Here is a 230,686-nt window from a genome sequence, read left to right as displayed (position 1 = left end):
ATGGCGTCACGTTGTTCGGCGGCTTCACGATCGATTTCGGCAGTCAGCGCTTCGGCCTTGGCTGCGATCTCTGGGTCGGCTGCTAGCGTGGCGATGCGACTTTCGATCGCCTCGCGGATGGTGTCCGTGAGCGATACGCCGCTGAGCTTGGCCAGGATCGACAACCGCGCGTGCTGTTCGTCTTCGAGACGAATTGCCAGGGTTTTCATGAGTCTCCTACTCCTTTCTGAAGGTCTTCTCCGGGTGCTCCGGTCACCGTCTTCGAGGTGGTGCGGCCGGTGAGTATTTTGCTCACTGGTGCGGCCGCAGTCTCTCGACGACGGGTGACCGAACGTGTCAGATCACCCGGAAGATCCAGACACTGCCTGCGGGAGCGTCCTCAATGTGAATGTCTCCGCTGAGCCTGGCGTCGTAGGCGAACCCGTCGTAGTCAAACTGGATGTACGCTCGGAGGTCCGCAGGTATCTCGCGGTCGAGAGTCACCTCAATGTCACTACCTTCGATTACTTCTCGGGCCCAGGCAGCGGGCGACTCGTAGGTGCCCATGAAGCAGTCTTCAAACTGAGCAAGCATGTCGGGGTTGCCGTCGTGAATCTCAGCCCAGGAAGCGAAAGCCGGGCCGTACTTAACGATGCCTTGAGCAACGGCGGCGACCTGATCGAGCGCTTCGTATTCGCCGACTTGGAAGTCACCGAAGTCGTCGTAGTCAAAAATGCCCCACTCTTCGGCGTCTGGTTCGTGAGAGCTAGCCAGGATTCGGTTGACGGCCGCCTGGAGGTCGATCGAGTCGACAGCGGCATCGAGCCACTCCCCGTGAAGCCGTCCGGCGTTGTAGTCGGCCAGGCTGCCGATCCAGATGTGTGGGTGGAGTTCGCGGGATTCGCTTTCATGGTGCGGTTTGCTATTGTGTTCATTTTTCATTGCACCTCCTTTCGTTTCGTAGATGTAGTTGTCTTGTGCTGCAGTCCGGTTCGAATCCGTTCTTCGGCAATGGCCGCATAGCCGGGGTTAATCTCAATACCCAGCCAGTCGCGTCCGGTGCGGGCGGCCACGACGGCGGTGGTGCCTGATCCGATAAACGGGTCGAGGACCAGTCCAGGCTCGGCGGGAGCATCGCAACTGCAGCTTGGTCGTGGTGGTTTTCGGCGAGCGTGGTCGCCACGTCGGACGAGCTGGCGGATCCAGGGAGATTGGCAGCGGGAGCACCGCAAGCGTGGACAGCCGGCTAGGACAGCCCGGCGGACGAGCGCTTCGGGGTACGTCGCGATGTGACTGCTACGGAAGTTGCTGACACTCATTGCCCAGACGTCCCCGGGGTTCTTTCCGAGTGGATGGCCGACTCGCCCGCTCGCTCTCAGGTCGAGCAGACCACGATCGCTGTGGGTGTTGGGTCCGCGCCCCGCCCTCTCGGTGCGGCTTACCGGTCTAGATGACCGGCGTGGTGGTCTTGAGACGTGGGGGATACGGATCTCGTCGAGATCAAAGTAGTAGCGGGGTGAACGTGTCAGCAGGTAGATGACCTCGTGCGAGGCGGTGAGCCGGTCGCGCACGCTGGACGGCACTGTGTTTGTCTTGGTCCAGACGACCTTGTTGCGGATGGTCCAGCCGTCAGCGAGTAGCTGGAGCGCTAGACGCTCCGGGCCGAGCAGGAGACTCTTGCGATCAGCGCCTTCTCGGCGGTGGGTGCTGTAGGTGTCACCGAGGTTGAGCCACAGAGTTCCTGTCGGCACGAGCACGCGAGCGCACTCAGCAAGTACAGCGCGTAGTTGAGTAACCCAGGTATCGACGTGCGATTCAAGGCCAAGTTGGTCGTCGTGACCGTAATCGCGCAGTCGGAAGTACGGCGGGCTGGTGATGACGCAGTCAATGCTTGCGTCAGGCAGCTCCTCCAAGTGGGCGAGTGCGTCACCGATCAGAATCTGGTTTCGTGGTGGACCGCTCATTGCAGCCACTCCTGCGCCCTGGTCGCGAAGCCGTCCATCGTCTCCAATCGGTACAGCTCGGGCGTGAGCCGGGGGGACCGCAGGATCGAGGACTTCACCTTTTCGGCTCGCGTCGGGTTCGTGAAGATCCAGACCACCAGTGGGAAGGCGTGATGGGTGTCCTGCTCAATACCGCTAGATCGGTAGGTCTCATACTGACCACATTTCTTCAGCACGGTCGGCAGCGATTCGGTACCGAGGTCGACTTCAAGGAACCAGCGATCGACGAAGTCGCGCGTCCGAATGATGCTCGCCAGGTCGGGCTGCAGTAGGCGGCGTTCGCCACCAGGCCCGGTGTACCGCCGCCACGAGTGTGGTTCGGTGGCCACGTCTATCGCTTCGACGCTCTCGAGGCTCGTTAGTTGACGTAGACCGAGGTGAACGTCGGCGACCGCCAAGCAGTGCTGCAGGAAGCGCAGAGACGGTTCGTGGGTGCGATAGGTCTGCCCCTCGTCTCGAAGTAGTCGAGCACCGGCCGGGGCCAGTTGCCAGATGCGTGCGGCACTCCCCGCTCGGACCCCACCTACTCGTCGCGGGAGGGAGCGAATCAAGGCGAGCCGATCTAGCCGAGCCAGGACATAGCGTGCGGTGCGGGCAGCCGATTCAGCGCTGCCGTGAGCGGTGAACGCGAAGGACTGGATCTGGTGTGTAGTGAGGTAGCGGTGCTCATCGATATGGCGAAGAACTTCACGGTCACGCTCCGGCATGGCCTCGTTGATGCGGCTGAGCTCATCGCGGTCCACTCGGCGGCGTTGGTTGCCTGGCTGCAGCCCTCGGGTGCTCTCCGTCGACCTTGTCGACGGAGTATTCGTCCCCCGATCACGCGCAGATTCACGCCCTACCTGCATTGACGAAGCGATGTCGGATGAGCCGGACGGAATGGCGGGCGGAATGCCCTGTCCTGGGGTGTAGCTGGTCATGACGAGCCACCTTCGGTATCGGATCGCTTGGTGCGGCCGAATGTCTCGCGGGTCGTCTTGCGCTCGGTCAGCGACAGCAGATCGGCTTCGACTTCGGTGAGCGGCTGGCCGTAGCGCTCGCGGGAGCGCTGGCGGACGATGCCAGCAGACCGGACGGGATCGGGCATCTCCGTAGTGGTGACGCTGACCCACGGTCCCGGGGTGTTCTGGTGCAAGATCTGGGCGTACGCCTGGTAGGCGTGTAGCGCTTCGAAGTCCGCAGGTTCGAGCTGGCCGCTCGTTAGGCTGGCGAACTCGCGGGCGTCGGGATGGCTCAGCTGGAAGGCGATGCGCGTCCTGGCGTTCGCCGTGATGGCGTCACGGATCGACTTCGGAAGCTGGCCGAGATGCTGGTGTGCGAGTGTGTAGCCGACTCCGAGGCCGCGAGCCTGGGCGAGTGCGTCACCGATGTCGCCAGGGAGCCGGAGGTAGTCCTGGACCTCGTCGATCAGGATAGTGACCGGGTGCCGATTCTTCGGCGACTGTGCGGCTCGCGCCAGGGTGGCGGTCCACAGCTGCGAGACGATGAGCGAGCCAAGAAGCGCGGCAGCTTCGGGGCCGATCTTGCCCTTCTCCAAGCTCACCAGCAGGATGCGGCGCTTGGTGAAGATGTCGGCCAGATCGAATCTCGGTCGGCGCTGGCCGAGGATGCCGCGCAAGCCGGGACGTAGGAGGATCGGGCGAACTCGGCGCAGCAATGGGGCAGTGGCCTGTGCCTGTTCACTGTCGCTGAGACTCTCCCACCAGGCCCAGAATCCACCGAGACCCATCGGATCCTCACGGGCCACTTTGCCGACGATAGATCGCCGAAAACCTGGATTAGTGAGCAGTAGTGGCAACATTGCGATTGATGCGTCACCTCGCCGAGCGAGAGTGAGGAGACTGGCGTGCAAGACATCCTGAGTCCGCGGACCCCATGCGTCTGCCCAGAGGGAGTGGAAAACCCCCAGGATGGTGTCGGCAGCTAGATCGGGATCGATGTCACCGACGAGTCCATTGATACCGATTGGCGCTGAATCCGTGGCATCGACAATGACGATGTCATCGAGTCTCGACTCGTCAGCACGAACCACGATGTCGTCGATGAGATCCCCCTTGGGATCTATCACCACGACGCCACGACCAGCGGCGATATCCGCCAGTGCAAACTGGCCGAGCAGGTTTGACTTGCCAACGCCGGTTGGACCGGTGATGGATACCCCGGAGAGCGTGTCGCGGACTGAGATCGCGATGGGGCGGTCTGGCTGCATGGTTGATAACCCGAATACTCGACCCTGCATTGGTGTGCTCGTCTGGGTCGGGAGCAGCTTCGGATGTCGCGACGGCACTCCGGGGAGTGGAGCGGCGTCACGTCGCGCGATGGGCCACGCGGTCAGCGCGACTACTTCGCTGGTACTCAGTGTTGAAGTCCAAAACCATGGCGCGCGGGCACGGTCGAACTGTGCGGTCGTGGTACGCGTAGCGGTGAACTGCGCGCTCGGGGAGTTCAAGCCCCGCGCGGCGGTGATGACTCGGTCTACTAGCCGGCGGGCCCTGTCGTCGTCGGCGGCCGACGCGGCTATGCGTATGGCGCAGTCGAAGCGAAACTCACGAAGCTTGACAGCAACGTGCACGCGCTTATCCCCTCGCAGTTGCTCAGGAGGCACCCGGGGCGCTCTCCGGGGCCCCAGCACTACCTGCAGGTATGCCCGTTCATGCTGACCGGCGGTGGCAAGCGCACCGAGAAGCCCTCGCGTTACCGATTCGGTGGACTCGTGAGCCAGCGGGCCATCGACCCCAGCGTGGGATCGAACCCGGAGCCGCGCTGCGACATCTCCCCGCGAACCGGATGGTAACGGCTGCGGTTCGTCGACGATAAGGCCCGGCAGGTGAGTCTTGAGCACCTCGATCACTTGGTGTCGATGACGAACTGGCATCCCGACGCGCCATTGCACGCGGTGATTGCTTCCGCGTACCTCGATGATGATCTGCGGCTGTCCGCTGATACCTGCCAGTGCGACCACGGCGGCGTGAGCGGACTCGATCGGTAGCGGGGCGGGGATCGACAAGCTGGAGAAGACCAGCCGAGCAGTCTCATTCATCACCGGCCTCCTGGCGTTCGGCGCGGTGCTCGGTCTCTTCCTGCGCCTCTTTCTCGGCCTGCGCGATGGCAATGGCAACCATCGTGCGTGCCATCCGTCTCAGATCCGGATCAGGACGAAGCTGGCCTCGGATCCGTATCTGCCGATCTCTTCCGCGCTTCAGTGGTTGAGCTTTACGCGAGTGTTTTTTGGGCATGGTGAATACACCCTCCTTTCGGTGGTTACGTGATAATTGGAATGGCGACTGGGTGTGCTGCACAAATGCAGCGGCCATATCCCTACTATGCGCTGCACGAATGCAGCGGTCAATACGCGCTGCGCATTCCACAACAGCGAATGGAACTTGGCTCTATTCGATCTACCAGCGACGGAAATGTCGATAGATCAGTGTGGCCGATCCGCCGATAATTGCGGCAATAGCGATGGCGATGGTGAGCGGCACCCAGATCTCGCGAAGGATGTAGACCGCGCCGTAGAGCGCCATTGCGCCGACTAGGAGTGAGACACACAGGTTGACGAACCGGTTGCCGAGACCGCCAGGACCGTCGCTCATGGTGATTCTCGGCGCAGTTCGCGCAGGACACCCTGTTCGAATCCGAACTGCTGGCATTCCAGATCGAACAGCTCCTGGTCGACTGGGAACCGCTTGGCAACTGCGTTGATGGTGACTTGTCCGAGTGTGTCGGCTTTGAGGAACGCGTACTCCAAACCGTCTGGACTAAACCCATCTCGTTCGAGCTCAGACAGGTGCCACAACGCCAGCTCGTACTCATCGGCGAGAGAGAAGCTGAGGCCTCTCTCGACGTGAGCAACGTCGTGGACGAACCGCCAGGCGAAGTTGGCGTCGCACGAGCTCAAGATGACCGAGGTCGAGTTCTCCGACGACACGGCGAGTGGATCTCCCGACTCCATCGAGTGGGAGAATGCAGCACGCAGCTCCGGATAGGTCGAGGGTGCGTCTGGCCTTGGTGTCCAGTTGAACCCGCACGCTGAGGCCTTCGAGGTCGCCGAGCTAAATACCCACTCCGTCAGATTGCACCTGGCTCGGTCGACATCTTCGGTAGAGACATAGTCCGACTGCACTCGGATCTCTACGATGTCGAAGTCGGGCGTCGGGTTGGTCATGACTGGCCTCCAGGTCGGACGCAGCGGGCGCACTGACAGAACGCGCTGTGCGGTGCGGCAGCAGCGGTCATCTGCTGAAGCGCGGATAAGGTCAGGTGGTTGATCCGGGCTTCGGCGATCTGCCGCTCTCGGTTGATGCGGGCGTTCTCGAGCTGACGGTCAATCTCGTCGCTCTCATCGATCAGGCACCATGCGATGAACAGCGCCGCCAGCACTGCGATGACGGCAGCGACAACCACTAGGGTGGAGATCATCGATTCACCGCCCGGCTGGTGTCAGCGACAACCTGGCCGATGCCGATAGTCGTCATCGACTTGATGAAGTCCAGGTCCCCGGATGCGGCCGGGGCCGCAAGTGCAAGCTGCTGCTGCATCTGAGCCAACAGCGCAACCTGCTGCATCGCGTACGCGCCAGTACGAGCCACGGCATCGACGCGAGCCTGCTGGACCTCGCCGGCTGCGGCGACCCGAGCAGTGCTGATCTGAGTTGAATGGTTGATGGCGGCCAGATCGCGAGCAGTCTGGCGGGCCAGGCGTCCGCCAGCGGTGGACGGGGACGGGGTGAGGTGATGGCCGTAGGGCTGAAGGGTCGACATGACTCTTCCTCTCGTAGTGGGTGAAGCCGGCGATGCCAGCTACGAACCATGAGACAGCGAGACCCCCGGTGCAGTCGTGAAGCAAAAGTGATGAAATTGGCCATGCCCGAAGAGTCTGAAGTGGGTACCCGCGACCCCGAGCTGGTCATGGCGGTCGTCTCAGAGCTACGCACACTGCGCAGCGAAAGAGGGAAGATCGTCCCGGAACTTCTGGTCAATTATCCGGCGCTCTATGGGCTCGCGAGTCAGACAAACGCTCGAGACGCGTGGGTATGGTTGCGCGAAATTTCAAAGGCAGGCTCAAGTAGCAAGTATGTCGAGGCAGCACGCCTAACCGTCTTTTCTGAGTCTCTCGATGTGTTAAACCGTCTTACTGAGGCTGGAGAAATACTCGATCGTGACCAACGCACCATCCGCGAATGGAGCAATAGGGGGATGGTGCCGCTAGCTCAGCTCCTTGTTGATGCCAGCTATATGTCGGGTGCTCGCGCAATGCACTTCGTAAGTATCGACTTTGTCAAAGCAGGAGAAATCGACGGAAGCCCTGTTGTCGCGATGCGCATATATTGGGCAGGGCATGAGTCCTTAAGGGGGGAGTGCGTAAGTGTCTACGGGGTCAATGACGCACAAGACCAAGTAGACAAAGAATATAGTGAGTTGGGTGGTCCGTTGGCGGAACTCACGCCGGAGTGGCGGAATATCGACATCCCAAGAGGGGCCTTCTCGATCGAGGCAGGAATACAGCTCCAGCTACCAATCCCGCTCCCGCCCACGCTTAAACTTCTGACGCTAAAATTTGGGAAGCAATCCACGCAGCTGGTTCGTGTTGATAATCTTCCTCTGGTTGGCGGTAAGCGTATGGCGGTATCAGTCTTCCGGCAGGGCGTTAGTTTCTGGTTCGACGACAATAAGCCGCATCGAGAGGAGTTCACGTGGGAGGTTCCGCGCGACATCTTTAGTAGATAGATCCAACTTTCGAAGTCATCAATGCGCCATCATCGCGCGTGCCGGGCAGCGTCGGCTGCTACTTTGTGCATGCACCAGACGTGGGTCATGGTATATCCCTTCAATTTAGTGCTAAAATGTGAACAACACGATTGTTAAGTGGCCTTAAGAGGCAGAGGAGAAGAAATGTCGCCGACATCAAAAGAAGCTCAGCGGGCAGAGTTGCACAAGACCATCTGGCGAATTGCCAATGATCTTCGTGGAAGTGTCGATGGTTGGGACTTCAAAACTTATGTGCTCGGAATGTTGTTTTACCGGTTCATTTCCGAAAATCTCACCGCCTACTTGAACAGTCTAGAACATGAAGCCGGAGATACAGACTTCGACTACCCAAAGCTCGACGATGCAAATGCTGAGTTCGGACGCAAAGATACGGTCGACGAGAAAGGCTTCTATATCCTGCCGTCTGAGCTCTTCCAAAACGTCCGTGAGCGTGCTGCGCGAGACGCCAACCTAAATGAGACACTTGAGCGAGTCTTCAAGAACATCGAAGGTTCGGCTGTCGGCTCTGACAGCGAGGACGACCTCAAGGGACTGTTCGACGACCTCGACGTCAACAGCTCTAAGCTCGGGAACACTGTCGCTAGGCGCAACGAGAAGCTGGTCAAGTTGCTCGACGCCATCGGAGATTTACCGCTCGGCAACTTCGAGGACAACTCGATCGACCTGTTCGGCGATGCCTACGAATATCTCATGCAGATGTACGCATCTCAGGCCGGCAAATCAGGTGGTGAGTACTACACGCCGCAGGAAGTCTCTGAAGTACTCGCAAAGATTACTGTGGTGGGCAAGAAGCGGGTCAACCGGGTCTACGACCCTGCTGCCGGTTCAGGATCTCTACTGCTCAAGTTTGCCAAGGTGCTCGGCAAGGAGAACGTCGGCGGGTTTTATGGCCAGGAAATCAACCTGACCACCTACAACCTCGCCCGTATCAACATGTTCCTGCATGACGTGAACTACGAGAAGTTCAACATCGCCCACGGTGACACGCTTACCGATCCTGCGCACTGGGATGACGAGCCGTTCGAAGCGATCGTCTCCAATCCGCCCTACTCGATCAAGTGGGAGGGTGACGCCAACCCACTGCTGATCAACGACGAACGATTCGCCCCGGCGGGCGTACTTGCCCCGAAGTCTAAAGCTGACTTGGCCTTCACCATGCACATCCTGTCGTGGCTGGCAGTGAATGGGACCGCGGCGATCGTTGAGTTCCCAGGTGTGCTCTACCGTGGTGGTGCCGAGGCGAAGATCCGAAAGTATCTGATCGACAACAACTACGTTGACGCGGTGATTCAGCTGCCGCCAGATCTGTTCTTTGGTACCACGATCGCCACCTGCATAATCGTGCTCAAGAAGTCCAAGTCGGACAGTAGCGTGTTGTTCGTTGATGCATCGGCAGAGTTCAAGCGCCTCGGTAACAAGAACAAGCTACTTCCGGAGAACCAGGATCGCATCCTCGACACCCTTGCGGCTCGTGTAGATGCCGACCATGTCGCGAAGCTCGTGGCGAATGAAGATATTGCAGCTAACGACTACAATATCGCGGTATCTAGCTACGTCGACCAAGAAGATCTCCGTGAGATCGTAGACATCACCGAACTGAACGCCGAGATCGGTCGGATTGTCGTCCGGCAGCAACAGCTTCGCACGTGCATCGATGAGATCGTGGCTGATCTGGAGAGAGCCGAATGAGTCAGGTAGAGGCAATTAGGCAGAACACGCGGATTGCACTTCCCGCTGATGATGCATATCTCTACCGTCTAGGTGCAGCACTATACGGGTTTGCTTCGATTAATAGCTTCATGACGGAGATCATCACTTATCTCGACCCGTATGCTGATCGCACTTGCCTTCAGGGAATGATGTCTGGGAAGGTGCTTGACACCTTCCGCGGCGTGGTGAAGAAGTGGACCGGTGCTGATATTTCTGAGCCAGCAAACCGAGCTGCATCAGAGTTTGAACGGTTGAATACTGAACGCTCCGACTTTGTTCATTCCTACCCAATCACCAGCCCCTCTGGAGTTCAAATTTTACATCGTCGTGTCGACGCCAAGAACAAGTACTTCGAAGTAACGGATGGCTTTCTCGATGACTTCACTAGTCGTTTGACGTCAGTTTCTGAGGCGCTCTACGATATCCGCAGAATTGTGAGGCCAGAGCTGTGAGCCGTATCGATAACTTGGTTGCTGAACTAGCGCCGGAGGGGGTTAGGTTTAGGCCGCTTGGTGACTTGGGGGAGTTCATTCGGGGCAACGGTCTTCAGAAGAAAGACTTGACCGACGAGGGATTTCCCGCTGTACACTATGGCCAAATCCATACCCACTATGGTGTATGGGCTGAATCGACAAAATCTTTCACTTCGGCCGACACAGCGTCAAAGCTACGGCAGGCCAATCCGGGGGACCTGCTGATCGCGACTACAAGTGAAGATGACGAAGCAGTTGCCAAAGCAACAGCATGGCTAGGTGACACAAACGTCGCTTTGAGTGGTGACGCATACATCTACCGGCACAGTCTCGATCCGCGCTATGTGTCGTATTTTTTCCGAACGGAACAGTTCCAGTCTCAGAAGCGGCCGTTCGTCTCCGGTACAAAAGTTCGGCGCGTGTCCGGTGCGGCGCTTGCCAAGATTCGAATTCCTGCGCCGCCTTTGGAGGTCCAGCGGGAGATTGTGCGAATATTGGATCAGTTCACTCAGCTGGAAGCAGAGCTAAAAACAGAGCTGGAAACAGAGCTGGAAGCGCGCCGCCGTCAGTATGAACACTATAGGGGGAAGTTGCTCGATTTTTCCTCCGAGACTCCACTGCGTCCTCTTGGGGAGCTTGCCCACAATCTCGATAGTAAGCGAAAGCCCGTAACTCGCGATGCTAGAACTCCGGGAGAGATACCGTATTACGGCGCGTCTGGCGTAGTCGACTACGTAAGCGATTTCATTTTCGATGGCGACTATCTCCTAGTTTCTGAGGACGGAGCGAATCTGCTTGCGCGATCGACGCCGATTGCGTTCTCGATCTCGGGAAAGACATGGGTCAACAACCATGCTCACGTACTGCAATTTGAGACATATGCAGAACGTCGCTTCGTCGAAATCTACTTGAATTCGATTGACCTCTCACCCTATATTTCGGGTGCGGCTCAGCCGAAGTTGAATAAAGCCAACCTGAACCGAATTCCAATCCCTGATCCGTCATTTGAGGTGAAGGAGCGACTCGTCAGTCGGCTGGATAGCTTCGAGGCCCTCGTGAACGATCTTAGTGTCGGTCTTCCTGCTGAGATCGCGGCTCGTCGTAAGCAGTACGAGTACTACCGAGACAAGCTGCTGACCTTCGAGGAGGCCATCTAGATGACGAGTCAGCATGCAACAATCGCGAGTTTGGCAGCCGATGTGTTGGCGGGCCTTGCCGATGCGCGTAGCGCCCTGATTTACGCCCCGAATACAATCGGTAAGACGCGGTTAGCTCAGTACCTGAAGGAGCGTGATCCGGAGAGCGTAGTCCTCTACAACTCCTTCGTGGAGGACGTATTCACTTGGGATAACGAGCAAGTTGTACTCAAGATGGATCTGAAGTCAGAGCTGCTAGAAACCATCGTCACGCAAGGTCTTGATACTGCGATCGTCGATAGCTTCCAAGCCTTCACTGGCGGCAGAATTGAACCAAGGATTGATTTCGAGAGCGGCGAGATCAGCTTCGGTATACACAAAGGTGATGATAGTTCGGCGGAGGGCATCAAAATATCTCGGGCCGAGGAGAGTATATTCGTTTGGAGCGTCTATTATTCTGTTTTGAACGAAGCAATTGATACGCTTGGTGATAGCCCTGATCTGCGTTCTACAACTGGCTATGACCAGATAACGCTTGCGGTCATAGACGACCCGGTGTCATCTATGGACGATGTGCGCATCGTTTCAGTGGCTCTCGCTTTGGCGGAGCTTGTAAAACGATCATCCGGACTTGGGCTGAAATTCGTGATCGCAACCCACCATGCTCTCTTTTTTAATGTTCTATTTAACTCACTGCGTGGAAAGAAGAACCAAGCGTACGTCCTTCAGAATAAACCGGTAGCCGGATGGTCACTGAAGAAGCAATCGAACGATTCTCCATTCAGTTATCATCTGGGTATCGTCGAAGACATTCAATCGGCAATCGCTGCGAATGCGATTGAGCGAAGCCACTTCAATCAGTTCCGAGCGCTCCTAGAGAAAACGGCAAACTTCCTCGGGCACTCGGGAGGTTGGGGTGACCTACTGACCGGGCCCGATGCGGTCCTGTTGACGAAGATCCTCAACCTTTATAGCCATGATCGTTTCTCGGATATGGACAGTTCTGAGGTGGCTGAAGAGTACAAAGAGGCGCTAAAAGGTGAGTTTCAGGAGTTCCTGAAGACGTTCAGATGGGCGGCCGCGGCATGAGCGAGTCGAAGCCACGCAAGTACGATCCGATCGCCGTCTCGGCAGAGAGCACGGTTGTCGCCGAGTATGTGCCGGATGCCCCGTCGGAGGCTGCATACCAGTCAGAGGCTTCGCTGGAGCGTGAGCTGGTCAAGCTACTGGAGTCGCAGGCCTACGAGTACCTGGCTATCACCTCTGAGGCGCAGCTGGTGGCCAACCTCCGGGCGCAACTGGAGGCGTTGAATCACATCACGTTCTCGGATACAGAATGGACTGACTTCTTCGAGAACAAGATCGCCGGAAAGAACGACGGCATCGCTGAGAAGACGGTACGCATTCAGGAGGATCATGTGCAGATCCTCAAACGTGACGATGGTTCGACGAAGAACATCACTCTTCTGGACAAACAGAACATCCACAACAACCGGCTACAGGTAATCAACCAGTACGAGGTGGAACGCGCCGACCCTTCTGAGGGGGAGAGCGCTGGCGGGCGCTACGCAAACCGCTACGACGTGACTGTTCTCGTAAACGGGCTGCCGATGGTTCACATCGAGCTCAAGCGGCGCGGTGTCGACATTCGCGAGGCGTTCAACCAGATCAATCGCTACCAGCGCGATAGCTTCTGGGCGGGCTCTGGGCTATTCGAGTACGTGCAGTTGTTCGTCATCAGCAACGGCACACTGACGAAGTACTACTCAAACACCACGCGCAGTCAGCACCTCAAGGAGGGCCAGAAGCCGGGCAAGGGTCGCAAGACCTCAAATTCGTTCGAGTTCACCTCGTGGTGGGCGGATGCGCAGAACAAGCCGATCCAGGACCTCACATCGTTTGCCAAGACCTTCTTCGCCAAGCACACGCTACTTAACATCCTGACCCGCTACTGCGTACTGACCGCGGATCGTTTACTTCTCGTGATGCGTCCCTACCAGATCGTCGCGACCGAGCGGATCTTGCAGCGCATCGACATTGCCACGAACTACAAGCAACTCGGCACAATCGCAGCCGGCGGCTACGTGTGGCACACCACGGGGTCGGGCAAAACGCTGACATCGTTCAAGACCGCCCAGCTCGCGTCGAAACTGCCGAGCGTGGAAAAGGTGCTGTTCGTCGTGGACCGAAAGGACCTCGACTATCAGACGATGCGCGAGTACGACCGCTTCCAGAAGGGCGCGGCGAACTCCAACACCTCAACGGCGGTGCTGAAGAAGCAGCTCGAAGACCCGACTGCCCGGATCATCATCACGACGATTCAGAAGCTCTCGACGTTTATTAAGGCTCATAAGAATCACGCGATTACTAATGAGCACGTCGTGATCATTTTCGACGAGTGCCATCGTTCGCAGTTCGGTGATATGCATGCCGACATCACCAAGGCGTTCAAGCGCTACAACCTGTTCGGCTTCACCGGTACGCCAATTTTCGCCGAAAACAGCGGCAGTGGCGGTAACCCGCAGTTCAAGACCACTGAGCAGGCCTTCGGCGAGAAGCTGCATACTTACACGATCGTTGACGCGATCACCGACAAGAACGTGTTGCCATTCCGGATCGATTACATCAACACGATCAAGGTCGGTAATCCTGACGACAAGCAGGTCTCGGCGATCGACCGAGAGAAGGCGCTACTCGATGAGCGCCGCATCGGTGAGATCGTTAGGTACACCCTGGAGCACTTCGACCAGAAGACGAAGCGTTCATCCAGCTACGAGCACTCCGTGGTGACCAATGTGTCTCAGGCGACGCGGACCCGTCGTCAAGCCGAAGCGGTACGCGAACGAAAGCGCGTGCGCGGTTTCAACGCCATCTTCGCTACCGCCTCGATTGAGGCAGCACGGATCTACTACAACGTGCTCAAGCGGGAGCAAGAGAAGCTGCCGACTGACAAGCGCCTCAAGATCGGGATGATCTACTCGTATGGCGCTAACGAAGCTGTCGACGACGGAATCATCGATGACGAGGGCTTCGAAACTGTCGATCTCCCGACCGATGCCCGCTCCGCCCTCGAAGACGCGATCATCGACTACAACGAGATGTTCGGCACCAGCTACGACACCAGCGCCGACAAATTCCAGAACTACTACAAGGACCTGTCGCAGCGGCTGAAGAATCGCGAATTAGACCTGGTGATCGTGGTCAACATGTTCCTCACCGGGTTCGACGCGACCACGTTGAACACCCTGTTTGTGGATAAGAACTTGCGCGCGCACGGCCTGATCCAAGCCTACTCCCGCACCAACCGTATCTTGAACTCGGTAAAGACCTACGGCAACATCGTAGCTTTCCGCGACCTCGAGGACGCCACCAACAAGGCGCTGGAGCTATTCGGCAATAAGGACGCCCGCGGAGTGGTGATCCTCAAGCCATACGGGGAGTACTACGGCCAGTACGCCGAAAAGGTGAACGAGATGCTGTTGGCGTTCCCGCTCGGACAACCGATCGTCGGTGAGGCTGCGCAAAAGGAGTTCATCGCACTGTTCGGGCAGGTTCTCCGGCTGGAAAACATCCTCACCTCTTTTGACGACTTCGCCGGCAACGAGATCCTTAGCGAGCGCCAAGGGCAGGACTACCGCAGTGTCTACCTCGACCTGTACGCCGAGTTCCGCAAGGACTCCGACGCCGACAAAGAGCTGATCAACGACGACGTCGTCTTCGAGGTCGAGCTGATCAAGCAAGTTGAGATCAACGTCGACTACATTCTCATGCTTGTCGCCAAGTTTCGCGACGAGCATGGTGGCGATGGCGCGGACAAGGAGATTCGTGCCGAAATCTCCCGTGCGGTCGACGCCAGCCCTACTCTTCGCAACAAGAAAGACCTTATCGAGGACTTTGTCGACTCGGTATCCGTCGACGGTGCTATTGACGATGAGTGGCAGGCGTTCATTGCTGCTAGGCGCGAAGCTGAATTGGCCACGATCATCGAAGAAGAGAATCTCCGTGCCGACAATGCGCGCGACTTCATCGATGTGTCGTTCCGCGACGGTACTTTGCGAACCACTGGTACTGCAATCACTAAGGTGCTACCGCCGGCATCTCGATTCGCGAGCGCAGGCGGCCATGGGGAGAAGAAGCAGCGCGTGATCCAGAAGCTAGCTGCCTTCTTCGACCGGTTCTTTGGAATAAGTGCTAGTGGGGGTGCTTAATGTTCAGTAGGCTGGATGAAGTTAAGAATTGCGGTATTTTCGAGAGCTATAAGTGGGACCCAACGCTGCCGGACCTTGGGCGTATCAATGTTATTTATGGCCATAATGGCGCAGGAAAGACGTCCCTGGCAAACGCATTCGATGGATTGCGTCATGCGGACGACGGTCAGGGTTTTGCCCGACTGTCAGTCGCGATCGCCGACGGGAGTGTGATACGGTCCACAAACTTCAACGACGATGCGGTTTTCGATCGCGTCCATGTATTCAGTGAGCGTTATGTAAAACGTAGTCATCGGTTTACCTCCGGGTCCGCCGAAATGGATGCGGTGCTAACAATTGGGGAACGTCCAGTTGACGCTGAGGAGCGCCTTGCGCGACTTCGAATTATGCAGCAAGATAAGACACGACTCCGTGATGAAGCCGCCGAGGCGGAGCGAGAGGCTCGTCGTGCTGTCGAGCGGGCCTACGCTCGGGTATCCCAGGAAGTTGTGGATGTCGCTAGCCGCGCGGGAGGTAGATGGCGCTCCCGGAGCAATTTCAGCGCAGGTGTCGTGCGAACTGTATTCGCCAGATCACATAGCGATTGGGTTGAACTCAGCGAGGGTGATTTTCGTGCCGTATCAAGCATAATTAATTCGGATAAGTCCGAATCAATACCGACCCCGGCCTTGTTGGTCCAGGTGTCCGAAGATCTCAAGCGGCGAGTCCATGATGCATTGTCCACGACCCCTAGTGCTATTATTCTGGATACTCTCGCTGGGCGGCCTGATGCGACTGCGTGGGTAGACGCTGGCCGCCACTTGCACGCGGAGATTGGGCGGTGCACTTTTTGTGGCTCGGACCTGTCGGAAGAACGTAAGGCGCTAATTGATAAGCACTTCTCCAATGAGGTTGAACGGTTGCAGGCGGTCCTGAAGAGTACCGCCGACGAACTTGAAAATATCGTTGCAGACTGCGATCGCGCCGTGCACTCTATTCCGGACAAGGGGCTGTTTTATGAAGACCTTCGATCGCGCTATGACCGTGCTGCAGAAGATGCTCGGACCGAATTGTCCAACCTTAAGGCGTGGGCTGATCACCTAAAAGAACGGGTGAAGACTAAAGCCTTGAACGTTCTCGGCACGGTCGAACTGTCCATTTCATCTGTGCCGTCTGTAACTTGTGGTGAGCTCCTCGATTTGTGTGGTGAGCACAATGCTCGCGCAGGGCGTCACGAAGAGCTTGTTCAAGATGCGGCTCAGAAAGTGGAACGACACTACCTGAAGCGAGCCGAGGCTGAAGTTGGAACGCAGCGCGGCTTTGCTGATGAAAAACTCCTGGAAGTTAGAAGGCTCGAAGTTGAATTGGGGGAGTGTGCGACAGAAATTGGAACCCTCGAAACTGTCGAAGGTGATCCGACGCCAACTGCAAGGGTGCTGACTGAGGAGGTGGCGCGTCTTCTTGGGCGCAGCGAGTTAAAATTTGAGGCTGTAAACGGCCATTACCATGTCACTCGGTTTGGCGAACCAGCTGTTGGCCTAAGTGTCGGGGAGCGAACCGCTATCACGCTCGTACATTTTCTTGAATGTGTTGCAAGGTTTGATGCGGCAGGCGGGAAGCCGATTGTCATTATTGATGACCCGGTCTCGAGTCTAGATAGTGACATATTCATGGGAGTTTCGACCTACATTTGGAGCGAGGCGATTGTCAAGGGCCATATTGCGCAGCTAGTACTTCTGACGCATAACTTCGAGCTGTTTCGTCAGTGGGACATTCAAGTTGAAGGGTTGCATAGGGGCGGAAGGAGGTTTAGGGAACAATACTCTGCTTGCTTCTATGAAATAAAGTCGAAGCATGTAACTCTTTCAGGTAGCCCTAGGCGGAGCCCAGTACTGAGGAGCTGGCCTCCATCTGAAGTTGTCCGCAATAAGGTGCGGTCGACTTACCACCATGCATTTATCTCGGTGGCGGAGGCGCTGCAGCGACTCGAGGCCGACGACTCGTTGGAGAACCGCCTCGATGCTCAGCTACTTTTCCCAAATGTCGTCCGCCGGATGTTGGAGAGTTTCCTTGCTTTCAAGCGACCTGAATGGGTGGGGGACCTAGGCGGAGCAATGAGGAATGCGGCCGAAATGTTACATGATGCTGGATATCGTGGAGATGCAAACGCGCTTCGGCTTCGACTAACGAGGTATGTTCACGCGCATTCGCATGAAGAGGATCCTTCAACAGATCGAACCGTGAGTCCGGACGAGGTAGAGACTGCGATCCGCGCTGCTTTTGAGTTTATGTACACAATCGACGGGGCCCACTTTAGCGGGCTTTGTAAGTCCGCCAACCTAGATTCGTCCGTGCTTCTACCCGTGCCACTGCCTGAAATTGATGATCCCGCAACGCCTGTGCCAATTGAGTAGTTTCAGAATGGCTGATGGTGTGAATAGTGCGTCCCCTGTGGTCGTAGCTTTACCCCTTCTTGCTTGAGAATTCTGAGGATGGTCGTCTTGCCTAGCGCGGTCTTCTCGGCAACTGATCGGCTTGTCATTCCGCTCTCATACAGTCGAACTACATCCCGTCGCATCTGCTGGGTGACCCGCGATCGGATGCGTCCGGGTTCTGATTGGTCCTGATCAACGCATTGATCGGCGTGCTTTGGGGTGTTGGTCTTAGCGCTAGCGAGGACTACTACACGAGTCAGGCCCGACATCGATGATGTCGGGCCTGACCCGTCTGTGTTGCAGATGTGTTCGGTTATCAGGGCTGCAGTCTGAATTGCACGACGGCGGTGACATTCTCGATGGCGTCGTTCAGAGCGGTCATGCGTGCTCTGGCGTCCGGCGCAGACAGGATGTCGAGTCGATCGGACTGACCCATCGGAATCAGAGCTGTCAGCGACCAGATCTTCTCGGCGGCCGAGATCGGCAGGCCCAGGAAGTCCGGAACGCCTGGTGTGGCAACGGTTTCCGTCGATTCGAGTCGACCGATCAGCTCGTAGAGATCCTCGACCCGCGCCCAGGTGGCGTCGAATTCGGTGTCGGCGATCACCGAGGCGGAGTCTTCGTCCGGCCACGCTCGAACGTCGGCCAGCGGGTACGGATCGTCCGGCAGCCAGGCGTCGATCCTGATCCGTTCGCCGCCGACGCATTCGAGTAGATATCGGCCGTCACCGATGGACTCGTGGCCGATGATGTGTGCGGTGGTGGCCACATCGTGGCGAACGTCGCCGCCGCCGGCCTCGTGCCCGCGCGCGATGAGTACCACGCCGAAGCTCGGATCGTCCTGCTTCAGGCAGTCGTGCACCAGAGCTTGGTACCGCGGCTCGAAGATGTGCAGTGGAAGGCGTTCGCCGGGAAGCAGCACGCTGCCGAGCGGGAACATCGGGGTCACGCTCACGGGTGCTGCAACGGAACAGCCGCCGGGGTGATCGCCGCAGGCGCGCTCTTCTCGGTCCGGTTGGAGTCCAGGAATTCGTCGAGCAGTCGGAAGAAGAAGTCCGGCTCGTCGAGCTGGGGAAAGTGCCCGGCGTCGGGAAAGATCTCGACGCGACTGTTCGGAACCTCGCGTCGAATGTTGTCGGCGTGCTTGGCGGGAATCATCCGGTCCTTGCCGCCCCAGACGAGCAGCGACGGAATCGACTCGAACTTCTCGAAATGTTGCTTCGCGCTGACGGTCTGACCACGCGGGCCCACCACTGCCCGCGTCGACGCCAGAAACGCGCCGCGGGTGGAGCGGTCTGCCACCGACCGGAACGACCGCCAGGTCTCGGCCATGCTGGGGCCCGGCTTCACCGGCAGACCCCATTTGCCCAACTGCGCCAGCGCACTCTCGGTGTTCCTGCGGAACCAGTCCGATGCGAGCAGCGGCAGCACCAGCTCGCTGCCGGGCAGCGTCGCAGCCTTGAGGAGCAGGCTCACTTCGGGGCCGAGGCCGCCGCTGCTGACCAGCGCCAGGCGATCTACCCGCTCGGGGAAGAGATACGTCAGCTGCATGACGATGCCGCCGCCGAGCGAGTGACCGACCATCGGAGCGGAGTCGATGTTCAGGTGATCCATGAGATCGCGAATGGTGGCCGAGTGCGAACTCAGCGAGTAGTCGCCGGTCGGCTTGTCGGATTCACCGTGGCCGAACAGGTCGGGTGCGATGACCCGATACTTGTGCGACAGACGTTCGATCTGCGTGCCCCAGGACTGATGCGAACCGAGTAGGCCGTGCACCAGAATCACGGGCGGGCCGTCGCCCATGTCCACGTATCGCAGGACGTCCTTGTGTAGTTCTACCGACTGCAATTCGTACGATGAACTCATGGTCGACCTCCTCGTCGTGTGATTCCCGGATCGTCGCGTGGCTCGGCGAGCCGCTGGCACAAACGTACAAGCTGAGCCGACACTGCGACAGACCCTCGGTCAGCGCGCGAGCCCCGCATCGTCGAAGGTGGTCGCGATCGTCTCGGCCAAGTGCTCGGCCATCGGTTCGCGCAACATGTCGATGTGATCTCCCGAGATGTCGACGAAGGTCAGCTCACCACGGCCGACCGTCTGCCACGACCCGAGATCTTTCACGTTCTCTGCTGTGCGAACCACGGTCATCGAACCCGACCACGGTGTCGGCACGTGCTTGTTCAACGCCACGTACCCGATGCTCGCGAAGACCAACCATTCCATCGTCGTCGGGTAGCGCAGCAACCCGGCGAACTGCATTCGTACCCAGAGGGCGGCGGTGCCGATACGGCCGAGGTGGAAGCCCGCTTCTTCTCGCGTCCGAGCAGCGGGAGCAGCCGGAACCTCGGTACCGCCGGGCAACTTGTCCAGCAGATGCCGGAACAGCCGTGTGTCGAGAAGGAGCAGGTGCGGGGAGCCGAGGCCGGAGTCTCGGATCTCTTCCGCCATCGCGATGGCAATCCAGCCGCCGAGCGAGTGGCCGACCAGATGGAACGGGCCCTCGGGCTGGACCGTGCGAACAGCGTCGACGTAGCGCTTCGCGGTCCGCCGAATCGTGCGGTCCGGGCGTCCGCGCTTGCCGCGGCCGTGTGCCTGCAGCGCATACACCGGGCGGTCCTCGTCGATGTGTTTGACCAGATTGAGGAATGCCATCGCTCCGACGCCTGCACCGCCGATCAGGAAGATCGGTGCCTTGCTGCCCTCGGTGCGCAGCGGCACGAGCACATCGTGTTCGCCGGTTGTGCGCCGACGTGCAGTTGCCGCGTCCTCGAGGCGAGCATCGACTGTCACGGCCAGTGCTCGAACAGTGGTCGCCGCGAACACGTCCTCCGGCGTCAGATCGATCTTCAGGCTCTCGCGAAGGTGAGCCAGCATTGCCGTGGTGGTCAGCGAATTGCCGCCCAGCGCCAGGAAATCCTCGTCCCGGCCGATGGTGTCCAGCCCGATCGCGGTGCGTGCGGCCTCGGCCACGATGTACTCGGTCGGGCCGACCGCAGTGCGCTCGACGCGTCGATCGGCGGGCTCGGGCAATGCACTTCGGTCGAGCTTGCCGCGCTCGTTCCGTGGCATCGCGTCGAGCGCGACGATGTGGGTGGGCACCATCCATTCCGGCAGCGTCCGGCGCAGCGACGCTCTGATCTCGGCCACCGACGGTCGTCGCCCGGAACGGGACGAACACACGTAGGCGACCAGGTCGGTATCGGTGCCGGAGGTTCTGCCGATCACCGCTGCGTCGCCGATCTCCGGCATGGCGCGCAGCGCCGCCTCGACCTCGGCCGGCTCTACCAGGTATCCGCGCACCTTGACGGCGTCGTCGATTCGTCCGGCCAGGTGCAGCGTCCCGTGTTCGTCGAGTCGTCCCAGATCGCCGGTGCGGTAGCGGAACAGACCGTCGCCAAGGGCGGCGAATCGTTGGGAGTCCAGACCGGCACCGCCGAGGTAGCCGTCGGCCAAGCAGTTCGACGTCACCCGTACCTCGCCGATCACGTCGGGTGCGCACGGCGACCCGTCGGAGGTGACGACTTCGACGAGCTTGCCTGCGATGGGTCTTCCTGCGGGGAGAAAGCCCGACGGCAGCGCTCGTTCGGGCGGGTATTCGCCGTAGGCGACGGCGCCGGCTTCGGTGGTCGCGTACCAGTTGACCACCGTGGCGCGGCTGCCGAATCGACGCCGAAAGCCGTCCGCATCGTCGGAGTGCAGGGCCTCCCCGTACGTGATGACCACCCGCAGCGTAGGTACGCCGCTGCTACCTGCAGGTCCGTGATCGGCCGCGGAGACGGCGCGCAGCAGCGACGACGAGCAGTGCAGCGTGGTCAGGGCATGCGCGGCCGTCCACTCGACGATGCTGCTGGGGACACCCGACCTGGGGTCGCGGCAGTGCACGGCGGCACCGCTGAGCAACCCGGCGAACAACGTGTTCAAGCCGGCACCGAAGCTGACCGGTAGCGAATTTCCGACGCGGTCGTGAGGGCTCAGTGCCAACGCGTTGGCAACCTCGTATGCCTTCGTCAGACACATGCGGTGGCTGAGGATCACGCCCTTGGCCGTGCCGGTGGATCCCGAGGTGTAGTTGATCACCGCGGTGTGATCGCCCGACAGCGTCGGCAGCGGAACGCAGGAGTCCATGGCGTCGGCGACGGTGGCGGAGTCGATCGCCGTCGCAGCTGCTTGGTCGATGATCGTGGCGCGGCGCTCGGCGGGAAGCATGGGGTCGAGCGGCACGAGGGGATGGCCTGCGGCGACGACGGCCAGCATCAGCACGATCGAATCCGTCGTCGCGTCGGTGTCCACGGCGAGCGGCCGAGAATCGGCGGGGAAGAGGGTGGCGATCTTCCGCGCCTGAGAGTAGGCGCGGTGGAGGAGCTCGTCGAAGGTCAGCGAGGTGCCATCGACGTCGAGCGCGACGGCGTGGGGCAGGGCGTGAGCCACCTCGCGGTAGCGGGCCATCAGGGTGTCGCGACGTTCGGGCCGGCACAGCGGGGCCAGTGGAAGACGGGTCGGCGCATCGATGTCCTGAATCGACATGATTCTCCTTGCACGAGCCCGACCCGCGATTGCAAAGTCGGTTTGTTGCTCACAAACCGTCTTCGAGACTGTTTTACCGTCTCAAAGGTAGACGTGCATGGCCTTTTTACGCAAGCGGAAAACCGGACATTCCGCAACAATCGGGTGACGTTGCGGAATGTCCGGTCGGTTTTCGGGCTTGTCCTTACAGGTCCGCGATGGCCTCCAGCGGCTTCGTGCGCGCGGCTCGCACCGCGGGCCACAGCGCCGCCAACACACCGACGACGGCCGATCCGAGCAGCATCGCCACCACCTGGCCCCACGGCACGGTCATGGTGCCCAGGCCCTCGTCGCGCAGAGTCTGCACGAAGCCCCACCCGAACGCGATGCCGAGGACGACGCCCACGATCGCGCCGAACAGCGCGATGAGCAGCGACTCGAGATAGATGATGCGACGGACCTGTGGCCGCTGCATGCCTATCGCGCGCAGCATGCCGATCTCCCGACGCCTCTCCACCACCGACAGGGCGAGCGTGTTGACGATGCCGAGCACGGCGATGACGACGGCCAATGCCAGCAATCCGTACAGCACGGCGAGCAGGGTGTCGATCTGTTGACCCTGGCTACCCTTGAACTCTTCGACGTCTTGAACCTGGACGACGACGAACGGCTTGGTCGCGGCTTCGAGGCCGGTTCGCAGCGTGTCCAGGTCGGTACCGGGCGTGGCCTTGACCAGAACCAGGATGTCGGATCGGGTGATGGACGGCGTCACCTCCTGGTAGATGTCGCCCGAGACGATCCAACTCCCGATGAGCGGATTGTCGGTGAACACGCCGGTGACGGTCACGGGGACCGACGCCCCGTCCACGGTGTCGAAGGTGACCTCGGTTCCGACCGTCCAGCCGCGTGCGGCCGCTTCGGTTTCCGACACCGAGAATCCGTCGCTGTCCAGGTCTGCGGTGCCCTGGACCATCGACAGCTCGAGCAGTCCCTCGGGCGAGCCGTCGATGGCGGCGCCGTACTCCTCCTGACCGGCGATGGTGACGAACACCGGGTGCAGTACCGCTGTGCGGTCCACGCCGGTCACCTGCTGTGCAGCCGTCGTGGCTCCGGTCGGTACGCCGATCGACTGCGGACCGGAGAGGATGTAGTCGGCCTCGACGCCGGTGTCGACGAGTGAGTCGACGCTGGCCTTGGCAGTGGATCCGAGCACGCCGATGACGGTGACGAGCATGAGGCCGAGCATCAGGGCGAAGGCGGTGGCCGCAGTGCGTCGCGGGTTGCGAACCGAGTTGGTCCTGGCCAAGCGTCCGATCGCTCCGAACGGGCGGGTGATGACGGCACCCAGCGCGCCGACCACCGGCCGTGACAGCGACGGTGCGGCCAGTGCGGTGGCGACGATCAGCGCGACAGCGCCAGCGCCGACCGTGGCAGCGGCCGCCCCGCCGGTCGACTGCGCGCCGATGATCAGTGCGGCCGCGCCTGCGACTCCCAGGCCGACGCCCACGAACGTCCGGGTGCGCAGGGTGTCGCCCGCAGAGGCGAACTCCTCGCGCATCGCGGCGACGGGCGGAATCTTGGCCGCTCGCCGGGCCGGTGCGTACGCGCTCAGCACGGTGACGACGATGCCGACAGCGAAGGCGACGGCAACCGTGCGCGGCTCGAGTGCCAGCGGTCCCGACGGTAGGCCCAGGTCGAACGCGTTGAGCAGTGCCCGTAGCCCGTAGGCCAGCCCTACTCCGCCGACGAAGCCGAGCACGCTGCCGATGACGCCCACGACGAGAGCTTCGAGGACGACCGATCGGCTGACCTGCCCGCGGCTGGCTCCGATGGCGCGCAGCAGTGCCAGTTCGCGGACGCGTTGCGCGACGATCATCGAGAACGTGTTGTAGATGATGAAGGTGCCGACCAGCAGGGCGATCCCACCGAAGGCGAGGAGGAAGTAGTTGATGAACGACAGTGCCGACTCGACCTCGGCCTGAGTCTCGGCCTGTACGTCCGCGGCGGTCTGGACCTTCAGATCGGGGAACGCCGCGGCGATCTCGTCGCGAAGATCGCCCTGAGTCAACCCTTGCGCGGCGAGATCGTTGCCCGCGACGTCGATGTACTGCACGTGGGAGCCGTCGGTGAACAGCTCGTTCGCCTGGCTCTGCACGAACTGAATTCCGATGTAGCCACCGGATTCGGTTGCTGTGGAATAGATTCCGGTGATCGTGACGTCGGTGATGCCCTTGGACGGCACGAGGACCTGGGTGGCGTCGCCCACCTTCAGGCCGGCGCGCTGGGCGCCACCTTCGTTGATCGTGACCTGTCCGGGAGCGGTGGGAGCCGAACCGTCGACGAAGGTGGTCGGATCGCCGAGTCGTTGGTCGTCGGGGAGGTACGACTCACCGATGGTCGGTGCGCCGCCGGACTGTACGGCGGCACCGTCCGACCCCAGCAGCACCAACTGCCCGCCGACGTACGGCGACACGGCGCGCACGTTCGGTAACGCCGAGATCGCCGCGATGTCCTCGTTCGGCACGCCGGAGGAGCGCGCGTCCTCGGGGCTCACTCGAACGTCCGCGCCCTGCGCGGTATCGGCGAACAGCGAGGAGAAGGTGCGCTGGAGGGTGTCGGTGAACACGAACGAACCCGCGACGAATGCCGTGCCGAGTACGACGGAAAGCACGGTCAGTGCCAACCGAACCTTGTGTGCAGCAAGGTTTCTCAGCGACACCTTGCGCATGGGATTGCCCGACGGCTTCTGTCGAGAAGGTTTGCTGGAAACGGAATGCGCCATTATCGGACCGTCTCCAGCTTCTTCATCCGCTCGAGTACGGCGTCGGCCGTGGGCGAGTTCAGCTGGTCGATGACGGCGCCGTCGGCGAGGAACACGACGCGGTCGGCGTAGCTGGCCGCGCGTGGATCGTGCGTGACGATGACGACGGTCTGATCGAATTCGTCTGCGGCAGTGCGCAGAATCGAGAGCACCTCGCCGGACGAGCGGGAGTCCAGGTTGCCGGTGGGCTCGTCGCCGAACACGATGTCGGGCCTGCCTGCCAGCGCGCGGGCGCACGCCACTCGCTGCTGCTGTCCGCCCGAGAGTTCGCTGGGGCGGTGATCGAGGCGGTCGCGCAGGCCGAGTCGGTCGACCACGGTGTCGAGCCATCCCTGGTCCGGTGTGCGGCCGGCGATGTCGAGAGGCAGTGTGATGTTCTCGAGCGCGGTGAGCGTCGGCACCAGATTGAAGGCCTGGAACACGAATCCGATTCGGTCCCTGCGTAATCCGGTCATCTCCTTGTCGGACAGTGCCGTCAACTCGGTGTCGCCGATGGTCACCGTTCCCGAGGAGGCATTGTCGAGGCCGGCCAGGCAGTGCATGAGCGTGGACTTGCCCGAACCCGACGGGCCCATGATGGCGGTGAATTCTCCGCGAGCGAATTCCACGCTCACCCCGGACAGTGCGTGGACCTGGGTGTCCCCTGATCCGTAGACCTTCGATACGTTGACCGCACGTGCGGCGATGTCGCTCATGGGTGCCAGTGTTGCAGCGTTCCGCGCCGGTCGCTATCAGGGGAGACCCTCAACACCACCCCTATGATGGGCGTCATGCGCATCGGAGCCCACGTCCGCGACAGCAGCGACCCTCTCGGTACGGCCGAGGCGCTCGGCGTCGACCTCGTCCAGATGTTCCTCACCGATCCGCAGAAGTGGAACAAGCTCACCCCGCACCCTCAGGGCGAGGCGTTGCTGACCGGCGATGTCGACGTGGTGGTGCACTCGTCCTACGTCCTGAACGTCGCGAGCTTGAACAATCGGATCCGCATTCCTTCGCGCAAGGCCGTCGTAGAGCAGGCTGCTGCTGCGGCCGAGATCGGGGCCATCGGGCTGGTCGTCCACGGCGGTCACGTCCGTGAGGGTGAGGACACTGCCAAGGGAATCGACAACTGGCGCAAGCTGTTCGAGCGCCAAGCGGAGCAGGGCGGCTTCGCCGTGCCGATCTTCGTCGAGAACACCGCGGGCGGAGACTCCGCGATGGCGCGCCACTTCGACGACATCGCCCGGTTGTGGGACGCGATCGGTGAATTCGGTGCCGGATTCTGCCTGGACACCTGTCATGCGTGGGCCGGGGGCGAGGATCTGGTCGACGTGGTCGACCGAATCAAGGCGATCACCGGCCGAATCGATCTGGTGCACCTGAACAATTCGCGCGACGAGTTCGACTCGGCGCGAGACCGGCACGCAAATCTCGGCACCGGAACGATCGACGCCGAGATTCTGACGGCCGTCGCACTGGCGGCCGACGCGCCGGTGATCCTCGAGACTCCGCCCGAGGGGATCGAAGACGACGTCAGGCTGCTGAAGAGCCTGTAGTGGTGAGAGCGAGGTCGTGCACGGCCTCCGACCACAGTCGGATCAGTTCGTCGATGCCGTGCAGATTCGCAGCCCAGGTGATGCGCGCCTGCGCGGTACCTGCACCCGTCGTGGTGATCCCGATGTCGATGGCGTGATCGCGGCTTGTCTCCGCCCGTCCATCCTCACGCACGATGATCTGTGCTCCGGCGCGCGAGGCCAGCGCGGGATAGTTGCGGGTCAGTGCGTAATCGCGGCCGCCGTTCGGTACCGAGCCCAGTCGCCTCGAGACCTCGTCGACGAGGTGCTCGCGGTGCGAGGGGACGGCGAGGGCGTCGGTGTGGAGCGCAGGGAGCCGGACCGGGTGAACTGCACCGGTGTTCTCGGGATCGAGGTCAACCAGCACGCCGGCCGAGGAGCCGCGACGGTTGTTTCTCTGCCACGTGGACACGGCCGAGCCCAGGGCCGCGAGCAGCAGAACGCGGCGGCGGTGTCGGCCGTCGGGCAACGCGAACGTCATCGACGTCTGCTCGAATTTCGTGGACTGTTCGGTGAGCAACGGTCGCTCCGCCGGGGTCAGGACGGCGACCCAGTACGGAACCTGTTCGGCTACCTCGGTGCAGAGAGTGCGTCCGAGCTGGGCCGGGCTGATCGTCTCGCGGTGCACGAGTCTCAGCGGTGCGAACACGGTCACGCCGACGAACCCCACTTCCGATGCGGATTGTCCTAGCCTTACCTAACCTTGCCCAGGCTAGCTCGAGCCGGAATCGGATGCCAGGACGCCCCCGTCGGGATCGGTTCAGTCGGTGGTGCGCAGTGCCGGAATTCCGGGAGCGACCGGCAACGTCCCGGTCTCGAGCTCGCCGAGCAGGCCCTCCGACCAGGTCAGCAGGCCGGTGATGTCGAGATGATGCGGCGGGTTGCACTCGAAGCCGATGAGCCGATCGTGTCCTTGCCGGAGCAGCGAACCGGCACCGACGCGGTTGCCGCGCATCAGATGGGTCAATCCGACGGCGAGTTGGGCGAGGCCCTGCCACAACGGACGCTCCTCGGGCGAGCAGCTCTTCCACGTGCCTTCCAGTACCTCGTGCGCATGGAAGGGCATGTTCGTGTCGAGGAATCGCTGCGCTTCGACGAGGGCAGCGGTGGGCGGAAGCCGGAGGTCGTCGGGCACCCGTGGGGTTCCGTCGCCGCCGCGCGCGAGGGGCCGCCCGAGACCGTCACGAGGCCTGGCGTTGAGGGGTTTACCGTGCGCATCACGTTCGCGTTCGGCCATGGCCGAAACCCTAGTGTGTGGTGGCCCGCACCGAGCTCACAGCCTTCGAAGACGAGCGCGCGGTGATGACACCCAGCGCTGCCAGTGCGGCGGCAGAGGTCACGACCATCGTGGTGGACACGGCAACCGCGTCGTTTCCGAGTGCGCCGACGATCGGCGCGACGATGGCACCGAGGCCGAACTGAGCTGCTCCGAGGAGGGCAGCGGCACCTCCTGCGGCCTCACCGTGCCTGGACAGCGCGAGAGCAGGCGCGTTGGGCATCACGAATCCGACGGCACCGAGCACGAACCACAGCGGAATCACGAAGCCGGCCATCCCGCCGATCTCGGCGATCGCCAGCACGGCCATGACGCCACCCGCGAGGACGGCGAACGACAGTGCAGCCAACACGATCTGCACCGGAGCGAAGCGTCCGAGCAGGAGGACGTTGAGCTGAGATGCACCGATGAGCGAGATCGCGCCGGCGGCGAAGACGATCGCGAATTGCTGCTCGTCGAGGCCGAACTCCTCCTGCAGCACGAACGACGATCCGGCGATGTACGCGAACAACGAGGACATCGCGAGTGCGGCGACGAGAACGAGCACCACGAACTGGGCGTCGCGCAGCAGAGAGCGGTAGGTGCGCAGCACCGGCATGACCCCGCTCGCACGACGACGCTCGGGCGGCAGCGTCTCGCGTAGCGACACGATCGCCAGTGTCATCAGGGCGACACCCATGATCGCCAGCGCTGCGAAGACGAGACGCCACGATCCGACCAGCAGCACGGCGCCGCCGAGCGAGGGAGCCAGTACCGGTGCGACGCCCATGACGAGCATCAGCCGGGACAGCACGGTTGCGGCCGCACGTCCACTGAACAGGTCTCGCACGATGGCCATCGCCACCACGGCAGCAGCGGCAGCGCCGAGACCCTGCACGACGCGTAGGCCACCGAGCACGGCGATGTTGGGAGCCACGATGCACGCGACGGACGCCAGGATGTGCACTCCGGTGCCGACGATGAGCGGTAGTCGCCGGCCGACGATGTCCGAGAGCGGCCCGATGACGAGTTGGCCGAGGGCGAGTCCGATCAACGTGCCTGCGAGGGTGAGCTGCACCGCCGACGACGGGGTGTTCAGGTCGTCGGCGATGGCAGGAAGAGCAGGCAGATACATGTCGATGGTCAAGGGGCCGAGCGCGATGAGTGCGCCGAGCACCAGGATCACCCGCAGGCGTTCCTTCGATGTCGGCTCGGGGGACGCGCTCGTTGTCGGTGCTTGGGCTACGGCTGTCTCGGCTGCTGACGTGTTCGGTGCTTGGGCCACCCGAAGTTCAGCAACCGGGGCACTCGTTCTGTTCCCGGTTGCTGACTACAACTTTCGTGTTCTACGCCACGGCGTCGGACAGCACGGTCGAACTCAGTGCCACGTGTGATCCACCAGCGCGGTTCGCGGACCGAACTTCGGCTTGGTCGCCTTCCCACTCAGGTACAGCAGCCGAATCGCGCGATGCCGATGCGGGGCCAGGGGCTGCAGATACTCGACCATCTCCGCGTCGTCGATCGACCTACCCAGCAGCGACCAGCCCACGACCGACGCCAGGTGGTAGTCGCCCACCGACAATGCGTCGGGATCCCCCAGGGCGCGTTGCGCGGTCTCGGCTGCCGTCCAGACGCCGACGCCCGGGATTGCCCGCAGCCTGCGCTGCGCGTCCTCGGGTGTCATTCCCGACGCCTCCTCCAGGCGCCCGGCCGCGCAGGCGGCGCGGACGATGGTCTTGGACCGGGCCGGATCGACGTTGGCGCGGTGGTACTCCCACGACGGGATGCGCCGCCACACGTCGGGTGTCGGGAAGACGAACATCGGCTTCGGTGTCGGGCCCGGTGCCTTCTCGCCGAACTTGCTGATCAGGTAGCGCCACGATCCGAAGGCCGAAATTCCGTGTACGCGTTGCTCGATGATCGCCGGGATCAAGGCCTCGAGCACCAGCCCGGTTCTACCCAGTCGCAGGTGCGGCAGCTGCCGATGGGCCTCCTGGAGAATCGGGTGCTCGGGAGCGAACAAGGTGGCATCGTCGTGCAGGCCAAGCAGGGCGGGAGCCGCGTCCAGCAGTTCGGGTGCGCCGGGGCCCCACGCTCGTACTCGAACGCCGGTCGGCGAGGTCTGGTTCAGGCGGTACGTCACCGGTCCCGAGCTCATTCTCGACGTGCGCCAGACGGTGCCGTCCTGGGCGGAATCGTAGGTGGGGTCGCCGCGGCCACGACGCAGCGGCGACACCGACATCCGAACGTCGATCCGCTGCTCGGACGTGACCAGGCGCGCGACCCCGTCGGAACCGGCATCGTCGGGCATCGGTTCGTCACCTCCGAAGGGTCGTGGCCAGGCGGACCGAGTGGGTTCTCGGCAGGGCGTCGATCGACACGATTGCAGTACCGACGGCAAGATACATAGTGCCCCGCCCAGCGCAGGATTACCGCACAGCCTCCCTCGCGGCGGCCGGTCCCATCGGCACCATCAGGAGGATCTTCGTGACTCGATCGCGCGCAGCCGCGTTTGTCGGAGTTGCCTACGCGTTCGTCGTGGCGATGATGGGCACGACCATGCCGACGCCGCTCTATGCGCTGTACGAGATCGAGTTCGGCTTCTCCGTGTTCGTCGTCACCTTGGTGTTCGCGGCGTACGCGGTCGGTGTGCTCGGTGCCCTGCTGGCCTTCGGGCGGTGGTCGGATTCGCTCGGTCGTCGTCCGATGTTGTTGGCGGCAATAGGGTTCGGGTTGATCAGTGCTGCGGTGTTCGTGAGTGCGGATTCACTCACGGCCTTGGTGATCGGGCGGGTGCTGTCCGGGTTGTCGGCGGGAATCTTCGTCGGAACCGCGACGGTGACCCTGATCGAACTGGTGCCGGACGCGTGGCGGGATCGAGCTCCGGCGATCGCCACGGCGGCCAATATCGGCGGCCTCGGCCTGGGCCCGCTGGTGGCCGGGTTGCTGGCCGAATACCTTCCGCACCCGCTACGCCTGACCTGGTGTTCTCCGCGCTCATCGCAGCGCTCGCGGCGGTGGCGTTCGTGTTGCTCACCCTCGACGGCAGGAAGGCCAGGGCGTCCCACTACGCCTGACCCGGACGGCGGTGCGCCGGAATCGATTCGCGGTGCCGCGCAGTCGATTGCCAAGTACCTCGGTGTTCGTGCGCGAGTCACCCGGAGTTTGTCGGTGCCCCGAAGTAGGGTCTGAGACCGTGATCATCGTGAGTACGGACGGCTCGTGTCTGCGTAACCCCGGCGGAGCAATCGGGTGGGCGTGGGTCAACCACACGGGGCCGAGCAACTCCGGCGGTGAGCCCTCGGGCACCAACCAGGTCGCCGAGCTCAGGGCCCTGCTGGAGGCGGTTCTGGCTCACCCCGGCCCCGAGCCGCTGTTGATCGAATCCGATTCGCAGTACGCCATCAAGTGCGCGTCCGAGTGGCTCGCGGGCTGGAAGCGCAAGGGCTGGAAAACGGCGGGTGGTACCCCGGTGCGCAACCTGGAGCTGGTGCAGAGCATCGAGCGCGCCATCACCGAACGTGAAGGTCCGGTCCGGTTCCGGTGGGTCCGCGGACACGTCGGCAATCACTTCAACGAAGCAGCCGACGCCTTGGCCGGGGAGGCCGCGCGGGCTGTGGCCGCAGGGGGTGCGGTGTCACCTGTCGCAACAGCACCCACGAAGACAGCACCTGTGAAGACGGCACCCGCCCGTCAACTGCCGCTCCTTCGTCTCCGGACCCGACGGCGCGTGAGGCGTCGACGTCCGACGACGCGGTTCCGACGCTGTTCTGATCGGGCATCCCGCCTGGACGTGGGAATTGCGCACCGGCAGTCGATAGAATCACGACATTCCACTCGAATCGGATTCTCTGACACCGGAGGCGTCAAGCGCACTGTGCACTCACTAGATTTCTTTCGGCCACCCGTGGCCGCTGCTCCGGCCGCTCGTTCTCGCGTGATCGCATGGTGATCACCGCGTTACTCTCCTTGCTCCTCGGCTTCGTGCTCACCGCCGCGATCATCGCGGCCAATGGATACTTCGTGGCCCAGGAATTCGCCTACATGTCCGTCGACCGGGCGACGCTCCGTACCGGGGCCGAGAAGGGCGACGCGTCGGCCGAGCGGGCACTGAAGGTCACCAAGCGCACCTCGTTCATGCTGTCGGGCGCGCAGCTGGGCATCACGGTCACCGGTCTGATGGTCGGCTACGTGGCCGAGCCGTTCATCGGCGAATCGCTGGGCGAGCTGCTGAGCAGTGCCGGAGTTCCCATCGCGGTGGGTATTTCGATCGGCACGGTGGGCGCTCTCGTGCTCGCGACCGTCGTGCAGATGATCTTCGGCGAGCTCTATCCGAAGAATCTCGCCATCGCGAACCCCGATCCGCTGTCCCGACGCCTCGCCCGGTCGACGCTGATCTACCTGGCCGCGTTCGGTTGGTTGATCACTTTCTTCGACAAGTCCTCCAACGCGATGCTGCGTCTGCTGCGCGTCGAACCGGTGCACGACGTGGACAGCAGTGCCACCGCCAAGGATCTCGAAAGCATCATCGAAGATTCCCGGGCCAGCGGGGATCTCACCGAGGATCTGTCGTTGCTGCTCGACCGCATCCTCGACTTTCCGGAACGCGATGTGGAGCACGCCATGATCCCGCGCAGTCGGGTGGACGCAGTCACCCCCGCCACCGCCATCGGCGAGATGCGGGCGCGGATGGTGCGTGCGCACACTCGCTACCCGGTGATCGGCGACCGTGAGGAGCCGATCGGTGTGGTGCAGCTGGCCGAGGTATTGGCCGCTGCCCCGACGACAGCCGTTCGGTCACCGAGATCATGCGAGAGCCGCTGATCGTGCCGGAGTTGATGCCCTCGAGGATGCCCTGGAGTTGTTGTCGAGTACCAAGAACGAATTGGCATGCGTGATCGATGAATACGGCGGATTCGCCGGCGTACTCACCATCGAGGATCTCGCCGAGGAACTGGTCGGCGAGATCACCGACGAGCACGACGAGGACATCGCCGGGGTGGAGGATCAGGAAGACGGAGTGTGGCTCATGGACGGCGACGTCCACGTCGACGAGGTCGAACGCACCATCGGTCGCGACATGCTGTTGCCGAGAGGCGACTACGAGACGCTCGCCGGCCTGCTCATCGCCGAGGGCGGGAATCTGCCCGAGGTCGGAGACACGGTGCGAATCGACCTCGCGGTGTTCGGGGCCGACCTGATGGAAGAGGTACCGCCGCGTCCGTCGCTGGAAGTCGAGGTACTCGAGGTGGACCGGCACGTGCCGAGTGAGCTGAGAATCAGACTTCACGAGGATTCGCCGGACGGCAGCGAGGATTCGCCGGAGTCGGACGAGGAGACGGACCGATGAACGCGTGGGTCGTCGTCGCGGTGACGGTATTGCTCATCGCACTGAGTGCGTTCTTCGTCGTCATCGAGTTCGCTCTGCTCGGTGCCCGCAGGCATCGACTGGAGGAGAAGGCAGGCACGAGCCGATCCGTGCGGGCTGCGCTGCGCGGAATGAACGAGTTGACGATCATGCTGGCGGGCGCGCAGCTGGGCATCACTGCCTGCACCTTCGCGCTCGGTGCCGTCACCAAGCCCGCCGTCGATTCGTGGCTGGGTCCGGTGTTCACCTCGTGGGGTGTGCCGGGCTGGTTGGCCGGAACCGCCGCGTTCGCTCTGTCGCTGTTGCTCGTGACGTTCCTGCACCTGGTGGTCGGGGAGATGGCCCCGAAGTCCTGGGCCATCGCGCATCCGGAACTGGCCGCCACCATCATCGGACTGCCGTCTCGGGCATTCGTCCGCCCCTTCCGGCTGTTCCTGGTGTGGGTCAACAAGATCGCCAACAAGCTCGTCGAACGGTCGGGTGTGGAGCCGGTGGAGAGCGCTGCGGTCGGCGGACGCGACGCCGAGACCATCCGCAACCTCGTCGAGTACTCGTCGCAGGTCGGTGTACTGGAACCGGAACTGCAAACCCAGATCACTCGGGTGATCGAACTCGAGACACTGACCGTCGAGAAGATCACGGTGCCCGACTCCAAGGCGACTTCGGTGCCGCACGGTTCCACTGTCTCCGATGTGCAGGCGGCGGCGTTGCGCTCCGGTCACCTTCGGGTACTGCTCACCGACAGCTCCGGCGCGACGCCCGGCGTCGTCCACGTGCGGGACACGTTGCTGGCCGGCGTCGGTGAACCGGCAGCCGACTACGCACGGGAGGCCTACACGGTCGACGGTTCGACACCGGTGTACGAGTTGCTACGGCAGATGCGCAACCGCAGCGTTCAGCTCGCGGTCGTCGAGACCAATGGACGGTTCCTGGGCATCGTCACGCTCACCGACGTCATCAAGCGGGTGCTGCCCACGGCTCCTGCTGCCTAGCAGGAGGATTCAGCCGCGCGGTTGCATCCTGCTGTTGGGTAGCGGTGGTGCGTGCAGTCGAGATCCCGGATAGCCCTCGACGGTGCCGAACTGCTCGCTGCCCCGCTCGTAGGCGGCCCGGTACTCGACGACGTCCTCGTGGCTGCGGCCGACGAAGTTCCACCACATGACGATCTGCTCTCCGAACGGCGGTCCGCCGAGCAGCAGCATCCGTACCGGCTCTCGGGTCGGATTGTGCAGATCGAGCGTCGAACCGCCCGGTTCGCGGTAGCCGAGATCGGCTGCGGAAAGGGCGGTCTCGTCCATCGTCACGGCACCCTGATCGACGATGACGCCGTGCTCGAACGTCGGGTCGACGTCGAGGGTGACGCGGGCGCCGGCGTCGAGCACGATCTCGGCTCCGAGAAGTGGGGTGAACGTGGACACCGGCGAGGTCTCGCCGAGCAGTGAGCCGAGGAACACTCGTGCGGTCAGCCCCTGGCTCGTGTGGGTCTGTGGCACGTGGTGCTCGAACGTCGGTGCGGTGAAGCGAGATCGAGCCGGAAGGGCAACCCACAGTTGCATGCCGTGCAGAATCTCGGTCTGCGGAGTGGAGGTCTCGGAATGACTGATGCCGTGGCCGGCCGTCATCAGGTTCAGTTCGCCGGGCCGCACCACGGCATGTGATCCGACGCTGTCGCGGTGTTCGATCTCGCCGGAGAACAGCCAGCTGACGGTCTGGAGTCCGGTGTGCGGATGGGGTGGCACGTCCATCGACGAGGTGTCGGGCCCGTAGTGGTCGGCGAAGCACCACGCGCCGATCAGTGACCGCTGCCGCTGCGGGAGCGTGCGCCGAACCTTCAGTGCTCGGGGGCCGCCGAGGGGAACCTCGCGTGGGGTGAGAATTTCGATCACGTCTGCTCCTGATGGCACGAAAGTTTTGCGCTCGAATCGACTACCTGGAACAACCGGAATGCGACGAGGGGTGTTCCCGGCCCGGCACTACCCGACGAGTGACGCGGTTTCGCTGAGCAGCCGCACGTCGTAGGACTCGGCCGCGCCGTGCACCTCGGTCGATCCACCGTGGACCGTGTACAGCACCGCGTACGAGGTGAAGGTGACGGCCGGAGTGGAGCCTGCGGAACGACCCGAGACCTGGCTGTCGTCGGAGTCGAGGGTGACGCGTGGCAACACGACCAGCAGGTGGGTCCGATTACCGTCCGAGAGATTCTCGACGACGGTACGAACCTCGAAACCCAGGTCCGATCGGGTGACGTCGGTGGACTCCAGCGTCTGTCCGCTCAGAACGAGCTGCGCCGCCCAGACGCCGGCGGATCGATGGGCATCGACGGTTCCGATGATGTCGTCGCCGGTGAAGGCGTAGTGATTCGCTGCTGTGAAAGGCATGGTCACAGGCTATTCCTCGGGTCGAAGAGAAACCTGGGAAAAATTTCTCATCCGAAACCCATCCACCTCGAGAGAGGCTGCGAATTCACAATGAGACACCCGCTACTGCTGTCGCCCCCGACCGCCGTCAGTAGTGGGTGTCTCCCTTTGTATGTGTGGGGAGGGCGTCCACGATCGCGACCGATGCCTCCGGGGTTCGACTCCCGATTCCTCCGCCCGGCAGCCGTTCGAGACCGGATCAGGAGATTTCGGGCGAGCCGAAACGGTGATCGGTACGCTTTCGGACCTGGGCAGTTCGTTTCACAAGGGAGCCCTCATGCACGAAGACTTTCGATCGCCCGCATCGCGGCACGGCGAGCGATCGAATGCGTCCTCACAACCACGGTCGATGCGGGCGCACGGTAAGGCGCGTAGTCGCCACCGCAAACGGTCGACCACGATCTCGCCGCCGAGGTCGGTCTCGAGTATCACCGTTCCGCCGCTCGGACCCCAGCCCAGTGCGGCTCAGGTTCTTCGCCACTGGTTCGCTGCTCCGCACGATTTCGACTGGATTTTCGTGCACAAGTCGACTCGTCCGCTGCACCGATTGATCCGAGTCGTCTTCGCGAGCTGTACAGCTCTGTACGCCGCCGTGTCGATGCTGATGCTGGCTTCGCCGAATGGACCGACCGGAACGGGTCCTGTCGCCTACGTGCTGTTCATCCTGGTTCTGCAGTTCGCCGTCATCGTGTGGTTGCTGTTCGGGCCGCTGCCGGACCGTAAGTGGCAGGTGGTGACTTTTCTGGTATTCGGCGATGTCGGTCTTGCGTCGGTGATTCTTCTCGATGTCCCCACGTCGGCGCTGATCGGCACGTTCCTCTTCGCGTTGACGGGGTCGATGTGCACCTTCTTTCTCGGTCCGAGACTGCTCGTCGCCCACCTGGTGTTCGCCAATCTGGTGATCGTCTACATCGGGGTTGCCGCGTACGTGCAGGGCTTGTGGGGTCCCTGGGATGCGATCGCCGCGGTGCTGGTGGCCGGAGGTGCGACGTCGGGTGTCCCGATCTTCGCCCAGATCGCCTGGTCCTTGGTATGCGAGGACGCACGGCAGTCCGAGATCGATCCGCTGACCCGAATGAAGAACAGACGCGGACTGCAGAATGCCATCGAAGACCTGCGGATGGTCGCCCACCGCGAGCAGTTGGCATTCGTTCTCGTTCTGGTCGACATCGATCGGTTCAAGAGCGTCAACGACCGCTACGGACACGACCAGGGCGATGCCGTCATCGTCCTCGTTGCCGACCGTCTCTGCGACCACCTCGGAAAGTCGGGGGTGGTGGCGAGAACCGGAGGTGAGGAGTTCGTAGCCGTCCTCGTCGGCGAGACGGAACAGTTGTGTGAACTGGTGCTCGAGGTGAGCGGCACTCTGACGAATTGCTCGGATCCGATACCGGTCACTGTGAGCGCAGGCGCAGTCGTGATCGCTCCTGATTCGGACGCATGGACATCAGGGGTGGATGTGGTCAACGACGCGACGCGCGCGGCGGATTCCCTCATGTACCGAGCGAAGTCGGACGGTGGAAATCGAACGGTGCTCGAGACGATGTAGACGGGCCCAATTCGCTGAGCCTGCTGACCAATCGATCGGTGTCGAGACCCGCACATCCTACGGCGAATTCATCCAACGGCACGAGGGCGTGGAAGTCGACCCGCACATCGCGGTCGTAGGCGACGTCCACGAGATTCGCGAACCGCTGAGCGGCGAACTCGTCGACACTCGCGAGTGCGGGGATCTCGGTGACGGTCAGGCTCGTTGCTTCCTCGAACATCCGGAGGTAGTCGCCCGTCGAACGAGCGGCGCAGCACAGATCGGCAAACGAGTGACCATCCGACACGCGCGCGAGACTCCAACTCCCCGACGCGAAATGCGAACCGCTGGTGCCGACGGCACGGTAATCGACGGGACCGCCGACGCAGATCACCTCGAGATTCTTCTTCAGCTTCTCGATCGTCGGAACGAAGGTCGGGTGGAACAGCGGATTGGGCAGCAGATTGTCGGGGGCGTAGTTGGAGGTGACGACCAGAGCGACCCCGCGGGCGAAGAGGGCGTCGAGCATGCGCGTGATGAGCCGGGCGTCGCCGATGTCGTGGACGTGGAACTCGTCGAAGCACAGCAGTTCGGCCTGCAGTCCGGTGTCGTCCGTCGAGAGGATGTCGTCGATGGCCGCATCGATGGAGAAGCGGTGCCGAAAGTAGGCAGCGTGCAGGTCGCGGAAGAAGGCGTGGAAGTGGACGCGCTTCTTCGCGGTGGTCGCGGCACCGGCGAAGTAGGCGTCGAGCAGCCAGGTCTTTCCACGGCCGACCGGACCCCACAGGTAGACGCCCCTGGTGCCGGGGGTCGAGAGCGCGTCGGCGGCCGATGCTTGAGCGTCGTCGAGGGTGAAGTCGGCGTCGAACGTGTGTCGCGGTGCGATCGGCCTCATGGATCGAACCGTACGCCGACGCCCTCTACTTTTGTAGAGTGGGTGTGTAGGGTCACGATCATGGATCGCCGAACAGTCATCGCAGATGCGGCCCTCGAAGTCATCGCGCGCGACGGCCTGCGCGCGCTGACGCATCGGGCGATCGATTCCGCGCTCGACTACCCGGCCGGGTCGACGTCCTACTACTTCCGCACCAAGTCCGATCTGTCGGCGGCGGTTGCCGCCCGTCTCGTCGAGCTTTCGCGCGCGACGTTCCTCGATATCGCCGGTGCCGAGACTGACGTTGCCACGGTCATCGCGCGGTATCTCCACGATGCGCTCACTCATCGCACGATCGAGCTTCGGGCCCGCTACGCATTGATGCTGGATCCTGCTGTTGCGCAGGATGTTCGAGACGTCCTGGCTCGATCGTTCTTCTCGGTCGAACGGGCGCAGGCGCTGTTCGCCGAACCCGCGCACGGAGACGGCCTCGTCTCGCTGTGCGAGGGTCTGGTGGCCGATGTCGTGTTCGGGCGCCGCTCGTCGAAGGATGTTGCAGCGCTGCGGTTTCCGATCTCCGTCTACCTCGAGGGTGCCGGGAGTTCACTGCGAGGGAACTCGGTGGACACCGACCTTCCGTAGCCTCGTCGAGCATGCGATTCGGTAAGTACTTGCCCCTGGTGTGCATTCCCCTCGCGGTGTCGATGGGGTGCGGAACGGACTCGGCAGTAGACCCAGCGTTGCCGGAAGAGTCGTTCGATCTGCAGGCGCATCGCGGCGGCCTCGGTCTGGTCACCGAGAGCACCATCGAATCGTTCACCAATGCACTGCAACTCGGGGTGAGCACCCTCGAACTGGACACACAGATCACCGAGGACGGCATCGCGATCGTCACCCACGACCGCAAGGTCTCGGACAGCAAGTGCGTCGACACCGGTGCGGTCACACCGGGAGACCCCGAGTTTCCGTACGTCGGGAAATTCGTGAACACACTGACACTCGCGCAGATTCGCACTCTCGACTGCGGAGCGCTGACGCTCACGGACTACCCGGAGCAACGACGCGTCCCCGGCGCTCGAATGCCGACCCTCGTCGAGGTGCTGGACCTGGTGAAGTCGGCCGACGCACCGGGAGTGAAACTCAACGTCGAGACCAAGGTCGAGGCGGGTAGCCCTACCGAGACGGCCCCGCGCGAGCAGTTCGTCGACACGGTTCTCGCGACCATTCGCGACGCGGGCATGCTGGACAGGGTCACCGTGCAGAGCTTCGACTGGGGTGCCCTCACATTGGTCCGCGAGGCCGAGCCGGAGGTACCGGTGGTCGCACTGACCAACGGTGACTTCCTGCAAGTCGGCCAGGACGGTGCATCGCCGCCAGGAGTGGAGCCTGTCGGAACGACCATCGAAGTGGCTGGGTGGAATCGACATCGACGACTTCGGAGGGGATGCGATCGCCGCGATCGATTCGTTCGGGGCGTCGGCGTACTCGCCGGTGCAGGGGACCCCGCAGAACGGCAAGGTCGGCGATCCCGACTTCGAGCTCTTCGTAACCCAGGACATGGTGGACTCCGCCCACGAGCGCGGAATTCGAGTGATCCCGTGGACCGTCGACGATCCCGACACGATGCGTGCACTGATGGATCTGGGCGTCGACGGCCTGATCACCGACTACCCAGACCGGTTGCGTGCCGTCATGAGCGAGCGCGGACTTCCTCTGCCCGCGCCCGCCAGGTGACGGTCCCCGGTCAGAACGGGAAGCCGACTCCGGTCAACTTCTCGCTGGCGTCCCACAACTGCGCGGCCAGAGCCGGGTCCTGTGCGGTCTTGGTCATGCTCGCTTTGCCCGGCTTACCGCGCGTCTCGAACAGGGACTTGGGGCCGCTGTACGTGCCGCCACCCGCAACGTCGACTGCGTAGAGCGTGGGACGAGCTCCGGCACTGGCCGATTGCGAAAAGATCTTCAGTCCGATCGGAGCGAGAGTGGACAGGATCTTGTTGCTGCCCAGGCCGTCGGGGCTCGAGTACAGCTCGGTGGCCGAGATTCCGGGGTGGGCGGCGTTGCTGGTGACCTTCAGTCCGGCCTTGTCGATCCGGCGCTGCAGTTCCAACGCGAACAGGATGTTGGCAAGCTTGGAGTTCGCGTACCCGCGCTGGGGGTTGTATCCACGTTCGAGCTGAAGATTGTCGAAATCGAGCTTGGGGCCCTGCCGGTGCGCGACGGATGCGATGGTGGTGATCTTGGCGTCCGCGGCGAGCTTGGGGAACAGCAGGCCGGTCAGGGCGAAGTGGCCGAGGTGATTGGTGCCGAGCTGGAGCTCGAACCCGTCCGCCGTCTCGGTCCGCATTGCGGGCATCATGACGCCGGCGTTGTTGATCAGTACGTCGATCGACTCCGGTGCCGACGCGGCGTACTCACGCACCGAGGCAAGGTCGGCGAGGTTCAGGGTGGCGGTGTCGACGGTTCCCCGGGGTGCCTCCGCCGATATTTTGGCCGCGGCGGCGTCGGCCTTGTCCTTGTTGCGGCACGCGAGCGTCACGTGGTCGCCTCGCTTCGCCAACTCCAAGGCGGTGTAGTAGCCGATACCGGTGTTCGCACCGGTGATGACAACGCGTCTCTGCTTGGTTTCGGGCACGCCGCCAGGCTACCGGTCTGTTTTAGACTTTGCCCATGAGCAGCGCAGAAGCCGAGGGATATCCGGACTTTCCGAAGGGCACCGGCAATCCCGCGTCTCGGGCATTCCGCGCGGCGGGGTACATGTGCCTGGACGATCTCGCGGGGGTGCCCGCGGCGGAGCTGAAGAAACTGCACGGTGTCGGTCCCAAGTCGCTGACGGTCATTCAAGCAGCGTTGGAGCAGACCGGGCGATCGCTGGGCTGATTGGTTCGGTGCCTGAGGCTTCAGGCCCAGTGACTAGGACGGGTCAACGATTCTGGAATTCGGGTCGCGAGATCACCCTGTGCCGCGTTGATCTGAAACTGCGTGGTGTAGATGCTGCCGCGCAGGTCCGCACCTCGCAGGTCGGCACCGCGGAGGTCTGCGCCGATCAGGTCCGCCAGGCGCAGGTCGGCGCCACGCAGGGTGGCACCGATGAAGTACGTGCCGCGCAGGCTCGCGCCGCGCAGATCCGCGCCGGCCAGTTGCGCGCCGATCATGTCGCGGCCGCGGTAGTTCTTCTTCTTGCCCCTCACTTCGGCTCGAACCAGATCGCTTGCCTCGAGCAGCAACTCGTTGATCCGTGAACGCAGACCGGAGACGTCGACCGACAGTAGAACTTCTGGCACCGACTCGGTCAGCGCCTCCAGTTCTGCGTATTCGCCGGACAGTGGATCGTGCAGTGTCGCGGCCGAATCCCGGTCACGCGCGTCCGCCAGGTACCAGAGCAACTCGTGCACATCACGCATGATCGGGAACACCGCGAACATCTCCGACGAGTTCGACGGCTGCTGCCGCCAGTCCCGTCCGGCGAACGTGGACTGCGACACCTTCTGGCCCGCACCGAAGCAGTCGTACACCGTGCACCCGGGAAAGCCCCTCTCCCGCAGCGTCGAATGAATGCCGCACCGCGAGTCCTGCCGAAGATTGCGGCACGGCTCACCGGCGGCCTTGTCGACGGCGAAGTCCGAGGACTTCGCGAAGGGCAGAGCGACGCAACAGAGTCCGAAACAACTGCCGCAATCGGCCAGCAAGTTCTCGGGCGCACGCATGCGTCCACTCTGTCCCGGGGCGCGTGGCAGCGTCAAACGAGATTCCTCGCGTTCACTCCGGTAGGTCGAGCAGTGCGATGAGTTTCTGCGGAGCCCGGTTGCAGTAGCTGTCGGTGATCAGCTCGCCCAGCTCGACGCGGTCCACTGTCTCGTCCAGCACCAAGCCGATGATCTGCGGACCCCAGCCGGGGGCGAAGAAGCCGTGTCGCGTGGACAGCGCGTCGAGTTCGATTCCGCTGGAACGGAAGATGAGAATGTGGGCCGGGCCGTCGGTGCCTGCTGCCTGCGCGAATGCCGGCGGGGTTCCGTCGAGAATGTCGAGCACGTGGGCGAAGGTGCGGCCCCGTACCCGCCAGCGCGTACCGACCCAGGCTCGCTCCTCGTAGGTCTCGGGCAGCGCCAGGCACATCCGACGGATTGTGGTTCTCCAGTTCATCGGACTCTCCTCTCCTGCGACATACCGCGCTACAGTATTTCAGGGGGCAGCTAGGGCGCACGAATTCCAGGAGGCACCGTCCATGGCGCAACTCGAGTTCGACGAGGTGGTGACCTCGCTACGCGCTGCCGGGTGCGTGTTCGCCGAGGAGGAAGCCGAGATTCTCATCGAGTCCGCCTCGAACTCGGCGGAGTTGACGGAGCTACTGGGGCGTCGCATCGCCGGTGAACCGCTCGAGCACGTCGTTGGTTGGGTGTGGTTCTGTGGTCGACGCATCGCCGTCGCGCAGGGCGTGTTCGTACCGCGTCGCCGCACCGAATTTCTCGTCGAATGTGCAGCAGCACTGCACCCTTCGACGTTACTCGACCTGTGTTGTGGTTCCGGGGCGATCGGCATGTCGGTCACGGGAGTCGCCGAGTTGTATGCCGCGGATATCGACGATGCAGCCGTCGGGTGTGCCAGGCGCAACCTGGATTCCGTCGGGGGGACGGTGTATAGCGGTGACCTGTACGACGCGTTGCCGCCGAACCTGCACGGCCGATTCGACGCTATCGTCGTCAACGCTCCCTACGTCCCTACGGCCGACATCGCACTGATGCCGGGAGAGGCGCGTATCCACGAGCCGCGCATCGCGCTCGACGGCGGCGCGGACGGTGCCGGTCTTCATCGGCGGGTTGCCGCGGAAGCCAACCAGTGGTTGGCTCCGGAAGGTCGACTGCTCATCGAAACCAGTGCCCTGCTGGCGAATTCGACGCTCGAAGCCTTCGTCGAGGCCGGGTTCACGGCCACCATCAGTGAATCCGAGACACTCGACGCCGTCGTGGTGATCGGTTCGATCGTCGAGTAACGATCCGCACATCATCGAAAAACTCGAACAGAGGGGGACATATGCAGTTCTTGGTGTTGAGTCGCCGCCGCGTCGAGCAGTACTCGGACGAGGATTTTGCGGCAGTGCTGCCGAACGAGACCGATGCGGTTCGGACGCTGTATGCGGATGGGGTCGTGCGTCAGATCTGGCTCCGTGGTGACGTGGCGGGCGCTGCTTTCGTCATCGAGGCCGAGAGTGCGTCCGACGCGCAATCCACGATCGACGCACTGCCGATGGCGTCGTCCGGGCTGTCCGAGTTCACGCTGATTCCGCTCGCTCCCTACCGCGGATTCGGTCCTGTACCGACCTGACCCGGTTTCGATCGTGCGTCTGCGTGGCATGCACATGGAAACCCCCCTACGCACGTAAAGAGGCAAACTATGACGACCTTGCTGTTCGCAGTCACCGCTGCCGACCACTGGACCCTGAACGACGGCACGAAGCACCCCACCGGGTACTGGGCCGAGGAGCTCGTCGAGTCCCATCGCACGTTCGTCGACGCAGGCTGGGACATCACGGTTGCGACGCCGGGCGGTAAGGCTCCGGTCGTCGACGAGGGCAGCTTGGCCGTCGATGCCAACGGCGGCGACGAGGAGAAGGTGGCGGATCAGAAGAGCTACCTCGCCTCGATCGAGTCGATCCTGTCCTCGCCCGCAAAGCTGGAGGACCAGAAGGCGTCCGACTTCGACGTCGTCTTCGTGCCCGGTGGTCACGGGCCGATGGAAGATCTCGCCGTCTCCGAGAGCTTCGGGGCGCTGGTGGTCGACTTCCTCGACTCGAACAAGGTCGTCTCCGCGGTGTGCCACGCGCCTGCCGCCCTGCTCCCCGCCGTCCGCAGCGACGGAACCTGGGCGTTCGACGGGTACGAGCTCACCGGATTCACCGACGAAGAGGAGACCCAGGCCGGTCTCGCCGAGAAGGCTCCGTGGTTGCTCGAGGCCCGGTTGCGCGAGAACGGCGCGAAGTTCGACTCCACCGACGCGTGGGCACCTAACGTCGTCGTCGACCGAAATCTGTACACCGGTCAGAACCCGGCATCGACGCGTCCCCTCGCGGAGAAGCTGGCCAGCGCACTGAAGTAGCCGGAGAGGGCGGTCGGATTTCTGCCCACGGAGAACAACGGACATCGACGGGAACATCACTACTGCTTTCGAAGTTGAGCCCCTGTAGCTCAATCCTTTGGAGGAGAAGTGACCGAAACCGTTCGTGTCCCCGTACTGTTCCTGACCGATCCGATCGTCCTGCCCGGCATGGTGGTGCCCGTAGATCTCGACGAGGCAGCGCGTGCCGCCGTCGACGCCGCGAAGGCGAGCAACGACGGCACGCTGCTCGTCGCGCCGCGTCTCGAAGACCGATACGCCGCGTACGGAGTCCTCGCCACGATCGTGCAGATGGGACGCCTCGCGGACGGTCGCCCGGCCGCTGTCATCAAGGCCACGCGCCGCGCGCACATCGGCCACGGAGTCAGCGGACCCGGGGCCGCCCTGTGGGTCGAGGCCGAGACCGTTGCGGATGTGCCCCCGAGTGACGACCTCAAAGCCCTGGCAGCCGAATACAAGCAACTCGTCGTTGCGATGCTGCAGCGCCGAGACGCGTGGCAGGTGATCGACTCGGTCAACAAACTCACCGACCCGGGCGCGATCGCCGACACGGCCGGCTACGCGTCGTATCTCACCGACGTACAGAAGCGGGACCTTCTCGAAACCCCGGATGTGGCAACGCGTCTGACTTCACTCATCGAGTGGACCAAGACTCACCTCGCCGAAGTCGAGGTCAACGACAAAATCTCCGGCGACGTTCGCGAGGGCATGGAGAAGACCCAGAAGGAGTTTCTGCTCCGGCAACAGTTGGCGGCCATCCGCAAAGAACTCGGCGAGGACGAGCCCGACGGTGCCGACGACTACCGTGGCCGCGTCGAGGCTGCGGATCTGCCCGAGAAGGTGCGCGAACAGGCGCTGCGTGAGGTCGGCAAACTGGAGCGGGCCAGCGATCAGAGCCCCGAGTCGGGCTGGATTCGCACCTGGCTCGACACCGTGCTGGATCTGCCGTGGAACAACACCACGACCGACAACAACGACATCGATTCTGCACGTGCAGTTCTCGATGCCGACCATCACGGGCTCGACGACGTGAAGGATCGTATTGTCGAGTACCTGGCCGTCCGGGCGCGTCGCTCCGAGCGTGGTCTGCAGTCGGTCGGTGGGCGTGGGTCCGGTGCCGTCATGGTGCTCGCAGGTCCGCCCGGAGTCGGCAAGACCTCGCTGGGCGAGTCGGTGGCCCGTGCGCTCGGTCGACAGTTCGTGCGCGTCGCTCTCGGCGGCGTCCGCGACGAGGCCGAGATTCGTGGGCACCGTCGTACCTACGTCGGCGCGCTGCCGGGCCGGATCGTGCGGGCCATCGGCGAGGCGGGATCGATGAATCCGGTTGTCCTGCTGGACGAGATCGACAAGGTCGGCTCGGACTATCGCGGCGACCCCAGTGCCGCTCTGCTCGAGGTGCTTGACCCGGCGCAGAATCACACGTTCCGTGATCACTACCTGGATCTGGATCTCGACCTGTCCGACGTGGTCTTTCTCGCTACCGCCAACGTGATCGACCAGATTCCCGGGCCGTTGCTCGACCGCATGGAATTGGTGACCATCGACGGCTACACCGAGGACGACAAGGTCGTCATCGCCCGGAACTACCTGCTGCCCCGTCAGATGGACAGGGCGGCAATCACATCCGAGGAGGTGACAGTCACCGACGCTGCGCTGCGCAAGATCGCGGCCGACTACACCCGTGAGCCGGGCGTGCGGCAACTCGAGCGATTGCTGGCCAAGGCGCTGCGTAAGGTCGCGACGAAGTTGGTGGGCAGCACGGATGTCCTGAAGATCGACGAGTCGGACCTGGTGACGTACCTCGGTCGCCCGCGGTTCACTCCCGAGGCGCACGAGCGAACCGAAGTGCCGGGCGTGGCAACGGGTCTCGCGGTCACAGGACTCGGCGGAGATGTGCTGTTCATCGAGGCTGCGGCGACCGACGGTGACGCCCGGCTCGAGCTCACCGGTCAGCTCGGCGACGTGATGAAGGAGTCCGCACAGATCGCACTGTCCTACGTGCGCTCGCACGCAGCACAATTCGGCGTCACGCAGGATTCTCTCGATCGCAGTATTCACGTGCACGTTCCGGCGGGCGCGGTGCCGAAGGACGGTCCGTCGGCCGGTGTGACGATGGTGACTGCCCTGGTGTCGATGGCTACCGGGCGGCCGGTGCGCTCGGACGTCGGCATGACCGGTGAGGTCACGTTGAACGGTCGGGTGCTGCCGATCGGCGGGGTGAAGCAAAAATTGCTGGCTGCGCAGCGTGCGGGACTGAAGACGGTGTTCATTCCGGCGCGCAACGAACCGGATCTGGACGACGTGCCCGCAGAGGTGTTGGAGGCGTTGGATGTTCGCCCGATGACCGAGGTCGCCGACATCCTGGCGCTCGCGCTGGAGCCTGCGAAGGCAACTGCTGCGGCGTAGTACCGCATCGATCGCCCAGCAGGGGCAGGTGGCATCGACCGCCTGCCCCTCCCGTCGGTCTCGAGTGCCGCGCTTGACCTCGAGCTATGTCGAGGTTCTACGTTGGTGGGATGAGTATGGAGATGACCGCCTGGAATCAGATGTATCGCACGATGAACAGGCCCGACACCCAGTCGTCGTTCTCGAAGGAGACGGCCCGCAGGATCCTGACGTTCGCGGCACCGCATCGCCGCGCTCTCGGCGGATTCCTGGTGCTCAGCGTCGCCTTGGCCGTACTCGCCGTGGCCACGCCGGTATTGGCCGGACGGGTGGTCAACGCGATCGTCGACGGACGAGAACTACGCGTGGTGGTCCTGCTGGCGGTGGCGATCGCGGCGATCGCTCTGGTGGACGCGGTGGTCGGTCTGATCAACCGGTGGCTCTCGGCGAACATCGGCGAAAGCCTGATCCTGGATCTGCGGACCGCGGTGTTCGACCACGTGCAGCGCATGCCGATCGCGTTCTTCACACGAACCCGCACCGGTGCGCTGGTGAGCCGGCTCAACAACGACGTGATCGGAGCGCAGCGCGCGTTCAGCACCACCCTGTCCGGTGTCGTCAGCAATCTCGTGACCCTGGTGCTGACGTTGGTGGTGATGATCGGAATCTCCTGGCAGATCACCCTTCTCGCATTGGTCCTGCTGCCGGTGTTCGTGCTTCCCGCTCGCCGGATGGGTCGACGCCTCGCGCGGCTGCAACGTGAAGCGGCAGCACACAATTCGGCGATGAGTACGCAGATGACGGAGCGTTTCTCGGCGCCGGGAGCAACACTGGTGAAGCTGTTCGGTCATCCCGAGCAGGAATCGGTCGAGTTCGCGGTGCGGGCGGCCAGGGTGCGCGATATCGGGGTGCGCAGTGCCATGGTGCAGACGGTGTTCGTCACGGCGCTGACGCTGGTCTCGGCACTGGCGCTCGCTGTGGTGTACGGATTGGGCGGCTTCTACGCCCTCAGTGGGAGCCTGGACCCGGGTTCGGTTGTGGCACTGTCGCTTCTGCTGGCGCGGTTGTACTCACCGCTGACCGCGCTGGCCAGCGCCCGCGTGGAGGTCATGAGCGCGTTGGTGAGCTTCGAGCGAGTCTTCGAGGTTCTCGATCTCGTTCCGTTGATCGCCGACAAGCCCGACGCGAAAGTTCTACCGCCAGGGCCGGTGGCCGTCGAACTCGACGATGTGCGGTTCGCGTACCCGTCCGCAGACAAAGTGTCGCTCGCCTCGCTCGAGGAGGTCGCGACCCTGGATTCCCGCGGGGGAGAGGAAGTTCTGCACGGTGTGTCGTTCCGAGCCGAACCCGGCCAGATGGTCGCGCTGGTCGGTACGTCTGGTGCGGGCAAGTCCACGATCGCGCAGTTGATCGCACGGCTGTACGACGTCGATGGCGGTGCGGTCCGGCTGGGCGGCGTCGACGTGCGGGACCTGACGGCCGAATCCGTCTGCGGCACAGTGGGAATGGTGACACAGGACGGGCACCTGTTCCACGAGAGCATCCGGTCGAATCTGCTGCTGCCGCGGCCCGACGCCACCGACGACGAACTGTGGGACGCGCTCTCGCGGGCGCGGCTGGCGGACCTCGTGCGTTCCCTGCCCGACGGCCTGGACACCGTCGTCGGCGAGCGCGGGTATCGACTGTCCGGTGGTGAGCGTCAGCGCCTGACGATCGCACGGTTGCTGATCGCGCAGCCGCGGGTCGTCATCCTCGACGAGGCAACGGCCTCGTTGGATTCGACGTCGGAGGCCGCGGTGCAGGCCGCGTTGGCCGAGGCGCTGGAGGGCAAGACGTCGGTGGTCATCGCGCACCGGCTCTCGACCATCAGAGCTGCGGACGTGATCCTGGTGATCGAGGACGGGCGAGTCGCCGAACGCGGCACCCACGACGAGCTCCTCGCAGCGGGTGGCCGCTACGAGGAGCTGCATCGGACGCAGTTCGCACAGGCGGAGTGACCTCAGGAAACCGGGTCCGGGACCACGGTCGCTGGGTCGTCGTCGGTTGCGGCGGCGAGCATCGGGGTGAATCCGTCGATCGCGTAGTCCAGCGACAGTGGGCTCGAGTAGCCGAGGGCCGAGGGGAGATCCGTGCTGAAGGAGCCGATGTAGACGGTTCGGTCCTGTCGAACGACGTCGAGGGCGGCGAGTAGTGGGTTGGCCTGCAGCTGCTCGCGGCCCTGGCCGGCGATGACCAGGACGTCGGTGTCGAGTCGGTCGAGGTTCTCTTCACTGATGGTCTCGGAGGCGTCGGGAATTTCGAAGCCGAGGTCGGTGAAGAACAGGGCGCGGATGTCGTCCCTGCCGAGAAGCAGGTAGCTGCCGTCGTCCATGACGAACGCGAGAGTCAGTGACTTGCCGGTGAACTGGGGGTTCTCGGCTTCGGTGTCGGCGAACTTCTGCTCGAGCTCGGCCGTCTGGTCCTGAGCTTCCTGCGACTTGCCGAGGGCTTCGCCGACGACGGCGAACTCCCGCTGCCAGGTCGCGGCGGGTACGTCGTCGTAGCCGCCGATGTCGGCGATCGTGGGGGCCATCCCGGAGAGGGTGTCGTACTGGCCCTGGTCGATGAAGGAGTACGGGCCGAGGATCAGATCGGGTGCTTGCGCCGCGATCTGCTCGAGGTCGAGGTCTGTGCTGCCGACTTCCGGGATCTCGGTTCCCCCCAGCGCTGCTTGCGCCCAGGGGCGCTGCCGGTAGTCGTAGCTCAGGTTGCCGCGTGTCGCGACGGGTTTGACGCCCAGCGCGAGTGCGAAGTCCTGCTCGTTGAACCCGATCGTCACGACGCGGGTGGGCTCGGTGTCGATGACCGTCTCACCGAATCGGTGATCGATGGTGACCGGGAAGCCGGCGCTGCTACCGGGGCTACCGGATGCGTCGGTGTCGGACGAACAGCCGGCTGCCAGTGCCAGAACGGATGCACCGGCGGCGACGAGCTGGACGGACTTCTTCATGTGATCTCCTCGCTACTGAACCTAGCGAGGTTAGCCTAACCGACCCGTTGAAGCTTTGATCATGTGCCAGGGGTCGGGCGACCCGATCAGCAGTTGGACGTAGCCGGTACTCCGGCGAATCGCTGGTCGATCCACTCGAGCGCCTGAGGTAGGCCGAGCACCGCAGCAGTCAGATGATCGTTGCTGGGCACCTTCACTTCGGTCACCAGCACTCCGGCGCGGCAGTATCGGGCGAGCGTGTTGTCGATCGCGCTGACCGGAATCAATGCGTCTGTGGGGCTGTGCCACTCGAAGTACGGTGCCTTCGGTACGCCGGGATACAGCTCGACGCTGTTGTCGTTGACGGCGGCGATCGCTTCCGGGCTGCTGATCAGGTCCAGCGTGCCCGCTACCTCCATGGCGCTCTTGCCTGCACCTGCCGCGATGATGTCGTTGGTGCACCCGTTTTGCATCTTGCTCTCGATTTCCTTACCCAGCGGGTTCAGTTGCGAGCTGATCGGGATGCGGGTGGGGTACTCGCGTTCGATACCGAGCGCGGCAGCGAACGCCAGACCGAACATGGGGTGCGGGGCGAACCCGAGATCGCGGGCCATGCGCTCGAGGTTCATCGGAGCGCCACCGTTCGCGCTGCCGACGATGTTCAGCTCGGGCGCGTAGTCGTTCTGAAGCGCAGCTGCCCATGCCGTGGCCATTCCGCCGCCGGAGTAGCCGGCCAACGCAACCGGGCTCTGCTGAACCTGGATGGGATCGAAGCGCTGAGTGGCGCGAATGCTGTCCAGCACGATCTGCCCGCCGAGCCTGGCTGCACCGTAGGCGCTGTTGGGTCCGAGGTGATCGGCGATGACGACCGTCCAGCCACGCTGCAGTACTGCATTGAGAGCGGGTGCCTCACGAATCATCAAATTCGGGTCGTTGGTCCAGAGCGCTTGTGAAGGTGCACATTCGAGACCGAGGGCATTGATGATGTGTTGGTAGGAAAGCACCGGACCGTTCGGCGCTTTGTTTCGTGGAACCAGCACGGTATTGATTGCGGCGATGGGATTTCCGGCCGAATTGGTGGAGCGGAAATTCAGCTGCCACACGTCCACGCCGAAGAATCCGGGGGCGGTGGCATCGGGCGGCTGGAGATCACGTCGCCCGGTGCGAGCGCATCGAGATCCACAGGCGGAGAGTAGAAGCCGTCCGCGATGGGCGACGGGAACAACGGCGCCGCAGCTGCTTGACCTGCACCGACAAGTGACGAACACAGGACTGCAACTGCCGTCATGCTGACAGCGCCTGCCAACTTGAGAACCCGCATATGGTAAACCCCTCCGTGCCTGAACCGAAGCGACGAGCGCTGCGGCGATCTGGCAAGCCCCCGTAGAGCCGGCCCGCAAACCGTTATAGCTGATGATGCGTGACTTGTTACGCCCCCCCGGTAACGATGGGCGCAACGGTACGCATCCGCTCATTTTATGGCAACCGAATGTTACCTACCCTCGTTTCTTCGATCGGGTCCAAGTTTTTCGTCCGGTGCATCCATGTCATTCCTGGCGCACCGCCTTCGGTTCCTTGTCCGGGCGCAGGCCGCGCCAGCTCGGATGCCGCAGATGACCGGATTCCGTGGTCTCGTAGAACCGCACCTCGCCGACGAGTACCGGCTCGACCCATACCGCTCCGTTCCGATCGGCCGCGGGCAGCACCGAAGAGAAAGGACTGTCCGACGCCTCGAGTGGGGCGAGTAGGGCGGCGAGCGTATCGAGCGCACGGTCGTCGAACCCGGTTCCGACGCGTCCCACGTAGCGCAGTCGGTCTCCGTCGGGAATGCCCATCAGCAGTGAGCCGAACCCTCCGGAACGACGACCCTGCCCTTTGCGCCATCCACCGATGACGATCTCCTGTGTTCGCCAGTTCTTGAACTTGATCCAGGTGTGGGCGCGTTTGCCGGGTTGATAGACGGAGTCGGTGCGTTTGGCGACGACGCCTTCCCAGCCCCGTTCTCTGCTTTCGGCGATGGCGTCCGCGGCGGTCCCCGTCAGCCGCGGTGGCACCAGTACCGAGTCGAGTCCGGTGGTGAGTAGTTCCAGCAGTCGTCGTCGATCCGAGTACTTCTTGCGCAGCAGTGACGTGCCGTCGAGGTGGAGCAGATCGAAGGCGATGAATCGGATGTCGTCACGGGTGGCGTTCTGCAGTTTCTCGAAGCTGCTGACGCCGCCGTCGTCGAACACCACGACTTCTCCGTCGACGACGGCGTCGTGCTCGGCCAGGTCGTCCGCGAAAGATTGGAGTGCGCCGAACTTCTCGGTGTAGTCGTTGCCACTCCGCGTGCGCAGTGTCATCGAACCGTGCGTGAGTTCGGCGACGATGCGGAACCCGTCCCACTTGCCCTCGAACGACCACTCGTCGTCCGGCAGATCGAGGATGTCGCCGGCGGTGGCGAGCATCGGTGAGATGTTCTTGGGCTCGGGCTTGTCGGGAGCATCATTCATCAGGTGCATCAACCACTGGCTGCCCTTGGTGCGGATCAGTGCGAACCGCCCGCGCGCCTTCTTTCCGTGCAGGACGACGATGACCTCGTCGTCTCGCCACTTCTCGAGCTCGTAGGTTCCGCTGTCCCAGATCGAGACGTCGCCGCCGCCGTACTCGCCCTTGGGTATCCGACCGGAGAACGTCGCGTATTCGAGTGGGTGGTCCTCGGTGTGTACCGCCAGCCGGTTCTGCTTCGGGTCCACCGGGATGTTCTTCGGGACGGCCCACGAGACCAGGACGCCGTCGTGTTCGAGTCGGAAGTCGTAGTGCAGCCGTCGGGCATGATGCTCTTGAATCACGAACGTGTCGTTGTTGCCCTGCGGTTCGGTGGTGGTCGGTATCGGCTCGGGGGTCTTGTCGGCGCTGCGCATGCTGCGGTATTTGACGAGTTTGTCGGTGGTGCTTGTATTTTCGTTGTGCGAGTCCATCTCGGGGTCCAGATCGGCCAGTGGATCGCCGACGTCCGCGAAACGCTCGAGGACCTCCTCGAACCGAAGCTGTTGCAGGCCGGTCGCTTCCAGCTCGTCCCACGTGCGTGGTGCTGCGACGGTGGGGAGTGTTCGCCCGCGCAGCGAGTACGGTGCGACCGTCGTCTTCTTGCCGTTGTTCTGGCTCCAGTCGACGAACACCCGCCCGGTTCGTTTCGCTTTCGCCATCGTTGCCGTAACCCGGTCCGGTGATCTTTCCTCGAGCAGGGTGGCAACACGTTTGGCGACGGTGGACGCGCCGGAGGTCGACAGCGGTTTCTCCAGCGGCACGTACAGGTGAATTCCCTTGCTGCCGCTGGTGACCGGATATGCGGTCATCCCGATATCGCCGATCAGATCCCGTATCTCGCAGGCGACTTCGGCGCATCGGGCGAGATCCACGTCCTCGCCGGGGTCGAGGTCGAAGACCATACGGGTGGCCGGTCCTGGTTCGGTGCCGTCGAACCGCCACTGTGGCACATGCGCTTCGATGGCCGCTTGTTGACCGAGCCACGCCAGATCGGCTGCAGTGGAGAACAGTGGGTAGGTGACGACGCGGTCGGAGTGTTGCATCGAACGCCGATCGAGCCAGTCGGGTGCGGACGCGGCGAGGTTCTTCTCGAAGAAAGATGACTGGTCGACGCCGTTCGGCCAGCGCTTACGGGTCACCGCGCGGCCGGTGAGGTGAGGAAGCATCGCAGGTGCGATGGTGGTGTAGTACTCGATGATGTGGCTCTTGGTGGTGCCGGTTTCGGGGAACAGCACTTTGTCGAGGTTGGTGACGGAGACCTTCCGACCTTCGATCTCGAGCGTGGCCATCCTCTCAGGTTAGTGGTCGCCGTCAGAACCTGCGGGCAACTTGTGACAGGGTCGATGTCATGGCGACGATCAGTGTCTCGGTGCAGATGCCCGAAAATCCGCAGGGCGCGTGGGACAAGGCTTCCGCGCTCGATCGGTTCGACGAGTGGATGACCATCCACGGCGGGTGGTGCAGTCCGCCACCCAAGAAGGTCGGCAAGGGCACCGAAGTGGAGTCACTGGTGAAGGTGAAGGGCTTCAAGAACACGATCAACTGGACCTTCACGCAATACGACGAGCCCAAGCTGATCGAGATGTCCGGCCGCGGCAAGGGCGGGGTGAGAATCTCGCTGACCGTCCATGTGCGTGAGGCCGAGGGCGGATCGGAGCTGACGCTCGACGCGAAATTCGGCGGGGGTGTGCTGTTCGGTCCGGTCGGTTCGGTGGTGGCGCGGGCACTGGATACCGATGTCAAGAAATCCGTTGCGAATCTGGCGGCGTTGAAGTGACGCATACTTACTGAAGTAGCTGCACGACAACCTCTTCCAGCCCCGCACCGTTGTTTGCCCGGAGACGAAGACTGCACGGGATGCTCCACTCGAGGCCTCGATCGAGGGAATCCCGCGCACGACCGGTCCGAGTGGAGCAAAAATTGCCGAGACTCCTATTGCTGTCGAGTCTTGCGCAACCACCACAGTCCCGCGATGGGGAGCACCACCGGGATGAACACGTATCCGGATCCGAAGTGCGACCACACCGTCGGCTCCGGGAAGTCCTGGGGCTGGATGTAGCTGAGGGTGCCGATCCCGATGACCCCGACGAGTTCGATGATGCAGGAGACCGTCACCACTCGTCGGGATGCTTCGGTTGCTCGGGCCAGTCCTACCGTGGCGACGATGTAGACCACCGCTGCGAAGGCCGACAGCAGATACGCCACCGGTGCGTCGTCGAATCGTGTGGTGAGCTGCACGATCGAGCGTGATGTGGCGGCGACGGCGAACACGGCGTAGACGGCGATGAGGAAGCGCCCGAATCCGGTACGCGTCGCTTGCTGCAGGTTGTCAGGCATATCCGGCCCAAATCTGGCTCAGGCGCAGCACCATGGCCGCGAGGGTGAGGACGGCAACGAGGAGCACCGCTGTGCCGCCGCGGGAGCGGTCGCCCAGGGACCACCACGTGCCGAGGGGGAGCAGGAACAGCAGCCCGACGAGGTAGGACCCGAATGTCAGCCGGTGTATCTCGCGATCCGAGGTGAACATCATGGCGAACCCGATGACGGCCTGCAGTGCGACGACGGCCTCGGTGGCGGCGATGGTCCAGAACAGTGCGCGATCGGACTTGTTCTTCAGCAGGACCGGTCGGTTCATGGCGAGCTTCGCGAGCACCCAGATGCCTACGACCAGGGACAACGCATACAACAAGCCGGTGACGGCGCCGATCATCGAGTTCCTCGTCAAGTTCGTGGTGGATGGGTGGTTCGGCCTCCACACTATCCGCGTAACGCCACGTCAACACTGTGAGGCCCTCGAAACACGGCGTTGTTCCGGGTGTGACCAATCGGAAATGGATGGGGCTTGTACTTGTCCTATGGCCGCAGAGGATCTGCTCTCTCGCCGGACATGACGCTTTTCTCGGATGGACATCGGTGTCCACCGCATTCAGCCCGCTCTGCGAACCTCAGGAGACACCCGTGTCAGACCTCGATCAGTCCATCGCCGAGAACATCAAGAAGTCCCTCGAAGAGATCCCGCACCCTTCACTTCCCAAGGGCAGCAACATCTACGGTTCCACCAAGATCTTCCCCGACTACAAGGCCGAGAACGGCGAAAGCTACTTCACGTTGGTGCACGGCATCGCCCACGAGTCGTCGGTCTCCTTCGTCGCTGTGCTCCAGGCAACGCGCGCTCTGCGTAAGGGCTTCGAGTCGGCCATGTACTTCTACGGTCCCGGCGCTATCAATTGCCTTGCCACTCGCGGCTTTCCGACCACCGGTGATTCCGGTTTCCCGGGCGAGCAGAACATCAACGATTCGCTCGCGACCTTCATCGCCGAGGGCGGCACCGTGTTCTGCTGCCGTTTCGGGCTCGCATTGCACGGTGGCCGCGAAGAGGACCTCATCGAGGGCGTCATCCCGGCACACCCCTTGGACGTGCAGGACGCGTTGATCCACTACGCGCGCAAGGGTGCCATCATCAACTCCACGTACATGGTCTAGGGGCCGACCGTGGCCCAGGAGCGGAGCCTGCAGGAGCGACCCGAAAACACGGTCTCTACGCGCGTGGATCTGGCGCTGCTCGGTATTCGAGGAGCCACGCCGGTGTCCAGAACTGCCGGTGCAGGGCCGAGTGACGACGGACATGTCCGCATCGACGGCCTCGGCGCAGCCATCCCGCGCAACCCGCTCAGTCCGTACGTCCTCGAAGAGGGTCGAGTGCTGTTCGACGGCAACGACATCGGGCTCGACGTGCAGGCCGTCGACCGCCCGCAGTTCTACGACCTGGAAACCGCCGACGGTATCGCCTACGAGAAGATCGCGAAGCTGCACGGCTCCAGCGTTCTCGCGACCACCGTGGTGCAGACCTGCATCCGCTACGACGCCGATCAACGTTGCCGCTTCTGCTCCATCGAGGCCTCGCTCGAAGCCGGCGACACCATTGCCGTCAAGACTCCGGCGCAGTTGGCCGAGGTGGCCGAGGCGGCGGTACGGCTCGACGGCGTCGCGCAGATGGTCATGACGACGGGCACCTCGGCCGCGAAGGATCGCGGTGCCCGTCACTTGGCCCGATGCGTGCGAGCCATCAAGGCTGTGGTTCCTCAGCTGCCGATTCAGGTGCAGTGCGAACCTCCCGGCGATCTCCGGACAATTCAGGATCTGTACGACGCCGGAGCAGAGTCGATCGGCATTCACGTCGAATCTCTCGACGAGAACGTTCGACGCCGGTGGATGCCGGGCAAGGCCTCGGTCTCGATGGACGAGTACCGCGCTGCGTGGAAAGAAGCGGTTCGGGTCTTCGGACGCAACCAGGTCTCGACGTACATCCTGGTGGGGCTCGGCGAGAATCCGGACGAATTGGTAGCCGGGGCAGCAGAACTCATCGAGATGGGTGTCTATCCCTTCGTCGTTCCGTTCCGTCCGCTCGCCGGAACGTTGGCGGTGGACGTCGACCGAGCGACGGCCCCCGGCCGAGACGTGCTCGAGAACGTCACCCGACGCGTCGCCAAGGAACTTCAGGCCGCGGCGATGCTCGGATCGGACCAGAAGGCAGGCTGCGCGGCATGCGGTGCGTGCAGCGTCCTGCAGAATGCGGGGGGCTGAGATGTACAGGGTGGACGCGCAGGATCTTGCCGGATTGTCCGGTACCGCAACCTCTGTCGTCGAGCCCCGGTTCATCGTCCAGCCGTGCGGAAGTGCAGCGCAGCGGGACTCCTATCGTGCGCTCCGGAGAGCGACCTTCGTTGCCGAGCAGGGCTTGTTCGCCGGCACCGATCACGACGACGTCGACGACGATCCGCGGGCAGTCGTTCTGGTCGCCACCGATCGGGACGGCACGGTGCTCGGCGGAGTGCGGCTGGCACCCTGTACCGCAACGGATCTGGGGTGGTGGGCCGGAAGCCGCCTCGTGGTCTCTGCCTCTGCGCGTACGTCCGGCGTCGGGCCTGCCCTGGTTCGGGCAGCCTGCGCCCATGCCGAGAGTCGAGGCGTGCTTCGCTTCGACGCGACGGTGCAGAAGAGCAACGAGCAACTGTTCACCCGCCTCGGGTGGATTCGCCGCGGTGACGTCGAGGTGGCGAACACCCCGCACGTGGCGATGTACTGGCCGATCGACCGCATAGAACGTCTCGTCTCCTCGACCAAGGCGATGCTCGCCGGAGTCCTCGCGCCCCTGAAGGCGCAACCACTCGGTCTCGGTGCCAAAGGCTTTCGCGGCGACGACGGCGTTCCGGTACCAGGTGGTGACATGATCGCCGCGTGCGATGCCATCATTCCCTCCATGGTCGACCGCGACCCCGAGTGGGCCGGCTGGTGTGCGGCGCTGGTCAATCTGAACGACCTCTCGGCGATGGGCGCACATGCCGTCGGAATGCTCGATTCCGTCGGAGCACCCACGCAGAGTCGGCTGACCCGCATCATCCGTGGTCTCGCCAATGCCTCTGCGGCATGGCAGGTTCCGGTACTCGGTGGCCACACCCAGGCCGGGGTGCCGTCGTCGCTGTCGGTCACCGCACTCGGCCGGACCTCACGGCCGGTCCGTGCGGGCGGGGGAAGCGTCGGCGATCGGTTGACGCTCACCGCGGACATCGAGGGCGAGTGGCGACGCGGATACCATGGCCAGCAATGGGATTCGTCCTCTCGCCGGAACTCCGACGAACTGACGGCAATGGCGTCGTTCGTCGCCCGCGCCGCACCCAAAGCCGCCAAGGATGTCTCGATGGCGGGCCTGGCCGGCACCACCGGAATGCTCGCCGAGGCGAGCGGAACCGGTGCCGTACTCGACATCGCCTCGATACCGAAGCCCGACGCAGCGTCGATGGGCGAATGGATCACGTGTTTTCCAGGGTTCGCGATGATCACCGCGGACCGTCCCGGTGCAGCTACTGCACCGTCCGGACCTGCACTGTCCGCAGTCTGCGGAGAGCTCACCGATATTCCGGGTGTCGCGCTGCGATGGCCCGATGGAATCACCACTCGCGCGGTCACGTCCACCGTGACCGGATTGGGAGAAGCATGACCACCCACCCGAAGCCTGTCACCATTTCCGTCGCCGCAGCCGAGTTCGGTCGCGACATGGAACAGGGTTACGCCACCATCGCCGCGTTGCTCGAGGAATCACGCAACCGAGGCAGCCAACTACTCGTCCTGCCCGAGGCCTGCCTCGGCGGCTACTTACCGAGCCTCGGCGGCGGCGACGAGACCGAGGAGTCGCGACAACGCCGGCTGAAGGCACTGCCTCCCGCCCTCGAACTCGACGGACCGGAGATCAGGCGCGTCATCGACATGGCGGGCGATACCGTCATCACGTTCGGCTTCTGCGAGAAGGACGGCGACACCCGCTACAACGCCGCCGTGACGGTCGACGGCAGCGGCATTCTGGGTTCCTATCGCAAGGTGCATCAGCCGCTGGGTGAAAATCTCTGCTACGACGCGGGAGACAGCTACTCCGCCTTCGACACTCCGATCGGCCGCATGGGCATGCAGATCTGCTACGACAAGGGATTCCCCGAGGCGGCAAGGGAACTGGCGCTCGACGGTGCCGAGATCGTCGCGTCCATCTCCGCCTGGCCGACGGCACGTACTGCGACTGTCGAGAACATGGAAGAGGACCGGTGGAAGCAGCGGTTCGACATCTACGACCGAGCCCGCGCGCTCGAGAACCAGATCATCTGGGTCGCAGCCAATCAGGCAGGTACTTTCGGATCTCTTCGGTTCGTCTGCAGCGCAAAGATCGTCGGGCCCGGCGGAGAGATCCTCGCGGGCACGGGCGTCGAACCGGGCTTGGCCACGGCCACCGTCGACGTCGCTGAACTCATCGGTGCCGCACGGGGCGGCGGCATGTACAACCTTCGTGACCGCCGGCCGTCCGTGTACCGGACCATCACGAAGGAGCCGATCCATGCCTGAGATGTCATTCCTGGTTCGATGGCCCGACGGTCGCGAACAGTCCTGCTATTCACCCTCTCTGGTGATGCACGACTACCTGACGCCCGGGCAGGACTACCCGGTGGCGGAGTTCGTGCAGCGGACGTCGGAGGCACTGACGATCGCCAGCGATCGAGTGCTGGCCAAGTTCGGGATGCGGTGCACCTCGGCCGCGCAGCAGATGGAGGAGATTCACGGTGTCAGTACCTCGTACGAGGCCGGTGCCGTTCGTGTACTGAGCATGTCGGGAGCTGAATTGCTATGAATCCGAACAGCGTGACAGAGCACCACGCCGTGATCGTCATCGGCGGCGGCCAGGCCGGCCTGGCCATCAGCTGGCATCTGACGCAGCGTGGCATCGAACATGTCGTGTTGGAGCGCGAGACCATCGCGCACGAGTGGAAGGACTCGCGCTGGGACAACTTCACTCTCGTGACGCCGAATTGGCAGTGCGCACTTCCCGGATACTCCTACGACGGTGACGATCCCGACGGATTCATGCAGCGCGACGAGGTCTACGCCTTCGTAAGACGCTACGCAGACAGCTTCGATGCGCCTGTACGAGAACATGTTTCGGTCGACCAAGCTCTGCAGGGCCTGGATGGTGGCTTCGACCTGCAGACCTCCGCCGGCCCCATGCATGCCGACCAGATCGTCGTCGCCGTCGGTGGGTATCACATCCCCACCATCCCGCGGTTCGCCGAGAAGCTACCTCGCCACATCGTCCAGATGCACTCGTCCGATTACCGCGGTTCACACCAGTTCCCGGACGGAGACGTACTGGTGGTGGGCACCGGACAGTCCGGTGCCCAGATCGCCGAGGACCTGCACCTCGACGGCCGACGCGTCCACCTGGTGGCCGGCACCGCTCCCCGCGTCGCACGCTTCTATCGCGGCCGCGACTGTGTCGCCTGGTTGCACGACATGGGGGTCTACGATGTCTCCATCGAAGATCAACCCGGTGGCGTCGGCAAACGCGAGAACACGAATCACTACGTCACCGGACGTGACGGTGGTCGAGACATCGACCTGCGCGCATTCGCCACCGAGGGCATGAAGCTCTACGGCCGACTGCTCGGTGTCGAGGACGGCGTTCTGCAGTTCGCACCCACTCTCGGAGCATCTCTCGATGCAGCGGATCGGGTGGCCGAAAGCATCAAGGACAACATCGACGCCTACATCGAGCGCGAGGGAATCAGCGCTCCCACCGAGGATCGCTACGTGCCGGTGTGGCGTCCGGAGATCGAGACCACCGAACTCGACCTCGCCACTGCGGATATCAAGGCCGTCGTCTGGTCCGTCGGCTTCCGCACCGACTACCGGTGGCTCAAGGTCAGTGCCTTCGACGGTGAAGGGCACCCGACGCACAATCGCGGCGTCACCTCGGTGCCGGGCCTGTACTTCCTGGGCCTTCCGTGGCAGCACACCTGGGGTTCGGGGCGCTTCGCCTCGGTGGCCCGGGACGCGCAGTTCCTCGCCGACCAGATCGGTCTGGAGATCAGTGCAGTACAGTCCCGAAGCTCAGCGCAGCCGCAGAGCCAGATGGTCTGAGTCCCCATTGGCCCCCATCAAGATCGGCGCGCTGGCAGCACATTTCGGGAGAGATGTCGACCGGGCCGTACTGAAGATCACCACGATCATCTCCAGTGCGGCCCGAGAAGGCATCGATCTCCTGGTGCTGCCCGACGCGTCCCTCGGGGGTTACATCAACAGCCTGAGCAATCCGGATCCCGCGGAACTGCCGCCCACCCTCGATCCCGACGGACCGGAACTGGCGGCGATCATCGCTGCGGCCGGAGACATGACGATCTGCATCGGGTACACCGAGCTGTCGAAAGGGTTGCGGTACAACGCTGCCGCGTGTCTGACGGGGGACGGCATTCTGGGTAGTCACCGCAAGGTGCACCAGCCGCTCGGGGAGTCGCTCGCCTACGCGGCCGGTGACCGGTTCGAGGCCTTCGATACCCCGGTGGGGCGGATGGGGATGCTGATCGACTACGACAAGACGTTCCCGGAGTCGGCGCGGACGTTGGCACTCGATGGTGCGAGAATCATTGCGGCGCTGTCCGCGTGGCCCGCAAGCGTCACCGATAGGGCGTCCTCGCTGCCGAACGATCGGCAGTCCCGTCTGTTCGATCTGTACGACGCGGCCCGGGCGGCCGAGAACCAGGTGGTGTTGGTCTCGTCCAATCAAACCGGGGTGATGGGTTCCCTGCGCTTTCTCGGGCAGGCGAAGATCGTGGGCCCCGGTGGCGACGTCCTGGCGCGGACCTGGTCCAAAGGTGGCCTCGCGGTGCACGAGATCGATGTCGATGCAGAGGTCGACCGAGCTCGACGGGGGCTGCATCACCTGGCGGAACGTCGCGTGGACGCATATCCGAATCTGTTGCAGGAGAAGCCGGGTCAGTGAAGATCAGTCTGCTGACCTACTCGTCCAAGCCGCGCGGTGGAGTGGTGCACACGCTGGCGCTGGCGGAGGCACTGGCGCGCGCCGGGCAGGACGTGTCTGTGTGGTCGCTCGGCCGCGGCGGAGACAGCACGTTCTTTCGTACCGTCGACCCCGCCGTCGACATCAGAATGGTCCCGTTCGAGCATCGGGACGGTGAGAACGTCGGAGAACGAATTCTGCGGTCCATAGATGTTCTGCGGCAGGCCTTCACGTCGGACGAGTACGACATCGTCCATGCGCAGGACTGCATCTCCGCCAACGCCGTCGGCCGCTGCATCAGGACCATCCATCACCTGGACGAGTTCACCACGCCCGAGCTGGCCGCATGTCACGAACGCGCGATCACCGCCCCGTATGCACGCATCTGCGTGTCGGCAGCGGTGGCCGGCGATGTTCACCGTAGATGGGGATTCGAGCCCACGGTCATTCCCAACGGCGTCGACGCCGAGAGGTTCACCGCAGCTGCACAATCCGGACGATCACACTGGCGCGAGAAGCTCGGCCGATACGTGCTCGCAGTGGGCGGTATCGAACCACGCAAAGGCAGTCTCGATCTGCTCGACGCCTTCGCGCGGCTGCGTGCGCACGATCTGCGACTGGTGTTCGCCGGCGGCGAGACGCTGTTCGACTACCGCGACTATCGGACGGAGTTCGACCGCCGCGCAACGGAACTCGGTATCGAGCCGGTGATACTCGGTACCGTCGACGACGACGAACTGCCGCACCTCGTGGCGCAGGCCGCCGTGCTGCCGTTCTTCTCCACCAAGGAGGGTTTCGGACTGGCTGCCATGGAGGCTCTCGCTGCGTCGACTCCCGTCGTCGCGCGAGATCTGCCGGTACTGCGGGAAGTGTTCGGAGACAGCGTTACCTATGCGTCCACGGCGCAGGCCATGGCGGCCGAATTGGAACGTGCGCTCGTGGCACCGCTGGACTCGTCGCCGGGGCTGACTCTGGCGCGCAGCCTGACGTGGGACGAGGCCGCGCGTCGTCACCTGGAGTTCTACTCCTCGCTCCGGTGACCGCTGCGTTTGTTGCGCTTGAGTCGATGGGGCTTGAGCTTGTGGAAACCCTTGACCCGTAGCGAGCGGACCGATTTGAGGTAGAACTCGGAATCGTGCCGCAGTTCCTCGGTCATGACGGTGTCGACCAGGATCGTTCCCGGATTGGACGAACTGGTCAGGCGCGCAGCGATGTTGACCACCGAACCGTACAGGTCCCCGTAGCGGGCGAGAACCGGGCCCCAGGCCAACCCGACCCGCAGGTCCGGCATGTCCTCCTGCTCGGCGAATGCGTCCTGCAGGTCGAGGGCGATGTGGGCGGCGTCCTCGGGCGTCTGCGCGCTGAACATCACCTCGTCCCCGACGTTCTTGATCACCGAACCACGCCCGCGCGCAATGATATTGGTGGCCAGTGACTCGAACTCCTCGAGGAGCGTCGTCAGTTCGCCGATGTCGAGTCGACGTGTCAGGCTGGTGTAGCCGACCATGTCCGCGAAGCCGACGGCCATGACGGGGCTGTCGGTGGCGTCGTCGGGAGCGGCGATGGACCGTCCGGCCGCCGCGGCCAAGTGCCGACGCCAGGTATACGCCTGGAGCGCTTCGAGGGTGGGGACCGTCTCGGCGGCGATGTCCCTGGCGTTGCGCCGGATGGCGTCGATGTCGTTCTGGTCTTCCTCGCTGCTGGTGATCCGCTCGAGGATGTGAGAGTTCACCACGCCCACTTGCCATTCCGCGAGCCTGGACATCGACTGGCCGAGAGTGCGCGCAATAGCGACCTCCATCTCGGACTTGATGACCTTCTGCTCGGTGAGTCCGGTGATCAGCTTCAGTGCCTCGAGGTCCGCGTCGGTGTAGACGACCGCCTCGGTGTCGGTGTGGATCGGAAAGCCCATACCGATCCACAGCGCGATGACCCGTTCGAGCGGCAGCCCCGACCTGCTGACGATGTCGGATCGGGTGTACTTCGGCGTGCCCCCCAGGAGATTGCGTTCGATCTCCGCTTGCACCACCGAGTTGATCTGGTTCTCAGGCATATCCCAACGTTCTGTCGAAATAGGAACGGACATCGTCCACGTACGCGTCGATCTTCTCGGGCTCCCAGTCCGTGGTGGGAATGGGCTCGCCGACGGTGACCTTGACGGTACCGGAATGGACGGTGAAATCCTTTTTCCACATCACGTCTCCGGCATTGTGGATGACGATCGGAACGATGGGCACTCCGGCCTGCATCGCCAGGTGGAAGCCGCCCTTCTTGAACCGGCCGAGACGCGACGTCGGCATACGCGTGCCCTCGGGCGCGATGGCGACCGAGATGCCACTGTGCAACTTCTCTATGGCCGGACGCATCGCCTCCCGCGCCTGAGAGGGATCGCCACGGTCGACGTAGGCGACGTCGAAGATCCTGCCCAGCAGGGCGAATCGCGGGTCGCGCTCGAGCTCGCGCTTGGCGACCGCGGTGATGTCCCGTCGGAGAATGGAGGTGACGATGATCGAGTCGGCGGTGCTCTGATGGTTGAACATGAACACAGCCGGCCGCGCCGACCACGCGTTCTCGGTGCCGGTCACGTCGAGTTTCACTCCGGCGATGGTCAGCGCGATGTCCGGCGCAATGGTGCTGGTGATGTTCGCTCCGGTGCGGCGGCTGCGTGTCAGCAGTCCCAGGCCGAGGCCGATCGACGCGCTGGCCAGCACCGACCCCAGAGCGGCGGTGCTGCGCACGGCGGAGGTCAGATCGGTGCCGCGCTTGGGACTCTCCAACGTCAGCGACGGCCACTTCTTCTTCGCCGCGTACCGCTGTAGTTCGGGATCCGGGTTCAGTGCGACGGGGCGGCCGACGGCCTCGAGCAGTGGCACGTCCTCACCGCCGTTGGAGTAGGCGAAGCAGCCGGCGAGAGCGATTCCCTCACGGTCGGCGTAGTCGATCGCGGCCTGTGCCTTGCGTGGTCCCCACAGCGAATCGCCGACCAGCTCCCCGGTCAGTATTCCGTCGGTGACCACGGGAGTGGTGCACAACAGTGTCTCGAACATCATGTCCTGCTGGACCGGCAGCGCCTGGTACGGCGTGGCCGAGGTCGCCATCACCAGTCGATGCCCGGCGTGGCGGTGGGCCTCGACGAGGATGCGGGCTTGCGGGTAGATCATCGGCGCGATCTCGTTGCGGAACAGCGTGTATGCCTGTTCCATCAGATCCTCTTCCCGACGGCCCTCCAGACCGCGGACGGCCTTGCCCATCAGGTTGTCGACCGGGGAGTTGCGCATCCGCATCTCGACGACGGCGCTCGATATCTCCCACAGTTCCTTGACCGTCACGTCGAGGGTCTTGAGTCGTTCGAGAAACACTGCACGGGCCGAGAACCCGTTGATCAGGGTGCCGTCGAGATCGAAGAACGCAACGGTGTCTCGGCCGGGTGGAGCGGCGGCGATCGCGATCAGTCGATCGTCGAACTCGGTCATGAATTGTTCTCCTCGGGGGCCGAGATCGGTTCTACCTCGCGCAGCATGCGGTGGGCCATGTCGCGGATCGTACGCACCTTGCGCGCCCACTCGTCGATCTCGAGTGCAAAGTCTCGCCGTCGGCGTGCGATACCGTCGGAACTGGAATCGACGAGATCGCGATTTGCCGCCAATTGCAGTGCGGTATCGAATAATTCGCCGGAGATCGATTCGCTGTGATCGAGCTGCTGACGAAGCCGTCTGGCCTGAGCGGCACCGAGGCATTCCGCGATGAACTTGGGCTTGTCGAACTCACCGCTCTGAGGCAGCAACATCAGCTGATCGGCAACCACTTGATACGCCTCGAAGATCGGCTGCAACACGCGGTGCGCCAGATGCAGATCCTGTGACTGAAGTTGTCGCGCAGCGTAATCCGGGTCGCTGATGTGGGCGCGCCAGTCCGGATCGATGAGATCGACCTCGGATTCGAGCCGTTCGCCGAAGTCCTTCTTGTCGCCGAAGAAGAACTCGAACTTGAGCAGATCGCGCAACTGCAGTGCCGACTGCCACAGAGATTCCTGGGTCAGTGGCGCCGAATCGCCGCTGGTCGGCAGAACGACCAACTCGCCGATGGCGCGCATGACGAAGAAGTGGATTGCATTGTTGCGGAAGAACGCTGCCACCAGGTGCTTGTCCTGAGCCAGATAGAACAGGGGCTCGGGGCCGTCGTCGAAACGCTTGACGACGTTGGCGTTGACCTGTGCGATGACGGCCGAGCGGACGACGTCGACGTCGGCGATGTCCACTCCGCCCGCGGTGGGCAGGTTGCGGCGTTTGATGTAGCGGGCCAGCGGGGCGATGATGGCCCACATCTCGTTGACGTTGAGGGCGCGATCCTCGATGCCGAGCAGGGCCATGGTGACCAACGCCGCCGGAGTCACCGGAGTCGCGTCGTTGATCGCGTGGGAGACGCCGAGCGCGATCTTCTGCACCGCCACCCGCTTGTCGGGGTTGTCGGCGACGATCGACGCGACCGACATCGGCTCGCCGAAGTTGAGGTACACGTTGCCGCGCAACGTGCCCTGTGCGCGGATGTAGCCGATGGCCATCCGGATGCCCTCGGCCTGCTTCTTCGCTCCGTGCGATTCCTCGGCCATCGCGCCGACCTCGTGCAGACGGTCGTAGGTGATGGACGTCGGAACCAGATAGACGTCCTCTGCATCGCTGGTCTCGAGTGCGTCGACCAGATAGGTCAACAGGCCGAACCGCGGCGGGCGGAGCTTTCCGGTGCGGCTACGGCCGCCCTCGATGTACCACTCCAGGTTGAACCGCTTGCTCAGCAGGAAGCTCATGTACTGACGCAGCGTCCACTTGTAGATCGCGTCGGAGAACTTGCGCTGAATCAGCACCACGCCACTGCGTTTGGCGATCGGACCCAACGGCCAGAAGCCGACGTTGATGCCGCCCATGACGTGGTTGAGCGGCAACCCTTCGGCCAACAGCGCCGGACGCAGCACGAGCGGGTCGAGATAGGAACGGTGATTGGGCAGGAACACCAACGGATAGTTCTTGTTGAGTTCGCGCACCTTCTGCAGTTGATCACGGTCCACATCGACCTTGTACGCCCGAGAGAAGTACGCCCCGAGCGTTCCCCACATCTCGACTGCGCGGCGGGTCTCGGTTGCGACCATCTCGCCGAGGATGTCGTGGACGCGCGAGTCGACGGCGTCGCGATCCTGACCGACTTCCTCCGCGAGCTCGGTGATGCCGTCCCGGAACTTCTTCTGCTCGGTCATGTCCTCGACGACGAAGCGCGGGATCTTGTACTCGGAGCCGATGACGCCGCGCTCGGCTTTGTCCAGAGCCAGACTGGCCTGCCGCAGAATGAACGACGACAGTGACGTGCCGCCGCCGCGCTCGAACCGATCCTGCAGATCACTGAGCGTCGCGGGCTCGCCGACGAGAACTGCGGAGTGGTCGGGATCGTCGCCCGCCACCCATCGCTGCCATACCTGCGTGGGCTTGGACCGACCACGGGGCGCGAAGATCCGGTGCAGTATTCCGCTCTTGCGATCGGACAGCGTCACTCGAAGCGGGATCAGCAGCGGATCGTCGGCGTAACCGCGAACACTGTCCGACAGAGACGTTCTCGCCTCACCGGAGAGCACCACCGAGGGTGGACGGGGCTCGCCGTCGGGAGTCGTGGCGTCGATCCACTGATTCAGAGCCTGAACCTCGAGGGTGGATTTGGCATCGAGCAAATACACGTGCGGACCGTCGCTGAGCGACTGCTCGTCCGCGTCGAGGTGGTACATCGAGACTCCTGTTCCGTACCTGCGCAAGAAGGCACGCCGCCAGGCTACGCGGCAGAAACCGCGCGCGAGGGCGGTTCGGTGAGGTGGCTCCGGGACACCGATCTCGCCGAGAGTCACGCGGCTACTCGCCCGTACCCGCGCGGGGGCGACGGCACATCGTATGGACTCGACGGGCGCGCGCGAGGGCTGTCGTCTAGAGTGAGGCGCATCGGACTTCTCGGCCACCTCAATCTAAGTGTTAATCCAAGTAACAGTTACTTGCGGTTACAGTTACTTGGATTAACAGATAACCTCCTCTCGATACGCCGATCCGACGCGCCCTGCGCTGCCCCGGCCACATCTCACCTGCATATGTGCGACAGTATTCGCAAACACTTTCGAGAAAGGCCGGTAGTCGATGCCACCCCGTGGGCGCGCTGTGAACGATTCGTTGACTCCCGAGAATCTGACGACACTGGCCGCGGCGCTCGCCGAGGGACGTAGGGCCACCGTCTATCTCCGTGAACCGAACCCGAGTCTCGGCCTGCCCGACGGCACCTCGGCCAAGGTCGTGTCGATCGACGGCAACACGGTCACGATCAGCCCGAAGGGCGTCAACGACGAATTGCCCTACGAGGCCGAGGAACTGCGCATCACCCGCAATCCAGCCACTCCGCCCGCGCCGGCGAAACGCGTGGCCGCCAAGCGAATCCCGCCGTCCGCGCCTACGCAGCCACAGGTGCCCGCATCGGCCCCGGCCCCGAAGCGACCGGCCGCAGCCGTTGCACCGAAGGCCCCCACAGCACCCGTGGCACCGACTGCATCCACTCCTGCCGCTTCGACGGGATCGGCGGGACCCGCGCCGATCCAGGCGTCGCGTCGACCGAAGAAGGCGCCGGGCGGAATCAGCGTCACCATTCATGCCGGGGCCGACAACGATTGGTCGGTCACGGTCACCCAGGGCGCGAAACGGCCCACCAAAGCGCAACCGGTGAGCCCGGAGTCGGTGAGTCGCGCGGTCCGAGAGTTGGGCGATCCCACCGCACGTGACGCGGTCGAGGCCGTCATCTCCCACGCGCGCGAGGAGGCTGCCCGACGCGTTGCAGAACTGAGCCGCCAACTCGAGGAGGCGCGCACGACGCTTGCAGCCCTCGAGCAGGACGTATGAACGACTCGCTCGTGCTCGTACACCTGTTGTTGCTAGGGTTCTGCCGACACCGCTGAGAGGGAGTACATGTTCAAGAAATTCATGCTCGTCGTCGTGGGGGCGGCTGCAATCGTAGCCAGCGTCGGCGTGGGGACCGCATCCGCGGCCACTCCAGCTGCTCTCGGCGGCGGCTCGGGAATCATCGTCGGAGGCCAGGCCGAGTGCACGCTGACGACGATCGGAAACGACCGCAACGGAAACCTGGTCGGCTTCACCGCCGGTCACTGTGGCCAAGCGGGTGCCTCCATCGTTCCCGAGTACGACACCTCCCTCGGTGAGGTCGGCCGCATCGCGTTCTCCAACCCGGAATACGACTACGCCCTCATCGAATTCCAGCGTGACAAGGTCGCACCGATCAACCGCGTCGGCAACGTGACAATCTCTCAGGTCGGCCCGCCGACGGCGTTCCCGAACATCGTCTGCAAGGAAGGCCGTACCACCGGCAACACCTGCGGACTCGCGTACGGCGACATCCTGCAGTCGCAGGAGACCTGGGCTCAGCTGTGTGTCGTCGAAGGTGACTCGGGCAGCCCGGTCGTCGTCGGCAACACCCTCGTCGGCATGGTCAACGCCTACCTCGGCGTGGCGTGCTTCGGCCCCGAGGTCGGCACCAACTTCGACGCGATCCTTCGCAACGTCGATCAGGGCAACGGACTCGGCGCAGGATTCGTCCCGGCTCCCTAGATCCACCCGTTTCGGCCGAAGGCCCCGTTCGCGCACTACATCGCGCGAACGGGGCCTTCGTCGTTCGCGAGGTCCGTGCTGCTGTCAGCGGGCGCGAGAGGACGAGTCGAACGACCGAACGTCGGCAACGATGCGTTCCGCGTCGTCCGGCGCGATTCCCAGCAGCACCAGGCTCGATGTCGTCGCAGCTCCCGCCGGATCCCCGATCAAGCCGGCGTTGGTGGCGTCGAGGATCGACAACGCAATGGCCTCGATGTTGAGGATCGGTACTTCTGCAGCGAGGTACGAGGAGAACACACCCTCGCGCTGTCCTCGCCGGATGACCGCGGCGGCCGCGTCGCGCATCGGAGTCAGTAGATCGTGAATGCTGTTGTGTCCCAGATCGGATCGTGCGACCGAGAGCAATAGCCGGTACTGATCACCGACGCGTGCCAGAGCCAGCGTCTGCCGAACGAACACCGTCACCGCGGATTCGTCCACGGCCGGAATTCGGGTGAGCGCAGCCGAAATTCGTTCCGCTGCCTCCAGAGCGATACCGTCGATCAGAGCTTCGCGAGAGGCGAAGTGGGCGTATACGGTTCGCCGGACCACTCCCGCGGCGGCAGCGACGTCGTTGATGGTTGCATCGGGGTTGTCTGCCAGGACCCCTTGTGCAACATGCAGAATTCGCGCTCGGTTGGACCGGGCGTCACGTCGTTGCACGGGCGGCGCTGCTGCGTCCCGTGCAGACGAACTCGACTCCGTCGTCTTGCGCACACGACAACATCTAGCACGATCGCGGGCCGGGAGTGTGGTTGCCGCCACAAAAGATTGCCGATCCTAGACGATGCTTCCTAAGCTGCACAGCACTGTGCAAGGTGTGTCTCGCACTTTGCCAACGGGGGGGAACACACGATGACACTGCTTGCGATGACGCCTGTCCAAGATATGCACAAACCGTACCCGCGACGCTGGTCGGCGCTGGTGGTGTTGTGCCTGAGCCTGCTGATCGTGGTTATGGCCAACACGTCGCTGTTGGTCGCCGCACCGTCGATGACACTCGACCTGAGTCTGACGAGCAGCGACCTGCAGTGGGTGATCGACGGCTACACTGTCCCCTACGCGTCGTTGATGTTGCTGTGCGGTGTGATCGGAGATCGCTACAGCCGCCGCGGCGCTCTGATTCTCGGCCTGATCATCTTCGTCGCCGGTTCTGTGGCCGGGGCGCTCACCGATGCCACCCTCGGGGTGATCCTGGCCCGCATCGTCATGGGTGTGGCCGCTGCCATCGTCATGCCCGCCACGCTGTCGCTGTTGGTGGCGACCTTCCCCAAGCGTGAGCGCGCCACCGCTGTCACCGTGTGGGCGGCCACCTCGGGACTCGCGATCGCGGCCGGTCCGCTGTTGGCGGGTTGGCTCCTCGAGAGCTTCACCTGGCATTCGACGTTTCTGATCAATGTTCCGATTGCGTTGGCCGCCATCGTCGGAGCCGTCGTGCTGGTCCCACCGTCACGGGCCGTCGCCCCGGGTGCGATCGACTGGATCGGTGGTCTGCTGTCGGTGCTGGCCGTGTCGACCATCGTGTACGCCATCATCGAGGGGATGCACTTCGGCTGGACGGTCGGGCCGCTGTACTTCGCGCTCGTCGGGCTGCTGTCGGTCCTGGGCTTCGTGGGATGGGAACTGCGCCATCCCAATCCGTTGCTCGACGTCCGAATGTTCTCCTCCCGCATCCTCAGCGGTGCCACTCTCGCGGTGCTGATCTTCTTCCTCGTCACCTTCGGCGCCATCTACTTCGTGGCCCAATACCTCCAGTTCGCTCTCGGCTACGGTCCGGTGTCCACCGGCATTCACCTACTGCCGTTGGCCGGCGCAGTCTTCGTCGGATCCGGAATCACGATGTGGCTCACGCCGAAACTGGGACCGCGCATCACCGTCACCGCAGGCATGGTCGTGGGAACGCTGTCGGTCGTCTCGCTCATCGGGATCGATGCGACGGCAACGTACTCCGACTTTCTGCCCGTGCTGACGCTGCTCGGTCTCGCAATCGGCCTGTCCGTCTCGCCCTGCACCGACTCCATCATGGGCGAGTTCCCGGACAGCAAGCTCGGGGTGGGCGGCGGCCTCAACGACACCGCCCTCGAACTCGGCGGATCGCTCGGCATCGCTGTGCTCGGATCGGTGCTCGCGGCGTCCTACCGTCAGGGAATCGAAGGATTTCTGCAGACCTTCCCCGGCAAGCAACCGAACGGCCAGTACACCGGGCAGGCGGCAGAAGGGCTTGCCGCATCGCAGGATTCGCTGGCAGGTGCGGTGATCGTCTCCGACGTCATCCGCGACCAGAACGCATTCCTCAGTGGGTTCGCCGACAATCTCGAAGCCAACGCCGTCGCGGCGTTCGGTGACGCGGTGGTGCACACGAGCGTCGTTGCCGCCGTGGTGTTCGGCGTCGGCACCGTGGTCGTGGCGCTGCTCATCCCGTCCAAGAATGCGTCTGAGGTGACGTCGTCGGAGAAGATCGCGTTCGAGCCGATCGTGCCCTTCGTCGCACCGCCGACCAAGGACCCGGCAGCAGATCGGGAGGTCGCCGAGCTCGAGCAACTACTGGAGCGGCCGTCGGCGAAGCCCCAGAAATCCGGCGCACGGCATGCATTGCGAACCGCGGAGGCCACACCGGCAGCTGTGCGTACCGTGGCCGAGCCGGCTCTGGTGGACGCCGAGCTCGAGCGTCCCAGCATCTATCAGCTGGCCTCGAAGGTGTACGAGCTCGACGCCTCCGTCGCCCGACAGGCCACGGTGGACAGCAAGTCCGGCGACCGCGTCACGATCCACCAGCTCGCCCTGTCCAACCTGGCGTGCACCCGACGCGTCGAGGCCGAGGAAGCCCTCGACGCAGCGCTCGAACTGAGCGACCTTCCGGTTGCGCCCGCACCGGAGCCGACCGAACCCACCTTGCCGCTACAGACCTTCTACCAACGGGCCAGCAAGCAACACGCGAACTGCACTGCGTTCAAGGAGCGCTCGAGCTCCATGTGGGCAATGCCGCTGTAGTTTCGCCCGGCCCACCTGCTCACCCCGACCGTCCCACCTGCCCACCCCGTTCGCCCACCCCGCTGGGATCAATGCGCCTTTGTTGTGCACTGACTGACTGAAATCCACATTGATCCGGACCTGGGGCGGGCCGAACCTGGGGCGGGCGGCAGGGGGCGGGCGGGAAGGGGTCGGCTAGATCAGCACCGCACCGTTCGATGCCGATCCCACCAGCTTGGAGTACTTGGCCAGCACTCCTCGGGTGTAGCGCGGCGGCAGTGGTGCCCAGCCCTGTGCGCGGGAGTCCAACTCGGCTGCGTCGACGAGCAGGTCGAGGGTGCCCTTGCCGACGTCGAGTCGGATCTGGTCACCGTCGCGGACGAAGGCGATGGGTCCGCCGTCGACTGCCTCGGGTGCCACGTGTCCGACGCAGAGGCCGGTGGTGCCGCCGGAGAATCGGCCGTCGGTGAGCAGCAGGACGTCCTTGCCGAGTCCCGCACCCTTGATGGCTCCGGTGATCGCGAGCATCTCGCGCATTCCCGGTCCGCCCTTGGGTCCTTCGTAGCGGATGACCACGACGTCGCCTGCTGCGATGGTGCCGTCTTCGAGGGCATCCATGGCCGCGCGTTCACGCTCGAAAACTCGTGCGGTGCCGACGAAGACGTCGGAGTCGAAGCCTGCGGACTTGACGACGGCTCCGCCGGGGGCAAGTGAGCCTTCGAGGATGGTGATGCCGCCCGTCGGGTGGATCGGCTTGTCGAGTGCGCGCAGAACCTTGCCGTCGGGGTCCGGGGGTGCGATGTGAGCGAGGTTCTCCGCCACGGTCTTTCCGGTGACCGTCATGCAGTCGCCGTGCATCAGGCCGGCGTCGAGCAGAGCCTTCATCACCACGGGCACTCCGCCGATTGCGTCGACGTCGGTCATGACGTGCTTGCCGAACGGCTTGACGTCCGCCAGGTGCGGAACTTTCGCGCCGACGCGGGTGAAGTCGGCGAGGGTCAGGTCCACCTGCGCCTCGTGTGCGATGGCGAGCAGGTGCAGCACCGCGTTGGTCGAGCCGCCGAAGGCCATGACGACGGCGATGGCGTTCTCGAACGCTTCTTTGGTGAGGATGTCGCTGGTGCGGATGCCGCGTCGCAGAAGATCGACGACGGCCTCGCCGCTGGCGTGGGCGAATCCGTCGCGTCGGCGATCGGGAGCGGGGGAGATGCGCTGCCGGGCAACGACATTCCCATCGCTTCGGCGGCGCTGGCCATCGTGTTGGCGGTGTACATCCCGCCGCAGGCACCTTCGCCTGGGCAGATGGCGCGTTCGATGGTGTCGACGTCGGCGCGTGACATCAGTCCGCGCGAACAGGCGCCGACGGCCTCGAAGGCGTCGATGATCGTCACCTGGTGCTCGCTGCCGTCGGACAGGGTCGCGAACCCGGGCAACGTGGAGCCGGCGTAGAGGAAAACACTCGCCAGGTCCAGACGCGCTGCGGCCATGAGCATTCCGGGCAGCGACTTGTCGCAACCGGCGAGCAGGACGGAACCGTCGAGACGCTCTGCGCTGATGACGGTTTCGACGCTGTCGGCGATCACCTCACGGGAGACCAACGAGAAGTGCATGCCCTCGTGACCCATCGAGATACCGTCGGACACCGAAATGGTGCCGAATTCCAGCGGGTAGCCGCCGGCGGCGTGGACGCCCTTCTTGACGGCCTTCGCCAGACGCTCCAGGGAGAGGTTGCACGGGGTGATCTCGTTCCACGACGACGCGACGCCGATCTGGGATTTGCCCCAGTCTTCGTCGCCCATCCCGACGGCGCGGAGCATGCCGCGCGCTGCCGTTTTCTCCAGTCCGTCGGTGACGTCGCGACTGCGCGGTTTGACGTCTATGTCTTCGTGGGGATTCTGCGGGGTCGTCATGACTCTCCTGAGCGGTCGGCGGACGTGGATCCTCGGTCGCGTTCTCAGGTTCCGCTCCTGAGTCGCATTCACCGTCAACACTAAACCTGTGGTTGCGGGCCTCGATCGGCATGCACCCAAAGCGTCCGTCTCAAGTGCCCTCCATCGAGTGACGAATGGCCCTGTCGAGCACTACGAGCTCGGGGCGAGAGTGGGTGGAGTCACCGCATCGCGGTGGGAGTCCGAGGAGAGACGATGAACGATCAGCCGGATACGGCCGTGGTGGAGATGCTGGTGGAGCTCGCGTGTCGCGCTCCGTCGGTGCACAACAGTCAGCCGTGGAGGTGGATCTACTCCGAGCATGTACTCGATCTGTACACCGACAGCTCGCGCGTGCTCGGGGCGATAGACCCGACCGAGCGACAGATGGTGATGAGCTGCGGGGCTGCCTTGGACCACCTGCAGAAGGCCGCGGCAGCCAACAGGTGGACGGCAGAGATCGACCTGTTGCCGACCCCGGGTGCACCGGATCATCTCGCGCGTGTTCGTTTCGTGCACGACGCGCATCCCCGGTCGCACGAATTCGACCTGCTGACCGCGATCAATCGGCGGTACTCGGATCGGAGAGCGTTCGGGCCGGTGCCGAGCAATCGCGTTCTGACGCGATATCTGGGTCAGGAGCGCTACGGCACCGAGATGACCGTCCTGTCGACCGAGTCGAAAGAGACGTTGGCTAAGGCATCGACACTGAGCGCGAGCGTACGAAAGTACGACGCGACGTATCAGGCGGAGATCAGATGGTGGGCCGGGCACGCGTTCCGATCGGGAGGAATTCCGCCCGAGGCTCTGACGAACCGCGCGGATGCATCGAGGGTGCAGGTGGGGCGAGTGTTCCCCGAGCCGCACCGGGTCGCCGCGACCGTGACACAGGAGCCGGTCGAGGACGAATCCACCGTGGTGCTGCTCGAGACGCAATCGGACGAACGCCTGGATTGGCTGCAGAGCGGTCGAGCCATGTCCTCCTTCCTCTTGGCAGCGACAGCGGACGGCTTGGCGACGTGCCCGTTGACTCACATGACGGAACAGTCGGGTAGCAGGCGCTTGGTCGAGTCTCTCGCTGCACGCAAAGGCGTGGCGCAGGTGCTGATTCGAGTCGGTAAACCGATGGTCGGGTCACCGCCACCCCGAACCCCACGACACGCGGTGGCGTCGGTGCTCTCGGCACCCGCCCGCGCAACGAACAGGAGAGGATCATGATTCTCGCAGGACACCAGAAAATCGTTGTCGGCGTAGATGGCTCGCCCACCAGTATCGACGCTGCCCGCTGGGCGGCCACCCTGGCCGAGAGGGTGGATTCCCCGTTGCTGATCGCCGCGGCTGTACAGCAACCGATGTTCTACATGGGCGAGTCCGCATCGGTGGTGCCGAGGGAGGTGTGGGACGAGCAGCGGCGCGCGGCCGAACGCGTCGTCACCGACGTTGCTACCGCGGTGCTGGCCAGTCATCCGAACCTTGCCGTGACCACCTCGGTGGCGGAAGCGACCGCATGCACGATGATGGTCGGGCACTCCCGCACCGCGCGCATACTCGTCGTCGGCAACTCCGGTTCCGGCCCGATCGTGTCGGCGTTGTTCGGGAGTACGGCGCAGGAGACCTCGAACGCGGCCCTGTGTCCGGTGATCGTCTGGCGGGAGGGAGTCGGCACCGTCGACGCACCGATCCTCGTCGGTATCGACGGCAGTGCGACGAGTGAGGTGGCCGTCGAGCAGGCCTTCGATCTGGCGTCGTTGTTGGATGTGCCGATGATCGCCGCGCTTGCCTGGAGCCCGTTGTCCCAGGGGGCTGCGCTCTCCCTGCCGGGATCGCCCGACAGTGCCGAGATCGAGCGCGAGCAGCGAATGCTGCTCTCGGAATGTCTTGCCGGATGGAGCGAGAAGTATCCGGACGTCTCCGTCGAACATGTTGTGCAACAGGGTAATCCGGCGCATCTGTTGATAGACCTGTCCAAGCGTGCCGGCCTCGTGGTGGTCGGCAGTCACGGACGAGGAGTGGTTGCGAGAGCACTGTTCGGATCGACCAGCAGCAACCTCACTCGGCACGCGCGCTGCCCGGTGATGATCTGCAGGGACACGACGACGGCGGAGGCTCGACGATGACGAACGACGCACGAGCAGTGGCGGGCACCCGGCGGATGGAGACCGATTCCATCACCGTCGACAGTCCGGCATCGACAGGATCGACGGTCTTTCCGGTGACCACCGCGTCGACAGGCGGCACCGTAACCGCGGTGATGATCGCCGAATACGGACCCCTCGCCGGAACCTCCCCGGACGGACACGATCTGAGAACAGCTGTGCTCGACCGGTGGCCGGGGGTACGCGTGTTCGAGCGACGCAGCACCGGTGTGAGCGGGGCCGATCCGCGCGGCTACGAGACCTTCTACGTCGAGCTCGAATCGAGCGGATGCCGCACCGATATCGATACCGACGAAGTCACCGCCCTGTTCCACCCCTGACCGACCCGACGGCATCACCATCGAGACAGGAACACATCATGAGCAATTTCACCGACCGCGTGCTTCCCATCCTGGTGGGCATCGACGGTTCCACCGAGGCCGATGCCGCAGCGCTGTGGGCGGCCACCTACGCGGCGAAGACACATGCGTCCGTTCGGTTGATTCACGCCGTCCCCGAGGGTGATTGGTACGGATCGGCAGCGTTCGTCGACGGCGGGGCACTCGAGCGGGACCTCCGCATGATCGGGCGAAAGCATCTCACCCGTGCGGCCGGAGCGATGCACGACGTTGCACCCGAGGTGTCCGTCGACATCGTCACCGTCGACGGCACGATCGCGTCGTACCTGTCGAATGCCGACGCCGAATTGATCGTGCTGGGATCGAGGAAGTCGAGTGCACTACGAGACCTGACCCTGGGAAGCAACACTCTCCGAGTTGTCACGCACGCCCCTTGCCCCGTGCTGCTCGTCCGTAGCGGTGGCGAGAGCGTCGATCCCGCCAGGCCCATCGTGGTGGGCGTCGATGGAAGTGAGCAGTCGGATCGAGCGTTGAGTGCAGCGCTCGAGTTCGCGCACACCGTCGGTGCACCGGTGGTCGCCGCGAACTATTGGGGATTCGCCGCACAGCCGGGGCTGGGAACGGGATTCGAGGGCGTCGACTGGGTGGGTATTCGCGCTCACGAAAAGCATTGGCTCGACACGCATGTGGAGAAAATGCACGAGAAGTACCTTGATGTTGCGCTGAGCACTGTGAGCGCGCAGTCGAGCCCGACGCGAGGCTTGCGGGCGATGTCGGCGTCGGCGTCGATGCTCGTGGTGGGTTCTCGAGGTCGAGGTGCTCTGCGTGGAACGATTCTGGGATCGGTCAGTCAGAATCTCGTCCACCACGCCGACTGCTCGGTGCTGATCGTGCGGTGAGTCACGCGCTCCGACGCGAGGCAGGTGGTGGTGAGCCGATGTCGCAGTGCGGTGGGCAGTTCGACGCGTCCTCGCCGGTGCCGCGGATCAGTGCTGCCGCGATGGCTGCACCGATCACCAGCAGTCCGGCGCACATCAGCATCGCGGTGTGGAAGCCGTCCGAGAACACTTCCGGCGCAGCGTAATCGGACCCTGTGATACCGGCGAGCGCAGGCAGCGCGGCCACGGCGAGCAGTTGACTGGTGCGGGCCACGGCGTTGTTGACACCCGAGGCGATTCCGGCGCGATCGGTGGACACCGCGCCCAGAACCGCTCCGGTCAGCGGGGCCACCAGAGTGGACAATCCGAGCCCGAAGACGAGAACCGCGGGCAGAACGTCTGTGGCATAGGTGGATCCGGGCCCGATGCGCAACATCAGCAACAGCCCCAGTGCCGAGAGCAGCGGCCCGACGGTCATCGGAACACGAGGTCCGATGCGTCCGGCGATTCGCCCCGCGCGGGCGGACAGGACGAGCATGAGAGCGGTGATCGGCAGCGTGGCGACCCCGGCCGCGATGGGTGAGTAGCCCACGGCGAACTGCAACTGCAACACCAGAAGGAAGAACACGCCGCCCAGGGCCGCGTACACGGCGAAGGTGACGAGGTTGGCTGCCAGGAACACTCGTGAGACGAACAGCGACGGCGGAACCAGTGGATCGTGCGAGCGACGCTCGATCACCACGAACACCCCGGCCGCGACGACACCCAGCGCGAGGGCCAGGGTGTGTGACTCGATCAGACCGTACGTGAGTAGACCCAGCGCCGCCGCTACGGTCACCGCGCCCGGCACGTCGAGTCGGCCGGACGCGTGCGGATCTCGGCTCTCCGGAACGTGTTTCGCCGCCACCCAGACGACCACGACGGCGAGTGGAATGTTGATCAGGAACACCGAACGCCACCCGACGGCGTCGACCAACCAGCCTCCGAGCAACGGACCGACCGCCGACGCGACGCCGCCCAGCCCCGACCACAGACCGATCGCGGCTCCTCGATCCTCTGCCTTGATGGAGGCCGAGATCAGCGCGAGAGAACCCGGCGTCAGTAATGCCGCACCGACCCCCTGAAGGAGCCGCGCCGCGATCAGCACCTCGATACTGGGGGCGAGCCCGCACAGCACCGATGCGGCTGCGAACCAGACGGTGCCCCAGACGAACACCCGCCTGCGTCCCAGCCGGTCACCGAGGGAGCCGCCCAGCAGAATCAGCGAGGCCAGCGTCAAGGTGTAACCGCTCAGCGTCCACTGCAGACCGGTGACGCCCGAACCGAGATCGCGACCGATGGCCGGCAGCGCAATATTGACCACGGTGGCGTCGAGCATCGCCAGAGCCGAACCGAGCACCGTGGCTGCGACGATCCAACGGCCCCTCGGGCTCGAGAGTGCGATGCCCTCAGCGGTCACAACCGTTCGACGCAGACGACGAAGTTGCGTGAGTCCTTCTCGAATCCGTACAGCGCCGGGTCGGGGCAGTCGTCGACGGACGAGGTGCCCTGCAGGATGGTCACGACGCGGCGGGTGTCGGCACCGGGGGTGGCGCAGTCGATCCGCTGCGCGAATTCACCGACGAGGTCCATGCATCCGCCGACCTGCCAGTCGATGTCGAGGCACAGGGCTCCCTGTTCGATGTCGAAGTAGGTCTCGTAGTAGTACTGATCGGCGTCCTCGGGGCACTCGGCCGAGGTGGGTGTCTTGGCGAAGACGACGTAGTTGGACTGCGGAGATCCGCAGGTCGCGTTGGCGATGGCCGCCTCGTCGACGGTGCCGCCCAGGGTGACGCACTCGCCGATCTCCACGTCGATGTCTACACTGCCGCCGTCGTCGATGTCGTTGGTCGGTGGGGCGGTGGGAGGGTTGGTGGTCGTGGTGGCGGGAATGGTGGCACCGGAGATCGCGACGGCGGTACCGGACACCTCCGAGGCGCACCCGCCGAGTATCAGGGCTGCGCACGACGACAGCGCGAGAACGAGAGCGCGGACCGAACGGTTGGATGACGCCATGGTGAGTCCTGCCCTCGTAGGTTCGAGCGTGCCGTGTCCATCGACCGCGCTCGTGTAGAAAATATCGGACTCGCTTGTCGGCTGCATGAGGCAGGATGAACTGCGTGGATCTTCCTCTTGCCGTGCCGGTCGCGCCGATGCTCGCCAAAGCCGCAAAAGTGGTGCCCGCCCAGCCCGAGGACGGGCCCGCGGTGTGGTCGTACGAGCCGAAATGGGACGGGTTCCGCGCCATCGTCTTCCGTGACGGAGACGAGGTGGTGCTCGGATCACGCGGCGGCAAGGACCTGGCCCGCTATTTCCCGGAGTTGGTCGAGGCGATCAAGGCCGAGCTGCCCGAGAAGATCGTCGTCGACGGCGAGATCGTCGTACCCCGCGAGAAGGGCGGTTCCACTCGCCTCGACTGGGAGTCACTGTCCGAACGGATTCATCCCGCAGCGAGTCGGGTGACGATGCTCGCGGAGAAGACGCCGGCGCAGTTCATCGGCTTCGATCTGTTGGCCGTCGGCGACGAGGACCTGACGGGGGAGCCGTTCTCGACTCGGCGCGCGAGACTGCTCGACGTGGTCGGTCCGCACCCGAGGAGTTGTTTCGTCACCTCGGCGACCGAGGATGCGGCGGTGGCCGAGGACTGGTTCGAGCGTTTCGAGGGTGCCGGGCTGGACGGTGTGGTGGCCAAGAAGCTCGATGGGCCCTATCTGCCGAACAAGCGCGAGATGATCAAGATCAAGCATGCGCGTACCGCCGACTGCGTGTTGATCGGCTATCGAATCCACAAGTCCGGCAACGGTATCGGATCTCTGCTGCTCGGACTGTACGACGGTGATGACCTGCGGATGATCGGCGGTGCGTCGGCGTTCACCGACAAGCGCCGGTTGGAACTGCTCGAAGAACTCGAACCGCTCCGACTCGGCGACGACGTCACGTACGACGGTGAAGCGACCCGTTGGAATTCGTCGAACGACCGCAACTGGATCCCGGTGCGTATCGAGCGGGTCATCGAGGTGGCCTACGATCAGATGGAAGGGGCACGGCTGCGGCACGTGGCGCGCTTCCTGCGGTGGCGACCCGATCGTGATCCGCGCTCGTGCGCTTACGACCAACTCGAGGTTCCGGTGCGCTACGACGTTGCCGACGTCATTGCCGGGGGACGATAGCCATGGCCGCGAAAACACCACCGGCGTTTGTGCAGGCCGGCGAACGTGAAGTACGGGTGTCGAGCCCCGATCGCGTGATCTACGAGGCGACCGAACACACTCCGGAGATCACCAAACTGCAGGTGTGCAAGTACTTCGCAGCCGTCGGGGGGCCACTGATGCGGGCGATCGGAGACCGCCCCACCGCGATGGAACGATGGCCCGACGGCTATCGCGACGGCATGAGATTGGCGCTCGGCCCCCAGGACAAGGAGGGTGACGGTTTCTATCAGAAGCGGTTGCCCAAGGGTGCGCCCGAGTGGATCGAGACGGTGAAGATCGCGTTCCCCAGCAAGCGCACCGCCGAGGAGCTGTGCCCGTCGGAACCGGCTGCGCTGGTGTGGGCGGCTCAGATGGGCACGCTGACATTTCACCCGTGGCCGGTGCGACGACCGGACGTCGACCATCCCGACGAGCTGCGGCTCGATCTCGATCCTCAGCCGGGCACCACGTTCGCGGACGCCCTGCGAGTGGCCGACGTGGCCCGAGAGCTGTTGGAAGAGTTGGGCTTACGCGGCTACCCGAAAACCAGCGGTAATCGGGGCATCCACATCTACGTCCGCATCGAGCCGCAGTACACCTTCGAACAGGTGCGGCACGCGGCCATCGGTCTGGGCCGAGAACTCGAACGCCGCGACGACGGGGTGACCACCAACTGGTGGAAAGAGGAACGCGGAGAACGCATCTTCATCGACTACAACCAGAACAACCGTGACCGAACCATCGCCAGCGCGTGGAGTCTGCGAGCTCGACCGGGCGCGACGGTGAGCACCCCGATGGCGTGGTCACAGTTGGCCGACGTCACCGACCCGCGTGAATACAACCTCGTCACGGTGCCGGAGCTGATTCGGGACGGAGACCCGTGGGCCGATATGGACGAGCAGGCCTACTCCCTCGAACCCCTTCTGCAGTTGTGGGAAACACTGCCCGGTGGGGAGCTGAACTTCCCGCCGGATTACCCCAAGATGCCCGGCGAACCGCCACGAGTGCAGCCCTCGAAAAAGGTTGCCGAGCACTGGGATGCGGAGGGTAATCGTACGGACAGCTGATCCTCGAGCGGGTCGATCACGCTGTGCCCACGTGTCGTTTGGCTTCTCGGTCGGCTTTGATGCCGCTCAGTGTCAGGATGACGGCTCCGCCGAGCGCCAGTGCCACCGAGAGCGTCAGCATCGCCGTGGCGGGGACGGAACCCAGAGCGAGTAGCCCCGCGATCAGTGCCGACGAGGCAAGGCAGTGGGTGGCACCCGCCATCATGTAGGGATATGCGGCTCGATGGCCGGCGACCCAGGCTTCCTTGCTGGACTTGGTTGCCCGTGTCTTGATGCCGATCAGCGAATTCGGTTCCTGATCAGGCCCTTTGGTCACCAGCGCTGTGGCGAATACCGTCAGCGACAACACGAACAGTGTCAGCGCGATCGCTCCCGTTACCGCGCGCGCGGATTCTGCGTCCACATTCGATCCCCTCTACCTCGGTCGCTATAGCCTCGCTGCAGCATACCGTCCGGTCGGCTTCAGTGGTGTGTGGATTCTTCCAGCGTCGAGACGGTGAACGACGGCGCACGTGCCCTGTCGCCGGGCAAGGATGCACACTACGGTGCCGAATCGACGGGATCCCGTCGACGCAGACGCGTTCCGTGCATCCTTGCCCACGATCACCTTATTTCGAGCGCCCGGATCAACGTTGCTGCATCGTATGGTCCGATGTGTCGGGTCAGGTTCTTGTCGCCGCGTCCCAGGTAGAACGTCGGGGTGCCGTCGACGTCCGAGGACGAGGCGTCGAGTTCGTCGTCCTCGACGCGAACGACGTGATCGCCGGTGCGGATGTCGTCCTCGAATTTGTCCATGTCGAGGCCGAGTTCGCGTGCGTAGCCGTCGATGTCGTCGGGTTCGAGAGCATCACTGTTGCGGAACAACACGTCGGCCATCTCCCAGAACTTGCCCTGCGCTGCGGCGGCCTCACTGGCGTACGCGGCGTAGCGGGCGTGCGGGTGATAGTCGTCGAGCGGCAGGTGCCGGTAGACGTAGCGCAGGTCGTCGCCGAAGTGTTTGCGTACCTCGGCGACGCTGCCGGTTGCCTTGCTGCAGAACGGGCACTCGAAGTCCGCGTACTCCACGATGGTCAGTGGTGCATCCACCGGACCGCGGATGTGATCACGCTTGGCACTGACAGGGCGCAGAATGCGCAGAGATGCTTCGGCTTTCGGCGGGTGGACCTTCTCGTCGATGCGGAACAGGATCCAGCCCAGCACCGCCGCGATGACCGAGGCCGCCAACACACCGACGCGTGCCTCGTCGGCCAGCAGTTCGTCGTCGAGGGCGAGGTCGATGATGAACAGCGAGATCGTGAACCCGATTCCGGACATCGCCGCACCGCCCGCGATGTGCGACAGTGTCAGTCCCGGAGCCAGGGACGACGGTCGCAGTTTCGCGAACACGGCGGAGGCAGCGGTGATTCCGACGAGCTTGCCGAGGACGAGACCAGCGATGATGCCCCAGGTGAGTGTCGAGGTCGACGCAGCTTCGAGCGTGTCCGAGCTCAGCACCACGCCGGCGTTGGCCAGCGCGAAGATCGGCACGATGATGAACGCTGTGTAGGGCTGATAGAGCCGCATGAGACGTTCGTTGACCGACACCGCGCGATCGAGTCCGAGGCGGGCCGCGCGGGCGTATTCGGGATTGGGCGACTGCCGGAACGCGCGGGTCAGGTCCGACGCGCGTTCCACCTCGGTGCGTCGCGGCGGGTAGACCGGAAGGATCAGCGCGATCATCACTCCCACAAGAGTGGGGTGCACTCCGGACTCGTACATCGCAACCCACGTGAACAGTGCGACGACGAAGTACCCGACGCCGCGCCACACCTCGAGCCTCCGCAGCAGGAAGATCAGTCCGAGCCCGGCGAACGCCAGAATCAGCGGCACCACGTCGAGATCGTCGGTGTAGAAGAACGCGATGATCGCCAGTGCGCCCACATCGTCCGCGACAGCGAGAGTGAGCAGGAAGATGCGCAGCCGCGCAGCCTTCTTGGGTCCGAGGACGGCAAGTGCCCCGAGCAGGAACGCGGTGTCGGTGGAAATCACGACGCCCCACGCCTGAGCCGCGGGTCCGGACGGATTGAAGGCGAGGAACAGCAATGCAGGCGCGGCCAGGCCGGCAACGGCAGCGACGATCGGTATCGCGGCACGGGATCGGTCGGTGAGCTCACCCATCGCGAACTCACGCTTGACCTCGAGCCCGACGACGAAGAAGAACAACGCCATGAGCCCGTCGTTGACCCAGTGGGCGAGGTCGAGGGAGATGCCGTGTTCGCCGATGGTGACCGACAGCTCGGTGTGCCAGAACGACTGATAGGTCTCGCCGAAGGGCGAGTTGGCCCAGATCAGGGCGATCAGTGTCGCCGCGAGCAGAAAGCCCGCCGCCAGAGTCTCGCTGTTTCTCTCGCCGCGAGCCCGCGAGATCCGTTCGACGAACCGTGCCATGGGCCGATTCGTCGGCGTGATCCGATCTGCCATCTGCCGCCCGCGTCCTCTCGGAGAGTGTTGTGAAGCAGTCTGTACCAACGCGAGTGTCGCCGGTTTGCTTCCATGCAGGTGGGAGCTCGGAGAGTAACGTTATTGCGCTGTCGAATCCGGCGCACGACGAGAGATGTGCACGACATATTCGGGATTCGGCATTAGTCAGCCAATAAACGGGAATACGAGTCCGACTCACCCCTGCCACGAAGGAACATCCATGCGTGATTTCATCTGCCGCAAATGCGGACAGAAGCTGTCGTTCGAGAACTCACTGTGTCTGAGCTGCTCGAGCGCACTCGGCTTCCATCTGCCGAGCAGAGCCCTGCTGGTGCTCCCCGACAAGGCCGACGACGGTGTCGCCGAGGCAGAGGTGGACGGGGCCACGTGGAAGATGTGCGCCAACCTCAACACTGCGCGCTGCAACTGGCTCGTCGACGCCGCCGACTCCGACGATCTCTGCGTGTCCTGCCGGCTCACCCGCACTCGCCCCGCCGACGACGACGTCGACGCGATGGCCGCGTACGCCGACGCCGAGACCAACAAGCGTCGCGTCGTACTCGAACTGACCGAACTGGGACTGCCCATCGTGGGCCGGGACGAGGACACCGCGACCGGCCTGGTGTTCGATCTGCTCTCGAGCGCCGAACAGCAGGTGATGACCGGCCACGACAACGGCCTGATCACCCTCGACCTCGCCGAGGGCGACGACGTGCACCGCGAACAGCTGCGCGTGGCGATGTCCGAGCCGTACCGCACGCTCGTCGGGCACTTCCGGCACGAGATCGGCCACTATTACCAGATGGTGCTGGTCGGAGACGGTGAGCACCGCGCGGCCTTCGAGGATCTGTTCGGGGATCCCGATTCGAGCTACCAGGACGCCCTCGATCGTCACTACAGCGAAGGTGCGCCCGAGGGCTGGGAGGACAACTACGTCTCGTCCTACGCCACCATGCACCCCGCCGAGGACTGGGCCGAGACGTTCGCGCACTACCTCCACATCCGCGACACCCTCGACACGGCCGCGGCGTTCGGTATGGCACCGGCCGGTTCGACGCTGGAGAGCCCGCTGCCGGGTGACGTCGGCTTCGATCAGATCGTCGACTGGTGGTTGCCGCTGTCGTGGGCGCTGAACCAGATCAACCGATCGATGGGACACCAGGACCTCTACCCGTTCGTGCTGCCGCCGACCGTCGTGAAGAAAATCGGGTACGTGCACTCGCTGATCGCACCCAGCACTCTCTGACGTCCCGCTAACGGTCGTTGAGCTTTGTGATCAGGGGCGTATCCTGTGTTGTCGGCATATCGCCGATGCCGGGATGCGCCCCTGTGCAGTATCAGGACGCGTGCAGCAGCAGGACGAGGTGACGACCATCAGCGAGCAGACCATGGATTCGACGACGGGCACTCGCCCGTCGGTCACCGATTTCGAGCTGAGTCGACGGCTGGCCGAGGTTGCCGAGAAGCTGCGTCGTCAGCATTCCGATCCCGATCGGGTTCTGGCCGTCATCACCGAGTCCGCGGTGGCCAATGTGCCGTCGGCAGAGTTCGCGTCCATCACCACCGTGCTGCAGGGCAAGTTCGTCCACAGCGCGGCGCTGTCGGGAGAACCCGCAGGCCACTGCGACAAGATTCAGGAGCAGCTGGGCGAGGGCCCCTGCCTCGAATCGGCGATCGAACAGACCACCATCAGGATCGACGACATGGACAGCGACACCCGCTGGCCACTGTTTGCAGACGCCGCGTCCGCGCTCGGGGTCAAGAGCATGATCTGCTTCCAGCTCTATGTCGAAGGCGTCAACTTCGGCGCGTTGAACCTGCACTCCACCCGAAAGAACGCCTTCTCAGTCGAGGCAGAGTCGATCGGCTCGCTGTTCGCTGCGCACGCGGCCATTGCGTTCTCCACCGCACGCGAGGAGCAGCAGATCCGGGCCGCGTTGACGAGCCGAGATCTGATCGGTCAGGCCAAGGGCATGTTGATGGAGCGTTACAACCTGAATTCGCAAGCGGCATTTGCATTGCTGGCCAAGCTGTCTCAGGACACCAACGTCAAACTCGCCGACCTCGCGGAAAAGCTGGTCATCGACGCGGCGAAGTCCACCGACTGAGCCCCGTCTCCAGAGGTCGAGCGCAGTCAGCGCACGTCGAGGCCGTCGGTACTCGCGACCGACACCGCCGGAGCGTCCGAGGCGACGAAGACCTCGATCCGGACGTCCTCGTCCAGGTAGCGACTCAGTAGCGCCAATCCCGTTGTAGCGGCGATGATCTCGTGTACGCGGTCACCCGAGATCGGATAGTCGTCCACGTCGTGACGCCAGTGCGCCGCCACCAGAGTGCCGCCGGCCTCCAGACGCTCGACGACGCGGGTCGCCGCCGCCGTCAGGTCGTCGGCGTCGAGGTAGTACCCGACCTCGCTGATGACGATGAGATCGAACATCGCCTCGGGTGTGGGCAGCGTAGACCAGTCGTCGGACAACGACCACAGCGCGAATTCGACTGCAGCAGTGTCACCGACGCGCCTGCGTGCGGAATCGAGGGCGCTGTCCACCACGTCGGTGGACACCACGTGATCGCACCGGGTCGCCAGCTGTTCGGTGAGCACCCCGATGGAGCAGCCGGGTTCGAGCGCGCGCCGATAATGCGGCTTCGGTAGCGACGCCAGGGTCAGAGCATATTTACGACGCTCGTACCACTTGCTGTCGAGCATGAACGGATCGTCCTTGACCGCATACACGGTACGGAAGTACTCGGCACCCAGGCTTGTTCGAGAACCCTGACTCGTTCGAGAACCCTGGCTCACGCGAACACCACCTCGAACGGTCGCCGGTAGCGCGCCAATATGTGCGGCGGCAACACCGCTCGGTCCGCGGGATGATCGGACAGTGGACGGATCTGGGAATCGAACTGCTCGATCGACGCTCGCTTCGCGTCGAGGGTGTGCGGCGGCAGATCGATACGACGCCCGCGCGTCCACGGCACAGCAGGATGACTCGGAGTTGCCCAGTGCCACATCCAGATCGGATACTCCACTACGGGAATCCCGACGGCGTCCGCCGCGGTGAGACAGGCACGCGCAGTGGCTTCGTGGTCGGGATGTCCGTCGCCACGCCACGGAGCCAGGCACCAGGTGCCCGGGGCGGCGTCGAGCAGCGGTATCAGTGCGTCGGCCACTGCACCCTCGTGATTCTCGACGGCCCCGTCGGCGATCTGCAGACGCCTCGGAGAGTGGTCGATACCCAACTCGGCCAAGGCACGCTCGGATTCGACGGGGCGACGCGCACGCAGATCCTCCGCCGTGACGGTCGGGGAACCGGGATGGGAGCCGTCGCCGTCGGTCACCGCGACCACCCTCACGTCGACACCTGCCGCGGCCGCCAACGACAGCAGGCCACCGACGCCGAGTACCTCGTCGTCCGGGTGCGGTGCGACGACGACCATGGTGACGACGTCCTTCCACTGCAGACCGGGGATGGACCAGTCGGCCGACATCCAGTCCGATTCGGCGGTGCCGACATCGACTTCGGCGTCGAATGCGTTCTCTACCATGGGTTGTCCTCCTCGGCGATGTCGTGTCCGAGCGCTTCGAGATCGCGTTCGGCGTGGCTCTGCCTCAGATAGACGGTGAGATCTGCGACGCGTCGCGCGTGCTCGGCATCGCTGCACAGCGGGCCTGCACCGAGAGCGCGACCGACGCGGTCGATGCACTGAGTCGCCGCATCCTCGACCACCGCCCGCACGATGCGGGCTCGGATTCGGGCTCGACCGGAGCGGTCGAACGGATCCGCGTCCACCTCGGCTGCAGCGGTGGTCAGCGCGCTCGACGCCGCACCGAGTGCTGCCGCGATGGCACCGAGATGTGCGGCACGGTGCGGATCCGGCCTGTCGCGGACGGCGGCATGCAGCGTGTCCGCCACCGCGCACGCGCTACCGAACCAGGCTGCCGACACCCCGATGGCCCCGTGCCAGAAGCCCGGCCGGGTGAGGTAGTCGGCCGGTCCGCCGACCGCAACGGCCGGGACGCTGTCGAATGCGACCGAGCCGGAATCGCTCTCGCTCATCCCCACCGCATGCCACGTGTTCGGTACCGGAGTTGCGCCCGGATGCGTCAGATCGACGGCGAACAGTCGAGGACTGCCCTCCACGCGCGCAGTGACCAGAGCGTGCGTGCACAGTGACGCACCCGAGCACCACGGTTTCGTTCCGGTGAGAACCCAGCCCGAATCCTCCAGCACCGCTTCGAGAATCGGCGCAGGCGGTTCCGCAGCCCACACTCCCCAGATCTGCCCGCGCTGCGGCGTCGGGCCGTCGAGTTCGTGCAGGATCGCGATCGCGTCGGTATGCGCTTCGGACCATCGGCCCAGCACCGTGTTGTGACGGCTCAGGGCGGCGAGCGACTGCCAGCGCAGATCGGTGTATCCCGAGCCGGGCAGCGCGAGGTCGAGACGGCCGTCCGCCTCGAACGCCAAGAACGCGGCGCGCAGTCCGGTGTCGATGTCTGTTCGGTCGGTGGATTCGAGAAAACCGGTCTCGCTCATGCGGTGGCCTCCAGGGAACGTAGGAATCCGGCCATGCCGTCGGGCGCTCTCCCGCGCAGTCGACCCGACGTCGTGACAGGGATGTCGCACACCCGACGGCACTCGATGCCGCCGAGCTCGAGGCGTCGGACCAGATCGTGGTCCTCGCCGGTGGTCAGTGGTGCAAATCCGTCGACGGAGAGGTACTCCGTCGCTCGGACACCGAGGTTGGCACCGTGCACGTGTGGGTGGCCGAACTCGTTGCGGTAGTGCGCGTCGTACGACGACCTCAGCCCGAGGTTCTCCTCGACGTGGCCCTCGAAATCGACGGCCACCGTTCCTGCTATCGCTCGAGCACCCTCTGCGGCGTGCCGGAGATGGCCGAGCAGCCAGTCCTCACCCACCCGGGTGTCGGCATCGGTGGTGGCGAACCAGGTGGATGCGCAGTGTTCGGGGGCGTACGTCGCGAATCCGGCGGCTCTGGCCGCTCCGACGTTGCGATGAGCCACCTCGACAGCCGACACGGACGGATGACGTGCCGCGATGAGCGCGGAGTCGTCGGTGCACGCATCGAGCACGACGATCGTCGAGACGGACACCGAGGCCACGTCCATGACGCGGCGCTGCGCACGCGCCAAGGCGGTCAGGCAGGCGTCGAGCAGATCCTGCTCGTTGTGCGCGGGTACGACGACGACGATGTGACTGACTGGGGTACGGGGGAGAGCATCGGAGATCACGGTCTACCCTTTTCGGACACCGGACGAAGAAGAGTCCGTTTCGGAAACCGCCGGTGTCTGGACGGGATGTGCTCCCCTCGCACATACCCGTTCCCCGGCTGCCGACACATACGCCCTGGCCTGCAGAGACAGTGCTCGGGACCGGTTGCGGGAAGATACTCGTACTCGCGGTTTCTTTCGTCCGTTTCGGAGATATCCGATTAGCAAATGTCGGGGCGGTATGTGTTAATGGGCTTTGCTCACGCACAGCTCTGTCGGTGGGCATCGCGACGCAGCACAAAGGATGGTCGGGTTACATGGCATCACCGGTTCGCACACGCAGATTCGCCCGTATCGGCGCGATCGTTGCAGGTACAGCCCTTGCTGCGTCCGCCGCATTCGGTTCCGCACAGGCCGCGCCACTGTGGCCGGGCGGCCCGGACGTCTCCATCCCCGGAATGCCGGGGTCCTCGGATCCGGCTGCACCCGCTCCGCAACAGCTCGTTCCGCAGCTCGCACCGGCGAACTTCGCCGATCCCAGCATCAGCCCCTCCGGCGGCGAGGTCGTCGGAGTCGCGCAGCCCATCGCCATCCGCTTCGACGAGGCCATCGGCGATCGCGACGCCGCGCTGCGCGCCATCCGCGTCACCACCACCCCGTCCGTACCCGGGCACTTCTACTGGATCAACGACACCCAGGTCCGGTGGCTGCCCAACGAGTTCTACCCGGCGCACACCCAGGTGACCGTCGAGGCAGGTGGCGCGAAAGCCGAGTTCTCCACCGGCGACTCCATCATCACCACCGCAGACGACAACACCAAGCAGATCACCGTCACCCGCAACGGCGAGGTCGTCCGCACCATGCCCACCTCGATGGGCAAGGTCGGACACGAAACCCCCAACGGCACCTACATCGTCGGCGAGCGATTCCGGGACATGTACATGGACTCGTCCACCTACGGCGTCCCCGTGGACTCCGAGGAGGGCTACCGCACGTACGTCGAATATGCGACGCGCATCTCCTACAGCGGCATCTTCGTGCACGCGGCCCCGTGGTCGGAATCGCAGCAGGGCTACTCCAACGCCTCGCACGGCTGCCTCAACGTCAGCACCGAAGACGGCAAGTGGTTCTTCGAGAACGTCCAGAAGGGCGACCCCGTCATCGTCGTCAACACCGACGGCGGCACCCTCAGCGGATCCGACGGCCTCGGAGACTGGAACCGTTGAGTGCTTTGCAGTGGTGCGGTTGAGTGCCATAGCGGGCACATAACCGCACCACTGCGCAGCATTTGGTCTGCGTGACGGCACACGTTGGGGCCGAATTCACCGTTCGTTAGCCGAGACTGAGCACAGTCCTCGCGGTGAGTGCAACAACCGAACGAGTGCTGCCCAGGGCACGCGAGAAGCGTTTCTTCTCGCGGCCGTGGACCGATTACGCGCTCTTCCTGATTCTGGTGGGCCCCAACCTGGTTCTGCTGGGCGTGTTCACCTATCGGCCGCTGGTCGAGAACTTCCAGTTCTCGTTCTTCGACTGGAACCTGTCCTCGCCGACCTCCACGTTCGTCGGCTTCGACAACTACCGCGAGTGGGCCTCCCGCGAGGACACCTGGCAAATCGTCGGCAACACTGTCGTGTTCACGGTCGCCGCAGTGGTGGGCTCACTGGTTCTCGGCCTGGTGTTGGCACTGCTGCTCGATCGAAAGCTCAGGGGCCGCAACTTCGTTCGCTCCGCCGTCTTCGCCCCGTACGTCATCTCGGGTGCCGCGATCGGTATCGCGTTCCAGTTCGTCTTCGACCCCAACTTCGGGCTGGTCCAGGATCTGATGCGACGCTTCGGTCTCGGCGCCGTTCCGGATTTCTATCAGGACCCCAAGTGGGCCATGGTCATGATCACCGTGACGTACCTCTGGAAGAACCTGGGCTACACCTTCGTCATCTACCTCGCGGCCCTGCAGGGCGTGCGTAAGGAATTGATGGAAGCGGCCGAGATCGATCAGGCGAGCCGCTGGACCACGTTCCGCAAAGTGCTTCTGCCGCAACTGCGTCCGACGACGTTCTTCCTCTCCATCACGGTGCTGCTCAATTCGCTCCAGGTCTTCGACATCATCAACGTCATGACGCGCGGCGGCCCGCTCGGCACCGGCACCACCACGATGGTCTATCAGGTCTACGAGGAGACGTTCCGCAACTTCCGGGCCGGCTACGGCGCCACTGTCGCGACGATCCTGTTCCTCGTGCTGTTGATCGTCACCCTCGTGCAGGTACGAATCATGGATCGAGACGATCAGCGATGACTGTGACCGACAAGCCTCGGACGGCCACACCGGAGAAGGTGCCAGGGCCGCGCGACCAGCACCGTGCGCGTCGTAGCGCGAACATCCTCGGATACGCGGCCATGGTCGCCGTCCTGCTGATGATCGGGCTGCCACTGTTCTGGATCCTGATCACCTCCTTCAAGGATCGACCGGACATCTACGTTCAGCCGGTCACGTGGTGGCCCAGCGTGTTTCATCCACAGAACTACGACGAGGCGACGACGGAGGTGCCGTTCTTCACGTATCTACGCAACTCCATCATCATCACCACGGCCGTGTCGTCCATCAAGTTCGTTCTCGGGGTTCTCAGCGCCTACGGTCTGGTGTTCCTGCGCTTCCCGGGCAAGAACATCGTCTTTCTCGTCATCATCGCCGCGCTCATGGTGCCCAATCAGATCACCGTCATCTCCAACTACTCGCTCATCTCCGAGTTGGGATGGCGGAACTCGTTCCAGGGCATCATCATTCCGCTGGCCGGTGTCGCCTTCGGTACCTTCCTGATGCGCAATCACTTCCTGTCGCTGCCGCCGGAGATCATCGAAGCCGCGCGGATGGACGGTGCCGGGCCGGTACGGCTGATGTTCCGGGTGATCCTGCCGCTGTCGGGCCCGACCATGGTTGCGTTCGCCATCATCACGATCGTCACCGAATGGAACGAGTACCTCTGGCCGTTCCTGATGTCCGACGACTCGTCGGTCGCACCGCTTCCGGTGGGGTTGACGCTGCTCCAGAACAGCGAGGGCTACACCAACTGGGGTGCGGTGATGGCCGCGACGGTGCTGACCATTCTGCCGATCCTTCTCGTCTTTCTCGTCCTGCAACGCCACATGATCAAGGGCCTCACCTCCGGTGCGGTCAAGGGCTGATTCACCTCACTATCAGGAGTCGAACACCATGGCACACATCATCAATCGGCGTGGTTTCCTCACGCTCACCGGTGCGGCTGCCGCCGCTGCTGCCCTCGCTGCGTGCAGCGGCCCCGGATCGGGCGGGTCGGGCGGCGAGGCCGTCGAAGGCGATGCGAACACCATCAATTTCTGGTCGAACCACCCGGGCAAGTCCCAGGAGTTCGAGCAGGAACTGATCTCACGCTTCCAGGCCGAGAACCCCGGCCTGACGGTCAACCTCATCGACGGTGGCAAGAACTACGAGGAGGTGTCGCAGAAGTTCAACGCTGCGCTCTCCGGCAACGATGTGCCCGACGTCGTCGTGCTCTCGGACGTCTGGTGGTTCAACTACGCGCTCACCGGTGCGATCGAGCCGCTGGACAAGCACTTCTCCGCAGCGGGCGTCGACCAGTCCGACTACGTGGATTCACTGCTGGCCGACTACAACTGGAACGGCAGCCACTGGGCATTGCCCTACGCGCGCTCGACGCCGCTGTTCTACTACAACAAGGCCGTCTGGCAGCAGGCCGGCCTGCCCGATCGCGGACCGGCCACCTGGCAGGAATTCGACGAATGGGGTCCGCGCATCCAGGCCGTCGTCGGAAACGGCAAGCTCGCTCACGGTTGGGGCAACGCCGTCGACTACCTCGGGTGGACGTTCGAGGGACCGATCTGGACGTTCGGCGGATCGTACTCCGATCAGTTCGAGCTCAAGTTCGACGACCCCAATACCATTGCGGCAGGCAAGTTCCTGCAGGACATGATTCACACGAAGAAGTACGCCGCGGTGTCCAACGACATCGCCAACGACTTCGCCGCGGGCATCCTCGCGTCCACCATCGCCTCCACCGGCGACCTGTCCACCATCAAGGCCGGTGCCGCGTTCGAGTTCGGTACTGCCTTCCTGCCGGCCACCGAAGGCACCCCCGGCTGCCCCACCGGTGGTGCGGGCCTGGCCATCCCAGCGAAGATCTCGGACGAGCGAAAGGTGAACGCGCTCAAATTCATCGACTTCGTCACCAACGGCGCCAACACCGCCTACTTCTCGCAGAACACCGGCTACATGCCGGTTCGCAAGTCTGCGCAGCAGGACCCGTCGGAGATCGCATTCCTCGAGGCGAACCCCAACGCGAAGACGGCCGTGGACCAACTGGCGCTGACCCGCTCGCAGGACTACGCCCGCGTGTTCGTTCCCGGCGGCGACAAGATTATCGGTACTGGACTCGAGCAGATCGCGCTGCAGAACGCCGATGTCGCAACGACATTCGCATCCGTCTCGGATCAGCTGCAGCAGATCATCGACCGCCAGATCACCCCGAAGCTGCCGCAGTTATGGCCGCCGTTCACTACGCCGGTGTCTCGCACCGGTACCCGGGTGCCGATTCGCTCGCCGTCGACAACCTCGAACTCGACATCGCGGACGGTGAATTCATCGTTCTCGTCGGACCTTCGGGCTGTGGGAAGTCGACGAGTCTGCGGATGCTCGCCGGTCTCGAGTCCGTCGAAAGCGGTCACATCGACATCGGCGGAGTGGACGTCACCTCGCTGGCTCCGCGGGCCAGGGACGTCGCGATGGTGTTCCAGAACTACGCGCTGTACCCCAACATGACCGTCGGCGACAACATGGGCTTCGCGCTGCGCAATGCCGGAATGAGCAAGTCCGACAGCGCAGCCCGAGTACTCGATGCGGCGAAGATGCTCGAGCTCGAGCCACTGCTGGGACGCAAGCCCGGCAAGCTCTCCGGCGGGCAGCGTCAGCGAGTGGCCATGGGGCGCGCCATCGTGCGTCAGCCCAAGGTGTTCTGCATGGACGAGCCATTGTCCAACCTCGACGCCAAGTTGCGGGTGTCGACCAGAGCCCAGATCGCCGGTCTGCAACGACGATTGGGCACCACGACGGTGTACGTCACGCATGATCAAGTCGAGGCAATGACCATGGGTGATCGCGTCGCGGTTCTGTTGGACGGCAAATTGCAGCAGATCGCCGCTCCGCGGGAGTTGTACGACAATCCCGTCAACACGTTCGTCGCCGGATTCATCGGGTCACCCGGCATGAATCTGGTCGACGCCCCCGTGCGCGACGGCGCGGCCGTACTCGGTGAGTTGCGCATCCCCGTCCCGTCCTCGGCGGGCGAGCGCGTCGTTGTCGGTATCCGCCCGGAGTCGTGGGATCTGGTGGGCGACAGTACCGGCCTGCAACTGACCGTCGAGCTGATCGAGGAACTGGGTGCGGAGTCGTTCGTCTACGCCTCCGCGCCCAGCACCGACGGTGGGTGGACGACTGCGTCCGGACGAATCTCGGTCCGTGTCGACCGCAAGTTGTCCATCGCATTGGCCGAAACCATTCGACTGGTTCCCAAGCTGGACGAGCTGTTCTTCTTCGACTCCGCTACCGGCCTGCGGTTGTCGTAGCAGGCTGGCCGAGATCCACCGGGAGAGTGGCCCACCCGTGTAGGACTCGGGTGTTGCGTCGGGTTCCCTCGCCTGCCGTCCGCAGGTGAGGGAACCGATCGAACAGGGTCTTGAGGCCCACTTCCGATTCGGCCTTGGCGAGTGCAGCACCGAGGCAGTAGTGACGCCCTCCCGAGAACGACAGGTGCTTACCGGCATTGGCGCGGGTCACGTCGAAGCGATTGGGGTCCTCGAACACCAGCGGATCCCGATTGGCACCGGCCAGTACCAGCACGACGAGCTTGCCCTCGTGTACCGTCACCCCCTCGACCTCCACGTCGCGCTTGGCCATGCGGGCCGTGAGCTGTACGGGAGACTCCATCCGCAGCATCTCGTCGACAGCGGTGGGCCAGTGCGACGGATCCTGTTGCAGCACAGCCAGTTGGTCGGGATGATCCAGCAGAAGTTGGATGCCGCTGCCGAGCAGATTGACCGTCGTCTCGAACCCTGCAGCCAACACCAGACCTGCAGTGGCCCTGAGCTCCTCGTCGTTGAGGCCGATGCCCTCGTCCTCCGCAGCGATCAGCTGGCTCATCAGATCGTCACCGGGGTTGCGGCGCAATCCGGCAATGTGTTGCGAGAGCCAGGCGTCGAAACCGATCAGCCCACGCTCGACCTGCTTGAACTGAGACCACGACAATCCGATGTCGAGACTGGGTGCGGCCATCTCGCCGAACTCGAGGACTCGTTGATTGTCCTCCTCGGGAACGCCGAGGATGCGCCCGATGACCGCGACCGGCAGCCGCGCGCAATAGCGATCGACGATGTCGACGACCGGAGAGCCGTCGGACAGCTCGTCGAGCAGAGCATCGGCAGTTTCCTGCACCTGATCGCGCATCTTCTTCACCGCGCGGGCGGTGAAGACCGAGGACACCAGCTTGCGGTACCTGGTGTGGTCGGGTGGCTCCACCGAGAGCAGTGACGGCGGCAGAATCGGGTGCAGTGCGCCGGATCTGGTGTGTTCCTCGATCCACCGCAACGGACCGGGGAGGGTTGCACCCAGCTGAGTGACGCGGAAGTCGTCCGATCGCAGCAGATCGAACGCCACCCGGTGGTGCACGGTGATGTTCGAGATCCGAGTCTTCACCAGCGGCGCGGTGGCGCGGAGCTTCTCGTAGACCGGCGTCGGATTGGCCCGCGTCGCCGGATCGGCTACCAGCATCGCCTGCGGATCACCCGCGGCCGCTGCTCGTTTGGCCCCGAACCTGATGACCCCGTGAGCGGCAAGCCAGCGTGCGTATTCCCTCATCCGAAATTCCCTCCCCATTGCCCTACTCGGAACTACCAGATCCTGACGCGCTTCCCCGGCTCCAAGTACAGCGCATCTCCGGGCTGTACGTCGAATGCTTCGTGAAAACTGTCGAGATTTCGCACGACGCCGTTGCAGCGGAACTCCGGCGGTGAGTGCGGATCGACGGCGAGTCGACGGATCGCCTCGGCGTCGCGGGCCTTGGTGCGCCACACCTGTGACCACCCGAAGAACACGCGTTGCAGTCCGCTCAGGCCGTCGAGCACCGGGGCTTCCTTGCCTTCGAGCGAGATCTCGTAGGCGGCGACGGCGATGGACAGACCACCCAGGTCGCCGATGTTCTCGCCGATGGTGAACTCCCCGTTGACCTTGTGGCCGGGCAGTGCTTTGGGCTCGAACTCGTTGTACTGCTCGATCAGTGCTGTGGTGCGCTTGCCGAATTCGGTGCGGTCGTTGTCGGTCCACCAGTCGACCATGTTCCCGTCACCGTCGTACTTGGCACCCTGATCGTCGAAACCATGACCGATCTCGTGGCCGATGACGGCTCCGATTCCGCCGTAGTTGGCGGCGTCGTCGGCCTCGGGGTCGAAGAACGGTGGCTGCAGAATGGCTGCAGGAAAGACGATCTCGTTCATGCCGGGGTTGTAGTACGCGTTGACGGTCTGCGGCGTCATGAACCACTCGTCACGGTCGACGGGTCCACCGAGCTTGTCGAGGTCGCGCTGATAATCCGCGGTGTAACCGCGGCGGTAGTTTCCGAGCAGGTCGTCGGCGACGATCTCGACGCCGGAGTAGTCGCGCCAACGATCGGGGTAGCCGATCTTGGGGGTGAACTTGCCCAGCTTGTCCAACGCCTTCTCGCGCGTCTCCGGGCTCATCCATTCGAGCTCGGAGATGTTGCGGCGGTAGGCCTCGGTGAGATTGTCGACCAGCACCTTCATCCGAGCCTTGGAGTCGGCCGGGAAGTGGCGTTCGACGTAGAGCTTGCCGACGGCCTCGCCGAGCACATCCTGAACCAGGGAGACGCCGCGCTTCCAGCGCTCGCGGTTCTCCTCCGTTCCGGTCAGCGTCGTTCCGTAGAACGCGAAGTTCTCGTCGACGATGGCGCTCGTCAAGAACGGTGCCCGTGAATGCACGACGCGCCAGGCCAGCCACGCCTTCCACGCTTCGATGTCCTCGGAATTCCACAGCGAGACGAAGGTGCTCAGGAACGGAGGCTGCCGAACCACGATCTCGGCGAACTGCTCGGTGGTTGCGCCGAGGCCGGAAATCCATGCGGCCCAGTTGAATCCGGAACCGTTCTGAACCAACGTATCGTAGTCGACGAGGTTGTAGCTCTTCTCGGCGTCACGCCTGGCGACGACGTCCCAGTGGCCTGCGGCGATCTTCTGCTCGAGGTCGAACACCGTCTGCGCGTCGTACTCGATGCCGCTGAGTGCGAACATCTTCGAGATGTGCTCGACGTAGCTCGAGCGGATCTCGGCGTACTCGTCCTGGCGGTAGTACGACTCGTCCGGCAGGCCGATTCCGGACTGGCTGAAGTGCACGAGGTAGCGATCGGACTGCTTGGCGTCGGTGTCGACGTAGTGGCCGATGGCGCCGCCGACGCCCGTGCGCTGCAGGGAGCCGAGAACGCCTGCGAGGGTGACGAGGTCGGTGGCGTCGGAGATGGCAGTGAGTTCGTCGGCGATCGGCGTGACGCCGAGTTGCTCTGCGCGATCGGCGTCCATGAAGCTCGAGAACAGGTCGCCGATCTTCTGCGCGTCGCTGCCCGCGGGCGGGTTCGCGTCGGCCGACTCTTCGATGATGGTCTGGACGTCGACCTCGGCACGGTCGTACAAGGTACGGAATGCGCCGTCGACGGCACGGTCGGCCGGGATGGCGTACTCCTCGAGCCATTTGCCGTTGACGTGCACGAACAGGTCGTCCTGCGCGCGTGTGTTCTCGTCCTGGTAGCTGAGATCGATGCCCGAGTTCACTACTGAAGTCATGCGTCCATCTTTACACTCTTGCGCTTGTTTGAACGGGTGTTTAATGTGCTGTACATGCGTACAGCATCGGAGGATCTCACCACCAGGGCTCGGATTCGCGACACCGCGATCGGCGTCTTCGGCTCGCAAGGCTTCACCGCAGGCGTGCGGTCCATCGCCACAGCGGCGGGCGTCTCTCCCGGGCTGCTCAATCACCACTTCGGGTCCAAGGACGGGCTGCGAAGGGCGTGCGACGAGCATGTCCTGCGAGTGATCCGAGAGTCGAAGGCGGCGTCGGCGGCACCCACCGGAATGATGGAGCAACTGGCTCGCATGGACGAGTACGCGCCGCTCGTCGCCTACATCGTGCGGAGCTTCTCCGCGGGCGGCACGTTGGCGCGAGAGTTGTTCGAGCACATGGTCGACGACGCCGTCCGCTATATCGACGACGGGGTCCGCGAGGGTCGTTTCACCCCCAGCCGAGACCCCGCGGCACGCGCCCGATTTCTGACGCGACAGAACGTCGGTGGACTGCTGTTGTACGTGCAGATGGCCGGCCCCGACGTCGACTTCCGCGAGGCCCTGAGCGCGCTCGGCGACGAGATCACCCTTCCTGCGCTCGAGCTCTACACCGACGGGTTGTTCACCGACTCCCAGGCTTTGGACACCTATCTGGAGGCCACGTCATGACCGAAGCAATCTCCGTGGACGGGCTGGTGAAGACGTTCGGGTCGGTCCGCGCGCTCGACGGACTGGACCTGCACGTGCCGACCGGTGAGGTGCACGGCTTCCTCGGCCCCAACGGGGCCGGTAAATCCACGACCATCCGTGTACTGCTCGGGCTCGTCCGCGCGACGTCGGGGCAGGTGCGCTTGCTCGGCGGCGACCCGTGGGCCGACCCCGTGGCGCTGCATCGACGCCTGGCCTACGTCCCGGGTGATGTGACACTGTGGCCGTCGCTGACCGGCGGCGAAGTGATCGATCTGCTCGGCCGGATGCGCGGCGGAATCGACACCGCCCGCCGCGCCGAACTGCTCGAACGGTTCTCCCTCGACCCCGGTAAACGCACCCGTACCTACTCCAAAGGCAATCGGCAGAAGGTCGCGCTGATCTCCGCCCTTGCCTCCGACGTCGAGTTGCTGATCCTCGACGAACCCACCTCGGGACTCGATCCGCTGATGGAGCAGCATTTCGGCGACTGCGTGAAAGATGCTGCCCGACGCGGAGTCACGGTGCTGTTGTCGTCGCACATCCTGTCCGAGGTGGATGCGCTGTGCAGTTCGGTGACGATCGTGAGAGGGGGACGGACGGTCGACACCGGGACCCTGGCGTCGATGCGACACCTGACCCGCACGACGGTCACCGCCGATCTCGAGCGCATGCCCGACGGTCTCGCCACGCTCGCGGGGGTGTCCGAAGTCCGAGTCGAGGGATCCTCCGTCACCTGCACGGTGGAGAACGACGCCCTTGCGGCGACGATGCACGTACTCGCCGACGCCGGAGTCCGCGGCCTGGTCAGTTCCGCTCCGACGCTCGAAGAACTGTTCCTGAGGTACTACGCATGAACGCCCTGACCGGCACGGGCGCTCTGCTGCGGTTGTATCTGCGCCGCGATCGTCTGGTGGCACCGTTGTGGATCGTCCTGCTCGGGGCTCTCCCGCTGCTCTACGCGGTCAGCTTCGAAGGGCTGTATCCGACGGCTGCGGACCGTCAGGCCTTCTATCTCGGCACCCTGTCGACGCCTGCGCAGGCAGCGCTCGTCGGCCCGATCTTCGGCAGCGACCTGGGCGCTCTGGTGTCGTGGCGCTCGGGGGCGGTGCTGGCGCTGGTTCCGCTGGCGGCGATCCTCACCGTGGTTCGGCACACCCGAGGCGAGGAGGATGCGGGTCGAACCGAGCTGATCGGATCGACGGCTGTGGGTCGGTACGCCGGGTTGGCCGCGGCGATCGCGCTGGCGGGCGGCGCGGTGGCGGCGACGGGCGCGTTGTCGTCGATCTCGCTGTGGGCGTTCGGCCTCCCGGTGGCCGGGAGCATCGCGTACGGGGCATCGGTCGTTGTGGTCGGAATCGTCTTCGTCGGCTGCGCGGCAGTGGCGGCACAGGTGGCGTCGGGCGCGCGGGCGGCTCGCGGTTACGCCCTCGGCGTGCTGGCCGTGGCGTTCGCGGCGCGTGCGATCGGCGACGCAGGCTCGGGCACCCTGTCGTGGTTCTCGCCGATCGGCTGGTCGGCGCAGGTGCGGCCGTTCGCCGACGAGAGGTGGTGGCCGATGCTGATGTCACTGGCCGTCGCGGCGATGTTCCTCACCGCTGCGCTCGCTGCTGCCGAGCGTCGCGATCTCGGTAGTGGACTGTTGGCCGAACGCCGTGGCCGAGCAACGGCGGACCGGTCACTGGCCGGGCCAGTTGCGCTCGCCTGGCGACTGACTCGCGGCGCGACCGTGGGTTGGACCGTCGGCATCGCCCTTTTCGGCATCGCCATCGGTTCGTCCGCCCACGGCATCGGTGGGCAGCTCGGCAGCAGTGCCGTCATCAGCGACGCACTGGAGAAGTTCGGTGGCAGCACCATCGAACAATCGTTCATCGCCGCCGTACTGAGCATCGTGGGCGTCGTCGTAGCGGCATACTCGGTCTCGGCCGTGCTGCGGCTGCACAGCGAGGAGGAGGCGGGGCTGGCCGAGATCGTGCTGTCCACCGGCGTCTCGCGCCTGCGGTGGCTGGCAGGTCACCTCCTGTTCGCCGTCCTCGGTCCAGCGCGGCTGCTGCTGGTCGTCGGCCTCACCATCGGCCTGACGTACGGGTCGGCCACCGGCGATATCGCAGGAGAACTGCCGTCCGTCCTGCTCGGCGCACTGGGTCAGCTGCCGGCCGTGTGGGTGGTGACGGCCATCGGCGTGGCCCTGTTCGGTGCTGTTCCTCGATTCGCGACCGTCCTGTGGGCCGTTCTGGGCGGCTTCGTTGCCCTCGGCCAGGTCGGGTCGGTGGTGGGCCTGCCGCAGCCGTGGCTCGATCTCTCGCCCTTCACTCACGTTCCGCGATTGCCGGGAGCAGAACTCGCCCTCGCGCCGATCGGGTGGCTCGTCGTGGTCGCCGTCGTCGTCGGTATAGGAGGTTTCACAGCGTTCCGACGAAGAGGCATCCGAGCGTGACGTCGGTCGGATAGCATCAGCGGTGGTCGATTTGTCCGGCCCGGTCCAACATGGTGGCGTCCTGTCGGGTCCGTGATCTCTGAGCCGAACGCGCATGGAGGTTACGTGCAATCGACATTCCTGCGCACGTGGTGGAACCAACCGCACAGCTACGAGTCGGTGGTGAGCTACCTCGGATTGCACGGTGCGCTCGCACCGTATCGCCTCGCTGCTTCTCTGAGCACGTTCCTGTACGGACTCGGCGCAGCCGCTTTGCTGTTGCTCACCGACGCCCCGCCGACCTCTGCGATCGGTCGGTCGATCTTCGTCGTTGCGATCGTGTCGACGCTGCTGGTCGGTGTCGCCTGGTTGAAGGGTCCGTGGCCGTCGAAGCGGGTGTCCCTGATGTTCGCCGCGTACTCGGACATCGGAGTAACGCTGATTCTGTTGTCCTACGGATCGCCTCAGACCGTCTTCTTGGCCCTCGCGATGCTCGCAGCCAACAGCGTCTACGTCCAGCTCTTCCACAGTCCGAGGGTCATGGCGCTGCATCTGCTGTGGGCCGCAACCGCCGTGACGCTGTTCTTCGTGCTGATCTTGCTCTCGCCCGACGCCGATCACGGTCTGGCCATCGCGCAACTCGTGGTGCTCGTCCCCATCACGTTCATGGGCCCCACCTTCTTCCAGTACCTGCTCCTCAAACTGCAGGTCCAGGCGCAGGCGGCCAACTTCGACCCGCTCACTCAGGTGCGCAACCGAAGAGGGCTCGACGAGGCACTACCGGTGTATTTCCTCGGTGCGGCCGATGTCTCGGTGATGGTCGTCGACGTGGACCGTTTCAAGTCGATCAACGACAGATTCGGTCACCACCAGGGGGACGCGGCTCTGCAGCTCATCGCACGTCGGTTGACGACGGACGGTGTGCTGGTTGCGCGGGTGGGCGGTGAGGAATTCGCGGTGGTGACCAAATCGGCCGAGAACGAGGCCCTCGCTCTGGCCGAAAAGTATCGCTGTGCCGCGTATTCCGCGGACGACTCCGCACCCCTGACGGTGAGCATAGGCGTCGCACACTGCACGTATCCGATCTCCGAAGACATCGGTTTCGACGTCGTCGAGCTCACCACGGCTGCTGCTGCGACGAGCCGACGCGGCGATGTACGAAGCCAAGCAGCAGGGCGGCAATCAGGTGGTCGTGGCGGGCTCGACGCCCCGAAGTGATTGGACTCCGTCGGGCACCGAGACGTGAGTGCGGCGACTCAGTTCGGAGTCGAGTCGTCGAACCTGTTCTCGATGTTCTGCTGAAATTCGTCGGCACATTGCTGTTGCGCCGCTGTGTCGCTGCCTGCTCTGTAGACGCACTCGGTGAAGTCCTGGCCACCACCTGCGTTGAACAGACCGACGCCGACGACGACGAGAACGATGGACAGCGCTGCGGCCACGAAACCGAGAATGATCGCGAAGAGTGACACGGTGCCGTTGGTGGCGGTGCGCTTCTTGTACCTGGACCGTCCGACGAAGCCGAGCACGATGGCGATCAGGCCGAGCAGAATTCCGCCGACGATGATCCAGGAGAACCACGAGCTCCCGTGATCAACGTGTCATCGAACACCGATGTCAACCGCCGAGTCGCGAATGCATCTCCCAGATCAGTACCTCGGCCGGCTCGGTAGCGGTGATACGTTGTCCACCAGTCGAACTCATGCGGACGGCGTCACCCTCCCAGAGCTCGCCCACTCCCTCGAGCGTGACGGTTCCGCGCGCGACGAACAGGTGCACGAACGGGGCGTCGGGCACCGTCACCGAGGTTCCGGGCAACAACCGTGCCGCGTGCAGCGCTGCCGACTTCTGGCCTATGGTGATCGCAGCCTGACCACGATGCTTGTCCATCCCCGACGCGACGGTGACCAACCCGCCTCGCAGTAATTCGTCGCCGATCTCGAGCTGCTCGTATCCGGGCGTGGCACCGGGACTGTCCGGAATCACCCACATCTGCACGAAGCGAACGGGTTCGGTGTGCCTGTTGCCGTCGATGCTCCAGGAGTCGTTCTTCTCGGAGTGCATGATGCCCTTGCCTGCGGTCATGCGTTGCGCGAGGCCGGGATGGATGATTCCGGAGTGTCCGATGGAATCCTGATGCACCAGCGAACCCTGCATCACCCACGTGACGATCTCCATGTCGCGATGCGGATGTGTCTCGAAACCCTGACCGGCAGTGACGATGTCGTCGTTGTTGACCAGCAACAGTCCGTGATGGGTGTTGTCGGGGTCGTAGTGCTGGCCGAAGGAGAACGAATGTTTCGAGTCCAGCCAGGACACACGGGTTTTCGATCGATCACCGGCGCGGTGTACGTCGATGTGGGCGGTCAGTGGAGCGGACATGTGACCACTCTACGAGCATGTCTGTGCACCGGCGTACGACCTGCATAACGTTCGGGTGTCTTTGCGGTCGGTGTGTGAGCCTCGCCGGGAGTGGGTAGGTTTTGCTGCGTACGGTCACAAGCTCCGCAAACTCCCCCGAAGGCGGCGAGAGATTCTCATGGTCGGTTCCAGCTCGAGTGTGGCACGCACGGTCGAAACCCAGCTCGAGGATGCTCTGGCGGCGTGGTTGCCAGGTCAACGGTGGTTCGGCGCAAAGGGATCGACGGTCGGTGCGGTGCGGATCGTCGCGCGCGACGTGCTTCGGGACGAGCCACATTTCGCGGCCGAGCATCTGCTGGTGGAGGTGCAGTTGACGCAGGACGGTGCGGCCGTCACACAGACCTACCAGGTGCCCCTCGGTTTCCGGACCGAACTGACCGACGACCTCCGACCGTGGATACTGCCCGTGGCAGGCGAGGTGGCGGTGTTCGACGCTTTGCGCGACCCCGAGATCATCGGCCTGTACGGGGATGCACTTGCCGCCGGAAAGGCCACTGGCGGTATCGAATTCAAGATCGTCGACGGTTCGAGTGTGCCGAGCGGTCTGCGCGGTCGGGTTCTGGGGGCCGAGCAGTCCAACACATCGGTGATTCTCGGTGATCTGCTGTTGCTCAAGCTGTTTCGTCAGGTGCCGCCGGGCATCAGCCCCGATGTGGAACTGCATCGCGCGCTGGCCGAGGCGGGGAGCGTCAACGTCGCGCCGCTTCGGGGCTGGCTCGAAGCCGAAGTCGACGGTGAACCCACCACGCTCGGCATGGCCCAGGATTTCGCCGCGAACTCCGCCGAGGGCTGGACTGCGGCGCTGGCCAGCGTGCAAGAGGTGTTCGATTCTCCGCAGACGCCGATCGAAGAATTGCCCGCCGATTTCGCCCCGGACGCGCATCGAATCGGAGCAGCTGTGGCGCAGGTGCACCACGACCTGGCATCGCAGCTCGGTACCGCCGAACGGTCGGTGGAATCGACCGCCGTCGAGGAGATCCTTGCCCGTATCTCGGGAGTGGCGCGGGTGGTGCCGGAGATCGCGCAGTACATCCCGGCGGCGACCGCTCTGATCTCGCGGGCGGAGGCGTCGAACAGCACCACGGTGCAGCGCATCCACGGCGATCTGCATCTGGGGCAGGTGCTGGGCACTCCCGAACGGTGGCTGCTCATCGATTTCGAGGGTGAGCCGGCAAAGACCCTGGCCGAGCGTCGGCAGATGGACAGCGCTCTGCGTGACGTGGCGGGAATGCTGCGCTCGTTCGACTACGCCGCCAACCACCTGCTGGTCGATCTGCCCGAGGATCTGTCAGCGCGAGAGCGAGCCGAGAAGTGGGCGGCCCGCAGCATCGCGGCATTCTTCGACGGATACGCCTCGGTGGCCGGGCACGATCCCCGCGATGAGTCCGACCTGTTGCGCGCATACGAGCTGGACAAAGCCGTGTACGAAGTTCTGTACGAGGCACGCAACCGGCCCACCTGGCTGTCGTTGCCGATGCGGGCCGTGGCGCGCCTGGTGAGCTGACCCTGTAGTTACGACCCAGGGGTGCGGGAGTGGAGCCTGCAGTAACGACCCAGGGGTGCACGTCGACCGGCCTGTCTACGACAAGTACCGTATTGCCTGACACGGGAGGCAGGACATGAACGGTATCTTGGCAATTTTCGGCATCGCGGTGGTCGTCATCACCATCGTCGTAGTGGTCGTGCTCGTTGCGGTGTTGTTCGTCGCATCGATCAAGCCCGACAGTCTCAACATCGACCTGGACCGTAAGAAGCGCGCTCGGGAAGAAAGTTCCACGAAGGCCTGAGACTTCCGTCACGTCCGAGACCGATTCGTTCGCGGGCGGAGTTGTATCGAGTCGAAGCGCCGACCGACGCTTCCGGTTCTACAACTGGAGTCCTCGTGAGCACTTCCCTGAAAGTTCCGGCTGCGTCCGGGTCGCCGGGTTGTGCGCCTCGCATCAGGTCGCGGATGCTCGGGGAGTCGGTGCTCGCTCAGTTCACGCGCTTCGTGATCGTCGGGGTATCGAGCAACGGTGTGTACGCCCTGTTGTTCGTCGCTCTCGCTTCCCTCGGATCGTTCACTGCCAACCTCGCAGGTGTGGCCGCAAGTACCGTCCTTGCCAACGAGCTGCACCGTCGTCACACCTTCCATGCAGCCGGTCGTGTCGGTTGGTTCCAGACGCAATGGGAAGCCGGGGGACTGGCACTGATCGGTTTGGGCCTGAGTACCGCATCACTGGCCGCCGTGCACATCCTGTTCCGGGCAGCGGCGACGTATCTCCAGGTTCTCGTCGTCATCGCTGTGAGTGGCATCTTCGGAGCCGCCCGGTTCCTCGCTCTTCGTGGCTGGGTGTTCCGCGCACCGAACTTCTCCGGCCTCGAACCTGCCCAGAAATGACCTGTGACGTCGCACCACGCGGTGTCGGCGTCGGTTGCTACCTCTAACAGAATCTGGGCAAGGCTCCACGTGATGCGCATCGATCGCCCTAGGCTTGCGAGCTGACGTCAACGCGAGGAGGCATCTCGATGGCCAGGGATCTGACACAGCTCGAGCTTCTGCAAGAGCTGGTGCCCACTGCCGAGGACAATGTGAACCGTCACATTTCGATGGCGCGGGAGTGGCACCCTCACGACTACGTTCCGTGGGACGAAGGCCGTAACTTCGCCGCACTCGGCGGCCAGGACTACGACCCGGAGCAGTCCAAGCTCTCCGACGTCGCACAGGCCGCGATGATCACCAACCTGCTCACCGAGGACAACCTGCCGTCCTACCACCGTGAGATAGCCGAGAACTTCTCCCAGGACGGTGCCTGGGGAACCTGGGTCGGTCGCTGGACCGCCGAGGAGAATCGCCACGGCATCGTCATGCGCGACTACCTCGTCGTCACCCGCGGCGTCGATCCCGTCGCCCTCGAAGAAGCCCGCATGATCCACATGACCAACGGGTTCGCTTCGCCGGCAGGGTCGCAGACGGGCCTGCTGCACTCGGTCGCGTACGTGACCTTCCAGGAGCTCGCCACCCGCGTCTCGCACCGCAACACCGGCAAGGTCTGCGACGATCCGATCGCCGACCGCATGCTCCAGCGCATCGCGGCCGACGAGAACCTGCACATGATCTTCTACCGCAACATCACCGGCGCGGCGATGGACATCTCGCCCGACCAGACTCTCGACGCGGTCTCCGACATCGTGACGAACTTCGTCATGCCCGGTGCCGGGATGCCGAACTTCCGCCGCAACGGTGTGCTGATGGCCAAGCACGGCATCTACGACCTGCGTCAGCACCTCGAGGACGTCGTCTGGCCGGTGCTGCGCAAGTGGAGCGTCTTCGAGCGCAACGACTTCACCGCACGCGGTGAGAACAAGCGCGAAGAACTCGCCGCGTTCCTCGAAGACCTCGAACGTCAGGCCACCAAGTTCGAGGAGATGCGCGATCGCTCCCTCGCCCGCGAACGCGCGAAGGCCGAAGCACGCCCGTCCTGACCGTCCCAGGTGAACGGAACTTCGTAGTCTCTGCTACGAAGTTCCGTTCACATAGGGTGTGGTGTGAACGAATTCTGGGACCGCATCTCCGCGGTGAGTCCTGATCCGCCGGTATGGATCGTCCAAGTCGCCGCCTTGGCGGCTCTCGTCATCGTGGCGCTTCCGCAGACCTGGCGGATCGCGCGCAACGTGGTCACCATTGCGCACGAGGGCGCGCATCTGTTCGTCGCACTGATCACCGGTCGTCAGCTGATGGGCCTGCGGTTGCATTCGGACACCTCGGGCGTCGCGATCTCCAAGGGCAAGCCCACCGGCCTCGGCGTCATCGCGATGACCTTCGCCGGCTACGTGGGGCCGTCGCTGCTCGGTCTCGGTGCCGCGTTCGTGCTCGGAACCCAACATGCAGTCGCGGTGCTGTGGATCGGCGTCGTGTCGATTGCGTTGATGCTGTTGATGATTCGCAACATCTACGGGCTGCTCTCACTTGTCGTCGTCGGCGCCGCCCTGTTCGTCGTGTCCTGGTGGGGCACCGGAGAGCAACAGGTCGCTGCGGCGTACTTCATCACGTTCTTCCTGCTGATCGCCGGTCCGCGTCCCGTTCTCGAACTGCAGAAATCACGCAGCGCAGGACGGGCTCGGGACTCCGACGCCGATCAGCTGGCCCGGTTGACCTTCCTCCCCGGCATCGTCTGGGTCGGCCTGTTCCTGCTCGTCACCGTCGGCTCACTGGCGTTGGGGGCGTGGCGAATTCTCGTTCCGGTGCAGTGACTGCGGGCCTGGGCACCTCAACTGTCCGGCTGCGGTTTCTCCGTCAACATCCCGACCAGTCGCGCTACGCGGACTGCTCGGGTCTGCTCTCGCGCAGCGTTGTCGATCGGCATCAACAACTGACGCCGCTCGCTCGGCCGCTTCCGCTCCCACGCGGATGTGCAATGTGCCGCCTCCATCGCCTCCGCGACGTCCTGCGGCACCGGCACCAGATCGGGGTCGGCCGGTTCGAATTCGCACGACACCAAGTCGCCGGGGCGCACGCCCAACCGACGCTGAAGAGCTGCACCGATGTAGACGAACGACCCGGGCAGCACCTTCGAATCTGCTTTGTTGAGACCGAGATTGAGACTCAGTCCGTCGATCGAACCGTCGATCCGGCGAGTCGGCCACCGCTCCGCTGCCTCGACCAATCGAGTCGGAACACGGATGATCGTGTACGTGTTCTTGCCCCACGTCAACGGTTCCAGCACTGCGTCGAATCGAAAGCGCTCACTCACGAATGCCTCGCATCATCGACACGACTGAAGGGAATTTCGCCCATAATCGCAGCATAAACGAGTGGTTGTCTCCGAGACAGTGACGGACTGTCGAGGCAGTGAGGGAAGGGATACGCATGGCCGTCATGGACGACGCACCGAGGGTGCATGCCGAGACACGTGCGCAGTGGCGGACGTGGCTGACCGCCAATCACGGAACTTCGGAATCCGCGTGGCTGGTGTCGTGGAAGAAGGCCACTGGAAAACCGGCGATCAGCTACGACGACGCCGTGTCGGAAGCACTCGCCGTGGGGTGGGTCGACAGCCGACCGCGCAAGCTCGACGACGAGCGAACCATGCTGTATTTCTCCCCCAGGAAGCTCACCAGTGCATGGTCCCGTCCGAACAAGATTCGAATCGAGACCCTTCGAGATGCGGGCCTGATGTTGCCGGCGGGGGAGAGCGCCGTCGAGGCTGCCGTCGCCAATGGATCATGGACCGTCCTCGACGAGGTCGAGGATCTGATCGTTCCCGATGACCTCGCGGCTGCCTTCGCCGAATATGCTGGCGCGGAGAACAATTGGAACCAATTCCCACCGTCCGCGCGTCGCGGGATTCTGGAGTGGATCGTGACCGCCAAGCGGCCCGAGACCCGAGCCGCACGAGTGCACGAGACTGCTCGGCTCGCATCGATCGGCGAGCGCGCAGCTCGATGGCAACCCAAGCGCGACCGACAGTGACAGTCGGGGTCGCGGACTGTCACGAGCGAAGCGATCCTCGAAAGAGTATGTCCAGCAATTGGCGTCGCGCCTCGGTAGGCGACATCTGTTCCTCCAGCACGTGAGACGTCATCGAGGTGATCCCGGCGATGACAAGACCGGCCAGCATCTCGACGTCCACGTCGGCCCGAAGACGTCCTTGCCTGTCCAGAGCCGACAGCAGCCCGTATACGTCTGCGCGGAACCGTTCGATGTGCCCGGTGACGGACTGCGGCGGCGACCCAAGGGCGGCTGTCGTGAGCAGGGCCCTCGTCGGAGATTCGACGAAATAGATCAACTGCAGGTCGATGTAGTCACCCAGCACTGTCATCGGATCCGAACCTGCACCCTGCTCCAGTACGTCCTGGAGCTGCGCCTCGACGCGTACTACTTCCTGCTCGACCCAGGCCTCCAGAATCCGAGACACGTCGGGAAAGTAGCTGTACAGCGTCGGCCGCGAAACCCTTGCGCGCGCGGCTACCGCGGACATCGTCATGCGGCCGGTCCCCTGCTGGTCGGCCAATTCGATCGCTGCGAGCATGATCCGTTCGCGCGCGGACAGCTCTTTGTTCGCCGTCACAGCGTCCTCCTGCCCGATCCTTGTCAGCAGCCTTACAATCTGTAAGGCTAACGGACATGGCACGTACACCGCACCCGGCCATCGCCACCGAGCACACACTCTCGCCGAACAGGCTGAGCCGACTCCGCATCTGGAACCTCTCACTGTCCGTGCTGCATGCTGTTCAGGCCATCGCGGTGCTCGTCATCGCATCGGACTTCGCCATCGATGTGACCACCGCGTACCCGGCGGGACCACCGGGAACGGTGGTTCCGCAGGCGCAGGAAGCGTTCGCTGTTCCCATCGGCATCGCCGTCGCAGTCTTCCTCGCACTGGCGGCGGTGGATCACTTCGTCACCGGAGCACCGCTACGAACATCGTACGAACGCAACCTCTCTCGCGGTGTCAACCCATTCCGGTGGCTCGAGTACAGCGTCAGCGCCACGATAATGGTGGTCCTCATCGCCCTGTACGCCGGCATCACGCAGATCAGCGCGCTCATCGCGATCGTGGGTGCCAACGTCGCCATGATTCTGTTCGGTTGGCTGCAGGAGCGTTTCGACCGACCCGGACAGCGACCGGACCTCACCGCGTTCTGGTTCGGCTGTGTCGCCGGTGCCGCACCCTGGGTAGCGATCACTGTGAACCTCGTCGGTGCCTCGGAGGTTCCCGGGTTCGTCTACGGAATCTTCTTCTCCCTGTTCGTCTTCTTCATGAGCTTCGCGGCCAACCAATGGCTGCAGTACCGAAGGATCGGGCCCTGGAAGGACTACGCGTACGGCGAGTTCGTCTACCTCGTACTGAGCCTCGCCGCGAAATCCGCTCTGGCCTGGCAGATCGTGGCCGGGTCGCTCGCATGATCGGACGTCGAAGGCCACACCTGAAGCCCAGCGACGACGACGTCGTTCTCATCACCGGCGCGACGTCGGGCATCGGAGCCGGACTCGCCACCCGGTTCCACGCGCGCGAAGCCCACGTCGTCATCACCGGGCGCGACCCCGAGCGCCTGAGCGCGATGGCCGCGGAACACCCCGGCATGACGGCGATCGTCATGGACGTCTGCGACCCGGAATCCGTGCGCCGCGCGATGGCCGACATCGCCGCATCGATTCCGCATCTGACGACCCTGATCAACAACGCCGGAGTTCAACGCCCACTGGACTTCTCGGCGCAGGAGCGGCCGGCGATCGCCGAGATCGCCGACGAGATCGCCACCAACTTCACCGGACTCGTCGACGTCAGCTCGGCAGCGCTGCCCCTCCTACGCCTGGCCCCTCGCGCACGGGTGGTGCACGTCGGCTTCGGCCTCGGCTTCGTTCCACTCGCCGGCGCTCCCGTGTATTCCGCGACCAAAGCAGCCGTTCATTCGTTCACCGTCAGTCTCCGGCATCAACTGCGCCGAACCACCGTTCAGGTGGTCGAACTCGTTCCGCCGGTGGTCGACCACCGTTGCACCGCAGCATGAAGAGCGCGCCGCCGATGGCGATGCCGTTGGAGAAGTTCCTCGACGCGACGATGGCCGGACTCGACAGCGGCCGCGACGAGATCGCCATCGGACTGGGCCGAGTGTCGATCATCGGGTCGCGGCTCGCGCCGTCGATCCTGCTCGGACTCATCAATCGAGACGGTCCACCCCGCTAGAACACCACCCACAGCAGCGACGCGAGTGCGAAAATCGCCAGTCCGAGTGTGGTTTCCATGACGGTCCAGGTTTTCAGTGTGGTCTTCTCGTCCATGCCGAAGAAGCGGCTGACGAGCCAGAAGCCGGAGTCGTTGACGTGAGAGAGAACGGTGGCTCCTGCAGCGAGCGCGAAGACGAGCAGCGCGATCTTGAAGTTGCTCAGATCCAGCTCCGCCACCTGCACCGAGATCAGCCCGGCGGTGGTGGTGAGCGCAACGGTGGCCGAACCCTGCGCGACGCGTAGCGCGGTGGCGATCAGGAAGGCCTGCAACAGAATCGGCAGTCCTAGATCGGACAACGAGGAGGTGAGGGACTGCCCGATGCCACTGGCCCGAAGCACACCTCCGAACATGCCGCCGGCACCGGTGATCAGGATGATCGAGCAGATGGGCCCGAGAGCCTGATCCATGTACTTGGCACCGTCGGCCACCGGGAAGCGCCCCGGCGCGAGGATGAACAGAGCCAGGAGCAAGGTGATGAGCAGTGCGATAGGTGTCTGACCGATGAGCGTGAGGGCAGCGGCCCAGGTCTCGTCTCCGGTCAGCACGCCCGAGGTGGTCAGAGTATTGACCACGGTGTTGAGGGAGATCAGCACCAGAGGCGTCAGCAGAATGAACAGCACCGCGGCGAACTTCGGAGCCGGATTGCGTAGTGCAGCCATCTCCTTGTCGTGCTCCTCCGAGGCGGGTGCTCCGCCGGAGAAGATGTCGGCGGGCAAGGTGTGGAACCGCTTGCCGAGCTGGGTACCGACGAGGTACGAGCCGACGAACCACGAGATGACGGCGACGGGGACGCCGACCAGCAGTACCGATCCGATATCTCCGCCGAGAAGCTCGGTGGCGGCGACGGGACCGGGATGCGGGGGAACGATGGCGTGCATCGCCGCGAACGCGCCCGCGGTGGGGAGTGCGTACAGCAGCACCGATCCACCGAAACGTTTGGCGACGGTGAAGATGATCGGCAGGAACACGACGAGCCCGGCGTCGAAGAAGATGGGGAAGCCGAAGATGAGTGCGGCGACACCGAGGGCGAGCGGTGCGCGTTTGGCACCGAAGCGGTTGATCAGGGTATCGGCCAATACTTGTGCGCCACCGGTGATTTCGAGCAGTCTGCCGACCATCACGCCCAAGGCGACGAGTAGGGCAACCGATCCGAGCGTGGAACTGAAGCCCGAGAGCAGGGCCGACGGTACGTCTGTCAGCGGAATTCCCGCCGCGACAGCGGTGACCGCGCTGACCAGGACGAGTGAGACGAAGGCGTGCAGCTTCACCTTCATGATGAGGAACAGCAAGATTGCTACGGCTGCGGCTGCGATCAGCAGCAATACAGTCGTTCCGTATGCCGGTTCGATCGGATCCATGGGGGTTACCTCGTTCGTTCGGCTCGAATTTCGACCATATCGGACAGTCTGCAAGCCCCGTGGGGTTACGAGCTCCGGTCGTCGGTCGACTCGGGTGCGGTGGAGTACGGTGCCAGTATGAGTGATGGGGATCACGTAACGGGTGGGGATCGCACTGGAGACTCGCCGGGGGAACCGACGACGGAACAGTTGCGCGAGCAAGCGCAGCGGTACGCCGCCGCCGCGCGCCTGAAGATGAAGGAGCGACGGGCGAACGCGTCCGGTGGTCTCGGAGCCGTTGTTGCCGAACGCGCAGGCGGCTGGGACCTCGACGATCAGAACACCGTCGCGATGGACCGTCAGCAGCGGCTGTGGAACGGGGTGATGGACCGGTACTTCCGAATGGAGATCGACGGTTGGGAGACCATCCCCGAGTCGCCGGTACTGGTCGTGGGGGTGCATTCGGGTGCGCCGTTCGTGTGGGACGCGTGGACCGTCGGCGCGCAATGGTGGCGACACTTCGGCGAGAAGCGGATTCTGCACGGCACCGCGCACGATGCGCTGATGGCGTTCCCGTTGATCGGCAAAGTCTTTCGATCCATGGGCGTGCTGCCCGCGGCACCGGACTCGATGTCGACGGCACTGGCCGAGGGTCGGGACGTCATCGTCTGGCCGGGTGGTGAGGTCGATTCGTTGCGGCCCTGGAGCAAGCGCGACGAGGCCACTCTCGGTGGTCGAACCGGTTTCATCAAGCTCGCCATTCGGATGGGTGTACCCATCGTGCCGGTGGCGACGGTGGGTGGGGCCGACGCGATGCCGGTACTGATACGCGGTGACAAGCTGTCGAAAGCGCTGAAGCTGGACAAGATTGCACGGTTGAAGGTGTTTCCCATCGCGATCTCGCTTCCCTGGATCATCGCGCCCGCCGCGCTGCCACAGGTTCCGTTGCCCGCCAAGATCCGTACCCGTTTCATGCCGCCGATCGAACTGGACCACGATCCGGCTCGGTGCGAGGACGAGGCGTACGTCGAAGCCAAATACGACGAGGTGCGCGCGAGCATCCAGTCCGGGATGGACGCCCTCGCCAGCAAGCGAAAGTTTCCCGTCTTCGGCTGATTCCTCGCGGTATCGGCAACGCGGACCGAAGCTGACCGCGATCGTTTCTAGCGTCTCCGTCGTAGGGATTCACCGCTACGACGAGGGGCGTCACAGATGATCGAAACATCGGGATTGACCAAGACTTTTCGGCAAGGCAAGAAGACCGTGGAGGCGGTGCGCGGCATCGATCTGACGATCGGTGAGGGAGAACTGGTGGCTCTGCTGGGTCCCAACGGGGCCGGCAAGTCGACCACTCTGCGCATGCTGACCACCCTGCTGTCACCGACATCCGGCTCGGCGCGGATCGCCGGATTCGACGTGACCAAGGATCGGGATCGCGTCCGGCGCAGCCTCGGCTACGTGGGACAGGGCAACGGCGCGGGCCACAATCAACGCGTCCGGGACGAGCTCGTCGTGCAGGGCCTGTGCTACGGCATGACGCGTCCGCGATCACGCAGTCGCGCAGACGAATTGATCGAGGCGCTCGAGCTCGGCGAGCTCGCCGGCCGTACGGTCTCGACTCTCTCCGGTGGGCAGCGTCGGCGGCTCGACATCGCGCTGGGTTTGGTGCATCGGCCACCCCTGCTGTTTCTCGACGAGCCGACCACCGGCATGGATCCGCAGAGCAGAGCCAATCTGTGGGACCACATTCTGCGGCTCAGACGCGAGATGGGCACCACCATCGTGCTCACCACGCACTATCTCGACGAGGCCGATTCCATGGCCGAGCGGGTGATCGTCGTCGACCGCGGCACCGTCATCGCCGACGACACCGCCACGGCGCTCAAGTCCGAACTGGCAGGCGATCTCGTCGTCCTCACCGTGTCCGACGCGTCGGCGCTGGCTCCGCTCCTGGCCGGGGTTGCCGGTATCAAGGACGTGACGGTTGCGGGTTCGAGGCTGAACATTCGAGTCGATCGCGCCGAGTCGGTGTTGCCGGAGTTGCTGCGAATCAGTGAATCTCACCGCATACGGGTGCTCACGGCGGACATGACGAGGCCTACTCTCGACGACGTGTTTCTCGGCCTCACCGGGCGCAGTCTGCGCGAGAGCGCCGCGACACTCGACAACGCAAGCATGGCAGGAGAACTGCGATGAACGTTCTCTCCGGAAGCACGTTGGTGATGGGCCGCGAACTGCGGCCGATGGTCCGCGATCCGTTCACCGTCATCTTCAGCCTCATCCAACCCCTGATCCTGCTCGCGCTGTTCGGCCCACTGCTCACCGATGTTCCCGGTCTCGGGGACGGAAGTGTGTGGGACTGGTTCGTTCCCGGTGTGCTCGCGATGATCACCATCTTCGGAACGTCCATGACGGGCTCGAATCTGTTGGCCGAGTTGCAACAGGGGTCTCACGAACGAATGCTGGTGACACCGTTGCCGCGATCGGCGCTGCTCGTCGGGCGCGCGTTCAAGGAAATGGTGCCGCTCGCCGCACAGGCCGTGCTGATCGTTCTGGTGGCATTACCGCTCGGCCTGTCCGTGAATCCGATCGGTGCCGCCGTCGGAATCGTGCTTCTCGGTGTGTTCGGCGTCGGACTCGGTGCACTGTCCTATGCATTGGCTCTGGCTGTGCGCGGGCAGGATTGGGTCTTCTGGTCCATCCAGCAGACCTTGATGTTCCCGCTGCTCATCCTCTCCGGCACGATGCTGCCGCTGACGGCCGCCCCGGGGTGGATGCAGTTCCTGGTGAACATCAACCCCCTCGGATATCTCGTCGACGCCGAACGTGCACTGTTCGCCGGCGACTTCGCGAGTTCGACGGTGACGGCAGGTGTCGTCGCGGCCGCGGCCACTGCGGCGGTCGGACTTGCCGTCGGGATCCGGGCTATGGGTTCCTCGCGGGTGTGAGGCTAAGCTCGCGTCATGGATCGGCCTGCGGTAATTCTCGAAAACGATGTGACCGTGTACGACTTCTACCTGCGACACCAGCAGAATCGTCAGGTCGCGAGGTTGGCGTATGCCACCCTCGCCCGACGCTTCCGCCCGCGGGTGTCGTATCCCGACGGTGCCCGTGAGGAGCTGCGTCGTCTTGTCTACGACAACACGCGTCTGCTCATCGCGGTCAATCATCTGACCGAGAACGATCCGTACACGCTCGCAGCGGCGGCATGGGCGTCGCCGCTGCGTCCGGTCATCGGCCGCACGCGGGTATTGGCCAAGGATGAGCTGTTTCAGGAACCGAAGCAGCGCAAGCGAATCGACATGATGGGTGGCATCCCCGTCTTTCGCGGCAAGAATCACGGCATGCGGGCGGTCAGCGCAGCCGGCAGCCGCATGATGGACGTCAGTGCCGAGCGAATGAAGCGGGGCGACGACCTCGCGGTGTTTCCCGAGGGCACCTGCAATCTCGAGGATCCGACGACGGTGCAGCACGTCGGTAGCGGTATCGGCCACATCGCGATGCGGGCGCGCAAGCTCGGGGTCGAGCCGGTGCTGATCTGCATCGGTCTGAGCTACGGCCCCGGTGTACCGAAGGTGAAGCAGGCGAGCGTCTACATCGATTCGCCCATCACGGATCTGCCCGAAAAGCCGATCGACTTCACCCGTGTGGTGGCGCAGGGAATGCAGAAGGCGCTCGACGGTGCGGTGGCTGCGTACTGACTGCGCTGCCGGGGTTGGTAGAAACAGATGACAGGTAATTCGATTCGGCCATTGTCAGGAGATATTCGTGAGTGATCAGATCAAGACGGCCATAGTCACCGGTAGTGCGCGTGGAATCGGCGCTGCGGTAGCGAAGCGGCTGGCCAAGGACGGTTTCGGAGTCGCCGTTGTGGACCTCGACGAGGCCGCGTGCAGCGACACCGTCGGCGCAATCCAGGCTGCAGGTGGACAGGCAGTGGCCATCGGTGCCAACGTCGCCGACGAGGAATCGGTCCAGACTGCGGTCGATCGCATCGCGAGCGAGTTCGGTGCGCCGACCGTACTGATCAACAACGCCGGCATCACCCGCGACAACCTGCTGTTCAAGATGACGGTGCAGGACTGGGATTCCGTTCTGGGCGTACACCTGCGTGGATCGTTCCTGATGACCCGCGCGGTCCAGAAGCACATGATCGACGCCAAGTGGGGTCGCATCGTCAACCTGTCGAGCACGTCCGCCCTCGGCAACCGCGGCCAGGCCAACTACTCCGCCGCCAAGGCCGGAATGCAGGGCTTCACCAAGACCCTCGCCATCGAACTCGGCAAGTTCGGCGTCACCGCCAACGCCATCGCCCCCGGGTTCATCGAGACGGAGATGACGGCGGCCACTGCAGAACGCGTCGGCATGCCCTTCGAGGAATTCAAAGCCGCTGCGGCGTCGCAGATTCCGGTCAATCGCGTCGGACACCCCGATGACATCGCGCACCTGGCGTCGTTCTTCGTCAGCGAGGGTGCCGGCTTCATCTCGGGCCAGGTCGTCTACGCCGCCGGTGGGCCGAAGGACTGACCTCTCGCGGAGGCGCGAATGGTCCATTCACCGGCCCTGACGGGGGTGAATGGACCATTCACGCGAGAACGGGGGACTACTACGAATACGTGTAGAAGCCCTTACCGGTTTTGCGACCCAGCATTCCGGCGTCCACCATGCGCTGCAGCAGCGGCGGCGGGGCGTAGTGCGGTTCGCGGAACTCCGCGTAGAGCGACTCCGCCACCGCGAGGGTGACGTCGAGGCCGACGGTGTCGGTCAGACGCAACGGGCCCATGGGGTGTGCGCAACCGTTGACCATGCCCTCGTCGATGTCCTCTGCGCTGGCGAAGCCGGACTCGAGCATGCGGATGGCCGAGACCATGTACGGGATGAGCAAGGCATTGACGATGAATCCGGCGCGATCGCCCGCGCGGATCGTCTTCTTGCCCAACGTGTTTCCGGCGTAGTCCGTCACCGCTGCCACGGTCTCTTCGCTGGTGAGCAGGCTGACGACGATCTCCACCAACGGCAGCACCGGTACGGGGTTGAAGAAGTGAACTCCGACGACCTTGTCGGGACGCTTCGTCGCGTTGGCCATCTTGATGACCGGGATCGACGAGGTGTTGGTCGCCAGGATTCCCTCGGGCTTGACGATGGAATCGAGCTTGCCGAACAGATCCAGCTTCAGCGATTCGATCTCCGGAGCCGCCTCCACCACCAGATCGCGGTCAGCGAAGTCGTTGATGTCGAGCGTCAATGTGATTGCAGCCCTGGCCTTCTCGGCCGCGTCGGCTTCGATGCGGCCGGACTTGACGGCACGAGCGAAGGACTTGTCCAGGCGAGCTTCGGCAGCGTCGGCGGTGGCCTGACTCGTTTCCAGGATCATGACGGAACTGCCGGAGCGAGCACACATCTCGGCGATGCCGGCTCCCATGGTGCCGCCGCCGATGACTCCTACGAGTTCGATGGTGCTCATTTGAGCAGCGCCCGCGACATGACGACACGCTGAATCTGGTTGGTGCCCTCGTAGATCTGGGTGATCTTGGCGTCGCGCATCATGCGCTCGACCGGGAAGTCGGTGGTGTAGCCGGCGCCGCCGAAGAGCTGCACGGCGTCGGTGGTGACCTCCATGGCCACGTCCGAGGCGAAGCACTTCGCTGCCGCGGAGATGAACCCGAGGTTCTTCTCGCCGCGCTCGGCGCGGGCTGCGGAGCTGTAGACCATCAGACGTGCGGCTTCGACCTTCATCGCCATGTCGGCGAGCATGAACTGCACTGCCTGGAAGCTCGAGATCGCGTTGCCGAACTGCTTGCGGTCCTTGGTGTATGCGATGGCTGCGTCGAGGGCACCCTGTGCCAGACCGACGGCCTGTGCGCCGATGGTCGGGCGGGTGTGGTCGAGCGTTTCCAGCGCAGTCTTGAAGCCGGTGCCGGGATCGCCGATGATGCGATCGCCGGGGATCTTGCAGTTCTCGAAGTACAGCTCGGTGGTGGGCGAACCCTTGATGCCGAGCTTCTTCTCCTTCGGGCCGATGCTGAAGCCCTCGTCGTCGATGTGCACGATGAACGAGCTGATGCCGTTGGCACCCTTGTCGGGGTCGGTCACGGCCATGACGGTGTACCACTCGGACTTGCCGCCGTTGGTGATCCAACACTTGGCACCGTTGAGGATCCAGTCGTCACCGTCCGCCTTGGCGCGGGTGCGCATGGCGGCGGCGTCGGACCCTGCTTCGCGCTCGGACAGGGCGTACGACGCCATCGCGCCACCGGCGAGGGAGGGCAGGACCTGCTTCTTGAGTTCCTCGGAGCCCTTGAGGATCAGGCCCATCGTGCCGAGCTTGTTGACCGCGGGAATCAGCGAGGACGAACCGCAGACGCGTGCAACCTCTTCGATGACGATGCAGGCAGCGACAGAATCGGCACCCTGGCCGTCGTATTCCTCGGGAACGTGGATGGCGTTGAAGCCCGAGGCGTTCAGCGCTTTGAGTGCTTCCTCGGGGAAGCGGGAGTCCTCGTCGACCTCTTTGGCGTACGGGGCGATCTCCTTCTCCGAGAGCGCCCGAATGGCCGCGCGCAGTTCGTCGTGCTCTTCGGGCGATTGATACAGATCGAAGTCGGGATTTCCGGCCATGTCGGCCACGCTCCTCGGTATGTCGGGGGTAGCACTGCCCACAGAGGGCACTCAGTGCCAAGAATTGCCCCAGTGTACGTCCGAATTCGGACTGATTCAAGACCGGGTCTCGGGCATCCGGCACTCAGTGCCACTCGGGCCGGGCCAGTCAGGCGCTTGTGTGATCGGCCAACGCGTCGACGACTTTGGTGACGGACGTGCCCCGGGGGAACGACGCGACGACGATCTCACCGAAGAACTGCGCGCGGACTTGCGCAAGTGCTGAACGCAGATCCTCGACGGACGTCGGCAGGCCGTCGCGAATCATCCGACGAAGGATGTAGTTGTGCGTCGCGGTCACCGTGGCCGAGAACTGCAGGATCTCCAGGTGAGGGTGATCGGGCAGAACGCGCTGCAGATATTCGACGAAAAGTCGGTCGTACCGAAACACGGTGACGATTTCTCGGTCACGCAGCGCGGGGATCTTGTGGACCACCTGGTAGCGCAGGCGTGACATCTCGTGCCACTCGGAAAACCGCTCGTACACCAACTGCGCGGCATCGCACACGGCCCGCCACGGATCGCCCTCGTTCGATTCGAGAAACGCGCCGGCCTGCTCGAGCAGAATTTCGTGATCGGCGAAGACGACGTCTTCCTTGGCGCGGAACTGACGAAAGAATGTCCGACGCGAGATTCCGGCGGCACCGGCGATGTCGTCCACCGTCGTCGACTCGTAGCCCTTGACGGAGAACAGGTCGAGGGCCGCGGTGGCCACGGTGAGCCTGAAGTCGGTGGATTCTTCGGGTTCTCCGCGCATGGGAGTGAACGTAGCCGAGTTTCGGGACAGGCAGGAGGTCGTCCACTCCCGTCCGTTGATTGCTAGTGTTCGCAAGTAGCCTGCTGCGCGGTGGCGGGTGCCACGGGAGGACTTCATGGCCACGGATCAGAGCCGGCCGCTGTACAGAATGAAAGCCGACTTCTTCAAGACGTTGGCGCATCCCGCGCGCATTCGGGTGCTGGAGTTGCTGAGCGAGCGCGAGCATGCCGTGTCCGAGCTGCTTCCGGAGATCGGCATCGAGCCGGCCAATCTGTCTCAGCAGTTGTCCATCCTGCGGCGCGCCGGTCTCATCGAAGGCACTCGGGAAGGCCTGTCGGTGTCCTACACGTTGACCTCTCCGAAGGTGGCCGACCTGTTGCTCGTCGCGCGGGAAATACTCACGGGAGTGGTGGCCAACCAGGCCGAGCTGTTGGAAGGCGAGTCCGGAACGCGCACCTGAACCGGCAGCCTCGGATGGTCTGGCTCACGTCGCTGTTCACCTGATTCATTACTTGCTAAACTTAGCAATCAGCTGGATCAGGATCGATGAGTTCTCAGAGAGCGTCACATGTCCGAACCGACGAAACCCACCCGTAAGACCGACGCCTCGAGGGCTGTGACAGCGCTCCTGCCCAGATGGAGCGAGTGGAAACCCGCCTTCCGTGCGCCGGGTGCGGATCTGCTGGCCGGTCTGATCGTGGCCCTCGTCGCATTGCCTCTGGCGCTCGGCTTCGGTGTCAGCACTGGATTGGGTGCCGCGGCCGGCCTGACCACGGCGATCATTGCCGGCGTCGTCGCCGCGGTATTCGGTGGGTCACGGTTCCAGGTGTCCGGTCCGACCGGTGCCATGACGGTGGTGCTCGTGCCGATCGTTGCCGAATACGGGCCGACCGGCGTGCTCGCCGTCGGGCTGATGGCCGGGGTCATCCTGCTCGCGCTCGCCGCTGCCGGCGTCGGTCGAGCCGTCCGGTACATGCCGGCACCCGTCATCGAAGGGTTCACCGCCGGCATCGCCGTCGTCATTGCGCTGCAACAGGTTCCGTCGGCCCTGGGCGTCACCGACGCCGAGGGTGAGAAGGTGTGGCAATCCGCGTTCGACGCGGTGCGCTCGTTCGTCTCGCACGCGAGCGTTCTGACGCCCACCGTGGCCGTCACGGTCGCGATCGTCATGCTCGTCGGCGGCCGCCTGGCTCCGAAAATCCCGTTCTCGCTGGTTGCGGTCGCCGGAGCGACTGTGGTCACCCAAGTGTTCGACCTCGACATCGCCCGCATCGGCACAATTCCGTCGTCGCTCTCCGCCCCGAGCCTGAGCTTCTTCCACCTCGGTGACGTGACGGCGTTGTTGGCACCGGCGTTCGCCGTCGCTGCGCTCGCGGCCCTGGAATCGTTGCTGTCCGCGACCGCGGCGGACTCGATGGGCGTCGGCGCGCGGCACAACCCCGACCGCGAACTGTTCGGGCAAGGGCTGGCGAACATAGCCGCACCGTTGTTCGGCGGGATCCCCGCCACCGGTGCCATCGCCCGCACTGCCGTCAACGTTCGATCAGGGGCGCGGACGAGGCTTGCAGCGCTCACCCATGCCGTGATCCTCGCCGCCATCATGTACTCCGCCGCGGGCTTGGTGGCCGACATTCCACTCGCGGCGCTGGCCGGGGTACTCCTGGCAACGACGGTGCGCATGGTCGAAACCGCGTCGATTCGAGCGATCACTCGTGCGGGCCGCGGCGACGCCGTGGTGATGGTGGCGACCTTCCTCGTCACGGTCGTCTTCGATCTGGTGACGGCGGTGGCGGTCGGCGTCGGGTTCGCTGCGGTGCTGGCCCTGCGGGCTGTCGCGCGATCCGCCAGGGTCGAGCAGGTTCCTCTGGACGCACTCGACGCGGTCTCGACGGAAGAAGAAGGCTTGCTGCGCGAGCACATCGTGGCCTACCGGATCGACGGCGCTCTGTTCTTCGGAGCCGCGCACAGCTTTCTGCTCGAACTCGCCGACGTGTCGGACGTGAAAGTGGTGATCCTGCGCATGTCACGAGTGACCACCATCGACGCCACCGGAGCCATCGTCCTCAAGGACACGATCACCGCACTCGAACACCGCCATATCACCGTCCTCATCTCTGCGGCCAAACCCGAACACCTGCGGCCGCTGACGGCGTTGGGTGTTTTCACCACCAAGGACGACGAGGCGCGCCGTGTTTTCGAGACCACGCCGCAGGCCATCGCCTACGCACGCACCGTCGTGACCGAGGCAGCCGAACCCCGCGGGTAGGGTCCAAGTCACACTTGCGTAGGAAAGGACCGGCTCATCGTGGCTCTCGTTGCAGGAATCGACTCCTCCACCCAATCGTGCAAAGTATTCGTTAGTGACGCTGAATCGGGAGAGCTGGTGCGCCAGGGGCGAGCTGCTCATCCCGACGGCACCGAGATCGACCCGCAGCGCTGGAAGGATGCGCTCGATGAGGCGGTGGCAGCAGCAGGCGGACTCGACGATGTGGACGCGGTGTCGGTCGGTGCGCAGCAGCACGGCATGGTGTGTCTCGACGAGGCGGGAACTGTGGTCCGAAAATCCCTGCTGTGGAACGACACTCGGTCGGCACAGGCCGCGACGGACCTGGTGTCCGAGTTGGGAAAGGAGACCGGCGTCGACGGCGGGCAGGCCTGGGCCGACGCTGTCGGAGTGGTTCCGCTGGCTTCGATCACCGTCGCCAAGTTGCGATGGCTCGCCGACCACGAGCCAGAGAACGCCGATCGCACTGCGGCCGTGTGTCTTCCGCACGATTGGCTCAGCTGGCAGCTCGGCGGAGCAGCCGGACTGGATTCGCTGGCCACCGATCGGGGCGACGCCAGCGGTACCGGGTACTTCTCTGCTGCCTCGAACGAATATCGAACCGATCTGTTGCAGTTCGGTTTTCGGGGGCGCAACCCGCAGCTTCCGCGGGTCGCCGCGCCGAACGAGGCCATCGGCCGATTGCGCAGCGGTGGACTGATCGGACCGGGGACCGGAGACAACGCCGCCGCGGCCCTCGCTCTCGATGCCCAGCCCGGTGACGTGGTGGTCTCCGTGGGCACCTCCGGCGTCGTATCTGCTGTGACATCGGTTGCAGCAGCAGATGGTTCGGGTCTGGTCGCCGGATTCGCCGACGCCACCGGCCGTCAACTGCCGCTGGTGTGCACCCTCAACGCGGCTCGCGTCCTTGATGCGACGGCGCGGCTATTGGGCGTAGACCATGACGAGCTGTCTCGGTTGGCGCTGTCGACGAGCAGTGAGGGCCTGGTGTTGGTGCCCTACCTCGAAGGCGAGCGCACCCCCAACCGTCCGGACGCATCCGGTGCGATTCATGGCCTGCGACTGAACAATTCGACGCCGGGTCACCTGGCGCGGGCGGCAATCGAGGGACTGCTGTGCGGCTTGGCCGACGGTATCGATCACCTGCGTGCACAGGGGGTGGAGACGAAGCGGGTGTTGCTCATCGGCGGCGGTGCGAAGTCTGCTGCGTTACGCGAGCTTGCCCCGGCCATTCTCGGAGTTCCGGTGATCGTGCCCGAGCCGGGTGAATACGTCGCCGACGGTGCCGCGCGCCAGGCGGCATGGACACTGGCCGGGACCAGCGAGCCTCCGACCTGGGCTCAAGCACCGTCGCAGACATACGAGGCAGACCCGACCCCGGCGGTGCGCGAACGCTACGCCGAGTATGCGGCTGCGCCGCAGTGGCGTGGTTGAGTGCCGCAGAGGGCACTTAATCGCGCCACTGCGCGTAGCGCACTAGGGAATCAGGCGGGCGTCTCGGTAGCGCGCGATCACCGAGGCGATGGCGTCCGGCGTGGATCGGAAGCCGAGGAAGCTGGCCTTCTTGGACTTGTTCATGTCCGTCAGGCATTCCATGTCGCGGCCGAGGTCGCCGTCGGTGTGCCACCACGACGCCAGACGCGAGACATCGCTTTCGGCCAGATCGTGCTTCTCGGCGATGCGCTTCCACGCGGCAGCCGCGTCGGACATGCAGGGTTCGAGGGGACGCGGCTCGCTGTCGAAACCCTCGGGCTCGACGCCGAAGTGCGCGGCGAACTGCGGCCACAGCCAGCGCCAGCGGAATACGTCTCCGTTGGCGATGTTGAAGGCCTCGTTGTGCGCATTCTCGTCGGTTGCGGCCCAGACCATCTGCTCGGCGAGCAGGTCGGCGTCGGTGAGGTCGGTGAGCCCGTTCCACTGGGTCTCGGAGCCGGGGAAGACGAACTTCTCGCCGAGTTCCTTGCAGATCGACGCGTACACGGACAGCGTCAGCATCATGTTCATTGCGTTGCCGACCGCGAAGCCGGAGATGGTGTGCGCGCGGTGCACGCTCCAGCCGAAGCCGAACTTCTCGGCACCGGCGAACAGTTCGTCTTCCTGCGCGTAGTAGAAGTTGGGGGTGTCGAGGCGATCCTCGGTTTCGTGGAACGGCGTCTCGGCCATCACTGCTTCGCCGTAGGCATCGAACGGTCCGAGGTAGTGTTTGAGTCCGGTCATCAGCGCGACGTGCTTCACCGAGTCGAGGGGGCCGAGCACGTTCAGCACGTTGCGCAGGGTCGCTGAGTTGACCTCAATGTTCTCCTGCTCCGAGTCTTTCTTCATCCAGGCGGTGAAGAACACGACTTCGGGGCGGACGTCGTTCAGAGCCTCCTCGAGCGAGTTCACGTCGAGCAGATCCGCGGCCACGGGGATGACGCCGTCGACGGTGACACTGCCGCTGCGACTCAGTCCGTAGGTGGTCCAGCCGGCCTCGAGTGCGGCGCGGCACAGGGCCTGCCCGGAGATTCCGGTGGCACCGACGATCAGCGCGCGCGTCTTGTTCGTAGTCATTCGGACCGACTACCCACTGAGGCCGATGCAACACGTGACGCGTCGAGTCTCACAACAGAGTGAGAACTTGCTGGGCAACGAGCACGAGCGCGCCGACGGCGGAGACGGTGATCGCGACGATCCGTAGGCGTCGACGATCGAGAACCCGATTGACCACCCGTGAAAGCAGAAAACCGAGAATCGTCGCCGGGGCAAGGAACACGAACAGCGTGGCCGTATGGGCATCCACAGCGCCGGCGACCGCCAGTACCGCCAGCGAGATGATCGATCCGACCAGGAAGAAGCAGCTCATGGTGCTGCGCAGTTCGGCCCCGGTGTTGCGTTGCCACACCAGCGCCATCGGCGGTCCGCCGATGGAGGTCGCGGTTCCCAGAATGCCCGACGCGGCCCCGGCCACCACCAGATTTCGTCGGTGCGGGAACGGGACCCAGCCGAACGACGTCAGTGCGACGCCGCCCAACACCACGAGCGCGAGCAGTGTGGCCAGTCCGCGCTCGGGCAGTAGAACGAGCAGAAGTGCACCCACCGCCGAACCGGGTAGGCGACCGGCGAGCGCCCACCCCGCTCCCGAGAGATCGAGGGCGGTGCGATCACGAACCAGCACGAGCACGCTGACGACAACGGCGAGCATGATGAGCGTTGCCGGGATGAGACCGGGGTCGACGATCGCCACGATGGGTGCGGCGAGCATGCCCATGCCGAATCCGATGGACGCCTGCATTGCCGATGCGAAGAATATGGTCAGGGCGACGACGACAAATCCGGTGACGCTCAGGTGTGTCGCCATCACGTCCCGGCAGCAACGAGGCCGAGATTGCCTGCGGCGAGGGGATAGTGGCATTCTGCGATGTGATCGGCCTCGTCGGCGTCGAGCGCAACCGGGGGTGCCTCGCTGGCGCACAGTTCGGTGGCCTTCCAGCAACGCGTGCGGAATCGGCAACCCGACGGCGGGTTCAGCGGCGACGGTACCTCGCCCTTCAGCAGGATCTTCGTGCCTCGACTCGACGCGTCGAGTGTGGGTGCGGCCGACATCAATGCCGCGGTGTACGGGTGAGCCGGTCGGTCGAATACTGCTTCGGTGGCGCCGGATTCGACGATGCGTCCGAGGTACATCACAGCGACGCGGTCGGCGACGTGTCGGACGACCGACAGATCGTGCGAGATGAACACGTACGAGATGCCGAGTTGCTTCTGCAGGTCGTTGAGCAGGTTGAGTACCTGCGCCTGTACCGAGAGATCGAGCGCCGAGACCGGTTCGTCGCAGATGATCACGTCGGGGTTCAGCGCCAGAGCTCGCGCGATGCCGAGGCGTTGGCGTTGACCGCCGGAGAATTCCTGCGGGAAGCGGTTCTCGTCGCTCGGTCGGAGTCCCACCAGATGCAGCAGCTCACGCACGCGTGCGGAGCGATCGCGGCGAGTCTTGTACAGGCTCTTGTGAGTTCGCCAGGGCTCGCCGATGATGTCCCCGGCGGTCATCCTCGAGTTCAGTGAACCGTAGGGGTCCTGGAACACCATCTGCACCCGTCGGCGCCACGCGAGAAGTTCCTTGCCGCGTAGCCCGAACGGGTCGATGCCGTCGAAGGTGACGGTGCCCGAGTCGGGCCGTTCGAGCATCATCAGGGTGCGCGCGAGAGTGGACTTGCCGCAGCCGGATTCGCCCACGAGCCCGAGGGTCTCGCCGCGTCGTAGGTCCAGGTCGATGGCGTCGAGGGCGCGGAGCTTGCCGCGGCCGACGTCGAAGGTCTTGTTCAGGCCGCGGACGGTCAACAGTTGCTCAGACATGACTGGATACCTCGTTCGGGAAGTGGCAGGCCGACATCCGGCCGTTGCCGACGGATTCGAGCGGAGGGCGAGTGCTGATACAGATGTCGCGGGCGATCGGGCAGCGGGCCTGATACACGCACCCGTCGGGGATGGAGTGCAGATCCGGTGGGGTGCCGCCGATCGACTTCAGATCCTCACCGCGGACGGCGTGTACTGGTACCGAGTCGAGCAGCCCCTTGGTGTAGGGGTGTCGCGGTGCGTCGAATACCTCGGACACCGGTCCGGTCTCGACGACGTTGCCCGCGTACATGATCGCGACCCGGTCGGCCTCCTCGGCCACGAGGGCGAGGTCGTGAGTGATGAGTACGACGGCCATGTCGTGTTCGGTGCGTAGTTCCTTGAGCAGAGCCATGATCTGCGCCTGCACCGTGACGTCGAGGGCGGTGGTGGGTTCGTCCGCGAGCAGTACCGACGGACTCAGGGCCACGGCCATCGCGATCAACAGGCGTTGGCGCATCCCACCGGAGAACTGGTGTGGGTAGGAGTCGGCGCGGGATTCGGGCTCGGGGATACCCACGCGGGCCATCAGTGCGATGGCCTCTGCCCGTGCTTGTTTGCCGGACATACCGCGGTGGATCCGAAACGGCTCGGCCAGTTGGGTTCCCACGGTGTAGACCGGATTGAGGGCGGTCAGTGCGTCCTGGAAGACGATGGCCAGTTCGGTGGCTGCGATGGTGCGTCGCACCTTGGTCTTCGCCGTCACCAGGTCCACCTCACCCATCTCGACCGAACCGCCGGTGATGTCTGCGATCGGCTCGAGCAACCCGACGATGGCCTGCGCCGTCATCGACTTGCCGCAGCCCGATTCACCCAGCAGAGCGAGGGTTTCGCCGCGGCGGGCGGTGAAGGTGACGTTGTCCACGGCGCGAATGACGCCCGACGGCGTCCGCAGATCGACGGTCAGTCCGCGCACGTCCAGGGCGACGCTACCGGTAGCGGAGCGTCGAGGTGCGGTTGCCGGTGCGCTCATGAGAGGACCTTTCGTACGGGGAGCAGGCGAGACCGCTTGGAACGGGGGACGTTGAGTCGCCACCGCTGTGCCGGATCGGTGGCGATGCGGGCCCAGGCGGCGAGGACAGTGGCCGAGACGGTCGTCAACACGATGGCCAGGCCGGGGAAGAAGGAGAGCCACCAGGCGGTCTGCAGGTAGGTACGGCCCTGCGAGACCATCAGACCCCAGGAAACGTCCGGCGGCTGAATGCCGATGCCCAGGAAGCTCAATGACGACTCGGCGAGAATGACGAAGCAGAAGTCAAGGGTCGCGACGGTGAGCAGGGTCGGCAGCAGGATCGGGGCCACGTGCCGTCTGATCACCGATCCGCTTTTCGCCCCGAATGTTCGTGCGGCGTCGACGAACAACCGACTCTGCAACTCGGCCGACTCCGCGCGGGCAGTGCGCAGGTAGATAGGGATTCGGGTGACCGTCAGGACCAGCACGATGTTCGCGGCACTGGGGGAGAACACGTAGAGCACCACGACGGCCATCAGCAGGGATGGGAAGCTGAGGATCACGTCGGCGACGCGCATCGCCGCGGTCTCGCGCCAACCGCGATGAAAGCCGGCCCACATACCGATGAACGAGCCGATGATCGCGGAGAGGATGACGGCCGGAATGGCAACCGAGAGTGTGGTTCTGCTGGCCACGATCAACCGGGCGAGCATGCTGCGACCGAGTGGATCGGTGCCGAGAATGTTCATCCACCCGGTGTCGAGGGTGAACGGAGGCAGGTTCGAGCGGTCGAGATCCTGATCGGTTGCGGCGTCACCGACCAGCATCGGCCCGAAGATCGCGGTGAGGAAGACCAACACCAGGATCGCGGCGGCCACGGTGGCGACCCTGTCTCGTAGCAACAGCTTCCACAGCGGAGCCGACGCCTTGCGGGCTTCCACCGGGCTCTGGGGCGGAACATTCTCGGGCTCGGACGTTTTCGGTGCTTCGAAGTCGAGTGACATCAGTTTCTCCTAGACCTTCACCTTGTCGCGAACCCGGGCGTCGAGCAGTGCGTAGCAGGCATCGATGACGATGTTGAGCACGAAGATGGACACCGCCGTCAACAGCACGGCTGCCTGCAGAACGGCGAAGTCGCGCTGCAGGATGGCGTCGATCATCAACTTTCCGATGCCGGGCCAGCCGAAGATGGCCTCGACGACCACCGCTCCGTTGACGAGTCCGACCATCAGATCGCCGGCGACGGTCAGTGCCGGCGCCGCGGCGTTGCGCAGAGCATGATGCGTGACGACCCGAAGATCGCCTGCTCCTTTGCTTCTCGCCAATCGAACGTACGGTGCCGACAGTGCCGACACCATCGCACCCCGCACCACCTGAGTCAGTACTCCGAGCGGGCGAATGAGCAGGGTGGCGATCGGCAACACCCAGGAGAGCATTCCGCTGTCCACGCCCGAGGTGGGCAGCCAGCCGAACAGGATGGCGAAGACGTAGACGCCCATGATGGCGAACCAGAAATCGGGGATGGATGCGGCCGTCATCGACAGCAGGCTCGAGATGCGATCGGCCAGCGAGTTGGGCCGGTACGCGGCCCAGCAGCCGATGATCACCGCGCCGAGGATGGCGAGGAACATCGTCGCGAACGCCAGCTGCAGCGTCGCGGGGAACGCGCGCAGTGCCATCGCCGACGCGTCCTCGCCGGTGCGGAGCGACTGCCCGAAGTCGAGTTGGACGACGCCCTTGAAGTAGTCCAGCAGCTGCGTCAGCACCGGCTGATCGAAGCCGTTGGTGGCGCGGAACGCCTCGCGCTGCGCTTGGGTTGCAGACTCGGGTAGGTACAGGCTGGTGGGGTCGCCGGTGAGCCGGGCGAGGAAGAACACGCCCAGCAGAACGACGAACAGCGGGATCAGGCTGGTGTAGATCCGTCGGCGCAGGAATCTGAACATGTCAGGGCCTCTCGGTGTCGGCGCGCGTCATGGCGGCGAGATGCATTTCGTCGACCGTGGCCGAGTTGGGGGTGTAGTCGACCGAGGACGCCTTGGCGAGCACCCCGTTCATGTGCGCGATGTAGGCCATCTGCATGATGTCTTTCGGTTCGTCGGCGAACACCTGCGCGTACGCGTCCTGCCGTTCCTCGCCGGTCAGTGCGCCGGCTGCAGCGATCTCCCGGTCGAATTCCGCTGTGCCGTATGCACTCTGGAAACCGTCGCTGGTGAAGTACTGGTCGACGGTGAACGCGGAGTCGCCGGCCTGGTTGCCGTGCTGAATCACCAGCAGATACGGCCCGACGTCCGGGAACGGACGCTCCTGATACTCGGCAGTGCCCGCGGCATCCATCATTTCGATCTTCACGTTCATACCGATCTTGGACAGCGAGTTCTGGATCACCTCCACCGTCTCGTTGATCTTCGGGAACTGCCCGGTGCGTCCGATCAGGCGGATCTCGGTATCGACGGGTACGCCGTCGGCGCGGGCCTCGTCGATCAATGCACGCGCCTCGTCCATGTCGTACGGCCACGGGGTCAACCCTTCGTCGAATCCCACGACACCCTCGGAAATCAGTTGAGCTGCAGGCGAGCCGAGTCCGCGGAAGAGTGCCTTGACGATGCCGTCACGATTGATCGCGTAGTTGATCGCCTGCCGCACCCGCATGTCGTCCAGCGGCGGCTGCGCGGCCTGGATGCGGAGCGCCGTGGTCTCGTTGTTGGGGTATGCGACGCCCAGGTCGCCGGCCCCGTCCTCCGGGCCGACCGACGTCGCGATCTCGGCCTCACCGTTGGTCACCATAGATGCGCGGACGCTTCCCTCGCTGCGCCACTGGTATTCGGCCCTGGCGTATTCGGGCTCCGGACCCCAATAGGTCTCGTTGCGCACGAGCGAGAGCTTCTGGCCGTAGTCCCAGCGCTCGATCGCGAACGGTCCCGTTCCGATCGGTTCACGCACGCGCTCGGTGTAACTGACTGTGCGCGGAACCATCTCCACGAACGAGAGGCGAAGCGGCAGGATGGGGTCGGGTTCGGGGGACTCGACCGTCAATGTCAGAGGATCGACGGCTTTCACCACCAGGTTCGCGTCGCCGAACACGTAACCCTCGACATTGCAGCCCAGTTCCGAGTTGACCGTGCGGTCGATGGAGAACGCAGCGTCCTCGGCCTCGAAGGGGCTGCCGTCGCTGAACGTCACACCGGGATGGATCGCGAACGTCCATTCGGTGTCGGAGGTCTGCTCCCACGAGTCGGCGAGTTTGGGTTCGAGATCGCCGGTGCTCGGGTTGCGCTCCATGAGTGGCTCGGTGATGTTCGAGCGGGTGACGACCCCGACCGACGTGAGCGAGACATCGCAGGCCTCGAGGGTCGGCGGTTCCTGCGGCAGAACGATGCGAAGAGTATCTGCGCGGGTGGCTCCGCCGTTGTTGGAGTTGGCGACTGTACAGCCGCTCGCGATCAGTGAAAGTGACAGTGCGCCAACGGCTAGTGCGGCGACGCGATGGTTCCGTCCCTGCTGCACGAAGAGTGCAGGGCTCATGGTGGCCTCCAGTGGGAAAAGGATCCGCGTCTGCATGCCGCAGCCGAATCTGTGACGGTAGACACACGGTAGGAGCGCGTGATCTGCGACGTCAACCGGGCGAAATCGGCTTTTCGAGCAGTTTCGTGGGTCACATCGGGTCCTTGGTTGGGGCTTGGGTCACAGTAGTGGGGTACTGACCAGGCTCGATGCCGGACGGGATGGCCGACGCGGCATCGCCAATGCGTCGTTCATGCCGTTTGGGTATCGGTCCATGTTATTTCCGTGTTGGACAGGTATTCGAGAAGCGGAATACCGTACAGGAAACGCGCACGCTCCACCATCTCGCGAGGAGAACAATGGTCACCGTCAGCTCAGAGAGACCGTCTGTGTCGCAGCAGGATTCGCGCCGGAACGGTCGGGTGCTCCGAGTGGGACCGCTCAAGCCGTCGTTGATGGACACTCTGGTCGCCGAGTACGACGCGCTGGTTCTCCCCGAGGGGGACGAGCGCGAGGACTTCCTGGCCGCACACGGCAGTTCGATCACCGCGGTGGTCACCTCCGGCCGGACCGGCGTCGATGCTGCGCTGATGGACCGGTTGCCGCAGCTCGGGGCTGTCGTCAACTTCGGCGTCGGCTACGACACCACCGACATCGACGCAGCAGCCGCCCGAGACATCGCCGTCAGCAACACCCCGGACGTGCTGACCGACTGCGTGGCAGACCTCGCCGTCGGCCTGGTGATCGACACCATGCGCGGGCTCTCGTCCGCCGAGCGGTTCGTGCGCACCGGCCGCTGGCCCGCCGAGGGCAACACACCGCTGACGCGCCAAGTCACCGGAAAGCGCGTCGGAATCATCGGGCTCGGGCGTATCGGCTCGGCAATTGCGGATCGACTCAACGGCTTTCGCTGTGAGATCTCGTACCACAATCGCAACGAGATCGTCGGTTCGCCCTACGTCTACGCTGCCGGCCCGGCAGCGCTCGCCGAGAACGTCGACGTGCTGATCATCGCCGCGTCCGGCGGATCAGGAACTGCACATCTGGTCGATCGCGCGGTACTCGAAGCGCTGGGGCCGCAGGGATATCTGATCAATGTGGCCCGCGGAAGCGTCGTCGACGAGGAGGCGCTGATCGAGTTGCTTGCCGGAGGGAAGCTGGCCGGTGCCGGCCTGGACGTCTTCGCCCACGAACCGAACGTGCCCGACGCCCTGCTGGTGATGGACAACGTGGTGCTGCTGCCGCACGTGGGGAGCGCAACGGTGGAGACCCGCGCCGCGATGGAAGCGCTCACGCTCGAGAACCTCGATCGCTTCCTGAACGACGGCACCCTCGTCACCCCGGTGACGCGATGACCGTCGTCGTCGGCTACTCGCCGACCGTCGAAGGAAAAGGCGCGCTGCCCTTCGCATTTCGCGAGGCTCTCATGCGCGGGACGGACTTGCTCATCGTGGCCGAGGACAACAGCGCAGCCGACGCCGACTTCGCTGCCACCGTCGAATCGGCTCGCGAGGAGGCGTCGGCGCTCGGTGTGACGACGAAGATTCACGACAACGAAGCGGGCCGCTCGCATGCCGACAATCTGATCGACCTCTCGTTCGACGAGCACGCTCAGCTTGTCGTCATCGGCATCCGGCGTCGATCACCCGTCGGAAAGTTGTTCATGGGCAGCGTCTCTCAGCGTGTACTACTCGAGGCCCACTGCCCGGTGACGGCCGTCAAGCCGCCGGTGGGGTTGCCGCGCTGAGTGCGCTTCATCGGCGGGTCCTGCCGTGTCGAATCAACACGGCGATGCCCAGTCCGATCAGGGTCAAGATCAGTGGTGCGACTATCGCCATGTTCGAGCCGATCGCAGTGAACAGGACGAACGCTGCGAGAGCTGCGAGGAAGTACACAGCAGCGAAACGTGGTGTCCAGAAAACGGTGGTCACGCGATCCCCCTGGGTCGAAGCCGGATGCGGCAGCGCCGATGATCTTCCCGGCGCGCTGGTAAATCATAAGGAAAAGTAACGACTGTCCGCAATCCTCACGGAGACGGGTCCCCTGTCGCGCTCGGTGGATACGCTGAACCGGGTCGAAGATCGGGCGGTGCGACGCGTTGCTCACGGCCATCACATCAACAGGTGACACGGGGAGACGAGATGCTGGGTGACCTCGAAGTATCGCGCGGGTATCAGCAGAACGCGGCGTACTGGGAGCGCATCGTTCGGCAACGGCTCGACAAGTTTCAGACGGAGGTCACCGACGTTGCCTTGCTGGATCTGATCGGTGACCCCGAAAGCGTCTGCGTACTCGACGCGGGTTGTGGCGAGGGGTATTTCACTCGTGAACTCATCGCACGCGGGGCTGCGCACGTGCATGGCGTCGATACCTGCGCCGAGCTGATCGTCGCAGCTCGCGAGCACCCCGAGAGCGGAGACCGCCGCGCGGAATATCATCGCGCCGATGTGGCCGACCTACCGTTGCCGGACTCGAGTGTCGACGTCGTCGTCGCGAATCGTCTTCCGCACGGGATAGCCGACCCCGCAAAAAGATTCGTCGAGTTTCGTCGAGTCCTTCAGCCCGCTGGGCGGTTGATCGTGTTGTCCATGCATCCCTGCTTCTACGCCGCCCGCACAGATCGAGAGGGAATCGGCTTCGCGTCCACGATCGACGACTACTTCGGTGTCAGAACGGTCCAGCAGCGTTTCGACGTTGCGGGTCTGACGTCGCCTGCAGAGTCCTTTCAGCAGTTCTATTCGTTGGAAGAGCACATCGGGATGATCACCGCAGCAGGGTTCGTCATCACGAACCTGCGAGAGCCTCGCCCGTCTGCTGAGCAACGACAATCCGACGAGTTCTGGGCAACCAATTTCACCCGCCCACTCTTCATGCTGCTCGAATGCACGCCGATGGCTGCCAGATGAGGGTCGTGCGGTTCCGTAACCCACGGCGGTTGTCGGACCATCGATCACGCAAACGGGGACCTCACACCGCTGTTACCGACTGCGCGCCCCCGCTATGACGTGATCGGGGGCGCGCAGTCGGTAAAAAGGGCGCTCACTTGCGGTTTCGGGCACAGCTCGATCAGCTGCGCGTCACGACCACTCACGCGTCGGAAGCACATCGGTCATGAAGCGGTGCAGTGCCGGGTTGTCGTTGTCCACGCGCCAGGCGGCGTCGAGTTCGACGGGACGCTCCTTCACGGTCCGAACCGGCCGGAACGCAACACCTTCCGGCCGCATGGTCGATGCCGACTCCGGCACCAATGCCAATCCGATGCCGGAGCGAACGAGCACCAGCATCGTGTGCACCTGGGTCACGTACTGCACGTAGCGCGGAGAAACCCCGACGATGGTGAAGGTGCTGATCAGCAGCTCGTGGAAGTACCGAGCATCGACGGGTGAATACATGATGATCGGCTGCTCGTCGAAGTCCTCCACCGACAGTTCGTCTTTCTCGGCCAGAGGGTGATGCTCGGGCATTGCTGCGATCAACGACTCGTGCAGCACCGGCCGGGACGCGATGCCCGGTCGCTTGAGTGGTGGCCTGGCCAACCCGAGATCCAGATCGCCGACGGCCAACGATTCCATCTGTACGGCCGAGACCATCTCGCGCAGAACGAGTTTCACATCCGGGAGCTTCGCGCGTGCGGCATCGAGCAACTGCGGCAGCACCGCATGGGCCGATGCGCCGGTGAATCCGACGACCACGGTCCCCAGGTCGCCGGTGGGGACGCGTCGTACCGTCAGCAATGCGCCCTCGGCGAGATCGAGGATGCGTCGAGCCTCGGGAAGGAAGGCCAGGCCCGCGGCCGTCAGCGTGACCGATCGACTCGTGCGGTCGATCAGCTGTACGCCGACCTCGCTTTCGAGCTGTTGTATCTGTCTGCTCAAGGGCGGCTGGGTCATGTGCAGCCTCTCGGCAGCGCGGCCGAAGTGCAACTCCTCGGCGACGGCGATGAAGCAGGAGAGCCTGTTGAGCGAGAACATCGATTCATTCCTTGCATCGCGCGGGGAGTTTCGGCGTGCCTTTGCGTATAAAACTAGCGTACGAGCCCGATCCCGACGATTTGGTAACCTTCCCTCCGGTAAGAGTAGAGTTCCCGCGCAGCACCCCCTTGCACCCATCGAATGGAGCCGTCGTGTCTCGAGCTGCCCAGGTGCCTGCCACCTCCATCGAAGACGTCTCGGTGCTCGGTGCGCTGCGCTCACCGAAGCGACTCAAGACCGAAGTGCTCGCAGGCCTGGTCGTGGCACTGGCGCTCATTCCGGAAGCCATTTCGTTCTCGATCATCGCCGGGGTGGATCCGCGAGTCGGGCTGTTCGCGTCGTTCACGATGGCGGTCACGATCTCCATCGTCGGTGGCCGTCCCGCGATGATCTCCGCTGCGACCGGAGCCATTGCGCTGGTGGTAGCCCCGTTGGCGAGGGATTACGGCCTCGACTACCTCATCGCAGCGGTGATCCTCGGCGGAATTCTGCAGGTCCTGCTCAGCGTTCTCGGCGTCGCCAAGCTGATGCGCTTCATACCGCGCAGCGTCATGGTCGGGTTCGTCAACGCGCTGGCGATTCTGATCTTCTCCTCGCAGATCCCGTACCTGATCGGTGTGCCCTGGTTGGTCTACCCGATGGTCGCCGTGGGCCTGGCCATCATGTTCTTCCTACCCAAGCTCACCACCATCGTGCCGGCACCACTGATCGCGATCGTGATACTGACCGGCGTCACACTCGTCTTCGCGCTGGCCGTGCCCGACGTCGGCGACGAAGGTGAACTGCCGTCCTCGCTGCCGTCGTTCCTGATCCCGGATGTGCCGTTCACCTTCGACACGTTGTCGATCGTCGCGCCGTTCGCGTTGGCCATTGCGCTGGTCGGTCTACTCGAATCACTGATGACGGCCAAGCTCGTCGACGACATCACCGATTCGCATTCCAACAAGACCCGCGAGGGCTGGGGCCAGGGTGTGGCCAACCTTGTCACCGGGTTCACCGGCGGCATGGGCGGTTGCGCGATGATCGGTCAGACCATGATCAACGTCAAGGTCTCCGGTGCGCGCACTCGGATCTCGACGTTCCTCGCCGGCGTCTTCCTGCTGATTCTGGTGGTCGGTCTCGGCGACATCGTCGCGCTGATTCCGATGGCCGCGCTCGTCGCCGTCATGATCATGGTCTCGATCGGAACCTTCGACTGGCACAGCATCAACCCGAAGACGTTGCGGCGCATGCCCAAGAGCGAAACCCTCGTGATGGTCTCGACCGTGGCAGTCACCGTGATCACCCACAACCTTGCATACGGCGTGCTCGTCGGAGTGATCACCGCGATGGTGCTGTTCGCCAGGCGGGTTGCGCACCTGACCGAGGTGATCGATGTGGCTCATCCCGACGAGGACACCCGCGTCTACGCGGTGAAGGGCGAGCTGTTCTTCGCGTCGAGCAACGACCTGATCTATCAGTTCGACTACGTGGGCGATCCGAAGAACGTCGTCATCGACATGTCGGAGTCGCACATCTGGGACGCATCGACCGTTGCGACGCTGGACGCCATCACCACCAAGTACGCCGCGAAGGGCAAGACAGTGGAGATCGTGGGTCTGAATGCGCCGTCCATCGAACGGCACGATCGGCTCAGCGGAAACCTGGGTGCCGATCACTGACTAGGGTGGACGCTCGAGCGAAGAGAGGTGGCACATGACGGACGACGACATGCACATGCAGATCGGCCAGGTAGCTCAGCGAACCGAGCTGTCGATTCGCACGGTTCGTCACTACGACGACGTCGGTCTGGTCACGCCCTCTGCTCGGACCGTCGGGGGCTTCCGGCTCTACACCGAGACCGACGTCGAACGCCTGCTCGTCATTCGCCGGATGAAGCCACTCGACTTCACGTTGGCCGAAATGAAACAGCTACTGGAATCTCTCGACGTTCTCGGAGACGAGAACGCGACCGACGACGCCAGGTCGTCGGCCGCGGCCTTCGTTCGTGAATGTCACACCAAGGCCGAGGACAGCTGCCGCACGTTGCGGCGGCAGCTCGCCTACGCAGAGGAGCTCACCGAGGTGTTGTCGACTCGCGGAGCAGTAGCCCGGAGCGAGTAGGTTCGGCTCTAGCGGCCGAAGCTACTGCATCCGGGTTGAACCGGAATTCCCGCGAGGCGGTCGTCCAACCACGCGAACGCACCGGGAGCTCCGCTGCCGGCAACGATGCTGTGCTCACCCAGGTATTCCTCGAGGCGGACGTCGGCTCCGCGTGAACACCACTTGTCGAACACGGCCTCGGGACCTTCCTTCGGAATCCAGAACTCCTGCTGTCCGTGATACAGGAACACCGGTGCCGTCGGGGTTCCGCTGTCTCCCAATCGATTCTGATCAGCAACCGCGAGCGCCAGCGGCGAATTGAACGCATCGGGAGTGATGGACAGTGACTCGATGCGGATCGGAGCAACGACTCCGAACGGTGCAATCCCGATGATGCACAGGTCCTTCGACGCCTGTGCGAGCCGCCACCCGTCGTCGTTGTAGAGCGACAGCATCTCCGGGTACTCGCGCGCAACGCCCATCGCTGCCGCGAGGAACACCGCCGACGCTGCGTTGCCGTTCATGGACTGACGTAGCAGCGCGAAGTCGGTGGGCGTTCCGCCGAACGCTGCGCCGACGATGTTCAGTTCGGGGGCGTAGGCCGGAGCCTCCTGCACGGCCCAGCCCGATGCGATCGCCCCGCCCGAGTAGCCCGTAATGCCCAGGGGCGCAGTCGGATCGAGGCCGATCGCGGCGGTCGTGACCGCGCCGCGCAGACCGTCGAGTACGGCGTGCGCTGCCATCGGTCCGACGGCGTACGCATGGCGGGGCCCCTGATGGTCGGTGACGACGACGGCGTAGCCCCGCGCCAGAAGCAGCTGCACGGGTGCCATTTCCGGAGCGATGCCGCGTTGCATGGTCCACGATGGCTCACACGTGGCGCCGAGCGAATCGATGGCCATGTTGTATGCAACAACAGGGCGCGGACCGGGCGAGGTCCAGGGCGCGGTCGGGACGATGACGCTGGTGACGATGGCAGCGGGGCGGTCCTTAGCGTCGGTCGAGGCAACCAGCAGTTGGGTGGTGGTGACCGGGGTGACAAGTGGTCCGACGGTGACGCTGCGGGTCCGTAGAACTGTTCCGGGAGCGGCTGTTTCGTATCCGGGCGGCGGAACGACCCACGGATCGTCGAGCGGTGTCGCGGCGATCGATTCGGCGGTGCGCGGCGGATTCTGGAAATCGCCGAGTGGATCGGCACCCGCCGACCATTGCCCGCCCGACACCACCAGTGAAACCGCAGCGACCACCGCCGCACACCGACGGCCGAACTTCACGTACTTCCCCATCGAGACCCCCGGTCGAAGTTCCGGATCGTTACCGGAGCTTTCCAAACGACTCTAGGGGCCGGAACCATTTACAGGGGCCGAACGCAAAATTTGCTCGGATCGGGCGGGGACTGGCGACCCGGTACGACAAGCTGGCCTTGGCGTACCGGGCAGGAGCCGTTCTGCGCGCGGCTTTCGTGTGGTCACCCACCTCACCACTGAGAAGACGTGCTCAGCCGTCCACGACCACCGGGACGATGAGGGGCTGACGGCCCAGGGTCTGCTTGGCCCACCGGGCCGATTCCTGCACGATGCGCTTCTCGATGTTCTCCCGGGAGGCGACCTTCACGTCGCTCTCGCGCGTGAGGGTCTTGCCGATCGCCTTGGCCAGTGAGTCGAAAGCGTTGGCCTCGTGGGCGAATCCGCGTCCGATGAAGTCGACGTCGTCGACGAGCAGACCGGTGTCGGGGTCCACGATCGCGATGACGGTCAGGACGCCCTCGTTGGCGAGCAGGCGTCGATCGGCCAGCGAATCCTCGGTCACACCACCGACGGAACTGCCGTCGACGTAGATCAGCTCGATGGGGACGGAGCCGGTGATTTGCGCGACGCCGTCGAACAGGTCGATGACGCTTCCGTTCTCGGCGATCAACACGCGATCGCGGGGAACGCCGGTCCTGATCGCGAGATCGGCATTGGCGCGCAGGTGTCGCGACTCACCGTGTACGGGAAGCACATTCGCGGGTTCGAGGATGTTGTAGCAGTAGACCAACTCGCCTGCGCTGGCGTGGCCCGAGACGTGCACCTTCGCATTCCCCTTGTGCACCACGCGTGCACCCTTGTCGACGAGGCCGTTGATGACGCGGTAGATCGCATTCTCGTTTCCGGGAATCAGGCTGCTGGCCATCAGTACGGTGTCGCCGTCACCCACCTTGATCTGATGCTCACCCGACGCCATGCGAGACAGTGCGGCCAGCGGCTCGCCCTGAGATCCGGTGCAGATCAACGTGATCTTGTTCGCCGGAAGACGATTGAGCTTCGGGAGATCGACCACGAGCCCGTCGGGTACGTCGAGGTAGTTCAGATCGGTGGCAATTTTCATGTTGCGCACCATCGATCGGCCCACGAAAGCGACCTTGCGGCCTTGCGCATGCGCGGCGTCGAGGACCTGCTGAATGCGGTGTACGTGACTGGCGAAGCTCGAGACGATCACGCGTCCCGACGTTTCGCGGAATACCTTCTCGATGGCCGGGACCAGATCTCGTTCGGAGACCATGAACCCCGGAACCTCGGCGTTGGTCGAGTCGACCAGGAGTAGATCGAGCCCTTCCTCGCCGAGGCGTGCGAAGCTGCGGAGGTCGGTGATCCGACCATCGAGCGGGAACTGGTCCATCTTGAAATCGCCGGTGTGCAGCACCAGCCCGGCGTCGGTGCGAATGGCGATGGCCAGACCGTCGGGAATCGAGTGGTTGACGGCAATGAACTCGAGCTCGAACGGGCCTTCCTGACGGGTTTGCCCCGCCTCGACCTCGATCAGCTTTGTCGAGACCTTGAACTCCTCGAACTTGGCAGCCAGGAAGTGCAGTGTCAGCCGCGACGAGATGACGGGAATGTCGCCGCGTTCGCGCAGCAGATAGGGGACACCGCCGATGTGGTCTTCGTGTCCGTGGGTGAGGACGATCGCGACGACGTCGTCGAGACGATCTCGGATGCAACTCCAGTCGGGGAGGATGACGTCGACACCGGGCTGATGTTCCTCGGGGAAGAGTACGCCGCAGTCGACGATGAGCAGTTTTCCGTCGAACTCGAAGACGGTCATGTTCCGGCCGATCTCGCCGAGACCGCCGGTCGCGATCACGCGAAGGTGCCCTGCCGAAAGCGCGGAAGAGGATCGCTTTCTCGGTGCGGCGGGGGATCTGCGGTTGCGTGGTGATCTCGACATGCCTCTTACGCTACGGGGGGCCTCCGACCTGGTGTCGACCCCGGTCCGAAGACTGTTGATTTGCGTCAACTCTACTATTGCGTAAGAGTAGGGATCAGTTTCCTGACCGTTCCTCCCCCGCCGATGTGTGCGGGACGCGTGAGATGCCCATCGGGCTCCACGACAAAAGCCTTCGGGCGCAGCGATGCGTCCACCCCATGGATGAGAGCGGCCATTCGTCGGCACGTGCGGTCCATCGATCACGAATGGAGAGACATGAGCGACTCCGCCGAACGGATTCCGACCGTCATGAGTGCCCTGCGGTCCCCGCGAATGCTGAAGACCGAGGTGCTGGCAAGCCTCGTCGTGGCCCTGGCACTGATTCCCGAGGCCATCGCCTTCTCGATCATTGCCGGCGTCGATCCGCGAGTGGGCCTGTTCGCGTCCTTCACCATGGCCGTGTCGATCGCGTTCCTCGGTGGTCGTCCCGCGATGATTTCGGCCGCTACCGGCGCTATTGCCCTGGTCATCGCCCCGGTCGCAAAGCAGTACGGTCTCGACTACTTCATCGCCACCGTCATCCTCGCCGGCGTCTTCCAAGTGATTTTCGGGGTCCTCGGGGTTGCCAAGTTGATGCGCTTCATCCCGCGTAGCGTCATGGTCGGCTTCGTCAACGCGCTCGCCATTCTCATCTTCACCTCTCAGTTTCCTGCGTTGATAGGTGTGCCGTGGCTGGTCTACCCGCTGGTGGCCGTCGGTCTGCTGATCATGTTCCTGCTGCCGAGGATCACGTCGGTCGTGCCCGCACCGCTCGTCGCCATCGTGCTGCTGACCGTTGCCACAGTGGTCTTCACGCTGAACGTCCCCGACGTCGGCGATGAGGGCGAACTGCCGTCGAGCCTGCCCGCGCTGCTGATCCCCGACGTCCCGCTGAACCTCGAGACGCTGAGCATCATCGCTCCGTACGCCCTCGCCATGGCCATCGTCGGACTGCTCGAATCGCTGCTGACGGCAAAACTCGTCGACGACGTCACCGACACTCACTCGAACAAGACCCGGGAGAGTTGGGGCCAGGGCGCAGCGAACGTCATCACCGGCTTCTTCGGTGGCATGGGTGGGTGCGCGATGGTCGGCCAGACGATGATCAACGTCAAGGCCTCGGGTGCCCGGACTCGCATTTCCACGTTCCTGGCCGGGGTGTTCCTGTTGATACTCGTGGTCGGACTGGGCGACGTCGTGGCACTGATCCCGATGGCCGCACTTGCCGCCGTGATGATCATGGTTGCGATCGGCACGATGGATTGGCACAGCATCAGCCCGAAGACGTTGCGGCGCATGCCCAAGAGCGAAACAGCAGTCATGGTGGCAACCGTGGTCGTCACCGTCGCCACCCACAACCTCGCGTACGGCGTCGTCGTCGGCGTCGTCACCGCGATGGTGCTGTTCGCTCGGCGGGTGGCGCACCTGACCGAGGTCATCGACGTAGCGCATCCGAACGAGGGCACTCGCATCTACGCAGTGAAGGGGGAGTTGTTCTTCGCGTCGAGCAACGATCTGGTCTATCGGTTCGACTACGCGGGAGATCCGAAGAACATCGTCATCGACCTCAGCGGTGCCCATGTCTGGGATGCGTCCACGGTCGCCACGCTCGATGCCATCACCACGAAGTACGAGGCGAAGGGCAAGCGGGCAGTGATCGTCGGTCTCGACGCGGCCTCTGCGGAGCGGCATGTTCGGCTGACCGGGCAGCTTTCGGGCGGTCATTGACCAGCGCTCGCCGATCTACCGATTCCATTGCGGAATCGCGCGTCATCACTTTAAAGTGATGTCGCGCGTCATCGGATGCAGCGCTCGTGGGAGGGGTCCGTCAGGATGCAGGTGCACAACGTGGTGATCATCGGCAGCGGCTTCGGTGGCCAATGCGCAGCCAAAGCGCTGCTCGATCGAGGGATCGACGACTTCGTCATCCTGGAGAGGCGTCCCTTCCTCGGTGGCACGTGGAAGCAGAACCGATATCCGGGCGCAGCCGTCGACGTGCAGAGTCCGCTGTATTCGATCGCGTCCGAGCCGTTCGAATGGTCGCGCATGTTCGCCGAACGCGAGGAGCTCGAGCGGTACACCGACCACGTACTCGAATCGAATGGTCTGCCTGCTCGAACGCATGTCGACACCGACGTCCGGAAGATCGAATGGGTCGGCGATCACTGGCTGATCTCCACCTCGCGCGGCGATTACGCCGCCACGTTCGTGGTGAACGCGTCGGGTCCGCTCAGTACGCCGGTGATTCCGCCCTTCCCCGGCCGAGAGGGATTCGGCGGCAAGCAGTTTCACACCAACGACTGGGACACCGAGTACGACCACGCAGGCAAGAGGGTGGCGATCGTCGGCAGCGGTGCCAGCGCCGCACAGGTGATCCCGGCGATCCAACCCGAGGTGGAGCAACTGCACGTCTTCCAGCGCACCCCGCACTGGGTGATGCCGCGCCACGATCGCGAATTCACTGCGCTCCAGCGAAAGCTGCTGCGTATCGAACCGATTCGGAGGGCGGTTCGCGCCGGCATCTACTGGACCCTCGAGACTCGCGTCGTCGGGTTCAAGTACTCGCGGACGATGCTGAAGGCCGTGGCGCAGCGAACTGCGTTGAAGCACATCCAGTCTCAGGTGCCCGATCCCGAGCTTCGAGCCAAGGTCACCCCGGACTACACCATCGGGTGCAAGCGGGTATTGCTGTCCAACACGTTGTATCCGGCACTGGGGAAGTCGAACGTCACTCTGCACGACAAGCACGACGGCATTGCCGAGATCACCGAGACCGGAATCGTCACCACCACAGGCGAACACGTCGATGTGGATCTGTTGGTGTGGTCCACCGGATACGACGCCACCGACGGAGTCATCTCGTACCCGGTGATCGGACGCGACGGCCGGGCCCTGTCCGAGGTCTGGGATCCCTACCCGCGCGCCTACCTCGGCACGACGGTCCCCGGGTTCCCCAACCTGTTCGTCGTCACCGGACCCAACACCGGAATCGGGCACACCTCCGCGATCTTCCTCATCGAGGCGCAGATGGAGTACATCGTGCGGGCCGTCGACGCCGTCAAGCAGAGCGGGGCACTGGCGATCGAGGTCACTGCAGATGCCGAGCAGGCCTACACCGACAAGATTCACCGCGAGATGGACGGCACCGTCTGGAAGGACGGCGGCTGCCACAGCTGGTATCAGTCCAAGTCCGGGCACGTCGTGGCCATGTTCCCCGGTTTCAGTTTCACCTTCCGTCGGTGGGCCAAGCGTTTTCGTCCGCAGGAGCACCACATTCACTTCGCGCCCACCGATGCGATCACGAAAGACGAGGTGCCGGCATGAAAGATCATTCGGGCAAGGTCGTCCTGATCACCGGTGCGGCCGGGGGAATCGGTGCCGCCGTCGCGGCGGCGCTGCATCGACGGGGTGCCTCCGTCGTTCTGGTCGACACCGAGTCCTCGGATCTCGACTCGGTGAGTCGCAAGCTGGGCAGCGAGCGCGTCCTCGTGGCCCGCGCCGACGTTACCGTGCGCGAGCAGTTGGACGCCGCGGTCGCCGCCGCGATCTCCACGTTCGGACGGCTCGACGTGGTGTTCGCCAATGCCGGAATCTCCAGTGGCGCAAGGGCATCCACCGTACGATCCGCGGAGGATGGGGTCTTCGAGAGGGTCATCGGCGTGAATCTGATGGGCGTGTGGAACACCGTGCGGGCCGCACTGCCGTCCATCGTCGAGTCCGGTGGCTACGTCTTGCTGACCTCCTCGACGTACGCCTACCTCAACGGGTTGGCCAATGCGCCGTACGCGGCCTCGAAGGCAGCCGTGGAACAACTCGGCCGGGCGTTGAGGCTGGAGTTGGCCGGCACGGGTGCCACGGCCGGGGTGCTGTATCCCGGTTGGATTGCCACGCCGATCGTCGAGGTGGCGTTCGGCGGCGACGAGATCGCGACAGCGCTGGTCGCCAAGGGGTTTCCCTCGCCCTTGCGCCGTCCGATTTCCCCGGACACGCTTGCGCGAGGTGTGGTGCGGGGTATCGAGCGGCGGGCGCCGCGAATTCAGGTGCCCGGTCGCTGGATTCCGATGTCGCTGCTGCGCGGCATCATCAATCCGGTGTACGACGCGATTCTGGAGCGAGATGCCGAAGTGCGCCGTCTGACCGCGCAACTCGACACTCGCCGACAGTGACAGAGGTCGTCGAGAACGCAGGACGCGCCTACGGCGGTGAGAGTGCCGCTGATCGCGACGAGCGCAGGCGCAGGCAGCTGTTGGATGCGGGTCTTCGGGTGTTCGGCACTGTCGGCTACCGAGCCGCGACCGTGCGCGGATTGTGCCGCGGGGCCAAGGTCGCAGATCGTCACTTCTATCGGCACTTCGACAAGACCGAGGACCTGCTGCTCGCGGTCTATGGCGAATGCATTGCTCGCCTGACGAATTCGGCCGTCGAGGCGATGGCCGAGGTGGATCCGCGCAGTGATGTCCGGGCCGTCGCCGTGCAGGTGCTCGATTCCTTCTTCGAGGTCATCGAAGATCCACACCTGGCCCGAGTGGTGTGGATGGAGGTGCTCGGGGTCAGCCCGCGCGTCGAGCAGACGTATCTGGCGGTGATGCACGAGTTCGGTGCCCTGCTGCTCGGCTACCTCCGCGCGTTCGCAGGGGACGTCTCGTCGGGGCCGGATCTCGATGTCGATCTGCTCGCGACCGCGGCCATCGGCGGCATCAGCCACACCGCCATGACCTGGTATCTCAGCGGCTACGCTGCCGAGCGCCGAGTCGTCGTCGCCACCCTCGCGACACTGCTGGGCAGTATCGTCGAGCCGCTGGCAGCGCAATCGGTGCGTCGTGAGCCCTAGCTCGGCGGCACAACCCTTTTCAGGAACGCGAGTTGTTCTTCGATGATGGTCGGGAACAGCGGCTGCACGTAGGGGTCGAAGTGCCCGCCCTTGTGGATGTGCACGGTGGCGTCGGGGATCTTCGCTGCGACCTTCACGGTGACGTAGGCCGGTGTGACGACGTCCTCGGACATGATCTGCAACAGAACTGGGCACGTGATGGACGACGCCGTGCGACCCGGCGAGTACAGCCCGATACGCAGAAGAATCCGTGCTGCAACGGTTTCCGGGTAGTCGCCGTCCGTCAATCCGGATTCGGCGAGGAGGAGGTCGCGGCCGGGGACGGCGTCGGGCGAGGTCATGACGGCTCGATCGCCGGGGTTGCCGACCGAATCGACGTACAGGGGTGATTTCCCGCGCAACGCGCGGATCTGGTCGATCACCGCTGACGGGGCAAGCTTGACGGTGCGCCGAAGTCCGGTCGCGCGCACGGCTGCGATTCCGTCCACATGCGGGATCTGGGCGATGACAGCGGCGAAGTTCTCCCCTGTGCCGGCTCGGGTGAGCACGTGTCCGCCGGCGAAGGAGGTACCCCAACCGACGATGCGATCCGAGTCGACGCCGTCGAGTGTTCGGGCGTGGGCGACGGCGTTGCGCCAATCGACGAGTTGCTTGCCGATGTCGAGTAGCTGACGTGGCTCACCGTCGCTGTCACCGAAGTGGCGGTAGTCGAAGACGAGAACCGTGTAGCCGGCGCGGGCGAAGATCTCCGCGTAGGCGAAGAGGCGAATTACACGTGGGGTGCCGAATCCGTGGGCCATGACCACTGCCGGGCTATCGGCTGTGGCTCCGGTCGGCCGGTATACGGCTACGGCGCAACGGACTCCCTCCGATTCGAACCGTTCGTCGGTTCGGGTGTATCCGGGCTGTTCGTCGGCGCTCATGTCGGTCGTCCTTCGTCGGATTCTTGATCGGCATTCAAGAAAATAGCACTATCTTGAACCTCGATCAAGATACGATGGTCGAATGCCGCGCAACCGCCGACCCGTCGACCGAGCCGAGAAACGCTCCGAGATCGTGGACGCCGCTCGGTCGCTGTTCGTCGACGACGGCTACGAGCACACCCCGATGGGGCGAATCGCCAGCGCTGCCGGAGTGACCACCAATACGATCTACTGGTATTTCGGCGACAAGGACGAGCTCCTCGTCGGGGTGCTCGACGACATACACACCGAGGCTCTCGGTCGATTCGGTGCCCTCGCGGGGCATCCGGTGAACGAACAGGTTCTCTGGGTGGTCGAAGAGCTCGAGAAGTATCACCGGCTGGTCGACACGGTCCACGCCCGCACGTCCGCATCGGCGTGCATCGACAAATGGCACAACGATTTTCACGCGTTGTGGGAACAGTGGATCGCCGTCGAGCTACGCAGCGAAGGCGTGGACGATGCCGACATCGAACCGTCGACCCGGATGATCGTCTTCGTCATCGAGGCCATGCTGACGCACCCGCAGGACGAGGCGTCGAAACGTGCCATCGTCGATCTGTTGTTCCGCAAAGTCGGCGTCTCGCGCTGACCTACTCGTGGACGGTCGTGCGGTTCCGCCCGAGATTCTTGGACTCGTACAGGGCCCGATCGGCCCGACCGAGCGTGGTGCGGGCGGCCTCGGTGCCCTGCCTACCCGCCACGCCCACCGAGATCGTCAGGTCCGGCGGGAGCTCGGCCCGGACGCGGTCGACGGCGTCGCTCAGTTCCGCGATCGTGCCGGACGTGCACAACACGGTGAACTCGTCGCCGCCGGAACGGCTCAGTAGGTATTCCGGAGGCAGGCATCGACGAAGTGCGGCCGATACGATCTCGAGCGCGTGGTCGCCGGCCGCGTGCCCGAAGTCGTCGTTGATGGCCTTGAAGTGATCGATGTCAACCACCGCGATGGCGTCGATCTTTCCGCTCGTCACCGTTCCCGGCCGCGCGTCCAACTCGCGAGTGAGACGTCGCCGATTCGCGAGTTGGGTGAGATCGTCGATCTCGGAGGTCGATGCCACGCTCTGCACCCATGCCGCGGAAATTGCGATCGCGATCAGCGTGAGCTCGGCGTTGATCACCAGAACGGGGTGCAGGTTTCCGACCGCGAGGCCCAGGTAAGCAATGTAGCTCGCATTGAGAACCGTTGTACGCCAGGCGATGCGATTGGGAAGCACGATGAATGCCGGCGTCACCAACAGTAGCTGGAGGAAGATCCCGCACAGCGCAGCAACCTCGCCGTCCGCAGCAGTGCAGAACAGAGCGATACTCGTCAGGCCCGACAGGTGCATCGACAGATACAGCCGTCGAGAGAGAGCAGGTGCTGCGGCGATCATGTAGACGCCTATTCCGCACCACAGCACGGCCAGCATGGCCAGCACCGGCTCGGCCTGCGTCGACGCCCCGAAGACGGTGACGACACCTACCAGTCCGCTGACGAGGCAATTGACCCCGGACGTTCGGGCCACCGAGGTAGGGGAATACTGCCAACCGCTGTTCACACGACGAATCCTCCCGCACAGATCCCCACGACCTGCCGGCGAGCTTAGCCCGCTACCAACGAGGGCACGTGTTCTCGAAGCTCGGATCGATGCTCTGCATGTATCCGGTGTCGTCGCGGTCCCGGATACCGCACTCGAGGTACTGCCGATGCAGTGCCGCGAGAGCGTCCTCGTCTATCTCGACGCCCAGACCCGGGCCGGTGGGAACGGCCACTGCGCCGTCGACGAAGTTCAACTTCCCCGGCACCACGACGTCCTCGTTCTTCCACGGCCAGTGCGTGTCGCAGGCGTACGTCAGGTTCGGTGTCGCTGCGGCGAGGTGAACCATTGCGGCCAGGCTGATGCCGAGATGGCTGTTCGAGTGCATCGACAGTCCCATCTCGAAGGTGTCGCAGATTCCGGCCAGCAGCCTCGACCGTTGCAGACCACCCCAGTAGTGGTGATCCGACAGCACCACCTGCACCGAGTCCTTCAGTACTGCAGGCTTCAGATGATCGAACGCGACGACGCACATGTTGGTCGCCAGTGGCATCTTCGCCTCACGCGCGACTTCTGCCATCCCGTCGAGTCCCGGTGTCGGATCTTCCAGATACTCCACGATGCCGTCGAGCTCGGCGGCGACGCGGATGGAGGTGTCGACCGTCCACGCCGCGTTGGGGTCGAGCCGAAGCGGCAGCTCGGGGAATGCCTCGCGGAGCGTTTTGATTCCGGCTATCTCCTCGTCGGGCGGAAAGACCCCGCCTTTGACCTTGATGGCCCCGAAGCCGTACTCGTCGATCATCTTTCGCGCTTGGCGCACCAGACCGGCCGGGCCGACGGCCTCGCCCCATTCGTCGGGGTTCCGGCCGGGATGCGCCGCCCACTTGTAGAACAGATATGCACTGAACGGAACCGAATCGCGGACCTTGCCGCCGAGCAGATCCGACACCGGTCGCCCCAGCACTTTGCCCTGAACATCCAGGCAGGCGATCTCGAACGGGGAGAACACGCGGTCTGTCGTACTGGCCGTGGTGATCATTCCGGCGACGCCGTCTCCGCCGGTGGTCGACAACGTCCCCAACACGGTATCGACGGCGTCTCGAATGGAGTGGAGTGCGAACACGTCCAGCCCGGTGATGGCCCGGGCTGCCTCGTCGAGACGAGCGAGATGCGCGGTGTCCGCGTAGGTCTCGCCGAGTCCGACGACGCCCGCATCGGTGTCCAACTGAATGATCGCGCGCAGTGCGTAGGGCTGATGCACGCCGACGGTGTTGAGCAACGGCGGGTCGACGAAGGCGATCGGAGTGATTCGAGCGCCGGTGATCAGGACCGGATCCTGCATCAGTGCACCGCGAGCTCGTCTGCCAACACGGCCCGGCCGGCGGCAACGATCGCGGTCAGTTCCTCGAGGTGCGGTGCGCTGATGTCAACCAGCGGCGGGCGCACGGGGCCTGCCTCGATCCCTTCCATCGTCACGCCCGCCTTGATGAGCGAGACGGCGTAACCGGGAACCTTGTCTCGCAGGCGAACCAGCGGGTGGAAGAACTCGCGAAGCAGTGCGGCAGTGAGCTTGTCGTTACCGCTGTCGAGCGAGCGGTAGAACGCCAGGGCCAGCTCGGGCGCGAAGGCGAACGTCGCCGAGGAGTACAGCGTGACACCGATGGCTCGATATGCCTGCTGCGAGACCTCCGCCGTAGGCAGGCCGTTGAAGAACTGAAAGGGCTTGCCCGACGGTTCCAGGGCGTCCAGCACCGCGCGGACGATGCGGCCGACCTGATCGAGATCTCCTGTGCCGTCCTTGAATCCGACGACGGTGGGCAGCTGCGCTACCTCGACGGCCGAGTCCTCGGTGAAGCGGGCGTTGCCGCGGTTGTAGACGATCAACGGTAGATCCGATGCACCGGCAACGGCCTTGGTGTAGTTGACCAGACCGGCCTGCGGCATGGTCACCAGGTACGGCGGGAGCAGCAGGATGCCGTCGGCTCCGTTGGCTTTCGCAGCGATCGCGAATGCCTTGGCCTGCGCGACGGATCCACCCGCGCCGGCGTAGACCGGAACGCGGCCCGCGACGACGTCGACCGCGGTGCGCACGATCGTGCCGAACTCCTCGATTTCGAGGGCGTGGAATTCACCGGTGCCGCAGGCGATGAACACTCCACCGGGCCCGGCGTCGACACCCTTCGCGATGTGGGCGGCGAGTAGGTCGTAATCGACCTCACCGGCGGCGGTGAACGGGGTGACGGGGAAGAACAGGACTCCGTCGAGCATGGGGGTCTCCTCGTTGAACTAGGTGTGGGTGAATCAGTCTTGGATGAGCCGGCCGTCGATGCGGCGGAAGATCCCGTCGGGATTTCCGTCGGCAATTGCGCTGGGCAGCAACGATGTCGGAACGTCCTGGTACGAAACGGGACGCAGGAAGCGCTCGATTGCGAGCGATCCGACCGAGGTGGTGCGGGAGTTGGAGGTGGCGGGGAAGGGGCCGCCGTGCACCATTGCGTGGCCGACCTCGACGCCGGTGGGCCATCCGTCGAAGAGGATGCGGCCGGCCTTGAGTTCGAGAACCGAGAGGAGCTTGCCTGCCTCGGCGTGATCGGACTCGTCGGCGTGCACCGTGGCGGTGAGCTGGCCTTCCAACAGTGCGGCAACGTCGCGTACCTGCTGAGCGTCTGTGCAACGAACGATGAGACTCGAGGCACCGAACACCTCGGCCTGAGCAGCCTCGGAGGTGAGGAACGTATCGGCATCGGTACCGAACAGTGCTGCGCGACAGGCGTTCGGGGCGTCGGAATCCGATCCTCGCGCCACCACGGTCACCGCGTCGGACAGGGTGGTGACGCCGTCGGCGTAGCTGGACGCGATGTTCGGGGTCAGCATAGTGGTGGGGGTGGACTCCTGTACCGCGGCGGCCGCTGCATCGGTGAAGGACTGCAGCCCCGGACCGTCCGCGGCGATGACGAGGCCGGGGTTGGTGCAGAACTGGCCCGAGCCCATCGTCAACGAGGCGACGAACGCGCGGCCGAGTTCGGCACCGCGGGTGGCGAGAGCTCCGTCCATGACGAACACGGGGTTGATGGAACTCATCTCCGCGTACACCGGGATGGGCTCACGGCGACCGGCTGCGGCGGCGACGAGAGCCGTTCCACCCGAACGCGATCCGGTGAAGCCGACGGCCTTGATGCGCGGATCGGTGACCAGGGCGGTACCGAGTCCGCGGCCGGATCCGAACAGCAGAGAGAATATGCCCGAGGGCATTCCGGTGGACGCGACGGCGTCGGCGATCGCTCGACCGACCAGCTCGGACGTTCCCGGATGGGCATCGTGTGCTTTGACCACTACGGGGCATCCGGCGGCAAGGGCAGAAGCGGTATCGCCGCCGGCGACGGAGAACGCGAGCGGGAAGTTGCTGGCTCCGAACACTGCAACCGGGCCCAACGGAATCTGCCGTTGGCGGATGTCGGCGCGGGGGAGTGGCGTGCGCTCGGGCTGTGCCGGATCGATGCGGGCGCCGTTCCAACTACCTTCGCGCAGAACCGAAGCGAACAGGCGGAGCTGCCCGGTGGTGCGGCCGACCTCGCCGGTGATGCGGGCCAACGGAAGTCCGGACTCGGCGACGGTGCGCTCGATCAGCGTGTCGCCGAGAGCCGAGATGTTGTCTGCGATGGTCTCGAGGAACTGAGCTCGAGTCTCCGAGGAAGTGGCCCGGTAATCGGCGAACGCTTCGGCCGCTGCGGCACAGGCCTTGTCGACGTCGGTATTGTCGCCGTGACCGTAGGCAGGATCGAGGTTCGCGCCGGTGCTGGGGTCGATTCCGTGAATCTGCGTGCCGGCACCGAAGACCGGGACGCCGGCGATGATCATCCGGCCGGTGAGGTTGGTGGACTGTGTCGTCGACGCTGTCATGGGGTGACTCCTAGGGCTGTGGTGCGATACATGCACTGACGCCAGGGCGTGACCTGGCTCATAGCTCAACACGGTAGAAGGCCGATCGATACATGTCCAAGTCGAAAAAAGTCGCATTCGATTCAGTCTCGGTATCGATCCCGCTGTCAGGCTCGATGAGCACGTCCTGCGATTGCCGATACCTCTACTGCATCGGTCGATGCGTAAGTGGTCTTGGACGTGCATCGACCGTGCGACCTAGTGTCCCGTGTGAGCCGAGTCACCAGAAGTATGTGAGAAAGGTCGGACATGAACGTCCACACCAGCACGCCCGTCGTCACCGAAATGCGTGTCATACCCATTGCGGGTCACGATGACATGTTGTTGAACCTCAGTGGCGCACACGCCCCGTACTTCACCCGCAACCTGGTGGTACTCACCGATTCCGACGGCCGCACCGGTGTTGGGGAAGTGCCGGGCGGGGAGGCTATTCGCCAGACCCTGGAGGATGCGCGCGTGCTCGTCGAGGGCCAGGGAGTCGGCCGCTACAACGCGATTCTCGCCGACATGCGCCGCGCATTCGCCGATCGTGATTCCGGCGGCCGCGGCGCGCAGACGTTCGATCTGCGGATTGCGATTCACGCAGTGACCGCGGTGGAATCCGCTCTGCTCGATCTGCTGGGCCAGCATCTCGGCGTCACTGTTGCAGCGCTGTTGGGCGACGGTCAGCAGCGCGAGAAGGTGCAAGCTCTGGGATACCTGTTCTTCGTCGCCGATCGCACCAAGACGTACCTCCCTTACCGCGGTGCAGCCGACGAGGCGTCCGGTGCCGATGACTGGATGCGCGTCCGGCACGAGGAGGCCATGGATCCCGAGGCAATCGTGCGTCTTGCCGAGGCTGCGCAGGCCCGGTACGGGTTTCAGGACTTCAAGCTCAAGGGTGGCGCACTGCCTGCCGCCGAGGAGGCCGCCGCCGTTCGCGCACTGGCCGAGCGGTTCCCGGAGGCTCGAATCACGTTGGATCCCAACGGCGGTTGGTTGCTGAAGGACGCGATCGAGACTTGTCGTGGCCTGCGTGACGTGTTGGCCTACGCCGAGGATCCGGTCGGACCGGAGGGTGGCTACTCCGGCCGCGAAGTGATGACCGAATTCAAACGTGCCACTGGATTGCAGACTGCGACCAATATGATCGCCACCGACTGGCGCGAGATGGGCCACACCGTTCGGTCCGGTGCCGTCGACATCCCGCTGGCCGACCCACATTTCTGGACGATGGCCGGCTCGGTGCGTGTCGCTCAGCTGTGCGACGCCTGGGGCCTGACGTGGGGGTCGCACTCCAACAACCACTTCGACGTCTCCCTGGCCATGTTCACGCACGTTGCGGCGGCAGCCCCCGGCATCATCACCGCCATCGACACACACTGGATCTGGCAGGACGGGCAGCGAGTGACCAAGGAGCCGTTCGCCATCGAGGGCGGCTTCCTCACCGTGCCCGACAAACCCGGACTCGGCGTGGAACTCGACTTCGAACAGATCGATGCGGCGCACGAGCTGTACCAGAAGGAGGGGCTCGGTGCCCGCGACGACGCCATCGGAATGCAGTACCTGATCGAGGGATGGACGTTCGACAGCAAGCGGCCGGCCCTGGTTCGATGAGTTCTCGTACGCTGATGAAGGTCGTCGTCGGCGATCGAAATGTGCTGCCGCATCGTGAGCAGTTCGAGGCGGGTCTGCCCGTCGGCACCGAGGTCGTCTGGTGTGTTCCGTTCGACGAAAGTCGAGTCATCGAAGAACTCGCCGACGCGGACGTGTACGTCGGCGGCAAATTCAGTGCGGCCATGGGTGCCGCTGCGCCGAGGTTACGGATGGTGCACGTTGTCGGCGCGGGAACGGACAACGTCGACCGCTCCGGATTGGGCCCCGATGTGCAGGTGTGCAACACCTTTCACCATGAGCAGTCCATCGCCGAGTACGTCGTGGCTGCGACGGTGATGCTGCGGCGAAAGTTTCTGCAACAGGACCGCGCACTCCGCTCGGGAGTGTTCGCCACTTCGGTCTACGACCCGAGCATCGCGCAACCATTCTCGCTGAGCGGTGCTCGAATCGGATTCGTCGGCTTCGGGCATATCGGTCGACGAACCTGGCAGCTCTTTCAGGCGTACGGGTCAACCGGGGCTGCGGTCACCGGGAGCGGGCGGGCTCCAGTCGTTGGCCTCCAATGGGTTTCGAATTCAAGTGATCTGGGACGTTTGATGGACTTCGCCGATGTACTGGTGGTGTCCGCACCGCTGAACGACCGCACCCGCGGCATGATCGGTGCCGAGGAACTGGGCAGGCTCGGCAGCGACGGGGTACTCGTCAATGTCGGACGTGGACCCTTGGTACAGGAACAACCATTGTTCGACGCGTTGTCGCGCAAACAGATTGCCGCGGCCGCGGTCGACGTCTGGTACCGATACCCCGGACCGGACGGCGTGGGCGAGCCGAGTGTGTTGCCGTTCCGCGATCTCGACAATGTGCTGATGACGCCCCACTCGTCGGGCGTCACGCATCATACGTTCGTGGGTCGGGTTGCGGACATCGCGTCGAACATCGATGCTCTGGCGGTATCGATCCGCCGATAAATGGTGTTGGATCCACATCGATCGTCTAAATAGGCTGTGAAGCAACATGATCGACGATCTCAGGAGTCGCAGATGACCATCGACACCGACAAGCCCATCAGTGGCCTCACCGCCCCGGGGGCTGCGATCGCTGCACTTGCACCCGGTGCCGCGAGTATCGACCGCATCGCCGAGGTGACGCTGTCCTCGGTCGTGCTACCGCTGAGGAATCCGATCAGCGACGCCAAGGTGCTCACCGGCCGCCAGAAGGCGATGACCGAGGTGGTCTTCTTGTTCGTCGAGATTCGTACCGAACAAGGCCACGAGGGAATCGGTTTCAGCTATTCCAAGAGGGCAGGTGGTCCCGCCCAATTTGCGCATGCCCAGGAGATCGCCCCAGTTCTGATCGGCGAGGACCCCAATGACATCGGCAAGATCTGGACGAAACTGGTGTGGGCCGGAGCCTCGGTGGGGCGTAGCGGTGTTGCCACGCAGGCGATTGCCGCAATCGACATCGCGCTGTGGGATCTCAAGGCCAAGAGGGCCGGTTTGCCGCTGGCGAAGCTGATCGGCTCGGCGCGCGATTCGGTGCAGACCTACAACACTTCCGGCGGATTTCTGCACACGCCGATCGAGGAGGTCATCGAGAACGCCGCCATCTCACTGGCCAACGGCATCGGCGGGCTCAAAATCAAGGTGGGACAGCCTGATTGGCGCACCGACATCGCCCGAGTCACCGCGGTGCGCGAGTTTCTCGGCGAAGACATCCCGTTGATGGTCGACGCCAATCAGCAATGGGATCGACCAACGGCGAACCGCATGTGCCGCATCCTGGAGCAGTTCGATCTCGTCTGGATCGAGGAGCCACTCGATGCCTACGACGCCGAGGGGCACGCGCAGCTCGCTCGTGGTCTCGATACGTCCATCGCGACGGGGGGGATGCTGGCCAGCGTCGGCGAGCACGTGCGACTCATCGAGGCCGGATCGGTCGACATCCTCCAGCCCGACGCTCCCCGCATCGGCGGAATCACGCAGTTCCTGAAGTTGGCGGCGTTGGCAGAGCACCACAATCTGCAGCTGGCCCCGCACTTCGCCATGGAGATCCATCTGCACCTCGCGGCGGTGTATCCATTGCAGACGTGGGTGGAGCATTTCGACTGGCTGGACCCGCTGTTCGACGAGCACCTGGAGACCCGGGACGGACGCATGCACCTGTCCGCTCGCCCGGGGCTCGGATTCACGCTGAGCGAGCAGGGTCGTGCGTGGACCGTGGCGAGGGTGCTGGTGCGCTAGCCGGTATCGGCCCCGGTCACATGGGAATGATGCGGCGCATGAGCGATCTGGCCGCGGCGACGACGAGCTGCCGATTGTGCGTGTGCACGAACTCGAATCGTCGATCCGCGTCGGCGCAGTCGGTATCGCCCAGATCGCGGGCGATGAGCGCCGAGAAATAGTGCTGACCGACCGCGGTGATCGTCCACTCCCGGGTGAACTCCTCCGTGGGGTCGAGATCTGCCCCGCGCACACCCGGTGCAGGTTCGCCTCCCAGACCGACGCCCACGGCCGCGACGAATGCGTGCTTGGTGGCCAGCAAGGCGTATTGCTCAGCGACAGACGGGCTGAACCAACGGGAATGCTGGAAGGTGGAGATGAGGGCCAGCGAATCGTTGGTATCGCGGGCGTGGTCCTCGATCTGGCGGGAGATGGCGCGGATGAAGGCTTTGGTTCCGATCGACGGAGCCACGAGCTCGAACAGATCCGATGGCATGTTCGGCACCAGACCGGAGTTGGCAACGGGCTCGCTCAGAATCGACAGCGCACCCGGTGCGGTCCGCACCGACTCGGGCAGCGGACCGGGCCTTCCGAACAGCCATCCCTGGCCCAGTACCGCCCCGAGTGAGTGAGCGCGGGCGAGGTGTTCGTCGTTTTCGATCCCCTCTGCCAGAACGGTCGCCCCGGTCGCCTCGGAATGCGCTCGTACCGCGGCGATCACGCGCGCCTGCGCTCGATTCGGATCTCGCTGGACCAACGAACGGTCGAGCTTGATGATGTCCGGTGCGACGAACTCGAGCATGGTCACCGTGTCCGGATGCACGCTGATGTCGTCCAGAGCGATGCGGCATCCTGCCCGCCGACCGTCGGCAACCACGGCCAACAACACTGCGGGATCGGCCAGCAGTGACCTCTCCGTCAACTCCAACACCACGGAAAATCGGCCCTCGGCTGCTGCGAACGCGCGCTTGGCGGCGTCGGTCGGTCCGGTCGCGGTATGGGGTTCTACGTTGACGAACAAACACAATTCCTGTGCCATCCCTGCAGCGAGTGCCGCGTCGACCGCGCCTGTGCGACAAGCCCAATCGAGATCGTCCACCACGCCCAGATCTGCCGCCGTCGAAAACACGGAATCCAGGTCCAGTAGGGGCCACTCGGGCCACCGCGCCAGAGCCTCGTACCCGAGGACGGTTCCGGTGGCGAGTTCGATCACGGGTTGGAACACCGGGCGGACAGCGTTCACATCGGCGAGGACAGAGGAAATCGCCTCGTGCGAGGAACGCTCGCGCACAGCGTCGTCCGGCATGAAGGTGTCCTTCTTCGCGATCGAACAGTAAGTCTTCAGCTCGTTTCCGACGTTACCCGCCTGGTCGGCGTTCGGTGGACGTAGGACACGCATCCGGGTACGTCAGCGAACTCCCTCGGCGCGCAGTTCGCGTGCCCAGGCGGCGGCGTGTTCGGTCAGCACGCCGGCGATACGTTCCAGTTCGCCGGGGTAGGAGGCGATCCCGGCGGGCATCGAGACACTCAGCGCATCGGTGGCAGGAATTCGATACGGCACGACGGTCGCGATGCACACCACGCCGACAGTGCCCTGCTCCTGCTCGAGCGACCAGCCGCGCCTGCGCACCTGAGCGAGTTCGGCGATGAGGGCATCTCGGTCGACGATGGTGTTCGCGGTGTACCGCTCGAGCTTCTTCGGAAGTAGCGTCGTCACCTCGTCGGTCGTCAGCTCGGCGAGCAGTGCTTGCCCGAGGGCGGTGACGTGGCACGGCAACTTGCGTCCGACGCGGTGCATGCGACGCACCTCGAGCTTGGAACCGCGGCTGGCGAGGTAGATGACGCAGTCCTCGTCGCGTCTGGCGAAGTGCACGGTGTGCCGCACATCGGAGCGCAGTGTTTCGAGCACTGCCGCGGCTCGGCCGACGACGGAGTCCTTGTCGAGGTAGGACGTGCCGGTGAGCAGGGCGTGGGTGCCGATGCCGTACCGCGAGCCGGACTCGTCGGCCTCGATCCAGCGCAGGTCCTTGAGCGTCCGGAGCAGGGCGTGCAGACTCGACCGTGGGTACCCGCAGGCCTCCTGGAGCTCGCCGAGACTCATGCGCGTGGGGGACGCCGCCAGGGTCTCGAGGATGTGGATCGTGCGTTCGGCCGACTTCACCGGCTGACTATCCGGCGCAGCTGTGGCCGTGACATCGTTCACCATGAAGACAGTGTCCCTCATGATGAACGATGTTTCATACGCGGACACCGATATTGTCGACGGCCATCAGTACTCGGCGATCAGATTGTTCGAGATGTACTCGAGGTCGATGTCCTCGCCCAGGCCCGGACAGGTCGGCATCTGCACCATTCCGTTCGCGTCGATCGGGTCGACGATGGACTTCAGGTGTGGTGGCACCCAGTCGTAGTCCACCAGCGGATGCAGCAGGCCGCGCTCGTACCACTGGATGTTGGGGGCACCGCCGACGAGCGCCAGATTGGGTGCACCGTTGCCGTGGATCTCGCACTCGAGCCCGAACCCGTCGGCCATGTGCACCGTCTTGAGTGCAGGCGTGATGCCGCCGCCGTTCATCGCGCCGACTCGCAGGATGTCGCATGCCTCGTCGGCGATCCAGTCCGCCCGCGAACGATGCCGACCAGGAGTGGTCTCCGGGCCGATCACCGGAGTGTCGATCTGATTCGCGAGCCATTTGTACGAGCGCATCGAGAACTCGTCCATCGGCTCCTCGAACCAATCGAACTTCAGCGCGTCCAGTTCGCGGCCGAGCTCGAGCGCATCGCTACGCGAGTACCAGTGATAGCCGTCGAGCATCAACGAGAACCCGGGCCCGACGGCATCTCGCACCGCGGCGCAGGCCTCGATGTCCCTGGTGAGGCTCGGTGCCCCTTCGAGCGGCGGCATCCAAGTGTGCAGTTTGATTCCCTGGTAGCCCTGATTCTTCAGCGCCACAGCGAAATCCGCGTACTCCTGCGGGCTCGACAGTCCGCCCTCGATGGTGTCTCCACACATGGTGCTCGCGTAGGCCTTGACCTCGCTGCGGGCCCCGCCGAGCAGCTTCCACACCGGGGTGTCGAACCGGTTGCCCGCCAGATCCCACAGTGCCTGATCGAGGTAGCTGCAGGTGTGCTCGGGCAGTTCGACGGCTCTGGTGCGCTGTCGGATCGCGAACTTGCGGTCCATCTCCTCGCGGTGCAACGGGTCGGTGCCGATCATGACCGGCCGGAAGTGTTGCTCCACTTGGTCTTCGCGCAGGTAGTTGGGCTTGCCCAGGACGTAGCCGCTGACGCCGTCGGAATCGGTGATGCGCAACAGTGCCTGGGTGGTCGGGACGGACGGTCCGGGGTGTCGATGCCCGTAGGAATCGACGGCGGTGCGCGCCTCGGTCTTGAAGACCTGGACGGCAACCTCGGTGATGACGCTGGACATGGCTGTGAATCCCCTATTTACCCTGTCGGGCATCGTATTTGGCCTTGGAGCGGTCGAGCTTCTCGGCGAAGTCGTCGGCAAAGTCCTGAGCGCTGAGTTGCCCGATGAGGACCTTCTGCCACTGGCCCAGCATCTGAACCTGAACGATCTTGCCGAAATCCGGCAGGTAGTCCGGTGGGGTGACCAGCACCGTCTCCGGATCGTCGAGGGCGGCCTGAGCAGCTTGCACCGACGGCATCGCCTGGAAGGCGGGAGCGGAGCGAGCGGCGGCGTTGACCGGAATCTGACCCACGTTCTCGTTCCAGTAGGCCTGCGATTCCGGCGAGGTCATGAACTCGAGGAACTTCCAGGCCGCAGCCTGATGCTTGCTGCTCTTGAACACCGTGTAGGACGGGAACGGGTCCGTCATCACCGTACGGACACCGTTGTCGGCGCGGGGCAGTGCGACGGCACCGACGTTGTCGCCGAGCGCCTTACGGTGATTGCTCAACGATCCGAGGTTGTGCTGCATCATCGCCACCGAGCCACCGCCGAAGCTGGCGACCATCTGCGGGAAGCCGTTGTTGACGTCGGCGGTGGGGGTGTCCACGTCGTACAGGGCGGCGAAACGTTCGATGGCCTGCACCATCTCGGGCCGGTTGACGGTGGATTCGCTGCCGTCGAAGAAGTTGTCGATGCCGGTGGTGGCGAACATGTGCTGCAGCAACGGGTAGATCGAACCGGCACCGCCTCGGATGGTGAACCCGTAGCGGCCATCGGACTTGTCGGTCAGTTCGTCTGCAGCGTCGTAGAATTCGTCCCACGTCTCCGGAGGCTCGATGCCGGCCTCGTCGAACCAATCCGCCCGATACCACAGCGTCGCGTTGTTGCTGGTGAACGGCAGACCGTACAGGTTCTCACCGCCACCGGACTCCATCGCCGACTCGATGATCTTCGGGTCGTACTCGCCGCGCTGCGGAGAGGACGCCATGAAGTCGTCGAGCGGAATGACGGCATCCTGCGCGACGAGAGGCGCCAGATATGCGGTGGACACGATCCCCAGATCGGGTGCCGACCCACCGGCGAGAGCCGTCTGATACTTCTGCTGAGCACTGTCGGATGGTAGCCCGACGTACTGGATGTCGATGCCGGGATTGACCTCCTCGAAGCGTCGAATCAGTTCCTCGTACAACGGGGTTCGATCCGGTCCGGCATTGTTGTCCCAGAAGGTGAGGGTGCCACTGTTCGGATCTCCGAGTTCACCGTCGGGCAGTGAGGTCTCGGAACTGCAGGATGCCAGCACCAGCGTCGCGACCGCGCCGACGAGGGTGGTGCGCAGCAGGGTGCGTCGATTCATGTCGATTCTCTTTCCGTGCGTCATGATCAGCCCTTGACCGCGCCGGCGCTGAGGCCCTGGACGAGGTACTTCTGGATGACGGCGAACACAGCGACCACCGGTACCGCGGCGATCAGACCGCCGGCCGCGAGGACGCCGAAGTCGACGTTGTAGGAACCGATCGTGTAGCTCAATCCGACTGGGAGGGTGAACTTGTCCTGGCTGCTGATGAACATCAGGCCGAACAGGAAGTTGTTCCAACTGCCGATGAACGCGAAGGAACCGACGGCGATCAGGCCGGGGCGCAGCAGCGGCAGCATGATGATGCGGAAGGCCTTCAGGCGCGAGCAGCCGTCGACCATCGCGGCCTCCTCGAGTTCCACGGGAATCTGAGAGATGAAGCCGGCCATCAACATTGCCGCCAGCGGCAGTTGGAAAACGGTGTCGGCGACGATGAGGCCGAACAGGTTGTTCACCAGTCCCATCTCGCGGAACACCTGGAACAGCGGGATGAGCAGCATCGCACCGGGCACGAACTGGCTGCACAGCAGGGCCATCACCAGGGGTATCTTGGCGCGGAACTTGAAGCGTGCCAACGCATAGCCGGTCGCCAGTGCAACGAAGGTGGTGAGCACGAGAGACAGGCCGGCCACGATGAGGCTGTTCTTGAAGAAGAAGCTGAAACCGAGTGTGTTCCAGACGGTGTCGAAATGGTCGAGCGTGATGGGCCAGGGGAGCATCGAATTGGAACCGGCGGGCCGGAATGCGAAGACGATCATCCAGTAGAACGGGACGAGGGTGAAGAGCAGGTAGACGGCCAACGGAAGGCCGACGCTGAACACGCGGGGCTTGGTGCGATGCACGCGCACCTTCTCGGAGTGGTCCTGCGGCGGCGTGGTCACGACGGGACGATCTGCGGTAGTGGTCATGTGCGTCAGGCCTTATCGCTGTTGAATTTGCTGAGGCGCAAGTAGAGGATCGAGCAGAACAGCAGGATGACGAAGGCCACGGTGGTCAGAGCCGATCCGTATCCGAAGTCCTGCGCGGTGGTGGCGAGCTGAGAGACGTAGAGCGGCAACGTCGTGGTGACGTCGGCCGGTCCGCCTGCGGTGAGGGTGTACAGAAGATCGACGTTGTTGAACTCCCAGACCCCGCGCAGCAGGGTCGACAGGATGATCACGGCCTTCAGGTGCGGCAGTGTCACGAATCGGAAGCGCTGCCAGCGGTTCGCACCGTCCACGTTCGCTGCCTCGTACAGGTCCTTGGGTGCACTCTGCAGTTCGGCGAGGATGAGAATGGCGAAGAACGGAACACCGCGCCAGAGCTCGGCGACGCTGGTGGCCCAGAACGCGGTGTCCGGATCTGCGATCGGTGCGGCGGTGCCGTCGCCGATGCCCATGTCTCCGAGTAGTTTGAACAACCCGGTCGACGGGTTGTAGATCAGCAGCCAGATACCGGTGGTGAGCACACCGGAGACGGCCCAGGGAGAGAACACCAGGGCTCGGGCCAGTCCGCGTCCACGGAAGACCTCGTTGACCAGGAGAGCCAGTCCGAGGCCGAGGATCAGCTGGAACACGACCTGAACGCCGACCCACTTGGCGGTGACGAGCAGGCTGTTCCAGAACAGGTCGTCGGCGAACATCAACTTGAAGTTCTCGAGGCCGGCGAAGCCGTTGTCCCACGGCGTCGTCGGGTTGTAGAACTGCAGGCTGTAGTAGAAGACACTGCCGACCGGGTAGAAGATGAACACGGCGAGCAGGATGACGACCGGTGCGATCAGAATGTACGGGGCCGAGATGCGGCGCTTGCGTTTCGGCCGGACGGGAGGGACGGCCGAGCTCTGCGCACGGGTGCCTCCCGACCGGGGTGGTGTGGTGGTGACCATGGGGGACGCTCCGAAGCGTTCGGGGCCGGATCGGGGAGCCGGCGAGTGGGTCTGGCGGGTTCTTCCGGCCCTGAGGAGCCGGGCAGTGGAAAGTCTGTGCTGTTCACATATCTGAACTGTCGTCTGCTATGTGAATTTCTGGACCAACTATGACGGCAGTCACAAGCGCTGTCAAGCATGGCCGGTCACACGTGCAGCCTCAACCAGCTCGCTGCGGCGTCCTGCATCGCCGCCGTGAAGCGGTGTGGCTCCGAAAACCATTGAATCGACAGGGTTTTGGAGCCTTCGTAGTCGCGACGCAACGATGCCTCGGCGTCGCGCATGCCTGCCGTACCGAAATGTGAGTCCTGCTCGGCGAATTGGACCAGTAGCGGAGTCGGGGCGGCCGAGCCCGCGATCTCCGGCCAGTCGCAGACTGCTGGCATGCCCGGAGTGATCATCAGCCAGCTGGTGTCGTCCGCACGACCGTCGGCGATGTCGGCGTACGTGCTCATCGAGGCGGTGATCACCCCGGCTCGCAGTCGGTCGCTGCAGGCCAGTAGATGTGCGACGCGGGCTCCGCCGCCGGAGAATCCGGCGGAGGCGATGCGATCGGGATCCACCTCGGCGCAGGCGCGTAGCACGTGCAGCGCCGTCAGATCTTCGGTCAGTATCCGGCCTGCCAGCGAGCTGCTCTGCAGCGCAGCCACTTTCGCCAGGCCGTGCTCGTGCTCGCGGGCGGCCGCCTCGTATCGCTCCAGTCCGTCCAGGTGTGCTCCGGCCCGGCGAGCCCGCTCGGGAAGCTGCTCCCACGGCACCCGGCGGGAGCCCCACGGGAACACGTCGTGGATCAGGACCGCGAAACCCGCTGCCACCAGGCCCACTGCGGGCGCACCGCCGTCGTACCCGTGCTCGCGCAGTGCGGCGATGCCGGGCGCGATGCCGTCGGGACCGTCGGCCACCTTCTCCTTGCCGTAGAACTTCACCCCGTCGTGGCCGTGCATGAGCAGGATCGCGGGCAGTGGGTGCTCTGCTTCCGGGGGCGTCAGCAGCCACGCAGACGTGTCGTTCCAGGTCAGTTCCACTCCGCGGACGCCGTCACGTATCCACCTGCGACCGCGTGTCACGTGCGGGGGCGGTGGGGTTTCGGTGACTCCGAGGGCCTTCCCTATTGCCGCGCGACGGGCGAATCGTGGACAGCCGGGCTCGAATTGTGTTCCCATGTGTGAACTCAGTTCTCTCTATCGAACAAATCAGCCATCGAAGGATGACCCCTATGACCGTCGACCGCATCGTCGCGCACGCCTATCCCTGGGACGTACTCGGTGATCCTCACTTCGTCGAGCGCGCCCGCAGGCTCGGGGTGCGTGAGATCTCGCTCGCCGCGACCTATCACTCCACCAGGGCGGCAACTCCGCTGCACCCGCAGCACAAGGTGGTCGACGCCCATCACGCCGCGCTGTACCGGCCGGTGCGTCCCGAGGCCTGGGCCGGCCACGCGATCACAGCGAAAACGGCCGACTGGGGCGGGGCCCAGGACGCGTTCGGCGAGGCGGCGGCCATCCTGCTCGACGCCGGATTTCTGGTGAACGCCTGGATCGTACTGACGCACAGCACAATTCTCGGCCACACCCATCCCGACGCGACCGTCGTCAACTGTTTCGGAGACGCCTATCGCTATGCGCTCGCTCCAGGGCATCCCGACATCGTTCGGTACTGCGCGACGCTCGCCGCCGAGGCGATACGCGGCGTCGAGGTACACGGCGTGTCCGTCGAGGCCTGCGGACAGCTCGGTTTCGCGCATGTCGGACCACACGAGAAGACGGACGGCGCGTTCCCCGGAATCGGCGACACCCTGATGTCGATCAGCTGCACGCCGCGCGAGCTCGACGCGTGGAGCGAGCGGGGCGTCGACTCGGCGAAGGTGACGCAGAAGCTGCGCGACGGCGTCGACGCGCTGTCGGCCGGAACTTTGCCTGCAGGTGCGGCGATCACGGACGTGTTGGCCGCCGACGAGATCGATGCGGTGGTGGCGGTCCGTCACGCCGACGCCGATCACCTTCGCGGCGAAGTGCTTGCCGCCGTGCGTGACCAGGCACCGTCGGCACGCGTGACGTTGCACAGTCATCCCGATCCATGGAAGACGGGCCCCTCGCCTGCGCTGACCGCTGCCGCACCGGCCGATGTCGACGCGGTACTCGTCTCGGCCTGGCCTGCGACGGCCGAGACCGTGTCGGTGGTCGAGGCCACCCGCGCTGCCGTCGGCGACGGGGTGGATGTGGGTGCCTATGTATCGGTACTGCCGCCGAAGAAGCTCGACGAGGTGGCCGCGCACGTGGCTGCGGCGGTCGACGCCGGGGCGAACGAGCTGCACCTCTATCACCTCGGTCTCGTCAATCGACCCCAGCTCGATGCGTTGGGGTCGATCGTCACAACGTATTCGTAGGGGTCTGCAACGGGTGCTCCACTCGACCGGCCTCGGCGCGGAATCCCGTAGTCGGGGTGGTCGAGTGGAGCAGAACGTGCATCACCGCATTCGTTGGCCGAGCGGGTGGTCGCAGAACGCTCCGCCGACTCGCTGCAGGATCGGGTCGGAGAACGTCCACTCGTGCTCGGCCAGGAACTGCTCGGCGAACTGTTCCGCGTCGTCGCGAGGCAGGTATCCGATCTCCGCACCCTCGCTGCCGGACCACCACGCGCGCGAGTTCTTCGAGATGCCCCACACTGTGTGAAAACCCTTGGCGCTGTCCGACAGTGACGCCTCGATCAGCCGGGCAGTATCGGCAGGGGACATCCAGGTGGCCAGGCCACGGTAGTTCGGCGGCGCGTCGAAGCTCGAGCCGATACGGAGATTGACGACGTCGATGCCGAAGCGGTCGTGGTACATCCGGCCCAGGGCTTCCACTGCGGCCTTGCTCCACCCGTAGAAGCCGTCGGGTCGTGGAGCGGCGTCCCCGGAAGCGGTTCGCCACCCGCCTCGTCGTGCGTCCAGAAGCCGACCGCGTGATTGCTCGACGCCACCACCACGCGGGTGACTCCGTGCGTCACCGCGGCCTCGAACACGGCCTGAGTGCCGTCGACGTTGACCGACAGGATGTTGGCCCACGAGTCCTCGGTGCTCAATCCGCCGAGGTGCACAATCGCGTCGACACCGTCCACCGCAGCGGCCACCGCGGCGCGATCGGTGACCGATCCCTGCACGAATTCCTCGGTAGCAGAATCGATGTCGCTGATCTCGGCGATATCGAACAGGCGCAGCATGCGGCCGGGAGCCGCCAGTAGCGGCCGGAGCATCGCGCCCATGTTGCCCGCGGCTCCGGTGATGAGCACTCGTGAAACGGTGTCGGTCATTCTTCTCGAACTCCTTCGATGGAAACCTTGTAATGGGCATCACAGTAGTACATACTTCTAAACGAAGTCAGCATTCTGGCATTCATTCATATATGTGAACCTCACTCGGATCGTCCGGCACGTTCCTGCCGGTGAAGGGACCACCATCATGGCCACCGTCGCATTCCAGGGCGTCACCAAACTCTTTCCCGGCGGCGACAAAGCTGCCGTCGACCAACTCGATCTCGACATCCAGGACGGTGAATTCCTCGTCCTCGTCGGCCCGTCCGGCTGCGGAAAGTCGACGTCGCTGCGGATGCTCGCCGGTCTCGAAGAAGTCGACAAGGGAGCCATCACCATCGGCGGCAAGGACGTCACCGACCATCAGCCCAAGGATCGCGACATCGCGATGGTCTTCCAGAACTACGCTCTCTACCCGCACATGACAGTCGGCGAGAACATGGGATTCGGCCTGCGTATCGCGGGTGAGGACAAGGCCGAGATCAAGCGTCGCGTCGAGGATGCTGCCAAGATCCTCGACCTCACCAAGTTCCTCGACCGCAAGCCCAAGGCGCTCTCAGGTGGTCAGCGTCAGCGAGTTGCCATGGGCCGCGCCATCGTTCGCAAACCCCAGGTGTTCCTGATGGACGAGCCGCTGTCCAACCTCGACGCCAAACTCCGGGTACAGACCCGCGCGCAGATTTCCGCGCTGCAGCGTCGACTCGCCACGACGACCGTGTACGTCACCCACGATCAGGTCGAGGCCATGACCATGGGCGATCGCGTGGCCGTCCTCAAAGACGGTGTACTGCAACAGTGTGACTCGCCGAGGCGCATGTACGAACATCCGAACAACGTCTTCGTCGCCGGCTTCATCGGATCGCCTGCAATGAACCTCCTCGAGCTGCCCCTCGTCGACGGCGGCGTCCGCTTCGGCGGCGAAGTGGTTCCGGTTCCCCGCTCCGCCATCGCCGGAATCGGACAGAACACAGTGACACTCGGCGTGCGGCCCGAGGACCTGCAGATCACCACCGGGGCGGGCCTCGAAGTGACCATCGACGTCGTCGAAGAACTCGGAGCCGACGCCTACGTCTACGGCCAGGCCGATATCAACGGCACTCGTCAGCCCATCGTCGTCCGCGCCGACGGTCGCATCCCACCGAAACGCGGATCGACGATCACGCTCTCCTACGCCGCCGAGCGCACCCACCTTTTCTCCACGGTGACCGGCGAGCGTTTGGTCGACTAGTAGTGGAGCGCTGACGCGCGGGAGCGCTGACGCGCAGGTGCGCGGGAGTGGAGCCTTCGGAATGACCCAGGTGCGCGGGAGTGGAGCCTGCGGAATGACCCAGGTGCGCGGGAGTGGAGCCTGCGGAATGACACAGGTGCGCGGGAGTGGAGCCTGCGGAATGACCCAGGTGCGCGGGAGTGGAGCCTGCTACGTGTTCCCCTGCTACGAGGTTCCGTGCACATGCCGCGAAGCGGCTCGTCCCACCGGTACTGTTTCTCGAGTGACAGACGCTCACCAGGCATCGCGATGGTCCGCGATCTTTCGGCCCACGCCGGTTCGGGTCATGGCCACCGGGTTCGCGCTCGCGATCATCGTCGGTGCGGGAGTTCTCATGCTCCCGATCGCCACTCTTCCCGGCAGCGAGACCGACGCCCTCCAGGCCCTGTTCACGTCCACCTCGGCCATCAGCCTCACCGGGTTGATCGTGGTGGACACACCGAACCACTGGTCGGGATTCGGGCAGGGCGTCATTCTGGCGGCCATTCAGGTCGGTGGATTCGGCATCATGACGATCGCGTCGTTGGTCGGTTTGGTGCTTGCCGACCGAATCGGACTGCGTGGCAGACTCAATGCCGCCGCAGAGGTACGCACCTCCGGCCTCGGCGACGTTCGCAGCGTTGTCATCGGAGTGTTCCGAACCAGCCTGCTGATCGAGACCGTCGTCGCGATCGCTCTCACGCTCAGGTTCGCGATCGGGTACGGCGAGAGTCCCGGTCGGGCCCTCTGGCTCGGCGTCTTCCACTCCGTGTCGGCGTTCAACAACGCCGGATTCGCGCTGTTCAGCGACAGCATGATCGGGTTCGCCACCGATCCGTGGATCTGTGTTCCAGTGATGGCCGCCGTCGTGCTGGGAGGCATCGGGTTTCCGGTGCTGTTCGAGCTGTTCCGGCACGTTCGGCGGCGTCGGGGCAGGCAGAAATGGTCGCTGCACACCCGCCTGACGCTCTCGGTCACCGGCGTTCTGCTCGTGGTGGGACCGGCGCTGGTTCTGTTGCTCGAGTGGTCCAGAACCCTGGGCGAGTTCGGGATCTGGGACAAGATGCTCGTCGCCACGTTCGCGGGCGTCATGCCGCGCACCGCTGGGTTCAACAGCGTCGACTACGCCGACGTCGACAACGCGACCCTGCTCGTCACCGACGTTCTCATGTTCATCGGTGGCGGCAGCGGCGGCACCGCAGGCGGCATCAAGGTCACCACCTTCGCACTGTTGCTGTTCGTCATCCTCGCCGAAATCCGTGGCGATCGTGATGTGAGCATCTTCGATCGCCGGATCGACCCGCGAGTACAGCGTCAGGCGTTGACCGTGGCCCTGATCGGTGTCGCCCTGGTCATGCTCCCGGTCGTCGCGTTGCTGGCGGGAACGGATTTCGACCTCGACGTCCTGCTGTTCGAGGTCGTCTCGGCTTTCGCCACCGTGGGTCTTTCCACGGGCATCACCGCGCAGTTGCCGGGGTGGGGGCAGGTGATTCTGATCGTTCTGATGTACCTGGGCCGCATCGGTTCCATCACTCTGGTCAGCGCCCTTGCCGCCCGCGACCGCGGTCGGCGTTACACGCTCCCCACGGAAAGGCCGTTCATTGGCTAGGAAACCGTCCTCCGAAGTCGTCGTCGTCCTCGGCCTCGGCCGCTTCGGCAAGTCGCTGGCACTGGAACTGATGGGCCAGGGTGTCGAGGTCCTCGGCATCGACACCGACGAGGCTGTGGTGCAACGTGTCTCGGACCGACTCACGCACGCTGCCGTGGCCGACACCACCGACGAGGAGTCGTTGCGGCAACTGTCGGTGCACGAGTACGACCGCGCAGTCGTGGGCATCGGATCGGATCTCGAGGCGAGTCTGTTGACCGCATCCGCGTTGATCAACCTGTCGGTGTCCAACATCTGGGCCAAGGCGATCAGCAACGCACACGCCAAGATTCTCACCCAGATCGGCGTGCACCATGTGGTGAGGCCCGAGCACGACATGGGCAAGCGCGTCGCCCACCTGGTCCGCGGCCGGATGATGGACTACATCGAATTCGACGACGGTTTCGCCATGATCAAGACCTCTCCGCCCACCTCCATCATCGGAAAGAAGTTGGGCGAGAGCGGAATACGTACCAAGCATCGTGTCACTGTCGTCGCGGTCAAGCGTCAGGGTGAGGGATTCACCTACGCCACGGCCGACACGGTGATCGGCGCAGGCGATACCGTCATCGTCTCCGGTCAGGTTCGAGACGCCGAACGATTCAGTGAGTCGACCTGAGTGATTCCAGAGTCGCCCGCGCGCCCTGCTCCTGGAGAGACGCCAGTTGTTTCGTGTACTCGGCGACGAAGCGCTCGTTGTCGATGAGATCCCCGAACACTGCGCGGTTGGCGATGAACGCCGTGGGATTCTCGCGCTGACTCTGCGCGATCGGCACCAATGAATCCTTCAGCTGGTCGACGATCTCGATGGGCTCGCCGGATTCGTCGACGGCCTCGGCGTAGCGAGCCCAACTGGCCACCACCGCGGTGGAGCGGGCGATCTCACCGCCGGTCTCGAGATTCTTGCGGATGACAGGCAAGAGCCACTTGGGAATTCGGTCCGAGGACTCGGCACACAGGCGGGCGACGGTATCGCGGATCTCGGGGTTGGAGAATCGCTCGATCAACGTCCGCTTGTAGTCGGTCAGATCGATGCCTGGGACCGGCTGCAGCGTCGGGGTTGCTTCCTCGTCCATGTAGGCGAGCAGGAAATCCGAGAACAGCGAATCCTGGCACACCTCGTGCACGAGGCGATAGCCACTGAGATAGCCGAAGTACGCGAGCGCCTGGTGGCTGGCATTGAGCAACCGCAGCTTCATCAACTCGTAGGGGGTGACATCCTCGACCACCTGCACGCCCACCTCTTCCAGCGGCGGACGTCCGAGGGTGAAGTTGTCCTCAAGCACCCACTGCGTGAACGGCTCGCCCGCGACGGGCCACTGATCGTCGATGGCGTATCGCAGCGAAAGCTGTTCGGTCACTTCCGGTGTCGTGACCGGCGTGATGCGATCGACCATCGAATTGGGGAACGCGCCTTCCGCTTGGATCCAGTCGGCCAACGCCGGATCCTTCAGGCGCGCGAACGTCGTGAACGTCGATTGCGCCATATGGCCGTTGCCCTCGATGTTGTCGCAGGACATGATGGTGAACGGCATCATGCCGCGGTCCTTGCGTCGAGCCAGAGCCTCGGTGACGAGCCCGAATGTCGTTGCGGGCACTGCGCCGTCGGCGAGGTCGGCGACGATGGCGGGATTGTCCACGTCGAACTCGCCCGTCGTCGCGGAGAAGTGGTAACCACCCTCGGTGATGGTGAGCGAGACGATCTTCGTCGTGTCGGCGGCCATCTTCTCGATCACGGCCTCGGCGTCGTCCGGCGCGAAGAGATACTCGACGATGGAACCGATGACGCGGGTGTCCCACGTGCCGTCGGAATGCTTGAGCGCCAACGTGTACAGGCAGTCCTGTGCGTGCATGACGTCGTTCATTCGCCGGTCACCGGGTAGTACCCCGACGCCGCAAATTCCCCAGTCCAGCGCCTGTCCCTGCTGCAGCAGGCGGTCGACGTACATCGCCTGGTGGGCGCGATGGAAGCCGCCGACACCGAAATGCACGATGCCCACCGTCACCTCGGATCGGTCGTACGTCGGGACAGCGACGTCCTCGATGAAGTCGGCGAGGTTCTGCGAGTTCAACTTCATGCGTTGTTCTCCTTCGAAAGTCCTGGAATGACTACGGCTTTGATGCTTCCGGGTTGCCTGTCGGCGTTCAATGCATCCTCGACGCCATCGAGTCCGAAACGCGCCGTCACCATCGCGTCGAGATCCACCATGCCCGACGCCACCAGCGCGCGTGCGATCGGCCATGTGTTGGCGTAGCGAAAGACGCCCGTGAGCAGCAATTCTCGGTTCTGGATCCGCGAGATCGGCAGTGGGTAGTCCGATCCGCCCATGCCGACGAGGACGACCATGCCTGCGGGGCGGACCGCGTGGATGCCGTCGACCACGGCTCGGGCCGCACCGGATGCGTCGATGAAAGCGTCGACAGTCAGTGCGCGCACGTCTTCGGCGGCGGGGTCGAGTACGCGCGTCGCGCCGAACTTCTCTGCGTTGGCGCGGCGGGAAGCGTCGATGTCGGTGACGATCACCTCGGTGGCTCCGAATGCGCGCGCGACCTGTGCGGTGACGAGCCCGACGGGACCCGCTCCCGCGATGAGCACGCTCGAGCCCGCGGAGATGCGTGCCTTCTGGGCCGACGCGATGCCGACCGACAGTGGCTCGAAGAGAGCTGCGGCCTCGTCGGAGATGTCGTCGGGGACGTCGTGGGCGAAGGTCGATTGAATCAGCACGTACTCCGCGAGCGCACCGTCGATGGGCGGCGTCGCGAAGAACTCCATGGCGGGGCACAGGTTGTAGCGGCCTGCGCGGGACGGCGCGCTGGTGGGATCGGGGCGCTGCGGTTCGATGGACACGCGCTGTCCGACGCGGGTGTCGGAGACCTCGGAGCCCACGGACACGATGACGCCCGCCGCTTCGTGGCCGAGTACTAGGGGGCCGTCGACTACGTAGTCGCCGATGTGTCCCTCGCGGTAGTAATGCGCGTCGGAACCACAGACCCCGACTGCCGTGACCTGCACGAGGACCTCGTCGTGCGCGGGCGTGGGGACGGGTCGTTCTTCGAGTCGTATCGCCTGCACTCCGGTCAGGACGCTGGCCTGCATGGACTGTGGCACTGGTGGCTGGTGGCGAGGGGGTGTTGTGTAGATCACACCTTAATGTTAGCTTAGTGAGCAGATGAACACGAGCTGAGCATTTGCTCACTGGTCAGGGAGGCGTGATGGACGGAACGGAGCCCGGCGGGGCGAAGTCTGCGCGGTCCGGCGAGGACCTGCGCCTGGCTCTGCGCGCCGCAACCATGTACCACCTCGAAGGCGCGACTCAGGCCGAGATCGCCGTGAAGCTCGGCGTCTCGCGCCCGACCGCAGGACGGCTCGTCGCACGGGCCCGCACGCAGGGGCTGGTGACGATCGAGATCAATGTCCCCGACGATCTGCAGGGCACCGTGCACGCCGACCTCGAGCGCGAACTCGAGTCGCAGTACGGGTTGACCGAGGTGCTCGTCGTCTCGGACGTCATCGACGGCACGGATGCCGGCTACGGATCCCTGGGGCGCGCGGCGGCAACGCTGCTCTCTCGTCGGCTGAAGGATCAGGATGTTCTGGGCTTCACCTGGGGACCCGAGACGGTCGCGGTAGCGAGTTCGCTGAAGACTCGATCCACCAAATGTGCTGCGGTGGTGCAACTCGACGGTTCCATCACCTCGGCCGACTACCAGACCGGCGTCGAGTACACGCTCGGACGGTGCGCTGAATACCTGCAGGCGACACCCATCAGGCTCAACGCACCGCTGTATGCCGATCAGGCGACCGTCGTTGCGTTGGAGCAGGATTCCGTGATCTCGCGCGCCCTCAAGGCCGGGACCGATGCCGATGTGATGATGTACGGCATCGGTCCCGTTTCCACGTCCACCACGTTGTTCGAGGGCAGTTTCATCGACCTCGAGGTGCTCGACGAACTCCGCCGGGTCGGAGCGGTCGGTGAGATCGGCGGCCGGTTCTACGACGCCGACGGCAAGGACACCGGTGGATCGCTCCCCGGCCGAACCGTGTCGGTGGGACTCGACGCCATCAGGGCCTGCGATCGGGCCGTGCTCGTCACCGGCGGAAAACGAAAACACGAAGCGCTGCTCGGTGCACTGCGCGGTGGTCTGGCGTCGATCTTGGTCACCGACATCGAAAGTGCGCGTTGGCTCGTCGATCGATCCATATCAGCGTCGAATGGAAAGGTATCCCAGTGAAAGTTCTACCGAAAGTGGTTGTCGCGACCTCGCTCGCGACGACCTTGGTGGTGTCCGGATGTGCCGGTGCCGGCTCGTTCGGTGGTGACGGTGACGGGACGACGATCACCGTCGCGATCGTCTCGAATTCGCAGATGTCCGATGCCATCTCGCTTGCTCCGGAGTTCGAGGCGGAGAACCCGGGCATCAACCTGAAGTTCGTGTCGCTGTCGGAGAACGAGGCCCGCGCCAAGATCACGGCCTCTGTCGCGACCGGCGGCGGCGAGTTCGATGTGGTGATGATCAGCAACTTCGAGACCCCGCAGTGGGCCGAGAACGGTTGGCTGACCAACCTTTCCGAGTACGCGGACGCCACACCCGGGTACGACGAGGACGACTTCATCCCGACGTTGAAGGAGTCGCTGTCGTACGAGGGCAGCATGTACTCGGTGCCGTTCTACGGTGAGTCCTCGTTCCTGATGTACCGCAAGGATCTGATGGAGCAGGCTGGTATCGACATGCCGGCCGAGCCCACCTGGCAGCAGGTGGCCGATGCTGCGGCTGCACTCGACAGCCCCGGCCTCTCCGGAATCTGCCTGCGCGGCAAGCCCGGTTGGGGTGAGGTGCTCGCGCCGCTGAACACCGTCATCAACGCATTCGGCGGCCGCTGGTACGACGAGAACTGGAACGCTCAGTTGAACAGTCCCGAGGTACGTGAAGCCGTGCAGTTCTACGTCGACACCGTGCGCGAGCACGGTCAGGCCGGCGCGGCCACCAGTGGCTTCAGCGAGTGCGGAACGCAACTCTCGCAGGGCAACACCGCAATGTGGTACGACGCCACCTCGGCCGTCTCGGTTCTCGAAGACCCGTCGTCGAGCAACGTCGTCGGACAGATCGGTTACGCCAAGGCCCCGTCGGCGGCCAAGGGCGACAACGGCTGGCTGTACTCCTGGGCCCTGGGCATTCCCCAGACCAGCGAGGCTCCCGACGAGGCGTGGAAGTTCGTCTCATGGATGACGAGCAAGGAGTACCTGAACAAGGTCGGTAACGAACTCGGTTGGGAGCGTGTGCCTCCCGGAAGTCGGCTCTCGACCTACGAGATTCCCGAGTACGCGGAGGCGTCGGCCGCCTACGGTCAGCTGACCCTCGACTCCATCGACAGTGCGGATCCCAACGATCCCACCGTGGATCCGGTTCCGTACACCGGAGTCCAGTTCCTGACCATTCCGGAGTTCCAGGACCTCGGTACCCGGGTCAGCCAACAGATCAGTGCCGCGATCGCCGGACAGATCAGCGTCGACGACGCGCTCGACCAAGCGCAGCAATACGCCGAAGTGGTCGGCAAGACGTATCAGGAGGACCAGGGATGACCACCACCGAAGAGCGGACGGCTCCGGCCGAACCGGAGAAGTTCGTACCGAGACCGAGAACGATCTCCAAGGCCGAGGGCTGGCGTCGACGCGGACCACTGTTGCCGGCGTTGGTGTTCGCCATCATCGTCACCCAGATCCCGTTCCTGTTCACGCTGTACTACTCGACGCAGTCCTGGAACCTCGTTCGTCCGGGTTCGCGTGAGTTCAACGGTCTGAACAACTACGTGGATGTGTTCCGCGACAGTCAGTTCCGTGAGGTCGCGATGAACACCGTGATCATGATCGTCGGAACGGTGATCATCTCGGTGGTCCTGGGCCTGGCCCTCGCGTTGCTGCTCGATCGAAAGTTCATCGGGCGCAGCCTCATTCGTACGCTGCTGATCACCCCGTTCCTCGTCACCCCGGTGGCCGGTGCGCTGATCTGGAAGACGACGATGTTCGATCCCGTCTTCGGTCTGATCAACTTCGCGCTGAGTCCGTTCGGAGTCGGCGAGATCGACTGGGTGTCGCGGTTCCCACTGGCCGCGGTCATGACGAACCTCGTCTGGCAGTGGACGCCGTTCATGATGCTGCTGATCCTCGCCGGACTGCAGTCCATGCCCAAGGACATCGCCGAGGCCGCACGTGTCGACGGGGCAGGCCCGTTCAAACTCTTCCGCGAGTTGACGTTGCCGCACCTGCGCCGGTTCATCGAACTGGGCACCGTCCTCGGCGCGATCTACCTCGTCAACACCTTCGACGCCGTCTACATGATGACCTCCGGTGGACCGGGAGTCGCGTCGGCGAACCTGCCGTTCTACATCTACCAACGTGCCTTCCTCGGCTTCGACATCGGTCAGGCCGCGGCCATGGGCGTCGTCACCGTGGTGGCAACCATCGTCCTCAGCACCCTGGCGCTGAGATTGATCTTCAAGAGCTTCAGCGCAAACGAGGAGGCGGCGTGATGAGCACGGCAACAACGAGCAAGAAGAAGGCCGTCCCGCACACCTCCGACGGCCAGGAGATTCGCAAGAAGAGCAAGTGGGGCCCGGGGACGGTCTGGTCGTTCGTCGCCTGGGTGGCCGGCATCGCCTTCTTCTTCCCGGTGCTCTGGATGGTGATCACCGGATTCAAGCAGGAGGCCGACGCCTACTCCAACCCGCCGAAGCTGATCTTCACCCCCACCCTCGATCAGTATCGAGGTGTACTCGAGAGCGGCATCGGCACCACCCTGCTGAACTCGGCGTTCGCGACGATCGTCTCGACCATTCTCGTTCTGCTGCTCGGTGTTCCGGCGGCCTTCGCGCTGTCACTACGGCCGGTCAAGAAGACCCAGGACGTGCTGTTCTTCTTCATCTCCACCAAGATGCTGCCCGTCGTGGCCGTCATCGTTCCGCTGTACGTCATCGTCGGTGACATCGGCATGCTCGACAACATCTGGGCCCTGGTGGTCCTCTACACCGCGATGAATCTGCCTATCGCCGTATGGATGATGCGCTCGTTCTTCATGGAGGTGCCGGCGGAACTGCTCGAAGCCGCCAGCATGGACGGTGCATCGCTGTGGACCTCGGTACGCGAGGTGATCCTGCCGCTCGTCTCGCCCGGCATCGCTGCGACGTCGTTGATCTGCGTGATCTTCTCGTGGAACGAGTTCTTCTTCGCCGTCAATCTCACTGCCGTTCAGGCCCAGACGATTCCGGTGTACCTCGTCGGATTCATCACCGGCCAGGGCCTGTACTGGGCCCAGCTGTCCGCCGCTGCGACGTTCGCAGCACTCCCCGTCGTCCTTGCCGGATGGTTCGCGCAGAACAAGCTCGTGCGCGGCCTGTCCTTCGGCGCCATCAAATAGGAGAAAGTCTCATGGCTGCAATCACGTACAAGAAGGCATCCTGCGTCTACGAAGGTGCCGATTCGCTCGCCGTCGATTCCCTCGACCTCGACATCAAGGACGGCGAGTTCGTCGTCCTGGTCGGACCGTCCGGCTCCGGCAAGTCCACCGCACTTCGTATGCTCGCCGGTCTCGAGGAGATCGACGGTGGCGCAATCGAAATCGGCGGCAAGAACATGGTGGGCGTTCCGTCCAAGGACCGCGACATCGCGATGGTCTTCCAGAACTACGCGCTCTACCCCAACAAGACCGTCGGGGAGAACATGGGCTTCGCGCTCAAGATGCGCGGAGTGAGCCTCGAGAAGCGTCAGGCACGCGTCGCGGAAGCGGCCCGTCTGCTCGATCTCACCGAGTACCTCGATCGCAAGCCCGGCAAGCTCTCCGGCGGCCAGCGTCAGCGAGTTGCCATGGGCCGCGCCATCGTTCGTGAGCCGCAGGTGTTCTGCATGGACGAGCCACTGTCCAACCTCGATGCCAAGCTACGGGTGCAGACACGTACGCAGATCGCGGCGTTGCAGCGCAGGCTCGGCACCACGACGGTGTACGTCACCCACGATCAGGTCGAGGCCATGACGATGGGCGATCGCGTCGCCGTCCTGCGCGGCGGAAAACTGCAACAGTTCGCCTCTCCCACAGATCTTTACGACAACCCCGTCAACGCGTTCGTCGCAGGATTCATCGGCTCCCCGGCAATGAACCTGATGACGGTACCCATCGGCTCGGGCGGCGTGCAGATCGGTAAGTTCCTGCTCCCGCTCGAGCGCGACGAGCTGACCAAGCTCGCGAGCCTGGGTATCGACGAGGTCACCATCGGAATGCGGCCCGAGAACCTCGGCATCGTCCACGGCGGCGGCGAGGGCTTCGAGGGCAAGGTCGATCTCATCGAGGAGCTGGGCAGCGAGTCCTACGTCTACGCACACCTCGACGACCCCAAGGTCAAGGGACTCGACGGGGGACCTGTGTCGTTGGTTGCGCGTTCGGCAGTGCGTGCCCCGGCGAAGATCGGCGAGAGCATCGGCCTGACACGTCTCGACGGTGCGATCCACCTCTTCCACCCGGAAACCGGGGAGCGCATCTAACGCGGCTGGTACGGGGTCTTTCGAGCGAGGATCAGTGCCGTCAGAAGTGCGGCACCCCACAGCAGGAAGATGCCGTCGAAGAACAGGTGTCCGTACTTGACACTTCGATTCTCGTCCGAGGCGATCAAGCCGATCACCGCACCGACGAACGACGCTCCGCCCCAGAGGATCAGCAGCACCGAGCCGGGCCAGGATATGCCGAGAACCAACGACGGCAGCCTGGTCCGGTTCCGTGCTGCCAGGCGCGGCCGGTTCATGTACGCGAGGCCAGGAAGAATTGCCGCGCCGAGCTTGACCAGCGCGAGCACCAGCAGTGCAGTTCGCGCTGTCTCCGGTTCGCTGTCGACCCACTCCGTGGCGAAGGAACCGACGGTATCGAGCATCCACCGTCCACCGGAGGCCCAATAGCCGGAAAATGCTGCGTGGACTATCCCCAGTGCACATGCGATCGCGAAGTATCTGATGGCCACGGTGACCGAGGGTAGCCCAGTCTTTACCCCCGTTCAGGGGTAGCGAGGGTTTGTTCATCTCCCCTAGCGTGGTGGTGATGGGCATCACACGCGCAGGAGGAAACATGGTCGAATCGGCATACACGGCATTCAGGAACGCACGCGATCTTCTACTCGACGCCTACGGCGAGTACGACCGCGCAGTAGCAACTTTCGAATGGCCGTCGTTCGGTGAGACGTTCAACTGGGCGATCGATTGGTTCGATGCGATCGCGCGAGGCAACGACGGCACCGCGCTGTGGATAGTCGAGGAGAACGGCAGCGAGGCCAAGTACAGCTTCGACGACATCGCTCGTCGCTCCGACCAGGTCGCCAGGTGGCTCGAGCAGCAGGGAATCGGCCGCGGCGACTCGGTGATCCTGATGCTCGGCAACCAGGTGGAGCTGTGGGAAGCGATGCTCGCGGTGATGAAGCTGGGCGCGGTGTTGATGCCGACCACCACGGCCATCGGATCCGCCGACCTCACCGATCGCGTGGTACGCGGCAATGCGCGCGCCGTGATCGTGAACCCCTCGGACACCGGCAAATTCGACGAGGTCCCCGGTGACTACCTGCGCATCGCCACCTCCGCGTGTGATGGTTGGGTCGACTATGCCGAGGCACGTGGCGTCGAGGCCGTACCGTTCGAGTCGGTGACCGCTCCCGCCGACCGTCTGCTGATGTACTTCACCTCCGGCACCACCAGCAAGCCCAAGCTCGTCGAGCACACGCAGATCTCCTACCCCGTAGGGCATCTGAGCACCATGTACTTCCTCGGGCTGCGTCCGGGCGACGTGCACCTGAACATCAGCTCCCCGGGGTGGGCCAAGCATGCGTGGAGTTGCTTCTTCGCGCCGTGGATCGCCGAGGCGACGATCTTCATCTACAACTACGGAAAATTCGACGCGAAAGCACTGCTCGAGCAGATCCGAAGGGCCGAGGTGACGACGTTCTGTGCACCACCGACGGTGTGGCGCATGCTGATTCAAGCCGATCTCGCCGGCGGCGGTGGTTCGCTGCGCGAGGCCATCGGAGCAGGGGAACCGCTCAACCCCGAGGTGATCTCGCGGGTGCAGCAGGAGTGGGGCCTGAGCATCCGCGACGGGTTCGGCCAGACCGAAACCACTGCACTGGTGGCAAATACCCCCGGCGCGGTACTGAAGTCCGGGTCGATGGGGAGACCGCTGCCGGGCGTTCCGGTGGTGATCGTCGACCCCACCACCGGCGAACTCGCCGACGAGGGCGAAATCTGCCTCGACCTGGCCCAGAACCCGTTCAACCTGATGACCGGCTACCTCGGCGACCCCGAACGCAATGCCGCTGTCATGGCCGACGGCTACTACCACACCGGCGACGTCGCAGCACGGGACTCCGAGGGCTACATCACCTACGTCGGCCGCACCGACGACGTGTTCAAGGCCTCGGATTACAAGATCTCCCCGTTCGAGCTCGAAAGCGTACTCATCGAACACCCCGCCGTCGCCGAAGCCGCGGTGGTGCCCGCCCCCGACGAGACGCGACTGGCCGTTCCCAAGGCATATGTGGCATTGGCGTCGGGCTGGGAACCCAACGAGGACACTGCATTCGAGATTCTCAAGTACGCCCGAGAGCACCTGGCACCGTTCCTGCGTGTACGCCGTATCGAGTTCTTCGAGCTACCGAAAACGATCTCCGGCAAGATCCGTCGAGTGGAGTTGCGAGCCCGCGAGGATGCGGCCGTGGGTCCGCTGGACAACGAGTGGCGTGACGACCAGTTTCCTGCACTGAAGAGACACTGAGCTCAGTTGTCCCAGAACCGTTCGAGAGCCCCGAGGACCTCATCGGACGCCGCCATCGTCGTCGCGTGGTCGAATCCGCGGATGACATGCAACTCGGAGTTCGGCACCAACGCTGCGGCAGCTCGGGTGTCGTCGAGCCTGGTGCCGTCCTGATTGCCGACGTAGAACAATGACGGCTGGGTGACGTGCTGCAACGCCTCGTCGGGTAGGCCGGGATCGGCGTCGGACGCTCGGATGTACGCAGCCATGGCCTGGGCGTCGTTGGCGGAGAACACCGCTCGGGTTCCGGCGTCGATAGGGAACATGCGGTGGCTGCTCCACGCCTCGAGAAAGCCGTCCATGCCGCGCTGCTCCAACACATCCGAGCACCCGGGAAAGAACAGGCGATCGAACGCGCCGGCCTGAGCGCCGTGACTACCGCCGCCGACAGCCAGTGATCGCACTCGCTCGGGCCTCGCCGCTGTCAACGCCAAGCCCGCCCGGGCCCCGAACGAATACCCCAGATAGTCGACGGTGTCGACACCCACTGCGTCGAGCACCGCCGTCAGATCGCCGACGATACTGCTCATCGCATACGCGTCGGGAGTATGGGGCTTCTCGCTGCGGCCGTGCCCGCGACTGTCGATCAAAATCAACTGCCGACTGCCACGCAGGGCCTTCACATAGCCGAACGTCCGCCAGATCGTGTGCGTCAGAAAACTGCCGTGCACCATCAACAACGGCGGCCCGGACCCCACCACCGTGTACGCGATCCGTGTCCCATCGTCTGCATTCGAGGCGTACTCCACCCCGCGATTCTTGCCTCTCGAGTCCACTCAACGTGACATTGACCCCCCAAAAGGTCACTGAACGTCACATTGACTCCCCACGGGCGGGCGCTTCGCGGTCGGACTCGGCGGTCGGGGTGAGGTCGATGGTGCGGGTGGGGGCGATGGCGTCGAGGAACGGTCGGTCGTGGCTGGCGATGATCAGCGCACCCTCGAATTTCTCGAGCGCATCGATCAGGTGCTGGCGGCTGGTGATGTCGAGGTTGTTCGTCGGCTCGTCGAGCATCAGTAGTTTCGGGGCAGGTTCTGCCAGCAGAATTCGCGCCAGTGCGGCCCGGAGTCGCTCTCCTCCGGAGAGGGTGGAGACGACGGCGTCGGCGTCGGATCCACGGAACAGGAAGCGGGCGAGTTGGCCTCGGATCTGTTCGGCGGTGGCGTGCGGAGCGACGTCGGATACGTTCTGGGCGACGGTGCGGGATTCATCGAAGACGTCGAGTCGCTGCGGTAGATACTTCCACGGCACCTCTGCCCCTGTGGCGTCCAGAGCCCGCAACAGGGTGGTCTTGCCGCTGCCGTTCGGGCCGATCAGGGCGATGCGCTCCGGACCCACGATGTGGATATCGTCATGGGTCAGGGCCACCTGTCCCGCATGCACTTCGGTTGCCGGGAGGTCGACGCGTATCTCGCGGTCGTCGCGCAGGAGATCCTCGGCGGCCGACAGCGACGATCGGGCGTCGTCGACGCGATCGCTGTGGGTACCGCGGAGCTTGCCGGCCGATTCCTGGGCCGCCCGCTTGCGACGGCCCGCGAGGATCGGAGGCACGCGCTTCTGCTCTTCCATCTTCTTGCCGAAGCGCTGACGCCGATCGAGTTTGATTCGGGTGTCGATCAATTCGCGTTCCTGCTTGCGGACGTCGTTCTTGGCATCGCGGACCGTGGCCCGTGCCGCCTCCTGTTCGGCGTCGACGACCGAGCGATAGTGTCGATAGTTGCCGCCGAACATACGGAGCCGCGAAACTCCGCTGCGCTCTGCCCGCACCTCGGCGATGGAGTCGACGCGTTCGAGTAGTTCGAGATCGTGAGTACACACGATCAGCACGCCTGAGTAGCCGTCGACCGCCGTGTACAGGCGTTGGCGCGCAACCTGATCGAGGTTGTTGGTCGGTTCGTCCAGCAGCAGTACGTCAGGCCCGGCCAGTAACTCCGCAGTGAGCGCGAGCAGCATGGCCTCGCCGCCCGACAGGGTGTCGACCCGTCGATCGAGGTCGTCGAGGGAGCCGACGATGCTGCCGAGGCCGAGCTTGTCCAGCAAGGCCAGAGCACGCTCCTCGACGTCCCACGCCGACCCGACAATTGCGAAGTCGTCCTCGTCGGAGGATCCGGATTCTATGCGGTGCAGTGCTTCTCGCGCCGAATCGATGTCCAGCACCCGATCCACGGGCAGGTCTGGGTCCAGTGTGACGTCCTGGCGCAGGTACCCCAAGACGCCCGGCATCGAGATGGAACCTCGTTGCGGTGTCAATTCCCCGGCGAGCAATCTCAGCAGGGTCGACTTCCCCGCACCGTTGGAGCCGATGAGACCTGTTGTGCCGCTGGGGAAGATGGCCGACATGGCGTCGAACACGGGGTCGCCGTCCGGCCAGGAGAAGGTCAGGTTCGAAATAGACAGTGATGACGAATGAGGCATGGTTGCTCCCAAGGTGTGCGTGCGATGGATCTGCAGGCGTCTAGAACCTTTGGAAGAGCAATGGCCTCTCCGAATCTGTGGGCAGCAGGGCGAAGGCCACGCTAGCCCCGAACCCGGCGAGCACGCAAGCGAATTACACCGACGGGCCCTTCTTGCGGAGCTCGTCGACCGTCGTCATCGCGTCGCGCAGTTCGTCCAGCCACTCCTGGGTGTGTTCGCCGACCAGCTTCACGGCCCAGGCCAGAGCGTCGGCCCTGGATCGAGCGACGCCGGCGTCGACGAGGGTGTCCAGGACGCGACGCTCGGGCTGACGCAGGCGGGTCATGACCGGTACCGCGAGGTGGGTGAACAGGACCACCTCTGATCCGTTCCTCACTCCCCATGCGACCTTGCGTCCGTATCGCTTCTCGGCCTCGGCGGCGATCTGCATGCGGTCGCCGCGGGTCGTTTCTCGGAATCGCGCGATGCGGCCCTCGTTGGCTGCGGGTGAACTGTCCTGCTCTGCAGGCAATGTCCCGACGACGACGATCTCCTCTCGGTCGATCTCGACCGAGGCGGCACCGTCGAACCAGGTGTCCGGGAGTCGGCCACCGAACCAGTCGGCTGCGTCGGTGGCGTCGGGAACGTCTGCGTGCTGCCAGCCGCCGGGGCGACCGAACGAGCGTCCGTTGGGTTTCATGGGGGCTCCTATCCAGAGTTGCAAGTCTGATTACATGATTACACCCGAATCGGAAATGGCGCCACCATTGCTTCGGGCAAGTACTGCGGCATGATCGACCCCGTGCGCACTTCGAGAAGACCGACGACTCTGGCCGCGATCGTGTCCGTACTGGCATTGGTGCTCGCTGCCTGCGGTCACGGTGGTCCCGATCAGCCGCAGACTGTCGCCGAGCAGTTCGCGGCCGCTGTCAACAGCGCAAATATCGACCAGGCAGCTGCGTTGACCACCGATCCGGCCGGCGCGACGGAGGCGCTCACCGAGCTGTACGACGGGCTTTCGGCAGGCGGAACGGTGACGGCGACTCCCGATTTCGAGGCCGCCGACGCCAACGAGGATGTCGGCACGTTCACGTTGAACGCCGGTTGGCGCTTCTCGACGACCACCGACGGCACCGCCGAACCGGACGGCGAGCCGAAGGAATGGAACTACACGACCACTGCGACAGCGGCGGAGACCGAGCAGGGCTGGAAGATCACCTGGGATCCGGCGATGTTGGTTCCGGGCCTGACGGCCGACTCATCGGTTCGATTCACTCCGACGGATGCGCTCGTCGCGCCTCGCATCTTCGACGGCAACGGCGTCGAACTGATGTCGCAGCAGGTGGTCACCCTCGTCAACGTCGATTCGACGGCCGATCCCGTAGCTGTCGCGAATCTCGTCGGATCCGTCGTTCCGGGTATCACTGCCGAGTCCATCGCTGCGACTGTTGCTGCTGCACAAGGTAATTCAGCGACTATAGTCTCGCTTCGGCAGTCGGATATCGACCCCATCGGTGCCCAGCTCGCCACCATCCCCGGTGTCACGCTCGCGCCGCAGACGCGACTGTTGGCCACCGATCGCAACCTCGTCTCGCCGGTACTCAGTGATCTGACGACGCTGTGGGAGCAGGAGCAGGCGGCCAATCGTGGATGGGCCGTGCAGGCCGTTGCAGCCGATGGCACCGTCACCCCGCTCGCCGGCCGCGATGCCGGAACCGGCGACGACATTGCGACCACCCTGGATTCGGCGCTGCAGCTCAAAGCCGAGAATGCCCTCGCGTCGCTGCCGCAGCAGGCGGCCATCGTTGCGCTTCGGCCGTCGACCGGGGCGGTTCTCGCCGTGGCACAGAATGCCGCCGCGGATGCCGAAGGCCCGATCGCCCTCACCGGTCTGTACCCACCGGGGTCGACGTTCAAGACGGTGACCACTTCGGCTGCACTGCAGTCCGGTGCCGTCACCCCCGATACCGTGCTGCCGTGCCCGTCGACGGAGAACATCGAGGGCAGGCAGATCCCGAACGACGACAACTTCGATCTCGGCGACGTGCCGCTGCACACCGCCTTCGCCAAGTCCTGCAACACGACGATGGGCCGCCTCGGCGTGGCACTCCCGCCGAACGGACTGACCGACGCGGCCGCGCAGTACGGCCTCGGCGTCGACTACGTCACCCCGGGTCTGACGACCGTCACCGGTTCGGTGCCGTCGGCCGACACTCCGGCTCAGCGGGTCGAATCCGCCATCGGTCAGGGGCAGGTGACCGCGTCGCCGTTCGGAATGGCGCTGGTCGCGTCGTCGATCGCGAACAACGGATTGCTCCCACCGACGGTGGTCCCCGGTGAGCCCGGAGTGGGAAACATGCAGCCGGCAGCAGTGAACCCGCAGGTCACCGAGCAGATCAAGACCATGATGCGCGAGACGATCACCGGCGGCACCGCGACGTCGCTCAGCGACATCCCCGGGTTGCTCGGCAAGACCGGCACCGCCGAATTCGGTGCCAACAACGAAGGAGCTCACGGCTGGTTCGTCGGAATTTCCGGCGACCTTGCGTTCGCGGTGTTCGTGAACGACGCGGGTAGCTCGACGCCGGCCGTCGAGGCTGCTGGTCGTTTTCTGCGGTAGTGCGTACGGGTTTCTGCGAGAGACCGACCGGGGCGTATCCCAATCGTGACCGGCTCGTATGAATCCCGTGCTTGTTACTCGTGTGACTACAGTGAATATTGTGACTCATGAGTTCTATGAGTCGTGCCCGTCGTGGCCCGCGCAAGGTCCGCGGTCGCTACCTCGTCGCAGTTGCAGCATCGGCGACGTTGACGGTCTCGGCAGTGTTCTGGATGGTCGATCGCCCGCCGAGCGAAGCCGAGGTGCTGGTCTCGAAGTTCGTCGACGCACTGGACAACCGAGATGTCGCTGCCGCTGCCGCGATGACGACCTACCCTAACGCCGCGACGGCCGCGCTGAACCAGATGTTCGACGGCTTGTCGGCCGAGGGCACCTCCACCGGCGACTTCGATTTGACTCAGTACATGGACCTCTCCGACGAGAGCGGCTTCTTCACGCTCGCGTCGGCGTGGAATTTCGGTGAGGGCAAGGACTGGAAGTACAGCGCTCAGGGCTCGACCAAGAAGCTCAGCGTCGGCTGGCGCATCGCGTGGGATCCGGCCACCCTCGTCCCCGACCTCACCTCGGGAGGGATGGTTCGCTACACCCGGACCGACGCCGCCCCGCCGCTGATCTTCGACGCCGCGAACAACGTGTTGATGAGCGAGCGCACCATCAACGCCATCTCCCTCGACCCGGCGCAGATGAGTGATCCGGCGGCGTCCACCGCGCAACTCGCGGACGTCATCGACGTCGTCGCACCGCTCATCACCTCCGAATCGATGCTGGCCGAACTGAATTCGGCCCGCGGTGCACCGATCACCGCAGTGACCTTGCGCGACGACGATTTCGCCGTCCTCGAAGACGATCTGCGCGCCGTGCCGGGAGTGGTGGTCTCTCCGCAACCCAAGCTCATCGTCGACGACCGTCGGATCACCTCACCCGTGCTCGACTCTTTGCGAAGTGCGTGGCAGGAAGGACGCGACGCCACCGCAGGTTGGGCCGTCGACACCTACACCGTCGACGGAACCGGCGAACGCCGCGTCGGCTTCCAGGGACCCGGCGGACCGGACCTGCACGCGACACTCGACCCGCGCGTTCAACTCGCCGCCGAGAACGCAGTTGTCATGGCGGGGTCGTCGGCGTCGATCGTCGCCCTGTCCACCTCGACCGGCGCGATTCTCGCTGCGGCACAGAACAGTTACGCGAACGAGCAGGGCGACGTCGTGTTCGGGGGCTCCTACCCGGCAGGCACCGCGTCGGAGTTGGTGAGAGCAGTGCAGGCCGATCGCGGTGAGGACAGTGCCGAAGATGCAGCTGCGAAGTTGGGTCTCGGTATCAACTACTCGATGCCCGGACTCGACGCCTACACAGGAACTCCCGCCGACAGTCGCAGCGCGATCGACGGCATCAGGACCGTGTCCACCGCCTCCGGGGACGAGGCGACGGTGACTCCGTTCGGACTCGCGCAGATGGCGGCCGCGATCTCTCGGGGCAGCGCTCCCGTTCCGACGATCGTCGCCGGTCAGACCGCCGTCGCGAATCGTGAGTCCGAGGCAATCGGTTCGGATGCGGCAAACCGGTTGCGCGGCATACTGGCCGACTCGTCGCGCAGTAGTGGTCTCGACACCTTCGACGGTGTGCAGGGATTCGCCGGGGAAAGTGGTGACGATCGCTTCGTGCTCGCGACCAGTGGTGACGTCGCGTTCGCGGTGTACATCGAAGACGCGGACGGTGGAGATCAGGCAGTGCGTATGACGAGCCGGTTGCTGCAGGAAATGGCGAACCCGGTGGGGTGAGCCCTGCGGTGCCTGCCAGATCGTTAGGCGCGGTAGTTTTATTCGGTGACTGTGCTCGATTTCGGACTTCTGGTGGTGGCCGGGTTCTTCGCCGGGCTCATCGGGTTCGTCACCGGGCTCGCGTCGCTGGTGTCCTATCCTGCTCTGCTTGCAGTGGGTTTGCCTGCGGTGTCTGCGAACGTGACGAACACGGTCGCGTTGGTCGCCGCCGGTGTGGGCGCGACGGCGAGTTCCTCTGCCGAGCTCGCCAAGGACGGCAAGCAGCTGGTTCGCTACGCGATCTACTCTGCTCTGGGTGGTACCACCGGCGCGATTCTGTTGCTCAATACCCCGGACGGTTCGTTCGAGGTGGTCGTACCGTTCCTGGTGGCGATGGCAGCCATCGCGCTTTTACTGCAGCCGAGTATCCGAAAGCTGTCCGGAGACAAGCAGTTTCCGACGCTGTATCCGCTGGGGCTGTTCGCCGTGGCGATCTACGGCGGCTATTTCGGTGCCGGGGCCGGCGTCATCTTCCTCGCGCTGGCACTGATCTGTACGGCCGATACGTTCTGGCGCGCAAGCGTTCTGAAGAGCTTCTTCCTCGGCATCGCGAACCTGATTGCGGCGATCATCTTTTCGTTCTCCGGCCATGTGAACTGGTGGGCTGCGCTTGCGCTGGCGATCGGATGTTTCGTCGGCGGTGCCTGCGGGCCACCGACGGTCAAGGTGATTTCGCCGATCGTCTTGCGCATCGGCGTCGGGATTCTCGGTCTCGGTCTCGCCGGTTGGTTGGGCTACCAGGCGTTCGGCTGATGCAGTAGGTGACCAGACTGTCCACAATTCCCTCCGGGAAACCCGCTTCCGGAACGAAATAGTGGACAGTCAGGTCAGTTGTGGGTCAGTTTCCCGACGGCGATCCGAGGGTGATCAACTCCGGTGCCGCGGGGGCACCACAGCAACCGCCGGTCGACGGGGCGTCGGGCTCGTCGAACAGGCCTGCGCCACCGCAGACGCCGGTGTCGGGAAGTGTCAGCTCCACCTTTCGCGCGCCCTCGTGGTCGCCTGCGAGTTCGGCGGCGATGCTGCGAACCTGCTCGTATCCGGTCATCGCCAGGAATGTCGGTGCACGGCCGTAGCTCTTCATGCCCACCAGGTACAGGCCCGGTTCGGGCTGGGTGAGTTCCTCGACGCCGTGCGGGGACACCGATCCGCACGAATGCATGTTGGGGTCCACCAATTCTGCGACGAATTTCGGTGCCTGCAGGGTGGGGTCGAGGTCGAGGCGAACCTCGGACAACCAGGACAGATCCGGGCGGAACCCGGTGAGCGCGACGACGCGATCGACGTTGTCGATGCGCGATCCGGTGTCACCGATCAGAGCGAGCCGATCCCCCTCCACTGCAACGGTTTCGGTTCGGAAGCCCGAGACGACGGTGAGGAAGCCGTCGTCGACCGCCTTCTTGGCGCGCTGACCGAGAGCGCCACGAGCGGCGAGTTCGTCCGCTTCCCCGCCGCCGAAGACCTCTGCGGTGACGCCTCGACGCACGGCCCAGGTGAGCGTGGTACCGGGCTCGTCGGCGGCGAGTTCGGCGAAGGTGATGATCGCGGTCAGCGCGGAGTGTCCGCTGCCGGCGATGACGATGTGCTTGCCTGCGAATGCGGATCGAGTCGCCGGGTCGGTCAGGTCGGGCACCCGGTAGTCGATCCGGTCTGCGGCGGCCTTCTCACCGATGGCCGGAAGTCCCTCGCTGCCCAGTGGATTCGGTGATCCCCAGGTGCCCGACGCGTCGACGACCGCGCGGGCGAGGACGCGTTCCTCGCTGCCGTCGGAGTGGCGGATGTGCACCGACAGCGGTTCGGTGTCGCGGCCGGCGTCGACCACGCGGTCGCGTCCGCGGCGGGCGACGCCGACCACCTCGGAGTCGGTTCGGATGGCGTCGCCCAGTACGGCGGCCAGGGGCGCGAGGTACTGCTCCACCCATTCGCGTCCGGTGGCGTAGGTGTCGCCGTCCGGCGCGGTCCAGCCGGTGGGTTCGAGCAACCGGGCGGCAGCGGGGTCGACGACCTCGGACCACGGGGAGAACAGTCGAACGTGATTCCACTCGGACACTGCCGATCCGGCCGACGGTCCGCGTTCGAGAACGACTACGTCGGAACCGGTTTCGGTCAGATGCGCCGCGGCGGCGAGACCGATGGGTCCTGCGCCGACCACTACTACGGGGTATGAGTTCATGACTGATCTACCTTTCCTCTTCGAATGACAGTGTCCACGGCTGCACGCGCTGTGCGGCCGACACCGATGAGCGTTGCCGACGCTGGGCCGGTCCAGTCGCCGTAGCCGAGAAACAGCAGGTTCGGCTCGTCTCGAACATGGTTGCCGTCCAGCACGATTCCCGACCCGTCGGCGTGCAGGTGCAGTGGCCGCAGGTGATGCAGAGCAGGGCGGAAACCGGTGCACCACACGATCGCGTCCAGCGTCTCTGTCGTGTGCCCGTCGGTGACGCCGTCGGAAGTGAGTGCGGTGAACATCGTCTTGGCCTGCAGAACTCCACGATCGCGGGCGTCTCGCACCGGCGGGACCATCACGATGTCTCCCAGACCGGCGACGCCGCCGGAGTCCGTTTCACCCTCGGCAAGAGCGCGAGCCCGATCGCTGGCGACATCGAACAGCACTCGTCCGTCGACATCGTCGGGGAGAAACCTGGGCTCGCGGTTGGTGAACCACGCGGTGTCGGCGACGGTGGAGATCTCGGCCAGAATCTGCGCAGCCGAGTTTCCTCCACCGACGATGCCCACGCGCTTGCCTGCGAACGGATCAGGCACCCGGTAGTCGGCAGCGTGCAGTTGCGGGCCCGCGAACTGCCGCATCCCGGGGTAGCTGGGCCAGAACGGTCGCGACCATGTGCCGGTGGCATTGATGATCGTTGTGGCGCAGTAGGAGTCACCGTCGGTATCGACTCGATAGCCGTCGGTCGTACGATGCACCGACTTCACGTCGACTGGCCTGCGCACCGGCAACTCGTACTTCTTCTCGTATGCCCGGAGGTAGTCCACCACATGCGACGCCGGCGGAAAGCCGCTGTGCCACGGCGGCATCGGCCAACCGGGTAATCGCGAGTACTCGGCAGGCGAGAACAGGTGCAGCGACGGCCAGTACTCCTGCCAGGAGCCTCCTGCATGCGTCTGATCGTCGAGGATGACGAAGTCCACACCGGCCCTTCGCAGGTAGTAACCGGCGGCCAGTCCTGCCTGACCGCCGCCGATCACCACCACCTCCGAAGTCATTCGAGTCAACCGTCGGTGCCGCGCATTCGGGACGCGAGTTCCTCGACACGAGCGGCGATGTCGTCGCGCACCAGACGCATCCGTTCGATTCCGTCGATACCACGTTCGGACGGCTCGTCGGTGTTCCAGTTCTCGAAGGTCGGACCTTCGACAGGATCGACCTTCGCCTCGCTCCCGAGGGTGATCACGTAGTCGATGCGAGACAACAACTCCGGGTCGATCGGCTTCGGCTGTTCACCGGACAGGTCGACGCCGACTTCGAGGAGGGCCTCGGCCGAGAGTGCATTGACCGTTCCGCTCGGCTTCGTTCCCGCCGAGTGCACCTCCACCGAGTCGCCGACGGCCTTGCGCATCAGACCGGCCGCCATCTGAGACTTGCCGCCGTTCTTGACGCAGACGAACAGCACGCTCGGTGTCGTCATGACAGCGAACCTTGCTTTGCCGGAACCAGTTCGGCGATCAGTTCTTCGATTCGACTCTTGATCTCGTCTCGGATCGGACGGACCGCCTCGACGCCTTTGCCTGCCGGGTCGGCCAGTGCCCAATCGCGGTAGCTCACTCCGGGGAACACCGGGCACGCGTCCCCGCAGCCCATGGTGATCACGACGTCGGACGTCTCGACGGCCTCCGGGGTCAGAATCTTCGGGGACTGCGACGAGATGTCGATACCGAGTTCGGCCATGGCCTCGACTGCCGCGGAGTTGATGGTGTCCGCGGGAGCGCTACCGGCAGAACGCACCTCGACGGTGTCGCCGGCGAGATGAGTGAGAAATCCGGCGGCCATCTGAGATCGGCCGGCGTTGTGGACACAGACGAACAGAACACTGGGTGTGTCGGACATGGAGTCGTTTGCCTTTCGAGCGCGAGGCGGATACCTCAGGCCGGTACGGTTGTGGTGGTCAACTCGGTGAGCAGTTCGCGGACACGTACGTCGAGATCGTCGCGGATGAGACGCACCTCGTCGAGGGACTTGCCGTCGGGGTCGGTCAGTTGCCAGTCCAGGTAGCGCTTGCCCGGGTAGACCGCGCACGCGTCGCCACATCCCATGGATACCACGACATCTGCCGCGGCGACGACGTCGTCGGTCAGTGGCTTGGGGAATTCGCTGCCCAGGTCGATTCCCTGTTCCTCCATCGCCTGCACCACGATCGGGTTGATTTCGTAGGTGGGGGCCGAGCCTGCAGATCGGACGTGGACCAGTCCCCGTGCGTGGTGCTCGAGCAGGGCTGCGGCCATCTGTGAGCGTCCGGCATTGTGGACGCAGATGAACAGCACCTCGGGCACGAGTTTGGGTGCGTCACCCTGTGATTGGGCGAGTGCAGTGAGGCGATCCGCGGCGAACTTGCCTGCCAGGGTGGTCAGGTGGGTATGAATCTTCGAGGTTCGACGCAGTGCGGTGTAGGACTCGAAGACGTAGCGCTCGACGGTCTGGGTGGAGAAGATGCCCTCGTATTCCGCTGCCAGTCTCTCGGCGGTGCGCGAGAGAAGGGCCTGGGGCATCAGTAGTTCGGGCTGAGCGCGGTGGCTGGAGGGAGAAGTGTTGTCGGACATCAGGACTCCTTTGTCGCTGTGGTCACGGGTGGTGCGGGGGAGAAGCGCTTGCGCAGTGCGAGTGAGACATAGACGAGGCCGACCAGTACCGGCACCTCGATGAGTGGTCCGACGACTCCGGCGAGTGCTTGCCCGGATGTCGCGCCGTACGTCGCGATGGCGACGGCGATCGCCAACTCGAAGTTGTTGCCTGCTGCGGTGAACGCGAGGGTGGTCGTGCGTTCGTAGCCCAGACCCATCGCAGCACCCAGGGCGTAACCGCCGCCCCACATCACCGCGAAGTACACCAGTAGTGGCAGTGCGATGCGAACCACGTCGAATGGCTGTGACGTGATCTGATCACCCTGCAGCGCAAAGAGAATGACGATGGTGAAGAGCAGACCGTAGAGCGCCCACGGGGCGATCCTGGGGATGAACTTCTCCTCGTACCATTCCCGGCCCTTGGCGCGCTCGCCGAAGAAGCGAGACGCGAATCCGGCTATCAGAGGGATACCGAGGAAGATGAGGACCGACTTGGCGATCTGCCATGGCGACGCCTCGATGGTGGTCTGGTCGAGTCCGAGCCATCCCGGCAGAACCGAGAGGTAGAACCATCCGAGGATCGCGAACATGAACACCTGGAACACCGAGTTGATCGCCACCAGGACCGCGGCGGCTTCTCGGTCCCCGCAAGCGAGGTCGTTCCAGATGATGACCATCGCGATGCATCGGGCCAGCCCGACGATGATCAGGCCAGTTCGGTATTCGGGGAGGTCCGGCAGGAAAAGCCATGCGAGAGCGAACATCAGGGCCGGGCCGAGGACCCAGTTGAGCACCAGCGAGCCGATCAGCAGACGCTTGTCTCCGGTGACGGTGTCGAGGCGGTCGTAACGAACCTTGGCCAGCACCGGGTACATCATGACGAGCAGCCCGATGGCGATGGGGAGCGAGACGCCGTCGATGGAGATGGTGGACAGCGCCTCGTCCATTCCGGGGATCATGCGTCCCAGGAGTAGACCCACGACCATCGCCACGCCGATCCACACGGGCAGGAACCGGTCGAGAGTGGAGAGCTTGCCGACTACGGCAGTATCGGTCGTCGTACTCATGCCATGACCTCCGTGGACTCTGCAGCGTTCAGCACTGCGGAAAGTTGCTGCAGGGCAGCGGGAATCACCGAGTAATACACCCAGGTTCCGCGCCGTTCACAGTCGAGCAGTCCCGCCTCGCGGAGCACCTTGAGGTGGTGGGAGATGGTGGGTTGAGAGAGGTCGAATGCGGGGGAGATATCGCAGACGCAGGCTTCGCCGCCTGCGTGGCTGGCGACGAGGCTGAGCAATCGCAGTCGGACGGGATCTCCCAGTGCTTTGAACATGCGGGCCAGATCTCCGGCCCAGTCCACGGTGAGGGGCTCGCGGGTCAGCGGCGAGCAGCACTCGCCGTCGACGGGCGGCCGGTCTTGATTCGACATGCGTCTATATTGACGCCTACCGAATCAGGCGTCAAGTGAACAGTTGTCGAACCCGAAGAAAGCGGTACGCGACACCGAGCACGACCACGACGGTTCCGACGGTGATGGCCGTCACCGGCAGCGTGGCGATCAGCACCACGCACCCGATGCTGCCGAGGATCTGAAGGGCCCGTGGGTAGCGGCGGTGTTCGGCATCCTGGGTGTACGCGCTGAGGTTGGCCACCAGGTAGTACAGCAACACCCCGAACGACGAGAAGCCGATGGCGTCACGCAGGTCGACCATCATGACCAGCACGACGACGATCACTGCGAGGGTGATCTCGGCGCGATGCGGAACCGAGTAGCGGGGGTGGACCGCGGCCAGGTACGCCGGCAGGTCGTCGTGGCGGGCCATCGCCAGCGATGTGCGGCCGATGCCCGCGATCAGCGCGAGCAACGCCCCCAGCGCAGCCAGGCCGGCACCGACTCGCATCACCGGCGACGCCCACGAATGTCCCGATGCAACGACGAGATCGACCAATGGGGCAGACGACGAGGCCAGGAGTTCGGGGCCGAGAACCGACAGCAGTGTCAACGCAACCACCGCATAGACCACGAGCGCGATACCGAGGGCGGACACGATGGCACGCGGAATGGTCCGTTCCGGCCGGGTGACTTCCTCACCGAGCGTGGCGATGCGCGCGTAGCCCGCGAAAGCGAAGAACAGCAACCCCGCCGACTGCAGAATGCCGTACCACCCGTGGTCGGTGACGGGCCCGAAGTTGTCGACACCCGGACCCCTGGAGCCGGTGAGCCCGAGAACGACCCCGACGAGAAGTACGGCGAGTACCGCGGTGACCAGAACTTTGGTCAGCGACGCAGTGCGAGTGATGCCGAAGTAGTTCACCGTTGTCAGTAGCGCAACAGCGAGCACGGCAACGAGTTCGGTGTATCCCGCGGGTGCGACGTAGGCCGCGAAAACCAATGCCATGGCCGCCGAACTCGCAGTCTTGCCGATGACGAACGTCCACCCGGCCAGAAAACCCGGCCACGCACCGAGCCGCTCACGGCCGTAGACGTATGTGCCGCCCGACGTCGGATACTGAGCGGCCAGCTGGGCCGAGGACGTCGCGTTGCAGAACGCCACGACCGCAGCAATGGCAAGACCGATGAGAAGGCCGGCACCTGCGACGGCGGACGCGGGGGCGAACGACGCGAACACCCCTGCTCCGACCATCGAGCCGACACCGATGACGACGGCGTCGAGAAGACCGAGTCGACGGGCCAGCGGCTGTGTCATGCCTGAAGCCGGTTCTCGTTCACGGCGACAACTGTAGAGGTGCTTCGGCTTCGGCGTACTTCCGATGCAGTGTCGCGGGCAGATACGTGTAAGGCCCGCCTGACGGGGCGGGCCTTACACGGTGTGTGTTGCTGTCAGCGCGTAGCCAACGGCTGCTGCCTACTTCTCGTTCTGGTACACGTCCGGAATGCCGTCGTGGTTGTCGTCGCGTGTTTCTTCGATGTGGATGGCGCGGTAGGCCTTGTTGCGGCTGCGCAGGATGAGGGCGGCCAGCGATGCGGCGATGACCGAACCGGCGAGCACGCCTACCTTCACGTGGTCGTCGCGCTGGGTTCCCTCGCCGAAGGCCAGGTCACCGATCAGCAGCGACACCGTGAATCCGATACCCGCGAGCATCGAGACACCGAGCACATCGAGCCATTTGAGTCCGGCGTCGAGTGTGGCCCGGGTGAAGCGAGAGACGAGGTAGGTGGTGCCGAAGATGCCGATGGCCTTGCCGATCACGAGGCCGGCGATGATGCCGATGGCGATCGGATCGGTCAGCGCGCTGGCCAGGCCGGAGAATCCGCCGACGGTCACGCCTGCTGCGCAGAATGCGAAGATCGGCACTGCGATGCCCGCGGAGATGGGCCGAATCTTGTGCTCGAAGTGTTCGGCGAGGCCGGGTCCTGCGTCCGGACCGCCGGCAGCCTTGCTGCGCAGGACCGGGACGGCGAAGCCGAGCAGAACGCCTGCGACCGTGGCGTGGACGCCGGACTCGTGCATCAGAACCCACGTCACCACAGCCAACGGGATGAGGATCCACCACGACCGGACGCGCATCTGCACGGCAACGGCGAACAGCGCGAGCGGAATGAGCGTCAAGCCGAGGGCGACGAAGTTGATGTCGTCGGTGTAGAAGATGGCGATGACGCTGACGGCCAGAAGGTCGTCGACGACGGCCAGCGTCAGCAGGAAGGTTCGCAGCGCAGTGGGCAGATGGGTGCTGATCACGGCGAGAACGGCGACGGCGAACGCGATGTCGGTTGCCGTCGGGATTGCCCAGCCGAGCAGTGCACCGTCACCGGTGCCGAGGTTGATCAGCACGAAAATGATTGCTGGAACGGCCATTCCGCCGATCGCGGCGGCGACTGGAAGGGCCGCGCGTGCCGGTTCGCGAAGATCTCCTGCGACGAATTCTCGCTTCAGTTCGAGTCCGACGACGAAGAAGAAGATGGCCAGCAGTCCGTCGGCGGCCCACGTCGACAGGGTGAGGTCGAGGTGTAGCGCCGAGGGCCCGACGCGGGTGCTCATCAACGAGTCGTAGGCAGCGGACCAGGGTGAGTTGGCCCATATCAAGGCGACAAGGGTGGCGACGAGGAGCAATGCGCCGCCGACCGTCTCCTTGCGCAGAATTTGCGCAACCCGGTCTGCCTCGGACCACGAGCCGCGAGAGAACAACGGCAATCGCGTTTTGGAGCTGGATGAATCTGTCACGGAGACAACGCCTTTCGGTAGCTTCGTCGAGTTGCGAACCGACCGAACTTCACACGGTGGGCACGCAGCACAAAGTTGTTGCCGACCAGACTTCCCGGCGCACCGTGAATCATTCTATCGCGAACGGGTCTCCATCACCGAACGCTGGGCACGAACTTGGCCAGTGCGCGCCAGCCGAGCAGCAGAACTGCGGTGGACAATGTGGCGACGACGATGAACGATCCGGCAGTTCCCTGCCCGGTCAGCGCCCGCAGCACCATGCCCGCGACAACCGTCATCACCCACACCACGATTCCCGTCGGGACGATGAGGAACGCGTCGAACTTGTTGCGGTACAGAGCGAACGCGACGACCCAGCCGATGGCGGCACCGACGACGAACGGCCAGGCGGTGTGGAACAGGCCGGACAACGCGGTTGCCTCCGCGTGACTGCGGCGACCGATCGCGGCGAACAACACGACCATGAGCACATCGATGACGGCAGCAACTACTGGGGAACGAAACTTCACGCGCACCACTGTAGACACCGACCGTGAACCACCGCGCCCCCATCGCCCCGCCGGTTGGATCCCGTCGCTACCGAGTCGTGTCGGTGGCAGGAATCAGGAGGACCGGGCGGTGGGAGTGGTGGCACGGCTCGTGGGCCGCCGGTCGAAGCCGACCACCAGGTGACACTGCGGAGGTACCGTGCCGGTCGGGCCGTCCATCCGCTCGGCCGTGGAAGTGTCGTCGTTCATTGTCATTGCAACCTCTCAGAGTGACGCCAGTGCGAGACCGGCAGCGCCGGCGGTGACGGTCATCAGCAAGGTGCCGGCACCGTTGACGACGCCGAGTAGGTATTCCCGGCGTTGTAACAGCCGCACCGTCTCCATGCTGGCGGTGCTGAAAGTGGTGTATCCGCCGCAGAACCCAACGCCCATTATCTGCTGGAGCTCCTGGGACGGACCGTGGAAAAGGACCAGCCCGGTGACGAATCCGAGTATCAGCGATCCGGTGACATTGATGATCGCTGTCGCCCAAGGGAATTCCGATTTCCGCCACTGCCGTATCACTCCGTCGAGCACGAATCGGGCGATCGCTCCGGCACTGCCGGCGCAGGCGATCCACAGTGTTGTCATCGAGTTGCCTCCGAGGGCTGGGACCGCAGTCGCGCGGCAAGCGCGATTCCCGCAGCCGTGGCTACCAGGCCTGCCAGCACGGTGCCTGCGGCATAGCTCACGGCCGGCCACCACTGATGTCCGCGCAGAAGCAGATCCGTGTCGGCAGCGAGAGCGCTGTAGGTGGTGAACGACCCGAGCATCCCGGTGCCCACCAGCAGGCGAACCTGTTGTCGCCAGTGCGTGTCGGGGCCGAGGCGGGACAATCCCTCGAGGAGAACACCCAGCAGAAACGCCCCGACGATGTTGATGGCGAAGGTCGTCAGCGGCCAGCCACCCGAGGCATGCGGAAACAAGAGCCCGAGCTGGGATCGGCACGTTGTTCCGACGAGGCCCCCGATTCCGACCGCGACAATTGGAGTAGGCCGTACATGCAGTGGGCGTGAGTTCCGAGGAGCGCAATCGGGATCGATCGGCAGAGCGGGATAGGGATCGCGGCGTCCGTACACAGGCGTGCTCCTTCCACTGAGGGAAAGGAGCCATCAGCCCCGAAGTTGGGGCGGTTTGGACAACCCTAGGGCCGTCCAGGCGGAGATCCATCGCCGCTGTCGACCATAGCAGGTGTGTTCGGGCCGAACGCAGCCGAACGGCCCGCACCGGCGAATGCGGTACGGGCCGTTCTGTGTTCGCCTTCGGACTGGGATCAATGTGAGTTTCAGTCGCTTGGACTGCAACAAAGTCGCATTGATCCGAAGGGGGTGAAGCGGGGCGGGATTATGCCTGCAGGCCGGCTTCGATTTCGAGGTTCAGCGTGATCTTGTCGCCGACGACTGCGCCGCCGCCTTCGAGGGGCATGTCGATGCTGATGCCGAAGTCCTTGCGGTTGATGACGGTGCTGGCCTCGAAGCCGGCGACCGGTCCGTTGCCCATGCCGGCGTTGACGCCGTTGAACTCGAGCTTCAGGTCGATGGAGTTGGTGACGCCGTGGAGGGTGAAGTCACCGGTGACGATGAAGTCTCCGCCGTCGGCCTTGACCGAGGTGGACTTGAACGTCGCGGTGGGGAACTTCTCGACCTCGAAGAAGTCAGCGGTCTTGAGGTGGCCGTCGCGCTGCGCGTTGTCGGTGGTGATGGAGGCGACGTCGATCTCGGCGTCCACGGACGGGGTGCCATCGGCGTCGACGGTGATGGTGCCGGTGAAGGTCTGGAAGCGGCCACGGACCTTGCTGACGACCAGGTGGCGGACGGTGAATCCGACGGTGGAGTGGGCTGCGTCGATGGCCCAGGTGCCTGCGGTGAGCTCGGGAAGTGCGATGGCGGTGGTCATGAGGACTCCTTGGTGGGTTGAAGGTTCAAACTCATAGTACACAAGCGGACCGGGGTCCGTATATATTCCGGATGAACAAAAAGTGACGGACGCCATACCGCGGAAGGGGTGGCTACGCGGTTTCCGGGTCGCCTTTGGCGTCGCGGATCTCCTCGTTGCGCCGCAGCTCGGCGGTCTCCTGCTGCTCGAGCGCTGCGGTCTCCTGCTGTTCCAGCTCGATGTCGAATTCGAGATCGGCGTGCTGGTGTTTGCGGAACAGCACGAGGAACACGATCCACCCGACGATGGCGACGAGGATGAAACTGACGCCGCGGTACACCAGGGCCGACGCGACGGCCTGCGATGCGCTGATCGAGGCAGCGCTGGTGAGAAACGCGATGAGGGTCGCGTCGACGACCACCAGGCCACCTGGTGCGAGGGGAACGGATCCGACGGCCTTGCCCGCAGCGAAGGCGATGAGCAATCCGGACAGTCGCGGATCCGCGCCGACGGCGAAGCACGCGAACGCCAGGCAGGCGACGTCCGCGAGTCGATGCACGGCGGACCACGACAGAGTGAGCGCGCCGTCGCGTTTGCCGAGCTGAACGGATTGGATCTGGCCGATGATCTTGTCGATCCCCTCGGCACCCGCGTCGAGCTCGTGATTGCGGAACGCGTTGTATCTGTGCAATCCCCAGCGCGCGATGCTCTTGATCGACTCGGGGTGATTGGAGATGTAGCGAACGGCGGCGACGATGGCGATGACACCTGCGATCGGGAGCACCACGGTGAACGTGTTGAACGAGCTGCCGACCACCAGTCCGCCTGCCAGGCCGAGCACGGCCAGTCCTGCCGCGGCGATCACGCCCGAGATGGCCAGCTGCCACGACGCGACGACCGGGCTCGCTCCCCAGCGGCGTGTCTCGCGATACGTGAACGCCGTGGAGAACACCTGACCTGCGGGGAGGGTGAGCGCCATGGCGGTGCTGCCGTAGATGACGGCGACGGACTTGCGCTGGCGTACTTTCACTCCACCTGCGTCGAGCAACTGCTTCTGCACCCTGCCGAAAGCGCTCAGCGACACCGCTTGCGCGAAGACACAGGCCGCAAGCCAACCCCAATGGATTTCGCGGACCGCGGCCCAGGATTCGTGCAGCCGCGGCCACAGGTAGACGGCCTCACCCACCAGCAGTGCCACCAAGGCGATGCCGGCGATCCACTTGACCCACCGGAGTCGGTTTCGCGGACGCCGCACAGTGGGTCCGCGGGTGGAGCTGGGGTCGGGCACCCTGTCAGACTAACCGTCGCTCGAGGAGGAATCGGGATACTCCACCGGCCAGGCCAGATGGGTCGCACGTCGTCGACCACGCAGTTGCACCTGGTCTCCCAGCTCCCACTGTTCCTGTTCCTCGTCGTCGGCGAAGTACAGGGCCGAGGTCGACGCCAGGACGCGTCCGGGACGCAGTTTCGCCAGCTCGGTCAGTCGCGACGCCTCGTTGACCGGGTCTCCGATGACCGTGTACTCGAAGCGCTCCGACGCACCGATGTTGCCGGCGACAGCCAGCCCCGCGGACACACCGATGCCGATGTCGAGCCCGGTGATCTCGTCCAGCGCGAAACGCAGTTCACGGGCAGCAGCGAGCGCGGCGGTCGGTGCGTCGGGACGATCCAGTGGGGCCCCGAAGATCGCGAGGGCCGCGTCGCCCATGAATTTGTTGACGAACCCGTGATGACGCCCGACGACGTCGACGACCACCCGGAAGAACTCGTTGAGCAACACCACGACCTCACTCGGTGGGCGCTCGGAGGCGGTGGCGGTCGATCCGACCATGTCGACGAACAGCACTGCGACGAATCGTGTCTCGCCGCCGAGCTCGGTTCCGAACTGCAATGCCCGACGCGCCACGTCCTCACCGACGTGTTGGCCGAACAGCTCTCGCAGGACGCGTCGCTCGGCCGATTCCTCCATCATTCGGTTGAAGCCCACCTGCAGGCGGCCGATCTCGGAGCCGTCGAACACATCGACCTCGACGTCGGTCTCGCCGCGCTGAACACGCTCGATGGCGCTGTGCAGCTGGCTGATCGGGTCGGAGATCTGGCTCGCGGTGAGCATCGAGAGCACGAACGCCTGCACGATGGCCAGCACGCTGAGCAGGATGATGGCCACGGCGAGCGCGTTGGGAGAGAACACCAGATCGGTGGTCAGCTGCGTCGCGCACAGCAGGATGATGCCGATGACGGGCATCAAGGTGCCCAGACCCCACGTCATGGCCATGCGGGTACCGACGCCGGGCGTCATCGTGCGGTCGAATCGACCCTCGCTCAACGCCAGTGCCGCGACCGGTCGCAGGATTCGCTCGCCGAGCATGTACGTGAATCCGAACGTCACGGTGGCCGCCATGCCGACGGTGACGATGACGGCGATGGACAGCGACGGCATCTCCGCAATGGTCAGCAGCACGAAGATGATGCCGCCGATGATCCACAGGATGAGGTGCACGATCGCCTGACGCAACGGCGCGTGCAGCGTCGTCATCTGTTCCTTGCGGGTGGGTGGGCCACCGCGGAGCTGCCACCTGATCACCGAGCGCAGGAGGAAGTACGCGTAGATCAGGCTGACGACCAGGGCCACCAGTAGATAAGCCCCGAAGATGTACACGTTGCGGACGCGGTCGGCGACGATCGATTCCGATTCGGGGATGGGCAGGCCGTATCGCACGAAGGCGAACACGAGGACCGCACCGAAGACATTGGCGATGAGCATCGAGAGCATATAGAGCGGCCAGCGACTCTTCAGGGTGAGCGAGACCGCTCGGAAAGATGCCAGCACGGGTTAAATTTAGCGGGTGAGCACCGACGAGTTGCGGGCGCAAGGTGCGGGGGCGTCCCCGGGCCCCACTTCGGCTGCGGATTCGGTGCATCCGCTGGTGCGGGTCGGGGCGGAATGGACGTGGCGACTGCTTGTCCTGTTTGCCGGATTCATCACTTTTGCCTACGTTGTGGCCAAGCTCAGCACCGTCGTGATTCCGTTGGGCCTCGCGCTGCTGGCGTCGGCGATGCTCGTGCCGGTCGTCGATTGGATGCACCGGCGCGGAGTGCCGCGGGCCGTCGCGGTGATCGTCGTGATCATCGCCAGTATCGGCGTCGTCGCCGGGATCATGACCTTCATCGTCGAGCAGTTCATCGAAGGTCTGCCGCAGGTGGGTGATCAATTCACCCAATCCATCAACAGCGTCGAGGAATGGCTCAGCAACGGGCCGCTGCACATCAGCGAGGATCAGATCAGGCAGGCCACGGACAGCCTCGTCAAGGTCATCCAGGACAACCAGGAAGCGGTCACCAGTGGAGCGCTGACCACCGCCACGGTGATCGGTGAAATCCTCACCGGCGCGGCACTCACCCTGTTCATCCTCATCTTCTTCCTGTACGGCGGTGATCAGGTTTGGCAGTTCGTGACCCGGCTGGCACCGACATCGGCCCGCAGAAGAATCCGCACCGCGGGCATCCAGGGCTTCGGGTCCCTGGTGGGATACGTCCGGGCGACGGTTGCCGTCGCGGCCGCCGATGCCATCGGCATCGGAGCCGGGCTGGCCATTCTCGGTGTGCCACTGGCACTTCCACTGGCCTCGTTGGTGTTCATCGGAGCGTTCATCCCGATCATCGGTGCGGTGCTGACCGGATTCGTCGCGGTGTTCATCGCACTGGTCACCAAGGGCCTGATCACCGCGGTGATCACCCTCGGCATCGTGGTGGCCGTCATGCAGCTCGAAGGCCATGTGCTGCAACCACTCCTGCTGGGCCGCGCCGTGCGATTGCACCCGTTGGCGGTGGTCCTGTCCATCACCGTCGGCATTCTGCTCGCGGGCATCGTCGGAGGCCTGCTGGCGGTGCCGATCGTCGCCGTCCTCAACACCGCCGTGCGGTCGCTGCTCGCCGACGACCCGGACGAGGTCTACGAGGAACTCGAGGTGCCCGACCCGCTGTATTCCGCCGAGCCGAGCAATCCGGACACTCCACCCGGGAGTGACGAGCCGGATCGACTTGCCAGGGGAGAGCTGACAATTCCGAAATCTGACAACGATGCGGACGGCTGACCGGGTAGGCACCACGCTGTCCTCCTCCGATCCCGACACCCCGCTCTGGCGGGCCTCGCAGGCCTTTCGTCTGATCACGCTCGTCTACGCGGTCAGTTATCAGGCTGCGACCGTGGACAACTACACCAACCCGCGGCTGAGCTGGTTCCTCGTCGCCCTGATGGCCGTGTGGTCAGGAGCATCGGCGCTGATGCTCGCGCGCGCGTCACTTCCGCGCTGGCAGGTGGTCCTCGCCGATCAGGTCATCGTGATCGCGCTGATGGCATCGACGAGATTGGTCGCCGACTACGACTGGTACAGCACCCGCCAGACTCTGCCGACCACACTGTGGGCCACCAACGCCGTCATCTCCGCTGCAATCCTGTTGGGCCCCAAGGGCGGAATCGCATCCGGGGTGGCGATGTCGGTGGTCAGCGCACTCGTCCGCGACCGCTTCGACTCCGACCTCTGGTCCGACGCCACCGCGCCGGTGCTGCTCTCGGCCGGACTGGCACTGGGATTGGCGTCGAACACCGCCCGGCGCGCCCACGAAGAATTGCGTCGTGCAGCACGATCGGCCGCGATCACCGAAGAGCGAGAACGGCTGGCCCGGCAGGTGCACGACGGAGTGCTGCAGGTACTGGCACTGGTGCGACGGCGAGGCCTCGAAATTGGCGGGCCGGCAGCCGAACTCGCCGAGCTGGCCGGCGAGCAGGAAGTCGCTCTGCGCGTGCTGATCTCGGAACAGGCGGCTCCGCGCGGCGATCACACCGGCTCGATCGTCGATGTCAGGGCACTGCTGCGAACGCAGGCGGGCACCTCGATCTCCGTCTCGACGCCTGCCGACCCGGTGCTGGTCGAATCCGACGTCGCCGAGGAACTCGCCGCTGTCGTGGCAACCGCACTGTCCAACGTCGAGCTCCACGCGGGAACCGATGCGAAGGCCTACGTGTTGCTCGAGGACGTCGACGGGGAACTGATCGTCAGTATCCGCGACGACGGCCGCGGAATCCCTGCCGGACGGCTCGCCGCCGCCGAAGCCGAAGGGCGGATGGGCGTCTCGAAATCGATACTCGGCCGCGTCGAATCTCTCGGCGGTACTGCGATACTCGACACCGAGGAGGGTGAGGGCACCGAATGGGAGATCCGCATTCCGCGAGCGAAGGGACCGGGATGACAGAGGAAACGAATGCCGACATCGCGGTGATGGTCGTCGACGATCACCCGATGTGGCGGGACGGCGTCGCCCGAGATCTCGACGCCGCCGGATTCAGGGTCGTCGCCACCGCGGACGGCGTCGCCGCCGCCGGACGCCGCGCCCGAGCAACCACTCCCGACGTCGTGCTGATGGACATGCATCTGCCCGACGGCAACGGAGCCGACGCCACCGTCGCTGTTCTCGAGGCATCGCCGCAGACGAAGATTCTCGTGCTCTCGGCGTCCGCGGAGCGCAACGACGTGCTCGACGCGATCAAGGCCGGCGCGACCGGTTACCTGGTCAAGAGCGCATCGGCCGAGGAACTGTTCGACGCGGTCCGCGCCACCTCGGCCGGGCAGGCGGTGTTCACACCCGGCCTCGCAGGCCTGGTACTCGGGGAGTTCCGGCGGATGTCGGCGTCGCCCGAGCCGGAATCCGACACTCGTCCGACGCTCACCGACCGGGAAACCGAAGTGCTACGACTGGTCGCAAAGGGCTTGAGCGCCAAGCAGATAGCCACCCGACTGACGCTCAGTCATCGCACCGTCGAGAATCACGTCCAGGCGACCCTGCGAAAACTGCAGCTGGCCAACCGCGTCGAACTGACCCGATACGTCATCGAAAAAGGGCTGTGAGGGTTTGTCTTGGGTGCCGAGGGGCACTCTGCATCCCATGACCGACAACGACAATGCAGTGGACACCACCGTCGACCCGGCGAAGCACTCGAAGGGGGTCGACGCCGATCTCGATCAGACCGGCGAGGAGCGCGACGAGGCGATCGACGAGTTCGACGGCCATCTGGACGGATCGGGCGAGGAATCCTCGCTACCGACGCCCGAGCCGACCGACGTGGCCGATCAGTCCGACGAGAAGACCGTCACGCGGTCCGAGTAGGGCTACGGACTGCACAGCCTGCCGAGCGCGAACTTGGCGACCGGCACGTACGGCAGCACCAGCGGCAGTGGGCCGTCGATCGTCAACCACGCCCTGGTTCCGTTGGGTCGTGCGACGACGCCGTGGGTCAGGTCGACTCCGATGGCCTGATTCTGGAACCACGCCGACCATGCCCACGTCCAGGATCGCTCGTCGACCGAATGCACCCGGAAGTCGATCGGCACGCCCAACGGCCCCAGCACTCGTCCGGTGGTGTCGGCGTCCAGGCGCTCACCGCGGTACTCGACTCCTATGATCTGCGGAGCCCAGGTCTTCCAGGACGTCGGTTCCATGTAGCGCTCCCAGACCTCGGGGGCGGGGGCGTTGCCGGTGGATTGCAGTGTCACTCGCATCTGTCTCACCTACCCGTTGGTAGCGATCCCCACACAGAATTCCGCGAAGGTTCGGCCACCATCCATCGCCGCGCCGTCGGGCGGACTTCCGGCTGGGCAGACTGATCGAGTGCGCATCGTCCAACTCGCCAACTTCTACGGACCACGGTCCGGGGGATTGCGGACGGCCGTCGACCAGCTCGGATCGGGGTACGTCGCAGGGGGTCACGAGGTGACGCTGATCGTGCCGGGAGATCGATCGAGCGAGACGCTCCTGCCGTCGGGAGTGGTGCGGATCGAGGTGCCGGCACCGCGGATCCCGCTCACCGGTGGATATCGGGTGGCCGACCCGCGCCGGGTGTCCTCGGTGGCGGCCGCACTGCGGCCCGACGTGATCGAGGTGTCGGACCGACTGACGCTGCGCGGCATGGGTGCCTGGGCCGCGCGCCGAGACGTACGCAGCGTGATGATCTCCCACGAACGCCTCGACCGGCTGCTCGCTCAGACGATGCCTATGCGCTGCGCCCGCCCCGTCGCGGACCTGGCCAACCGGCGCACCGCCGACTCGTACGACGCCGTCGTGTGCACCACGGAGTTCGCCCAACAGGAGTTCGACCGTATCGGCGTTCGCAACGTGCACCGAGTGCCGCTCGGCGTGGATCTCGACCTCTTCCATCCGCGTCGCCGGCAGCCGGGCGAACGATCCGCCTGGCTGGGCAACGCCGATCGGCTGCTCGTGCACTGCGGCCGACTGTCGGTGGAGAAGCACGTCGAGAGAAGTATCGATTCGCTTGCTGCGCTGTGCGATTCGGGAATGCGGGCGCGGCTGATCATCGCCGGCGACGGCCCCCGCCGAGCCGGCCTCGAACGACGAGCCCGCGGTCTACCCGTCGACTTCCTGGGTTTCGTCGACGGCAGAGCGGCCGTCGCAGCCCTGCTGGCCTCGGCGGACATCGCTCTCGCGCCTGGACCGCACGAGACATTCGGGCTCGCTGCGTTGGAATCGCTCGCTGCGGGCACCCCCGTCGTCGTCTCCGAGACCTCGGCGCTGGCGCAGATCGTCACCCCGCACTGCGGCGGATCCTCCGAGAACACCGCAGACGGATTCGCCGCCGAGATACAACGAGTACTCGAACTACCGGTCGACGGCCGCCGCATCGCCGCCCGGTTGCGCGCCGAACAGTTCGGATGGCCCGCGTCGGTGTCCGGAATGCTCTCCGTACTGGGCGGTCGCGCAGCCTGAGATCTTCGCTACCCTGAGCACATGGAGGCAAGGGATCTGCGAGTGTCCGATGCCGAACGCGAACACGTCGGAGAGCTGTTGCAGCGCGCCGTGGGCCAGGGCATGTTGTCGCTCGGCGAGTTCACCGAGCGAATGGACACCGCATTGGCGTCGAAGACCCGCGGTGAGCTGAACTCGGTTCTCGCCGACCTGCCCGGGATGCAGATCGCCGAGGAACATCGCCCGGCACCGAAACCCTTCGCCGCGCCCACCCCGCAACCGGCCCCGCGCCGCGTCGTCCAGGAGCATTGGGGGCACGGCAGCGGCGCGTCGGACACACTGCGCGGCACCATGTCCACCATCACCCGCAAGGGACCGTGGAACGTGCCGCCGAGCCTGCGCGTCTCCACCCGCATGTCCACGGTGACACTCGACTTCACCCAGGCTGTCATGTCGACGCAGGTGGTCGAGATCTACGTCGACGACTACTGCAGCACCGTGACACTGATCGTGCCGACCGAGGCGACCGTCGATCTCAACCGCGTCGAGACGGTGGCGGGTAGCGCCACCAACAAGGTCCGCACCGGGCCGCCGTACGGGCCGCTTCATCTCGTGGTCTCGGGCAAGGTCCGCTTGGGCTCGGTGACCGCCAAGCATCCCTTCGGTAGCTCGATCCGTCGCATGTTCGGCTAGCGAGGCGCTTCTACTCGAGGGATCCGAGTAGCACTACTCACGCTTTTCGGCGGCAATGCTCGCAGGATCTAACCCATGACTTCTTCCCAGAACTCCGGGCTGGATCCGCAACTCGTCGCGCGACTGTCCAGCCGCTTCGATTCCCTGGGCGACCACATGCGCCAGGTGGCCGTCGATCTGCAGACCCTGCAGTCACAGCTCGATCCCGCGGCGGCTCCCGCTCCCACGCGGCAGGCTTCGGTGCCGGCAGCTCCCGCCGTACCGCCGCCGGTAGCGCCACCCCACATGCCCCCGCAGCCCTACGGCCAGCCGTTCGGCCACACTGTTCGTCAGCAGATGGTTCGGCCGCAGCCCGCCATGAATTACCCCGCACCACCCAGGGGGCCGGTCGTCGCGCCTCGACCGCCGGCTCCGCCGCGCGAACCGTGGTGGCAGCGCGACGGTGTCATCAGCCGTCTGCTGGCTGTCGCCGGCGCAGGCGTCACCCTCGTCGGTGTGGTGATGCTGCTCGTTCTCGCCGCACAGGCCGGGTGGTTCGGCCCTCCGCTGCGGGTCGCCGCGGGCGCAGTGTTCTCCCTCGCGTTGATCGGCGGCGGCGTCCGAGTGTTCGGCCGGTCGGGCGGGCGCATCGGCGGTATCGCCCTCGCCGCCACCGGCATCGCGGGCCTGTACCTCGATGTACTCGCGACGTCCGTCGTGTACGGCTGGCTCGATCCTGTGATCGGCCTGATCACCGCATTCGGAATTGCCGCAGCCGGAACGGCACTCGCAGTGCAGTGGAAGTCGCAGCCGATGGCAGTGCTGATTCTCGCCGGCGTCGCAATGTGCGGACCGGTGCTGACCGACGGCCTCACCCTGACCTTGGTCGCGTTCCTCATCGCCACCTACGTCGCCAGTTTCCCGGCCCAGATCGGTCGGAATTGGCAGCTCCTGCAGGTCGTTCGGACCGTACCCCTCGTCGGCGCGGTACTGGCTGCCATCGCGAGTGCTGACCTGTCCGGATCCACCGGCGGCCTCTGGCTACTCCTGGTCGTCGTGTCGGTGGCCGTCTTCGGCATCGGCACGTCACTGGAGTTGTTGCGCCGCAACGTCTCCGATGTGGTCGCCACCGTGATGATCGCTCTCACGTCCCTGCCGGTGCTGGTCTCCGCGGACGTCTTCGACCGCGCCGCGACCGTCAGCGTCCAACTGGTTCTCGCTGCTGCAGCTGCGGCCATCGTGATTCTGGTGAGCTGGCTGCCGGGGCACGCTCGTATCACCGTCGCGGTGATCGGAGCGCTGGCGATGCTGCAGGCCGCAGTCGAGTCGACGACCCTCGAGATTCGACCTGTCGTGATCTTCGCCGTCGCCCTGACTCTGATCGCGGTGGCTCACAGCACCCGCTCGACACTCGCATACTCGATCGGCAGCGGATTCGGCGTGATCGGCGCACTGATGTTCGTCTCGGTCAGCCCTCCACGGGCGCTGCTGGACTCCGATCACGCAGTGGGCAGCGTCGGTATCGCCCTCGGCGGAATCCTGCTCGCTGCAACGGCATTCGCCTTCGCCTACGTGCTCGCCGAATTGAAACTGGTCGACGACGGACTGCAGACCCTCGGCATCGTCTCCGGCGTACTCGCGCTGTACGGCCTGACGGCGGCCACGGTGACCCTCGGCATCGGAATCGGCGGCGAAACAACGGGATTCACCGCAGGCCACACCGCGGCAACCATCGAGTGGATGATCGCAGCCTTCGCGCTACTGGCCTTCGGGCTGCGCAGCGTCACCCACGCTCACCTGGCCCTGCTGGCCGGACTGTCCCTGACCGCTGCGGCCATCGCGAAACTGTTCCTGTTCGACCTCGTTGCCCTGGACGGACTCTTCCGGGTCATCGCCTTCATCGCAGTGGGACTACTGCTACTGATCGCCGGTACCCGATACGCCAAGGTGTTCGCGGACCGAGAGAGTGCGGCGGTTTCCTCCTGATCCCCCCGCTGCGTGAATGGACCACTGCATACGTCTCGGCGGTGCAGTGGTTCATTGACGCGTTGTGGGGGCGGGGAAGCGGGGGGCGGGGGAGCGGGAGTCAGGAGTCCTCGGGAGTCGTTTCACCGAGTCCGAGCTTGCGCTGCATTCGCTTCATGCCTGCCGGTGCCCACCAGCTCGCGTCCCCGAGCAGTTTCATCGTCGCGGGCACCAGGAACATGCGAATGACGGTGGCATCGATGATGAGGGCAGCGATCATGCCGTAGGCGATGTACTTCATCATCACCAGATCGGAGAACGCGAAGGCACCGGTGACGACGATGAGAATCAAGGCCGCGGCGGTGATGATGCGTCCGGTGTGCGAGGTGCCGATGTGGATGGCTTCGCTTGTACTGGAACCGTTCTCCCGTGCTTCGACCATGCGGGAGAGCAGGAAGACTTCGTAGTCGGTTGACAGCCCGAACACGATCGCCGCGATCAGCAGCAGAATCATCGCCATGATGGGCCCGGGGGTGAAGTTCATCCACGCGGCCCCGTGACCGTCGATGAAGATCCAGGTCAGGATGCCCATCGTGGCACCGAGTCCGAGCGTTGTCATGAGCACCGCTTTGATCGGCAGCACCAGGGATCCGAACGTCAGGAACATCAGTACGGTCACGATGAAGACGACGAGCACCGCCATCAGCGGTAGGCGCTCGACCATGGCGTCGATCGAGTCTCGTTCTATCGCAGGCGTTCCCGTCACCTGCACCGATGTTCCGTCGGGGGTGTCGATGCTGCGAAGGAATTCGATGGCGGGTGCTGCGTCGTTGCGATCGATCAGTCCGGCCTTGAAGACGATGATGCCGTCCTTGCTGGCCCCGACGGGCGTGAACTGCTCGATCAGGCCGGGAGCATTGTTCGCCTGGGTGGTGATCGCGGCCAGATTCTGCCCTTGCGCGTTCTCGATGACCAGCTTGATGGGCTCGGTGCGCTGGCCGGGGAAGAGTTCGTCGAACTGTTCCTGCGCCACCCGCGTCGGATTGTCCGGCGGCAGATACGTCTCGTTGATGCCGCCGAATGCGATGTTGCCGATCGGCAGTGTCAGGGCCAGCAGCCCGAGCACGATGGTGACGACCACCTTGATGGGATTGCGCATCACCCAGGTGGTGAGCTTGCCCCACCTGCCGTTCTCGATCTCCTCCGAGGACTTGGTCTTGCGCATGAACGCGAAACCGAGAGCATCGACGCGAGGGCCGAGGATCGACAGGATGGCCGGAAGTACGGTGATCGCGGTGAGCGCTGCGAGAGCGACCGTCGCGATCGAACCCAGTGCCACCGAGCGCAGGAACCCGTGCGGAAACAGCAACAGGCCACCGAGGCAGGCGACGATCATCGTCGCCGAGAACGCGACGGTGCGACCGGCCGTCATGACCGAGCGCCTGACGGCATCGGGCGTCGATCGGCCGTCGCCCAGCTCTTCTCGAAAACGCGACACGATGAACAGCCCGTAGTCGATGGCCAGACCGAGTCCGACCATCGACACCACCGGTGCGACGAAGCTGTTCACCTCGGTGACGTGGGTGAACAGCTTCACGATGCCGTTGGCCCCGACGACGGTCAGCGCACCGACGATGAGTGGTAGCGCGGCGGCGACGATGCCGCCGAAGACGAAGAACAACAGCACCGCGACGGCGGGGATGGCGAGGATCTCCATGCGATGGATGTCGTCGGTCATCGTCGACTGCAACGCGGCAGCCACGGCTTGCTGACCGGTGACCTGGACGTCGACCCCGTCGATGTAGAAGGCGTCCTGGACGGCCTGAAAATTCTCGGTCAGTTCGGTGTCGTCGGCACCGACGATCGCAATGCTGGCGATGGCGTGCTGCTTGTCGGCAGTGCCGAGCGCCGCGAGAACCGGAGCCTCGGCCGTCCGGAAATAGCTGCCGTTGATCTTCGCGATGCGGTCCGGGTGCTCGGCCACCAGCGAGTCGAGGTTCGAGACGATCGCGGCGTCGAACTGCGGGTCGTCGATGGTCGAGCCCTCGGGAGCGGTGTAGAGAACGATCACGTCGCCCTGGGCGTCGCGGCCGAACGTCTCGTCGGCGAGATTGCTGGCGGCAGCCGACTGCGACGTCGGATCGTCGAAACCACTCTGGCTCAGGTGGTCCGTGAGATCCCAGCCGTACGCCGCCAGGATCGACAGCCCGGCCACCATGACACCGAGAACGGTGTATCGGAGGCGGTGGACGAAATTTCCCCATCGAACGAACACGTGTGTGTAGCTCCCCCTGGATGCACGCGACTACCGCCGCCACGTGAGTGAACACTTCGGCTCAGGGAGGTTAGCCGATCACATGAGCGTCAGCGTGAACGGTTGCGCTCGCGTGCGAGCAATTCGCTGACACTGAGCACGTGTCCGTTCTCGCCGCCGCGGTGACGACCGCTGTCGCTGCCCTCGGTGGTCGGTGCGGCCCGGCGGCCCGACGGCTTCTCGGACGGGGATTCGCTCGACGCGGATCCGTTGCTGTGGCCGTTGCTCTCGGACCCGTTGGCGCCGTTGGTGCCGTTGCGTTCGGACCCATGGCGTTCGGACCCGTTGTTGCTGTGGCCGTTGCGTTCGGAACGGCTCTGCGTCGAGCTGTTCTCGTCGTGACCGCTGTGGTTCGAGCCGTTGGCGTTGGAGCCGTTGTGATCGGAGCCGTTCGCGGTGGAACCGTTGCGCGTTGTGCTCGGGGGTGGTGATGCGCTGGGTGCTCGCAGGTCGGCGAGCCAGCTCTCGATGGAACGAGAGTCCGGTTCCTCGGCGCGAGGTGCGCGAGCGGCCCGGGCTCGGCTCGGCGGCGGTGCGGACGGGCTCGGTGCGCGGGGCGGCTGAGCCGTCGGGGGAGCAGCCACCGGGTTGACCGGAGGTGCGGGCCGGACGACGTCTGCTGCCTGGGTCGGTTCCGGTTCGACGGTCGGGCGCGGTGCCACCGGTCGGCTCGGGGCAGGCCTGGGAGCGGGTCGTTCCTGCGGAGCAGCCTCGGCCCGAGGAGGAGTGGGGGTAGGTCGAGCAGCCGGTGCCGGAGGTGTGGCGGGAGCCGCGCGGGTCGGCTCGGGTGGGGTTGCCGGACGCCCCGTCACACTGCGTCGGGATTCTTCCTTCGCGGCGTGGGTCGCTCGAATGGGTCCGCCACCGTGCGGTGCGACCACGGGAATGGGTTCGGTGAGCGGCTCGTTGCGGCGCGGTTGCGGACGCATCGGCGGCGCGACCGTACTCGACGGTGCACCGCCTGCGAGCGCGAGCTCGGGCACGTCGTCGATGGCGAGCAACTCGTCCTCCAGAATCGTCTCGCCGAGTCCGAGCTTGCGCTGAATGCGCTTCATCCACTGCGGGGCCCACCAGCAGTCGTCGCCGAGCAGTTTCATCGTGGCAGGCACGAGGAACATGCGGATGAGGGTGGCGTCGATGATGAGGGCCGCGATCATTCCGTAGGCGATGTACTTCATCATCACCAGATCGGAGAACGCGAACGCTCCGGTGACGACGATGAGGATCAGCGCCGCAGCGGTGATGATGCGTCCGGTATGCGAGGTTCCGATACGGATGGCTTCGCTTGTGCTGGCGCCCTTTTCGCGCGCCTCGACCATACGAGAGAGTAGGAACACCTCGTAGTCCGTGGACAAGCCGAACACAATCGAGATGATCAGCACCAATACCGGAGCCATGATCGGCCCAGGGGTGAAATTCATCAGCCCCGCACCGTTGCCGTCGATGAATATCCACGTCAGGATGCCCATGGTGGCACCGAGACCGAGGACGGTCATGAGCACCGCCTTGATCGGCAACACCAACGATCCGAACGTCAAGAACATCAGCAGCGTCACGATGAACACCACGAGCACTGCCATCAGCGGCAACTTGTCGATGAGTGCACTGATGGAGTCCTGCTCGATGGCAGGGGTACCGCCGACGAGGACCGTCGCGCCCTCCGGCACGTCGATACTGCGCAGGAAGTCGATGGCGGGCTTGGAGTCGTTGCGATCGACCAGTCCGGCCTTGAAGACGATGATTCCGTCCTTGCTGGCACCGACCGGGGAGAACGGCTCGACCAGGCCGGGAGCGTTGTTGGCCTGCGTGGTGATCGCCGCGAGCGTGGGACCCTGCGCGTCCTCGATGACCAACTTGATGGGCTCGGTCCGCTGGCCTGGGAACAGCGAATCGAACTCGCCCTGCGCTTCACGGGTGACGTTGTCGGGAGGCAGGTAGGTCTCGTTGATGCCGCCGAACTTGATGTTGCCGACGGGCAGCGTCAGGAGTACCAGGCCGAGCACGATCGGGATGGTGACCTTGACGGGATTGCGCATCACCCAGCGGGTGAGCCGGCCCCACATGCCGTTCTCGATCTCCTCGCTGGACTTGGTCTTGCGCATGAACTTGAGACCGAGTGCGTCGACACGTGGGCCGAGGATCGCGAGCATAGCGGGCAGGATCGTGATGGCCGTCAGCGCGGCGAGTGCGACGGTGGCGATCGAGCCGTAGGCCACCGACTTGAGGAAGCCCTGCGGGAACAGCAACAGACCACCCAGGGACGCGACGATCATCGTCGCGGAGAACACCACGGTACGACCGGCCGTCATGACCGTCCTGCGCACGGCCTGTGGCGTCGAGTAGCCGTCGCCCAGTTCTTCTCGGAATCTCGAGACGATGAACAATCCGTAGTCGATGGCCAGGCCGAGGCCCACGAGCGAGACCACGGGTGCGACGAAGGAGTTGACCTCGGTGAAGTTGGTGAACACCTTCACGATGCCGTTGGCTCCGACGACCGTCAGGCCGCCGATGATCAACGGAAGCGCGGCCGCGACGACGCCGCCGAAGATGAAGAACAGCAGCACCGCGACGGCGGGGATGGCGAGGATCTCCATGCGCTTGATGTCGCCGGCCATCGTCGACTGCAACGCGCCTGCGACGGCCTGCAGGCCGGTCACCTGCACGTCCACGCCGTCGATGTAGAAGACGTCCTTGACGGCCTGGAAGTTGTTGGTCAGTTCGGTGTCGTTGGCACCGGCGATCGCAATGCTGGCGATGGCGTGTTGCTTGTCGGTGGTGCCGAGTGCGGCGAGGTTCGGAGCAGTCGCCGTGCGGAAGTAGCTGCCGTTGACCTTCTCGATCTGGTCCGGGTGGTCGGCGGCGAGGGAGTCGAGATTGGCCACGATCTCGGATTGGAACTCGGGATCGTCGATCGTCGATCCCTCGGGCGCGGTGTAGAGGACGATGACGTCACCCTGCTTGTCGCGACCGAACGTGGTGTCCGCCAGACGGGCAGCCTGGGCCGATTCCGACGTCGGATCGTCCCAACCGCTCTGACTGAGATGGCTGCCCAGATCGAGACCGTAGGCAGCGAAGCCCAGCAGCCCGGCCACCATGACACCGATAACGGTGTACCGCAGGCGGTAGACGATGTCTCCCCATCTGGCGAACACTTAAGAAACTCCTTGGCGCCCGACGAGCAGGGCGGACAGCGGTCGGAAGGGCTGCAGCCACGCGCCTTCGTCGGGAAGCGAATCCAGACTCACCCGTGGCAGTGGCTCACGGAAGACGCCCGGGATGTCCTCGAGGTCGAGGAATTCCAGGATGTCCGACGTGACAGCCCAGCTTGCGTGCTCCCGGAAGCCCAGCACCTGTACGGGCACTCCGGTTGCTGCGATGGCCTCCAGCGGACCCTTGAACGCCTGACCGTCGGCGGACGCGACCATGACTCCGGCGAGGCCGCCGTCACGGTTGCGGAAGTCGATGTGGTCGAGCATGTCTGCGTCGACGTCACTGTCTTCGTCGACCTTGGGCTTGGCGAACACCGCGAAGCCCACGTTACGCAATGCTTCGACCCAGGGTCGGACCACATCGGCGCTGCCGGGGGCGATGTTGGTGAACACCGTGGCCTCGGGTTCGAGCGTCGCGGTGCCGGAGGTGGAGAGTTCGGCGGTGCGGCTGAGCAGCCATCGGCCCAGGGCATCGAAGCGCGGACGGTAGGCGGCGGTGGGTCGGCCACCCAGAATTGCGCCGAGTCCCATGTCCAGGTTCGGGGCGTCCCACACCAGCAGGACGCGTTTGCTGTGGCGCGTTTCACCGATCGCGCCGAGTTCTGAGGGGTCGACCACGGTGTCGGGCATGTCCGTACTGACGCTCATGCTGTCTTCTTTCCCCAGATCAATTCCGTCACCGAGCTACCGACCAGCTGTGCCTTGCCCTCGAACTTGGTCACCGGTCGCTCGTGTGTCATGGGCGATTCCCAATCGAGAACGGTCAAACCGGGCTCGGCGTTCCCGGCCTCGGCAATCCACTCAGCGTATTCGGCATGATCGGTTGCCACGTGCAGAACGCCACCGGGCCTCAACCGATCCGCGATCATCGCGAACGTCGGACCCTGCAGCAGGCGACGCTTGTGGTGTCGAACCTTTGGCCACGGGTCGGGGAAGAAGACGCGGACGCCGGTCAGCGACTCCGAGGACAGCATGTTCTCGAGCACGTCCATCGCATCACCACGCAGCAACCGAACGTTCTCGATGCCCTCTCGTTCGATCTGCTGCAGTGTCTGGGCCAGGCCGGGTCGATAGACCTCGACGGCCATGAGATTGACGTGCGGCTCGGCCGAGGCCATCGCCGTGGTGGCCGTGCCCGTGCCCGAGCCGATCTCGAGAATCGCCGGGCCGCTGCGCCCGAACCAGGCGTCGATGTCGATCTGGTCGTCGGCGACGTCACGGCCGATACGCGGCCACAGGTTGTCCCAGGTGGTCTGCTGCGCTTCGGTCAGCGCTCCGCGCCGAGAGCGGAAACTCGTCACGCGGGGGTAGAGCCGTGAGCCCCGTTCCTGGGTCTTCACGGCATTCTCCTCGGTGTCGACAGAGGGGTCCTGGGGCTCGTTCACCGGTCCATTGTCGCGCATCGACGGGGCGTGTGACAGGTGGGTCTCGAGTTGAAGTTGAGACTTGCCGTCCTGCCGCTGATCAGCGGTGGGACGAGACCGACTAATTACAACGGTGCAATTCCTTTCGGTCGGCTCGTGAGCGCGCGTGTGTGCCAGAATCGGTGCCGCAGCAGGGGGCTGTGCGTCGCCTCTCGACGTGGGCGGCGGGGCGTTTGTTGGGGGAATCGATCATGGATGTCGCCGAGGCCGGTCTGGGCCTGTTGCGTGACCGCGCTGCGTCGAGCGACGCGCGTGAGGCCGTCGACACCGCCGTCCACGACCGCCTGCGGCCGATGACCGCACGGGTGACCGGCCGCGCAGGCGTCGGGAAATCCGCGGTTCTCGCCGTTCTCGAGTCGGTGCCGCTCGACGCCGACGGCCTCGATGTTCGATGGCGCGAGGGCAGAACGGACAGCAGCGAGGGCGAGGTGCTCGTCCACGTGATCGCGGGTGCGGTCTCGCCCGTCGACACCGCACTGCTGAGTTCTCGGCCGAGAGATGCCCTGGACGGGACCGTCGTCGTGCTGACGAAGGCGGACACCCTCGACGATCCCGCAGCCGCGGCCGCAGCGGCCTCGGAGCAGCTGGGGCGGACCGTTCTGCCGGTGATGGGAACCACCGCGGCGGGATTGCGGGGAGTGGGCCGAGCCGGTGCGCCTCTGGACATGGCCGACGTGCGTGCCGTCGCAGCGGCCGATCTGCGTCCGACCGACCTGATGACCGTCGATCGGTTTCGTGCCGCCGACCTCGCGGTGTCGACGCGTCGCAGAGAAGCGCTGATCGAATGCATCGAACTGCGTGGTCTCGCCCTGCTCGTCGAGGTGCTGCAGCGGTCAACGGCTGTGTCCGACGGTGAGGCGGTGCGCATGCTGGCCGACGCCACCGGTGCCGATGCCCTGATCGCTGCGGTCTCCGCGGCCGTGTCGGCGGCCGCGGGGGCTCGGGACGCCGAGCTGCATCGCAGAGTGCAACAGATCTCCGCCGGCCACCGGCGGGTTCGTGACGCCGTCGAGTCGTACCTGGCCTCGGACGAGGCGGTGGCTGCCGAGATGCGCCACGCGGCTCTGCGTCTCGGGGTGCCGATCGAGACCGGTTCGGAACAGGTCACGCTGGAGCAGGCGGTGCTGTGGAAGCAGCGGGCTGCCGCTGCCGGGGACCCCGACGTGCGTCGCTCGGCCCTCGCACTGTGCCGAGGGCACGTACGAATGCTGCGCGGATGACCCCGCTGTCGGAAGACATGAAAAGCGTTCTACGACGCTGGAATTCGGGTGCACTCGACGAGATCGAACGAGCCAGGGTCAGTCGACCCGCCGGGGTTCACCTCACCGGTACTGCAGGGTCGGGCAAGTCCGAACTGCGCCGCGAGCTGTCCCGTCTCGGCGGTGCCGCCATCCACTTCACCGACTCCATGGCCGATGCCGCCGTCGTGATGATCGTCGTCGACGCGTCGGCTCCGGTGGGCCGCGTCGAAGTCGAGCAGTGGCGAGCAGCCCTCGAATCCACGCCGGTCGTGTTCGTGGTGAACAAGATCGACGTGCATCGGCACTGGCGTGAGGTGGTCTCCGTCGACAGTGATGTCGTTGACGAGTGCGTCCCACGGGCGGTGGAGTGCACGTTCCACCCGATCTCGGTTCGGTTGGCGCGGACAGGTCGGGAGACCGGTGACGCCGCGATGTCCGCGGAGTCGGGTCTCGGAGCAGTGGCGGACCGCCTGGGCGCGCTGCTCCTGCAGGCCACGGCTCTCGGATCCCAGCGCAAATATTCTGCGGCAGTGCAGGACTGCGCGGCCGGAGCCAGAGCGTCGATCGTGGCAAGGGCGCGCGCGGTGACCGGTGGCAGTGATACGGCCGAACTCCGTGCGAGGCGAGCCGAGCTCGTCGGCGAACGGGACAATCTCGGTGGCGATCGACGGGCGCTGCTGCACAATCGAATTCAACGGGTACGCGTGGAGTCTCTCCATGCCGCCGCCGAAGACTTTCGCGCCCTGGTTGCCGAGGTCAAACGCACGATCGACGGGTCAGGACGTGCCGAACTCACTCATCTTCCAGCGCATGTCGCCGAGTCCGCGCGCGGAGTCAGGAATCGAGCCGACGCGGCGCTGACGGCCCGGTTGCGGGCAGTGGAGACCGATCTCGGGCTCACGCTGCTGCAGGCGGAACCGAGTGTCGCGGACGCCCCGCTCGACATCGGGGAGCCGTCCCGGCGTCGAGGGATCGAGGATGTCGTCATGATCTTTCTCGGCGCGTCGGCGGGGGTAGGACTCGGGCGGCTGGTGGTGTCGCCGATGGCGCTGGTGCCGGCCTGGGCGGTTGCCAACACCGTGATCACCCTCGTTCTCGGTGGTGCGCTCGCCTGGTGGATCACGCGGTCACGGGCGCTGGTGGCCGACCGCGCCCACCTGCGCGGCTGGACGCAGGAAAGCCTGGCCCGGGTGAAATCGTCGGTGGAGCAGCGACTGCTCTCGCGGATTCTCGATGCCGAGTCGGCGCTTGCGTCCGCCGTCTCGACTGCAGACCGGGACGCAGTGGCCCGCATCGACGTCGCACTTGCCGAGGTGGACGCCGAGCTGCGTCGGCTCGCCGACCACCGATCGGCGCTGCTGTCCGCCTGCGATCGCGATCTGTCGGCACTCGAGCGGGGGCTCGAGCGATTCCGCGGACCCGATCGTGGTGTGTTCGTTGCCCGCGAACCCGTCCATTTCTCTCCTGCACAGGTGGAACCGATCGTCTCTCCTGCACAGGTGGAACCGATCGGCGAGCCGGTGCGTCGGAGTCAGTAGGTGCAGTGTCGGTTGGTCGGGTTCGTTGGTCGAGGTGAGGAGCGTCGATGATCGCGGTGGATGGCGTCGCAGCAGGGGGCTTCCTCACGGAGGTCGAACCTCACGATGTGGACGATCCGGGTGCGCCCACGGTCTCGACGGACCTGTTCGATCTCGACGGGGACGGCCACTACGAGACAACCGTACGACGTACCGACGCCGGGATGACCGTGGCGACCGACGTCGACGGTGACGGTGTGACGGACAAGTTCACGGCGTTCGGACGTGACGGGCAGTACCGATCCTGGGAAATTTTTCGAGAAGCGAACGGTATCGGCCGGGGCGAAATGACCGAATCGGGCGAGCTGTAGTCCGTCCGTCCTGAATGGGCGTCGCCGCTGGTAGACGCCTTCTTGCGCGGATCTTTCCCTATCTGAATCGGTCCTGTGACTAATCGGACAACACCCTGTTTCCGGATTTACGTCGCTCGGCGTTAACCTGAATACCAGGACACCCGGCGCTCGACCCTCGGCTTGCTGTACCCGTTACGATGGTGTACTGCGGCTCGAACGGTCGAGCAGCGCCCCGCCGAGAGGGGAAAACCGAGATCTGCTCGCGCATGTTTGCCCACAGTGATCGTGCGAGTACTTCCCGGTTCCGGCTCACCCCAGGAGAGTTAGATGACCTCAGCCACCATTCCCGGTTTGAGCAGCACCGACAACGTGCCGACTCGACACAAAGAACTGCTCGCTTGGGTTGCCCAGGTAGCCGAACTGACCGAACCGGAATCCGTGGTGTTCGCTGACGGATCCGACGCCGAATGGGAGCGCCTGACCAACAAGCTGGTCGAGGCAGGCACCTTCACTCGCCTCAACGACGAGAAGAAGCCCAACTCGTTCCTCGGCAACTCCGATCCGTCGGACGTCGCTCGCGTCGAGTCGCGTACGTACATCTGTTCCAAGGAAGAGATCGACGCCGGTCCCACCAACAACTGGATGGACCCCGCCGAGATGCGGACGCTCATGACCGAGCTCTACCGCGGTTGCATGCGCGGACGCACCATGTACGTCGTGCCGTTCTGTATGGGCCCACTCGGTGCAGCCGACCCGAAGCTGGGTGTCGAGCTCACCGATTCGGAGTACGTCGTGGTGTCCATGCGCGTGATGACCCGCATGGGAAAGGCCGCGCTCGACAAGATCGGCGACGACGGATTCTTCGTCAAGGCGCTGCATTCGCTCGGCGCTCCGCTCGCCGAGGGCCAAGCGGACGTCCCGTGGCCGTGCAACGACACCAAGTACATCACTCAGTTCCCCGAGGATCGCGAGATCTGGAGCTACGGATCCGGCTACGGCGGCAACGCTTTGCTGGGCAAGAAGTGCTACTCGCTGCGTATCGCGTCGGCGATGGCCCGCGACGAGGGCTGGCTCGCCGAGCACATGCTGATCCTCAAGCTGATCTCGCCCGAGGACAAGGCGTACTACATCGCCGCTGCATTCCCGTCCGCGTGTGGCAAGACCAACCTCGCGATGATCCAGCCGACCATCCCGGGCTGGCGTGCCGAGACCATCGGTGACGACATCGCATGGATGCGTTTCGGTGAGGACGGCCGTCTCTACGCCGTGAACCCCGAATACGGTTTCTTCGGCGTCGCACCCGGCACCAACTGGGACTCGAACCCCAACGCGATGAAGACCATCGACCAGGGCAACTCGGTGTTCACCAACGTCGGCATGACCGACGACGGCGACGTGTGGTGGGAGGGCCTCGAAGGCAAGCCCGAGCACCTGATCGACTGGAAGGGCAACGACTGGACCCCCGAGTCCGGAACCGATGCCGCGCACCCGAACTCGCGCTACTGCGTGCCGATGGCTCAGTGCCCGTCGATGGCTCCGGAGTGGGACGACCCGAAGGGTGTGCCGATCTCGGCGATCCTGTTCGGTGGACGTCGCAAGACCACCGTTCCGCTGGTGACCGAGGCTCGCGACTGGCAGCACGGAGTGTTCATGGGAGCCACCGTCGGCTCCGAGCAGACCGCTGCTGCCGAGGGGACCGTCGGAACCGTCCGACGCGACCCGATGGCCATGCTGCCGTTCCTCGGCTACAACGTGGGCGACTACTTCCAGCACTGGATCGACCTCGGCAAGAACGCCGACGAGTCGAAGCTGCCGAAGGTGTTCTACGTCAACTGGTTCCGTCGCGGGGACGACAAGCGCTTCCTGTGGCCCGGATTCGGTGAGAACTCGCGCGTGCTCAAGTGGATCGTCGAGCGCATCGAGCACAAGGCCGCAGGCATCGAGACCCCGATCGGTGTGGTCCCCACCGCCGAGGCACTCGACATCGACGGACTCGACACCACCGTCGAGGACGTGGCCGAGGCACTCGCGGTGAACACCGACGAGTGGAAGGCCGAAATCCCGCTGATCCAGGAGTGGTTCGACTTCGTCGGCGAGAAGCTGCCCACCGGAATTCAGGACGAATTCGACGCCCTCAAGCAGCGCCTGGGCGCGTAGTATTCAATGCCGCGGCGATAATGCCGGGTCCGCAAATCTGCGGGCCCGGCATTTCGTGTTCAGGGCGAAGACCGTCAACCGCCTGCGCCGTCGCCAGTTCGTCGCCCACGACTTGCAATTCCCTTCTTCGAGTCCTCTCGGCCGCTTAGACAGGCCACCTACAGCGTGAAGCCGCAATTCAAATCGGAGGACCGCACCTACGATGGCGACGACGAACACAAACCTGATCTGGAACATCGCGAACCTGCTGCGTGGGCCCGACAAGTCCAACTAATGTAGCGATGTGATCTTGCCGCTCACCACCCTGTATCGCCCAGCAGAGATCCGTGCCCCCATCAAGGACGAGATCATCTCCGAGCACAGGAGAATTCAGGGCCTCGGGGTGGACCCTGGTGTCGTACTGAAAATCAACTTTGGATACTCCAGTCCAGTCGACTACCGAGACCAATCTTGAGCGCTGGAACTGCGGCGATCTCGACCGGAGTGGAGGGGCCCGACTGGTGTGCGCCCGGTTTGGACTATAGGGGCGGACGTTACCCGCTCGGGGTCGAGTCCTTTGTCCTGAACATGGTGGACACACTGGTGCCCGGGCTGTCCACGCTGACCGAGAAGGCTCGTTACTTCTCGCTGTATTGGGCCCTCGCGGCCTACGCCGAAGAGCATGACTGGGATCGGGAGTTGTGCCGAACGGCGCTTCGTCGCGCCGAAGTGGCCCTGGCTTGGGCATCCCTGTCTTCCGACGCCGACGTAGCCGCTGCAGCGGGGCGCACGTCGCACGGCGCTGACCGTGTCGCCAAGATCGTCGCTGCAGGAGACGCCGCGGGCCTTGCTGAACTTGGCGAGAGGTCGTATTCGCCACGGGCATGGGGCTTTTGGTCGCAGTACAGGGGCCCCGCCGTGGTTCTTGGCATTGTCTCGACGGACCGGGATGCACTGCGGTCAGGCTCACGATCTTGTCCCCTCGCCATTCGAGCGATGTTTCGCCCGCTGCTCGACATCGTGGCGAAGAGGCCGGTCAAGGAGGCCGACCTTGCGGGGGTGGAGAGGTTGACTCGAATATCCATCGAATCTCCGGACCTGGCACCGCTGCGCGAAGTGCTGACAGCGACAGTGAGCGGCACCCATGATCCAGATGCATGGACCTCCAATGACGGCACGCGCCGCTCCACCCTCCGGATCATGGGGCGCGCAGTCCAGCGCCGCCGTGAGGACATCGGGTGGCAGCGAATTCTCACCGATGCCGTCGTCTACGGCGGGGATCTATTGGCAGATCCCGTCTTCGCCCAGGAGATCGAGCGTGCCGAGGCGTGGCGGGGCACTATTTTGCGACATCATTCCGTTGGCGCATGGCGCAGCCTGTGGTCTGCCCTGGTCGAGGAAGTCAGCACCGCGGGTGAACCGGTCTCGCGGGATGAACTTCACAACTGGATACGACAGGGACTCAGCGGCGAGTCCGTGCGAGAGTTCCTGGCGGGCTGCCCTGACGTCGTCGATCGCTACGGATCTCCCTACCCCGCAGAACAGGAGGTCTGGGACTTGCTGGAACGACGCGAACGGAATCTGGCAATACTGCTGTTCGGCTCGCTACGCGTCGAGAATTTGTCAGGGCTTACGTTGAGTGCATTCTTGGGGAACAGACGATCCTCGCGTGGGCAGATTTTGGACCCGTCTTGGGTAGCCAACCGGCGGAAAGAATACTACGACCGGCCCTTGGCAGATTTTGCGTGTGCCATGGTCGACGACATGCTTGCGCAAGCCCATCGGGTATCGCTCCGGAAGTTGTCAACCGGAGGAGGGCGGATGATGCTGCGCACCAAGTTGTACGAGATGAACGGACGGTATTTCGCGACGGGCTCCGAGGGCGCTGGCAATGTGGGCCTGCGTGCCGCCCAGTTGGGCATCGTCGCCTCGCAGGTCGGTCTGTTCGACGTCAGCGATGATGCTGTCCGGACCACCGATCTCGGCCGCGCTCTGTTGGATCTGCCCCGGTGACGGATGCCAAGGTCGAATTCCACTCACCGCTCACGCTGCTTGCGCAGTGGAGAGACGAAGGCAATGCTCGCTTGCGAGAAGTGCTGGTTACCGGATTCACCCTGGACCTAGCGTTTCTTGAGAGGCATTTCATCAGTCCGGCTCGCGCGTTGGGTGCGCGCATCACTGTGCTGTCCGACCCCCACCACTCCATCCACGACGCACTCGAAGTCCGCTCCGCAGGGCGGACCTATCAGCACGGCAATGCCAGTTGCAGCGGTGCCTTCCACCCCAAACTTGTTCTGCTGGTTGGGGACACGCATGTTTGGGCTGCCATCGGTTCCGGCAATCCCACCACCTCCGGTTGGGGACACAACGACGAGCTATGGCTGGTGCTCCGATCCGGACTCGAGCGGGGGCCTGCCGGGCTTCGTGAGCTGTCCGTCTGGTTGCGAGATCTGCCTGACGCGGTGCGCATGCCGTCATGGATCGCTGCGACCGTCGACGAGATTGCCACGATGATCGATCCTGGCAGCGTCGACGAATCGCTGCCGGATCTGCGTATCCTCGGCAACCTCGATAGGTCGCTTTTTTCCCAGCTTCCGTCGGGGCCCACTGATGTTGTGCGCATGTATGCCCCGTTCTTCGATCCTGCCTCGGCCGCAGTCCAATCCCTGATCGACAAATTGCAGCCGGAGCAGGCGATAGTGGCGGTGCAACCTCGATGGTCGCAGTTCCACGGCGAGGGACTGGTCGAGTCCATCTCCACCCTGCCGACAGCGGAGTTCCGCTTTCTCGCCGAAGATCGTCTTCGCCACGGGAAACTCGTCGAATGGGCGTCGGGCGACCGAGTGACCGCATTGGTCGGGAGTGCCAACATCACCAGAGCCGCGATGCTCAAATCCACGACGTCCGGAGGCAACTGCGAACTTGCGGCTGTCCACCCCGTCCCGCACAGCTTGATGCCAGACGGCGCGCCCGTCACCTCCGAGGTTCTGCGCGGCCGCTCTACGATTCCCGCCGCCGCCCAATTAGCGAAGCCCACCGTTCCTGTGACCATCCTTGGTGCTCGACGCCATCATGATCAGATCGAAGTAGAGCTGTTCACCTCCGGCACCACACCGATCTGCATCGAGGCCAGTGCGACTGGTGCTCCCGGCGATTGGCAGCGGTTTCACATGCACCGACCAAAGCAGCGAGGCCCAGTTGAAATCTCGTTCAGCGCGCCCCCATTATTTGGCGAAGCTCTCCGTGCGGTCGTCGAATCAGCGGACGGACCTCACGTCACCCCCGTGGTGTTCCTGACCGACAGCGCTCGCTGTCTGCCCCGGAGCACCGACCCGGTTGGGCCGCGGCTTGCTCGGGAATACGCCTACTCGGAACTGTTCACCGACCCCGAACTTGCGCGAATCTTCGACCGCGACCTGAACAGGCTGCTCCGCACTCTGGCCGATCAACGCAGTCCCGGCGGGCAACCAAAAGCGTCCGGCCCGCGTACGCCGAACGCTACTCAGGATGACAGATGGGGGAACTGGCTCACGAGTACGGAGCGGCGGCTTGGCCCCTCCTTGACCGGATTGGTACTTCCAGGCTTGCCCAAAGGCGAGGTTGCCGAACCCACTCGGTGGGCGGTGGACCTCGACGAGCCGGGTCTCGACCTGACCGATGACGAGGATGCCGAGGATTTCGAGCCGGAGGAAGATGGCCCAGAGCAGGGTCACGCGCCGCACATAGATTCTGCCCTGCACAAACTTTGGCGTCAGAACGCCCGTCGCATGCGGAGCGCAGCCTCCGCAGAGCCCCCGCCCCCGCTTGAACTACGCATGCTGGTGGCAGTCCTGCATTACCACCTCCTAGCTGCAGGCGTGTGGGGGGAAGATGAATCGTGGCGCTTGGAATTGGCCGAAGTTCTCGAAGCCCTGGTCAAATCGGACAAGCAAGCTGAGCGCATCGACGAGGCCGAAATGTATGTCGCGTCTCTGGTCGCTATCGGTCTGGCTCTGCTCTCTCAAGATGCACATCTGCGTGGCGGTACACCGGAAGATATTCTGCTGCAGAATATTTGGGCTGAGGTCGGAATTTTCGCCGCGATAGCGGAAATGGAGACCGTAGAAGAATACCTGCGGACCTCGGATGAGACCTACGCGCAGGTAGTCGGCCCATCCGACGTCGAGGCGGTGATAGACCTCGCTGAGTCTTCAGTTAACGATCCTTTTGCCGAGGTGCAAGCCGCGCTGGACGCCGAGGGCTTCTCCGTCGATCGAATCGAGGGGGCCTGGCGAGCGTCGACGGATCGGGAAGCAATAGTGCGTGTTGCGGCACAGATCGCCACCATCATCGATCGATCGTGCGCAGTTCTGGTTGACGGCCTGGACTCCACATGCGCATTCCTCCGCGACGGTGCCGTTATCGCAGTCGCCCAAAGCACTCAACCACAGTGGCGGCTGTTCAAAGTATCGGTCGTAGGCACCCCGCTGTCGGCGCTGGGAGGCGGAGATGGGCAGCGGCCATGGCGCAGATGCCATCGAAGTCAACCGTCCTCGGAACTGCAGGAAATGGCCGAAGGAATCGGAATCGAGCTCAAAAAGATCGAACTTTACTTGCGTACGACGTGAGGCTGCATCGAGTCGTTCGGATACCTCTGGCGCTTAGGGCGGAACCTGTCTCAGATTTAAATTCAGTAGGAAGAGGCAAACGGAACCGACGATCTGAACCGCCCCACGGGCCCTGAGTCTGGAATTATGGTCTCGGGTGGTCGATGCAAGCGCTGGCGGACTGCCCACCGAGATTCAGGACGAATTCGACGCCTCGAGCAGCTTTTGGGCGCGTAGAATTCACGACACAGAACGGGGCTCACCGAGGGGTGGGCCCCGTTCTGGCTGTGTGGGGTAAATATCGCTTCTGCCAGCTGTCGGCGAGCCGCGATGGTGCGTCTCTCTGTGCGCCCTAGTGTTTCGGACGTGGTTGAACCGTTCCGCGTTGTCGACCTGGCTGATTGGACCCGCGGCGAAAGCGAGCCGGGTGGTGCAGAGGAGAAGCGGTGGTTCACTGCGCCGGACGCGTCTTCTCAGTCGGGGCGCTGGTTGTTCAAGCCGCGCCGAATCAAGGAACTGACGCTTTCGCGGCAACGCCGGGCGCGCGGCGATGCACCGGATCTCTTGGTGCGGGGCGAGGATTGGGCTGAGAAGATTTCCTACGAACTCGCCCGTCTGGTCAGCGTGCCGGCAGTCGAGACGGAATTGGCCACAGTCGTCCGTCGCGGAACCGAGGAAGCGGTCCTGGGATCCATGAGTCGAGATATGCGGCCGGAGCGTTGGGGCTGGACTCCAGGTGCCGCACTCCTCGCTGAGCATGATGACGATTTCGATTCGGAACTCAGCCGCGGGCATTCGCTTTCTGCTGTCCTGACTGTTCTTGCTCCAATGAATGGCCCAGTCGGTACCGAGTTCCACAGCTGGCCTGCGTTCGACGTCTTTGCCGGTTATCTCGTGTTCGACGCGTTGGTCGCCAATACCGATCGGCACGCTCATAACTGGGGGGTCCTGCAGAATCCGACCACCGGCGTGGTGTGCCTGAGTCCGTCCTTCGACCACGGTTCCGCGCTGGCCAGCGGGAACGGCGACGTTTTCCGGGCAGACCGTGTGCGATCGGGAGCCGTTCAGCAATGGTGCTCACGGGGTGTGACGAAGCGGTTCGACGGCGGCGTCGCTGTCGGACTCGTAGACATCGCGATGCAGGCCCTGTCGCTGGCGAGCGCGGATGCTCGACGTTATCGGCGCGATCGAATCGTCGGTCTCAACCTCGACCTGTGCGACGATGTGATCAACGCTGCTCCCAACTTGTCGGACCACACCCGTACATTCGTGCAGATAGCGGTAGCAACGAACCGAAGGCGACTGATCGATGCTCTCCATTGAATTTGCACCCATAGGTGCCGATGCAGCCATCGGTGTGCGCAGGTCGAGGCTCATCGTGACGCGTCGTGGAGTGGCGGACAGCACCTATCGCGCGGTCGGATACCTCGACAAGGTCATCGACGACGGCCAGCCGTTCTACGAATTCAGGTATCTCGAGGCAGCAACGCACGACGCGCATTTCCTGCCGATCGTCGGATTCGGTGATGTGCATCGCCGGTACCGTTCGAGCCGACTTTTTCCATCGTTCGCCGATCGGGTGATGAGTGCAAAACGCCCGGATCGATCCGTCTATCTCGCCGGTCTCGACCTCGAATCCGATGCCGACGCTTGGGAGATCCTCGCCGCATCGGGAGGCCACCGCGAAGGCGACCCCATCGAGTTGATTTCTTTGCCGACGTGGGATTCGGAAACGCGCGAGACCACAGCGCATTTTCTCGCGCATGGTGTTCGCCACTGCGACGCGACGGCAGGTGCATACATTTCTACTCTCGAGTCGGGTGCACCACTCATGCTGGAAACGGAACCCGGCAACGAAACGAACCCCAATGCTGTCCGGATCGCAGGTGCCGGTATGCATCTTGGCTACGTGCCCGATCCGCTTCTGGATTACGTGCACGCCGTAATGCTTTATGGTACTTGCGAATTGACGGTTGTCCGCGCCAACCCGCCTGAAACGCACCCGCATCTGCGCCTTTTGCTGAGTCTCACCGGTCGTTGCGACCAGTTCGTTTTCGACAAGTCGGAGTGGCTACCGGTCCCGTGACTCGGGTGCGGACTCGTGGTGGGGTCTGCCCCATCAGGCAGTGAGCGCGGCTGCGCCGGCCAAGGTGCCGAGTCCACCCAGTGCCGCGGGTACCACCTGCAGGCCGTCGAGGAACTTCAAGCGGGCATGCAGTCCGATCGACTCCTGAATCGGATTCCACAGCGGTGGGCCGGCCTGAGCGAATCCGCCGCCGATCACCACCATGCGCACATCGGTCAGCGCGACGGCGGACGCGATCGCTTGACCCAGGGCCACCCCGGCACGCTGCAACGAGGTGATGGCAATCGGGTCCCCGGCGGTGGCGTCGGCTGCCAGTTCGGTTCCGGTGCTGCCGGTCCAACCCAGCTCGCGCGCCCACCGCACCGCCGACGGCCCGCTCGAGACGGTTTCCACGCATCCGATTCCGCCGCACGCGCAGGGCGTCGTCGAACCGGGAACGACAATGTGGCCGATATGGCCGGCATTGCCGCTGGCACCGGCGACGATCTTCCCGCCCAGTACCAACCCACCGCCGATGCCGGTGGACACCACCAGACTCAGCACGTCCGGCACACCCACGGCAGCACCGAAGCGGTGCTCACCGAGTGCCGCTGCGCTGCCGTCCATCGCGAGACGGATGTCGGCTTCGGGAAGCACGGCGGAGATGTGCTCGCTCAGACCGAATCCGTTCTTCCATTCGTCGATGTTGATCGGTGCGACCGACCCGCTCTCGAGATTCACCGGCCCGGAGCACGCGACGCCGATGCGGTCGATGTGCTGTCCAGGAGCGATCTTCCGAAGCAACGAAGCGCATGCCGGCCACACCCCGGACTCGGGAGTCGGCACCGTCACCGGATTCTGCGGCCGTCCGTCCTCGCCGACGAGTGCCGCCGTCATCTTGGTGCCGCCGATGTCGAGCGCGAGTGCTGTCATCGTTTCAGGTTAGGCGGGAGTGGAGCCTGCGGAATGACCCATCGGAGATTCGCTTGGTTTCAGGACGAGGACGAGGTTGCTTCCGAAGAACTCACGCAGGATCGGCACGCGCATCATCCACCATGCCCAGCGCGGGTGATACCGCGGAAAAGCTGCCAACAGCGTTGCGTTGGGAGTGCTTCGCGCCCAACGCAATCCGTCTGCAGCGCTGATGTCGAACAGTGATTCGCCGAATCGGTTCTTCGGTTCGTGACCGGTGGTCCGGGCGTAGCGGCGGGCTGCGTATTCGCCGCCGAGGTAATGCCAGGGCCGGGTCTCGTGGCCGCCGAACGGACCGAACCAGATGGTGTACGAGAGCACCGTCAACCCGCCGGGCTTGGTGACCCGCAGCATCTCCTCGGCCATGGTCCACGGCTCGCGGACGTGCTCGGCGACATTGGACGAGAAACAGATGTCGACGCTGTCGTCACGGAACGGCAGTGCCATCCCGGAGCCGCGCACCGAGCCGGGGATCTGCAGACCCGCCGCGTGCATCTCGGACGCATCGGGCTCGACGGGCAGGTAGCGCGCGCAGCTTGCTCCGAAGACCTCGGCGAAGTATCCGGGTCCGCCGCCCACGTCCAGCACGGTCGCCGCGGACATGTCGGTGCCGGTCAGGCCCCGATACAGATCACCGATCAGCTCGACGGAATCGCGGGCCAGTGCGCCGTAGAAGATGTCGGGAGCGCTCTGTTCGTGCCCGAAGTCCTTCAGCAGACTCACCGAGCGGCGCAGTGTCGCGCGAGAGGCGAACAGACGTGTCACGGCGGAAGTCACGAAAACGAACCCTAGCGGTTAGTGTGGCAGCGGTAATCGACGGCGGTCGAGAAGCGAACATGCGGAAATTGGGTGAAGCGGGCTGTGCGCGAGGTTCTGTTGCTGTGCTGGCGCGATACCGGGCACCCGCAGGGCGGCGGCAGTGAGCGTTACCTCGAGCAGGTGGGCGCAGGTCTGGCTCGCCGCGGCGTCCGCGTCACGCTGAGGACGGCGTCGTATCCAGGAGCTCCCGCCGAGGAGATCGTCGACGGCATTCGCATCAGCCGCGGTGGTGGACGCCTGTCGGTCTATCCCCGAGCACTGGCCGCCATCGCGGCCGGACGGCTCGGTTTCGGCCCGCTCAAGGGCATCGCACCCGACGCGGTGATCGACACCCAGAACGGCATTCCCTTCTTCTCCCGTGCCGCGCTCGGCGTCCCGGTGACGCTGCTGGTGCACCACTGCCACCGCGAGCAGTGGCCGGTCGCGGGGCCGATGATGGCCAAGCTCGGTTGGTGGCTCGAATCGACGGTGTCCCCGAGGGTCCACCGCCGCAATCAGTACCTGACGGTGTCGTTGCCGTCCGCGGACGAGTTGGTCGCACTGGGCGTCGACCGCGAGCGCATCGCCGTGGTGCGCAACGGAGCCGACGAGATACCCGTGTCGGTGCCCGAAGGCGACGAGAGCACCCGCACCGCGCACCCGTCGCTGACCGTGCTGTCCCGGTTGGTTCCGCACAAGCAGATCGAGGACGCGCTCGACGTCGTTGCCGCGCTGCGCGGCCGGATCCCCGATATCCACCTCGACGTCATCGGCGGCGGCTGGTGGGAGCAGAATCTCCGCGACTACGTCGGAGAACTGGGCATCGAGCAGTACGTCACCTTCCACGGACACGTCGACGAGGACCGCAAGCACGCCCTGCTCGGCCGGTCCTGGGTGCATGTCATGCCCTCCCGGAAGGAGGGCTGGGGTCTCGCGGTCGTCGAGGCAGCTCAGCACGGCGTGCCGACCGTCGGCTACCGAAGTTCCAAGGGCCTCACCGATTCCATCATCGACGGCGTCACCGGTGTTCTGGTGGGCGGGCTTTCCGATGGTGAAGAGGACCGCGACGTCTCCGGTCTGACCGCTGCCGTTTCGGAGCTGCTGCAGGACGCCGAAGCCCGAACTCGCCTGGGCGAGAAGGCGCGAGTGCGTGCGGCGGAATTCTCCTGGGAGCAGTGCGCAGAAGGTGTCTACTCGGTGCTCGACGCGACGACGCGTGGTTCGTGGTCGTCAGGTCTGGTGGGTGCGCAGCACTCGGATTCGGCCCAGCAGTCCTACCGCTAGTCCCCCGAGAAGCAGCAGTGCCCACGCGAGGTGGGCAACGACGACGGCTGCCGCCGGCCGGCTTTCGGTGAGCACGGGATCGGGTACTCGGTAGAGCGTGAGCTGGTCGTCGGAGTATGCGATGTCCAGGGGATTCAGTGTTTGCTCGGATTCGCCGAGCTCGCCGGGGGTGGTGTTCTCCACCAGTACCCAGCCGACACCCAGCTGTGCGATCACGTTCATGGATTCGCCTGCGAGCAGGGCATTCTGGACCTCCGTCGCGCGCGCCCCTTCACCCCGCACCGTGCCGCCCGCGACGATGAGCTCGCCGGTCTGCAGTACGTCCAGTGGCAGCATGCGCGGCGCGGGATCGAGAACGGGAGCACTGCCGCTGTAAGGGAAGCGGCGGAACATCCCGGCCGGTAGTACCGCGACATCGCCGTCGCTGCCCTGCAGTTCGGCTGCGACCGCCTGCCAGGACGCCGGGTACGCCACGGGCCGCATCGAATTCCCGACGCCCCAGCCCAGGTCGGGTAGTGCGATCAGCAGGGCCGATATTGCAACGGCGCTACCGAATCGGGTGCGCTGGACCGCGCTCAGCGCGGTCGGTTGCACCGGATTCGGTCGACGCCGGGGCGAAAACGCAGCCGCAGCGGCCAACACGTAGATCGGCATCGCCAGCGCCACCCACTTCTGGGAGTCGCGGAGCAGCCCGGCGCCGGGCACCGTCTCGCCCAGCGCGCGGGCCATTGCCAAACCAGGTCCCGTCGCTGCCAGCGCGGGAACTGCGATGGCAAGCAGGGCAACGACACCGAGCCCCCCGATCACCGGATTTCTTCGACGCCTGATCAGCGGCCGCACACCGAACGCGACCACGGCCAGTAGCAGCGCCGTGCCCACGAGGGCGAAAAGA

General features: G+C 64.4%; 209 protein-coding genes, 8 pseudogenes and 1 riboswitch (2 of these 218 only partly in view). Of the genes and pseudogenes, 110 read left to right on the top strand and 107 right to left on the bottom strand.

Going from position 1 to position 230,686, the window contains the following annotated elements; genetic code table 11:
• The 5 genes from AYK61_RS15430 to AYK61_RS27055 all read right to left on the bottom strand — a co-directional run.
• Positions 1-209, bottom strand: partial view of a DNA-binding protein gene (locus AYK61_RS15430; RefSeq protein WP_121871436.1) — the 5' portion only. Its footprint begins 61 nt before the window's first position; 209 of the gene's 270 nt are visible here — the first part of the coding sequence; the start codon lies at positions 207-209; its stop codon lies beyond the left edge, outside the window.
• Positions 210-336: 127 nt separating this feature from the next.
• Positions 337-921 carry an antirestriction protein ArdA gene (locus AYK61_RS15425; RefSeq protein ID WP_121871435.1) on the bottom strand — a complete coding sequence of 195 codons (585 nt, stop codon included), beginning with the start codon at positions 919-921 and terminating at the stop codon, positions 337-339.
• Positions 918-1,943, bottom strand: coding sequence for a site-specific DNA-methyltransferase (locus tag AYK61_RS15420; RefSeq protein WP_183130297.1), 1,026 nt, complete (start codon positions 1,941-1,943; stop codon positions 918-920). Before AYK61_RS15420 ends, AYK61_RS15425 begins: the two co-directional genes overlap by 4 nt.
• A complete protein-coding gene (locus tag AYK61_RS15415; protein WP_121871433.1) occupies positions 1,940-2,902 on the bottom strand; it encodes a replication-relaxation family protein in 963 nt (320 codons plus the stop codon). Before AYK61_RS15415 ends, AYK61_RS15420 begins: the two co-directional genes overlap by 4 nt.
• Positions 2,899-3,729 carry a type IV secretory system conjugative DNA transfer family protein gene (locus tag AYK61_RS27055; RefSeq protein ID WP_147458339.1) on the bottom strand — a complete coding sequence of 277 codons (831 nt, stop codon included), beginning with the start codon at positions 3,727-3,729 and terminating at the stop codon, positions 2,899-2,901. The genes AYK61_RS15415 and AYK61_RS27055 overlap by 4 nt, the downstream gene beginning before the upstream one ends.
• Positions 3,730-4,635: 906 nt before the next feature.
• Between AYK61_RS27055 and AYK61_RS27345 the strand changes: the two genes are divergently transcribed.
• Positions 4,636-4,776: a hypothetical protein gene (locus AYK61_RS27345; protein ID WP_183130296.1), complete on the top strand. Its 141-nt coding sequence runs from the start codon at positions 4,636-4,638 to the stop codon at positions 4,774-4,776.
• Between the two features lie 238 nt (positions 4,777-5,014).
• Here the strand turns inward: AYK61_RS27345 and AYK61_RS27050 are convergent, their stop codons facing one another.
• From AYK61_RS27050 to AYK61_RS15390, 5 genes are all read right to left on the bottom strand, one after another.
• Positions 5,015-5,296, bottom strand: a complete 282-nt coding sequence (locus tag AYK61_RS27050) for a hypothetical protein (protein WP_147458338.1) — start codon at positions 5,294-5,296, stop codon at positions 5,015-5,017.
• An 84-nt stretch (positions 5,297-5,380) separates the two neighbouring features.
• Positions 5,381-5,575 carry a hypothetical protein gene (locus AYK61_RS15405; RefSeq protein WP_121871431.1) on the bottom strand — a complete coding sequence of 65 codons (195 nt, stop codon included), beginning with the start codon at positions 5,573-5,575 and terminating at the stop codon, positions 5,381-5,383.
• Positions 5,572-5,934, bottom strand: a complete 363-nt coding sequence (locus tag AYK61_RS27930; RefSeq protein ID WP_259468076.1) for a hypothetical protein — start codon at positions 5,932-5,934, stop codon at positions 5,572-5,574. The genes AYK61_RS15405 and AYK61_RS27930 overlap by 4 nt, the downstream gene beginning before the upstream one ends.
• Positions 5,935-6,143: 209 nt before the next feature.
• On the bottom strand, positions 6,144-6,401 hold the full coding sequence (locus AYK61_RS15395) for a hypothetical protein (RefSeq protein ID WP_121871429.1): 258 nt from the start codon (positions 6,399-6,401) through the stop codon (positions 6,144-6,146).
• Positions 6,398-6,742: a hypothetical protein gene (locus tag AYK61_RS15390; RefSeq protein ID WP_121871428.1), complete on the bottom strand. Its 345-nt coding sequence runs from the start codon at positions 6,740-6,742 to the stop codon at positions 6,398-6,400. Before AYK61_RS15390 ends, AYK61_RS15395 begins: the two co-directional genes overlap by 4 nt.
• 90 nt (positions 6,743-6,832) lie before the next feature.
• On the opposite strand from AYK61_RS15390, the gene AYK61_RS15385 reads away from it, so the two are divergent.
• The 7 genes from AYK61_RS15385 to AYK61_RS15355 all read left to right on the top strand — a co-directional run bounded on the left by AYK61_RS15385 (position 6,833) and on the right by AYK61_RS15355 (position 17,670).
• Entirely contained in the window at positions 6,833-7,708 is an 876-nt protein-coding gene (locus AYK61_RS15385; protein ID WP_121871427.1) for a hypothetical protein, read from the top strand.
• Between the two features lie 165 nt (positions 7,709-7,873).
• Complete coding sequence (locus AYK61_RS15380) at positions 7,874-9,439, top strand: type I restriction-modification system subunit M (protein WP_121871426.1); 1,566 nt, start codon at positions 7,874-7,876, stop codon at positions 9,437-9,439.
• Positions 9,436-9,912: a hypothetical protein gene (locus AYK61_RS15375; RefSeq protein ID WP_121871425.1), complete on the top strand. Its 477-nt coding sequence runs from the start codon at positions 9,436-9,438 to the stop codon at positions 9,910-9,912. The genes AYK61_RS15380 and AYK61_RS15375 overlap by 4 nt, the downstream gene beginning before the upstream one ends.
• Positions 9,909-11,090: a restriction endonuclease subunit S gene (locus AYK61_RS15370; protein ID WP_121871424.1), complete on the top strand. Its 1,182-nt coding sequence runs from the start codon at positions 9,909-9,911 to the stop codon at positions 11,088-11,090. The genes AYK61_RS15375 and AYK61_RS15370 overlap by 4 nt, the downstream gene beginning before the upstream one ends.
• Positions 11,091-12,158 (top strand): anticodon nuclease, encoded by a 1,068-nt coding sequence (locus AYK61_RS15365; RefSeq protein ID WP_121871423.1) that lies wholly within the window; start codon positions 11,091-11,093, stop codon positions 12,156-12,158.
• Positions 12,155-15,277 carry a type I restriction endonuclease subunit R gene (locus AYK61_RS15360; RefSeq protein ID WP_121872779.1) on the top strand — a complete coding sequence of 1,041 codons (3,123 nt, stop codon included), beginning with the start codon at positions 12,155-12,157 and terminating at the stop codon, positions 15,275-15,277. The genes AYK61_RS15365 and AYK61_RS15360 overlap by 4 nt, the downstream gene beginning before the upstream one ends.
• Positions 15,277-17,670 (top strand): AAA family ATPase, encoded by a 2,394-nt coding sequence (locus AYK61_RS15355; protein ID WP_121871422.1) that lies wholly within the window; start codon positions 15,277-15,279, stop codon positions 17,668-17,670. Before AYK61_RS15360 ends, AYK61_RS15355 begins: the two co-directional genes overlap by 1 nt.
• Positions 17,671-18,007: 337 nt before the next feature.
• Here AYK61_RS15355 and AYK61_RS15350 read toward each other — a convergent pair whose 3' ends face one another.
• The 5 genes from AYK61_RS15350 to AYK61_RS15330 all read right to left on the bottom strand — a co-directional run bounded on the left by AYK61_RS15350 (position 18,008) and on the right by AYK61_RS15330 (position 25,710).
• Positions 18,008-18,646 (bottom strand): LON peptidase substrate-binding domain-containing protein, encoded by a 639-nt coding sequence (locus AYK61_RS15350; protein ID WP_121871421.1) that lies wholly within the window; start codon positions 18,644-18,646, stop codon positions 18,008-18,010.
• Positions 18,643-19,557, bottom strand: a complete 915-nt coding sequence (locus tag AYK61_RS15345; protein WP_121871420.1) for an alpha/beta fold hydrolase — start codon at positions 19,555-19,557, stop codon at positions 18,643-18,645. Before AYK61_RS15345 ends, AYK61_RS15350 begins: the two co-directional genes overlap by 4 nt.
• Positions 19,558-19,656: 99 nt before the next feature.
• On the bottom strand, positions 19,657-22,215 hold the full coding sequence (locus tag AYK61_RS15340; protein WP_121871419.1) for an alpha/beta fold hydrolase: 2,559 nt from the start codon (positions 22,213-22,215) through the stop codon (positions 19,657-19,659).
• 184 nt (positions 22,216-22,399) lie between these two features.
• Entirely contained in the window at positions 22,400-24,922 is a 2,523-nt protein-coding gene (locus tag AYK61_RS15335; protein ID WP_121871418.1) for an ABC transporter permease, read from the bottom strand.
• 53 nt (positions 24,923-24,975) lie between these two features.
• Positions 24,976-25,710, bottom strand: coding sequence for an ABC transporter ATP-binding protein (locus AYK61_RS15330; protein ID WP_121871417.1), 735 nt, complete (start codon positions 25,708-25,710; stop codon positions 24,976-24,978).
• Between the two features lie 75 nt (positions 25,711-25,785).
• On the opposite strand from AYK61_RS15330, the gene AYK61_RS15325 reads away from it, so the two are divergent.
• On the top strand, positions 25,786-26,550 hold the full coding sequence (locus AYK61_RS15325) for a deoxyribonuclease IV (protein ID WP_094677403.1): 765 nt from the start codon (positions 25,786-25,788) through the stop codon (positions 26,548-26,550).
• On the opposite strand, the gene AYK61_RS15320 is transcribed toward AYK61_RS15325, so the two are convergent.
• The 4 genes from AYK61_RS15320 to AYK61_RS15305 form a co-directional block, all read right to left on the bottom strand.
• Entirely contained in the window at positions 26,528-27,223 is a 696-nt protein-coding gene (locus AYK61_RS15320) for a hypothetical protein (protein WP_147458337.1), read from the bottom strand. The genes AYK61_RS15325 and AYK61_RS15320 overlap by 23 nt on opposite strands.
• Positions 27,224-27,328: 105 nt before the next feature.
• Positions 27,329-27,805 carry a DUF309 domain-containing protein gene (locus AYK61_RS15315; RefSeq protein WP_121871415.1) on the bottom strand — a complete coding sequence of 159 codons (477 nt, stop codon included), beginning with the start codon at positions 27,803-27,805 and terminating at the stop codon, positions 27,329-27,331.
• A gap of 10 nt (positions 27,806-27,815) precedes the next feature.
• The gene (locus AYK61_RS15310) at positions 27,816-29,108 is read right to left on the bottom strand and encodes a multidrug effflux MFS transporter (RefSeq protein WP_121871414.1); all 1,293 of its coding nucleotides are present in this window, start codon (positions 29,106-29,108) and stop codon (positions 27,816-27,818) included.
• A 93-nt stretch (positions 29,109-29,201) separates the two neighbouring features.
• Positions 29,202-30,134: a DNA-3-methyladenine glycosylase gene (locus AYK61_RS15305; protein ID WP_121871413.1), complete on the bottom strand. Its 933-nt coding sequence runs from the start codon at positions 30,132-30,134 to the stop codon at positions 29,202-29,204.
• Between the two features lie 233 nt (positions 30,135-30,367).
• Between AYK61_RS15305 and AYK61_RS28280 the strand changes: the two are divergent.
• From AYK61_RS28280 to AYK61_RS15285, 4 genes and pseudogenes are all read left to right on the top strand, one after another.
• Positions 30,368-30,808, top strand: a pseudogene (locus AYK61_RS28280) (MFS transporter); the annotation flags it as partial.
• 211 nt (positions 30,809-31,019) lie between these two features.
• Positions 31,020-31,514, top strand: a pseudogene (locus AYK61_RS15295) (ribonuclease H); the annotation flags it as partial.
• Between the two features lie 254 nt (positions 31,515-31,768).
• A pseudogene (locus AYK61_RS28275) lies at positions 31,769-33,173 on the top strand (hemolysin family protein).
• A complete protein-coding gene (locus tag AYK61_RS15285; protein ID WP_121871412.1) occupies positions 33,170-34,183 on the top strand; it encodes a hemolysin family protein in 1,014 nt (337 codons plus the stop codon). Before AYK61_RS28275 ends, AYK61_RS15285 begins: the two are co-directional and overlap by 4 nt.
• 9 nt (positions 34,184-34,192) lie before the next feature.
• Here AYK61_RS15285 and AYK61_RS15280 read toward each other — a convergent pair whose 3' ends face one another.
• Both AYK61_RS15280 and AYK61_RS15275 read right to left on the bottom strand, forming a co-directional pair.
• Complete coding sequence (locus AYK61_RS15280; RefSeq protein WP_121871411.1) at positions 34,193-35,077, bottom strand: pirin family protein; 885 nt, start codon at positions 35,075-35,077, stop codon at positions 34,193-34,195.
• A gap of 87 nt (positions 35,078-35,164) precedes the next feature.
• Positions 35,165-35,569 carry a hypothetical protein gene (locus tag AYK61_RS15275; protein WP_128646109.1) on the bottom strand — a complete coding sequence of 135 codons (405 nt, stop codon included), beginning with the start codon at positions 35,567-35,569 and terminating at the stop codon, positions 35,165-35,167.
• 316 nt (positions 35,570-35,885) lie between these two features.
• Between AYK61_RS15275 and AYK61_RS15270 the strand changes: the two genes are divergently transcribed.
• Positions 35,886-37,157 (top strand): diguanylate cyclase, encoded by a 1,272-nt coding sequence (locus tag AYK61_RS15270; RefSeq protein WP_183130295.1) that lies wholly within the window; start codon positions 35,886-35,888, stop codon positions 37,155-37,157.
• Here AYK61_RS15270 and zapE read toward each other — a convergent pair.
• Positions 37,102-38,031, bottom strand: a complete 930-nt coding sequence (zapE, locus tag AYK61_RS15265; RefSeq protein ID WP_121871408.1) for a cell division protein ZapE — start codon at positions 38,029-38,031, stop codon at positions 37,102-37,104. The two genes, AYK61_RS15270 and zapE, sit on opposite strands and share 56 nt — an antisense overlap.
• 60 nt (positions 38,032-38,091) lie before the next feature.
• On the opposite strand from zapE, the gene AYK61_RS15260 reads away from it, so the two are divergent.
• Entirely contained in the window at positions 38,092-38,652 is a 561-nt protein-coding gene (locus AYK61_RS15260) for a TetR/AcrR family transcriptional regulator (RefSeq protein ID WP_121871407.1), read from the top strand.
• A gap of 62 nt (positions 38,653-38,714) precedes the next feature.
• Positions 38,715-39,744, top strand: a pseudogene (locus tag AYK61_RS28270) (glycerophosphodiester phosphodiesterase family protein).
• A gap of 10 nt (positions 39,745-39,754) precedes the next feature.
• Here AYK61_RS28270 and AYK61_RS15250 read toward each other — a convergent pair.
• Entirely contained in the window at positions 39,755-40,642 is an 888-nt protein-coding gene (locus AYK61_RS15250; RefSeq protein ID WP_121871406.1) for an oxidoreductase, read from the bottom strand.
• Positions 40,643-40,677: 35 nt separating this feature from the next.
• Between AYK61_RS15250 and AYK61_RS15245 the strand changes: the two genes are divergently transcribed.
• Complete coding sequence (locus AYK61_RS15245) at positions 40,678-40,887, top strand: DNA-binding protein (RefSeq protein WP_121871405.1); 210 nt, start codon at positions 40,678-40,680, stop codon at positions 40,885-40,887.
• A gap of 20 nt (positions 40,888-40,907) precedes the next feature.
• On the opposite strand, the gene AYK61_RS15240 is transcribed toward AYK61_RS15245, so the two are convergent.
• Together AYK61_RS15240 and AYK61_RS15235 are read right to left on the bottom strand one after the other, a co-directional pair.
• The gene (locus AYK61_RS15240) at positions 40,908-41,714 is read right to left on the bottom strand and encodes a pentapeptide repeat-containing protein (RefSeq protein ID WP_121871404.1); all 807 of its coding nucleotides are present in this window, start codon (positions 41,712-41,714) and stop codon (positions 40,908-40,910) included.
• Between the two features lie 52 nt (positions 41,715-41,766).
• Positions 41,767-42,150, bottom strand: a complete 384-nt coding sequence (locus AYK61_RS15235) for an MmcQ/YjbR family DNA-binding protein (RefSeq protein WP_121871403.1) — start codon at positions 42,148-42,150, stop codon at positions 41,767-41,769.
• A gap of 82 nt (positions 42,151-42,232) precedes the next feature.
• Here AYK61_RS15235 and AYK61_RS15230 point away from each other — a divergent pair, with 82 nt between their 5' ends.
• From AYK61_RS15230 to AYK61_RS15210, 5 genes are all read left to right on the top strand, one after another.
• Positions 42,233-42,997: a putative protein N(5)-glutamine methyltransferase gene (locus AYK61_RS15230; protein WP_121871402.1), complete on the top strand. Its 765-nt coding sequence runs from the start codon at positions 42,233-42,235 to the stop codon at positions 42,995-42,997.
• Between the two features lie 41 nt (positions 42,998-43,038).
• Complete coding sequence (locus AYK61_RS15225; protein ID WP_121871401.1) at positions 43,039-43,329, top strand: hypothetical protein; 291 nt, start codon at positions 43,039-43,041, stop codon at positions 43,327-43,329.
• Positions 43,330-43,398: 69 nt separating this feature from the next.
• Positions 43,399-44,100, top strand: coding sequence for a type 1 glutamine amidotransferase domain-containing protein (locus AYK61_RS15220; RefSeq protein WP_121871400.1), 702 nt, complete (start codon positions 43,399-43,401; stop codon positions 44,098-44,100).
• A 108-nt stretch (positions 44,101-44,208) separates the two neighbouring features.
• On the top strand, positions 44,209-46,524 hold the full coding sequence (lon, locus tag AYK61_RS15215) for an endopeptidase La (protein ID WP_121871399.1): 2,316 nt from the start codon (positions 44,209-44,211) through the stop codon (positions 46,522-46,524).
• Positions 46,525-46,634: 110 nt separating this feature from the next.
• Complete coding sequence (locus AYK61_RS15210; protein WP_121871398.1) at positions 46,635-48,500, top strand: ABC transporter ATP-binding protein; 1,866 nt, start codon at positions 46,635-46,637, stop codon at positions 48,498-48,500.
• A gap of 2 nt (positions 48,501-48,502) precedes the next feature.
• On the opposite strand, the gene AYK61_RS15205 is transcribed toward AYK61_RS15210, so the two are convergent.
• The 3 genes and pseudogenes from AYK61_RS15205 to AYK61_RS15195 all read right to left on the bottom strand — a co-directional run bounded on the left by AYK61_RS15205 (position 48,503) and on the right by AYK61_RS15195 (position 53,289).
• A complete protein-coding gene (locus tag AYK61_RS15205) occupies positions 48,503-49,492 on the bottom strand; it encodes an iron-siderophore ABC transporter substrate-binding protein (protein ID WP_121871397.1) in 990 nt (329 codons plus the stop codon).
• Positions 49,493-49,578: 86 nt separating this feature from the next.
• Positions 49,579-50,792 (bottom strand): annotated as a pseudogene (locus AYK61_RS15200) (lipase family protein).
• 226 nt (positions 50,793-51,018) lie between these two features.
• Positions 51,019-53,289: an ATP-dependent DNA ligase gene (locus tag AYK61_RS15195; protein ID WP_121871396.1), complete on the bottom strand. Its 2,271-nt coding sequence runs from the start codon at positions 53,287-53,289 to the stop codon at positions 51,019-51,021.
• A gap of 59 nt (positions 53,290-53,348) precedes the next feature.
• On the opposite strand from AYK61_RS15195, the gene AYK61_RS15190 reads away from it, so the two are divergent.
• The gene (locus AYK61_RS15190) at positions 53,349-53,777 is read left to right on the top strand and encodes an SRPBCC family protein (protein WP_032378553.1); all 429 of its coding nucleotides are present in this window, start codon (positions 53,349-53,351) and stop codon (positions 53,775-53,777) included.
• A gap of 155 nt (positions 53,778-53,932) precedes the next feature.
• Here AYK61_RS15190 and AYK61_RS15185 read toward each other — a convergent pair whose 3' ends face one another.
• Entirely contained in the window at positions 53,933-54,337 is a 405-nt protein-coding gene (locus AYK61_RS15185; protein ID WP_121871395.1) for a hypothetical protein, read from the bottom strand.
• Positions 54,330-54,710: a hypothetical protein gene (locus tag AYK61_RS15180; RefSeq protein WP_121871394.1), complete on the bottom strand. Its 381-nt coding sequence runs from the start codon at positions 54,708-54,710 to the stop codon at positions 54,330-54,332. Before AYK61_RS15180 ends, AYK61_RS15185 begins: the two co-directional genes overlap by 8 nt.
• Before the next feature lie 248 nt (positions 54,711-54,958).
• Between AYK61_RS15180 and AYK61_RS15175 the strand changes: the two genes are divergently transcribed.
• Genes AYK61_RS15175 through AYK61_RS15140 form a run of 8 tightly spaced genes read left to right on the top strand, consistent with a single transcriptional unit; the run spans position 54,959 to position 62,374 of the window.
• Entirely contained in the window at positions 54,959-55,483 is a 525-nt protein-coding gene (locus tag AYK61_RS15175) for an MSMEG_0572/Sll0783 family nitrogen starvation response protein (RefSeq protein WP_027495238.1), read from the top strand.
• 27 nt (positions 55,484-55,510) lie between these two features.
• Entirely contained in the window at positions 55,511-56,584 is a 1,074-nt protein-coding gene (locus tag AYK61_RS15170) for an MSMEG_0568 family radical SAM protein (protein WP_121872778.1), read from the top strand.
• Between the two features lies 1 nt (position 56,585).
• Positions 56,586-57,998, top strand: a complete 1,413-nt coding sequence (locus AYK61_RS15165; RefSeq protein ID WP_121871393.1) for an MSMEG_0567/sll0787 family protein — start codon at positions 56,586-56,588, stop codon at positions 57,996-57,998.
• Positions 57,995-58,888, top strand: coding sequence for a carbon-nitrogen hydrolase family protein (locus AYK61_RS15160; protein ID WP_121871392.1), 894 nt, complete (start codon positions 57,995-57,997; stop codon positions 58,886-58,888). Before AYK61_RS15165 ends, AYK61_RS15160 begins: the two co-directional genes overlap by 4 nt.
• Positions 58,881-59,171, top strand: coding sequence for an MSMEG_0570 family nitrogen starvation response protein (locus AYK61_RS15155; RefSeq protein WP_121871391.1), 291 nt, complete (start codon positions 58,881-58,883; stop codon positions 59,169-59,171). Before AYK61_RS15160 ends, AYK61_RS15155 begins: the two co-directional genes overlap by 8 nt.
• An 11-nt stretch (positions 59,172-59,182) precedes the next feature.
• Positions 59,183-60,457: an MSMEG_0569 family flavin-dependent oxidoreductase gene (locus AYK61_RS15150; RefSeq protein WP_121872777.1), complete on the top strand. Its 1,275-nt coding sequence runs from the start codon at positions 59,183-59,185 to the stop codon at positions 60,455-60,457.
• 7 nt (positions 60,458-60,464) lie between these two features.
• Positions 60,465-61,316 (top strand): carbon-nitrogen hydrolase family protein, encoded by an 852-nt coding sequence (locus AYK61_RS15145; RefSeq protein ID WP_121871390.1) that lies wholly within the window; start codon positions 60,465-60,467, stop codon positions 61,314-61,316.
• A complete protein-coding gene (locus AYK61_RS15140) occupies positions 61,313-62,374 on the top strand; it encodes an MSMEG_0565 family glycosyltransferase (RefSeq protein ID WP_121871389.1) in 1,062 nt (353 codons plus the stop codon). The genes AYK61_RS15145 and AYK61_RS15140 overlap by 4 nt, the downstream gene beginning before the upstream one ends.
• On the opposite strand, the gene AYK61_RS15135 is transcribed toward AYK61_RS15140, so the two are convergent.
• The 3 genes from AYK61_RS15135 to AYK61_RS15125 are packed head-to-tail and all read right to left on the bottom strand — an operon-like array spanning position 62,356 to position 67,101.
• Positions 62,356-63,387 carry an adenylate/guanylate cyclase domain-containing protein gene (locus AYK61_RS15135; RefSeq protein ID WP_121871388.1) on the bottom strand — a complete coding sequence of 344 codons (1,032 nt, stop codon included), beginning with the start codon at positions 63,385-63,387 and terminating at the stop codon, positions 62,356-62,358. The genes AYK61_RS15140 and AYK61_RS15135 overlap by 19 nt on opposite strands.
• A complete protein-coding gene (locus AYK61_RS15130; RefSeq protein ID WP_121871387.1) occupies positions 63,380-64,807 on the bottom strand; it encodes an HAD-IB family hydrolase in 1,428 nt (475 codons plus the stop codon). Before AYK61_RS15130 ends, AYK61_RS15135 begins: the two co-directional genes overlap by 8 nt.
• Positions 64,804-67,101, bottom strand: coding sequence for a glycerol-3-phosphate 1-O-acyltransferase (locus AYK61_RS15125; protein WP_121872776.1), 2,298 nt, complete (start codon positions 67,099-67,101; stop codon positions 64,804-64,806). The genes AYK61_RS15130 and AYK61_RS15125 overlap by 4 nt, the downstream gene beginning before the upstream one ends.
• Before the next feature lie 397 nt (positions 67,102-67,498).
• Here AYK61_RS15125 and AYK61_RS15120 point away from each other — a divergent pair, with 397 nt between their 5' ends.
• Complete coding sequence (locus AYK61_RS15120; RefSeq protein ID WP_121871386.1) at positions 67,499-68,248, top strand: DUF6319 family protein; 750 nt, start codon at positions 67,499-67,501, stop codon at positions 68,246-68,248.
• 66 nt (positions 68,249-68,314) lie between these two features.
• A complete protein-coding gene (locus tag AYK61_RS15115) occupies positions 68,315-68,971 on the top strand; it encodes a serine protease (protein WP_121871385.1) in 657 nt (218 codons plus the stop codon).
• Positions 68,972-69,055: 84 nt separating this feature from the next.
• On the opposite strand, the gene AYK61_RS15110 is transcribed toward AYK61_RS15115, so the two are convergent.
• Positions 69,056-69,727, bottom strand: coding sequence for a TetR/AcrR family transcriptional regulator (locus AYK61_RS15110; RefSeq protein ID WP_183130294.1), 672 nt, complete (start codon positions 69,725-69,727; stop codon positions 69,056-69,058).
• Between the two features lie 138 nt (positions 69,728-69,865).
• On the opposite strand from AYK61_RS15110, the gene AYK61_RS15105 reads away from it, so the two are divergent.
• On the top strand, positions 69,866-72,001 hold the full coding sequence (locus AYK61_RS15105) for an MFS transporter (protein WP_121871383.1): 2,136 nt from the start codon (positions 69,866-69,868) through the stop codon (positions 71,999-72,001).
• Positions 72,002-72,175: 174 nt separating this feature from the next.
• Here the strand turns inward: AYK61_RS15105 and ilvD are convergent.
• Positions 72,176-73,890, bottom strand: a pseudogene (ilvD, locus tag AYK61_RS15100) (dihydroxy-acid dehydratase).
• A 234-nt stretch (positions 73,891-74,124) separates the two neighbouring features.
• Here ilvD and AYK61_RS15095 point away from each other — a divergent pair.
• Genes AYK61_RS15095 through AYK61_RS15080 form a run of 4 tightly spaced genes read left to right on the top strand, consistent with a single transcriptional unit; the run spans position 74,125 to position 77,301 of the window.
• On the top strand, positions 74,125-75,126 hold the full coding sequence (locus tag AYK61_RS15095; RefSeq protein WP_121871382.1) for an Acg family FMN-binding oxidoreductase: 1,002 nt from the start codon (positions 74,125-74,127) through the stop codon (positions 75,124-75,126).
• Complete coding sequence (locus AYK61_RS15090) at positions 75,123-76,025, top strand: universal stress protein (RefSeq protein ID WP_121871381.1); 903 nt, start codon at positions 75,123-75,125, stop codon at positions 76,023-76,025. Before AYK61_RS15095 ends, AYK61_RS15090 begins: the two co-directional genes overlap by 4 nt.
• Positions 76,022-76,384 carry a hypothetical protein gene (locus AYK61_RS15085; RefSeq protein ID WP_121871380.1) on the top strand — a complete coding sequence of 121 codons (363 nt, stop codon included), beginning with the start codon at positions 76,022-76,024 and terminating at the stop codon, positions 76,382-76,384. The genes AYK61_RS15090 and AYK61_RS15085 overlap by 4 nt, the downstream gene beginning before the upstream one ends.
• A 38-nt stretch (positions 76,385-76,422) precedes the next feature.
• The gene (locus AYK61_RS15080; RefSeq protein WP_183130293.1) at positions 76,423-77,301 is read left to right on the top strand and encodes a universal stress protein; all 879 of its coding nucleotides are present in this window, start codon (positions 76,423-76,425) and stop codon (positions 77,299-77,301) included.
• A 1-nt stretch (position 77,302) separates the two neighbouring features.
• Here the strand turns inward: AYK61_RS15080 and AYK61_RS15075 are convergent, their stop codons facing one another.
• Both AYK61_RS15075 and AYK61_RS15070 read right to left on the bottom strand, forming a co-directional pair.
• Positions 77,303-78,739, bottom strand: coding sequence for an MFS transporter (locus tag AYK61_RS15075; protein WP_121871378.1), 1,437 nt, complete (start codon positions 78,737-78,739; stop codon positions 77,303-77,305).
• Positions 78,736-79,335: a hypothetical protein gene (locus AYK61_RS15070; protein ID WP_121871377.1), complete on the bottom strand. Its 600-nt coding sequence runs from the start codon at positions 79,333-79,335 to the stop codon at positions 78,736-78,738. Before AYK61_RS15070 ends, AYK61_RS15075 begins: the two co-directional genes overlap by 4 nt.
• Before the next feature lie 104 nt (positions 79,336-79,439).
• Here AYK61_RS15070 and AYK61_RS15065 point away from each other — a divergent pair, with 104 nt between their 5' ends.
• Both AYK61_RS15065 and AYK61_RS15060 read left to right on the top strand, forming a co-directional pair.
• Positions 79,440-80,489, top strand: a complete 1,050-nt coding sequence (locus tag AYK61_RS15065) for an ATP-dependent DNA ligase (protein WP_121872775.1) — start codon at positions 79,440-79,442, stop codon at positions 80,487-80,489.
• A 2-nt stretch (positions 80,490-80,491) separates the two neighbouring features.
• A complete protein-coding gene (locus AYK61_RS15060; RefSeq protein ID WP_121871376.1) occupies positions 80,492-81,577 on the top strand; it encodes a DNA polymerase domain-containing protein in 1,086 nt (361 codons plus the stop codon).
• Positions 81,578-81,593: 16 nt separating this feature from the next.
• Here AYK61_RS15060 and AYK61_RS15055 read toward each other — a convergent pair whose 3' ends face one another.
• Entirely contained in the window at positions 81,594-81,980 is a 387-nt protein-coding gene (locus tag AYK61_RS15055) for an SdpI family protein (protein WP_121871375.1), read from the bottom strand.
• 200 nt (positions 81,981-82,180) lie between these two features.
• Positions 82,181-84,037, bottom strand: coding sequence for a Na+/H+ antiporter NhaA (gene nhaA, locus AYK61_RS15050; RefSeq protein WP_121871374.1), 1,857 nt, complete (start codon positions 84,035-84,037; stop codon positions 82,181-82,183).
• Between the two features lie 220 nt (positions 84,038-84,257).
• On the opposite strand from nhaA (AYK61_RS15050), the gene AYK61_RS15045 reads away from it, so the two are divergent.
• Together AYK61_RS15045 and AYK61_RS15040 are read left to right on the top strand one after the other, a co-directional pair.
• Positions 84,258-85,283: a putative zinc-binding metallopeptidase gene (locus tag AYK61_RS15045; RefSeq protein ID WP_121871373.1), complete on the top strand. Its 1,026-nt coding sequence runs from the start codon at positions 84,258-84,260 to the stop codon at positions 85,281-85,283.
• Positions 85,284-85,401: 118 nt separating this feature from the next.
• Positions 85,402-86,145 carry a GAF and ANTAR domain-containing protein gene (locus tag AYK61_RS15040; protein WP_121872774.1) on the top strand — a complete coding sequence of 248 codons (744 nt, stop codon included), beginning with the start codon at positions 85,402-85,404 and terminating at the stop codon, positions 86,143-86,145.
• Between the two features lie 26 nt (positions 86,146-86,171).
• On the opposite strand, the gene AYK61_RS15035 is transcribed toward AYK61_RS15040, so the two are convergent.
• From AYK61_RS15035 to AYK61_RS15020, 4 genes are all read right to left on the bottom strand, one after another.
• Positions 86,172-86,744, bottom strand: coding sequence for an SAM-dependent methyltransferase (locus AYK61_RS15035; protein ID WP_121872773.1), 573 nt, complete (start codon positions 86,742-86,744; stop codon positions 86,172-86,174).
• Positions 86,745-86,833: 89 nt separating this feature from the next.
• Positions 86,834-87,583, bottom strand: a complete 750-nt coding sequence (locus tag AYK61_RS15030) for a PIG-L deacetylase family protein (RefSeq protein ID WP_121871372.1) — start codon at positions 87,581-87,583, stop codon at positions 86,834-86,836.
• Positions 87,577-88,572, bottom strand: coding sequence for an acyl-CoA dehydrogenase family protein (locus AYK61_RS15025; protein ID WP_121871371.1), 996 nt, complete (start codon positions 88,570-88,572; stop codon positions 87,577-87,579). Before AYK61_RS15025 ends, AYK61_RS15030 begins: the two co-directional genes overlap by 7 nt.
• On the bottom strand, positions 88,569-89,288 hold the full coding sequence (locus tag AYK61_RS15020; RefSeq protein WP_121871370.1) for a glycosyltransferase family 2 protein: 720 nt from the start codon (positions 89,286-89,288) through the stop codon (positions 88,569-88,571). Before AYK61_RS15020 ends, AYK61_RS15025 begins: the two co-directional genes overlap by 4 nt.
• Before the next feature lie 296 nt (positions 89,289-89,584).
• Between AYK61_RS15020 and AYK61_RS15015 the strand changes: the two genes are divergently transcribed.
• The 5 genes and pseudogenes from AYK61_RS15015 to AYK61_RS14995 all read left to right on the top strand — a co-directional run bounded on the left by AYK61_RS15015 (position 89,585) and on the right by AYK61_RS14995 (position 94,880).
• The gene (locus tag AYK61_RS15015) at positions 89,585-90,493 is read left to right on the top strand and encodes a L,D-transpeptidase (protein ID WP_121871369.1); all 909 of its coding nucleotides are present in this window, start codon (positions 89,585-89,587) and stop codon (positions 90,491-90,493) included.
• Between the two features lie 134 nt (positions 90,494-90,627).
• Positions 90,628-91,560 carry a carbohydrate ABC transporter permease gene (locus AYK61_RS15010; RefSeq protein WP_183130292.1) on the top strand — a complete coding sequence of 311 codons (933 nt, stop codon included), beginning with the start codon at positions 90,628-90,630 and terminating at the stop codon, positions 91,558-91,560.
• Positions 91,557-92,447, top strand: a complete 891-nt coding sequence (locus AYK61_RS15005) for a carbohydrate ABC transporter permease (protein WP_121871367.1) — start codon at positions 91,557-91,559, stop codon at positions 92,445-92,447. Before AYK61_RS15010 ends, AYK61_RS15005 begins: the two co-directional genes overlap by 4 nt.
• A gap of 28 nt (positions 92,448-92,475) precedes the next feature.
• A pseudogene (locus tag AYK61_RS15000) lies at positions 92,476-93,798 on the top strand (ABC transporter substrate-binding protein); the annotation flags it as partial.
• Between the two features lie 2 nt (positions 93,799-93,800).
• Entirely contained in the window at positions 93,801-94,880 is a 1,080-nt protein-coding gene (locus AYK61_RS14995) for an ABC transporter ATP-binding protein (RefSeq protein WP_121871366.1), read from the top strand.
• Here the strand turns inward: AYK61_RS14995 and AYK61_RS14990 are convergent.
• Both AYK61_RS14990 and AYK61_RS14985 read right to left on the bottom strand, forming a co-directional pair.
• Positions 94,858-96,168 carry a cytochrome P450 gene (locus tag AYK61_RS14990; protein WP_121871365.1) on the bottom strand — a complete coding sequence of 437 codons (1,311 nt, stop codon included), beginning with the start codon at positions 96,166-96,168 and terminating at the stop codon, positions 94,858-94,860. The two genes, AYK61_RS14995 and AYK61_RS14990, sit on opposite strands and share 23 nt — an antisense overlap.
• 32 nt (positions 96,169-96,200) lie before the next feature.
• Positions 96,201-98,159 carry a M13 family metallopeptidase gene (locus AYK61_RS14985; RefSeq protein ID WP_121871364.1) on the bottom strand — a complete coding sequence of 653 codons (1,959 nt, stop codon included), beginning with the start codon at positions 98,157-98,159 and terminating at the stop codon, positions 96,201-96,203.
• Between the two features lie 54 nt (positions 98,160-98,213).
• On the opposite strand from AYK61_RS14985, the gene AYK61_RS14980 reads away from it, so the two are divergent.
• The 4 genes from AYK61_RS14980 (at position 98,214) to AYK61_RS14965 (ending at position 102,480) form a co-directional block, all read left to right on the top strand.
• Positions 98,214-98,828, top strand: coding sequence for a TetR/AcrR family transcriptional regulator (locus AYK61_RS14980; RefSeq protein ID WP_121872772.1), 615 nt, complete (start codon positions 98,214-98,216; stop codon positions 98,826-98,828).
• Complete coding sequence (locus AYK61_RS14975) at positions 98,825-99,703, top strand: ABC transporter ATP-binding protein (RefSeq protein ID WP_121871363.1); 879 nt, start codon at positions 98,825-98,827, stop codon at positions 99,701-99,703. The genes AYK61_RS14980 and AYK61_RS14975 overlap by 4 nt, the downstream gene beginning before the upstream one ends.
• A complete protein-coding gene (locus AYK61_RS14970) occupies positions 99,700-101,283 on the top strand; it encodes an ABC transporter permease (RefSeq protein WP_259468073.1) in 1,584 nt (527 codons plus the stop codon). Before AYK61_RS14975 ends, AYK61_RS14970 begins: the two co-directional genes overlap by 4 nt.
• 105 nt (positions 101,284-101,388) lie before the next feature.
• A complete protein-coding gene (locus AYK61_RS14965) occupies positions 101,389-102,480 on the top strand; it encodes a GGDEF domain-containing protein (RefSeq protein ID WP_237669590.1) in 1,092 nt (363 codons plus the stop codon).
• Between the two features lie 38 nt (positions 102,481-102,518).
• On the opposite strand, the gene AYK61_RS14960 is transcribed toward AYK61_RS14965, so the two are convergent.
• Both AYK61_RS14960 and AYK61_RS14955 read right to left on the bottom strand, forming a co-directional pair.
• Positions 102,519-102,788: a DUF4190 domain-containing protein gene (locus AYK61_RS14960; protein WP_237669588.1), complete on the bottom strand. Its 270-nt coding sequence runs from the start codon at positions 102,786-102,788 to the stop codon at positions 102,519-102,521.
• Between the two features lie 88 nt (positions 102,789-102,876).
• Positions 102,877-103,641 carry a pirin-like bicupin family protein gene (locus AYK61_RS14955; protein ID WP_121871361.1) on the bottom strand — a complete coding sequence of 255 codons (765 nt, stop codon included), beginning with the start codon at positions 103,639-103,641 and terminating at the stop codon, positions 102,877-102,879.
• Positions 103,642-103,798: 157 nt separating this feature from the next.
• Between AYK61_RS14955 and AYK61_RS14950 the strand changes: the two genes are divergently transcribed.
• The 5 genes from AYK61_RS14950 (at position 103,799) to AYK61_RS14935 (ending at position 107,913) form a co-directional block, all read left to right on the top strand.
• Positions 103,799-105,184, top strand: coding sequence for a maltokinase N-terminal cap-like domain-containing protein (locus tag AYK61_RS14950; RefSeq protein ID WP_121871360.1), 1,386 nt, complete (start codon positions 103,799-103,801; stop codon positions 105,182-105,184).
• A 115-nt stretch (positions 105,185-105,299) separates the two neighbouring features.
• Positions 105,300-105,467, top strand: coding sequence for a hypothetical protein (locus AYK61_RS27340; RefSeq protein WP_170945796.1), 168 nt, complete (start codon positions 105,300-105,302; stop codon positions 105,465-105,467).
• Positions 105,468-105,562: 95 nt separating this feature from the next.
• Positions 105,563-106,060: a GtrA family protein gene (locus AYK61_RS14945; protein ID WP_183130291.1), complete on the top strand. Its 498-nt coding sequence runs from the start codon at positions 105,563-105,565 to the stop codon at positions 106,058-106,060.
• A 128-nt stretch (positions 106,061-106,188) separates the two neighbouring features.
• The gene (locus AYK61_RS14940) at positions 106,189-107,145 is read left to right on the top strand and encodes an acyl-ACP desaturase (RefSeq protein WP_121871359.1); all 957 of its coding nucleotides are present in this window, start codon (positions 106,189-106,191) and stop codon (positions 107,143-107,145) included.
• A 63-nt stretch (positions 107,146-107,208) separates the two neighbouring features.
• Positions 107,209-107,913 carry a M50 family metallopeptidase gene (locus AYK61_RS14935; protein WP_121871358.1) on the top strand — a complete coding sequence of 235 codons (705 nt, stop codon included), beginning with the start codon at positions 107,209-107,211 and terminating at the stop codon, positions 107,911-107,913.
• Between the two features lie 17 nt (positions 107,914-107,930).
• Here the strand turns inward: AYK61_RS14935 and AYK61_RS14930 are convergent, their stop codons facing one another.
• Positions 107,931-108,413 carry a YdeI/OmpD-associated family protein gene (locus AYK61_RS14930; protein ID WP_121871357.1) on the bottom strand — a complete coding sequence of 161 codons (483 nt, stop codon included), beginning with the start codon at positions 108,411-108,413 and terminating at the stop codon, positions 107,931-107,933.
• 116 nt (positions 108,414-108,529) lie between these two features.
• On the opposite strand from AYK61_RS14930, the gene AYK61_RS14925 reads away from it, so the two are divergent.
• Entirely contained in the window at positions 108,530-109,132 is a 603-nt protein-coding gene (locus tag AYK61_RS14925; protein WP_121871356.1) for a YdeI family protein, read from the top strand.
• 19 nt (positions 109,133-109,151) lie between these two features.
• On the opposite strand, the gene AYK61_RS14920 is transcribed toward AYK61_RS14925, so the two are convergent.
• The gene (locus AYK61_RS14920) at positions 109,152-109,730 is read right to left on the bottom strand and encodes a TetR/AcrR family transcriptional regulator (RefSeq protein WP_121871355.1); all 579 of its coding nucleotides are present in this window, start codon (positions 109,728-109,730) and stop codon (positions 109,152-109,154) included.
• Positions 109,731-109,786: 56 nt separating this feature from the next.
• Here AYK61_RS14920 and heR point away from each other — a divergent pair, with 56 nt between their 5' ends.
• Genes heR through AYK61_RS14905 form a run of 3 tightly spaced genes read left to right on the top strand, consistent with a single transcriptional unit; the run spans position 109,787 to position 111,350 of the window.
• Positions 109,787-110,569 carry a heliorhodopsin HeR gene (gene heR / locus AYK61_RS14915; RefSeq protein ID WP_121871354.1) on the top strand — a complete coding sequence of 261 codons (783 nt, stop codon included), beginning with the start codon at positions 109,787-109,789 and terminating at the stop codon, positions 110,567-110,569.
• On the top strand, positions 110,566-111,174 hold the full coding sequence (locus tag AYK61_RS14910) for an SDR family oxidoreductase (protein WP_121871353.1): 609 nt from the start codon (positions 110,566-110,568) through the stop codon (positions 111,172-111,174). Before heR ends, AYK61_RS14910 begins: the two co-directional genes overlap by 4 nt.
• The gene (locus tag AYK61_RS14905; protein ID WP_121871352.1) at positions 111,171-111,350 is read left to right on the top strand and encodes a hypothetical protein; all 180 of its coding nucleotides are present in this window, start codon (positions 111,171-111,173) and stop codon (positions 111,348-111,350) included. Before AYK61_RS14910 ends, AYK61_RS14905 begins: the two co-directional genes overlap by 4 nt.
• Here the strand turns inward: AYK61_RS14905 and AYK61_RS14900 are convergent.
• On the bottom strand, positions 111,347-112,750 hold the full coding sequence (locus tag AYK61_RS14900; RefSeq protein WP_121871351.1) for a GntP family permease: 1,404 nt from the start codon (positions 112,748-112,750) through the stop codon (positions 111,347-111,349). The two genes, AYK61_RS14905 and AYK61_RS14900, sit on opposite strands and share 4 nt — an antisense overlap.
• A 234-nt stretch (positions 112,751-112,984) precedes the next feature.
• Here AYK61_RS14900 and AYK61_RS14895 point away from each other — a divergent pair, with 234 nt between their 5' ends.
• The 5 genes from AYK61_RS14895 to fabG all read left to right on the top strand — a co-directional run bounded on the left by AYK61_RS14895 (position 112,985) and on the right by fabG (position 117,256).
• The gene (locus AYK61_RS14895; protein ID WP_259468193.1) at positions 112,985-113,845 is read left to right on the top strand and encodes a lysophospholipid acyltransferase family protein; all 861 of its coding nucleotides are present in this window, start codon (positions 112,985-112,987) and stop codon (positions 113,843-113,845) included.
• 96 nt (positions 113,846-113,941) lie between these two features.
• On the top strand, positions 113,942-114,925 hold the full coding sequence (locus tag AYK61_RS14890; protein ID WP_121871349.1) for an ATP-binding cassette domain-containing protein: 984 nt from the start codon (positions 113,942-113,944) through the stop codon (positions 114,923-114,925).
• A complete protein-coding gene (locus AYK61_RS14885; protein ID WP_121871348.1) occupies positions 114,922-115,677 on the top strand; it encodes an ABC transporter permease in 756 nt (251 codons plus the stop codon). Before AYK61_RS14890 ends, AYK61_RS14885 begins: the two co-directional genes overlap by 4 nt.
• 15 nt (positions 115,678-115,692) lie before the next feature.
• The gene (locus AYK61_RS14880; protein WP_121871347.1) at positions 115,693-116,430 is read left to right on the top strand and encodes a 1-acyl-sn-glycerol-3-phosphate acyltransferase; all 738 of its coding nucleotides are present in this window, start codon (positions 115,693-115,695) and stop codon (positions 116,428-116,430) included.
• Positions 116,431-116,497: 67 nt separating this feature from the next.
• The gene (fabG, locus tag AYK61_RS14875) at positions 116,498-117,256 is read left to right on the top strand and encodes a 3-oxoacyl-ACP reductase FabG (protein ID WP_121871346.1); all 759 of its coding nucleotides are present in this window, start codon (positions 116,498-116,500) and stop codon (positions 117,254-117,256) included.
• Positions 117,257-117,335: 79 nt separating this feature from the next.
• Here fabG and AYK61_RS14870 read toward each other — a convergent pair whose 3' ends face one another.
• The 3 genes from AYK61_RS14870 to AYK61_RS14860 all read right to left on the bottom strand — a co-directional run bounded on the left by AYK61_RS14870 (position 117,336) and on the right by AYK61_RS14860 (position 120,143).
• Positions 117,336-118,184, bottom strand: a complete 849-nt coding sequence (locus tag AYK61_RS14870) for a 3-hydroxybutyryl-CoA dehydrogenase (RefSeq protein WP_272913838.1) — start codon at positions 118,182-118,184, stop codon at positions 117,336-117,338.
• Positions 118,185-118,189: 5 nt separating this feature from the next.
• The gene (locus AYK61_RS14865) at positions 118,190-119,356 is read right to left on the bottom strand and encodes an acyl-CoA dehydrogenase (protein ID WP_121871344.1); all 1,167 of its coding nucleotides are present in this window, start codon (positions 119,354-119,356) and stop codon (positions 118,190-118,192) included.
• A gap of 139 nt (positions 119,357-119,495) precedes the next feature.
• A complete protein-coding gene (locus tag AYK61_RS14860; protein ID WP_121871343.1) occupies positions 119,496-120,143 on the bottom strand; it encodes a TetR family transcriptional regulator in 648 nt (215 codons plus the stop codon).
• Positions 120,144-120,258: 115 nt separating this feature from the next.
• Here AYK61_RS14860 and AYK61_RS14855 point away from each other — a divergent pair, with 115 nt between their 5' ends.
• From AYK61_RS14855 to AYK61_RS14845, 3 genes are all read left to right on the top strand, one after another.
• Positions 120,259-120,603, top strand: a complete 345-nt coding sequence (locus AYK61_RS14855) for a helix-turn-helix transcriptional regulator (protein WP_121872769.1) — start codon at positions 120,259-120,261, stop codon at positions 120,601-120,603.
• A gap of 108 nt (positions 120,604-120,711) precedes the next feature.
• Positions 120,712-122,409 carry a SulP family inorganic anion transporter gene (locus tag AYK61_RS14850; RefSeq protein WP_121871342.1) on the top strand — a complete coding sequence of 566 codons (1,698 nt, stop codon included), beginning with the start codon at positions 120,712-120,714 and terminating at the stop codon, positions 122,407-122,409.
• A gap of 39 nt (positions 122,410-122,448) precedes the next feature.
• Positions 122,449-123,861, top strand: coding sequence for a xylulokinase (locus tag AYK61_RS14845; protein WP_121871341.1), 1,413 nt, complete (start codon positions 122,449-122,451; stop codon positions 123,859-123,861).
• A 42-nt stretch (positions 123,862-123,903) separates the two neighbouring features.
• Here AYK61_RS14845 and AYK61_RS14840 read toward each other — a convergent pair whose 3' ends face one another.
• Genes AYK61_RS14840 through AYK61_RS14810 form a run of 7 tightly spaced genes read right to left on the bottom strand, consistent with a single transcriptional unit; the run spans position 123,904 to position 131,272 of the window.
• Positions 123,904-124,977: an SDR family oxidoreductase gene (locus tag AYK61_RS14840; protein WP_121871340.1), complete on the bottom strand. Its 1,074-nt coding sequence runs from the start codon at positions 124,975-124,977 to the stop codon at positions 123,904-123,906.
• 49 nt (positions 124,978-125,026) lie between these two features.
• Positions 125,027-125,764 (bottom strand): sulfite exporter TauE/SafE family protein, encoded by a 738-nt coding sequence (locus AYK61_RS14835; RefSeq protein WP_121871339.1) that lies wholly within the window; start codon positions 125,762-125,764, stop codon positions 125,027-125,029.
• Positions 125,764-126,759, bottom strand: a complete 996-nt coding sequence (locus AYK61_RS14830; RefSeq protein ID WP_121871338.1) for an ABC transporter ATP-binding protein — start codon at positions 126,757-126,759, stop codon at positions 125,764-125,766. Before AYK61_RS14830 ends, AYK61_RS14835 begins: the two co-directional genes overlap by 1 nt.
• Positions 126,752-127,771, bottom strand: a complete 1,020-nt coding sequence (locus tag AYK61_RS14825; protein WP_121871337.1) for an ABC transporter ATP-binding protein — start codon at positions 127,769-127,771, stop codon at positions 126,752-126,754. Before AYK61_RS14825 ends, AYK61_RS14830 begins: the two co-directional genes overlap by 8 nt.
• A complete protein-coding gene (locus AYK61_RS14820) occupies positions 127,768-128,754 on the bottom strand; it encodes an ABC transporter permease (protein WP_121871336.1) in 987 nt (328 codons plus the stop codon). Before AYK61_RS14820 ends, AYK61_RS14825 begins: the two co-directional genes overlap by 4 nt.
• A 9-nt stretch (positions 128,755-128,763) precedes the next feature.
• Positions 128,764-129,693, bottom strand: a complete 930-nt coding sequence (locus AYK61_RS14815; protein WP_027495305.1) for an ABC transporter permease — start codon at positions 129,691-129,693, stop codon at positions 128,764-128,766.
• Position 129,694: 1 nt separating this feature from the next.
• Positions 129,695-131,272 (bottom strand): ABC transporter substrate-binding protein, encoded by a 1,578-nt coding sequence (locus tag AYK61_RS14810; RefSeq protein ID WP_121872768.1) that lies wholly within the window; start codon positions 131,270-131,272, stop codon positions 129,695-129,697.
• Positions 131,273-131,610: 338 nt separating this feature from the next.
• Between AYK61_RS14810 and AYK61_RS14805 the strand changes: the two genes are divergently transcribed.
• The gene (locus tag AYK61_RS14805; protein WP_183130289.1) at positions 131,611-132,606 is read left to right on the top strand and encodes a 2-hydroxyacid dehydrogenase; all 996 of its coding nucleotides are present in this window, start codon (positions 131,611-131,613) and stop codon (positions 132,604-132,606) included.
• Positions 132,603-132,998 (top strand): universal stress protein, encoded by a 396-nt coding sequence (locus AYK61_RS14800; protein ID WP_121871335.1) that lies wholly within the window; start codon positions 132,603-132,605, stop codon positions 132,996-132,998. Before AYK61_RS14805 ends, AYK61_RS14800 begins: the two co-directional genes overlap by 4 nt.
• A 7-nt stretch (positions 132,999-133,005) precedes the next feature.
• Here the strand turns inward: AYK61_RS14800 and AYK61_RS27335 are convergent, their stop codons facing one another.
• Positions 133,006-133,182: a hypothetical protein gene (locus tag AYK61_RS27335; protein WP_179272143.1), complete on the bottom strand. Its 177-nt coding sequence runs from the start codon at positions 133,180-133,182 to the stop codon at positions 133,006-133,008.
• A 192-nt stretch (positions 133,183-133,374) separates the two neighbouring features.
• Here AYK61_RS27335 and AYK61_RS14795 point away from each other — a divergent pair, with 192 nt between their 5' ends.
• On the top strand, positions 133,375-134,157 hold the full coding sequence (locus AYK61_RS14795) for a class I SAM-dependent methyltransferase (protein WP_147458336.1): 783 nt from the start codon (positions 133,375-133,377) through the stop codon (positions 134,155-134,157).
• Positions 134,158-134,328: 171 nt separating this feature from the next.
• Here AYK61_RS14795 and AYK61_RS14790 read toward each other — a convergent pair whose 3' ends face one another.
• Positions 134,329-135,222 carry a LysR substrate-binding domain-containing protein gene (locus tag AYK61_RS14790; protein WP_121871333.1) on the bottom strand — a complete coding sequence of 298 codons (894 nt, stop codon included), beginning with the start codon at positions 135,220-135,222 and terminating at the stop codon, positions 134,329-134,331.
• A 152-nt stretch (positions 135,223-135,374) separates the two neighbouring features.
• Here AYK61_RS14790 and AYK61_RS14785 point away from each other — a divergent pair, with 152 nt between their 5' ends.
• Both AYK61_RS14785 and AYK61_RS14780 read left to right on the top strand, forming a co-directional pair.
• Entirely contained in the window at positions 135,375-136,883 is a 1,509-nt protein-coding gene (locus AYK61_RS14785) for a SulP family inorganic anion transporter (protein ID WP_310886830.1), read from the top strand.
• A 34-nt stretch (positions 136,884-136,917) separates the two neighbouring features.
• Positions 136,918-137,325, top strand: coding sequence for a MerR family transcriptional regulator (locus tag AYK61_RS14780; protein ID WP_121871331.1), 408 nt, complete (start codon positions 136,918-136,920; stop codon positions 137,323-137,325).
• 8 nt (positions 137,326-137,333) lie between these two features.
• On the opposite strand, the gene AYK61_RS14775 is transcribed toward AYK61_RS14780, so the two are convergent.
• Both AYK61_RS14775 and AYK61_RS14770 read right to left on the bottom strand, forming a co-directional pair.
• Positions 137,334-138,590: a lipase family protein gene (locus tag AYK61_RS14775; RefSeq protein ID WP_121871330.1), complete on the bottom strand. Its 1,257-nt coding sequence runs from the start codon at positions 138,588-138,590 to the stop codon at positions 137,334-137,336.
• A 211-nt stretch (positions 138,591-138,801) separates the two neighbouring features.
• Entirely contained in the window at positions 138,802-140,427 is a 1,626-nt protein-coding gene (locus AYK61_RS14770) for a ribonuclease J (RefSeq protein WP_121871329.1), read from the bottom strand.
• 339 nt (positions 140,428-140,766) lie between these two features.
• Here AYK61_RS14770 and AYK61_RS14765 point away from each other — a divergent pair, with 339 nt between their 5' ends.
• The 4 genes from AYK61_RS14765 to AYK61_RS14750 all read left to right on the top strand — a co-directional run bounded on the left by AYK61_RS14765 (position 140,767) and on the right by AYK61_RS14750 (position 145,360).
• Complete coding sequence (locus tag AYK61_RS14765) at positions 140,767-142,257, top strand: SulP family inorganic anion transporter (RefSeq protein WP_121871328.1); 1,491 nt, start codon at positions 140,767-140,769, stop codon at positions 142,255-142,257.
• A gap of 105 nt (positions 142,258-142,362) precedes the next feature.
• Complete coding sequence (locus AYK61_RS14760) at positions 142,363-143,853, top strand: NAD(P)/FAD-dependent oxidoreductase (RefSeq protein WP_121871327.1); 1,491 nt, start codon at positions 142,363-142,365, stop codon at positions 143,851-143,853.
• Positions 143,850-144,695, top strand: coding sequence for an SDR family NAD(P)-dependent oxidoreductase (locus tag AYK61_RS14755; protein ID WP_121871326.1), 846 nt, complete (start codon positions 143,850-143,852; stop codon positions 144,693-144,695). The genes AYK61_RS14760 and AYK61_RS14755 overlap by 4 nt, the downstream gene beginning before the upstream one ends.
• Complete coding sequence (locus AYK61_RS14750) at positions 144,692-145,360, top strand: TetR/AcrR family transcriptional regulator (protein ID WP_121871325.1); 669 nt, start codon at positions 144,692-144,694, stop codon at positions 145,358-145,360. The genes AYK61_RS14755 and AYK61_RS14750 overlap by 4 nt, the downstream gene beginning before the upstream one ends.
• Here AYK61_RS14750 and AYK61_RS14745 read toward each other — a convergent pair.
• On the bottom strand, positions 145,357-146,283 hold the full coding sequence (locus AYK61_RS14745; protein ID WP_121871324.1) for an alpha/beta hydrolase: 927 nt from the start codon (positions 146,281-146,283) through the stop codon (positions 145,357-145,359). The two genes, AYK61_RS14750 and AYK61_RS14745, sit on opposite strands and share 4 nt — an antisense overlap.
• 82 nt (positions 146,284-146,365) lie before the next feature.
• On the opposite strand from AYK61_RS14745, the gene AYK61_RS14740 reads away from it, so the two are divergent.
• Complete coding sequence (locus tag AYK61_RS14740; RefSeq protein ID WP_121871323.1) at positions 146,366-146,914, top strand: TetR/AcrR family transcriptional regulator; 549 nt, start codon at positions 146,366-146,368, stop codon at positions 146,912-146,914.
• Position 146,915: 1 nt separating this feature from the next.
• Here the strand turns inward: AYK61_RS14740 and AYK61_RS14735 are convergent, their stop codons facing one another.
• Genes AYK61_RS14735 through AYK61_RS14720 form a run of 4 tightly spaced genes read right to left on the bottom strand, consistent with a single transcriptional unit; the run spans position 146,916 to position 151,742 of the window.
• The gene (locus AYK61_RS14735) at positions 146,916-147,863 is read right to left on the bottom strand and encodes a GGDEF domain-containing protein (RefSeq protein WP_147458335.1); all 948 of its coding nucleotides are present in this window, start codon (positions 147,861-147,863) and stop codon (positions 146,916-146,918) included.
• A gap of 52 nt (positions 147,864-147,915) precedes the next feature.
• Entirely contained in the window at positions 147,916-149,184 is a 1,269-nt protein-coding gene (locus AYK61_RS14730) for a glucarate dehydratase family protein (RefSeq protein ID WP_121871321.1), read from the bottom strand.
• Positions 149,184-150,110 (bottom strand): 5-dehydro-4-deoxyglucarate dehydratase, encoded by a 927-nt coding sequence (locus AYK61_RS14725; RefSeq protein WP_121871320.1) that lies wholly within the window; start codon positions 150,108-150,110, stop codon positions 149,184-149,186. The genes AYK61_RS14730 and AYK61_RS14725 overlap by 1 nt, the downstream gene beginning before the upstream one ends.
• Positions 150,111-150,143: 33 nt before the next feature.
• The gene (locus AYK61_RS14720; protein WP_121871319.1) at positions 150,144-151,742 is read right to left on the bottom strand and encodes an aldehyde dehydrogenase (NADP(+)); all 1,599 of its coding nucleotides are present in this window, start codon (positions 151,740-151,742) and stop codon (positions 150,144-150,146) included.
• 288 nt (positions 151,743-152,030) lie between these two features.
• Between AYK61_RS14720 and AYK61_RS14715 the strand changes: the two genes are divergently transcribed.
• The 3 genes from AYK61_RS14715 (at position 152,031) to AYK61_RS14705 (ending at position 155,617) form a co-directional block, all read left to right on the top strand.
• Positions 152,031-153,377: an enolase C-terminal domain-like protein gene (locus AYK61_RS14715; protein ID WP_121871318.1), complete on the top strand. Its 1,347-nt coding sequence runs from the start codon at positions 152,031-152,033 to the stop codon at positions 153,375-153,377.
• A 14-nt stretch (positions 153,378-153,391) separates the two neighbouring features.
• The gene (locus tag AYK61_RS14710; RefSeq protein WP_183130443.1) at positions 153,392-154,345 is read left to right on the top strand and encodes a 2-hydroxyacid dehydrogenase; all 954 of its coding nucleotides are present in this window, start codon (positions 153,392-153,394) and stop codon (positions 154,343-154,345) included.
• Positions 154,346-154,417: 72 nt separating this feature from the next.
• Positions 154,418-155,617: an L-talarate/galactarate dehydratase gene (locus AYK61_RS14705; protein ID WP_121871316.1), complete on the top strand. Its 1,200-nt coding sequence runs from the start codon at positions 154,418-154,420 to the stop codon at positions 155,615-155,617.
• Positions 155,618-155,633: 16 nt separating this feature from the next.
• On the opposite strand, the gene AYK61_RS14700 is transcribed toward AYK61_RS14705, so the two are convergent.
• From AYK61_RS14700 to AYK61_RS14670, 7 genes are all read right to left on the bottom strand, one after another.
• Entirely contained in the window at positions 155,634-156,902 is a 1,269-nt protein-coding gene (locus tag AYK61_RS14700; RefSeq protein WP_183130288.1) for an EAL domain-containing protein, read from the bottom strand.
• Positions 156,903-157,004: 102 nt separating this feature from the next.
• Positions 157,005-157,802, bottom strand: coding sequence for an IclR family transcriptional regulator (locus tag AYK61_RS14695; RefSeq protein WP_183130287.1), 798 nt, complete (start codon positions 157,800-157,802; stop codon positions 157,005-157,007).
• 63 nt (positions 157,803-157,865) lie between these two features.
• A complete protein-coding gene (locus AYK61_RS14690) occupies positions 157,866-159,026 on the bottom strand; it encodes an enolase C-terminal domain-like protein (protein ID WP_121871313.1) in 1,161 nt (386 codons plus the stop codon).
• 13 nt (positions 159,027-159,039) lie between these two features.
• Positions 159,040-160,362, bottom strand: coding sequence for a sugar ABC transporter substrate-binding protein (locus AYK61_RS14685; RefSeq protein WP_259468071.1), 1,323 nt, complete (start codon positions 160,360-160,362; stop codon positions 159,040-159,042).
• A 26-nt stretch (positions 160,363-160,388) separates the two neighbouring features.
• Entirely contained in the window at positions 160,389-161,270 is an 882-nt protein-coding gene (locus AYK61_RS14680) for a carbohydrate ABC transporter permease (protein ID WP_037171070.1), read from the bottom strand.
• 5 nt (positions 161,271-161,275) lie between these two features.
• Positions 161,276-162,226, bottom strand: coding sequence for a carbohydrate ABC transporter permease (locus AYK61_RS14675; RefSeq protein WP_094630578.1), 951 nt, complete (start codon positions 162,224-162,226; stop codon positions 161,276-161,278).
• Between the two features lie 185 nt (positions 162,227-162,411).
• Positions 162,412-163,428 (bottom strand): S9 family peptidase, encoded by a 1,017-nt coding sequence (locus AYK61_RS14670; RefSeq protein WP_121871311.1) that lies wholly within the window; start codon positions 163,426-163,428, stop codon positions 162,412-162,414.
• 53 nt (positions 163,429-163,481) lie between these two features.
• Between AYK61_RS14670 and AYK61_RS14665 the strand changes: the two genes are divergently transcribed.
• The gene (locus tag AYK61_RS14665) at positions 163,482-164,651 is read left to right on the top strand and encodes a hypothetical protein (protein ID WP_259468070.1); all 1,170 of its coding nucleotides are present in this window, start codon (positions 163,482-163,484) and stop codon (positions 164,649-164,651) included.
• Positions 164,652-164,732: 81 nt separating this feature from the next.
• On the opposite strand, the pseudogene AYK61_RS14660 reads toward AYK61_RS14665, so the two are convergent.
• Positions 164,733-165,556: pseudogene (locus AYK61_RS14660) on the bottom strand (NAD-dependent epimerase/dehydratase family protein).
• A gap of 148 nt (positions 165,557-165,704) precedes the next feature.
• Here AYK61_RS14660 and AYK61_RS14655 point away from each other — a divergent pair.
• From AYK61_RS14655 to AYK61_RS14640, 3 genes are all read left to right on the top strand, one after another.
• On the top strand, positions 165,705-166,784 hold the full coding sequence (locus tag AYK61_RS14655) for an ABC transporter ATP-binding protein (protein WP_121872766.1): 1,080 nt from the start codon (positions 165,705-165,707) through the stop codon (positions 166,782-166,784).
• A gap of 325 nt (positions 166,785-167,109) precedes the next feature.
• A complete protein-coding gene (locus AYK61_RS14645) occupies positions 167,110-168,411 on the top strand; it encodes a TrkH family potassium uptake protein (protein ID WP_121871309.1) in 1,302 nt (433 codons plus the stop codon).
• Positions 168,404-169,069 carry a TrkA family potassium uptake protein gene (locus AYK61_RS14640; protein ID WP_121871308.1) on the top strand — a complete coding sequence of 222 codons (666 nt, stop codon included), beginning with the start codon at positions 168,404-168,406 and terminating at the stop codon, positions 169,067-169,069. The genes AYK61_RS14645 and AYK61_RS14640 overlap by 8 nt, the downstream gene beginning before the upstream one ends.
• On the opposite strand, the gene AYK61_RS14635 is transcribed toward AYK61_RS14640, so the two are convergent.
• Positions 169,053-170,528: a mannitol dehydrogenase family protein gene (locus AYK61_RS14635; protein WP_121871307.1), complete on the bottom strand. Its 1,476-nt coding sequence runs from the start codon at positions 170,526-170,528 to the stop codon at positions 169,053-169,055. The two genes, AYK61_RS14640 and AYK61_RS14635, sit on opposite strands and share 17 nt — an antisense overlap.
• The gene (locus AYK61_RS14630) at positions 170,525-171,547 is read right to left on the bottom strand and encodes an NAD(P)-dependent alcohol dehydrogenase (RefSeq protein ID WP_121871306.1); all 1,023 of its coding nucleotides are present in this window, start codon (positions 171,545-171,547) and stop codon (positions 170,525-170,527) included. The genes AYK61_RS14635 and AYK61_RS14630 overlap by 4 nt, the downstream gene beginning before the upstream one ends.
• 116 nt (positions 171,548-171,663) lie before the next feature.
• On the opposite strand from AYK61_RS14630, the gene AYK61_RS14625 reads away from it, so the two are divergent.
• Genes AYK61_RS14625 through AYK61_RS14605 form a run of 5 tightly spaced genes read left to right on the top strand, consistent with a single transcriptional unit; the run spans position 171,664 to position 176,981 of the window.
• Positions 171,664-172,683 carry a sugar-binding transcriptional regulator gene (locus AYK61_RS14625; protein WP_121871305.1) on the top strand — a complete coding sequence of 340 codons (1,020 nt, stop codon included), beginning with the start codon at positions 171,664-171,666 and terminating at the stop codon, positions 172,681-172,683.
• A 14-nt stretch (positions 172,684-172,697) separates the two neighbouring features.
• Positions 172,698-174,032 carry a sugar ABC transporter substrate-binding protein gene (locus tag AYK61_RS14620; protein WP_121872765.1) on the top strand — a complete coding sequence of 445 codons (1,335 nt, stop codon included), beginning with the start codon at positions 172,698-172,700 and terminating at the stop codon, positions 174,030-174,032.
• A complete protein-coding gene (locus AYK61_RS14615; RefSeq protein WP_121871304.1) occupies positions 174,029-174,979 on the top strand; it encodes a carbohydrate ABC transporter permease in 951 nt (316 codons plus the stop codon). The genes AYK61_RS14620 and AYK61_RS14615 overlap by 4 nt, the downstream gene beginning before the upstream one ends.
• Complete coding sequence (locus AYK61_RS14610) at positions 174,979-175,863, top strand: carbohydrate ABC transporter permease (RefSeq protein WP_121871303.1); 885 nt, start codon at positions 174,979-174,981, stop codon at positions 175,861-175,863. The genes AYK61_RS14615 and AYK61_RS14610 overlap by 1 nt, the downstream gene beginning before the upstream one ends.
• A gap of 11 nt (positions 175,864-175,874) precedes the next feature.
• Positions 175,875-176,981: an ABC transporter ATP-binding protein gene (locus tag AYK61_RS14605; RefSeq protein ID WP_094615408.1), complete on the top strand. Its 1,107-nt coding sequence runs from the start codon at positions 175,875-175,877 to the stop codon at positions 176,979-176,981.
• Here AYK61_RS14605 and AYK61_RS14600 read toward each other — a convergent pair.
• On the bottom strand, positions 176,978-177,451 hold the full coding sequence (locus AYK61_RS14600; protein ID WP_121871302.1) for a DUF3995 domain-containing protein: 474 nt from the start codon (positions 177,449-177,451) through the stop codon (positions 176,978-176,980). The two genes, AYK61_RS14605 and AYK61_RS14600, sit on opposite strands and share 4 nt — an antisense overlap.
• Before the next feature lie 77 nt (positions 177,452-177,528).
• On the opposite strand from AYK61_RS14600, the gene AYK61_RS14595 reads away from it, so the two are divergent.
• Positions 177,529-179,247: an AMP-binding protein gene (locus tag AYK61_RS14595; protein ID WP_397484969.1), complete on the top strand. Its 1,719-nt coding sequence runs from the start codon at positions 177,529-177,531 to the stop codon at positions 179,245-179,247.
• Positions 179,248-179,249: 2 nt separating this feature from the next.
• Here the strand turns inward: AYK61_RS14595 and AYK61_RS14590 are convergent, their stop codons facing one another.
• The 3 genes from AYK61_RS14590 to AYK61_RS14580 form a co-directional block, all read right to left on the bottom strand.
• On the bottom strand, positions 179,250-180,035 hold the full coding sequence (locus tag AYK61_RS14590; RefSeq protein WP_121871301.1) for an alpha/beta fold hydrolase: 786 nt from the start codon (positions 180,033-180,035) through the stop codon (positions 179,250-179,252).
• A 64-nt stretch (positions 180,036-180,099) separates the two neighbouring features.
• Positions 180,100-181,701: an ABC-F family ATP-binding cassette domain-containing protein gene (locus AYK61_RS14585; protein WP_183130286.1), complete on the bottom strand. Its 1,602-nt coding sequence runs from the start codon at positions 181,699-181,701 to the stop codon at positions 180,100-180,102.
• 133 nt (positions 181,702-181,834) lie between these two features.
• Positions 181,835-182,380 (bottom strand): hypothetical protein, encoded by a 546-nt coding sequence (locus AYK61_RS14580; protein ID WP_121871300.1) that lies wholly within the window; start codon positions 182,378-182,380, stop codon positions 181,835-181,837.
• Between the two features lie 90 nt (positions 182,381-182,470).
• Between AYK61_RS14580 and AYK61_RS14575 the strand changes: the two genes are divergently transcribed.
• From AYK61_RS14575 to AYK61_RS14565, 3 genes are all read left to right on the top strand, one after another.
• Positions 182,471-184,300: a penicillin-binding transpeptidase domain-containing protein gene (locus AYK61_RS14575; protein ID WP_121871299.1), complete on the top strand. Its 1,830-nt coding sequence runs from the start codon at positions 182,471-182,473 to the stop codon at positions 184,298-184,300.
• A gap of 116 nt (positions 184,301-184,416) precedes the next feature.
• On the top strand, positions 184,417-186,078 hold the full coding sequence (locus AYK61_RS14570; protein WP_183130442.1) for an NTF2-like N-terminal transpeptidase domain-containing protein: 1,662 nt from the start codon (positions 184,417-184,419) through the stop codon (positions 186,076-186,078).
• A 45-nt stretch (positions 186,079-186,123) separates the two neighbouring features.
• Positions 186,124-186,870 (top strand): sulfite exporter TauE/SafE family protein, encoded by a 747-nt coding sequence (locus tag AYK61_RS14565; protein WP_121871298.1) that lies wholly within the window; start codon positions 186,124-186,126, stop codon positions 186,868-186,870.
• Between the two features lie 85 nt (positions 186,871-186,955).
• On the opposite strand, the gene AYK61_RS14560 is transcribed toward AYK61_RS14565, so the two are convergent.
• From AYK61_RS14560 to AYK61_RS14490, 16 genes are all read right to left on the bottom strand, one after another.
• Positions 186,956-188,290, bottom strand: coding sequence for an FAD-dependent oxidoreductase (locus tag AYK61_RS14560; protein WP_121871297.1), 1,335 nt, complete (start codon positions 188,288-188,290; stop codon positions 186,956-186,958).
• The gene (locus tag AYK61_RS14555; RefSeq protein WP_121871296.1) at positions 188,287-189,342 is read right to left on the bottom strand and encodes an ArsO family NAD(P)H-dependent flavin-containing monooxygenase; all 1,056 of its coding nucleotides are present in this window, start codon (positions 189,340-189,342) and stop codon (positions 188,287-188,289) included. The genes AYK61_RS14560 and AYK61_RS14555 overlap by 4 nt, the downstream gene beginning before the upstream one ends.
• A 5-nt stretch (positions 189,343-189,347) precedes the next feature.
• On the bottom strand, positions 189,348-189,764 hold the full coding sequence (locus AYK61_RS14550; RefSeq protein ID WP_121871295.1) for a low molecular weight phosphatase family protein: 417 nt from the start codon (positions 189,762-189,764) through the stop codon (positions 189,348-189,350).
• Entirely contained in the window at positions 189,761-190,183 is a 423-nt protein-coding gene (locus AYK61_RS14545) for an arsenate reductase ArsC (RefSeq protein ID WP_121871294.1), read from the bottom strand. The genes AYK61_RS14550 and AYK61_RS14545 overlap by 4 nt, the downstream gene beginning before the upstream one ends.
• A gap of 35 nt (positions 190,184-190,218) precedes the next feature.
• Positions 190,219-190,893 carry a three-helix bundle dimerization domain-containing protein gene (locus tag AYK61_RS14540; protein WP_121871293.1) on the bottom strand — a complete coding sequence of 225 codons (675 nt, stop codon included), beginning with the start codon at positions 190,891-190,893 and terminating at the stop codon, positions 190,219-190,221.
• Positions 190,893-191,981, bottom strand: a complete 1,089-nt coding sequence (arsB, locus tag AYK61_RS14535; RefSeq protein ID WP_121871292.1) for an ACR3 family arsenite efflux transporter — start codon at positions 191,979-191,981, stop codon at positions 190,893-190,895. Before arsB ends, AYK61_RS14540 begins: the two co-directional genes overlap by 1 nt.
• Positions 191,978-192,343: a helix-turn-helix transcriptional regulator gene (locus tag AYK61_RS14530; protein ID WP_121871291.1), complete on the bottom strand. Its 366-nt coding sequence runs from the start codon at positions 192,341-192,343 to the stop codon at positions 191,978-191,980. The genes arsB and AYK61_RS14530 overlap by 4 nt, the downstream gene beginning before the upstream one ends.
• A gap of 31 nt (positions 192,344-192,374) precedes the next feature.
• Entirely contained in the window at positions 192,375-193,622 is a 1,248-nt protein-coding gene (locus AYK61_RS14525) for an APC family permease (RefSeq protein ID WP_121871290.1), read from the bottom strand.
• A gap of 159 nt (positions 193,623-193,781) precedes the next feature.
• Entirely contained in the window at positions 193,782-195,098 is a 1,317-nt protein-coding gene (nhaA, locus tag AYK61_RS14520) for a Na+/H+ antiporter NhaA (protein ID WP_121871289.1), read from the bottom strand.
• Positions 195,099-195,232: 134 nt separating this feature from the next.
• On the bottom strand, positions 195,233-195,616 hold the full coding sequence (locus AYK61_RS14515; protein WP_183130441.1) for a DUF3054 domain-containing protein: 384 nt from the start codon (positions 195,614-195,616) through the stop codon (positions 195,233-195,235).
• Positions 195,617-195,700: 84 nt separating this feature from the next.
• A complete protein-coding gene (locus AYK61_RS27910; protein ID WP_259468065.1) occupies positions 195,701-195,835 on the bottom strand; it encodes a hypothetical protein in 135 nt (44 codons plus the stop codon).
• Positions 195,836-195,850: 15 nt separating this feature from the next.
• Positions 195,851-196,216 (bottom strand): fluoride efflux transporter CrcB, encoded by a 366-nt coding sequence (crcB, locus tag AYK61_RS14510; protein ID WP_121871287.1) that lies wholly within the window; start codon positions 196,214-196,216, stop codon positions 195,851-195,853.
• Complete coding sequence (locus tag AYK61_RS14505) at positions 196,213-196,551, bottom strand: CrcB family protein (RefSeq protein WP_310886829.1); 339 nt, start codon at positions 196,549-196,551, stop codon at positions 196,213-196,215. The genes crcB and AYK61_RS14505 overlap by 4 nt, the downstream gene beginning before the upstream one ends.
• A gap of 170 nt (positions 196,552-196,721) precedes the next feature.
• Positions 196,722-196,808: riboswitch (Fluoride riboswitch) on the bottom strand.
• A 161-nt stretch (positions 196,809-196,969) separates the two neighbouring features.
• Entirely contained in the window at positions 196,970-197,521 is a 552-nt protein-coding gene (locus AYK61_RS14500) for a YceI family protein (protein ID WP_121871285.1), read from the bottom strand.
• Between the two features lie 112 nt (positions 197,522-197,633).
• Entirely contained in the window at positions 197,634-198,788 is a 1,155-nt protein-coding gene (locus AYK61_RS14495; RefSeq protein ID WP_121871284.1) for a YbhN family protein, read from the bottom strand.
• Positions 198,789-198,797: 9 nt separating this feature from the next.
• Positions 198,798-200,273, bottom strand: coding sequence for an adenylate/guanylate cyclase domain-containing protein (locus AYK61_RS14490; RefSeq protein ID WP_121872761.1), 1,476 nt, complete (start codon positions 200,271-200,273; stop codon positions 198,798-198,800).
• A 142-nt stretch (positions 200,274-200,415) separates the two neighbouring features.
• Here AYK61_RS14490 and AYK61_RS14485 point away from each other — a divergent pair, with 142 nt between their 5' ends.
• The 4 genes from AYK61_RS14485 to AYK61_RS14470 are packed head-to-tail and all read left to right on the top strand — an operon-like array spanning position 200,416 to position 203,665.
• Complete coding sequence (locus AYK61_RS14485; protein ID WP_121872760.1) at positions 200,416-201,594, top strand: AI-2E family transporter; 1,179 nt, start codon at positions 200,416-200,418, stop codon at positions 201,592-201,594.
• Positions 201,581-202,750, top strand: a complete 1,170-nt coding sequence (gene macS / locus AYK61_RS14480; protein WP_121871283.1) for a MacS family sensor histidine kinase — start codon at positions 201,581-201,583, stop codon at positions 202,748-202,750. Before AYK61_RS14485 ends, macS begins: the two co-directional genes overlap by 14 nt.
• Positions 202,751-202,779: 29 nt before the next feature.
• Positions 202,780-203,406, top strand: a complete 627-nt coding sequence (locus tag AYK61_RS14475; RefSeq protein ID WP_183130440.1) for a response regulator transcription factor — start codon at positions 202,780-202,782, stop codon at positions 203,404-203,406.
• Between the two features lie 37 nt (positions 203,407-203,443).
• Positions 203,444-203,665, top strand: coding sequence for an autophagy-related protein 2 (locus AYK61_RS14470; RefSeq protein ID WP_121872758.1), 222 nt, complete (start codon positions 203,444-203,446; stop codon positions 203,663-203,665).
• A gap of 2 nt (positions 203,666-203,667) precedes the next feature.
• Here the strand turns inward: AYK61_RS14470 and AYK61_RS14465 are convergent, their stop codons facing one another.
• Positions 203,668-204,057 (bottom strand): MarR family transcriptional regulator, encoded by a 390-nt coding sequence (locus AYK61_RS14465; RefSeq protein WP_121871282.1) that lies wholly within the window; start codon positions 204,055-204,057, stop codon positions 203,668-203,670.
• Positions 204,058-204,166: 109 nt separating this feature from the next.
• On the opposite strand from AYK61_RS14465, the gene AYK61_RS14460 reads away from it, so the two are divergent.
• The 3 genes from AYK61_RS14460 to AYK61_RS14450 all read left to right on the top strand — a co-directional run bounded on the left by AYK61_RS14460 (position 204,167) and on the right by AYK61_RS14450 (position 207,916).
• Positions 204,167-205,279: a glycosyltransferase gene (locus AYK61_RS14460; RefSeq protein WP_121871281.1), complete on the top strand. Its 1,113-nt coding sequence runs from the start codon at positions 204,167-204,169 to the stop codon at positions 205,277-205,279.
• Between the two features lie 21 nt (positions 205,280-205,300).
• The gene (locus tag AYK61_RS14455; RefSeq protein WP_121871280.1) at positions 205,301-205,951 is read left to right on the top strand and encodes a DUF1707 domain-containing protein; all 651 of its coding nucleotides are present in this window, start codon (positions 205,301-205,303) and stop codon (positions 205,949-205,951) included.
• A 75-nt stretch (positions 205,952-206,026) separates the two neighbouring features.
• Positions 206,027-207,916, top strand: coding sequence for a DUF2339 domain-containing protein (locus AYK61_RS14450; protein WP_183130285.1), 1,890 nt, complete (start codon positions 206,027-206,029; stop codon positions 207,914-207,916).
• A gap of 100 nt (positions 207,917-208,016) precedes the next feature.
• Here the strand turns inward: AYK61_RS14450 and AYK61_RS14445 are convergent, their stop codons facing one another.
• The 4 genes from AYK61_RS14445 to trmB form a co-directional block, all read right to left on the bottom strand.
• Positions 208,017-210,170, bottom strand: coding sequence for an MMPL family transporter (locus tag AYK61_RS14445; RefSeq protein ID WP_121871279.1), 2,154 nt, complete (start codon positions 210,168-210,170; stop codon positions 208,017-208,019).
• Between the two features lie 89 nt (positions 210,171-210,259).
• Positions 210,260-213,361 (bottom strand): MMPL family transporter, encoded by a 3,102-nt coding sequence (locus AYK61_RS14440; RefSeq protein ID WP_121871278.1) that lies wholly within the window; start codon positions 213,359-213,361, stop codon positions 210,260-210,262.
• On the bottom strand, positions 213,362-214,066 hold the full coding sequence (locus AYK61_RS14435; protein ID WP_094671015.1) for an NYN domain-containing protein: 705 nt from the start codon (positions 214,064-214,066) through the stop codon (positions 213,362-213,364).
• Positions 214,063-214,821 (bottom strand): tRNA (guanosine(46)-N7)-methyltransferase TrmB, encoded by a 759-nt coding sequence (gene trmB / locus AYK61_RS14430; protein ID WP_121871277.1) that lies wholly within the window; start codon positions 214,819-214,821, stop codon positions 214,063-214,065. The genes AYK61_RS14435 and trmB overlap by 4 nt, the downstream gene beginning before the upstream one ends.
• A 212-nt stretch (positions 214,822-215,033) precedes the next feature.
• On the opposite strand from trmB, the gene AYK61_RS14425 reads away from it, so the two are divergent.
• The 8 genes from AYK61_RS14425 (at position 215,034) to AYK61_RS14390 (ending at position 226,761) form a co-directional block, all read left to right on the top strand.
• Positions 215,034-216,062 (top strand): hypothetical protein, encoded by a 1,029-nt coding sequence (locus AYK61_RS14425; protein WP_121871276.1) that lies wholly within the window; start codon positions 215,034-215,036, stop codon positions 216,060-216,062.
• Entirely contained in the window at positions 216,059-217,621 is a 1,563-nt protein-coding gene (locus AYK61_RS14420; protein WP_121871275.1) for a hypothetical protein, read from the top strand. The genes AYK61_RS14425 and AYK61_RS14420 overlap by 4 nt, the downstream gene beginning before the upstream one ends.
• A gap of 47 nt (positions 217,622-217,668) precedes the next feature.
• Positions 217,669-217,971, top strand: coding sequence for a DUF6802 family protein (locus AYK61_RS14415; protein WP_121871274.1), 303 nt, complete (start codon positions 217,669-217,671; stop codon positions 217,969-217,971).
• A 309-nt stretch (positions 217,972-218,280) separates the two neighbouring features.
• Complete coding sequence (locus AYK61_RS14410) at positions 218,281-220,110, top strand: phosphoenolpyruvate carboxykinase (GTP) (RefSeq protein ID WP_121871273.1); 1,830 nt, start codon at positions 218,281-218,283, stop codon at positions 220,108-220,110.
• A 567-nt stretch (positions 220,111-220,677) separates the two neighbouring features.
• Entirely contained in the window at positions 220,678-222,102 is a 1,425-nt protein-coding gene (locus AYK61_RS14405) for a hypothetical protein (RefSeq protein ID WP_259468064.1), read from the top strand.
• A complete protein-coding gene (locus tag AYK61_RS14400) occupies positions 222,099-224,696 on the top strand; it encodes a hypothetical protein (RefSeq protein ID WP_121871272.1) in 2,598 nt (865 codons plus the stop codon). The genes AYK61_RS14405 and AYK61_RS14400 overlap by 4 nt, the downstream gene beginning before the upstream one ends.
• A 345-nt stretch (positions 224,697-225,041) precedes the next feature.
• On the top strand, positions 225,042-225,998 hold the full coding sequence (locus AYK61_RS14395; RefSeq protein ID WP_121871271.1) for a HipA domain-containing protein: 957 nt from the start codon (positions 225,042-225,044) through the stop codon (positions 225,996-225,998).
• Positions 225,999-226,068: 70 nt separating this feature from the next.
• Positions 226,069-226,761 carry a hypothetical protein gene (locus AYK61_RS14390; protein ID WP_259468063.1) on the top strand — a complete coding sequence of 231 codons (693 nt, stop codon included), beginning with the start codon at positions 226,069-226,071 and terminating at the stop codon, positions 226,759-226,761.
• 33 nt (positions 226,762-226,794) lie between these two features.
• On the opposite strand, the gene AYK61_RS14385 is transcribed toward AYK61_RS14390, so the two are convergent.
• Both AYK61_RS14385 and AYK61_RS14380 read right to left on the bottom strand, forming a co-directional pair.
• Positions 226,795-227,673, bottom strand: coding sequence for an ROK family protein (locus AYK61_RS14385; protein ID WP_121871269.1), 879 nt, complete (start codon positions 227,671-227,673; stop codon positions 226,795-226,797).
• 9 nt (positions 227,674-227,682) lie between these two features.
• Positions 227,683-228,489, bottom strand: a complete 807-nt coding sequence (locus AYK61_RS14380) for a class I SAM-dependent methyltransferase (RefSeq protein ID WP_259468062.1) — start codon at positions 228,487-228,489, stop codon at positions 227,683-227,685.
• Positions 228,490-228,573: 84 nt separating this feature from the next.
• Between AYK61_RS14380 and AYK61_RS14375 the strand changes: the two genes are divergently transcribed.
• Positions 228,574-229,794, top strand: a complete 1,221-nt coding sequence (locus AYK61_RS14375; RefSeq protein WP_121872755.1) for a glycosyltransferase family 4 protein — start codon at positions 228,574-228,576, stop codon at positions 229,792-229,794.
• Here the strand turns inward: AYK61_RS14375 and AYK61_RS14370 are convergent.
• A protein-coding gene (locus AYK61_RS14370; RefSeq protein WP_397484955.1) for a hypothetical protein crosses the window boundary here: on the bottom strand, positions 229,741-230,686 show its 3' portion. It continues 791 nt past the right edge of the window; only the last 946 of its 1,737 coding nucleotides appear in the window; the start codon falls outside the window, past its right edge; the stop codon is at positions 229,741-229,743. The two genes, AYK61_RS14375 and AYK61_RS14370, sit on opposite strands and share 54 nt — an antisense overlap.

The organism is Rhodococcus sp. SBT000017 (assembly GCF_003688915.1).
Taxonomy (GTDB): Bacteria; Actinomycetota; Actinomycetes; order Mycobacteriales; family Mycobacteriaceae; genus Rhodococcoides.
Note: the sequence above shows the minus strand (reverse complement) of the source record. Positions and strands in the feature narration are given on the sequence as shown.

Excerpts from the sequence above, each read along its gene's own strand:
- AYK61_RS15210 (WP_121871398.1), top strand. The coding sequence starts at position 46,635 with ATGAGTATGGAGATGACCGCCTGGAATCAGATGTATCGCACGATGAAC.
- AYK61_RS15130 (WP_121871387.1), bottom strand. The coding sequence starts at position 64,807 with ATGACCGAGTTCGACGATCGACTGATCGCGATCGCCGCCGCTCCACCC.
- AYK61_RS14450 (WP_183130285.1), top strand. The coding sequence starts at position 206,027 with ATGACTTCTTCCCAGAACTCCGGGCTGGATCCGCAACTCGTCGCGCGA.
- AYK61_RS14560 (WP_121871297.1), bottom strand. The coding sequence starts at position 188,290 with ATGAACTCATACCCCGTAGTAGTGGTCGGCGCAGGACCCATCGGTCTC.
- AYK61_RS15025 (WP_121871371.1), bottom strand. The coding sequence starts at position 88,572 with ATGAGCGAGACCGGTTTTCTCGAATCCACCGACCGAACAGACATCGAC.
- AYK61_RS15390 (WP_121871428.1), bottom strand. The coding sequence starts at position 6,742 with ATGTCGACCCTTCAGCCCTACGGCCATCACCTCACCCCGTCCCCGTCC.
- AYK61_RS14820 (WP_121871336.1), bottom strand. The coding sequence starts at position 128,754 with ATGTCACTCGACTTCGAAGCACCGAAAACGTCCGAGCCCGAGAATGTT.
- AYK61_RS15420 (WP_183130297.1), bottom strand. The coding sequence starts at position 1,943 with ATGAGCGGTCCACCACGAAACCAGATTCTGATCGGTGACGCACTCGCC.
- AYK61_RS14470 (WP_121872758.1), top strand. The coding sequence starts at position 203,444 with ATGACCGACAACGACAATGCAGTGGACACCACCGTCGACCCGGCGAAG.
- AYK61_RS14525 (WP_121871290.1), bottom strand. The coding sequence starts at position 193,622 with ATGACACAGCCGCTGGCCCGTCGACTCGGTCTTCTCGACGCCGTCGTC.
- AYK61_RS15135 (WP_121871388.1), bottom strand. The coding sequence starts at position 63,387 with ATGCCTGAGAACCAGATCAACTCGGTGGTGCAAGCGGAGATCGAACGC.
- AYK61_RS14755 (WP_121871326.1), top strand. The coding sequence starts at position 143,850 with ATGAAAGATCATTCGGGCAAGGTCGTCCTGATCACCGGTGCGGCCGGG.
- AYK61_RS14940 (WP_121871359.1), top strand. The coding sequence starts at position 106,189 with ATGGCCAGGGATCTGACACAGCTCGAGCTTCTGCAAGAGCTGGTGCCC.
- AYK61_RS15080 (WP_183130293.1), top strand. The coding sequence starts at position 76,423 with ATGAGCAATTTCACCGACCGCGTGCTTCCCATCCTGGTGGGCATCGAC.
- AYK61_RS14990 (WP_121871365.1), bottom strand. The coding sequence starts at position 96,168 with ATGAGGGAATACGCACGCTGGCTTGCCGCTCACGGGGTCATCAGGTTC.
- AYK61_RS15240 (WP_121871404.1), bottom strand. The coding sequence starts at position 41,714 with ATGCGTGCGCCCGAGAACTTGCTGGCCGATTGCGGCAGTTGTTTCGGA.
- AYK61_RS15245 (WP_121871405.1), top strand. The coding sequence starts at position 40,678 with ATGAGCAGCGCAGAAGCCGAGGGATATCCGGACTTTCCGAAGGGCACC.
- AYK61_RS14475 (WP_183130440.1), top strand. The coding sequence starts at position 202,780 with ATGGTCGTCGACGATCACCCGATGTGGCGGGACGGCGTCGCCCGAGAT.
- AYK61_RS14775 (WP_121871330.1), bottom strand. The coding sequence starts at position 138,590 with ATGGGGAAGTACGTGAAGTTCGGCCGTCGGTGTGCGGCGGTGGTCGCT.
- AYK61_RS14790 (WP_121871333.1), bottom strand. The coding sequence starts at position 135,222 with ATGTTCTCGCTCAACAGGCTCTCCTGCTTCATCGCCGTCGCCGAGGAG.
- AYK61_RS14825 (WP_121871337.1), bottom strand. The coding sequence starts at position 127,771 with ATGAGCGCACCGGCAACCGCACCTCGACGCTCCGCTACCGGTAGCGTC.
- AYK61_RS14745 (WP_121871324.1), bottom strand. The coding sequence starts at position 146,283 with ATGAGCGCCGACGAACAGCCCGGATACACCCGAACCGACGAACGGTTC.
- AYK61_RS15305 (WP_121871413.1), bottom strand. The coding sequence starts at position 30,134 with ATGCCCGACGATGCCGGTTCCGACGGGGTCGCGCGCCTGGTCACGTCC.
- AYK61_RS14630 (WP_121871306.1), bottom strand. The coding sequence starts at position 171,547 with ATGCAGGCCAGCGTCCTGACCGGAGTGCAGGCGATACGACTCGAAGAA.
- AYK61_RS15325 (WP_094677403.1), top strand. The coding sequence starts at position 25,786 with ATGCGCATCGGAGCCCACGTCCGCGACAGCAGCGACCCTCTCGGTACG.
- AYK61_RS27930 (WP_259468076.1), bottom strand. The coding sequence starts at position 5,934 with ATGGAGTCGGGAGATCCACTCGCCGTGTCGTCGGAGAACTCGACCTCG.
- AYK61_RS15220 (WP_121871400.1), top strand. The coding sequence starts at position 43,399 with ATGACGACCTTGCTGTTCGCAGTCACCGCTGCCGACCACTGGACCCTG.
- AYK61_RS14765 (WP_121871328.1), top strand. The coding sequence starts at position 140,767 with ATGAGCGACTCCGCCGAACGGATTCCGACCGTCATGAGTGCCCTGCGG.
- AYK61_RS15270 (WP_183130295.1), top strand. The coding sequence starts at position 35,886 with ATGCACGAAGACTTTCGATCGCCCGCATCGCGGCACGGCGAGCGATCG.
- AYK61_RS15235 (WP_121871403.1), bottom strand. The coding sequence starts at position 42,150 with ATGAACTGGAGAACCACAATCCGTCGGATGTGCCTGGCGCTGCCCGAG.
- AYK61_RS15285 (WP_121871412.1), top strand. The coding sequence starts at position 33,170 with ATGAACGCGTGGGTCGTCGTCGCGGTGACGGTATTGCTCATCGCACTG.
- AYK61_RS15340 (WP_121871419.1), bottom strand. The coding sequence starts at position 22,215 with ATGTCGATTCAGGACATCGATGCGCCGACCCGTCTTCCACTGGCCCCG.
- AYK61_RS14760 (WP_121871327.1), top strand. The coding sequence starts at position 142,363 with ATGCAGGTGCACAACGTGGTGATCATCGGCAGCGGCTTCGGTGGCCAA.
- AYK61_RS14490 (WP_121872761.1), bottom strand. The coding sequence starts at position 200,273 with ATGCTCTCGATGCTCATCGCCAATGTCTTCGGTGCGGTCCTCGTGTTC.
- AYK61_RS14695 (WP_183130287.1), bottom strand. The coding sequence starts at position 157,802 with ATGGTGAACGATGTCACGGCCACAGCTGCGCCGGATAGTCAGCCGGTG.
- AYK61_RS14835 (WP_121871339.1), bottom strand. The coding sequence starts at position 125,764 with ATGGCGACACACCTGAGCGTCACCGGATTTGTCGTCGTCGCCCTGACC.
- AYK61_RS15060 (WP_121871376.1), top strand. The coding sequence starts at position 80,492 with ATGGCCGCGAAAACACCACCGGCGTTTGTGCAGGCCGGCGAACGTGAA.
- AYK61_RS15415 (WP_121871433.1), bottom strand. The coding sequence starts at position 2,902 with ATGACCAGCTACACCCCAGGACAGGGCATTCCGCCCGCCATTCCGTCC.
- AYK61_RS14905 (WP_121871352.1), top strand. The coding sequence starts at position 111,171 with ATGAAGAGCGCGCCGCCGATGGCGATGCCGTTGGAGAAGTTCCTCGAC.
- AYK61_RS14680 (WP_037171070.1), bottom strand. The coding sequence starts at position 161,270 with ATGACCACTACCGCAGATCGTCCCGTCGTGACCACGCCGCCGCAGGAC.
- AYK61_RS15345 (WP_121871420.1), bottom strand. The coding sequence starts at position 19,557 with ATGAGTTCATCGTACGAATTGCAGTCGGTAGAACTACACAAGGACGTC.
- AYK61_RS14860 (WP_121871343.1), bottom strand. The coding sequence starts at position 120,143 with ATGCGCGGAGAACCCGAAGAATCCACCGACTTCAGGCTCACCGTGGCC.
- AYK61_RS14655 (WP_121872766.1), top strand. The coding sequence starts at position 165,705 with ATGGCCACCGTCGCATTCCAGGGCGTCACCAAACTCTTTCCCGGCGGC.
- AYK61_RS15160 (WP_121871392.1), top strand. The coding sequence starts at position 57,995 with ATGACCACCCACCCGAAGCCTGTCACCATTTCCGTCGCCGCAGCCGAG.
- AYK61_RS15035 (WP_121872773.1), bottom strand. The coding sequence starts at position 86,744 with ATGCTCGACAGCAAGTGGTACGAGCGTCGTAAATATGCTCTGACCCTG.
- AYK61_RS27050 (WP_147458338.1), bottom strand. The coding sequence starts at position 5,296 with ATGGCCGCTGCATTTGTGCAGCACACCCAGTCGCCATTCCAATTATCA.
- AYK61_RS15230 (WP_121871402.1), top strand. The coding sequence starts at position 42,233 with ATGGCGCAACTCGAGTTCGACGAGGTGGTGACCTCGCTACGCGCTGCC.
- AYK61_RS14435 (WP_094671015.1), bottom strand. The coding sequence starts at position 214,066 with ATGAGCGTCAGTACGGACATGCCCGACACCGTGGTCGACCCCTCAGAA.
- macS (WP_121871283.1), top strand. The coding sequence starts at position 201,581 with ATGCGGACGGCTGACCGGGTAGGCACCACGCTGTCCTCCTCCGATCCC.
- AYK61_RS14645 (WP_121871309.1), top strand. The coding sequence starts at position 167,110 with ATGGCCACCGGGTTCGCGCTCGCGATCATCGTCGGTGCGGGAGTTCTC.
- AYK61_RS15120 (WP_121871386.1), top strand. The coding sequence starts at position 67,499 with ATGCCACCCCGTGGGCGCGCTGTGAACGATTCGTTGACTCCCGAGAAT.
- AYK61_RS14465 (WP_121871282.1), bottom strand. The coding sequence starts at position 204,057 with ATGCGAGTGACACTGCAATCCACCGGCAACGCCCCCGCCCCCGAGGTC.
- zapE (WP_121871408.1), bottom strand. The coding sequence starts at position 38,031 with ATGAGGCCGATCGCACCGCGACACACGTTCGACGCCGACTTCACCCTC.
- AYK61_RS14545 (WP_121871294.1), bottom strand. The coding sequence starts at position 190,183 with ATGTCCGACACACCCAGTGTTCTGTTCGTCTGTGTCCACAACGCCGGC.
- AYK61_RS14975 (WP_121871363.1), top strand. The coding sequence starts at position 98,825 with ATGACCGAAGCAATCTCCGTGGACGGGCTGGTGAAGACGTTCGGGTCG.
- AYK61_RS15155 (WP_121871391.1), top strand. The coding sequence starts at position 58,881 with ATGCCTGAGATGTCATTCCTGGTTCGATGGCCCGACGGTCGCGAACAG.
- AYK61_RS14840 (WP_121871340.1), bottom strand. The coding sequence starts at position 124,977 with ATGACTACGAACAAGACGCGCGCGCTGATCGTCGGTGCCACCGGAATC.
- AYK61_RS14575 (WP_121871299.1), top strand. The coding sequence starts at position 182,471 with ATGATCGACCCCGTGCGCACTTCGAGAAGACCGACGACTCTGGCCGCG.
- trmB (WP_121871277.1), bottom strand. The coding sequence starts at position 214,821 with ATGCGCGACAATGGACCGGTGAACGAGCCCCAGGACCCCTCTGTCGAC.
- AYK61_RS14890 (WP_121871349.1), top strand. The coding sequence starts at position 113,942 with ATGATCGAAACATCGGGATTGACCAAGACTTTTCGGCAAGGCAAGAAG.
- AYK61_RS14595 (WP_397484969.1), top strand. The coding sequence starts at position 177,529 with ATGGGCATCACACGCGCAGGAGGAAACATGGTCGAATCGGCATACACG.
- AYK61_RS14885 (WP_121871348.1), top strand. The coding sequence starts at position 114,922 with ATGAACGTTCTCTCCGGAAGCACGTTGGTGATGGGCCGCGAACTGCGG.
- AYK61_RS14805 (WP_183130289.1), top strand. The coding sequence starts at position 131,611 with ATGGTCACCGTCAGCTCAGAGAGACCGTCTGTGTCGCAGCAGGATTCG.
- arsB (WP_121871292.1), bottom strand. The coding sequence starts at position 191,981 with ATGAGTACGACGACCGATACTGCCGTAGTCGGCAAGCTCTCCACTCTC.
- AYK61_RS14720 (WP_121871319.1), bottom strand. The coding sequence starts at position 151,742 with ATGACAGCGTCGACGACACAGTCCACCAACCTCACCGGCCGGATGATC.
- AYK61_RS14500 (WP_121871285.1), bottom strand. The coding sequence starts at position 197,521 with ATGACCACCGCCATCGCACTTCCCGAGCTCACCGCAGGCACCTGGGCC.
- AYK61_RS14580 (WP_121871300.1), bottom strand. The coding sequence starts at position 182,380 with ATGAAACCCAACGGACGCTCGTTCGGTCGCCCCGGCGGCTGGCAGCAC.
- AYK61_RS27345 (WP_183130296.1), top strand. The coding sequence starts at position 4,636 with ATGCTGACCGGCGGTGGCAAGCGCACCGAGAAGCCCTCGCGTTACCGA.
- AYK61_RS14830 (WP_121871338.1), bottom strand. The coding sequence starts at position 126,759 with ATGTCTGAGCAACTGTTGACCGTCCGCGGCCTGAACAAGACCTTCGAC.
- AYK61_RS15070 (WP_121871377.1), bottom strand. The coding sequence starts at position 79,335 with ATGGCGTCATCCAACCGTTCGGTCCGCGCTCTCGTTCTCGCGCTGTCG.
- AYK61_RS14605 (WP_094615408.1), top strand. The coding sequence starts at position 175,875 with ATGGCTGCAATCACGTACAAGAAGGCATCCTGCGTCTACGAAGGTGCC.
- AYK61_RS15115 (WP_121871385.1), top strand. The coding sequence starts at position 68,315 with ATGTTCAAGAAATTCATGCTCGTCGTCGTGGGGGCGGCTGCAATCGTA.
- AYK61_RS15315 (WP_121871415.1), bottom strand. The coding sequence starts at position 27,805 with ATGGCCGAACGCGAACGTGATGCGCACGGTAAACCCCTCAACGCCAGG.
- AYK61_RS15225 (WP_121871401.1), top strand. The coding sequence starts at position 43,039 with ATGCAGTTCTTGGTGTTGAGTCGCCGCCGCGTCGAGCAGTACTCGGAC.
- AYK61_RS14540 (WP_121871293.1), bottom strand. The coding sequence starts at position 190,893 with ATGTCCGACAACACTTCTCCCTCCAGCCACCGCGCTCAGCCCGAACTA.
- AYK61_RS15395 (WP_121871429.1), bottom strand. The coding sequence starts at position 6,401 with ATGATCTCCACCCTAGTGGTTGTCGCTGCCGTCATCGCAGTGCTGGCG.
- AYK61_RS14685 (WP_259468071.1), bottom strand. The coding sequence starts at position 160,362 with ATGAATCGACGCACCCTGCTGCGCACCACCCTCGTCGGCGCGGTCGCG.
- AYK61_RS15425 (WP_121871435.1), bottom strand. The coding sequence starts at position 921 with ATGAAAAATGAACACAATAGCAAACCGCACCATGAAAGCGAATCCCGC.
- AYK61_RS14675 (WP_094630578.1), bottom strand. The coding sequence starts at position 162,226 with ATGGTCACCACCACACCACCCCGGTCGGGAGGCACCCGTGCGCAGAGC.
- AYK61_RS14420 (WP_121871275.1), top strand. The coding sequence starts at position 216,059 with ATGACCCCGCTGTCGGAAGACATGAAAAGCGTTCTACGACGCTGGAAT.
- AYK61_RS15165 (WP_121871393.1), top strand. The coding sequence starts at position 56,586 with ATGTACAGGGTGGACGCGCAGGATCTTGCCGGATTGTCCGGTACCGCA.
- AYK61_RS14385 (WP_121871269.1), bottom strand. The coding sequence starts at position 227,673 with ATGACAGCACTCGCGCTCGACATCGGCGGCACCAAGATGACGGCGGCA.
- AYK61_RS15335 (WP_121871418.1), bottom strand. The coding sequence starts at position 24,922 with ATGCGCAAGGTGTCGCTGAGAAACCTTGCTGCACACAAGGTTCGGTTG.
- AYK61_RS15105 (WP_121871383.1), top strand. The coding sequence starts at position 69,866 with ATGACACTGCTTGCGATGACGCCTGTCCAAGATATGCACAAACCGTAC.
- AYK61_RS14910 (WP_121871353.1), top strand. The coding sequence starts at position 110,566 with ATGATCGGACGTCGAAGGCCACACCTGAAGCCCAGCGACGACGACGTC.
- AYK61_RS15330 (WP_121871417.1), bottom strand. The coding sequence starts at position 25,710 with ATGAGCGACATCGCCGCACGTGCGGTCAACGTATCGAAGGTCTACGGA.
- AYK61_RS15385 (WP_121871427.1), top strand. The coding sequence starts at position 6,833 with ATGAAATTGGCCATGCCCGAAGAGTCTGAAGTGGGTACCCGCGACCCC.
- AYK61_RS14985 (WP_121871364.1), bottom strand. The coding sequence starts at position 98,159 with ATGACTTCAGTAGTGAACTCGGGCATCGATCTCAGCTACCAGGACGAG.
- AYK61_RS14635 (WP_121871307.1), bottom strand. The coding sequence starts at position 170,528 with ATGAAGTTGAACTCGCAGAACCTCGCCGACTTCATCGAGGACGTCGCT.
- AYK61_RS14555 (WP_121871296.1), bottom strand. The coding sequence starts at position 189,342 with ATGACTTCGGAGGTGGTGGTGATCGGCGGCGGTCAGGCAGGACTGGCC.
- AYK61_RS15125 (WP_121872776.1), bottom strand. The coding sequence starts at position 67,101 with ATGTACCACCTCGACGCGGACGAGCAGTCGCTCAGCGACGGTCCGCAC.
- AYK61_RS14410 (WP_121871273.1), top strand. The coding sequence starts at position 218,281 with ATGACCTCAGCCACCATTCCCGGTTTGAGCAGCACCGACAACGTGCCG.
- AYK61_RS14415 (WP_121871274.1), top strand. The coding sequence starts at position 217,669 with ATGATCGCGGTGGATGGCGTCGCAGCAGGGGGCTTCCTCACGGAGGTC.
- AYK61_RS15030 (WP_121871372.1), bottom strand. The coding sequence starts at position 87,583 with ATGGTAGAGAACGCATTCGACGCCGAAGTCGATGTCGGCACCGCCGAA.
- AYK61_RS15090 (WP_121871381.1), top strand. The coding sequence starts at position 75,123 with ATGATTCTCGCAGGACACCAGAAAATCGTTGTCGGCGTAGATGGCTCG.
- AYK61_RS27910 (WP_259468065.1), bottom strand. The coding sequence starts at position 195,835 with ATGAACGACGACACTTCCACGGCCGAGCGGATGGACGGCCCGACCGGC.
- AYK61_RS14530 (WP_121871291.1), bottom strand. The coding sequence starts at position 192,343 with ATGTCGAATCAAGACCGGCCGCCCGTCGACGGCGAGTGCTGCTCGCCG.
- crcB (WP_121871287.1), bottom strand. The coding sequence starts at position 196,216 with ATGACAACACTGTGGATCGCCTGCGCCGGCAGTGCCGGAGCGATCGCC.
- AYK61_RS14585 (WP_183130286.1), bottom strand. The coding sequence starts at position 181,701 with ATGCCTCATTCGTCATCACTGTCTATTTCGAACCTGACCTTCTCCTGG.
- AYK61_RS14740 (WP_121871323.1), top strand. The coding sequence starts at position 146,366 with ATGCCGCGCAACCGCCGACCCGTCGACCGAGCCGAGAAACGCTCCGAG.
- AYK61_RS15045 (WP_121871373.1), top strand. The coding sequence starts at position 84,258 with ATGCGTGATTTCATCTGCCGCAAATGCGGACAGAAGCTGTCGTTCGAG.
- AYK61_RS14810 (WP_121872768.1), bottom strand. The coding sequence starts at position 131,272 with ATGAGCCCTGCACTCTTCGTGCAGCAGGGACGGAACCATCGCGTCGCC.
- AYK61_RS15260 (WP_121871407.1), top strand. The coding sequence starts at position 38,092 with ATGGATCGCCGAACAGTCATCGCAGATGCGGCCCTCGAAGTCATCGCG.
- nhaA (WP_121871374.1), bottom strand. The coding sequence starts at position 84,037 with ATGGCAGATCGGATCACGCCGACGAATCGGCCCATGGCACGGTTCGTC.
- AYK61_RS15005 (WP_121871367.1), top strand. The coding sequence starts at position 91,557 with ATGACTGTGACCGACAAGCCTCGGACGGCCACACCGGAGAAGGTGCCA.
- AYK61_RS14705 (WP_121871316.1), top strand. The coding sequence starts at position 154,418 with ATGACCATCGACACCGACAAGCCCATCAGTGGCCTCACCGCCCCGGGG.
- AYK61_RS14995 (WP_121871366.1), top strand. The coding sequence starts at position 93,801 with ATGGCCGCCGTTCACTACGCCGGTGTCTCGCACCGGTACCCGGGTGCC.
- AYK61_RS14615 (WP_121871304.1), top strand. The coding sequence starts at position 174,029 with ATGACCACCACCGAAGAGCGGACGGCTCCGGCCGAACCGGAGAAGTTC.
- AYK61_RS15085 (WP_121871380.1), top strand. The coding sequence starts at position 76,022 with ATGACGAACGACGCACGAGCAGTGGCGGGCACCCGGCGGATGGAGACC.
- AYK61_RS27340 (WP_170945796.1), top strand. The coding sequence starts at position 105,300 with ATGAACGGTATCTTGGCAATTTTCGGCATCGCGGTGGTCGTCATCACC.
- AYK61_RS14665 (WP_259468070.1), top strand. The coding sequence starts at position 163,482 with ATGACCGTCGACCGCATCGTCGCGCACGCCTATCCCTGGGACGTACTC.
- AYK61_RS14880 (WP_121871347.1), top strand. The coding sequence starts at position 115,693 with ATGGATCGGCCTGCGGTAATTCTCGAAAACGATGTGACCGTGTACGAC.
- AYK61_RS14980 (WP_121872772.1), top strand. The coding sequence starts at position 98,214 with ATGCGTACAGCATCGGAGGATCTCACCACCAGGGCTCGGATTCGCGAC.
- AYK61_RS15355 (WP_121871422.1), top strand. The coding sequence starts at position 15,277 with ATGTTCAGTAGGCTGGATGAAGTTAAGAATTGCGGTATTTTCGAGAGC.
- AYK61_RS14570 (WP_183130442.1), top strand. The coding sequence starts at position 184,417 with ATGAGTCGTGCCCGTCGTGGCCCGCGCAAGGTCCGCGGTCGCTACCTC.
- AYK61_RS14955 (WP_121871361.1), bottom strand. The coding sequence starts at position 103,641 with ATGTCCGCTCCACTGACCGCCCACATCGACGTACACCGCGCCGGTGAT.
- AYK61_RS14715 (WP_121871318.1), top strand. The coding sequence starts at position 152,031 with ATGAACGTCCACACCAGCACGCCCGTCGTCACCGAAATGCGTGTCATA.
- AYK61_RS15275 (WP_128646109.1), bottom strand. The coding sequence starts at position 35,569 with ATGCCTTTCACAGCAGCGAATCACTACGCCTTCACCGGCGACGACATC.
- AYK61_RS15365 (WP_121871423.1), top strand. The coding sequence starts at position 11,091 with ATGACGAGTCAGCATGCAACAATCGCGAGTTTGGCAGCCGATGTGTTG.
- AYK61_RS14970 (WP_259468073.1), top strand. The coding sequence starts at position 99,700 with ATGAACGCCCTGACCGGCACGGGCGCTCTGCTGCGGTTGTATCTGCGC.
- AYK61_RS15375 (WP_121871425.1), top strand. The coding sequence starts at position 9,436 with ATGAGTCAGGTAGAGGCAATTAGGCAGAACACGCGGATTGCACTTCCC.
- AYK61_RS14610 (WP_121871303.1), top strand. The coding sequence starts at position 174,979 with ATGAGCACGGCAACAACGAGCAAGAAGAAGGCCGTCCCGCACACCTCC.
- AYK61_RS14800 (WP_121871335.1), top strand. The coding sequence starts at position 132,603 with ATGACCGTCGTCGTCGGCTACTCGCCGACCGTCGAAGGAAAAGGCGCG.
- AYK61_RS14425 (WP_121871276.1), top strand. The coding sequence starts at position 215,034 with ATGGATGTCGCCGAGGCCGGTCTGGGCCTGTTGCGTGACCGCGCTGCG.
- AYK61_RS14690 (WP_121871313.1), bottom strand. The coding sequence starts at position 159,026 with ATGTCCAGCGTCATCACCGAGGTTGCCGTCCAGGTCTTCAAGACCGAG.
- AYK61_RS14950 (WP_121871360.1), top strand. The coding sequence starts at position 103,799 with ATGGTCGGTTCCAGCTCGAGTGTGGCACGCACGGTCGAAACCCAGCTC.
- AYK61_RS14855 (WP_121872769.1), top strand. The coding sequence starts at position 120,259 with ATGGCCACGGATCAGAGCCGGCCGCTGTACAGAATGAAAGCCGACTTC.
- AYK61_RS14730 (WP_121871321.1), bottom strand. The coding sequence starts at position 149,184 with ATGCAGGATCCGGTCCTGATCACCGGCGCTCGAATCACTCCGATCGCC.
- AYK61_RS14725 (WP_121871320.1), bottom strand. The coding sequence starts at position 150,110 with ATGCTCGACGGAGTCCTGTTCTTCCCCGTCACCCCGTTCACCGCCGCC.
- AYK61_RS15095 (WP_121871382.1), top strand. The coding sequence starts at position 74,125 with ATGAACGATCAGCCGGATACGGCCGTGGTGGAGATGCTGGTGGAGCTC.
- AYK61_RS14900 (WP_121871351.1), bottom strand. The coding sequence starts at position 112,750 with ATGGATCCGATCGAACCGGCATACGGAACGACTGTATTGCTGCTGATC.
- AYK61_RS14710 (WP_183130443.1), top strand. The coding sequence starts at position 153,392 with ATGAAGGTCGTCGTCGGCGATCGAAATGTGCTGCCGCATCGTGAGCAG.
- AYK61_RS14815 (WP_027495305.1), bottom strand. The coding sequence starts at position 129,693 with ATGTTCAGATTCCTGCGCCGACGGATCTACACCAGCCTGATCCCGCTG.
- AYK61_RS15180 (WP_121871394.1), bottom strand. The coding sequence starts at position 54,710 with ATGATCGGCGCCGTCACCGGCTTGTTGTATGCGTTGTCCCTGGTCGTA.
- heR (WP_121871354.1), top strand. The coding sequence starts at position 109,787 with ATGGCACGTACACCGCACCCGGCCATCGCCACCGAGCACACACTCTCG.
- AYK61_RS15205 (WP_121871397.1), bottom strand. The coding sequence starts at position 49,492 with ATGAAGAAGTCCGTCCAGCTCGTCGCCGCCGGTGCATCCGTTCTGGCA.
- AYK61_RS15360 (WP_121872779.1), top strand. The coding sequence starts at position 12,155 with ATGAGCGAGTCGAAGCCACGCAAGTACGATCCGATCGCCGTCTCGGCA.
- AYK61_RS14700 (WP_183130288.1), bottom strand. The coding sequence starts at position 156,902 with ATGCCGGACGACGCTGTGCGCGAGCGTTCCTCGCACGAGGCGATTTCC.
- AYK61_RS14455 (WP_121871280.1), top strand. The coding sequence starts at position 205,301 with ATGGAGGCAAGGGATCTGCGAGTGTCCGATGCCGAACGCGAACACGTC.
- AYK61_RS14850 (WP_121871342.1), top strand. The coding sequence starts at position 120,712 with ATGTCCGAACCGACGAAACCCACCCGTAAGACCGACGCCTCGAGGGCT.
- AYK61_RS14925 (WP_121871356.1), top strand. The coding sequence starts at position 108,530 with ATGGCCGTCATGGACGACGCACCGAGGGTGCATGCCGAGACACGTGCG.
- AYK61_RS15190 (WP_032378553.1), top strand. The coding sequence starts at position 53,349 with ATGGCGACGATCAGTGTCTCGGTGCAGATGCCCGAAAATCCGCAGGGC.
- AYK61_RS14895 (WP_259468193.1), top strand. The coding sequence starts at position 112,985 with ATGAAGGAGCGACGGGCGAACGCGTCCGGTGGTCTCGGAGCCGTTGTT.
- AYK61_RS14550 (WP_121871295.1), bottom strand. The coding sequence starts at position 189,764 with ATGACGACACCGAGCGTGCTGTTCGTCTGCGTCAAGAACGGCGGCAAG.
- AYK61_RS14625 (WP_121871305.1), top strand. The coding sequence starts at position 171,664 with ATGGACGGAACGGAGCCCGGCGGGGCGAAGTCTGCGCGGTCCGGCGAG.
- AYK61_RS15380 (WP_121871426.1), top strand. The coding sequence starts at position 7,874 with ATGTCGCCGACATCAAAAGAAGCTCAGCGGGCAGAGTTGCACAAGACC.
- AYK61_RS15405 (WP_121871431.1), bottom strand. The coding sequence starts at position 5,575 with ATGAGCGACGGTCCTGGCGGTCTCGGCAACCGGTTCGTCAACCTGTGT.
- AYK61_RS14670 (WP_121871311.1), bottom strand. The coding sequence starts at position 163,428 with ATGGGAACACAATTCGAGCCCGGCTGTCCACGATTCGCCCGTCGCGCG.
- AYK61_RS14405 (WP_259468064.1), top strand. The coding sequence starts at position 220,678 with ATGGTGGACACACTGGTGCCCGGGCTGTCCACGCTGACCGAGAAGGCT.
- AYK61_RS15195 (WP_121871396.1), bottom strand. The coding sequence starts at position 53,289 with ATGGCCACGCTCGAGATCGAAGGTCGGAAGGTCTCCGTCACCAACCTC.
- AYK61_RS15185 (WP_121871395.1), bottom strand. The coding sequence starts at position 54,337 with ATGCCTGACAACCTGCAGCAAGCGACGCGTACCGGATTCGGGCGCTTC.
- AYK61_RS14780 (WP_121871331.1), top strand. The coding sequence starts at position 136,918 with ATGACGGACGACGACATGCACATGCAGATCGGCCAGGTAGCTCAGCGA.
- AYK61_RS15015 (WP_121871369.1), top strand. The coding sequence starts at position 89,585 with ATGGCATCACCGGTTCGCACACGCAGATTCGCCCGTATCGGCGCGATC.